This window comes from Pantoea sp. BJ2, assembly GCF_040255075.1.
Classification (GTDB): Bacteria; Pseudomonadota; Gammaproteobacteria; order Enterobacterales; family Enterobacteriaceae; genus Pantoea; species Pantoea leporis.
Genome location: NZ_CP158292.1, coordinates 230,687 through 461,372, shown reverse-complemented (window position 1 = coordinate 461,372; position 230,686 = coordinate 230,687). Strand labels below are relative to the sequence as shown.

At 55.3% G+C, this 230,686-nt stretch carries 187 protein-coding genes, 6 tRNA genes, 6 rRNA genes and 2 riboswitches (2 of these 201 cut by a window edge); of the genes, 64 read left to right on the top strand and 135 right to left on the bottom strand.

Annotated elements, in window-relative coordinates; genetic code table 11:
* The 3 genes in view from AAF463_RS01995 to AAF463_RS01985 are tightly spaced (at most 59 nt apart) and all read right to left on the bottom strand, a layout consistent with a single transcriptional unit that may run on beyond the window.
* A protein-coding gene (locus AAF463_RS01995) for a carbohydrate ABC transporter permease (RefSeq protein WP_101762341.1) crosses the window boundary here: on the bottom strand, nt 1-44 show its 5' portion. Its footprint begins 772 nt before the window's first position; the window shows 44 of its 816 coding nt (coding positions 1-44); the start codon lies at nt 42-44; the stop codon falls past the left edge of the window.
* Entirely contained in the window at nt 44-916 is an 873-nt protein-coding gene (locus AAF463_RS01990; protein WP_101762375.1) for a sugar ABC transporter permease, read from the bottom strand. Before AAF463_RS01990 ends, AAF463_RS01995 begins: the two co-directional genes overlap by 1 nt.
* A gap of 59 nt (nt 917-975) precedes the next feature.
* A complete protein-coding gene (locus AAF463_RS01985) occupies nt 976-2,319 on the bottom strand; it encodes an extracellular solute-binding protein (protein ID WP_217550004.1) in 1,344 nt (447 codons plus the stop codon).
* Between the two features lie 528 nt (nt 2,320-2,847).
* Here AAF463_RS01985 and AAF463_RS01980 point away from each other — a divergent pair.
* The gene (locus AAF463_RS01980) at nt 2,848-3,447 is read left to right on the top strand and encodes a GNAT family N-acetyltransferase (RefSeq protein WP_271461100.1); all 600 of its coding nucleotides are present in this window, start codon (nt 2,848-2,850) and stop codon (nt 3,445-3,447) included.
* 13 nt (nt 3,448-3,460) lie between these two features.
* Nucleotides 3,461-4,552, top strand: coding sequence for a sn-glycerol-3-phosphate ABC transporter ATP-binding protein UgpC (gene ugpC / locus AAF463_RS01975; protein ID WP_192412626.1), 1,092 nt, complete (start codon nt 3,461-3,463; stop codon nt 4,550-4,552).
* 80 nt (nt 4,553-4,632) lie between these two features.
* Here ugpC and AAF463_RS01970 read toward each other — a convergent pair whose 3' ends face one another.
* A complete protein-coding gene (locus AAF463_RS01970) occupies nt 4,633-5,757 on the bottom strand; it encodes an ROK family transcriptional regulator (protein ID WP_210082029.1) in 1,125 nt (374 codons plus the stop codon).
* An 18-nt stretch (nt 5,758-5,775) separates the two neighbouring features.
* On the bottom strand, nt 5,776-6,654 hold the full coding sequence (locus AAF463_RS01965) for a BadF/BadG/BcrA/BcrD ATPase family protein (protein ID WP_350261440.1): 879 nt from the start codon (nt 6,652-6,654) through the stop codon (nt 5,776-5,778).
* A 267-nt stretch (nt 6,655-6,921) separates the two neighbouring features.
* On the opposite strand from AAF463_RS01965, the gene AAF463_RS01960 reads away from it, so the two are divergent.
* The gene (locus AAF463_RS01960; RefSeq protein ID WP_137384998.1) at nt 6,922-8,082 is read left to right on the top strand and encodes a Gfo/Idh/MocA family oxidoreductase; all 1,161 of its coding nucleotides are present in this window, start codon (nt 6,922-6,924) and stop codon (nt 8,080-8,082) included.
* 64 nt (nt 8,083-8,146) lie between these two features.
* On the opposite strand, the gene AAF463_RS01955 is transcribed toward AAF463_RS01960, so the two are convergent.
* Nucleotides 8,147-9,385, bottom strand: a complete 1,239-nt coding sequence (locus AAF463_RS01955; protein ID WP_101762348.1) for an MFS transporter — start codon at nt 9,383-9,385, stop codon at nt 8,147-8,149.
* 420 nt (nt 9,386-9,805) lie between these two features.
* Between AAF463_RS01955 and AAF463_RS01950 the strand changes: the two genes are divergently transcribed.
* Complete coding sequence (locus tag AAF463_RS01950; protein ID WP_217550016.1) at nt 9,806-10,405, top strand: hypothetical protein; 600 nt, start codon at nt 9,806-9,808, stop codon at nt 10,403-10,405.
* Between the two features lie 284 nt (nt 10,406-10,689).
* On the top strand, nt 10,690-13,080 hold the full coding sequence (locus AAF463_RS01945; protein ID WP_222234537.1) for a glucose/quinate/shikimate family membrane-bound PQQ-dependent dehydrogenase: 2,391 nt from the start codon (nt 10,690-10,692) through the stop codon (nt 13,078-13,080).
* A gap of 186 nt (nt 13,081-13,266) precedes the next feature.
* Here AAF463_RS01945 and AAF463_RS01940 read toward each other — a convergent pair whose 3' ends face one another.
* The 3 genes from AAF463_RS01940 to AAF463_RS01930 form a co-directional block, all read right to left on the bottom strand.
* Entirely contained in the window at nt 13,267-14,478 is a 1,212-nt protein-coding gene (locus AAF463_RS01940; RefSeq protein ID WP_350261439.1) for an MFS transporter, read from the bottom strand.
* A 112-nt stretch (nt 14,479-14,590) separates the two neighbouring features.
* On the bottom strand, nt 14,591-15,481 hold the full coding sequence (locus AAF463_RS01935; RefSeq protein WP_350261438.1) for a LysR family transcriptional regulator: 891 nt from the start codon (nt 15,479-15,481) through the stop codon (nt 14,591-14,593).
* Nucleotides 15,482-15,656: 175 nt separating this feature from the next.
* A complete protein-coding gene (locus AAF463_RS01930) occupies nt 15,657-16,025 on the bottom strand; it encodes a helix-turn-helix domain-containing protein (protein WP_101762352.1) in 369 nt (122 codons plus the stop codon).
* Between the two features lie 165 nt (nt 16,026-16,190).
* On the opposite strand from AAF463_RS01930, the gene AAF463_RS01925 reads away from it, so the two are divergent.
* From AAF463_RS01925 to AAF463_RS01915, 3 genes are all read left to right on the top strand, one after another.
* Nucleotides 16,191-16,850, top strand: a complete 660-nt coding sequence (locus AAF463_RS01925) for a response regulator transcription factor (protein WP_008105599.1) — start codon at nt 16,191-16,193, stop codon at nt 16,848-16,850.
* On the top strand, nt 16,847-18,205 hold the full coding sequence (locus AAF463_RS01920; RefSeq protein WP_137384992.1) for an ATP-binding protein: 1,359 nt from the start codon (nt 16,847-16,849) through the stop codon (nt 18,203-18,205). Before AAF463_RS01925 ends, AAF463_RS01920 begins: the two co-directional genes overlap by 4 nt.
* A gap of 388 nt (nt 18,206-18,593) precedes the next feature.
* A complete protein-coding gene (locus tag AAF463_RS01915) occupies nt 18,594-19,460 on the top strand; it encodes a nucleoside-specific channel-forming protein Tsx (RefSeq protein ID WP_101762354.1) in 867 nt (288 codons plus the stop codon).
* Nucleotides 19,461-19,626: 166 nt separating this feature from the next.
* On the opposite strand, the gene yjdN is transcribed toward AAF463_RS01915, so the two are convergent.
* Complete coding sequence (gene yjdN / locus AAF463_RS01910; RefSeq protein ID WP_101762355.1) at nt 19,627-20,058, bottom strand: VOC family metalloprotein YjdN; 432 nt, start codon at nt 20,056-20,058, stop codon at nt 19,627-19,629.
* 78 nt (nt 20,059-20,136) lie between these two features.
* Nucleotides 20,137-21,039 (bottom strand): LysR family transcriptional regulator, encoded by a 903-nt coding sequence (locus AAF463_RS01905; protein WP_101762356.1) that lies wholly within the window; start codon nt 21,037-21,039, stop codon nt 20,137-20,139.
* A gap of 113 nt (nt 21,040-21,152) precedes the next feature.
* Here AAF463_RS01905 and AAF463_RS01900 point away from each other — a divergent pair, with 113 nt between their 5' ends.
* The 4 genes from AAF463_RS01900 (at nt 21,153) to AAF463_RS01885 (ending at nt 27,255) form a co-directional block, all read left to right on the top strand.
* Nucleotides 21,153-22,466 (top strand): amidohydrolase, encoded by a 1,314-nt coding sequence (locus AAF463_RS01900; RefSeq protein WP_350261437.1) that lies wholly within the window; start codon nt 21,153-21,155, stop codon nt 22,464-22,466.
* Nucleotides 22,463-23,908, top strand: coding sequence for a M20 family metallopeptidase (locus tag AAF463_RS01895; protein WP_350261436.1), 1,446 nt, complete (start codon nt 22,463-22,465; stop codon nt 23,906-23,908). The genes AAF463_RS01900 and AAF463_RS01895 overlap by 4 nt, the downstream gene beginning before the upstream one ends.
* Nucleotides 23,909-24,117: 209 nt before the next feature.
* Nucleotides 24,118-25,638, top strand: coding sequence for a p-aminobenzoyl-glutamate transporter (gene abgT, locus AAF463_RS01890; protein ID WP_350261435.1), 1,521 nt, complete (start codon nt 24,118-24,120; stop codon nt 25,636-25,638).
* A 189-nt stretch (nt 25,639-25,827) separates the two neighbouring features.
* A complete protein-coding gene (locus AAF463_RS01885; RefSeq protein ID WP_350261434.1) occupies nt 25,828-27,255 on the top strand; it encodes an MFS transporter in 1,428 nt (475 codons plus the stop codon).
* Nucleotides 27,256-27,304: 49 nt separating this feature from the next.
* Here AAF463_RS01885 and AAF463_RS01880 read toward each other — a convergent pair whose 3' ends face one another.
* The 4 genes from AAF463_RS01880 to AAF463_RS01865 form a co-directional block, all read right to left on the bottom strand.
* On the bottom strand, nt 27,305-30,469 hold the full coding sequence (locus AAF463_RS01880; RefSeq protein ID WP_350261433.1) for an Ig-like domain-containing protein: 3,165 nt from the start codon (nt 30,467-30,469) through the stop codon (nt 27,305-27,307).
* Nucleotides 30,470-30,820: 351 nt separating this feature from the next.
* Nucleotides 30,821-32,140 (bottom strand): cytochrome c, encoded by a 1,320-nt coding sequence (locus AAF463_RS01875; protein WP_350261432.1) that lies wholly within the window; start codon nt 32,138-32,140, stop codon nt 30,821-30,823.
* Nucleotides 32,141-32,151: 11 nt separating this feature from the next.
* Nucleotides 32,152-33,936: a GMC family oxidoreductase gene (locus tag AAF463_RS01870; RefSeq protein ID WP_101762364.1), complete on the bottom strand. Its 1,785-nt coding sequence runs from the start codon at nt 33,934-33,936 to the stop codon at nt 32,152-32,154.
* A 2-nt stretch (nt 33,937-33,938) separates the two neighbouring features.
* The gene (locus AAF463_RS01865) at nt 33,939-34,673 is read right to left on the bottom strand and encodes a gluconate 2-dehydrogenase subunit 3 family protein (RefSeq protein WP_101762365.1); all 735 of its coding nucleotides are present in this window, start codon (nt 34,671-34,673) and stop codon (nt 33,939-33,941) included.
* Nucleotides 34,674-34,969: 296 nt separating this feature from the next.
* Here AAF463_RS01865 and sbmA point away from each other — a divergent pair, with 296 nt between their 5' ends.
* A complete protein-coding gene (gene sbmA, locus AAF463_RS01860) occupies nt 34,970-36,205 on the top strand; it encodes a peptide antibiotic transporter SbmA (RefSeq protein WP_101762366.1) in 1,236 nt (411 codons plus the stop codon).
* Between the two features lie 147 nt (nt 36,206-36,352).
* Here sbmA and AAF463_RS01855 read toward each other — a convergent pair whose 3' ends face one another.
* The 4 genes from AAF463_RS01855 to AAF463_RS01840 all read right to left on the bottom strand — a co-directional run bounded on the left by AAF463_RS01855 (nt 36,353) and on the right by AAF463_RS01840 (nt 41,093).
* Entirely contained in the window at nt 36,353-37,993 is a 1,641-nt protein-coding gene (locus AAF463_RS01855; RefSeq protein WP_350261431.1) for a dihydroxyacetone kinase subunit DhaK, read from the bottom strand.
* Nucleotides 37,994-38,115: 122 nt separating this feature from the next.
* Complete coding sequence (locus AAF463_RS01850) at nt 38,116-39,168, bottom strand: YncE family protein (protein WP_350261430.1); 1,053 nt, start codon at nt 39,166-39,168, stop codon at nt 38,116-38,118.
* 214 nt (nt 39,169-39,382) lie between these two features.
* Nucleotides 39,383-39,592 (bottom strand): DUF1471 domain-containing protein, encoded by a 210-nt coding sequence (locus tag AAF463_RS01845; protein WP_192412651.1) that lies wholly within the window; start codon nt 39,590-39,592, stop codon nt 39,383-39,385.
* A 313-nt stretch (nt 39,593-39,905) separates the two neighbouring features.
* Complete coding sequence (locus AAF463_RS01840) at nt 39,906-41,093, bottom strand: MFS transporter (RefSeq protein WP_350261429.1); 1,188 nt, start codon at nt 41,091-41,093, stop codon at nt 39,906-39,908.
* A gap of 104 nt (nt 41,094-41,197) precedes the next feature.
* On the opposite strand from AAF463_RS01840, the gene AAF463_RS01835 reads away from it, so the two are divergent.
* On the top strand, nt 41,198-42,148 hold the full coding sequence (locus AAF463_RS01835) for an AraC family transcriptional regulator (RefSeq protein ID WP_210081816.1): 951 nt from the start codon (nt 41,198-41,200) through the stop codon (nt 42,146-42,148).
* Here AAF463_RS01835 and AAF463_RS01830 read toward each other — a convergent pair.
* The 5 genes from AAF463_RS01830 to gltP all read right to left on the bottom strand — a co-directional run bounded on the left by AAF463_RS01830 (nt 42,145) and on the right by gltP (nt 54,570).
* Nucleotides 42,145-43,689 carry a PAS domain-containing methyl-accepting chemotaxis protein gene (locus AAF463_RS01830; protein WP_101763036.1) on the bottom strand — a complete coding sequence of 515 codons (1,545 nt, stop codon included), beginning with the start codon at nt 43,687-43,689 and terminating at the stop codon, nt 42,145-42,147. The two genes, AAF463_RS01835 and AAF463_RS01830, sit on opposite strands and share 4 nt — an antisense overlap.
* Before the next feature lie 494 nt (nt 43,690-44,183).
* Nucleotides 44,184-50,255, bottom strand: a complete 6,072-nt coding sequence (locus AAF463_RS01825; RefSeq protein ID WP_350261428.1) for an autotransporter outer membrane beta-barrel domain-containing protein — start codon at nt 50,253-50,255, stop codon at nt 44,184-44,186.
* A 490-nt stretch (nt 50,256-50,745) separates the two neighbouring features.
* On the bottom strand, nt 50,746-52,176 hold the full coding sequence (gene murP, locus AAF463_RS01820) for a PTS N-acetylmuramic acid transporter subunit IIBC (RefSeq protein ID WP_350261427.1): 1,431 nt from the start codon (nt 52,174-52,176) through the stop codon (nt 50,746-50,748).
* A complete protein-coding gene (gene murQ / locus AAF463_RS01815; RefSeq protein ID WP_350261426.1) occupies nt 52,176-53,087 on the bottom strand; it encodes an N-acetylmuramic acid 6-phosphate etherase in 912 nt (303 codons plus the stop codon). Before murQ ends, murP begins: the two co-directional genes overlap by 1 nt.
* Nucleotides 53,088-53,268: 181 nt before the next feature.
* Entirely contained in the window at nt 53,269-54,570 is a 1,302-nt protein-coding gene (gene gltP / locus AAF463_RS01810) for a glutamate/aspartate:proton symporter GltP (protein ID WP_007888562.1), read from the bottom strand.
* A gap of 581 nt (nt 54,571-55,151) precedes the next feature.
* On the opposite strand from gltP, the gene acs reads away from it, so the two are divergent.
* The 3 genes from acs to actP all read left to right on the top strand — a co-directional run bounded on the left by acs (nt 55,152) and on the right by actP (nt 59,229).
* On the top strand, nt 55,152-57,107 hold the full coding sequence (gene acs, locus AAF463_RS01805) for an acetate--CoA ligase (RefSeq protein WP_350261425.1): 1,956 nt from the start codon (nt 55,152-55,154) through the stop codon (nt 57,105-57,107).
* Between the two features lie 146 nt (nt 57,108-57,253).
* The gene (locus AAF463_RS01800; protein WP_008109989.1) at nt 57,254-57,580 is read left to right on the top strand and encodes a DUF485 domain-containing protein; all 327 of its coding nucleotides are present in this window, start codon (nt 57,254-57,256) and stop codon (nt 57,578-57,580) included.
* The gene (gene actP / locus AAF463_RS01795; RefSeq protein ID WP_101763042.1) at nt 57,577-59,229 is read left to right on the top strand and encodes a cation/acetate symporter ActP; all 1,653 of its coding nucleotides are present in this window, start codon (nt 57,577-57,579) and stop codon (nt 59,227-59,229) included. Before AAF463_RS01800 ends, actP begins: the two co-directional genes overlap by 4 nt.
* Nucleotides 59,230-59,402: 173 nt before the next feature.
* Here actP and AAF463_RS01790 read toward each other — a convergent pair whose 3' ends face one another.
* The 4 genes from AAF463_RS01790 to AAF463_RS01775 all read right to left on the bottom strand — a co-directional run bounded on the left by AAF463_RS01790 (nt 59,403) and on the right by AAF463_RS01775 (nt 61,826).
* On the bottom strand, nt 59,403-59,948 hold the full coding sequence (locus AAF463_RS01790) for a YfaZ family outer membrane protein (RefSeq protein ID WP_008109987.1): 546 nt from the start codon (nt 59,946-59,948) through the stop codon (nt 59,403-59,405).
* Between the two features lie 140 nt (nt 59,949-60,088).
* On the bottom strand, nt 60,089-60,631 hold the full coding sequence (locus AAF463_RS01785; protein ID WP_110868164.1) for a YfaZ family outer membrane protein: 543 nt from the start codon (nt 60,629-60,631) through the stop codon (nt 60,089-60,091).
* An 84-nt stretch (nt 60,632-60,715) separates the two neighbouring features.
* Nucleotides 60,716-61,411, bottom strand: a complete 696-nt coding sequence (locus AAF463_RS01780) for an LrgB family protein (protein WP_101763044.1) — start codon at nt 61,409-61,411, stop codon at nt 60,716-60,718.
* Nucleotides 61,404-61,826: a CidA/LrgA family protein gene (locus AAF463_RS01775; protein WP_008109984.1), complete on the bottom strand. Its 423-nt coding sequence runs from the start codon at nt 61,824-61,826 to the stop codon at nt 61,404-61,406. The genes AAF463_RS01780 and AAF463_RS01775 overlap by 8 nt, the downstream gene beginning before the upstream one ends.
* Nucleotides 61,827-61,930: 104 nt before the next feature.
* On the opposite strand from AAF463_RS01775, the gene AAF463_RS01770 reads away from it, so the two are divergent.
* A complete protein-coding gene (locus AAF463_RS01770; RefSeq protein ID WP_110868163.1) occupies nt 61,931-62,833 on the top strand; it encodes a LysR family transcriptional regulator in 903 nt (300 codons plus the stop codon).
* 71 nt (nt 62,834-62,904) lie between these two features.
* Here AAF463_RS01770 and AAF463_RS01765 read toward each other — a convergent pair whose 3' ends face one another.
* From AAF463_RS01765 to soxR, 4 genes are all read right to left on the bottom strand, one after another.
* Nucleotides 62,905-64,554: a Na+/H+ antiporter gene (locus AAF463_RS01765; protein WP_101763047.1), complete on the bottom strand. Its 1,650-nt coding sequence runs from the start codon at nt 64,552-64,554 to the stop codon at nt 62,905-62,907.
* A 139-nt stretch (nt 64,555-64,693) separates the two neighbouring features.
* Nucleotides 64,694-66,043 (bottom strand): NCS2 family permease, encoded by a 1,350-nt coding sequence (locus tag AAF463_RS01760; RefSeq protein ID WP_350261424.1) that lies wholly within the window; start codon nt 66,041-66,043, stop codon nt 64,694-64,696.
* Nucleotides 66,044-66,401: 358 nt separating this feature from the next.
* Nucleotides 66,402-67,067 (bottom strand): glutathione S-transferase, encoded by a 666-nt coding sequence (locus AAF463_RS01755; protein ID WP_101763049.1) that lies wholly within the window; start codon nt 67,065-67,067, stop codon nt 66,402-66,404.
* A 43-nt stretch (nt 67,068-67,110) separates the two neighbouring features.
* Complete coding sequence (gene soxR, locus AAF463_RS01750; RefSeq protein ID WP_101763050.1) at nt 67,111-67,587, bottom strand: redox-sensitive transcriptional activator SoxR; 477 nt, start codon at nt 67,585-67,587, stop codon at nt 67,111-67,113.
* Nucleotides 67,588-67,685: 98 nt separating this feature from the next.
* Between soxR and soxS the strand changes: the two genes are divergently transcribed.
* Together soxS and AAF463_RS01740 are read left to right on the top strand one after the other, a co-directional pair.
* Nucleotides 67,686-68,117 (top strand): superoxide response transcriptional regulator SoxS, encoded by a 432-nt coding sequence (soxS, locus tag AAF463_RS01745; protein ID WP_036649992.1) that lies wholly within the window; start codon nt 67,686-67,688, stop codon nt 68,115-68,117.
* A 255-nt stretch (nt 68,118-68,372) separates the two neighbouring features.
* The gene (locus tag AAF463_RS01740; protein WP_008109973.1) at nt 68,373-68,654 is read left to right on the top strand and encodes a YjcB family protein; all 282 of its coding nucleotides are present in this window, start codon (nt 68,373-68,375) and stop codon (nt 68,652-68,654) included.
* A 55-nt stretch (nt 68,655-68,709) separates the two neighbouring features.
* Here AAF463_RS01740 and AAF463_RS01735 read toward each other — a convergent pair whose 3' ends face one another.
* Nucleotides 68,710-69,660 (bottom strand): ATP-grasp fold amidoligase family protein, encoded by a 951-nt coding sequence (locus AAF463_RS01735; RefSeq protein WP_101763051.1) that lies wholly within the window; start codon nt 69,658-69,660, stop codon nt 68,710-68,712.
* An 8-nt stretch (nt 69,661-69,668) separates the two neighbouring features.
* Nucleotides 69,669-70,925: a polysaccharide biosynthesis C-terminal domain-containing protein gene (locus tag AAF463_RS01730; RefSeq protein ID WP_101763052.1), complete on the bottom strand. Its 1,257-nt coding sequence runs from the start codon at nt 70,923-70,925 to the stop codon at nt 69,669-69,671.
* Between the two features lie 526 nt (nt 70,926-71,451).
* Here AAF463_RS01730 and AAF463_RS01725 point away from each other — a divergent pair.
* A complete protein-coding gene (locus AAF463_RS01725; RefSeq protein WP_008109970.1) occupies nt 71,452-71,847 on the top strand; it encodes an IS3 family transposase in 396 nt (131 codons plus the stop codon).
* A 933-nt stretch (nt 71,848-72,780) separates the two neighbouring features.
* Here the strand turns inward: AAF463_RS01725 and AAF463_RS01720 are convergent.
* Together AAF463_RS01720 and AAF463_RS01715 are read right to left on the bottom strand one after the other, a co-directional pair.
* The gene (locus tag AAF463_RS01720) at nt 72,781-73,734 is read right to left on the bottom strand and encodes a DMT family transporter (protein WP_350261423.1); all 954 of its coding nucleotides are present in this window, start codon (nt 73,732-73,734) and stop codon (nt 72,781-72,783) included.
* A gap of 72 nt (nt 73,735-73,806) precedes the next feature.
* Nucleotides 73,807-74,637, bottom strand: coding sequence for an AraC family transcriptional regulator (locus tag AAF463_RS01715; protein WP_101763054.1), 831 nt, complete (start codon nt 74,635-74,637; stop codon nt 73,807-73,809).
* A gap of 121 nt (nt 74,638-74,758) precedes the next feature.
* Here AAF463_RS01715 and AAF463_RS01710 point away from each other — a divergent pair, with 121 nt between their 5' ends.
* The 3 genes from AAF463_RS01710 to AAF463_RS01700 all read left to right on the top strand — a co-directional run bounded on the left by AAF463_RS01710 (nt 74,759) and on the right by AAF463_RS01700 (nt 76,260).
* Nucleotides 74,759-75,286, top strand: a complete 528-nt coding sequence (locus AAF463_RS01710; protein ID WP_210081825.1) for an isochorismatase family protein — start codon at nt 74,759-74,761, stop codon at nt 75,284-75,286.
* A 72-nt stretch (nt 75,287-75,358) separates the two neighbouring features.
* Nucleotides 75,359-75,802 carry an antitoxin Xre-like helix-turn-helix domain-containing protein gene (locus AAF463_RS01705; protein WP_101763056.1) on the top strand — a complete coding sequence of 148 codons (444 nt, stop codon included), beginning with the start codon at nt 75,359-75,361 and terminating at the stop codon, nt 75,800-75,802.
* Complete coding sequence (locus AAF463_RS01700; protein ID WP_350261422.1) at nt 75,799-76,260, top strand: RES family NAD+ phosphorylase; 462 nt, start codon at nt 75,799-75,801, stop codon at nt 76,258-76,260. The genes AAF463_RS01705 and AAF463_RS01700 overlap by 4 nt, the downstream gene beginning before the upstream one ends.
* 72 nt (nt 76,261-76,332) lie before the next feature.
* Here the strand turns inward: AAF463_RS01700 and ssb1 are convergent, their stop codons facing one another.
* Nucleotides 76,333-76,887, bottom strand: a complete 555-nt coding sequence (gene ssb1, locus AAF463_RS01695) for a single-stranded DNA-binding protein SSB1 (protein WP_192236001.1) — start codon at nt 76,885-76,887, stop codon at nt 76,333-76,335.
* Nucleotides 76,888-77,109: 222 nt separating this feature from the next.
* Here ssb1 and uvrA point away from each other — a divergent pair, with 222 nt between their 5' ends.
* Nucleotides 77,110-79,938 carry an excinuclease ABC subunit UvrA gene (uvrA, locus tag AAF463_RS01690; RefSeq protein WP_101763058.1) on the top strand — a complete coding sequence of 943 codons (2,829 nt, stop codon included), beginning with the start codon at nt 77,110-77,112 and terminating at the stop codon, nt 79,936-79,938.
* Between the two features lie 219 nt (nt 79,939-80,157).
* Complete coding sequence (locus tag AAF463_RS01685) at nt 80,158-81,222, top strand: NAD(P)-dependent alcohol dehydrogenase (RefSeq protein WP_350261421.1); 1,065 nt, start codon at nt 80,158-80,160, stop codon at nt 81,220-81,222.
* Nucleotides 81,223-81,228: 6 nt separating this feature from the next.
* On the opposite strand, the gene AAF463_RS01680 is transcribed toward AAF463_RS01685, so the two are convergent.
* The 7 genes from AAF463_RS01680 to dnaB all read right to left on the bottom strand — a co-directional run bounded on the left by AAF463_RS01680 (nt 81,229) and on the right by dnaB (nt 87,945).
* Nucleotides 81,229-81,579 (bottom strand): MmcQ/YjbR family DNA-binding protein, encoded by a 351-nt coding sequence (locus AAF463_RS01680; RefSeq protein WP_101763060.1) that lies wholly within the window; start codon nt 81,577-81,579, stop codon nt 81,229-81,231.
* A gap of 3 nt (nt 81,580-81,582) precedes the next feature.
* The gene (locus AAF463_RS01675) at nt 81,583-81,999 is read right to left on the bottom strand and encodes a secondary thiamine-phosphate synthase enzyme YjbQ (protein ID WP_061718371.1); all 417 of its coding nucleotides are present in this window, start codon (nt 81,997-81,999) and stop codon (nt 81,583-81,585) included.
* Between the two features lie 108 nt (nt 82,000-82,107).
* Entirely contained in the window at nt 82,108-83,643 is a 1,536-nt protein-coding gene (locus tag AAF463_RS01670) for a catalase (RefSeq protein ID WP_350261420.1), read from the bottom strand.
* 190 nt (nt 83,644-83,833) lie between these two features.
* Nucleotides 83,834-85,027, bottom strand: coding sequence for an amino acid aminotransferase (locus tag AAF463_RS01665; RefSeq protein ID WP_101763128.1), 1,194 nt, complete (start codon nt 85,025-85,027; stop codon nt 83,834-83,836).
* A 48-nt stretch (nt 85,028-85,075) separates the two neighbouring features.
* The gene (locus AAF463_RS01660; RefSeq protein WP_008109953.1) at nt 85,076-85,690 is read right to left on the bottom strand and encodes a YitT family protein; all 615 of its coding nucleotides are present in this window, start codon (nt 85,688-85,690) and stop codon (nt 85,076-85,078) included.
* Nucleotides 85,691-85,918: 228 nt separating this feature from the next.
* A complete protein-coding gene (locus AAF463_RS01655; RefSeq protein ID WP_097095220.1) occupies nt 85,919-86,410 on the bottom strand; it encodes an Lrp/AsnC family transcriptional regulator in 492 nt (163 codons plus the stop codon).
* Between the two features lie 128 nt (nt 86,411-86,538).
* Entirely contained in the window at nt 86,539-87,945 is a 1,407-nt protein-coding gene (gene dnaB, locus AAF463_RS01650) for a replicative DNA helicase (protein WP_101763062.1), read from the bottom strand.
* A 73-nt stretch (nt 87,946-88,018) separates the two neighbouring features.
* Between dnaB and AAF463_RS01645 the strand changes: the two genes are divergently transcribed.
* Nucleotides 88,019-89,002, top strand: a complete 984-nt coding sequence (locus tag AAF463_RS01645; RefSeq protein ID WP_101763063.1) for a quinone oxidoreductase — start codon at nt 88,019-88,021, stop codon at nt 89,000-89,002.
* 194 nt (nt 89,003-89,196) lie between these two features.
* On the opposite strand, the gene pspG is transcribed toward AAF463_RS01645, so the two are convergent.
* The 3 genes from pspG to traF form a co-directional block, all read right to left on the bottom strand.
* Nucleotides 89,197-89,430: an envelope stress response protein PspG gene (gene pspG, locus AAF463_RS01640; protein ID WP_240632917.1), complete on the bottom strand. Its 234-nt coding sequence runs from the start codon at nt 89,428-89,430 to the stop codon at nt 89,197-89,199.
* Between the two features lie 267 nt (nt 89,431-89,697).
* The gene (dusA, locus tag AAF463_RS01635; protein ID WP_110868152.1) at nt 89,698-90,696 is read right to left on the bottom strand and encodes a tRNA dihydrouridine(20/20a) synthase DusA; all 999 of its coding nucleotides are present in this window, start codon (nt 90,694-90,696) and stop codon (nt 89,698-89,700) included.
* Nucleotides 90,697-90,792: 96 nt separating this feature from the next.
* Entirely contained in the window at nt 90,793-92,043 is a 1,251-nt protein-coding gene (gene traF, locus AAF463_RS01630) for a conjugal transfer protein TraF (RefSeq protein ID WP_137384961.1), read from the bottom strand.
* A gap of 451 nt (nt 92,044-92,494) precedes the next feature.
* Between traF and zur the strand changes: the two genes are divergently transcribed.
* Nucleotides 92,495-93,013, top strand: coding sequence for a zinc uptake transcriptional repressor Zur (zur, locus tag AAF463_RS01625; RefSeq protein WP_350261419.1), 519 nt, complete (start codon nt 92,495-92,497; stop codon nt 93,011-93,013).
* A gap of 75 nt (nt 93,014-93,088) precedes the next feature.
* On the opposite strand, the gene AAF463_RS01620 is transcribed toward zur, so the two are convergent.
* The 4 genes from AAF463_RS01620 to AAF463_RS01605 all read right to left on the bottom strand — a co-directional run bounded on the left by AAF463_RS01620 (nt 93,089) and on the right by AAF463_RS01605 (nt 96,013).
* Complete coding sequence (locus AAF463_RS01620; RefSeq protein ID WP_110868149.1) at nt 93,089-93,301, bottom strand: CsbD family protein; 213 nt, start codon at nt 93,299-93,301, stop codon at nt 93,089-93,091.
* A 164-nt stretch (nt 93,302-93,465) separates the two neighbouring features.
* Entirely contained in the window at nt 93,466-94,788 is a 1,323-nt protein-coding gene (gene dinF / locus AAF463_RS01615; RefSeq protein WP_350261418.1) for an MATE family efflux transporter DinF, read from the bottom strand.
* Between the two features lie 136 nt (nt 94,789-94,924).
* On the bottom strand, nt 94,925-95,539 hold the full coding sequence (gene lexA, locus AAF463_RS01610; RefSeq protein WP_350261417.1) for a transcriptional repressor LexA: 615 nt from the start codon (nt 95,537-95,539) through the stop codon (nt 94,925-94,927).
* 105 nt (nt 95,540-95,644) lie between these two features.
* Nucleotides 95,645-96,013: a diacylglycerol kinase gene (locus AAF463_RS01605; RefSeq protein ID WP_101763070.1), complete on the bottom strand. Its 369-nt coding sequence runs from the start codon at nt 96,011-96,013 to the stop codon at nt 95,645-95,647.
* A gap of 127 nt (nt 96,014-96,140) precedes the next feature.
* Between AAF463_RS01605 and plsB the strand changes: the two genes are divergently transcribed.
* The gene (gene plsB, locus AAF463_RS01600) at nt 96,141-98,564 is read left to right on the top strand and encodes a glycerol-3-phosphate 1-O-acyltransferase PlsB (protein WP_110868147.1); all 2,424 of its coding nucleotides are present in this window, start codon (nt 96,141-96,143) and stop codon (nt 98,562-98,564) included.
* A gap of 48 nt (nt 98,565-98,612) precedes the next feature.
* Here the strand turns inward: plsB and ubiA are convergent, their stop codons facing one another.
* From ubiA to AAF463_RS01580, 4 genes are all read right to left on the bottom strand, one after another.
* Nucleotides 98,613-99,497, bottom strand: coding sequence for a 4-hydroxybenzoate octaprenyltransferase (gene ubiA, locus AAF463_RS01595; RefSeq protein WP_101763072.1), 885 nt, complete (start codon nt 99,495-99,497; stop codon nt 98,613-98,615).
* Nucleotides 99,498-99,504: 7 nt separating this feature from the next.
* A complete protein-coding gene (ubiC, locus tag AAF463_RS01590; protein ID WP_137384959.1) occupies nt 99,505-100,023 on the bottom strand; it encodes a chorismate lyase in 519 nt (172 codons plus the stop codon).
* A gap of 82 nt (nt 100,024-100,105) precedes the next feature.
* Nucleotides 100,106-100,516 carry a phosphate-starvation-inducible protein PsiE gene (gene psiE, locus AAF463_RS01585; RefSeq protein ID WP_061718383.1) on the bottom strand — a complete coding sequence of 137 codons (411 nt, stop codon included), beginning with the start codon at nt 100,514-100,516 and terminating at the stop codon, nt 100,106-100,108.
* A 68-nt stretch (nt 100,517-100,584) separates the two neighbouring features.
* On the bottom strand, nt 100,585-101,283 hold the full coding sequence (locus AAF463_RS01580; protein ID WP_101763074.1) for a UTRA domain-containing protein: 699 nt from the start codon (nt 101,281-101,283) through the stop codon (nt 100,585-100,587).
* 224 nt (nt 101,284-101,507) lie between these two features.
* Here AAF463_RS01580 and AAF463_RS01575 point away from each other — a divergent pair, with 224 nt between their 5' ends.
* The 6 genes from AAF463_RS01575 (at nt 101,508) to AAF463_RS01550 (ending at nt 107,759) form a co-directional block, all read left to right on the top strand.
* The gene (locus AAF463_RS01575; protein ID WP_101763075.1) at nt 101,508-102,569 is read left to right on the top strand and encodes an ABC transporter substrate-binding protein; all 1,062 of its coding nucleotides are present in this window, start codon (nt 101,508-101,510) and stop codon (nt 102,567-102,569) included.
* A 10-nt stretch (nt 102,570-102,579) separates the two neighbouring features.
* Complete coding sequence (locus AAF463_RS01570; protein ID WP_217550070.1) at nt 102,580-103,389, top strand: alkaline phosphatase family protein; 810 nt, start codon at nt 102,580-102,582, stop codon at nt 103,387-103,389.
* A complete protein-coding gene (locus AAF463_RS01565; RefSeq protein WP_101763077.1) occupies nt 103,389-104,234 on the top strand; it encodes an ABC transporter permease subunit in 846 nt (281 codons plus the stop codon). Before AAF463_RS01570 ends, AAF463_RS01565 begins: the two co-directional genes overlap by 1 nt.
* Before the next feature lie 10 nt (nt 104,235-104,244).
* Nucleotides 104,245-105,030 (top strand): ABC transporter permease, encoded by a 786-nt coding sequence (locus AAF463_RS01560; RefSeq protein WP_222184953.1) that lies wholly within the window; start codon nt 104,245-104,247, stop codon nt 105,028-105,030.
* Nucleotides 105,031-105,032: 2 nt separating this feature from the next.
* Nucleotides 105,033-106,025 carry an ABC transporter ATP-binding protein gene (locus AAF463_RS01555; RefSeq protein WP_222234570.1) on the top strand — a complete coding sequence of 331 codons (993 nt, stop codon included), beginning with the start codon at nt 105,033-105,035 and terminating at the stop codon, nt 106,023-106,025.
* Between the two features lie 108 nt (nt 106,026-106,133).
* Nucleotides 106,134-107,759: a Na/Pi cotransporter family protein gene (locus AAF463_RS01550; protein ID WP_222211738.1), complete on the top strand. Its 1,626-nt coding sequence runs from the start codon at nt 106,134-106,136 to the stop codon at nt 107,757-107,759.
* Between the two features lie 73 nt (nt 107,760-107,832).
* On the opposite strand, the gene gntU is transcribed toward AAF463_RS01550, so the two are convergent.
* From gntU to AAF463_RS01530, 4 genes are all read right to left on the bottom strand, one after another.
* A complete protein-coding gene (gene gntU, locus AAF463_RS01545) occupies nt 107,833-109,173 on the bottom strand; it encodes a gluconate transporter (protein WP_110868139.1) in 1,341 nt (446 codons plus the stop codon).
* 2 nt (nt 109,174-109,175) lie between these two features.
* Complete coding sequence (gntK, locus tag AAF463_RS01540) at nt 109,176-109,712, bottom strand: gluconokinase (protein WP_036621490.1); 537 nt, start codon at nt 109,710-109,712, stop codon at nt 109,176-109,178.
* A 142-nt stretch (nt 109,713-109,854) separates the two neighbouring features.
* Nucleotides 109,855-110,850, bottom strand: coding sequence for a gluconate operon transcriptional repressor GntR (gene gntR / locus AAF463_RS01535; protein WP_101763082.1), 996 nt, complete (start codon nt 110,848-110,850; stop codon nt 109,855-109,857).
* 138 nt (nt 110,851-110,988) lie between these two features.
* Nucleotides 110,989-111,684, bottom strand: coding sequence for a pirin family protein (locus AAF463_RS01530; protein ID WP_222211740.1), 696 nt, complete (start codon nt 111,682-111,684; stop codon nt 110,989-110,991).
* A gap of 217 nt (nt 111,685-111,901) precedes the next feature.
* Between AAF463_RS01530 and AAF463_RS01525 the strand changes: the two genes are divergently transcribed.
* Complete coding sequence (locus AAF463_RS01525; protein WP_350261416.1) at nt 111,902-113,473, top strand: AbgT family transporter; 1,572 nt, start codon at nt 111,902-111,904, stop codon at nt 113,471-113,473.
* Between the two features lie 227 nt (nt 113,474-113,700).
* Nucleotides 113,701-114,192, top strand: coding sequence for a GNAT family N-acetyltransferase (locus tag AAF463_RS01520; protein WP_101763085.1), 492 nt, complete (start codon nt 113,701-113,703; stop codon nt 114,190-114,192).
* A gap of 68 nt (nt 114,193-114,260) precedes the next feature.
* On the opposite strand, the gene ggt is transcribed toward AAF463_RS01520, so the two are convergent.
* On the bottom strand, nt 114,261-116,012 hold the full coding sequence (ggt, locus tag AAF463_RS01515; protein ID WP_350261415.1) for a gamma-glutamyltransferase: 1,752 nt from the start codon (nt 116,010-116,012) through the stop codon (nt 114,261-114,263).
* Between the two features lie 329 nt (nt 116,013-116,341).
* Between ggt and AAF463_RS01510 the strand changes: the two genes are divergently transcribed.
* The gene (locus AAF463_RS01510) at nt 116,342-116,620 is read left to right on the top strand and encodes a DUF2756 domain-containing protein (RefSeq protein WP_101763088.1); all 279 of its coding nucleotides are present in this window, start codon (nt 116,342-116,344) and stop codon (nt 116,618-116,620) included.
* Here AAF463_RS01510 and ugpQ read toward each other — a convergent pair.
* The 10 genes from ugpQ to AAF463_RS01460 form a co-directional block, all read right to left on the bottom strand.
* Nucleotides 116,617-117,360 (bottom strand): glycerophosphodiester phosphodiesterase, encoded by a 744-nt coding sequence (ugpQ, locus tag AAF463_RS01505; protein ID WP_110868135.1) that lies wholly within the window; start codon nt 117,358-117,360, stop codon nt 116,617-116,619. The genes AAF463_RS01510 and ugpQ overlap by 4 nt on opposite strands.
* The gene (locus AAF463_RS01500) at nt 117,357-118,430 is read right to left on the bottom strand and encodes a sn-glycerol-3-phosphate import ATP-binding protein UgpC (RefSeq protein WP_192236025.1); all 1,074 of its coding nucleotides are present in this window, start codon (nt 118,428-118,430) and stop codon (nt 117,357-117,359) included. Before AAF463_RS01500 ends, ugpQ begins: the two co-directional genes overlap by 4 nt.
* Nucleotides 118,431-119,276: a sn-glycerol-3-phosphate ABC transporter permease UgpE gene (gene ugpE / locus AAF463_RS01495; RefSeq protein WP_101763091.1), complete on the bottom strand. Its 846-nt coding sequence runs from the start codon at nt 119,274-119,276 to the stop codon at nt 118,431-118,433.
* The gene (ugpA, locus tag AAF463_RS01490) at nt 119,273-120,160 is read right to left on the bottom strand and encodes a sn-glycerol-3-phosphate ABC transporter permease UgpA (protein ID WP_350261414.1); all 888 of its coding nucleotides are present in this window, start codon (nt 120,158-120,160) and stop codon (nt 119,273-119,275) included. Before ugpA ends, ugpE begins: the two co-directional genes overlap by 4 nt.
* A gap of 63 nt (nt 120,161-120,223) precedes the next feature.
* Nucleotides 120,224-121,540 (bottom strand): sn-glycerol-3-phosphate ABC transporter substrate-binding protein UgpB, encoded by a 1,317-nt coding sequence (gene ugpB, locus AAF463_RS01485; protein ID WP_350261413.1) that lies wholly within the window; start codon nt 121,538-121,540, stop codon nt 120,224-120,226.
* A 282-nt stretch (nt 121,541-121,822) separates the two neighbouring features.
* On the bottom strand, nt 121,823-122,536 hold the full coding sequence (livF, locus tag AAF463_RS01480) for a high-affinity branched-chain amino acid ABC transporter ATP-binding protein LivF (RefSeq protein WP_192236031.1): 714 nt from the start codon (nt 122,534-122,536) through the stop codon (nt 121,823-121,825).
* Nucleotide 122,537: 1 nt separating this feature from the next.
* Nucleotides 122,538-123,305 carry a high-affinity branched-chain amino acid ABC transporter ATP-binding protein LivG gene (gene livG, locus AAF463_RS01475; RefSeq protein ID WP_110868131.1) on the bottom strand — a complete coding sequence of 256 codons (768 nt, stop codon included), beginning with the start codon at nt 123,303-123,305 and terminating at the stop codon, nt 122,538-122,540.
* Nucleotides 123,302-124,573 carry a high-affinity branched-chain amino acid ABC transporter permease LivM gene (locus AAF463_RS01470; protein ID WP_350261412.1) on the bottom strand — a complete coding sequence of 424 codons (1,272 nt, stop codon included), beginning with the start codon at nt 124,571-124,573 and terminating at the stop codon, nt 123,302-123,304. The genes livG and AAF463_RS01470 overlap by 4 nt, the downstream gene beginning before the upstream one ends.
* Complete coding sequence (gene livH, locus AAF463_RS01465; RefSeq protein WP_101763097.1) at nt 124,570-125,496, bottom strand: high-affinity branched-chain amino acid ABC transporter permease LivH; 927 nt, start codon at nt 125,494-125,496, stop codon at nt 124,570-124,572. The genes AAF463_RS01470 and livH overlap by 4 nt, the downstream gene beginning before the upstream one ends.
* A 66-nt stretch (nt 125,497-125,562) precedes the next feature.
* Nucleotides 125,563-126,690 (bottom strand): branched-chain amino acid ABC transporter substrate-binding protein, encoded by a 1,128-nt coding sequence (locus tag AAF463_RS01460; protein ID WP_061718403.1) that lies wholly within the window; start codon nt 126,688-126,690, stop codon nt 125,563-125,565.
* A gap of 191 nt (nt 126,691-126,881) precedes the next feature.
* Here AAF463_RS01460 and AAF463_RS01455 point away from each other — a divergent pair, with 191 nt between their 5' ends.
* Together AAF463_RS01455 and panM are read left to right on the top strand one after the other, a co-directional pair.
* Nucleotides 126,882-127,007, top strand: coding sequence for a hypothetical protein (locus AAF463_RS01455; RefSeq protein WP_255527713.1), 126 nt, complete (start codon nt 126,882-126,884; stop codon nt 127,005-127,007).
* An 85-nt stretch (nt 127,008-127,092) separates the two neighbouring features.
* Nucleotides 127,093-127,479, top strand: a complete 387-nt coding sequence (gene panM, locus AAF463_RS01450) for an aspartate 1-decarboxylase autocleavage activator PanM (RefSeq protein WP_217550088.1) — start codon at nt 127,093-127,095, stop codon at nt 127,477-127,479.
* A gap of 95 nt (nt 127,480-127,574) precedes the next feature.
* Here the strand turns inward: panM and rpoH are convergent, their stop codons facing one another.
* The 4 genes from rpoH to ftsY form a co-directional block, all read right to left on the bottom strand.
* Nucleotides 127,575-128,432, bottom strand: coding sequence for an RNA polymerase sigma factor RpoH (gene rpoH / locus AAF463_RS01445; RefSeq protein WP_064737937.1), 858 nt, complete (start codon nt 128,430-128,432; stop codon nt 127,575-127,577).
* A gap of 239 nt (nt 128,433-128,671) precedes the next feature.
* Nucleotides 128,672-129,655 carry a permease-like cell division protein FtsX gene (gene ftsX, locus AAF463_RS01440; protein WP_101763100.1) on the bottom strand — a complete coding sequence of 328 codons (984 nt, stop codon included), beginning with the start codon at nt 129,653-129,655 and terminating at the stop codon, nt 128,672-128,674.
* Nucleotides 129,645-130,313, bottom strand: coding sequence for a cell division ATP-binding protein FtsE (gene ftsE / locus AAF463_RS01435; protein WP_008109888.1), 669 nt, complete (start codon nt 130,311-130,313; stop codon nt 129,645-129,647). The genes ftsX and ftsE overlap by 11 nt, the downstream gene beginning before the upstream one ends.
* A gap of 5 nt (nt 130,314-130,318) precedes the next feature.
* Complete coding sequence (gene ftsY, locus AAF463_RS01430) at nt 130,319-131,764, bottom strand: signal recognition particle-docking protein FtsY (RefSeq protein WP_350261411.1); 1,446 nt, start codon at nt 131,762-131,764, stop codon at nt 130,319-130,321.
* Between the two features lie 232 nt (nt 131,765-131,996).
* On the opposite strand from ftsY, the gene rsmD reads away from it, so the two are divergent.
* Together rsmD and AAF463_RS01420 are read left to right on the top strand one after the other, a co-directional pair.
* A complete protein-coding gene (rsmD, locus tag AAF463_RS01425; protein ID WP_101763102.1) occupies nt 131,997-132,593 on the top strand; it encodes a 16S rRNA (guanine(966)-N(2))-methyltransferase in 597 nt (198 codons plus the stop codon).
* On the top strand, nt 132,583-132,852 hold the full coding sequence (locus tag AAF463_RS01420) for a DUF1145 family protein (RefSeq protein ID WP_350261410.1): 270 nt from the start codon (nt 132,583-132,585) through the stop codon (nt 132,850-132,852). The genes rsmD and AAF463_RS01420 overlap by 11 nt, the downstream gene beginning before the upstream one ends.
* 40 nt (nt 132,853-132,892) lie before the next feature.
* Here the strand turns inward: AAF463_RS01420 and AAF463_RS01415 are convergent, their stop codons facing one another.
* On the bottom strand, nt 132,893-133,249 hold the full coding sequence (locus AAF463_RS01415) for a DUF2500 domain-containing protein (protein ID WP_101763103.1): 357 nt from the start codon (nt 133,247-133,249) through the stop codon (nt 132,893-132,895).
* Nucleotides 133,250-133,413: 164 nt separating this feature from the next.
* Between AAF463_RS01415 and AAF463_RS01410 the strand changes: the two genes are divergently transcribed.
* Together AAF463_RS01410 and AAF463_RS01405 are read left to right on the top strand one after the other, a co-directional pair.
* Nucleotides 133,414-134,043, top strand: coding sequence for a lysoplasmalogenase (locus AAF463_RS01410; protein ID WP_101763104.1), 630 nt, complete (start codon nt 133,414-133,416; stop codon nt 134,041-134,043).
* A gap of 92 nt (nt 134,044-134,135) precedes the next feature.
* Nucleotides 134,136-136,412, top strand: coding sequence for a zinc/cadmium/mercury/lead-transporting ATPase (locus AAF463_RS01405; RefSeq protein ID WP_271461133.1), 2,277 nt, complete (start codon nt 134,136-134,138; stop codon nt 136,410-136,412).
* Here the strand turns inward: AAF463_RS01405 and tusA are convergent.
* Nucleotides 136,409-136,654: a sulfurtransferase TusA gene (gene tusA / locus AAF463_RS01400; protein ID WP_036649974.1), complete on the bottom strand. Its 246-nt coding sequence runs from the start codon at nt 136,652-136,654 to the stop codon at nt 136,409-136,411. The genes AAF463_RS01405 and tusA overlap by 4 nt on opposite strands.
* A gap of 192 nt (nt 136,655-136,846) precedes the next feature.
* Here tusA and AAF463_RS01395 point away from each other — a divergent pair, with 192 nt between their 5' ends.
* Together AAF463_RS01395 and AAF463_RS01390 are read left to right on the top strand one after the other, a co-directional pair.
* Nucleotides 136,847-137,512, top strand: a complete 666-nt coding sequence (locus AAF463_RS01395; protein WP_271461134.1) for a 7-cyano-7-deazaguanine/7-aminomethyl-7-deazaguanine transporter — start codon at nt 136,847-136,849, stop codon at nt 137,510-137,512.
* A gap of 116 nt (nt 137,513-137,628) precedes the next feature.
* Entirely contained in the window at nt 137,629-138,186 is a 558-nt protein-coding gene (locus AAF463_RS01390; RefSeq protein WP_061718408.1) for a DcrB family lipoprotein, read from the top strand.
* A gap of 86 nt (nt 138,187-138,272) precedes the next feature.
* Here AAF463_RS01390 and glgP read toward each other — a convergent pair whose 3' ends face one another.
* The 6 genes from glgP to asd all read right to left on the bottom strand — a co-directional run bounded on the left by glgP (nt 138,273) and on the right by asd (nt 149,174).
* Nucleotides 138,273-140,720 (bottom strand): glycogen phosphorylase, encoded by a 2,448-nt coding sequence (gene glgP, locus AAF463_RS01385; RefSeq protein WP_101763107.1) that lies wholly within the window; start codon nt 140,718-140,720, stop codon nt 138,273-138,275.
* A 21-nt stretch (nt 140,721-140,741) separates the two neighbouring features.
* On the bottom strand, nt 140,742-142,175 hold the full coding sequence (glgA, locus tag AAF463_RS01380) for a glycogen synthase GlgA (protein WP_101763108.1): 1,434 nt from the start codon (nt 142,173-142,175) through the stop codon (nt 140,742-140,744).
* 63 nt (nt 142,176-142,238) lie between these two features.
* Nucleotides 142,239-143,531 (bottom strand): glucose-1-phosphate adenylyltransferase, encoded by a 1,293-nt coding sequence (gene glgC, locus AAF463_RS01375; protein WP_192236049.1) that lies wholly within the window; start codon nt 143,529-143,531, stop codon nt 142,239-142,241.
* 10 nt (nt 143,532-143,541) lie between these two features.
* On the bottom strand, nt 143,542-145,521 hold the full coding sequence (gene glgX, locus AAF463_RS01370) for a glycogen debranching protein GlgX (protein WP_350261409.1): 1,980 nt from the start codon (nt 145,519-145,521) through the stop codon (nt 143,542-143,544).
* Nucleotides 145,521-147,707, bottom strand: coding sequence for a 1,4-alpha-glucan branching enzyme (gene glgB, locus AAF463_RS01365; RefSeq protein WP_101763111.1), 2,187 nt, complete (start codon nt 147,705-147,707; stop codon nt 145,521-145,523). Before glgB ends, glgX begins: the two co-directional genes overlap by 1 nt.
* 357 nt (nt 147,708-148,064) lie before the next feature.
* On the bottom strand, nt 148,065-149,174 hold the full coding sequence (gene asd, locus AAF463_RS01360; protein ID WP_101763112.1) for an aspartate-semialdehyde dehydrogenase: 1,110 nt from the start codon (nt 149,172-149,174) through the stop codon (nt 148,065-148,067).
* 195 nt (nt 149,175-149,369) lie between these two features.
* Here asd and AAF463_RS01355 point away from each other — a divergent pair, with 195 nt between their 5' ends.
* Nucleotides 149,370-149,963: a YhgN family NAAT transporter gene (locus AAF463_RS01355; protein ID WP_110868123.1), complete on the top strand. Its 594-nt coding sequence runs from the start codon at nt 149,370-149,372 to the stop codon at nt 149,961-149,963.
* A gap of 86 nt (nt 149,964-150,049) precedes the next feature.
* On the opposite strand, the gene panS is transcribed toward AAF463_RS01355, so the two are convergent.
* From panS to lysC, 3 genes are all read right to left on the bottom strand, one after another.
* Nucleotides 150,050-150,973, bottom strand: a complete 924-nt coding sequence (gene panS / locus AAF463_RS01350; RefSeq protein WP_350261408.1) for a ketopantoate/pantoate/pantothenate transporter PanS — start codon at nt 150,971-150,973, stop codon at nt 150,050-150,052.
* A gap of 174 nt (nt 150,974-151,147) precedes the next feature.
* Complete coding sequence (gene aqpZ, locus AAF463_RS01345) at nt 151,148-151,840, bottom strand: aquaporin Z (protein ID WP_110868122.1); 693 nt, start codon at nt 151,838-151,840, stop codon at nt 151,148-151,150.
* A gap of 265 nt (nt 151,841-152,105) precedes the next feature.
* Complete coding sequence (lysC, locus tag AAF463_RS01340) at nt 152,106-153,461, bottom strand: lysine-sensitive aspartokinase 3 (protein WP_101763115.1); 1,356 nt, start codon at nt 153,459-153,461, stop codon at nt 152,106-152,108.
* Nucleotides 153,462-153,573: 112 nt separating this feature from the next.
* Nucleotides 153,574-153,768, bottom strand: a riboswitch (Lysine riboswitch).
* A gap of 373 nt (nt 153,769-154,141) precedes the next feature.
* On the opposite strand from lysC, the gene pgi reads away from it, so the two are divergent.
* The 5 genes from pgi to AAF463_RS01315 all read left to right on the top strand — a co-directional run bounded on the left by pgi (nt 154,142) and on the right by AAF463_RS01315 (nt 160,105).
* Nucleotides 154,142-155,788: a glucose-6-phosphate isomerase gene (gene pgi / locus AAF463_RS01335; RefSeq protein WP_101763116.1), complete on the top strand. Its 1,647-nt coding sequence runs from the start codon at nt 154,142-154,144 to the stop codon at nt 155,786-155,788.
* Between the two features lie 523 nt (nt 155,789-156,311).
* Nucleotides 156,312-156,560 (top strand): exopolysaccharide production protein YjbE, encoded by a 249-nt coding sequence (gene yjbE, locus AAF463_RS01330; RefSeq protein ID WP_101763117.1) that lies wholly within the window; start codon nt 156,312-156,314, stop codon nt 156,558-156,560.
* Nucleotides 156,561-156,633: 73 nt separating this feature from the next.
* On the top strand, nt 156,634-157,281 hold the full coding sequence (locus AAF463_RS01325) for a YjbF family lipoprotein (RefSeq protein WP_350261407.1): 648 nt from the start codon (nt 156,634-156,636) through the stop codon (nt 157,279-157,281).
* Entirely contained in the window at nt 157,278-158,015 is a 738-nt protein-coding gene (locus AAF463_RS01320) for a capsule biosynthesis GfcC family protein (RefSeq protein WP_350261406.1), read from the top strand. The genes AAF463_RS01325 and AAF463_RS01320 overlap by 4 nt, the downstream gene beginning before the upstream one ends.
* Nucleotides 158,015-160,105, top strand: a complete 2,091-nt coding sequence (locus tag AAF463_RS01315; protein ID WP_110868117.1) for a YjbH domain-containing protein — start codon at nt 158,015-158,017, stop codon at nt 160,103-160,105. Before AAF463_RS01320 ends, AAF463_RS01315 begins: the two co-directional genes overlap by 1 nt.
* Nucleotides 160,106-160,202: 97 nt before the next feature.
* Here AAF463_RS01315 and metH read toward each other — a convergent pair whose 3' ends face one another.
* Entirely contained in the window at nt 160,203-163,886 is a 3,684-nt protein-coding gene (metH, locus tag AAF463_RS01310; RefSeq protein ID WP_350261405.1) for a methionine synthase, read from the bottom strand.
* A gap of 197 nt (nt 163,887-164,083) precedes the next feature.
* Between metH and iclR the strand changes: the two genes are divergently transcribed.
* The gene (gene iclR, locus AAF463_RS01305) at nt 164,084-164,917 is read left to right on the top strand and encodes a glyoxylate bypass operon transcriptional repressor IclR (RefSeq protein ID WP_110868115.1); all 834 of its coding nucleotides are present in this window, start codon (nt 164,084-164,086) and stop codon (nt 164,915-164,917) included.
* Here the strand turns inward: iclR and aceK are convergent.
* The 8 genes from aceK to AAF463_RS01265 all read right to left on the bottom strand — a co-directional run bounded on the left by aceK (nt 164,914) and on the right by AAF463_RS01265 (nt 176,153).
* A complete protein-coding gene (aceK, locus tag AAF463_RS01300; RefSeq protein WP_350261404.1) occupies nt 164,914-166,647 on the bottom strand; it encodes a bifunctional isocitrate dehydrogenase kinase/phosphatase in 1,734 nt (577 codons plus the stop codon). The two genes, iclR and aceK, sit on opposite strands and share 4 nt — an antisense overlap.
* A gap of 57 nt (nt 166,648-166,704) precedes the next feature.
* Complete coding sequence (gene aceA / locus AAF463_RS01295) at nt 166,705-168,006, bottom strand: isocitrate lyase (RefSeq protein WP_101763124.1); 1,302 nt, start codon at nt 168,004-168,006, stop codon at nt 166,705-166,707.
* 16 nt (nt 168,007-168,022) lie between these two features.
* On the bottom strand, nt 168,023-169,621 hold the full coding sequence (gene aceB / locus AAF463_RS01290; protein WP_101763125.1) for a malate synthase A: 1,599 nt from the start codon (nt 169,619-169,621) through the stop codon (nt 168,023-168,025).
* Between the two features lie 266 nt (nt 169,622-169,887).
* Nucleotides 169,888-170,817: a homoserine O-succinyltransferase gene (gene metA / locus AAF463_RS01285; RefSeq protein ID WP_101763126.1), complete on the bottom strand. Its 930-nt coding sequence runs from the start codon at nt 170,815-170,817 to the stop codon at nt 169,888-169,890.
* Nucleotides 170,818-171,114: 297 nt separating this feature from the next.
* A 5S ribosomal RNA gene (gene rrf, locus AAF463_RS01280) occupies nt 171,115-171,230 on the bottom strand.
* A 100-nt stretch (nt 171,231-171,330) separates the two neighbouring features.
* Nucleotides 171,331-174,235, bottom strand: a 23S ribosomal RNA gene (locus AAF463_RS01275).
* Nucleotides 174,236-174,450: 215 nt separating this feature from the next.
* Nucleotides 174,451-174,525 (bottom strand) — tRNA-Glu (locus tag AAF463_RS01270).
* A gap of 88 nt (nt 174,526-174,613) precedes the next feature.
* Nucleotides 174,614-176,153, bottom strand: a 16S ribosomal RNA gene (locus AAF463_RS01265).
* Together the 16S, 23S and 5S rRNA genes with 1 tRNA gene alongside form the textbook arrangement of a ribosomal RNA operon.
* Nucleotides 176,154-176,783: 630 nt before the next feature.
* Here AAF463_RS01265 and purH point away from each other — a divergent pair.
* Nucleotides 176,784-178,373: a bifunctional phosphoribosylaminoimidazolecarboxamide formyltransferase/IMP cyclohydrolase gene (gene purH / locus AAF463_RS01260; protein ID WP_101763031.1), complete on the top strand. Its 1,590-nt coding sequence runs from the start codon at nt 176,784-176,786 to the stop codon at nt 178,371-178,373.
* An 18-nt stretch (nt 178,374-178,391) separates the two neighbouring features.
* Entirely contained in the window at nt 178,392-179,672 is a 1,281-nt protein-coding gene (purD, locus tag AAF463_RS01255; protein ID WP_101763030.1) for a phosphoribosylamine--glycine ligase, read from the top strand.
* Nucleotides 179,673-179,719: 47 nt separating this feature from the next.
* Here the strand turns inward: purD and AAF463_RS01250 are convergent, their stop codons facing one another.
* The 6 genes from AAF463_RS01250 to nudC form a co-directional block, all read right to left on the bottom strand.
* A complete protein-coding gene (locus tag AAF463_RS01250; RefSeq protein ID WP_350261403.1) occupies nt 179,720-180,385 on the bottom strand; it encodes a DUF1481 domain-containing protein in 666 nt (221 codons plus the stop codon).
* Nucleotides 180,386-180,453: 68 nt separating this feature from the next.
* Nucleotides 180,454-180,726: a nucleoid-associated protein HU-alpha gene (gene hupA, locus AAF463_RS01245; RefSeq protein ID WP_007886275.1), complete on the bottom strand. Its 273-nt coding sequence runs from the start codon at nt 180,724-180,726 to the stop codon at nt 180,454-180,456.
* 188 nt (nt 180,727-180,914) lie between these two features.
* Nucleotides 180,915-181,505 carry a YjaG family protein gene (locus AAF463_RS01240; RefSeq protein ID WP_101763028.1) on the bottom strand — a complete coding sequence of 197 codons (591 nt, stop codon included), beginning with the start codon at nt 181,503-181,505 and terminating at the stop codon, nt 180,915-180,917.
* Nucleotides 181,506-181,567: 62 nt separating this feature from the next.
* Nucleotides 181,568-182,236, bottom strand: coding sequence for a deoxyribonuclease V (nfi, locus tag AAF463_RS01235; RefSeq protein WP_271461504.1), 669 nt, complete (start codon nt 182,234-182,236; stop codon nt 181,568-181,570).
* A gap of 2 nt (nt 182,237-182,238) precedes the next feature.
* On the bottom strand, nt 182,239-183,306 hold the full coding sequence (gene hemE / locus AAF463_RS01230) for a uroporphyrinogen decarboxylase (RefSeq protein WP_137384933.1): 1,068 nt from the start codon (nt 183,304-183,306) through the stop codon (nt 182,239-182,241).
* 39 nt (nt 183,307-183,345) lie between these two features.
* On the bottom strand, nt 183,346-184,119 hold the full coding sequence (gene nudC, locus AAF463_RS01225) for an NAD(+) diphosphatase (protein WP_110868440.1): 774 nt from the start codon (nt 184,117-184,119) through the stop codon (nt 183,346-183,348).
* 88 nt (nt 184,120-184,207) lie between these two features.
* On the opposite strand from nudC, the gene rsd reads away from it, so the two are divergent.
* From rsd to thiE, 3 genes are all read left to right on the top strand, one after another.
* A complete protein-coding gene (gene rsd / locus AAF463_RS01220; RefSeq protein WP_101763024.1) occupies nt 184,208-184,714 on the top strand; it encodes a sigma D regulator in 507 nt (168 codons plus the stop codon).
* Between the two features lie 232 nt (nt 184,715-184,946).
* Nucleotides 184,947-185,047: riboswitch (TPP riboswitch) on the top strand.
* A gap of 90 nt (nt 185,048-185,137) precedes the next feature.
* Nucleotides 185,138-187,060: a phosphomethylpyrimidine synthase ThiC gene (gene thiC / locus AAF463_RS01215; protein ID WP_192237054.1), complete on the top strand. Its 1,923-nt coding sequence runs from the start codon at nt 185,138-185,140 to the stop codon at nt 187,058-187,060.
* Nucleotides 187,057-187,704, top strand: coding sequence for a thiamine phosphate synthase (thiE, locus tag AAF463_RS01210; RefSeq protein ID WP_350261402.1), 648 nt, complete (start codon nt 187,057-187,059; stop codon nt 187,702-187,704). The genes thiC and thiE overlap by 4 nt, the downstream gene beginning before the upstream one ends.
* Before the next feature lie 153 nt (nt 187,705-187,857).
* Here thiE and AAF463_RS01205 read toward each other — a convergent pair whose 3' ends face one another.
* A complete protein-coding gene (locus AAF463_RS01205; RefSeq protein ID WP_350261401.1) occupies nt 187,858-189,312 on the bottom strand; it encodes a PLP-dependent aminotransferase family protein in 1,455 nt (484 codons plus the stop codon).
* A gap of 175 nt (nt 189,313-189,487) precedes the next feature.
* Between AAF463_RS01205 and AAF463_RS01200 the strand changes: the two genes are divergently transcribed.
* On the top strand, nt 189,488-189,676 hold the full coding sequence (locus AAF463_RS01200; RefSeq protein ID WP_008108404.1) for a DUF1127 domain-containing protein: 189 nt from the start codon (nt 189,488-189,490) through the stop codon (nt 189,674-189,676).
* 66 nt (nt 189,677-189,742) lie between these two features.
* On the opposite strand, the gene rpoC is transcribed toward AAF463_RS01200, so the two are convergent.
* From rpoC to AAF463_RS01135, 13 genes are all read right to left on the bottom strand, one after another.
* Nucleotides 189,743-193,966 (bottom strand): DNA-directed RNA polymerase subunit beta', encoded by a 4,224-nt coding sequence (gene rpoC, locus AAF463_RS01195; protein WP_101763019.1) that lies wholly within the window; start codon nt 193,964-193,966, stop codon nt 189,743-189,745.
* Nucleotides 193,967-194,044: 78 nt separating this feature from the next.
* A complete protein-coding gene (gene rpoB, locus AAF463_RS01190; RefSeq protein WP_008108400.1) occupies nt 194,045-198,073 on the bottom strand; it encodes a DNA-directed RNA polymerase subunit beta in 4,029 nt (1,342 codons plus the stop codon).
* 332 nt (nt 198,074-198,405) lie between these two features.
* Nucleotides 198,406-198,768, bottom strand: a complete 363-nt coding sequence (rplL, locus tag AAF463_RS01185) for a 50S ribosomal protein L7/L12 (protein WP_101763017.1) — start codon at nt 198,766-198,768, stop codon at nt 198,406-198,408.
* 66 nt (nt 198,769-198,834) lie between these two features.
* Nucleotides 198,835-199,332, bottom strand: coding sequence for a 50S ribosomal protein L10 (gene rplJ, locus AAF463_RS01180; RefSeq protein ID WP_007886294.1), 498 nt, complete (start codon nt 199,330-199,332; stop codon nt 198,835-198,837).
* Nucleotides 199,333-199,681: 349 nt separating this feature from the next.
* Complete coding sequence (gene rplA, locus AAF463_RS01175) at nt 199,682-200,386, bottom strand: 50S ribosomal protein L1 (RefSeq protein ID WP_350261400.1); 705 nt, start codon at nt 200,384-200,386, stop codon at nt 199,682-199,684.
* Between the two features lie 3 nt (nt 200,387-200,389).
* Nucleotides 200,390-200,818, bottom strand: coding sequence for a 50S ribosomal protein L11 (gene rplK, locus AAF463_RS01170; RefSeq protein WP_007886298.1), 429 nt, complete (start codon nt 200,816-200,818; stop codon nt 200,390-200,392).
* A gap of 148 nt (nt 200,819-200,966) precedes the next feature.
* A complete protein-coding gene (gene nusG / locus AAF463_RS01165; RefSeq protein WP_007886300.1) occupies nt 200,967-201,512 on the bottom strand; it encodes a transcription termination/antitermination protein NusG in 546 nt (181 codons plus the stop codon).
* A 1-nt stretch (nt 201,513) separates the two neighbouring features.
* Nucleotides 201,514-201,897, bottom strand: a complete 384-nt coding sequence (secE, locus tag AAF463_RS01160) for a preprotein translocase subunit SecE (RefSeq protein WP_064741592.1) — start codon at nt 201,895-201,897, stop codon at nt 201,514-201,516.
* 227 nt (nt 201,898-202,124) lie between these two features.
* Nucleotides 202,125-203,309 (bottom strand): elongation factor Tu, encoded by a 1,185-nt coding sequence (gene tuf, locus AAF463_RS01155; RefSeq protein ID WP_110867595.1) that lies wholly within the window; start codon nt 203,307-203,309, stop codon nt 202,125-202,127.
* 107 nt (nt 203,310-203,416) lie between these two features.
* Nucleotides 203,417-203,492: transfer RNA gene (locus AAF463_RS01150), tRNA-Thr, on the bottom strand.
* Nucleotides 203,493-203,497: 5 nt separating this feature from the next.
* Nucleotides 203,498-203,572, bottom strand: a tRNA-Gly gene (locus tag AAF463_RS01145).
* A 192-nt stretch (nt 203,573-203,764) separates the two neighbouring features.
* Nucleotides 203,765-203,849: transfer RNA gene (locus AAF463_RS01140), tRNA-Tyr, on the bottom strand.
* Nucleotides 203,850-203,856: 7 nt separating this feature from the next.
* Nucleotides 203,857-203,932 (bottom strand) — tRNA-Thr (locus tag AAF463_RS01135).
* Nucleotides 203,933-204,260: 328 nt separating this feature from the next.
* Here AAF463_RS01135 and AAF463_RS01130 point away from each other — a divergent pair.
* Together AAF463_RS01130 and coaA are read left to right on the top strand one after the other, a co-directional pair.
* Nucleotides 204,261-204,818 (top strand): GNAT family N-acetyltransferase, encoded by a 558-nt coding sequence (locus AAF463_RS01130; protein ID WP_110868434.1) that lies wholly within the window; start codon nt 204,261-204,263, stop codon nt 204,816-204,818.
* Nucleotides 204,819-205,020: 202 nt separating this feature from the next.
* Entirely contained in the window at nt 205,021-205,971 is a 951-nt protein-coding gene (coaA, locus tag AAF463_RS01125; protein ID WP_350261399.1) for a type I pantothenate kinase, read from the top strand.
* A 60-nt stretch (nt 205,972-206,031) separates the two neighbouring features.
* On the opposite strand, the gene birA is transcribed toward coaA, so the two are convergent.
* The 10 genes from birA to pepQ form a co-directional block, all read right to left on the bottom strand.
* On the bottom strand, nt 206,032-206,994 hold the full coding sequence (gene birA / locus AAF463_RS01120; RefSeq protein WP_101762582.1) for a bifunctional biotin--[acetyl-CoA-carboxylase] ligase/biotin operon repressor BirA: 963 nt from the start codon (nt 206,992-206,994) through the stop codon (nt 206,032-206,034).
* Complete coding sequence (gene murB / locus AAF463_RS01115) at nt 206,991-208,028, bottom strand: UDP-N-acetylmuramate dehydrogenase (RefSeq protein WP_350261398.1); 1,038 nt, start codon at nt 208,026-208,028, stop codon at nt 206,991-206,993. Before murB ends, birA begins: the two co-directional genes overlap by 4 nt.
* Before the next feature lie 148 nt (nt 208,029-208,176).
* Nucleotides 208,177-208,292: ribosomal RNA gene (gene rrf, locus AAF463_RS01110) — 5S ribosomal RNA — on the bottom strand.
* Between the two features lie 100 nt (nt 208,293-208,392).
* A 23S ribosomal RNA gene (locus tag AAF463_RS01105) occupies nt 208,393-211,297 on the bottom strand.
* Between the two features lie 215 nt (nt 211,298-211,512).
* Nucleotides 211,513-211,587, bottom strand: a tRNA-Glu gene (locus AAF463_RS01100).
* Between the two features lie 88 nt (nt 211,588-211,675).
* A 16S ribosomal RNA gene (locus tag AAF463_RS01095) occupies nt 211,676-213,215 on the bottom strand.
* Between the two features lie 408 nt (nt 213,216-213,623).
* Entirely contained in the window at nt 213,624-214,160 is a 537-nt protein-coding gene (gene hemG, locus AAF463_RS01090; RefSeq protein WP_192414454.1) for a menaquinone-dependent protoporphyrinogen IX dehydrogenase, read from the bottom strand.
* Nucleotides 214,161-214,177: 17 nt separating this feature from the next.
* A complete protein-coding gene (gene trkH, locus AAF463_RS01085; protein WP_101763723.1) occupies nt 214,178-215,629 on the bottom strand; it encodes a Trk system potassium transporter TrkH in 1,452 nt (483 codons plus the stop codon).
* Nucleotides 215,630-215,656: 27 nt separating this feature from the next.
* The gene (locus AAF463_RS01080; RefSeq protein WP_137384924.1) at nt 215,657-216,274 is read right to left on the bottom strand and encodes an IMPACT family protein; all 618 of its coding nucleotides are present in this window, start codon (nt 216,272-216,274) and stop codon (nt 215,657-215,659) included.
* Nucleotides 216,274-217,605 carry a Xaa-Pro dipeptidase gene (pepQ, locus tag AAF463_RS01075; protein WP_350261397.1) on the bottom strand — a complete coding sequence of 444 codons (1,332 nt, stop codon included), beginning with the start codon at nt 217,603-217,605 and terminating at the stop codon, nt 216,274-216,276. Before pepQ ends, AAF463_RS01080 begins: the two co-directional genes overlap by 1 nt.
* 186 nt (nt 217,606-217,791) lie before the next feature.
* Here pepQ and fadB point away from each other — a divergent pair, with 186 nt between their 5' ends.
* Together fadB and fadA are read left to right on the top strand one after the other, a co-directional pair.
* Nucleotides 217,792-219,975, top strand: a complete 2,184-nt coding sequence (fadB, locus tag AAF463_RS01070; RefSeq protein WP_350261396.1) for a fatty acid oxidation complex subunit alpha FadB — start codon at nt 217,792-217,794, stop codon at nt 219,973-219,975.
* A 10-nt stretch (nt 219,976-219,985) separates the two neighbouring features.
* Nucleotides 219,986-221,149 carry an acetyl-CoA C-acyltransferase FadA gene (gene fadA, locus AAF463_RS01065; RefSeq protein WP_101763726.1) on the top strand — a complete coding sequence of 388 codons (1,164 nt, stop codon included), beginning with the start codon at nt 219,986-219,988 and terminating at the stop codon, nt 221,147-221,149.
* 117 nt (nt 221,150-221,266) lie between these two features.
* Here the strand turns inward: fadA and fre are convergent, their stop codons facing one another.
* From fre to pepE, 3 genes are all read right to left on the bottom strand, one after another.
* A complete protein-coding gene (fre, locus tag AAF463_RS01060) occupies nt 221,267-221,968 on the bottom strand; it encodes an NAD(P)H-flavin reductase (protein WP_101763727.1) in 702 nt (233 codons plus the stop codon).
* 39 nt (nt 221,969-222,007) lie between these two features.
* The gene (gene ubiD, locus AAF463_RS01055) at nt 222,008-223,492 is read right to left on the bottom strand and encodes a 4-hydroxy-3-polyprenylbenzoate decarboxylase (RefSeq protein WP_101763728.1); all 1,485 of its coding nucleotides are present in this window, start codon (nt 223,490-223,492) and stop codon (nt 222,008-222,010) included.
* A 73-nt stretch (nt 223,493-223,565) separates the two neighbouring features.
* A complete protein-coding gene (gene pepE / locus AAF463_RS01050) occupies nt 223,566-224,297 on the bottom strand; it encodes a dipeptidase PepE (protein WP_210080991.1) in 732 nt (243 codons plus the stop codon).
* Between the two features lie 209 nt (nt 224,298-224,506).
* Here pepE and rfaH point away from each other — a divergent pair, with 209 nt between their 5' ends.
* On the top strand, nt 224,507-224,995 hold the full coding sequence (rfaH, locus tag AAF463_RS01045) for a transcription/translation regulatory transformer protein RfaH (RefSeq protein ID WP_101763730.1): 489 nt from the start codon (nt 224,507-224,509) through the stop codon (nt 224,993-224,995).
* On the opposite strand, the gene tatD is transcribed toward rfaH, so the two are convergent.
* From tatD to rmuC, 8 genes are all read right to left on the bottom strand, one after another.
* On the bottom strand, nt 224,992-225,774 hold the full coding sequence (gene tatD / locus AAF463_RS01040; protein ID WP_137384920.1) for a 3'-5' ssDNA/RNA exonuclease TatD: 783 nt from the start codon (nt 225,772-225,774) through the stop codon (nt 224,992-224,994). The two genes, rfaH and tatD, sit on opposite strands and share 4 nt — an antisense overlap.
* An 84-nt stretch (nt 225,775-225,858) precedes the next feature.
* Nucleotides 225,859-226,617, bottom strand: a complete 759-nt coding sequence (gene tatC / locus AAF463_RS01035; protein ID WP_101763732.1) for a Sec-independent protein translocase subunit TatC — start codon at nt 226,615-226,617, stop codon at nt 225,859-225,861.
* A gap of 2 nt (nt 226,618-226,619) precedes the next feature.
* Nucleotides 226,620-227,147: a Sec-independent protein translocase protein TatB gene (tatB, locus tag AAF463_RS01030; RefSeq protein ID WP_101763733.1), complete on the bottom strand. Its 528-nt coding sequence runs from the start codon at nt 227,145-227,147 to the stop codon at nt 226,620-226,622.
* Between the two features lie 2 nt (nt 227,148-227,149).
* Nucleotides 227,150-227,404, bottom strand: a complete 255-nt coding sequence (tatA, locus tag AAF463_RS01025) for a Sec-independent protein translocase subunit TatA (RefSeq protein WP_008105810.1) — start codon at nt 227,402-227,404, stop codon at nt 227,150-227,152.
* Between the two features lie 110 nt (nt 227,405-227,514).
* Complete coding sequence (ubiB, locus tag AAF463_RS01020) at nt 227,515-229,152, bottom strand: ubiquinone biosynthesis regulatory protein kinase UbiB (protein ID WP_101763734.1); 1,638 nt, start codon at nt 229,150-229,152, stop codon at nt 227,515-227,517.
* On the bottom strand, nt 229,149-229,754 hold the full coding sequence (locus AAF463_RS01015) for an SCP2 domain-containing protein (RefSeq protein ID WP_350261395.1): 606 nt from the start codon (nt 229,752-229,754) through the stop codon (nt 229,149-229,151). The genes ubiB and AAF463_RS01015 overlap by 4 nt, the downstream gene beginning before the upstream one ends.
* A 6-nt stretch (nt 229,755-229,760) precedes the next feature.
* Complete coding sequence (gene ubiE, locus AAF463_RS01010; protein ID WP_008105805.1) at nt 229,761-230,519, bottom strand: bifunctional demethylmenaquinone methyltransferase/2-methoxy-6-polyprenyl-1,4-benzoquinol methylase UbiE; 759 nt, start codon at nt 230,517-230,519, stop codon at nt 229,761-229,763.
* A 75-nt stretch (nt 230,520-230,594) separates the two neighbouring features.
* A protein-coding gene (gene rmuC, locus AAF463_RS01005; protein ID WP_101763736.1) for a DNA recombination protein RmuC crosses the window boundary here: on the bottom strand, nt 230,595-230,686 show its 3' end. Its footprint extends 1,420 nt past the window's final position; only the last 92 of its 1,512 coding nucleotides appear in the window; the start codon falls outside the window, past its right edge — the gene reads right to left on this strand; it ends in the stop codon at nt 230,595-230,597.

Below are 230,686 nucleotides of genomic sequence, written 5' to 3'. Positions count from 1 at the left end.
ACAATCCAGATCAGCGCGCGTGAGACAGTTGGCGTGCCGCGCATCAGTGACGCTCCCGTAGACATAGATGAATTAAGCCGTTGATCATTAACACAATCAGCATACTGAACACCGCCACGGCGGAGGCATAGCCGAAGTAGTGCAGGTCAAAGCCCTGCTTATACATAAAGATGTTGGTCACCATAGTGGACGTGCCCGGCCCGCCTTGCGTCATCACGTAAACCAGATCGAAAGCTTTCAGACTGGCGATTACCGTCAGCAGCAGCGCGATACGCAGTTCCGGACGCAGCGACGGCAGCGTAATGCGCATAAATTTCTGCCGGCGTGATGAACCATCGAGATCGGCCGCTTCCAGCAGCGACGGATCCATGCGTTGCAAGCCCGCCATAAACAGCACCAGACAGAAACCGAAGAAGTACCAGGTGGCGACAAAGCCGACCGCGGGTAGCGCCCAGGTAAAATCGCCCAGCCACGACTTCGCCAGCTGCGGCAAACCCACGGCGCGCAGGAATTGATCGATAGGGCCAAACGCCGGGTTATACAGCCAGCGCCACACCACGCCGAGCACCGCCATCGGCATGATGTACGGCAGGAAGAAGAGAATACGCAGCACGCTGCGCTCTTTGTTATTGCGCGTCTCATACAGGAAGCTGCACAGCAGCAGTCCAACGCCAATCGGAAACAGCGTGTAGAACAGCATCAGCAAGGCATTATTGCCGAGCGCCACCCAGAACACCGGATCCTGGAACATGCGCAGATAGTTACCCATGCCGATGAAAATCGGCCACGAGGTGCCGTCCCATTCGGTGAAGCTGATCCCTAACGAGGCCAACAGCGGCATCAGCAGAAACACCGCATACACCAGCACCGCGGGCAGAAGATAGAGCGCATTGCGCCAGGCAGATTTATTCAGCATAACCGTACTCGCTTGCGGGCCTGTTCGCGGCCCGGCCACTTACGCCGGGCCGTACGTCATCAGTGCTTGAGGGTTTTCAGGTAACGTTGATAGTTGTTATCGAAGTTGATCACCATCTGGTCGGCGGTTTGACGTCCCGCCAGCAGCAGCTGCACATTCTGATTCAGCTCAGCGTTCATGGTTGGCGTGGCCCAGTCGAGATAATGGCCGAGACCATCGTTGTCATTTAGCGTCACCCACACCTGATACGCTTCTGCCAGCAGCGGGTTATCCGCCGGAATCTGCGCATTTTTGCTGGTGCCGGCCGGCAGGAAGCCCACTTTCAGCCAGCGGTTCGCCATCTCATCTGAGACGATGTAGTCGATGAACTTCGCTGCGGCATCCTGCTGCGCTTTGTCTTTGGCGGTGCTGGTGATGGAGAACGCCAGATCGGTGCCACCCACCATCAGCGGATGCTGCACGCCCTCGCCCGCTGGCATCGCAGCGAAGTGCAGATCTTTGTTGTCTTTAAACTGGCCGAGATACCAGGTTCCGCTCACCAGGAACGCTGCCTGACCGTTCTGGAACAGGGTCGCGGCATCGTCGTGCCCAATGCCCTGGAAGCCGGGGAACAGATAGCCTTTGTCGTTCCAGCCCTTCATCATATTGGCGGCTTTCACCAGCTTGTCGTCTTTGAACGTGCCGCCCACGTCGTAAATCAGATCGTCGAGTTTTTTCCGGTCGCTGCTCTCAATCTGCGCTTCCCACAAGGTGCTGAGCAGCTGCTGGCCCATGTTGCCGTCGAGCAGGCCGAGCATCATCGGCGGTGTGCCGGCGGCTTTGAGTTTCTCCATCGCCTGTTCGAGTTCCGGCAAGGTTTTAGGCACCGCAACACCGGCTTTATCCAGCAGCGCTTTGTTGTAGTACAAACCCACCATTTCGCCAAGGCTCGCCACGCCGTAGAGTTTGCCGCTGCCGAAATCTTGTTTATCTGACCAGCGGTTACGTTTCAGGATTGAATCCGGGAAGCGCGTGGTCCAGCCGTAAGTTTTGGCGTAATCATCCAGCGGCCACAGCAGCTTGTCTTTCACCAGCGAGCCCATATCGCCGCCGCCCTGATTCACCTGGGCGATTTGCGGGCCGTCACCGGCGGTCAGCGCCAGCTTAAGCGGAATGCGCGTGTCTTCGAAGGAGTGCACCGAACGCTGAATCACAATGCCCGGATTCTTTTGCTGGAACGCTTTTACCGCTTCATCCACCGCTTCGGTCTGCTGCGGATAGTTGTAAATGTCCCACTCATTCAGGGTAACGGCCTGCGCGGCTGCCATGGTCGCACCGAGCAGAATCCCGGCGGAGACCAGACGCGACACCGTGCGCAGTGAGCTTTGCAAACGGGAAGGACGATTGGTTGAATCACACATCATGCTCGGTTTCTCCAACAGATGACTGGCATCCCTTCATCTCGACACCTGCGATTCCCGGCAGGTTGATTCAGCAGCGACAACGCACATAATTCATACTTACTTTATGCACAAAAGAAAGTCAAACATCACTACTGCGGAATTTTTGCTCTGTGATACAGTGCAAAGAGTAAGAAGAAAAGCCGCCAGAACAGCAGAGGATGCTGCGATTCAGCGCGCAAACCGGACAGCGCCGCACAGTAAAGCCTGAGCATCGGTATAAATCACTCAGCCAAGAGAGACGCATTAACTCACTGATAGAGCATACGAAAATCCTATAGTTATCATCACAGCAATAGATAAGCGAAAGGCAATGTGCTTTCAACCAGCGCTCATACCGGCGTTGCGCGTGAGTTTGTCAGCCGCCCAGTCATGCTTTGTGGTTATAGTTCGCATCAGCTTTGTGCGCCAGCGCAATTATTACATCTTGAAAACTAAGTCGGCTTTCTTTACCGTAAAATCTGTTCATCTCCTGACCACAGAGGCTCCACCATGACGGCTGAAGGTGTTATTCGTCGCGCCAGCGAGGCAGATTTTCCCGCCTTGTCGCGCATCTGCTTAGAGACCGCCAATGCCGGCACCGATGCCAGCGCGCTCTACTCCGATCCCGCGCTGCCCGGCCTGCGCTTTGTCATTCCCTACGCGCGCTTTGCGCCCGAATTTGCTTATGTGCTGGAACAGCACGGCGAGGTAGTCGGCTACGCGGTCGCCGCGCCCGATACGCGCGCCTTCGAAGCAAAGTTGAATACTGATTGGTGGCCACAGCTGCAACAGCTATATCGCGATTACGCGCCGCAGGCGGCGCTCGACAGCAAAGTGCTGGAAGCGATTCATCAGCCCGATGCGGCAGCGGATCAGCTGGTGACGCAGTGGCCTGCGCATCTGCACATCAATCTGTTACCCGCCGCGCAGCAAGGTGGCTGGGGCCGCAAGCTGATTGAACAGCTGCTACACGATCTGCGTGCCGCGGGCGTGCCGGGCGTTTATCTCGGCGTCAGCCTGCAGAACGAGCAGGTGTGCGGCTTTTATCAGCGCCTTGGCTTCACGCCGATTATGCGCAGCAACGCCATTTATATGGGCCAACTTCTCTGATTCGAGGCATCGCATGACCAGCCTGCATCTGCAAAACGTTAAAAAGTCCTACGAAAATGTAAATGTGATTCATGGCATCGATCTCACCATTAACAGCGGCGAATTCGTGGTGTTTGTCGGTCCTTCCGGCTGCGGGAAATCTACGCTGCTGCGCATGATTGCCGGGCTGGAGGAGATCACCGACGGTAAGTTGCTGATTGAAGGCGCCGATATGACCGATCAGCACGCCACCGAGCGCGGCATCGCCATGGTGTTTCAGTCCTATGCGCTCTACCCGAACATGACGGTGCGCGGCAATCTGGCCTATCCGCTGGAAGTAATGAAGCGCCCGAAAGCGGAAATTGAGCAGGCGATCAAACAGACTGCGGCGCGCCTGCATCTGACAGAATTTCTTGACCGCTTACCGCGCGCGCTGTCCGGCGGACAGCGGCAACGTGTGGCGATTGGCCGCGCGATAATCCGCCATCCGCGCATTTTTCTGTTTGATGAGCCGCTGTCGAACCTCGATGCCGAGCTGCGTTTGCAGATGCGCATTGAGATTGCTCGCCTGCACGCTTCGCTGGGCAACACCATGATCTACGTGACGCACGATCAGCTGGAGGCGATGACGCTGGCGGATCGCATTGTGGTGCTGCGTCAGGGCCGCATTGAGCAAGTCGGCGCACCGATGGCGCTGTATCGCGATCCCGACAACCTGTTTGTCGCCGGGTTTATTGGCTCGCCGAAGATGAATTTCCTCACTGCCGAAGTGTCCGCGATCGCGCCGGGCGCGGTGCAACTGCGGGTGCCGGCGCTGGGCATTAATCAGCTTACGTTGCCGATCGCCGCGTCGTGCCGCGAAGGGCAGAAAATCACGCTGGGCGTACGTCCAGAGCATTTCCAGCCAGTGAGCAGCAACGATGATGTCCTGAGTTTTAGCGGCGAGTTGTCGTTTAGCGAGATGCTGGGACACACCAATTATCTCTATCTCGATATCGGCGAAGAGAAGCTGCTGGTGATTGAGGAGCGTAACGTGGCGGAACACGCGATTGGCGAGCGGCTGAGTTATCAGCTGCGTGCTGAGCATTGTTTATTGTTTGATGAGCAGGGTTTGCGACTCAGATAAGGTGTAAAAGCCGCATCTTTTCGTCGCGGCGCGATAAATCGCGCCGCGACGGAATGGGCGGGGATTTAACGCGTGATTCACTATTGCGGTGCGATCTCTTCATCGGCCTGTGCGGCCAACAAATCCAGCAGCTTATTCACCGCAAACCCGGCAGCGCCCTGCGCCCACATGCGGTTGGATTCCGTAAGGAACTGCAGCGGCGTCATGTGCGGCGTCAGCTTCAAACGGTAAGTCTGGAAACTCTGCGTAACGTGGTCGAGCAGAATGCGCGAAGCCATTTGCGGCTCCATCGCCAGATACACCACGTCCGGATCGTAAGCCACCGACAGATTCGCCAGCGACATCCCCAAATGCTGCCCGGCCTCGGCCAGCGCGCTCAGCACCTCCGGCGTTGGACGCGCATCGAGATCGCGCAGCGTATGCGGCACCTCTTCTTTGGTGGTGGCCGCCACGCGCTGCAGAATCGCCTGCGACGACGCCACATCCTCCAGCAGACGCTCAGAACCATCGCCCAGCAGCGACACGCCAATCTCCCCAGCTTTGCCGTGACGACCACGATAAAGCTGGCGATCGAGCAGAATCCCCGCGCCGATGCCTTTGCCGAACGTAGCTATCACCGCCGACTGCGCATGGCCGAGCTGACCAAACACCAGCGCCGCCATCGCCAGCGCGTTGGCATCATTTTCAATAAATACCGGCAGCGAGAAGCGCTCTTCCAGCAGACGGGCAATCGGCACGTTATCCCAGCCCAGCGCGCGTGACAGCACGCAAACGCCATTGCTGGCATCGACCAAACCCGACAGCGCCAGACCAATCGCCCCAACCTTTTTGCCCTCAACGCCACGCAAAAACTTCGCCAGCGCATCGCCGAGCTGTTTGGGCGTCATCGCGCCGGAAGGAATTTGCTGCTCGCCGATGATGTTGCCGCTGAGATCGGTCAGCACCATCAGGTTGCGTTCGGCATTAAGCTGAATCCCCACCACGCTGGCGTGATCCGGATTGAGGCCGAGCAGCGTTTTGGGCCGCCCCATTGAGACGCGACGTAGCCCCAGCTCCTGCACGATGCCGCCGGTCAGCAGACGATTGGTGGCTTGCGACACCGTCGACATGCTCAAGCCGCTGCGCACTTTGAGATCGGATTGACTAATAGGCGCATTTTCGACAATCAGCCGCAGAATGCGCGCGGTTACGTTGGGAGCGCTCATGAGCCTCTTTATCTGAAGTTAAGCGGGAAGTGTCAGGCTGAACTGCGTGGCCAGGCGAAGCGCACCGCTCAGCGCATCGCCCTGCGGCGGCACCAGCAGCGCGGCGATATCCGCCGGTAGCCACGCCTGAATGGGCGCGGCTAATCCGCCCATCAAAGCCAGCTTGCCGTGGCTGCGCGCCAGCAGCGGCTGCACCATCTGCACGATATCCGCGGCGGATTGCTGCACCAGCGCTGTGCCGTGCACATCGCCCTGCTGCGCGGCAGCGAACACCTCAGGCACCACGCGGCCCCAATCAGCGGGTGTCGCCTGTTTCGACCACATCAGCAGCTGTTCCGGGCTGTTTTGATAGCTTGCCATGATGCGCTGCGTTAACGCCGAGGCGGGCACAATCTCTTCGTGCGCCAGCAGCGCCAGCCGCAGCGCGCGTTGGCCGAGAATCGCACCCGAACCGGCATCTGACAGGGCAAAACCCCAGCCGCCGAGCAGCGTGAAGTGCGTGCCATCCCAGGCCGCGCCCTGGCTGCCGGTGCCAATAATAAACACTGCGCCTGGCGCACCGGCGTGCGCACCGGCACAGGCGATTTCGACATCGGTAAACAGATAGCGCGCCTGACAGCGTGGCTGCCAGCTGGCGAGACGGCTTTGCACCGAGGCGACGTTCGCGCCCGCCAAACCGGCGACGATCACCGTGCGGTCGCGCGCTTCAGCGGGTAAATTCGCCTGCGTAAATAGATCGTCAATGACCTGATCAATGGCCACGATGGCGGCATCAAACTGCGACCAGACGTTAGCGGGACCGCCTTTAGCTTCCGCCAGCAGGCGTCCGGCGCTGTCGGTCAGGCGTCCACGACAGTGCGTACCACCGCCATCAATACCCAGCATTAGTGATTGCACGCGCTTCCTCCTGCCAGCCCGAAACGGTATGACGCTTATAGATGTGCGAAAGATAGGGGAAAAAAACTTAAATCGCAATAATAAATAAATAGGCAATCCGTATAGTTAATTAAAATAGATATAAATCATATAAATAACAATTTTTCACCAATTGAGATCAGCCACACGGATTGACATTAGTTTTTCTGTCGTAATAAGTTAACGGTCAGATTATCAGCAGCCTGACAGGTCGGGCGGCTCAAAGGCAACGGGCTTCAGGGGTACAACATGAAAGTGGGCATTATTGGTCTGGGCTTTCGGCTTTCCCATGTGGTGAAAGAGTTCAACAAAGCCGACACAGCGTTTTCCGTGGTGGGTTATGTCGATCCGGCTCCGGCGGGATTACCGAATCTGCACAGCTTTGGCATCGACGCGGGCACCGCGTTTGCTAGCGTGGATGCGCTGCTGCAACACGGCGGCTTTGATCTGCTGCTGGTGGGTTCGCCGAACTTTATGCACCTTGAACACATTCGTCAGGGCTTAGCGGCGGGCTACACGGTGTTCACCGAGAAGCCGGTGGTGATCAACGAAGAGCAGACCATGGCGATGGCGCAGCTGGTGCAGCAATATGGTCACGAGCGCATTCTGGTCGGTTTGGTGTTGCGCTACTCGCCGCTCTATCGCGACCTGCTCACCGCGCGTGATGAAGATCGCCTTGGCGAAATCACCTCAATTGAAGCCACCGAACACATCAAGCCGTATCACGGTGCGTTCTTCCAGCGCGACTGGCGTCGTCTGGAGAAGTACGCCGGCCCGTATATTCTGGAAAAATGCTGCCACGATATCGATCTTTACCAGGGTTTGGTCGGCGAGCGTCCGGTACGTGTTGCCAGCTTTGGCGGACGCAAAAACTTCACCCCGCAGCACGCGCCTAAAGGTGCGGTAACAGCGCAGTCAGAGGTGTATCACGTTAAACCGAGCGGCTGGTCGAGTACCGATGCGGTGTTTGACGGCGATGCCGACATCGTCGATTACCAAACCGCGCTGATTGAGTATGCCGGTGGCGCGACCCTCGCCTTCCACGCCAACCTTAATGTACCGGATGAGTTCCGCCGCTTCTGCGTGATGGGCACCGATGGCATGGCCGAAGGTGACTTCGTGCGTAACTACTTCCGCGTGCACAACGCGCGCACCGGTGCGCGCGAAGTGGATACCGAGTATGACGGCAACGCCTATGACGGCCATTACGGCGCAGATGCGCTGATGGCCGAAGAGATTGTGAAACACATTACACAGGGAACGCCGCTGAAGGTTTCAGTGGTGGACGCATTGGAAGCGGGCCTCACTGCGATCAAAATCGATGAAGCGCGAAAATCGAAAACCGTGGTGGATATGACGGAGAGTTGGAAAAAATTTGACGCCAACCTGGGGAAAGCAGCAACCGCGTAAGACACGCGCAATAAATTGCGCCGCTACAATCCGTAGCGGCGCGATTCATCGCGCGATGTTGAAGTTAGGTAACGGTTTCGTTTTCCAGCTTCTGCCGCTTACGCAGATGCGGGAAAATCGTCATCCACACGCCCACCACGATCAGCGTGCCGATGCCGCCAATCGCCGCCGCGGGCACTGCGCCCATCCATGCCGCCAGTAAACCTGACTCAAACTCGCCGAGCTGATTCGAGGTATTAATGAAGATGGCGTTGACCGCATTCACGCGGCCACGCATGTCATCCGGCGTATCGAGTTGCACCAGCGCGCCGCGAATCACCATACTGACCATATCGAAGCCGCCCAATGCCGCCAGCGCGATCACCGACAGCCACAGCTGCGTGGAGAGCGCGAACACCAGCGTCGCCACGCCAAAACCGGCCACCGAGCCGAACATGATCATGCCGACGTTCTTTTCCAGCTTGTGACGACTCAGCCACACGCCAACCAGCAGCGCACCGACCGACGGCGCGCCGCGCAGGATGCCCAAGCCCCACGGCCCGGTATGCAGGATATCTTGCGCGAAGATCGGCAGCAGCGCGGTGGCGCCGCCCAGCAGCACGGCAAACAGATCGAGTGAAATCACGCCGAGCACATCTTTGCGATCGCGGATAAAGCGCACGCCGGCAAACAGGTTCGGCAGATTCATCGGCAAGCGCGCCTGCGGCGGCCGCTCATAGCGCAGTCGGCTCACCAGCACGATGGAGAACAGATAGAACAGCGCCGAGACGCCATACACCACTTCCGGACCGGCGACATAAAGGAAGCCACCGAGCGTTGGGCCGATAATCACCGCCGCCTGTCCGCCCACCGAACTGGCGGCCATGGCGCGCGCCAGAATCGGCGGCGGCACCAGCGCCGGCAGCATCGAGGTAATCGCTGGCCACTCAAGCGCCTTGGCGACGGAGATCAGAAACACCAATCCCCAAATCTCGATCTTGCCCGCCCAGTTCATCAGCGTGAGCGCAACCAGCCCCAGCAGCGCCAGCCACTCAATAAATTGTCCGAGCAATACGATACGACGACGGTCAAGCTGATCGGCCAGATGCCCGGCGGGCAGCGCCAGCAGTACAGAAGGCAGAAACTGCATCAGACCGATCATGCCGAGCGCCATCGCGCTGTGGGTCAGCGCGTAGATTTGCCAGCTGACCGCGACCGAAAACATTTGAAAACCAAACGATGAACAGGTGCGCGCCAGCCAAAAGGCGACAAACGACCTGTGCCGCAGCAATGAATCCTCTGCTGCGGAGACTGGAGAACCCATAGTTTTATCCCATCCTAAACAATTACATCGGTTAGCGTCGTTGCACTAACCTGGTGAAAAGCCACGTTGCGGCTTCCGCTTTATTTTTTCAGGCCACAGAGTGCGGCATCTTACTGAGCCAGGCAATGGCTAGCCGTGCTGTTTAAAAACAGAAGCTTATCCAAAAATTAGCTAAGCATGGAGCTCTTAATATTAGCAGGCTGATGGTTATGAGATGAAAATATCCAAAAGTTTCCCAATATGGCAATAGTCGATTAATTCATCCTGCTCAGCGCCTAATATCTCTCTATCAGTGACAGTTAAAAAAAAGGTGATTTTGATAAACAAAACGATCTATATTGACTGTGTTTAGATTTCATTATCCCGCCGTCCTTATAATAATTAAGACGCTCCAGTTAATTAATTTATTCACAGAGATAAATGGAAAACAGTTCTTATAATCCTTATGTTACTGAGCGCATCCATCGCTTCGACGGGGCGCTAGCTGGCGTGTGTTATTCAGCCCCCTTTATGCATTGCGAACAGGAAAACACAGCAATACTTAATGGACGCAACATAATTTCGCTGCATAATCAGTTGCCGGATACACCCGAATTAATAATCATCCCGTTAACGGGAAATAACCTTATGCGTTTTTTACAGGATCCGGAAATTTATTCCAGCCTGCAGGATGAGAATGTACAGCTGGCAATCAATTATGCCGATTTAGTTCAGCAAGATAGTGCTTTACGTAGGGCCGCAGAGCGTTTCTCATTTTGGCTCTATGATTTGGCACCGCCCGGCACCTGCTGGAAGAATATCGCTGCGTTTCCATTTAGCGGTATTGCGCTGACCGACGAGTTTTTTCACGATAATTATCTCAAGTTCAGCTTTCCTTTTCTGCTGGAATCCTGTCGTGAAAGAGAAGTGGAAGTAATATTACGCACGCCACAGTTAACGTTGCCCGCTGAGCACTATGCGCAACTTAATTTGAGCGGCTGGCAGGAACAACGCACCAGCAGCACGCTGTTTGAAGGGTAAACGTTTACACAATGTGTTGCTCTTAGGTGTTGTGGCCCGATCTAACCGGACATAACACCTTTATTCCCTCATAAAATGTCGCAGTACTTCCCTTCAACGAGTGCAAAGCACTAAAAATATCAAACCCTTTAACGTTTTTAAGATAAAATTTAACGCAAAGGGAACATCTCGCCGCACGGAAAGCGTCGCTCGAACCGTTTCGTTATTTCGTACTCTATGTCGGGAAGCAACCCAACGCGTTGTTTCCTTTTTAGTTTTTAATGGCAAAGAAAGAGGTCAATATTATGGGGAAAGCTTCCTCATCTTTTGGCGTAATCCGTTTTCTCACAGTGCTGTTTGCACTGCTGACGGGCGCGTTTATGCTGGTTGGTGGCGTTTGGTTAGCCGCCATTGGTGGTTCCTGGTACTACGTTATTGGCGGTGTGGTCATGTTGATCACCGCTATTCTGCTGTGGCGCCGTAGCGGCTCAGCATTACTGCTGTACGCATTGCTGCTGTTGGCAACGCTGGTGTGGGGCGTGTGGGAAGTCGGTTTCGACTTCTGGGCGCTGGCACCGCGTACCGATGTGCTGGTGATCTTCGGCATCTGGCTGATTCTGCCGTTTGTGTATCGCGGTCTGAATAATGCCGGCAAAGGCGCTCTGGCGCTGCTGTCAGTGGCGCTGCTTGCCAGCGTACTGGTGCTGGCGTGGGCGGTATTCCACGATCCGCAAGAGCTGAACGGTGAAATTCCAGCGACAGCAGCCAATGCTCCGCAGGCACAGCCGCTGAGCAACATCGCTGATGCTGACTGGCCGGCGTATGCGCGTGACCAGCAAGGCACCCGCTTCTCCCCGCTGAAGCAGATCAACACCGGTAACGTTAAAGAGCTGCAGGTTGCCTGGCAGTTCCAGACCGGCGATTTGAAGACGCCAAACGATCCGGGCGAAATCACCGATGAAGTCACGCCAATCAAAATCCGTGACACCCTGTATCTCTGCTCACCGCACCAGATTCTGTTTGCGCTGGATGCCAAAACCGGTAAGCAGAAGTGGAAATTTGATCCGGGCCTGAAGCCGAATCCAACCTTCCAGCACGTGACCTGCCGTGGCGTTTCTTACCACGAAGTGCCTGCTGCGGCCGATGCGGCCAATACCCAACCTGCGCTGTGCTCACGCCGCATTTACCTGCCGGTGAATGATGGCCGCATGTTCGCACTGGATGCGGAAACCGGTGAACGTTGTGCTGCCTTTGGCAACAACGGTGAACTGGATCTGCAGCACAAGCAGCCGGTATTGACGCCAGGCCAGTATGAGCCGACGTCGCCGCCGGTCATCACCGACACCACCATCGTGGTCGCGGGTGCGGTCACCGATAACTACTCTACCCGTGAGCCGTCAGGCGCCATCCGTGGCTTCGACGTTAACACCGGTAAACTGCTGTGGGTGTTCGATCCGGGTGCCAAAGATCCAAACGCGATTCCAGCGGACGAACACAGCTTCACCATGAATTCACCGAACTCATGGGCACCGGCGGTGTACGATCCGAAACTGGATATCGTTTACCTGCCGATGGGTGTGTCAACGCCAGATATCTGGGGCGGCAACCGCACACCAGAGCAGGAACGTTATGCAAGCAGCGTACTGGCGCTGAACGCCACCACCGGTAAACTGGTGTGGTCGTATCAGACCGTGCATCACGATCTGTGGGATATGGACCTGCCGTCGCAGCCGACGCTGGCTGATATCACGACTAAAGATGGCAAAACCGTACCGGTGATTTATGCACCGGCGAAAACCGGTAACATCTTTGTCCTGGATCGTCGTACCGGTGAGCCGGTTGTCCCTGCGCCGGAAACTCCGGTTCCACAGGGCGCCGCCAAAGGTGACCACGTTGCACCTACTCAGCCGTACTCCGAACTGACCTTCCGTCCGAAACAGAATCTGACGGACAAGGACATGTGGGGCGCGACCCTGTACGACCAGCTGGTGTGCCGTGTGATCTTCAAGCGTCTGCGCTATGAAGGTCCGTTCACCCCGCCGTCTGAGCAAGGTACGCTGGTGTTCCCAGGCAACCTTGGCATGTTCGAATGGGGCGGTATCGCAGTTGACCCACATCGTCAGATTGCGATTGCTAACCCAATGGCGCTGCCGTTTGTGTCCAAGCTGGTTCCGCGCGGTCCGGGCAACCCGATCGAGCCACCGGCTGACGACAAAGGCGGTTCAGGCACCGAAACCGGTATCCAGCCACAGTACGGCGTACCGTACGGCGTGGAGCTGAATCCGTTCCTGTCACCGTTTGGTCTGCCATGTAAACAACCGGCGTGGGGCTATGTCTCCGCAGTTGATCTGAAGACCAACGAAACCGTGTGGAAAAAACGCATTGGTACGGTTCGCGATAGCGCGCCAGTGCCACTGCCGTTCAAAATGGGTATGCCAATGCTGGGCGGCCCAATCACCACCGCCGGTAACGTGTTCTTCATTGGTGCTACCGCAGATAACTACCTGCGTGCATTCGACACCAACACCGGTGAAATGCTGTGGCAGGCACGTCTGCCAGCAGGCGGCCAGGCAACGCCGATGACCTATGAAGTGGATGGCAAGCAGTACGTTGTTATCGCTGCCGGTGGTCACGGTTCGTTTGGCACCAAGCTGGGCGATTATGTGATTGCTTATGCACTGCCAGATGCGAAGTAAGTTTTCGCGTTGAGGTGTTGATGTAATGAAAAGGCGGACTGTGAAGTCCGCCTTTTTTTATGCTCGATGTTTCGTTATTGCACACTTCGTAGCGGCGCGATTCATCGCGCATACCAATGGCGGCTCGACGCCCATCCAGGCATTGCGCAATAAATTGCGCCGCTACGGTATGTGCGGGTTTTAACTTTAACGCTTGCGCAGCACCCGGGCATTTAACAGCGCGCACAGCGCCATGATCACGCAGGTCGCCAGAAACACCGGACGCATACCAAACGCGCCGCCAATAAAGCCGCCGAACAGCGGACCTGAAACCTGACCGACATACTGCGCCGAGGTTGAATAACCCAGCATCTTGCCCACCTGCGACTGCGGTACGTTGTGACGAATCAGCGCGGTGACGCACGGCATCAATCCACCCAGCGCCATACCCATCAGAAAACGCAGCACCACCAATTGCCACGCTTCGCGGATAAACGCCTGCGGGATCAGCAGCAGCGCGCTGGCTATCAGCCCATACACCAGCACGCGACCATGCCCGACGCGATCGGCCAGCCGTCCCAGACGTGGCGCGGAGATAATGCTGCCGAGCGCGGCGGCGGCCATCACCAATCCGGCGGTGACGGTGATGGCGTGATCGCCGTTAACAAACTGGCCGATATACAGCGTGATGATCGGCTCAATCGACATATTGGCGAAAATCAGCAGCATGCCCGACAGCCACATTAGCCGCACCACGGGCAAATTGAGTGACTTCGCATCGTCAGCAATCTTCTGTGAGGTTTTCTTGCCAGAGGAGCGCGGCACCTCTTTCAGCAAAAAGGTGGTTGCGAGGAAGGCGAGGAAAATCACCGCGCCGGTCAGCCAGAAGGTGTGACGAATGCCAATCAGCGGCGGCAATACGCCGCCCAGCAGCGGCCCCACCACGTTGCCGGCCATAATGCCGGATGACAACACGCCGAGCGCCCAGCCGGTTTGTTCTTTCGGCGTTTGCGCCGCCACCAGAATGGTCGATCCCGAGGCGTAGCCGCCGAGCAAACCCGCCAGCAAACGCAGCGCCACCAGCTGCCACGGCGCGGTGGCCATACCAATCAGCGACATGGCAATCGCCATGCCGAGGCTGGCGCGGATCAGCATCAGTTTGCGGCCATAGCGATCGGCCAGTTTGCCCCATAACGGCGCGGTCAGGGCGGCGCTGAGGAAGGTGGCGCCGTAGGCCGCACCCGACCAGCGCGCAATCGCCGCCGGTTCCTGCACGCCAAGTTGCTGCACATAGAGCGGCAGAAACGGCAACAGCAGCGTCATCGCCACAATGGTGCTGAACGAACCCAGCACGCAGACACATAAATTTCGCTTCCAGTGTTGCTGTTCGGGCGCTAACGCGAGTGGAGGTTGCTGCATGGTGATATCCCTGTTTTTTGCTTTTTTAGCAGGCTAACAGTGACGTTGCGCAGAAAACAGAGTAGCGCGGATAATTGCCAGGCGGCGCAGAATTGTTGCCAGATAACAACAATTACGCTGTGCCAAGGGTGTTGATTAACGCATCGCACAGCATGGTGACCGGCGAAGAGGGTTGCGGCTGCTCTTTCAGCAACAGATAGCTGTGCAGGCGATCCATTTGCCAATCTGATAGCACCTGCTGGATTTCGCCGCGCGCTAAGGCATCTTGCGTCATATAAGCGGGCAGATAAGCGATGCCGGTGCCCGCCAGTGCGGCATTAAGCAGCGCCATGCTGTTGTTGGCGCGGAAACGGCTGTGCACATCCAGCGCCAGGCGCTGTTTATCACGGCGAAACGGCAGCGCGGCGGTGTGCGCCGGGCCGTGAAACAGCAGCAAGTCGTGACGCATCAGGCGGTCGGGATGATCGATGGGCGCATGCGCCGCCAGATAATCTGGCGTGGCGTACAAGCCCCAATCAATGCTGGCGAGTTCACGATAATTGGCCGCGTCGGGCGCACGCGCGCGGATCACAATCGCCACGTCGGCGCTGGGTTGCGGGTCATCGCTGGTGGTGAGGTCGAGATCGACGTTGATGTGAATATGGCGGCGAATAAAGTCATTCAGCGTCGGCACCACGCACTGACAGCCATAGGTGATCGGCGCCTGCAAGCGTACGTTGCCTGCGGGCAGTTGATGTACCTGCTGCACAAAGGCGTCGGCGCGATGCATCTCTTCCAGCATGCGCACGCAGAACGGATAGTAAGCCTGGCCGAGCTCCGTCAGCACCACTTTGCGCGTGGTGCGCTGCAACAGCTTGATGCCGAGGCGCACTTCCAGCCGCGCCACTTCACGGCTGACGTGCGATTTGGAGACGCCTAAGGAGCGTGCGGCTTCGCTAAAGCTTTGCCGTTCCACGACGCGTGCAAACAGCATCATGGCAGAGAGATTGTCGCTGTTATCCATGTTCTCTGGCAGTTAAGAGAGTGAGAACAGCAGCTTAAAAGCAAAAGGCGTCATTAGTCCATCAGCGTACATTTCGTAGCGGCGCGATTCATCGCGCTTATCAATGATGGCAACGAGCCCATCCAGATATTGCGCAATAAATTGCGCCGCTACGAATGATGCGCATAGGCATACATCAACTCGCCATCGCCAATGGGAACAATAAACGATCCGGCTCAACGCGACGCTGGCGGCGCAGCTGGCCTGGCGTCACCATGAAGTAGTTTTTGAAGGTGCGAGTATAAGCCTGCTGCGTATCGAAGCCGTAACTCATCGCCACCTGCAAAATCGCCTCATCGCTGTTAATCAGCGTCAGCGCAGATTCGGTTAACCGGCGCTGGCGAATGTACTCGGCCAGTGAAAAGCCGGTGTGCTGACGGAACAGACGTTGCAGATGCCAGCGGGAGTATCCCGAGCGGCGTGCGACTTCATCCAGATGCAGATCGTGCCCTAAGTTATTCTCTATCCAGTCCAGCAAACTACGGATAAATTCGCGCTGATTCATGGGATTCTCCTGCGTTGGCAATATGTCCAGTGCCGCCACAATAGCGCGTTAAATTTATCCCTTAATTAGCAGAAAATTAGCGCAGAATTAGCAAGCGGGAAAACGGGTATAATTCTGGCCTAATTATCTGTCGCTACACTGCGTTCAGTTAAGTTGGAGGGCATCATGCGTGTGCTGCTGGTAGAAGATGACGAAATGATTGGCGCGAATCTGCAGCAAGCGCTGGAAGCGGCAGGTTGGTCGGTGGATTGGGTACGCGACGGCGTGTATGCCAGCAATGCCTGGGCTGAAGGCGGCTATACCTGCGTGTTACTGGATCTGGGCTTACCGCGTGAAGATGGCCTGCAGGTGCTGCGTCGTGCGCGCACGCGCGGCGACATGACGCCGGTGCTGGTGCTCACCGCCCGCGATACCGTGCAGCAACGTATTCAGGGATTGGACAGCGGCGCCGACGACTATTTGCTGAAACCCTTTGATCTGCAAGAAGTGCTGGCGCGTATGCGTGCCATTACCCGCCGTCGCCACGGTGCAGCAGATTCTCTGCTCGGCAGCGGCGATGTGCAGATCGACATCATGACGCGCGAAGTGCTGTACAAAGGCCAGCGCGAACAGCTCACCGCACGTGAATATGCCCTGCTCTACGCCTTGCTGGAGCGGCCGGGCGCCATTCTTTCGCGCGAACAGTTAGAAAACCGCATTTACGGCTGGGGCGAAGAGGTCAGCAGCAACGCGGTGGATGTGCTGATCCACGGAATGCGTCGCAAACTGGATAACGAAGTGATCCGCAACGTACGCGGACTTGGCTGGCGGGTACCGGCAATATGAAACCTTTCACCTTTATGCGCTCGCTGCGTAACAAGCTGCTCGCCACGCTGGTGATTCTGCATCTGGCGATGATTGGCGGCGTCACCTGGTATTTCTATCACTGCTACGGCGACATGATGGGCACCATGAAAGACGACCAGCTCGCCAAAATCGCCGATGCGTGGGCCAGCAGCCAACGTATGCCGGCCCTAATGCCGATGGTGATGCATGAAGAGAAACTGAAAAGCACCTATATCGTTCAGCTGTGGGACGAAAGCAATCATCTGCGCGCCAGCTCCTGGCCGGGCCTGCATGCGCCATTGCAGCTGAAAAAAGGCTGGACCGATTTGAAAGTCGGAGACTGTGGTGACGACTGCGAATGGCGTGTTTACACGCGGCCCGGCGAGCTGGGCAGTGAAATTGGCAACATTCAGGTGCTACACAATATCGGCTACATGAAAAGTATCATGGTCAAGCGAGCGCTCTCCGCCATCATTCCGCTGGTGCTGATGATGCCGCTCTCACTGATTGTGATATGGCTGGTGGTGCGTGCTATTACGCGCGATTTACGCGTGGCGTCGCGCCATATCGCAGCGCAGGAAACCCTGCATCCGCATAGCGTTTCTCCCGATGGCTTGCCGGATGAAGTGCTGCCGCTGGTGGCAGCCTACAACGCTTTGCTGGATCGACTGCGCGCGGCCTGGTCATCGCAGCGCCAGTTCCTTGAAGATGCGGCGCATGAGCTGCGCACGCCGGTCACCGCCGTGACTTTGCAGCTGGAGAATCTGCGGCAACATATTCAACCCGGTGAAGCCAGCCGCCAGTTTGACCAGCTGGAAGCGGGCGTGACGCGCACGCGCCATCTGGTGACGCAGCTGCTGAATATCTCGCGTCAGGAAGATCAATCGGTGGTCGCCACAGTGGAAAGCATCGAACTGGACGACCTGCTGAAAGAGAGCATTGAGCAGCTGATGGTGGTGGCGGATAAGCGCGGCATCGATATCGGCTTCAACGGCACCACACACTATCGCCTGCACGCCAGCCGCTCCGATCTGCGCAGCCTGTTCGATAACCTGATTGGCAATGCGATGCTGCATACGCCGGAAGGCAGTTTGGTCGATGTGCTGCTGCATCGCGTCGGCAATCACACCGTGGTGGATATCGTCGATAACGGTCCCGGCATGGCGGAATCCTTTATCGAGCGTGCCTTTGACCGCTTCACCCGTTCGCCGGATGTGCAGGCGCAAGGCAGCGGACTGGGCTTGTCGATTGTGCGCAGCGTGGCGCAGAAACATCAGATGCAGGTTGCGCTGTCGAACCGCCACGATCCGCAGGGCCAGATTGCCGGCCTGCAGGTGCGCGTGACATTACCATAAACTTCACCGTGCCTTAGCGGCGCAATTTATTGCGCAAAGTTGCTGTGGGCACGGTGCGACATCAAAACAACGCGATAAATCGCGCCGCGACATCCCTTTCCTATATCAAACACGTTTCCTGCTGTACGCGACACGTAAACGGTTGCGGGGTTCCGTTCGCTACACGGGTTTAATGTGATATTGATCACATTTTCAGTGAATCAAACTGCAACACTTTTTGACAAACGTGACCAAAATCTATTTTCTATGCCTCTGTTACAGGCACATTACGCAAGCTTGAAAATCTGGCGATGCAGACCGGATACGACAACTCACTGCCCATCCCCTGGGATCAATTTCACCCGATCGCGGCGACGGCCCGGCGATCAAAAGCATGTGGTTAACAATAATGAAATATAAAGCGTTGATAGCAGGGGCCTTATTGGCCAGCAGCTGGACTGGTGCGGCACAAGCAGCAGACAGCGATCCGCAGTACGTTTCTGACTGGTGGCATCAGAGCGTGAACGTGGTGGGCAGCTACCACACCCGTTTTGGACCCCAGTTCAACAACGACGTGTACCTGGAATATGAAGCCTTTGCCAAGAAGGATTGGTTCGATTTCTACGGCTACCTCGATCTGACCAACTTCTTCGGCGTGGGCAACAGCAACGCTAACGGCGTGTTCGACCACGGTTCGCCGATGTTCATGGAAATCGAGCCACGTTTCTCCATCGATAAGCTGACCGGCACCGATCTCTCTTTTGGTCCGTTTAAAGAGTGGTACTTCGCTAACAACTACATCTATGACATGGGTCGCAACAGCGATAACCGTCAGAACACCTGGTACATGGGTCTTGGCACCGACATCGATACGCACAGCGATATCGGCCTGTCGCTGAACGTTTACGCTAAATACCAGTGGGAAAACTACGGTGCGGCGAACGAAAACAGCTGGGATGGTTATCGCTTTAAGGTGAAATACTTTGTGCCGATTACCGATCTGTGGGGCGGCAAGCTGAGCTATATCGGCTTCACCAACTTCGACTGGGGTTCAGATCTGCGTGATAAGTCCGATCGTTCACGCACCAGCAACTCGATTGCGTCCAGCCACATTCTGTCGCTGAACTACGATCACTGGCATGTTTCTACTGTGGCGCGTTATTTCCACAACGGCGGCCAGTGGGCTGACGGCCAGGAGCTGAACTTCGGTAACGGCCCGTTTGAAGTGAAATCAACCGGTTGGGGTTACTATTTGGTGGTGGGTTACAACTTCTAAGTTGTTGGTTTCCCTCACCCCGGCCCTCTCCCGCAAGCGGGCGAGGGAGTAAATAGGCTCGATCGGTTCCCTGTCCCACTTGTGGGAGAGGAAATAATTCGCTTGATCGGTTCCCTCTCCCACCTGTGGGAGAGGGTTAGGGTGAGGGCCAGCGCGCACCCTCTACTCAAATCTGCGGCTTATACGCATTCACCATCCACGGCACGCCGAACTTATCGGTCAACATACCAAAGCCATTGGCCCAAAACGTCGGTGCCCAGCTTTTCGTCACCTCACCGCCCGCTGACAACGCATCAAACCAACGCTTGCCTTGCGCCTCATCCGGCGTGGATAAACTCACGGCAAAACCGCCATACGCCGCCTGCGGTGCGCCGTCACTCATCATCAATTCGCCCTGCCCGATACGCAGATGGGCATGCATGATCTGCTCCGGCGAAAAGCTCACGCCCGAGATACAACCTTCATCCTCCACCGGCGTTTCATCCGGCATATCGCCATAGGTCATCTTGAACAGCAGCTCGCCGTCGGTGGCATCGAGGTAGAAGGCAATCGCCTCTTCGCAGCGACCGCTGTAAAACACATACGGGGTAACTTGCATGGTCTGTTCTCCATAAAGGGAATGTCCACTGCAAGTGTAGTGCGCATTATTTAATCGGTTGCGAGCCGGGCCGCACTCTTACCTTTGCTGACAGTAGCGCCGGAACAGCTGCGCCATGTAGGCACTCATCGGCGTCAACGCGGTGTCTTTGCGCTGAATAAGATAGAAAGTGGCTTTCGGTAAAGGTTCGTCGAGAACGAGAGAAATCAGCTGGCCGCCGTGCGTAGGATCTTCAATCACGTCGCGCGAAATAATGCTGACGAAATCGCTCTGCGCCACCAGGCTGGTGCAGGCCATAAAGGTCTCGCAGGTGACGACGATTTTCGGCGCCATGCCGCGCTCGCCAAACAGATCGTGTAGCAGCCGATAATAGCTCCCTTGCGGTGTCGGCATGGTCCAGTCGCAGTGTTGCAGCTCGGCCAGCGTGCGCGCATGCGCCATCGGATGCCCTTTGCGCATCACCACCTGATAATCGCGCTCCATCAGCCGTTCAAAAACTAACTCCTGATCGAGATGATTTTTATCGTAGGTATTGATGGTGAAATCCAGCTCGCCCTGACGCAGTTCATGCACCATCGAAACCAGCTGACCTTCAACAATCCGCACCTTGACCAGCGGATATTCGCGATGAAACTGATTGATCACCTGCGGCATGACGGTGCGCGCAATACTGCCACCCACGCCGATATTAACGCGCCCGCCGGCCAATCCCAGCCGCTGCTGAATATCCTCCTGCGCCACCCGCAACTCTTCCAGCACCAGGCTGGCATGCTTGAAAAAGTTATCACCGATATCAGTCAGCGTAACGCCCTGCTGTCGCCGCTCGAACAGGCGTGCGCCCAGCGCCAGCTCCAGTTCCTGGATCGCTTTGGTCAGCGCAGGCTGTGAAAGCCCGGACAAGCGGCTGGCGGCGCGGATGCTGCCCTGACGCGCCACAGCAACAAAAGCGCGCAGCTGATGAAGTTTGAGGTTCGCAGACATAGTTTGGTGATAACCCTTGTTTATCAGTAGCAAGATATTCGCATCTTATGCGCGGCAAAACCAATGTGTAGATTCGGATGAATGCATAAAAAACCAACACAAAGGAAATGCCGATGAAAACCCTTTCTGACCTCGTCAACGCGCGCATCCCACAGATGCAGGCCTGGCGACGCGATCTGCACCACTTTGCCGAATCGGGCTGGCTGGAGTTCCGCACCGCCACGTTGGTGGCTGAAGAGCTGCATCGTCTTGGTTATCAACTCAAGCTGGGCCGCGAGGTGATCGATGCCGACTCGCGCATGGGATTGCCCTCTGATGAAGTGCTGGCGCAGCAGGAAGCGCGCGCGCTGGAACAAGGCGCGCTGCCGCAGTGGATTAAATACTTCTCCGGCGGATTTTGTGGCGTGGTCGCCACGCTGGAAACCGGTCGTCCCGGCCCGGTGATGGGTTTCCGCGTGGATATGGATGCGCTTGATCAGAACGAAAGTCGCGCCGCCGATCATCTGCCAACGCGCGAAGGCTTTGCCTCCTGTAATCCCGGCATGATGCACGCCTGCGGTCACGACGGCCACACCACCATTGGTCTGGCGCTGGCGGGCGTGTTGATGGAGATGAAAGCGCAGCTGAGCGGCACCATCAAAATCATTTTCCAGCCAGCGGAAGAAGGCGTACGCGGTGCGAAGGCGATGGTGGCCGCTGGCGTGGTGGATGATGTCGATCTGTTCACCGCCATTCATCTTGGTACCGGCGTGCCCGCCGGCGAAATCGTTTGTGGCAGCGACAGCTTCCTCGCCACCACCAAACTCGACGTCAGTTTCACCGGCGTCGGCGCGCACGCCGGCGGCAAACCGGAAGAGGGCCGTAACGCCCTGCTGGCGGCGGCGCAGGCAACGCTGGCGCTGCACAACCTGCCGCAGCACAGCGGCGGTGTGGCGCGCGTCAACGTCGGCGTATTGCAGGCCGGAACCGGACGCAACGTGGTGCCCGACTGTGCGCTGATGAAGGTGGAAACGCGCGGCGTCAGCAACCAGGTTAACGATGATATCTATCAGCAGGCGCTGCGCGTGATTGGCGGTGCGGCAGCAATGTACGGCGTGGAATATGAGGTCAAGCTGATGGGCGGCGCGCGCAGCTGCACGCCGAGCCCGCCGTGGGTGGCGTTCATCCACCAGCAGGCCGAGGCGCTGGGCATTTTCACCTCAGTGGTCGATACGAAACAGCAGGCGGCGGGCTCGGAAGATGCCACTTACATGCTGGAACGCGTGCAGCAGCGCGGCGGCCAATCCTCCTACGTGATTTTCGGCTGCGATCTGGCGGCGGGCCATCACAACGCGAAGTTCGATTTTGACGAAGCGATCATGGCGACCGCGGTGCAAACGCTGGCGACGCTGGCCCTCAATCACGCACAGTTTGGAGGCCAGCGATGAGCCACAGCGAATTTATAGATCGCTACATCAATCAAAATCAGCCACGTTTTGCCGCCCTCAGCGATGCCATCTGGGACATACCGGAAACCCGTTTTGAAGAGACAAAGTCCTCCGCACTGCTGGCCGATGCGCTGGAGCAAGAAGGTTTTCGCGTGGAGCGCGGCGTCGGCAACATCGATACCGCGTTTATCGCCAGCATTGGCAGCGGCAAACCGGTGATCGCCATTCTCGGCGAGTTCGATGCGCTGGCCGGTTTAAGCCAGCGAGCGGAGTGCGCCACGCCACAGCCGCTGGTGGAAAACGGCAACGGCCACGGCTGCGGACACAATCTGCTCGGCACCGCCGGTTTGGCCGCCGCTTTCGCCATCAAAGCCTGGTGGGCGCAACACGGCCAGCGCGGCACGCTGCGCTTTTACGGCTGTCCCGGCGAAGAAGGTGGCTCCGGCAAAACCTTTATGGTGCGCGAAGGCTTGTTCGACGATGTCGACGCGGCGGTGACCTGGCATCCCGAAGGTTTTAGCGGCATGTTCAACCTCAGCACGCTGGCCAATATTCAGGCCGCCTTCCGCTTCAAAGGCGTGGCGGCGCATGCGGCCAACTCACCGCATTTAGGGCGCAGCGCGCTGGATGCGGTGACGCTGATGAACACCGGCGCCAACTTTCTGCGCGAGCACATCGTCCAGGAGGCGCGTCTGCACTACGCGGTGACCAATGCCGGCGGCGTCTCCCCCAATGTGGTGCAAGCCGATGCCGAAGTGCTGTACCTGATTCGCGCGCCGCAGCTCGATCAAGCGCAGGATATCTATCAGCGCGTCATCAACATCGCCAAAGGCGCGGCGCTGATGACCGACACGCAGATGACGGTGCGCTTCGATAAAGCCTGCTCCAATTACGTGCCGAATCGCGCACTGGAAAGCGTGATGGAGCGCTATTTGCATCAGTTTGGTTTGCCTGACTACAGTCAAGCGGAACAGGCGTTTGCCGCCGAGATGCGATCCACGCTGAGCAAAGACGATCTGCGTAACGCGCGTCTCAATGCGGCGCGCACAGGCGGTGAAGCGGGCGTTGCCTGGGCAGCGGCGCTGGGCGACAAGATTTTGATGGATGAAGTGGCGCCCTATGCGGTGACGCGCGAGATCCTTTACGGCTCAACCGACGTCGGCGATGTGAGTTGGGTGACGCCCACCGCGCAGTGTTTTGCGCCCTGCTTCGCCTTCGGCACGCCGCTGCACACCTGGCAGCTGGTGGCGCAGGGCCGCACGTCCATTGCGCACAAAGGCATGTGTCTGGCCGCCAAAGTGATGGCCGCCACCGCGCTGACCTTGCTGCAGGATGACGCGGCGCTGGCGCGCTGCCGCGACGAGTTCCAGCGCGTACGCCGCGAGCAGCCTTACGTCTGCCCGATTCCAGCGGATGTCACACCGTCGAAGTTAACGTCCTAGGATTTACCTCTCGCGTTTATAAACGCGGGCAAAAAAAAATATAAAAACTAAAGCCCAAAATAATTCGAGCTGCAGGAAGGCGGCAAGTGCGGGCATCCCCAGGAGCTTACTCAAGTAAGTGACTGGGGTGCACGCACGCAGCCAACGCACCTGCAGCTCGAAGTATGAAGGGCTTGCAAACACAATAAGACGACTGATGAGGACCTGCCATGGAAATAACAACGGAGAACCGCAGCCCTGGAAAGCTGTTTAGCTGGATTGAACGCGTCGGCAACAAAGTGCCGAACCCGTTTTTACTGTTCGTCTATTTGATTGTGGTGCTGATGGTGGCCACCGCCGTGCTCAGCAGCCTCGACGTGGCGGTGAAAAACCCGGCCAACGGCGAGCTGGTGCGGGTGAATAACCTGCTGAGCGTGGCAGGGATTCAATGGATCCTGCCCAATATCATCAAAAACTTCAGCGGCTTCACGCCGTTGGGATCGATTCTGGCGCTGGTGATTGGTGCCGGCCTGGCGGAAAAAGTCGGCCTGCTGCAGTCGCTGATGGTGAAGATGGCTTCGCGCGTGAGCCGTCGCTACGCCAGCTACATGGTGCTGTTTATCGCCTTCTTCAGCCACATTTCCTCCGATGCCGCGCTGGTAGTAATGCCGCCGCTCGGCGCGCTGATTTTCCTCGCGGTGGGACGTCATCCGGTGGCGGGATTGATGGCGGCGATCGCGGGCGTGGCCTCCGGTTTTACCGCCAATCTGCTGATTGTCACCACCGATGTGCTGCTGTCCGGCATCAGTAGCGAAGCCGCCAAAGCGGTGAGCGACACCGTACACGTTAGCGTGATCGACAACTGGTACTTTATGGCCAGTTCGGTGATTGTGCTGACCATCGCCGGTGCGCTGCTGACCGACAAGTTTGTCGAGCCGCGCCTGCCCGCGTGGAACGGCGGCAATAGCGATCGTCTGCCGCCGCTCACCGCACTGGAGAATCGCGGCCTGAAAGCCGCCGGCATCGCCGCATTGGTGTTTATCGCGCTGATGGCGCTGCTGGTGGTGCCGGAACACGCGCCGCTGCGCAATCCGAAAACCGGCGGCATTATTCCCTCGCCGTTTATTCAGGGCATTGTGCCAATCATCATCCTGTTCTTCTTTGTGGTGGCGATTGCCTATGGCGCGGTAACCAAGCAGATTCGACGCGCGGATGATATCCCGCAGCTGCTGGTGGATCCGATGAAGAGCATGGCGGGCTTTATTGTGATGGTGTTTCCACTGTCGCAGTTCGTGGCCTTCTTCAACTGGAGCAACATGGGCAAGTTCATGGCCATCGGCCTGACCGATGTGCTGGAGAGCGCGGGCATCAGCGGCGCACCGGCGTTTATGGGCTTGATGTTCCTGTCGGCGTTCCTGTGCATGTTTATCGCCAGCGGCTCGGCGATCTGGTCGATTCTGGCGCCGGTATTTGTGCCGATGTTTATGCTGCTTGGCTTCCATCCGGCGTTTGCCCAGATGATCTTCCGCATCGCCGATTCTGCGGTATTGCCGCTGGCACCGATGTCGCCGTTCCTGCCGCTGTTCCTCGGCTTCCTGCAGCGTTATCAAAAAGATGCGCAACTGGGCACCTATTACGTGCTGATCTTCCCCTATCCGCTGGTGTTCTTCACCACCTGGATTGTGCTGCTGCTGGCGTGGTACGTGCTGGGTTTACCGATCGGTCCCGGCGTCTACCCAAGCCTGCACTAAGCCTGCGCCACGGATGGCGATCACTTTTCTGTGAACTGCAACGTATGTTGCCAAAATGTCACCGTCCCGCCTCTCGGCAACTCTCAGCGAATTTATTATCCTGCTATTCCTTCGCTTGCTAACGGTTAATTATTTTTAAAACCATCTCAGCCGTCAGCGGGTTCTGCAAACACCGAGGTATACATAATAATGACAACCATCACGTCGAAAGGGATGGCGAACGATCACATGAGCGCGGATCGCCGTACCTTAGCCGGGCGCATTGATGCGCTGCCCTCGTCCGCCGGCCTGTGGCGCTTTATCACGCTGCTGGCGCTGGGCGGCTTCTTTGAGCTCTACGATCTGTTTGAAACCGGCTATATCAGCTCCGGCCTGGTGGCGGCGGGCGTGTTTCATACCGGTTCTGCGGGCGTGTTCGGCATCGCCGACCAGGCCGCATTTGCCTCGGCCACCTTCCTCGGTTTGTTTGTCGGCGCGAGTTTGCTTGCGCCCTACGCCGACCGTTTTGGTCGCCGCCTGACCTTTATGTGCGCGCTGGCGTGGTACGGCGCGTTTTCGCTGCTGATGGCGTTCCAGCAGAGCGCAGAGATGATTATCCTGTTCCGCTTCCTGGTCGGCATTGGCCTCGGCGTCGAGCTGGTGACCATCGATACCTATCTTTCTGAATGGGTACCGGCGCATCTGCGCAGCCGCGCGTTCGCCTTCTCCTTCTTTATCCAGTTCCTGTCGGTACCGACGGTGGCGCTAATGTCGTGGTGGCTGGTGCCGCAAACCATTCTCAGCCTCGAAGGCTGGCGCTGGGTGGTGATCGCCGGTGCGGTCTGCTCGCTGGTGATCTGGCTGATTCGTAAAAACCTGCCCGAATCGGCGCGCTGGCTGGCGCAACAAGGACGACATCAGGAAGCGCATCAGGTGCTGAGTGCGATGGAAAAGCGCTGTGGTATCGCTTCTCCCCTTCCCCCTGTTGCGGAGGAAGGCCGGGATGGGGGACAGTTCGCACCTGAGCAACCTAAGCAAGGGCGTTTCAGCGAGATTTGGGCACCGGCCTATCGCCAGCGCACGCTGATGCTGGTGGTGATGAACTTCTTTCAGGCGATCGGCTTTTTTGGCTTCGGCAACTGGCTGCCGGCGCTGCTGTCGGGCAAAGGCGCGACCGTCACGCACAGCCTGCTGTATGCGTTTTTCATTACGCTGGCCTATCCGCTCGGCTCGCTGATTTGCAGCCGCTACGCCGATAAGCTCGAGAATAAATGGCAGATCGTGTTTTCATCGCTGATGACGGTGGTGTTCGGCACGCTGTTTGCGTTTATGACCCATCCGGTGCTGATGATCATCTGTGGTTTCCTGATCACTTACAGCAATGCATGGCTAACCTTCAGCTATCACGCTTATCAGACCGAGATTTTCCCGACGCACATTCGCGCCCGCGCGGTGGGTTTCTGCTACTCGTTTAGCCGCCTGTCGACGGTGTTCAGCAGTATTTTGATTGGCTTTATTTTGCAGTACGCCGGCAGCCAGGGCGTGATCGCCTTTATCGTGCTGAGCATGCTGATTGTGATGCTGTCGGTGGGGATTTACGGGCCGAAAACCCGAGGGATGGATTTGGAGAATATTTGAAGACTAATAAAGAAATGGCGGCCAATATTGCCGCCATGATTAGACGCGGTTAAACCAGATCGATTTTCACGCCTTGTTCTACCAGTAATTCAACATCCAAGCCGTCGTGGGTATATATCTGATATTTCAAGCCTGCCACTGATACATTTCCTTTCTGCCGATGCCAATCACCTTCATCAATGCCATTGCCTAACAAATCATCAAGCTTAATGACATCATTTTTATTGCCGTGCACCACCATTTGCGTTTTGCCATCCTGAATAAAGAGCTCTTTGCTACCCGCGCTAAGGATGTCACTGACATTAATACTCAGTGTATTCCCAGCAGTGCTATTAGCCATATTCACAATCGATTTTTGGCTGCTGGTAGCGAGTAAGTCAGCTGAGTAATCGGATGAAATGCCATTCATTTCGGATGTAAAACTATCGGGTTTGGCGTCAAAGGTGAAAATAGTCGCTTTAGGATCCCGTACCGTGCTGCCGGATACCTGGAAATCGTGCCTGCCGTATGCGGTGAGCTGCGGCACATTAAATGTCCATTCGCCATTGGCATTAGCCTTCGCACTGCCACTGATCCACCATGTGCCGTTGTCATGCCTGGCATGAATGTAAACGGTGCTGTTAGCCGATGTATAGCCTTTCAGGGTCGGCGTCAAATCGTCAGTCCGGCCACCGTTCTCAACACTGCCCTGGAGCAGACCATTGTTGTCATGGGCAGAAACAATGACCGGAACAACCAAACTATCAGGCGCGGCATACAGCGAGAAAATGCTGGCGCTGGGATCGCGTACTTCACGGCCAGAGACCTGGAATGCGTAGGTGCCGTAGGCAGTCAACTGCGGCATATCATATGCCCACTCTCCTTTGGCGTTGGCTTTCGTGCTGCCACTTATCCACCATGTACCATTTTCATGCTTAGCATAAACGTAGACGGTATCGTTAGCAGGGGCACTGCCTTTCAGGGTTGGCTTCAGGTCGTCGGTACGTCCACTGTTCGCAATGGTGCCCTTGATCAGGCCAATATTGTCGTAAATGGAATCAATCACCGGAGCATCAGGAGCCGCATACAACGTGAAAGTAGCGGCTTTGGGATCGTGGGTCGCGCTGCCCGAAGCCTGAAAATCGTAGATGCCGTAATTAGGCAGTTGCGGCATATCATATGACCACTCACCTTTGGCATCCGCTTTCGCACTGCCGCTAACCCACCATTTGCCGCTTTCATGCTTGGCATGAATGTAGACAATTGCGCCCGCAGAGGCATGCCCTTTCAGAGTTGGCGTCAGGTCATCGGTTCGGCCATTATGCTCGATTGTGCCCTGCCTCAGACCGTTGTTGTCGATGAGGTAATCAATGACCGGTGGAATCTGCACGTCCGGGCCCGCATACAGCGTGAAAGTCGCGGCTTTTGGATCGCGTGTCGCGCTGCCAGAGGCCTCGAAATTATAGTTGCCGTAGGCGGACAGCTGAGGTAAATCAAATGTCCACTCCCCCTGGGCGTTGGCCTTGGCACTGCCGCTGACCACCCAGGTACCGTTTTCATGTTTAGTATGAACGTAGACAATCGCGCCAGCAGAGGCATGCCCTTTCAGGGTTGGTGTCAGATCGTCGGTACGCCCGCCGTTCTGGATGGTGCCCTGAAGATAGCCATTATTGTCGTAGGCAGAATCAATGACCGGCGTAATCTGCACGTCCGGGCCCGCATACAACGTGAAAGTCGCTGCTTTTGGATCGCGTGTCGCGCTGCTGGAGGCCTCGAAATCGTAGTTGCCATAGGCGGAAAGCTGCGGTAAATCAAATGTCCACTCTCCCTGAGCGTTGACCTTCGCACTGCCGCTGACCACCCAGGTGCCCTTTTCATGTTTAGTATGAATGTAGACAATACTGTTAGCAGTGGCATGCCCTTTCAGGGTTGGCGTCAAATCGTCGGTACGACCACCGTTCTGGATAGTGCCCTGAACGTAGCCATTATTGTCGTAGGCGGAATCAATGACTGGTTGCACATATGCATTGATCTGGAGAGAGAATTCGCCACTCTTACCGTTATAACTCGTTGAGTTAGATGCCTGGAAATCATACACGCCATTGCCGTTAGTCAGCTCAGCTACTTCAATATTCCAGAATCCGTTTGCATCGGCTACGGCACTGCCTTTAAGGGACCAGCTGCCATTTTGATGACGCGCATGAAGGTAGACAATACTGTGAGCTTCAGCACTGCCACTAAAGGATGGCGTAAAATCATCGGTGTCAGCACCAGAAGCGAGTTTGCCCTGCGAATTACCGAAATTATCCCATGCATACTCAATCTTCACGGTAGTGGGGGCAACTGCAATCACGTCAAACGCTGCGGTTGGCTGGCTTAATTCACCTCGGTTGTTCTGCGAACGCAGAGTAATGCTGTTTTTGCCATAGTGCAGAACATCTGAGTTTGCTTCCCAATCCCACTTTCCATTCTCAACCGGAGCAATCCCTACGCGCTTTCCATTAACATAAATATGTACGGATTCGGCGCCAACTGGCGCATTACCACTCAGTGATGGACGAAGATCATCTGTATTTTCGCCATGTTTGATGACACCGGTTTCCTGGCCGTAATTGTCATACACCTCCAGCAATTGAGGTTTATTGATGGTGGGTTCATTGATAAATAGCGTGAAGACATCAGAATCTTCACTGACTTGACCAAAACGATCGGTAGCGGTGATGTAGATACGGTGTTCACCATCACTCAATTTAGGTTCCATTGTCCACTGGCCATTTTTCTCAGCCTGCACACTACCCAATAAGATGCCATTGCTGTATACACGAACAATACTGTCTGGCTCGGCATAACCAGAAATCGTCGGCTTAGGGTCATCAGTAAATCCCTTATTTCCAACTGGCCCCTTAACACTCCCCACATCATCCATAACACTTGTGATACCAGGCTTATCCGGTGCGCTGAGATCAACATTGATGCGTGATTGATAAACATCACCACGATTACCCGCTGCATCATAAAAACGGATGGCAACATTATGTCCACCTTCAGCCAGTTGGAGAGGCAACTGGAATTCCCAATCACCGTTTTCTGCAACTTTGGTCCGGAATGTTTTTCCATTAATAGTAAACTCAACGGTACCATTTTTTACATCAATATAATTTCCTTTCCAGTATTGATATGGCGTGTTTACCCAAATTTCCAGACCTGGCAGAGTGGGATCATAAGATTTTAACATAACAACTCCTTGTGTTAATTTGTTAACAAATTATATAAACTCATCTTGAGGTCAGGATTTTAAATAATCACATAATAATAAAATAACAGAACGGTCTTAAAAAAAAGAAGAGCAATCAATAATATAATAATAAAAAAACAATACTCAAAGTTAATCGCTTCACATTATCCCTCACTATCGCAAAATTAAAAAAAAGCATACCAATATATAAAAAATTTAATTATGTAAAAATCAAACAAACCACATTTAATTTTACATAAATACTTAAAGTAAGATAATATTAAAGGAGTGAGGATATTTTGATAAGTGTACATGATTAAAAAATGGAGGCCATACCGGCCTCCATTAATATTACTGCCCTTCCAACACCTTAATATCCGCATTACCCTGCTTCGGCTGCACGGTTTCATCTTTACGCAACTCGGCCACATCTTTCGCCGACACGCTCGACTTCACGTTATTGCCCCAGCTGCCACGGATAAAGTTCACCACATCCGCCACCTGCTGATCGTTCAGACGCCAGCCGAACGCTGGCATGGTGATCGCCGTAGGTGCGCCTTTCACGCCCGGCAAAGTGCCGCCGACCAATACGATGTGAATCAGCGAGGTCGGATCGTCTGCCATCACCACCGGATTGCCGCGCAGCGCCGGATAAAAGCGCTGATAGCCGCTGCCGTCGGTTTTGTGGCACGCCGCGCAGCTATCGACATAAGTCGATGCGCCCGGCTGGCTGTCGTCACCTTTCCACAACGCCTGAGACACCGCATCATCCTGCTTAAACACCGCCTGATTCGGATCTTTCGCGCCGAGGGATTTCAGATACTTAGCAATCGCGCTGATATCGTCATCGCTCAGATACTGCAGGCTGTGCTGCACCACATCGGTCATGCCACCAAACACCGCAGTGTGATCGTTGCGGCCAAAGCGCAGGAACTGCCTGAGATCCTCTTCGCTCCAGCGGCCTAAGCCATCGCGGTTATCGCCACGCAGGTTGCTGGCGGTCCAGCCATCAATCGGTGCGCTGCTGCCGGCAAGATAGTTATTGCCTTCGCCATTGTTGAGCGCTTTTTCCTGCATGGTGATGCTACGCGGCGTATGGCAAGCGCCACAGTGACCGAGACCTTCCACCAGATAGCGACCGCGTGCCAGCTGCGGATCTTCCTGTGCCGCCGGCTGGAACGCTTTCACATCCGGCGCAAAGATGCCGCGCCAGATGGACAACGGCCAGCGCATCGACAGCGGCCACGGAATGTCGCTCTCTTTGTTGGCCTGCGCCACCGGCTGCACGCCATGCATGAAGTAGGCGTAGAGCGCCTTCATGTCGTCATCGCTGACCACCGCGTAAGACGGATACGGCATCGCCGGATAAAGCGTGTCGCCGTTTTTCGCTACGCCGTGACGCACCGCTTTCTGGAAATCGTCGTAGCTGTAGTCACCAATCCCGGTGGTTTTATCCGGCGTGATGTTGGTGGAGTAAATGGTGCCGATCGGCGTCGCCATCGGCAGTCCACCGGCAAACGGCTGGCCGCCCTGCGCGCTGTGACACGCCACGCAGTCGCCCGCGCGCGCCAGATACTCACCGCGCTTCACCAACGCGTCCGAACCTGCTTCGTCCGCCACTGCGGCGAACGTCATGGTGCCCAGAAACAGGGCTAAAATGCTTTTGATCATCGCCGTGTTCCTTATGCCTGTACCAGCGGGCCGGGGTTCTTCAGATACTGTTCACGAATTGCTTTGGCTGACCAATAGGTCAACGCGGCGACCATGCCCGTTGGGTTGTAGCCGAGTCCCTGCGGGAACGCCGACGCACCTGGCACAAACACGTTCGGCACATCCCAACTCTGCAGGTAACGGTTCACCGCGCTGGTTTTCGGATCTTCACCCATGATCGCGCCGCCGCTCATGTGCGTGGTTTGATACACGGTGGTGTCGAAGTGCGAGCCCGGCCCTTTCGCGCCGCCGATGATCATTTTCGGGTTCATCGCTTCGGTGATTTTGCGCATCTTACCGATCATGAACTGCGCCATCTTGATGTCGTTATCCTGCCAGTCAAAGGTCATACGCAGCAGCGGCTGGCCGTAGGCATCTTTGTAGTTCGGATCGAGATCGAGATAGTTGGCGCGATACGACTGGTGCGCGCCGTGCGCATCCATCGAGATGTGATGGTTGTAGGTATCCGCGACCGCGGATTTCCACTGGCTGCCCCAGTTTGGCGTGCCCTTCGGCGTTGGCAAACCCGAGATCGGCTTGGTACCGGCCTGGTTCACCCAGAATGGCGAACCGCCCACGAAGCCGTGCGGACCGTGATCGAAGTTGTCGGCGTTGAAATCATCCACCGCCACACCTGCGCCACCGGCACCGATAAACGGGTTGGTGGTGGTGTTTTTATCGAACAGCGCTTTCAGCGTCGAGATGTTCTGATAGGCGAAGTTACGGCCCACCACACCTTCGTTGGAAATCGGGTTATACGGCTTGCCAATGCCGGAGAGCAGCATCAGATGCACGTTGTGGAACTGGAACGCCGACAGGATCACCAGATCCGCAGGCTGCACCACTTCGCGGCCCTGACCATCGAGATAGGTCACGCCGGTGGCGCGCTTTTTATCGTCGGTCAGATTGACGCGCAGCACGTAGGCGTTGTTGCGCAGCTCGAACTTCGGTTCCTGACGCAGCGCGGGCAGGATATTGACGTTCGGCGAGGCTTTGGAATACATGTAGCAGGCGTAACCGCTGCAAAAACCGCAGAAGTTGCACGGGCCCATCTGTGCGCCGTAGGTGTTGGTGTAGGGGCCTGAGGTGTTGGCCGACGGCATATCATAAGGGTGATAACCCACTGATTCCGCCGCTTGCGCGAACAGCTGCGCCGAGTAGGTGCGCTTCTGCGCCGGCAGCGGGAAGTCGCTGGAACGATCTGGCGCGTACGGGTTGCCGCCCTTCTCTTTGCCCAGCAGTTTGCCTTTGATTGACCAGGCGCTGCCCGAGGTGCCGAACACTTTCTCGGCCTGATCGAAGAAGGGTTCCAGCTCGTCATAGTTGACGCCGAAATCCTGGATCGTCATGCCTTCCGGAATGAAGTTTTTACCGTAACGCTGCTCGTAATGGCTGCGCAGATTTAGTTCTACCGGGTCAACGCGGAAATGCACGCCTGACCAGTGCAAACCTGCACCGCCGGTGCCGGTGCCGGGCAGAAACGCCGCCAGCTGGCGATAAGGTACGGCGGTTTGCGAGGCATCGTGACGAATCGTTACGGTGCTTTTCGACAAATCCTGGAACAACTTTTTGCGGATGTTATAGGTCAGTTCATCGATCGACTGCGGATAGGATCCATCCGGATAGGTATCGCGATGCGGACCGCGCTCCAGCGCCACCACATTCAGGCCCGCTTCGGTCAGCTCTTTCGCCATGATGGCACCCGCCCAGCCGAAACCGACGACGACCGCATCCACTTTTTTCAATTCATTTGCCACGCTTACGTCCTCTCCCCGCGAATATCCACTGACGGGAACGGATAACGTTCACCGCGTTCCACCCAATCCATAAAGTCAGCGCGCGCGCCCGGGAAGCCAATCAGCTTCCAGCCCACCATGCCTTGATTGCCACCGTGGATCGGATCGCTGAAATAACCCTCGCGGGTGTTTTGTAGCAGGAAAGAGAAGAAGGTTTTCGCTGGCAGCTGCGGGAACTCGGCCGTGCCGCTTTCAAACGCGGTCAGCAGCGCGTCTTGCTGTTCGCCCGTCAGCTCGGCAAACACTTTGCCATGCTGTTTTTTGCTCCAGCCATCGGCATCGGCGAGGCCGAGACGGTAGATCTGCTGCGGCACCAGCGGCAGCTGATAACCCAACTCTTTTGGCAGATCGGGATTGAACGGGCCTTGCATGTACCAGTTGTTACCGGTGGCATACGGCGTGTTCATTTGACGATCGATAAATTCCGGCACGCCAGCTTCAAGTGCGCCAGGACCGCGTTCGTCGTTGGGGATCAGGCGCGCCACGGCCGCAGTGATAAAGGCAAACTCTTCGGCGGTGAACCAGGTGGGCTGGTAGCTACGCGCCTGTTGTGGTGATGCGTTTTGTTCTGCTGCCCCAGCGGCCATTGGTGCCACCAGTGCGCCCATCGCCGTACTGCCCACCGCCATTGCCGGCGCCAGGGTGATGGTTCTCAGCAGAAAATCCCTGCGAGTGTGACCATTTTTTTGTTCTGACATGACATTGCCTCAGTACCACATATAATGCGGCATGAAAGTTAAGTAGTTGCGTTGTATTGTTTTTTTATTGATAGCTTAAGGGATACAGCAGCACTGTTACCGGTAACAGTGCAAATATTGTAACACCATTGCTGTGGATAATTTAGTTGTTAGAAACAAATTCGCACTAATTACTTAACAATTGCCGCTGTCGTTTTACATCGCAGCGGCGAAACTGACATCGTCAGATACAACCCACAACAGACAGATAGAGGTCTGAAGCGGTATAAAAGCGTACACACAACAGCGGAGTGCCTATGTTTAAGTCCTTTTTTCCGCGGCCAACGCTGTTTTTCAGCTCAGCTGCGATTTGGAGTTTGCTGGCGATTTTTGCCTGGTTTGGCTTTTTCAGTGATTTCCCGGCGCGCTGGCCTGCACTACAGGCGGCGATGCACGAACCCTTGCCAACCAATGCCAGCCGTTTTATTCACATCAGCCAACTGTGGTTTTACGCCTATTACTGGATCGTTGCCGGCCTCTTTGCGCTGGCGTGGCGCGTGATTGATAACCATCCGTGGCAGCGCTGGTCGGTTTGGGGTTCAATTCTGATCATCTTTGTCACCTGGTTTGGCGTGCAGGTCGGCGTGGGCGTTAACGCCTGGTACGGCCCGTTCTACGACATGATTCAACAGGCGCTGACCAAAGCCGGTTCCGTCGCCATCCACCAGTTCTATGTGCAAGTGCTGGCGTTTCTCGGTATCGCGCTGATTGCGGTAGTAATTGGCGTGATGAACTCGTTCTTCGTCAGCCACTGGGTATTCCGCTGGCGTACCGCGATGAACAATTACTATATGCACAACTGGCAGCGTCTGCGTCTGGTTGAGGGGGCGGCACAGCGTGTGCAGGAAGACACCATGCGCTTTGCTGGCACGTTGCAGGATTGGGGCATCAACTTTATTCAGGCGATTATGACGCTGGTGGCGTTCCTGCCGGTGCTGGTCACGCTGTCGCACCATGTGAAAGAGGTGCCCATTCTTGGCAGCATTCCGTATGCATTGGTGATTGCCGCGCTGCTGTGGTCGCTGTTTGGTACCGCGCTGCTGGCGCTGGTGGGGATTAAACTGCCGGGGCTGGAGTTCCGCAATCAGCGGGTGGAAGCGGCCTACCGTAAAGAGCTGGTATATGGCGAAGACGATCCTGAACGCGCCTCACCGCCGACGGTGCAGGAGCTGTTTAGCCGCGTGCGTCAGAACTATTTCCGCCTCTATTTCCACTATTTGTACTTCAACATCACCCGCATTATGTATCTGCAGGTGGATAACGTGTTCGGGCTGTTTGTGCTGTTCCCGTCGATTGTGGCGGGTACCATTACGCTCGGTCTGCTGAACCAGATCACCAATGTGTTTGATCAGGTGCGCTCGTCGTTCCAGTATTTGATCACGTCGTGGTCAACGCTGATTACGCTGATGTCGATCTATAAACGTCTGCGCAGTTTCGAGCAGATTTTGCAGGATATTCCACACGAAGAGATGATGCGCGAAGCCGCGGAGTAAGGTGGTAGTGCGGTGCGGTCTGGTGCCCTCACTCCGGCCCTCTCCCACGGGAAGAGGGAGACTCTGCCAAATGTTAAATATGTGTTCGGTCAGTCCCCTCTCCCGCTTGCAGGAGAGGGTTAGGGTGAGGGGCCAGGCGCACTCTGTTTAACCCGCCAACACCGCAAACACCTTCTCAATCGCATACGCGCCCGGATCTTTCACGCCATCCAGACTCTGCTGGTTCAGATACGCGGAACGCCCCGCTTTGGCGCTCTGCATCTGCGCAGTGGCGTCGGCGCCTTTCTGCGCCGCTTCTGCCGCCGCAGCCAGCGACTCGCCCGCCACTAGCGCTTCCAGCGCCGGTTGCAGCGCATCCACCAACGTACGATGACCCGGCTGCGCGCCGCCGTAATGTTTCATGCGCTCCAGCCCGTGCATCAAGGCCTGCGGCAGCGCGCTGCCCTCTTCCAGCTGCTGGCCGGCGCTGGTGAACAGAATTGACATCAACACGCCGCTCGATCCCCCCATCACCGTCGCCAGCTGCTCGCCAATCAGCGCCAGCAAGGTTGGCAGCTCATCCAGCGGCAGCTGTTTTTCCTGCAGGCCGCGCTGAATTTTCTTCGCCCCGGCGGCAAAGGTTGAGCCGGTATCGCCATCGCCCACTTTGGCATCCAGCGCGTTCAGCTCGCTTTCCAGATCGATCAGCGTCTGCGTGACGCTGGCGACGATGCGTGCCACCTCCGCATTCTCAGTGGCATCAAAATCCAGCACGCTGCCGATTTTCTCAGCACGTTGCAGGCTGATCGGCGCAAAGTCATACACCGGCACCCAACCCAGCACCTGAACCGGCGCGTTTAACGCTTCAAGGAACGGCTCCTCCAGCGCCAGCAGCGTCAGCGAAAAACCTTTCATATCCAGCGCGCTGACCAGCGTTGCCGGCCCCAGCAGATGCGTGATGCGCGCCGCCAGCGGCGACTGCAACACTTCACGCGTCAGCAGTGCCAGCTCCAGCTGCGAGAAGCCACCGAGATTGTTGATCAGCAACAGCGCTTGCTTGCCGTCCGGCAGCGCCTGCGCCAGTTTATCGGTCATGATGCTGGTGATTTGGCGGCTGTCTTGCGTATCCAGCGTGATTACACCCGGCTCGCCGTGAATGCCCATGCCGAGCTCGCTGTGCCCGGGCTCGACGCGCTCATCGCGTTTTTCGCCCGGCACATGACAAGTGGCGAAAGCCAAACCGATGGACGATGTGGCATCAATCGCACGCTGTGCCAGCGCTTTGACCTCATCCAGCGATTGTCCCTGCTCCGCCGCAAAGCCAGCGATTTTGTGCACCAGCACAGTCCCGGCGATACCGCGCGGCTGCGGGTTTTCCGGCAGCGCGATATCATCCTGCACCATCACCAGCTCAACTTTGTAGCCGAGGTTTTTGGCTTTCTCTGCCGCCAGACCGAAGTTAAGGCGGTCGCCGGTATAGTTCTTCACAATCAGCAGGCAACCGGCATCGCCGGTAACGTTAACAATGGCGTTCAACACCGCATCGACGCTCGGCGAGGCAAAGATATCGCCGCACACCGCCGCCGTCAGCATGCCTTTGCCGACAAATCCGGCATGCGCCGGTTCATGGCCAGAACCGCCGCCCGAGATCAGCGCCACTTTGCTTTTATCCCAGTCCGAACGCACCACCACGCGAATCTCATCACCGAGATCGAGGCGACTGAGGTTGTGCCACGGCGTACTCAGCAAAACCCCTTCGATGGCTTCGTTAACCAGATCGTTTTTCTCATGCATAAAAAACTGGCTCATTGCATCCTCTCCATTGGTGTTGTCGTCCTACAAGGTAGCGTATGTGCGTAAAGAATAGGCGCAGCGAAGTGCGGAAATGCAAAGGGCGGCACAAGCCGCCCTTTAATTCAGACTATTACCGCTTATAAAGCGATACGCAGCACGCTATCTGGATTCTTTGGTGGTTCTTTGCGTGAACCCGGCTGCTTGATGCTGACAAACAGGGTTTTGCCATCGGCGGAAACCGCCAGGCTGTTTGGCAGGCCCGGCGCTTTCACCGTGCGTTTTACTTTGTAACTGCTGGCGTCGATGATACTGATTTCGCCCGCTTTACGGTGCGTGACGTACAGCTCATCACGATCGGCATTAAACAATACCGCCAGCGATTCCGGCACATCGATCTTGTGGATCACCTGCTGGGTGCGGGTATCCAGCACCAGCACCTGCGGCTGTTTTGAGTCGCTGAGGAAGGCGCGATGGCCTTTGGTATCCAGCGAGATATTGAGGAAGAAGTGATCGTTGTCACCATCGATTTTCTGACGCTTTTCAATCGCGTTCAGGCGCGTATTGATGGTCACCAGTTCGCCATCGGAGTTAGTGACGTACAGTTTTTGCGCCGCAGAATCGATCGCTAAACCGGTGCCCATTTTGCCGGTGTTCGGCACGGTGCTGATCAGTTGCAGGGTTTTGCCATCCACCACCCACACCACGCTCTGCTCACCGAGGCCAGTGATGTAAACGCGATCGGTCGCCGGATCAACCGCCAACTGGCGCGGCTGCAGCGGACGCACGGTTTCACTGCGCTGACGACCATCCAGCACCAGCGTGTTGATCACCTTGCCGCTGGTGGCATCCACTGCAGTCAGTGCAGCATCGCGGGTGTTACCCAAATAGAGAATGTTGGTTTTCTGGTTGATCGCCGCGCCAAAGGTCGGCAGATCGGTGTTGATGGTTTGCTTTACCGCCAGATCCTGCGGATCGAGACGATAAACGGTGCCGCCTTTTTTGTCGGTGGTGCTCTGCGCGGTCGCCAGGAACAGCGCATTATCGCTGTTGCTGAACGCCAACTCGTAAGCGCCTTTTGAGATCACCTGGTTCAACGGCTGAGACTCCGCCGCCATCACCGCAGAGGTTGAGAACAGCGCTGTTGCCAGCAGCAGTGGACGCAGCGCCCACGATTTTTTATTCGCCTTCATAACTTCTCCATAGCAAAAACACCGCCTGATGGCAGTGAAGTGAAAGCCCGACATTACAACCAATGTTAAAAAGACAGCCCGAGGCGAGCCGACGAAGGATGCTACTTTTTGAGAATAGTAATCATTTCGAAGGGAAAGTGACAGGATTTTATCGGCTTACCAACGCCACCAGGGCGCCCGAAGGCACCCTGTCAGCACAGAACGTTAATGCAACTTATTTGGTCAGTTCAGCAGTCATGTGCACGCCGTTGTTGAAGTTGGCTTCGGTCACTTTATAGGAAGCACCAGCTTCATGCGCCTGAGCAGCGATTTGCGCTTCTGCTCCATCCAGCGTTGAAGCGGTTGCAGTGATGCTTTGCGCAAAGCTCGCGAATGGCAGAACGGTCAGAGCAACAACAGCAGCAAAAGTTTTGATGGTTTTCATGGTCAATTCCTTAATGTACGTTTGATTGATTAAGGCGTCATCGCCTTGTTGAGAGATATAATAGGCGCAGAATTGATCAGTAAAAAGCGGAGAGATTTGCCGTTGTCATTCGAATATTTTGAACATAAAAAGCACGTTTGGGTTAACCTTTGTGCAAAGGGTTAAAAATCTGACATTTAATTAAAAGGCAGGATATATGGCTGCGATAGGCACAGCGCACATCTCTGTAGCGGCGCGATTAATCGCGCACCTTTCTGCCTTATATAGGGTCAAAGACGCGCAATAAATTGCGCCGCTACGGATTGCAGACGCATCAGCCGTGATGACGAACGCGGGTGAAGATGGTGATGGCCGCCAGCAGCATCAGCACGCCGCTGGCGAGGAACACGCCGCCAGCGCCTTGCAGATCAAACATCCAGCCGCCGGCTGCGGCACCGGCGGTGATCGCCAGCTGAATGGTGGCGACCAGCAAACCGCCGCCTGATTCCGCATCGTCTGGCACCGCGCGGGAGATCCACGTTGACCACCCGGTTGGCATCGAACCAAACGCCAGGCCCCACAGCGCCACGCCCGCCGCGACCAGCCACGACACCTCGCCGAAGCTCACCAGCAGCAGCGCGGTCACGCTCATCACCAGCGCCATCGCGGTTAACGTCAGCGATACGCTGCGCGTCACCAGATATCCTGCCAGCGAAGTACCGAAGAAGTTCGCCACGCCAAACGCCAGCAGCACCAGCGACAGCTGATTGACGTTCAGCTGCGCGCTGCCTTCGAGGAACGGACGCAGATAAGTAAAGAAGGCGAAGTGGCCAGTAAACATCATGATCACCGCCAGCATGCCCCAGCGCATCACGCTTTTACGCAGCAGATCCAGCACGCCACCGCTGCGCGCTTTATTAATCGGCGGCATCGCGGGCAAGGTGAAGAACTGCCACAGCAGCGCCAGCACGCCCAATGCGGCGGTCAGAATGAAAATGTTACGCCAGCCAATAATGCCGCCCAGATAGCTGCCGAGCGGCGCAGCAATAATGGTCGCCAGCGAAATACCGCTAAACACGATGGACAGCGCGCGCGGCACCTGATCGCTCGGCACCAGACGCATGGTAATCGCGGTCGAGAGCGTCCAGAAGCCGCCAATTGCCAAGCCCAGCAGCACGCGGGCCAGCAGAATCATTGGCAGATTCTCGGCAAAAGCCACCAATAGCGCCGAGGCAATCAGCAGCAGCGTAAAGGCCAGCATCACCACGCGACGATCGAGTTGGCGCGTCACGTTGCCAATCACCAGGCTGGTGAGCAGCGCCACCAGCGCAGTCACGGTCACGGTTTGTCCCGCCTGCCCTTCGCTGATGCGTAGCGTGTCGGCAATCGGCGTCAGCAAACTCACCGGCAGAAATTCTGCGGTAATCAGGCCGAACACGCCAAAGGCCATGGCAAACACCGCGCCCCACGCCGGTTTATCCACGTCTAACGTTGTTTCGACTATTTCAGTATCCAGGCTCATCTGTGATCCCCATCACAAAATATTTAGCGTTAAGCATAGTGACTGTTCACCAGACGATCTATGATGCAGAAACTTTGTTTTTTGATTATTCGTCTGGGATTGGTATGAGCCGCTATGAAGATCTGACCAGTGAATTGCTGATGGGCATGCGCCTGTACGGCGTCAAATACCAGCGTATCGCGCTGCACGCGCCTTTTGGCCTGCAATATGACGACGCGCCTGGTCGCGCGCAGCTGCATTTTGTTGGGCGCGGATCATTACTGATTCGCTCGGCGTCAGGCGTGATCTATCCGCTGCAGGCCGGCGATGCGCTGCTGATCCCGCACGGTAAACCGCACGCGCTGATCTCCAGCGAAGAGGCCGTTTGCGAACCCATTTCGACGTTTAATAGCCGCCCGATTTGCGCCAGCGTCTGTGCCATCGACGACAGCACCGAACTTTGCCCGGATAACAGCGATGTGATTCTGTTCAGCGCCTGCATGGCGTTTGAACTGGGCGGCATGCAGCCGCTGGTGCACACCATGCCAGACGTGATGCTGGTGAGTACGCTGCTGGCGCAGTATCCGGAAATTCAGCCGATTCTCGATGCGATGGAGCGCGAAACGCGGCAGCGCAAAGCCGGTTTCGCCGGGATTTTGTCGCGGCTGGCGGATGTGGTGGCGGCGCAAATTGTGCGGGGCTGGGTGGAGAACGGCTGTGGCAAAGGCAGCGGGCTGGTGCAGGCGCTGCGCGATCCGCGTCTCAGCCTGGCGATGGCGGCGATGCATCGCGCACCTGGCGAAAACTGGACGGTGGAACGGCTGGCGCGCGAATCCGGCAGCTCACGCTCGGTGTTTGCCGCCCGCTTCCAGACGGCAACCGGCATGACGCCGCTGCGCTATCTTACCGAGCTGCGCATGCGGTTGGCGGTGGAACGTATCGTGAACGAGGGTGAAGCGGTGGAAAGCGTCGCCTTCCACCTCGGTTACGGTTCGCTGGCGGCGTTTAGCCGCGCCTTCAAACGCATTGTTGGCACGCCACCCGGCGCACTGCGCGCCGAACGCGACGTGCGTTAACGGAACACGCTGATCGCTTCCACCAGACGATTGGCCTGATGCTTCATGCGACCGGACGCTTCGGCGCTTTCCGCCACGCGCGCGGCGTTTTGATGGGTGATATCGTCGAGATCTTCCACCGCTGTGCTGACCTGCGTTAGCGCGATGGCCTGCTCGGCGGTCGCCCCACTGATTTGCGCGATCAGCGCAGTGACATTCTGCACCTGATCGACAATCTCCTGCATGGTGTGCCCAGCGGCATCGGCGTGGTCGCTGCCCGATTGCACGCGGCTGGCGCTGGTTTCCACCAGATGTTTGATTTCGCTGGCGGCTTTGGCGCTGCGTTGTGCGAGATTGCGCACTTCACCGGCCACCACCGCAAAGCCTTTGCCCTGCTCACCGGCGCGCGCGGCTTCCACTGCGGCGTTAAGCGCCAGAATATTGGTCTGAAAAGCGATACCGTCAATCACGCTGGTGATGTTGGCGATGCGCTTCGAGCTGTCGGCGATCTCCGCCATCATGCCCACCATCTCCTGCATCACTTCACCGCCTTTGATCGCCGCATGACTGGTGTTTTCCGACAGCCCATTGACCTCTTTGGCGGTATCGGTGTTGCTCTTAACCGTGGCGGTCATTTCGTTCATGGTGGCGGCGGTTTGCTGCACGTTAGCCGCTGCTTGTTCGGTGCGGCGGCTCAATTCGTCGTTGCTGCGCGCGATGGCATCGCTGGCGCTCAGCACGTTGATCGCCTGGCCGCTGACATCATCCACCAGCCAGCGGAACATCAGCCCAAGCTGACCGATGGCGCGCAGCGTCACGCCAATCTCATCAACGCGATCGATCTGCTCCACTTTATGGCTGGCACCGGTCGCCACGCTCAATGCTTGACGGCACATGCGCTCCATCGGACGCGAAATTTGCTGCTCCAGCCACAGACTCGCCAGCAGTAAAAGGCCCGCCATGCCGCCGGCAAAGCAGCCAACGGCAAGAGGTGCAAGGCCCAGCAGCCAGACGCCAATCACCGAGAGCGGCAGCAGCGTTAATAAGGTTGAGCGGATGCGCCAGCGCAGCGGCAGAGTTTTCAGGATCGAGCCCAGGCGACGCCAGCCGGTGCCGACCATCAAGCCTTTATGGAAGCGGCGTCCTTTGACGCGCCCTTCGCGGAAGTCGCGGTACAGCGCTTCGGTCTGGCGAACCTCCTCCACCGACGGCTTGGTGCGCACCGACATAAAACCCTGCACTTTGCCTTCACGCACCACCGGAATGGCGTTGGCGCGCACCCAATAGTGATCGCCATTTTTACGCCGGTTTTTCACCAGCGCCGTCCACGGTTCGCCCTGTTTGAGGGTCGCCCACATATCGGCAAAGGCTTCCGGCGGCATATCCGGGTGGCGCACCATGTTGTGTGGCTGGCCATTCACCTCTTCCGGACTGAAGCCACTGACTTCAATAAAGGCATCGTTGGCATAGGTGATGTAGCTGTTGAGATCGGTAGTCGACATCAATGTGGCGTCATCGTCAAAAGCGAATTCACGCTGAGTGACGGGCTGGTTATTACGCATGTGTGTGTCCTTGCAATACGCAGGCGAAAAGAAGCAATCGATAATACTTTTTTATCTTTTCGGCATCGTATGGCGTGAGCTTTAGCGCCAGTTTCAAATTCAGGGCAATAAAAAAGCCGCTTTGCAGCGGCTTTCACACTTTTTCACTTAGCTCATCGATTAACCGGGTTTTACAGTAAACCAAATCAATCTTTAATTTAAACGCATTCATCAGACCTGCAGGGCGAAGGGCAATGGAGTTTCCCAAAGCCATTTGTGTCGCAGGAAGGCGGCAAGCTCGCTCATCCCCGGGAGCAGAGTGAACTCTGTGACCGGGGTGAGCGAGCGCAGCCAACGCACCTGCAGCGCAAAGGGCGCAGGGAGATGGGATTTCCCAAAGCCATTTGTGATGCAGGAAGGCGGCAAGCTCGCTCATCCCCGGGAGCAGAGTGAACTCTGTGACCGGGGTGAGCGAGCGCAGCCAACGCACCTGCAGCGCAAAGGGCGCAGGGAAATCAGAATTGCCAGCGAACCCCCACGTTATACCGCCACCCTTTGGCACCATTACCATCAATCTCTTTGCGATAATCCGCTTCCGCATACAACGAAACATCCTTCTGCAAGGTTGCGGTGCCGCCTGCGCCCACTTCCCACATTTGACCAAATTTTCCGCTGCTGAAGGTGGCGCCAAACGCCGGATTATCCATCGAAGACACTGACGCATCCGCAGAGCCGCCCCAACCTTTGTAGTAGTTCGCGCGCAGATAAGGGGTGTATTGACGATTGCTGTCGTCGGTCCAGGTACGGTCGAGGCGCGCGCCGAGACGACCAATAGTTTGGTTATAGTCGCCGTAACGCACGTTGTTGCCGTCTTTATCGGTGAAATCGTTCATATTAAGCTTCATGTACATCAGCTGCGCCTGCGGCTCAAGCTTGTAGCCATCGCCCAACGCAAACGGATAGCCGCTCTCCAGCGATGCCGTCCAGCCGTGGCCTTTCAGCTTCGCTACTTCTTGCGTGCGGGCGATATCGGTTTCGCCGCGATGCCAGTCAAATGACAACACACCGTCCAGATAGAATCCGCTCTGACGCTGCCAGGTGCCGTAAAACGCCAGGCTGTCGCTGTCGAAAGTGGTGCTGCTGTAACCGTCGGCCGCATGCGGACGAATGCGCGTATTACCGCGCGTATAGGCTAAACCGCCGCGCAGGCTATCCTGCTCGCCATCGAGTCGCAGCAGATTGCCGCCCACCTGCACCGCACTGTAATCGAGGTCAAAGTCGTAACCGAAGTCGCGGAAACTCTTATCGCTCTTGTACTTCAGGTTTGAGCCGATATAGCGCAGGAACATCTCGCCGCCGTTGCCTTGCGGACGTGTCTGCTCGTGGCGCAGTTCGCCGAGGCGTTTATGCAGATCGTCGATAATCGCCGAGGTGTAATAGGCCAGGCCAACCGGTGCCGACACATAAGATGGCACCTGCGGCACCACCGCCGGACGCGAATCGTAGCTTTGCGGCGTGCCAAAGGCATCGGTGACGAAGGTCGGCTGACAGTTAACGCTATCCTCACACACGTAGTAGTTCGCCAGACGGTAATCCCAATAGTTATTGCCGCTGCCGCTGACTAAACGCTGGTTAGGATCGCTGCTGCCCGGTGCAAAGGTGTAGAGCCGATATTGCCACGGCCCGGCACCGAGATAGCCATCCTTCAACGCGAAGCTGTTAGCGCTGGCATTACCGCCCACCTGCGCCAGCGAGATCCCTTCGTTGCCCTCTACCCCTCCATTTTGATTGAGATCGGTGAGTGCGCCGGTGCTGGCATCAGCCAGTTTCACATTCACCAGCGTGGTACCGCTGGCATTGCCGGTGACGTTAATGTGGTCGGTAAACTGATTATTTAGCGCACCACCCTGGTTGAGGTTAGTGACCAGATTGAGCTGGCCGCCGCTCGACGCCAGCGAGCCAGCAATATCCAGCGTGTTGCCCGGTGAACCCGCGCCGTTGGTGAGATCCAGCGTACCGGCGTTGTTCACCACCAGCGAATCGGCGGTGCCGCCGGATAGCGTCGGATGCACGTTATCGCCGGCATACAGCGTGGAATCCGCATCGACATTGATGGTGCTGTGCGCCAGCTGCAGGTTATCGGTTAGTGTCCATTGGGTATTGGCGAAGTTGATGGTGCTCCAGCCGCTGCCAAGATTAACGCCTTTGCTGAGATCGTCGGCGCTGAAGCTGCCGCCGCGCGCGCCAATCTGATTGAAGGTCAAGGTGTTGCCGGTGCCATTACCGCTGGTGAGATGGTAGGTGGTGCCGAGATCGACCTTGCTCACTTCAGCGGTGTTGTTGTTGTCGTTGCCCATGGTCAGGCTGCCGTTGAGCGTTCCGCCCGTCCAGCGGAACCGATCCGATCCGCCGCCCGGATTGATATCGCCCTGCACCGCGCCTTCGGTCAGCAGAATTTCGTCATCGGCGTTGCTGCCCGCTACCGCCACGGTTTGTGGGTTGGCGGTGATGATGTTGCCAAGGTTCTCGAAGATGGTTTTACCGCCGCGCAGATCCACCACCGGCGCCGTCAGGCTGTTGGAGGTGAAGTTGCCGGTATTGACGATGGTGCCCGCTGTGCTGGAGACCAGCGCCGATCCGCCCGCCGCATTGTCGATATTGACGTTGGCGGCGGTGGTGACATTGCCGGTGGTATTGGCGCGAATACCGGTGCCGCCTGCGCCGGTAACATTAAATTGATAGCCCGACCCCAACGTCAGATCGCCGCGGGTGGTGGAACCATCGGCATTGGCGATATTCAGGCCGCTGCCGCTGCCGGAGACGTTGGTGGTCACCGTCGAAGCCGGATCAAATGGCACGGCGGTGCGAATCCCGTTGCCGTCGCCGACGTTAATGGTGAGATTGCTCAGACCAACGTTGCTCAGTTCGGCGCGGTTTTCGATGCCGTTGCCACTGCCCAGCACGTTCACCGTGGCGTCGCTGGCGCTGAGAGCGGTCGCACCGCTGTCCAGCAGGATGCCGTGCGCATTGCCGCGCGTGGTGATCACCGTGTCGCTGCCGGTAAGCGCCAGCTGCGCGCCGTCGCTGATGCGCACGCCCGCGATACCGTTATCGACATTGATGGTGCCGCCTTTCGCCAGCGTGCTGCCGCTGCCGGAGACATCCAGCCCGGTGCCGTTGGCTACGTTGACCACGCCGTTGTTGGTCAGCGTGCTGCCGGCGCGCGAACGGATCCCAATATTGTTGCTGCCGGTGAGGTTCACATTGCCGTTGTTGACCAGCTCTGCGCCGTTGGTGACATCAAAACCCATCGCGCCATTGCCCGCGCCGCTCACATTGCCGTTGCTGGTAACGCGGGTGGCCGCTGACGTGCCATCCAGCGCGTTGCTCAAATCGGTACGCAGATTATTAATCAGCACGCCGACCGCGTTGCTGCCACTAAGATTGATGCTGCTGCCGCTATCGAGCGTGGCGTTCGCACCGCCTTCGGCACGGATCGCCGTACTGCCCTGGCCGCTGGCGGTGAAGTTGGCGTTGCTGCTATTCAGGCTGCTGCCGCTGCCGGAGATAATCGCGCCGGTGCTGTTGCTGGCGCTGGCGGTGAGGGTGGTCGGCGTGGTGAAACTCAGCGCCGCGCCGTCATCAATGCGATAGCCGGTTGAGCCGCTGCTGTTGATATTTAACGCATTGGTGGCGGAGCTAATGCGCGATCCGCTGCCCGCCGCGTGATAGGCAATTTGGTCACTGTTGTTGAATACCGGCGCTGAACCGGCGGCGATATTCACCAGCGCGCCGTTGAGCGCTTCCGCCCCAATCGCGCCGGTGCCGTTAAGATTCAGCGTGCCACCGTTCAGGTTGGCTACCGCGCGATTGCCGCTGGCGCTGACGCCCCGGCTGCGGTTAGTGGTGCTGCCGCCATTAACATTGATGGTGCCGGTGTTATTGGCGGTGGTGGCAAAGGTGCTGCTGCCGCTGTTCACCGCGATGCCGGTACCGCCATCGTTGATGTTGATATTGCCGCTGTTGGTGCCGGTCGCGCCGCTCTCGACGCGAATGCCGGTGGCGTTGGCGCCGCTGAAGGTGATATCGCCGCTGTTGGTCAACTGCGCGCGATTGCGGGCCAGATAACCAGTCAACCCACTCTGCGACGCATTCAATGACGCCGCAGAGTTCAGGCGGGTGCTGGTCACCGGCGAGCCGCTGTTTCTGCCAAAGATATCGTGTTTTTGTCCGTCAACGATCGCGCCAATTGCGTTGCTACCGGTGAGATTCATGGTGGTTGCGGCATCAATACTACCCGTTGCGCCCCCTTCCACCGTAATGCCATTGGCACCGCTGCCGCTGACGTTGATCACCGCCGCATCGCTGCTCACTTCGGTGCCTGCGCCGCTACCGAGCACGGCGGTAGAACCGGCACCCGACGCGGTGAGCGACAAGGCGTTACCGTTGAAGTCTGCGCCCTGCTCAACACGAAACAGCGTGGAGTTCTGCGTGGTCACATCAAACGGATTGTTGCCCAGCACGTTAATCAGCGCATTGGGGCCGTAGGCAAAGAAGGCGATTTGATTGGTACCGTTAGAAAAGGTCGGCACGGCAGCCGGATCCACGGTCACCGTGGAATTGCCGCGCGCATGTACGCCGATCGCGCCATTGCCGCTGAGATTGATCGGGCCATCGACGGTGGCCTGCGCCGTGCCGGTTGCACCTTGCCCTTCCACCCACACGCCATAGTTGCGCGTGCCGCTGGCAGGATCGGCGCCGCCTGCCACGTTGATGGTGCCAGTTGAGGTGGCGCTGGCGGTGTTGCCATTGGTCGCCAGCACTTTCAGGCCGGTGCCGTTCACGCCATTCAGGTTAATCGTACCCGCGTTATTGATGTTGCCGGCACTGTTGGTCACCAGCATGCCGACGTTTTCACGCGGAATGGTGGCAGCCGCACCGTTCACATTGATGGTGCCGGTGTTGATCATGGTGGCGTTATTCGCGCCGGTCGCCGACATCCCCGCCGCATTTTGCGTTCTCGTGCCGAGGGTAATGCTGCCGTTGTTAACCGCGTTGCCGTTGGCGACCAGGGCAATACCGCTGGTCAACCCGCTTTGGTTCATCGCGATATCCGCCGTCGCTTCACCCAGGCTGTTCTGCGGTCCGCGACCAATGTAGATATTGCCGCTGGCGTTATTGGTGAAGCTGGAAGTGGCGTCGGTCAGTAACACGCCAGACGCGGTGCCGCGCGCGCTCGAACCGTTGACGCCAACGTTGATATTGCCGCTGTTATTGGCGGTGGATGACACGCCAAGATTGATGCCCGCCACGCCATACTGTGAATTGCTGCCGGTGGTGGCGAGGTTGAGGATGCCGTTGTTGTTAAAGGTGCTACCGGTTTGCACGGCTACGCCATTGGCACCGTAGCCGGTCGAGCCAATGCCGGTACCATCCTGACGATTGAGGAAGCCGCCGTTAATTACCCCATTATTGGTTCCACTGCTGTTATCGGTTAACACCAGCGCCGTGCCGTTATTAGTGATGCTGCCGCGACTCGCCAGTTTGCCATCAATCACCGCTTGCGCGCCGTTGGAGGCTTTGATCGCACCGCCCGTCGCGCCCACCACTTCCAGCGTTTTACCCGCCGCCAGATTGACCCTCGCGTCCGCGCCATTGGCATTGATCACAATGCGATTGCCGATCGCCTGCGTCACCTCGTCTGGCGGCGTGGCGCTAACGTTGTAGACGATGTTGGCATTGGTGAAGGTGACAGCTTTATTGAACTCAGGCAGATAACGGGTTTTATCAAGATTGCCCGCCTGCAGCTGACCGATCAGCCAGTTGTTGTAGTTTTGCAGCTGGCTGGCGTTGGTGACGGTAAAGCTGGTGCTTTTGCCATCCAGCGTCTGCACGCTGAATGCGCCGTTATAGGTGGCGAGGTTTTGCACCTGATAGCTGCTGGTGGCCGATCCCGCGCCGTCCGGCGTGGCGGTGGCACCGAAAAAGCTGATGCGGTTATTACTGTTCCAGTTCACCGTGCCAGTGCCGCTCACATCAAATAGCTGTGTCTGCTTGGCGGCCATGGTCCAGCTGTTGGTGCTGGCGCTGCTGAGCGCATTCGCCTGGCCGATATTCACATCCAGCGTGCCGCCGGTGACATCCGCAATGCGCGCATCGATGTACTGCGCATCATTGACGTTCTGCACATCCGGCACGCTGGTGGCACTGGTGACGGGCGCTAAGGCGACAAGACTGGCGGAGTTATATACCTGGAATGTGCTGTTGGTGCCGGTTGCGGGATCGGGCGTAGTGATCGCAAAGTTTTGCGGGCCGGGATCCAGGCGATCCTGATTGAGATCCTGCGATCCCGAGGTGATCGCCACTTGCCCGAGCGTGGTGGTGACCGCGCCATCCGTTCCTGCCGTGAATGCCTGATTGCCGGTCAAAGTTTCATTGCCGCTGCTGACGGTAATTTTACCGGTTTGGTTGTCATTATTTTCTGGTGTGTAAGTCCCCAACGTAACAGCCTGACTTTGCATCGCTGGATAGATCAGCAATTGCGCCGCCAACATCCCTAATGCGATAGGATTTAATGTAAACCTCATACTTCCTCCAGTGGGCGTGCAGCGTCCGCGCTGTTATTGCAACAGCGTTAAATTCTTCGCGTGGGGATAAAGCGGCAGATAATGACCAATCCCGTGTAGCAATTTAATTTGAGAACAACTGTGTGAAGAAATACGGTGCAGTGAAAAAAGGGATGGAATTGTTGTTATAGATTAATTGGCTTTAGGTATAGACTTTTTCGCTGGTGAGTGCAAAAGACAATTATGAGTAACCTATTGTCATCTCGGGGAATTAATTGCGATGCAGGTTGGATATTCTAAATAATTTGAGGCCATTTTAAATATTAGGTCTGGCTTTCTATCTCCTTAATAAAACCTTTATTTTTTGCTAACGCTTTACTTACAAACGGTACTTAAGCAGTGAATGTGGCTGTGACGGATTAAGCGACTTGAGAGAGTTTAAAAGCGTGATCGTGATCACGGTTAGACCAGGTCACGCTTTATGCCGACCTGGTCGATATCCGTACTTCACTTAACTTAAATCCACATTGCGGGTGCCGCCCCACCAGGTAAAGGCGAACCCGCCAATCCACGCCACGATCAGCCCGGCGAGATACACCGCCATGCCGGCAAAAATGCCCTGCGATGAGGTCATTAGCGGCAATGTGACTAAACCTGAAGGGCCAAACACGGTGTTCATTCCCACTGGCAATCCCAGCCATGCCACCAGCCCGATAAAGAAGCCGCCCAGCGCACCGCCAAAACAGGCCGTGATAAAGGGTTTCAGACGCGGCAGCGTGACGCCATAAATCAGCGGTTCGCCGACACCGAGCAAGCCCGGCACAATGGCGCCTTTGATCTGTTTACGCAGCAGTGAGTCTTTATCCGCTTTGCACCATAACGCCAGCGACGCGCCGACCTGCCCGGCGCCGGCCATCGCCAGAATTGGGAAGAGCGAGTTAAAGCCCTGGGTTTCCATTAGCGCGAAATAGACCGGAATAAAGCCTTGATGAATGCCAAACATCACCGCGATCAAAAACAGTCCGGCCAGAATAGCGCAACCAAACGGATTGTTATTTAGATGAATGAACAACCACGACATGCCTTTAAATAATTCGCCGCCGATTGGCATAATCACCAGGAAAGTCACCGCGCCGGTAATTAATAACGTCAGCAACGATGTCAGGATCATATCGAGATTATCGGGAATGATTTTTCGCAGCTGTTTCTCAATCCAGGCACCAAATATTGCCGCCAGCAGCACGCCAATAATATTGCCGCGCGGATCGATCACCATGCCGAAGAAATCCTGCATCCCGCTGTAATAACCGACCTTCGCGTCAGGGATATAAACGAGCACAAACAGCGAGGCGATAATGGCCCCGTTGACGCCGGTACCGCCAAAGGCTTTCTGCGCGTTATAGCCAATCAAAATACTCAGGAAGGTGAACAGCCCTTTACCAAACACCTTCATGTACGCCACGGTATCCAGCAGCCAGCGTGCATGATCGCCAGGCTGATTAAGGTGGAAGATCTGCTCAATCAGCGTGGCGAAACCCAGCAGCAAGCCGGCACCGATAAAACCGGGAATCAGCGGCGTAAAGATGGTGGCGAAGCAGGAGAGAAAACGGTGCAATGCGCTGGTCTGCTTCGCCTTCATCTGCTGCTTTTGCGCGCTGGCGATGGCCTGCAGATCGCCCGGCGCCTGTTGATTAAGCAGTGCCTGCATTTTCTCTGCTGCGGTTTGCGCTTTACCGGGACCGAGCACGATCTGCAGCTGCGCATCGCTGTCGATCACGCCCAGCACGCCCGGCAGCGTTTTGAGTGTGGCGCTATCCACTCGCGCGGCATCGTTGAGTGTCAGACGCAGGCGCGTCATGCAGTTGCCGCACTGCACCACATTATTGGCGCCGCCCACCGCCAGCAAAATGTCGCGCACCAGATCCTCAGTAATGGCCGCCATTATTGCGCTCCTGCGTCACGCAAAGCGTTGCGAATGAAGCCCTGATTCTGACTCAGCAGCGATTTCGCTTCATCGGCCGTTAATCCCGCCAGCACCATGACAATCGCGGTTTTACAGTGCCCATTACACGCCGCCAACGCCTGCTGCGCGGTAGCATCGTCACAGTCGGTGGCTTGTTTGACGATATTCACCTGGCGCTGCACCAGCTTCTGGTTGGTGGCTTCCACATCGACCATCAGATTGCCGTACACCTTGCCGCTGCGAATCATCGCGCCGGTGGTGAGCATATTCAGCACCAGTTTCTGCGCCGTGCCGGCTTTCATGCGCGAAGAACCGGTGACCACTTCCGGGCCGACCACTGGGGTTAACGCCACATCCGCGGCCTGCGACATTGGGCTGTTAGGATTACAGGTTAACGCTGCGGTAAATGCGCCTTGCTGACGCGCATACGCCAGCGCGCCCAATACATAGGGCGTGCGGCCGCTGGCGGCAATCCCGACCAGCACATCGTTAGCGTTGAAATTGATATCACGCAGATCTTGCGCGCCCTGCTCCACGTTGTCTTCGGCGTTTTCCACCGCCTGCAGAATTGCGGTGTGGCCGCCAGCAATTAGTCCAACCACCTGGCTGCGCGGCGTGCCGAAGGTCGGCGGACATTCGCTGGCATCCAGAATCCCCAGACGACCCGACGTGCCTGCGCCGCAATAGATCAGGCGACCGCCTTTGCTGAAGGCGTGGGTGATGGCATCCACCACCTGCGCAATCTGCGGCACGATGGCCTCCACCGCCAGCGCCACTTTTTTGTCTTCATCATTGATCACCCGCAGCATCGCTTCGGTGGTCAGCTCATCAATGTTGTGGCTGGCGGGATTACGACCTTCGGTGATCATCTGGCTCAGATCGATCTGCATGAGACACTCCTGTGTAAGAATAATTTATTCGTAAAACTATATATCACACAGAATTGTTAATTCCTCTGCTGCGCGGGATTTTTTTGCTTTTTGCCGCAGCGGACATAAAAAAACCCGCCGAAGCGGGTTTCTGTGCGTAGCGGTCGCCATGAATGGTGCGCATTCATGCGCACCTGGAAGATTAGCTGGCGCTTTGCGTGCGCAGCTGTTGCTCGTAGGCGGCGGCTTGTTTGGTGTCGAACTGGTCTTCCCAGCGCGCAATCACCAGCACCGCCAGCGCGTTACCGATCACGTTCAGCGCGGTACGCGCCATGTCCATGATGCGATCGACACCAGCGATAAATGCCAGGCCTTCCAGCGGAATGCCCACGCTGCCCAGCGTTGCCAGCAGCACCACGAAGGAGACGCCCGGCACGCCAGCGATGCCTTTCGAGGTCACCATCAGCGTCAGCACCAGAATGATCTCGTCGGTCAGCGACAGATCGATGCCATAAAGCTGGGCGATAAAGATCGCCGCGATGCTCTGATACAGCGTTGAACCGTCGAGGTTGAACGAGTAACCGGTCGGCACCACGAAGCTGGTGATGGCTTTCGGCGCACCGTAGGCTTCCATCTTCTGCATAATGCGCGGCAGCACGGTTTCTGAGCTGGAGGTGGAATAGGCAAGAATCAGCTCGTCTTTCAGAATGCGCATCAGCGTGGTAATGCGCAGCTTACAGAAGCGCGCCACCGTGCCGAGCACCACGAAAGCAAAGAACAGAATCGCCACGTACACCAGCAGCACCAGCTTGGCGAGCGGATAGAGCGACGCAAAACCGAAGTTCGCAATGGTGACCGCAATCAGCGCAAACACGCCGACTGGCGCATAACGCATGATCATGTGCGTCACTTTAAACATGGTTTCGGAAATCGAACGGAATACCGTGACCAGCGGATCGCGATGTTCCGAAGGCAGCGCCGACAGGCCCATACCAAACAGCACCGAGAAGAAGATAATCGGCAGCATGTCGCCCTTAACCAGCGAGGCGAAGATGTTCTGTGGGATCAGCGACAAAATGGTGGTGACCAGACCGTGCGGTGCACCCTGAACCGCTTCGGTGGTGGCTTCGTATTTAGAGATGTCCACCGTTGCCAGCGTTGACATATCAATGCCGCTGCCGGGTTGGAATACGTTGGCCAGCGTGATGCCGACCACAATGGCAAGGGTGGTGATCACTTCAAAATAGATAATGGTTTTAACACCAATACGTCCGAGCTTTTTCGCATCACCCACGCCAGCAATGCCGACAATCAGTGAGGAGATAACAATCGGTACCACAATCATCTTGATCAGATGAATAAAGATGTCACCCGCGGGCGTCAGAATGTTAGTGATTAACCATTCACGATCGTCGGGCTGATTATGCAGCACGGTTCCCACAATCACGCCCAGAATCAGCGCGACTAAAATCTGCCATGCAAGGGTGAACTTAAAACCTTTCATAACGCGTTATTTCCTCAGTTAAAAACCCCTTTGCTCTGCTGCGAAGGTGCAGGAGAAATGTCACACAGGGAAGTGAGCAAAAGCCCGATAAAATAGAGGGTTATTTATGACTACGTCGGTTACAGCTGTGCAGGCATTTTGCGCCTGCGGGGTGATGCAGTCTGAGTTGATACCTGCTGAACAGGGCCGAGATAAGTACCATTTTCACTACGGTAAATGCAACCCCCGGCGCGATAGCGCAAATCTTATTCAGGTTAGTAGCATAAAATGCTGACGAAGGTTAACGGCCATAACTCGCTGTTATGAAAAGTGTTAATTCGATAAGTTTCAGCATAGCTATGCAATATTGCGCAAAAAGCGGCCCGGCGCGTTTGCTGATTATTTACACAACAGAGGCAGCGATCTCGTAGGCTTAAGGCAAAAGATCGCGCTGCTGGCGCGGCGTTTTTGCCCGCCGTTCGCTGGGGATTTGGCAGTGATAAAAGGTCGTGATCCAGACTACAAAACAGAAACAAAGCCCTGTCGTGGTCTTCAATTAACCATTGATTGACATATGATTAACATCTTCAAGGAGGTCAGCCATGAGCCAAATACACAAGCATCCCGTACCCGCTGCCATTGCAGCGAATGCTCTAATTAATGCCGATCAGTATGCGGCGCTGTATCAACAATCGGTTGACAATCCCGACACCTTTTGGGGTGAGCAAGGCAAAATCCTCGACTGGATTAAGCCTTACAGCAAAGTGAAAAATACCTCCTTTGCCCCCGGCAATATTTCGATTCGCTGGTATGAAGATGGCGCACTGAACCTCGCCGCGAACTGCCTCGATCGCCATCTCGCCACGCGTGGCGACCATCCCGCCATCATCTGGGAAGGTGACGACGCCAGCGAAAGCAAAACCATTACCTTCCGCGAACTGCATGCAGACGTCTGCCGCTTTGCCAATGTGCTCGGCAGCCTGGGCGTAAAGAAAGGCGACGTGGTGGCGATCTACATGCCGATGGTGCCTGAAGCCGCCGTTGCGATGCTGGCCTGTGCGCGCATTGGCGCGGTGCACTCGGTGATTTTCGGTGGCTTCTCACCGGAAGCGGTCGCCGGACGCGTGGTCGATTCCAACGCCAAACTGATCATCACCGCCGATGAAGGCGTACGCGCCGGACGCAGTATCCCGCTGAAGAAAAACGTTGATGATGCCCTGAACAATCCAAACGTCACCACGGTGAAAAATGTGGTGGTGTTTAAGCGCACCGGTAAAGATACTGGCTGGCGTGAAGGCCGCGATCTTTGGTGGCACGATCTGGTGGCGAAGGCCAGCGATCAGCATGAACCGGTCGCCGTCGATGCCGAACATCCGCTGTTTATCCTTTATACCTCCGGTTCCACCGGCAAGCCGAAAGGCGTGCTGCACACTACCGGCGGTTATCTGGTGTATGCCGCCAGCACCTTTAAGTACGTGTTTGATTATCATCCTGATGATGTTTACTGGTGCACGGCTGATGTTGGCTGGATCACCGGCCACAGCTATCTGATTTACGGGCCGCTGGCGTGCGGCGCGACCACGCTGATGTTTGAAGGCGTGCCGAACTGGCCGAAGCCGAGCCGCATGGCGGAAGTGGTGGATAAACATAAGGTGACGCTGCTGTATACCGCGCCAACCGCAATTCGCGCGCTGATGGCCGAAGGCGATAAAGCGATTGAAGGCACCGATCGCAGCAGCCTGCGCATCATGGGTTCGGTGGGTGAACCGATCAACCCGGAAGCCTGGGAGTGGTATTACAAGAAGATTGGCGACAGCCGTTGCCCGATCGTCGATACCTGGTGGCAAACCGAAACCGGCGGCTTCATGATCACGCCGCTGCCGGGCGCGACCGAACTGAAAGCCGGTTCCGCCACTAAACCGTTCTTTGGTGTGCAGCCAGCGCTGGTGGATAACGAAGGCAATCCACTTGAGGGTGCCACCGAAGGAAACCTGGTGATTGTCGATTCCTGGCCAGGCCAGGCGCGTACGCTGTATGGCGATCACGATCGTTTCGAACAGACCTACTTCTCCACCTTCAAAAATCGCTACTTCAGCGGTGACGGCGCGCGCCGTGATGAAGAGGGTTATTACTGGATCACCGGCCGCGTCGATGACGTGCTGAACGTCTCCGGCCACCGTCTCGGCACCGCCGAGATTGAATCGGCGCTGGTGTCGCATCCGAAGATTGCCGAAGCGGCGGTGGTGGGCATTCCGCACAGCATCAAAGGCCAGGCAATCTATGCGTATATCACGCTTAACCACGGCGAAGAGCCGTCGCCAGAGCTGTATACCGAAGTGCGTAACTGGGTGCGTAAAGAGATTGGCCCGATTGCCACGCCGGATGTGCTGCACTGGACCGACTCGCTGCCAAAAACCCGCTCCGGCAAGATTATGCGTCGCATTCTGCGCAAAATCGCTACGGGCGATACCAGCAATCTCGGCGATACCTCTACGCTGGCCGATCCAGGCGTGGTAGAGAAATTGCTGGAGGAGAAACAGTCCATCACCATGCCGTAACCGGCTTCTGTTGTAGGGGCGACCATTTGGCCGCCCTTATATGCCACGTATTTCTGAGTTCGCACAACTTATAAAACTAGAATATTCAGCCAGTTAAATCACTTTATCGTGAGATATCTGTCTGCCTTGCCTCTGGAGAAAATGTGATGAACGAAACCCCTGAACAGGAAGCAGTCTGGCAACAAGTCGAGAATAATCCGCGCTTTCATGAACTGGTGCACAAGCGCCAGGCGTTTGCGCTGTTGCTCAGCGTGATCATGCTGGTGCTCTACATCGGCTTTATTCTGTTGATCGCCTTCGCACCCGCCTGGCTCGGTACGCCGCTGCACGCGGGCACTAACGTCACGCGCGGTATTCCGATTGGTGTCGGTTTAATTGTGATGTCATTCGTGCTGACCGGCGTCTACGTGTGGCGCGCCAACGGCGAGTTTGATCGTCTGACCAAACAGATCCTGAGCGAGGTAAAATCATGAAGCGCCTGCTTTCGATATTTCTCGCGGTAGTGCCCGCCAGCGTGTTTGCCGCCGATGCCATTACCGGCGCGGTGCAACGGCAAGCCACCAACTATGAAGCCATCATCATGTTCGTGGTGTTTGTCGCGGCGACGCTCGGCATTACCTATTGGGCCTCGAAACGCACCCGCTCGCGCAGTGATTACTACACCGCAGGCGGCAATATCACCGGTTTCCAGAATGGCCTCGCCATCGCCGGTGACTTTATGTCCGCCGCCTCTTTCCTCGGTATTTCTGCGCTGGTTTACACCTCAGGTTACGACGGGCTGATCTACTCGCTCGGCTTCCTCGTCGGCTGGCCGATGATCCTGTTTTTGATTGCCGAACGTCTGCGTAACCTTGGGCGCTACACCTTCGCCGATGTCGCCTCCTATCGCCTCGCGCAGAAACCGATTCGCACGCTGTCAGCCTGCGGCTCGCTGGTGGTGGTGGCGCTCTATCTGATCGCGCAGATGGTGGGTGCCGGTAAGCTGATCCAGCTGCTGTTCGGCCTTGATTACCATATCGCGGTAGTGATGGTCGGGATTCTGATGGTGCTGTACGTGCTGTTCGGCGGCATGCTGGCGACCACCTGGGTGCAGATCATCAAGGCGGTGCTGCTGCTGTTTGGTGCCAGCTTTATGGCGATTATGGTGATGAAAGCCACCGGCTTCAGCTTCAATACGCTGTTCACCGAAGCGATGGCGGTGCACCCGAAAGGCGCGGCGATTATGCAGCCGGGCGGGCTGGTGAAAGATCCCATCTCGGCGCTGTCATTGGGTCTCGGCTTGATGTTCGGTACCGCCGGTTTGCCGCATATTCTGATGCGCTTCTTCACCGTGGCCGATGCGCGTGAAGCACGTAAAAGCGTGTTCTGGGCCACCGGCTTTATGGGCTACTTCTACTTCCTGACCTTTATTATTGGCTTCGGCGCGATTTTGCTGGTGGGATCGAACCCAGCCTTTAAAGACGCCAGCGGCGCGCTGCTCGGCGGCACCAACATGGCAGCGGTGCATCTGGCGAACGCGGTCGGCGGCAGCCTGTTCCTCGGCTTTATCTCGGCCGTGGCCTTCGCCACCATTCTGGCGGTGGTGGCAGGTCTGACGCTGGCGGGAGCTTCGGCAGTTTCACACGATCTCTATGCCAGCGTGATCCGTGAAGGTAAAGCGACGGAACGCGATGAACTGCGCATCTCGAAGATCACCGTGCTGGTGTTAGGTGTGGTGGCGATTGCGCTGGGGATTCTGTTTGAGAAACAGAACATTGCCTTTATGGTCGGTTTGGCGTTCTCGATTGCCGCCAGCTGTAACTTCCCGATTATTCTGCTGTCGATGTACTGGTCAAAACTGACCACGCGCGGCGCGATGGTGGGCGGTTGGCTGGGACTCGTTACTGCGGTACTGCTGATGATCCTTGGCCCGACGATTTGGGTGCAGGTGCTCGGGCATGAGAAACCGATCTATCCGTATGAGTATCCGGCGCTGTTCTCAATGCTGGCGGCATTTATCGGTATCTGGCTGTTCTCAATTACCGACCATTCTGCACGCGGTGCCCAGGAACGTGCCCGCTTCCGTGGGCAGTTTATTCGCTCACAGACGGGGATTGGGATTTCGCAGGGGAAATCGCATTAAGTCCGTGCTGGCTTCCCCTCACCCTAACCCTCTCCCATAGATGGGAGAGGGAACCGATCGGCGCGTTTTTCTCCTTCTCCCGCTTGCGGGAGAAGGCCGGGATGAGGGACAGACCGCACCCAAACAAAAATGGCGACCCATTGGGCCGCCATTTTTCATTCTAATTTAAACAATTAGAAACGTAGTGATGCGCCAACATACGGGCCATCGACCAGTACGTTATCTTTGCGGCTGCCTTTGTTGTTCAGCTCAATATACTGATAACCCACACGCAGGTTCAGCAGCGAAATCGGCGTGAAGCTCAGGCCGCCTGAGGCTTCCTGGTAGCTATCCAGACGATCAGAGAACGCTTCTGGCGCATAGTAATATTCGCCGTACAGGCCCCACATGCTGTTGAAGCTGTATTGCGCTGCGCCACCGACTGCCACGGTGAAGCCATCACGACCATCTTCCGGATGGGTGAACAGCGCTTTCGCAGTAGGCGCAATGCGGAAATCACCCACGTCGATGTTATAGCCGAGGCCCGCACCGTAGGTGCTGCCATCGTGATCGCTGCGCAGCCAGTTGCCTTTCAGGAACAGGCCCGGTGAAGTGGTGCCGAGGCCAAGGTTCAGGTTGGTGCTATGCTCACCCACGTCAACACTGCCCTCAATTGCCTGTGCGCCGCTGCTCAGCAGTGCCAGACCCAAAACGCTTCCAGTAACAAGTTGCTTTAACATGTGATTCCACTCCATGAAGGACAATTAATTCGGCGGCAAGGGTACCAGCCTGGCGACGAGAGACAACATTATTTGGAAAGCTTTACGTAAAAATGGATTACGGCGGGGGAAAAAGTGGCCCTAAAAGGCCACTTTTCAGATTAGAAGCGCCAGGCTGCGCCGATAAAAAGACCATCAATCGCACGATGGGTTTTATATTCGTGCAAGCCACTGCCGAGATAGCGGTAACCGGAACTCAGCGTTAACCAGTGGGCCGGTTGGTAGTAAACTCCGGCCTCAAACTGATGCAGATGATCGAGCTTATAGGTGCTGAAGTTAGGCGCCATGCTGAAATCGAGATAGAGCCAGGTATGGCGCGCTTGTGGCAGTGGAGCCATCGCGCGTATACCCGCATTCACGCCGTAGCTGGACGTTTTATCATGGTTCAATTCAGCCCAGAACAAACCGATGCGCGGCACAATGCGCATTGCGCCTACAGCCACGCCGTAACCCAGATTGGCGTCCAGCAATTCTGACTGATGTTTGGCATTCACGTATTCCACGCCATATTGCAGGCCTGGCGCGGTTTTTTGGCTGTTGATGGCGGCCGCAAAGAAATCACTGCCCCCCTTTACGCCGATTTCCTGAGCAGTTACCCCAGCGGAGGCCAACAGGAGCCCCATTGCAAAATACTGACTTTTCATTTTTCGCTTCCTTATCGTTTAAGCGGGCAAACAATAAGCAAAGCGATCGGGCTGCTGTATGAGCAATGACTCAAAACCAGCGGATTACGATACCCACAGTAAGTGGCTTAACAGTGGCGCGAGAATGACGGTGACGACGCCAGACAGCATCATCACCAGGCTCGACACCACGCCTTCCTGCTGGCCGAGTTGATACGCGCGTGCGGTGCCTGCGCCATGTGATGCAGCACCAAAACCCGCGCCTTTAGCCACGCCCTGCTTGATGGCGAGACGCAGAAACAGCACGTCGCCCACCGCCATACCAAACACACCGGTGATCACCACAAACAGCGCCACCAGATCCGGCTGGCCGCCAATCGGCTGCGCGGCTGCCAGCGCAAACGGCGTGGTGATTGAGCGTACCGCCAGGCTGCGCTGAATGGTTTCCGGTAACGTCAGCCAGCGCGCCAGCCACACCGAACTGCATACTGCCACCAGCGTGGCCGTCAGCACGCCCACGCTCAGCGACAGCCAGTGACGCTTGATGATCTCAAGATTCTCATACACCGGCACGGCAAATGCCAGCGTCGCCGGGCCAAGCAGCCAAATCAGCCAGTGGCTTTCAGCGATGTAATTTTTCCAGCTGACGTGAGTGAGCAGCAACAGCGCCACCAGCACCAGCGGCGTCAATACCAGCGGCATCAACAGCAGCGTGCGCCAGCGGCGATAAAGAATTTTGTTGAGGTAGTAGACCAGCAGCGTGAACGCCAGACACAGCAGACTAATCAGCAGATCATTCATGATGCGCCTGCTTGCGTGCGGCGCGCGCCAATTCGAAGCGATATAAACGATCAACCACCAGTGACGTCGAAGCCAGCACCAGCAAGGTACTGACGCCGATCACCACGCAGATGCGCCAGCCTTCACTGCGCAGCAAATCGCTGTAGTTCACTACCGCCACCACCGCCGGAATAAAGAACAGCAGCATTTCTGCCAGCAGCCAGTTGGCGCCAGCTTTCACCCAGCGCAGCGGCACGATGCGCGTCATGATCAACACCAGCAGCAGCACCATGCCCACTACGTTGGCGGGCAGCGGCAGATGCAGCCAGCTCACCAGCCTGTCGCTGAAAATAAACAAACCGACATACAGCACCAGCTGCAGCGGAACAAACGTACGTTGCAGGAGATCCGTTCTGCGCGGACTTAATGCCATCATTGCTTGTTACCTGGATGAAGAATTGAGGTGCCCAGTATAAATCCGCCGCAAACTGTGAAAGAAATGAATTAAAATTATTCAAACTATGCCAAAAAGGAATGTTTATGGATGTGCGCGCCCTGCGCTACTTCACTGAAGTGGTGCGCCAGCAAAGCTTCACCCGCGCCGCTGAGAAGCTGTTCGTGACGCAGCCGACCATCAGCAAAATGCTGCGCCAGCTGGAAGAGGAGCTCGGCTGCACCTTACTGCTGCGCGAGGGCCGCAAACTGCATCTAACGGATAGCGGTCAGGCGGTTTACCAGCGCGGACTGGTGATTCTGCAAGAGTTCCACCAGCTTGAAGCGCAGTTGGGCGATATCAACCAGCTGAAAACCGGCGAGCTGCGGCTGGGTATTCCACCGATGGTCGGCATGCAGATGGCCGGTTCAATCTCCGCCTTTCGCCGCCGTTATCCTGGCGTACAGCTGAAAATATCCGAGTTCGGCGGACTGACGGCGCAGCAAGCGGTGCTGAGTGGCGCGCTGGATATCGCCCTCACCGCGCTGCCGATCGAATCCGAACTGCCGCTCAATACGCTGGAGCTGATGCACCATCCGCTGTGCGTGCTGCTGCCGCGCAGTGAACAATGGCGCGATCACCGTAAAGTCGGTTTGGCAGAGTTAGCCGAACATCCGCTGCTGATCCTCAATGAAGAGTTCGCCTTGAATCGCCAGATTCGTAAAGCGTTTCAACGCCAGAACCTGACGCCAACTATTGCGCTGCGCAGCGCGCAGTGGGATTTTCTCGCCGCGATGGTGCAGGCGGGCATGGGGCTGGCGATTCTGCCGGAGCCCATTTGTCAGCGGCTGGATAAGCAGTCGCTACTGTGGCTGCCGCTGGAATCGGAGTTGCAGTGGAGTTTGGGGCTGATTTGGCGGGAAGGCAGTTATCTGTCGCGCAGCGCCGAGGCGTGGATTGAATGTTGCCGTGAACACTGGCCGGATAGTGCGCCGCGGCTGTCGGTGTAAAAACAACCGCAGCACATTAGCGTAGCGGCGCAATGTTTTGCGCCGCTACCGATGAACAATATGGCTTGCCTCTATTCCTCTTTCTCAATCAGCAGCGCTTCCAGCAGATCAAGATCGTGCAGCAGTTTCTGCATTGTCTCGTTGGAGATCTCCTGCGTCGCGCGCAGATGATAGACCTCGGCGCGCTCGGCGCGCAGCGCATTGAGGCGGAAACGACGCTCGAGATTTTCGGCAAATTGCGCCTGCTCGATATCGTTTTTCCCCTCCGCGCGACGACGCAGGTTACCAATCACGCGCAGGCTGACCTCTTTCAGCAGCTCAGGATCGATGTTCTCTTCGGTGTCGCTCTCAAGACGCTGCTCCATTTTATGCAGGCTCTCAATCGCCACACCCGCCATCGCGGCACGCGCAAACTGAATCTCACGACGATGGCCGACCTTATCGATGCTTTCCACGTCGCGCAGCAGAATCGGCAGCAGCACCACGCCAACCAGCAGCGACACCAGAATCACGCCGGTAGCGATGAACACCAACTCATAGCGCGCCGGGAACGGATCGCCGTTGCTCAGGAACAGCGGAATCGACAGCACACCGGCCAACGTAATGGCACCGCGCACGCCGGCAAAAGAGGCAATCAGCAATTCACGCAGCGAGTAATTGGTAAACTCTAGCGGCTTCTTCTTCAGCAGACGCATGCTGGTTCGCTTCATGATCCACAACCACCCGAAACGCACCACCATCAGCGCGGCGTACACCAACAGAACGTCGGTAAACAGCATCCACAGTTCCACGTTAGGATCGGCTTGCGCCTGCGCAATCGAGGTGGAAAGAATGTCGGGCAGCTGCAGGCCGAGCATCAGGAACACCATACCGTTGAACACGAACTCCAGCATCTGCCACACGCTGTTCGCGCGCAGACGCATCGCCAGCGGTGCCTGGCGGATAATGCCGGAACGCGTAATGGTCATACCGGCGGCGACGGCGGCGAGAATGCCCGACACGCCAAGGTGTTCCGCAATCAGGTACGAGGCGAACGGTAACAGCAGCAGCAGCACGGTCTGTGTTGCCGGGTCATCCCCGCTCCAGCGGCTCAGCAGACGCAGCGAGCGGCCATACAGCCAGCATATCGCCACACCAGCGACCAAACCGCCGACCGCCACTTTGAGAAACTCAACGCTGGCGCCGCCCCACGTAAACACCATGGTGCCCATCGCCACCGCGACGGCAAACTTCAGCGATACCAGGCCCGACGCGTCGTTCATCAGGGCTTCGCCCTGCACAATCGACATAATTTTTTTCGGGATGCGTCCTTCACCGACAATGCCGGACAGCGCCACGGCATCGGTTGGCGAAAGCACCGCCGCCAGCGCGAAGGCGGGAATCAGCGGAATCCCTGGCACCAGCCAGTAAATCAGGTAGCCAATCCCGACCACCGTGATCAGCACCAGAACCAGCGCCAGCCCCATGATTTCGCGACCGTGATGCAGGAACTCGTTTATCGGCGTTTTCCAGCCATCCGCAAACAGCAGCGGCGGAATGAACAGCACGAGGAACAGTTCCGGATCAAAATCGACATGCAGGCCGAAGACGGGAAATGCAAGCAGCGCACCGGCGGCAATTTGCACCAGCGGCAGGGGAATTTGAAACGGCAGAATACGTGCCGCCACGCTGGAGAGTGAAACCACCAGCGTCATGATGAGAATAGTAAAGAAGATTTCCATGCTTTCCTTAGGCGAATCAATTTCATTAAAGCGATGTTGTTGCGTGGGAAAGTGTAAAACAAAACGCCGCACAGCGGAGCAACCCGATGTGCGGCGTGATGCAGAAAGCGAATAATCCTGGAATTATTCAACTTTCAGGTCAGATGGCCCAGCCACCGGCATAGAACGCGACCAGCGCGACAGCAATCACCACGGTGCCCACGTTCAGCTTGCGCCACTCACCGGCAAACAGGCGTCCAATCACCAGTGAAGCGAAGCCGAGCATGATGCCGGTGACGATGTTGCAGGTCAGCACGATGAACACGGCGGTCAGCAAGCCGGACATCGCATCAACGAAATCGTTGAAGTCGATTTTTGCCACGTTACTCAGCATCAGTAAGCCAACGTACATCAGCGCCGGCGCGGTCGCGTAAGCCGGAACCAGATAGGCCAGCGGCGACATAAACAGGATCACCAGGAACAGCAAACCCACCACAATCGCCGTCAGACCGGTTTTACCACCCGCCGCCGTGCCCGCCGCCGATTCGATATAGACCGCAGCTGGCGAAGCGCCGACCAAGCCGGCGAACAGGCTGCTGACGGAATCGGTGGTTAACGCACGACCGCCGTTGATGATCTGCCCCTCTTCATCCAGCAGATTCGCCTGCCCCGCGACCGCGCGGATGGTGCCGGTGGCATCAAAGACCGCGGTCATCACCAGCGCCAGCACGCTTGGCAACACCACCGGTTGCAGCGCGCCCATGATATCGAGGCTAAACATCGCTGATTGCCCGTTAGCATCCTTCAGGCTCGGCATGGCAAACAGACCTTGATAGGTCACCGCCGGATCGAAAATCAGGCCGAGAATCGAGATGGCGATGATGGTCAGCAGAATGCCGCCCGGCACGCGGCGTTTTTCCAGACCAAAAATCGCCGCCAGTCCCACCAGCGACATGATCACCGGGAACGAAGCGAATTGACCCAACGCCACCGGCAAGCCCGGAGCCGGATTTTTCACCACTAAACCAATGCCGTCAGCGGCGATCAGCAGCAGGAACAAGCCGATACCTACGCCGGTGCCATGCGCCACGCCCATCGGTAAATTGCGCAGAATCCATGCGCGGATGCCGGTAACCGAAATCAGCGTGAACAGCAAGCCCATCAGGAACACCGCACCAAGCGCCACCGGCACGCTAATGTGCTGGCCGAGCACCAGGCTGAACGCGGTGAAGGCGGTCAGCGAGATGGCGCAACCAATCGCCATCGGCAGATTGGCCCACAAACCCATGATGATCGATCCAAAACTGGCGACCAGACAGGTAGCGACGAACACCGCCGTTGGCGAGAAGCCCGCTTTGCCCAGCATGCCGGGCACCACGATGACGGAGTACACCATCGCCAGAAACGTTGTCAGACCCGCCAATACTTCCTGACGCACGCTGCTGCCGCGTGCAGAGATATTGAACCAGGCGTCCAGTTTTCCACTGGCCGGGCGCGATTCGCCAGACATAATTCTTCCTCAATTTTTTTGTGATGTGAGTCGCCGCACGGCGCACGTTTGCCGTTCCCTGATGGCGGTTTTTCATGATGAAAATCCAGGCAAACGTTTACGTCGCCGCGTATTCCAGGCCGTAAAGGGGGACGCGGAAAAAAGGCAAACGATTATCTGGCGTTTGCCCTGGGGTTTTCAACTCTTAATCACGGGCATGACAGGATAAATCCAGGCGATTGTTCGCCTTTAGGCGTGTCGCAATGGCATGCACAATTTGTAGCGGCGCGATTTATCGCGCACATAAATGGCGGCTCCGTGCCCGTCCATATATTGCGCAATAAATTGCGCCGCTACGATGCGTACGAGATTCGATAAATCAATTGCTTAATTCAATCGCGCCGCCCTGCTGGATCGCCCGCTGCCAGGCCGCGCGCTGCTGCATGGTTTCCAGCCAGCGGGCGGTGGCGGGCGTATCGCTCAGGGAACCACGCAGTTGCAGCGCCAGCAGCGGGAAGCTCATCTGCACATCGGCGATGCTAAAACGTGAACCGGCAAAAAACGCATGCTGCGTGAGATGCTCTTCAATTACCCGACCATGTAGAGCCAGCTGTTTATTCAGCCAGGCTTTCTGAATCCCTTTGCTCAGGGCGATGCCGGCCGGACGCAGCAGCCACGGCACCGGCTTTTTGCCAAACTGCGCAAACACCAGTTTCATTACCAGCAATGGCATCAGCGAACCTTCAGCGTAATGCAGCCAGTAACGCGCCTGAATCTGCTCATCTTCATGACTCAACGTCAGCTGATGCTCGCTGTCGTACTTCAGTTGCAGGTATTCGAGAATTGCGCCTGACTCGGCAATCACGCGATTGCCGTCGGTAATCACCGGGGATTTGCCCAGCGGATGCACTTTCTTTAAGGAATCGGGTGCCAGCAGGCTGTTTTCACGCTGATAGCGTTTGATTTGGTAAGGCACCGCAAGCTCTTCCAGAAGCCATAACACGCGATGCGAGCGGGAATTTTCCAGATGGTGAACGGTGATCATACGGTTTCCTTGCCGGTAAAAGTGTTCCGCCAAGTATAGTCGATCAGCGTTTTTGCTCGTCCTGTTCCGGATCGAGTAACACCGCGCCCGAACCTTGCTCGCCCAGCCGGTCACCGGGATTACGCAGCGGGCAATCGCGCATCGATAAACAGCCGCAGCCAATGCAGCCATCAAGATCGTTACGCAAGCGCGTGAGGGTTTCGATGCGTTTATCCAGCTCCTCGCGCCAGTGCTGCGTCAGCGCGTCCCACTCTTGTGTCGACATCCGTTTATTAGCCGGCACATGCGTCAGGCTGTCGCTCACCGTCGCCAGCGGAATGCCAATGCGTTGTGCAATTTTGATGATGGCAACGCGACGCAGCACGTCACGGCTGTAGCGACGTTGGTTGCCGCCGTTGCGCGAGCTACAGATCAATCCTTTGGTCTCATAGAAGTGCAGTGCCGACACCGCCACGCCGCTGCGCTTCGCCACTTCACCCGGCGTCAAAACCGGCTTCGGGTAATTGCGTTCTTTTTTCATTTAGGGCCTTTACCTCAAGTTAACTTGAGGAATTATACTCGCACCCCAGCAAAACTTCGAATTTCTTACCAGGCAAAAAACATCAGAAGGATGAGGCTATGATGCAACAGGAAATCATTCATTCGCTGTCCAACTGGATCGATCAGAATCTGGATAAAGCGCTGTCAATTGATGAAGTCGCGGCAAAATCAGGTTACTCAAAATGGCATCTGCAGCGTATGTTCCGTGCCGTCACGAAACAAACGCTGGGTGGCTATATTCGCGAACGTCGTCTGACGCTGGCCGCTGAGGCGCTGCGTCAAACCCAGCGTCCGGTGTTCGATATCGCGATGCAATACGGTTATGACTCGCAGCAGACGTTCTCGCGCGTGTTCCGCCGTCAGTTCTCGCAAACGCCAACCGCTTATCGTCATACCATGCGTCGCCAGGCGATGATTCAGCGTCCGCGCTTGCTCAGTTTTGACTGTGCAGACAACAACATGACTAGTTTTGCCCAGCGTACCACCGGCGAGTGCTGCCCGGTTAGCTAACCCTCTCTGCGCGCCCCTTGCGGGCGCACCTCTTTTCACTCCCCGCCTTCCCCCTCTCTTTCCGATAAAAATCTTTCTACCTGACCCGGTATAAATTTTGTTCAAAATTTAAAATCGAGTGATATAATGTGAGCCAAGTCACACTTTTCTGTCTTCAGTAAGACGGCCTGAAGGACTTCCCTGACCTTCCTTCTTAGCCGCCAGTGATGTCGATTGAATGTCGGGGATATCACTGATTCTAAGAGGTTTTTGCAGATGGCCACCCTAACCACCAGTTTGATTGTAATGCGCTGGGAACTCCTGAGTGCGGTAATGATGTTCTTCGCCAGCACCATGAAAATTCGACTGCGTCAGAACAGTCACCACGTGATGGCGCTGCTGTGCGGTGGCATCGGCGTTGGCATGTCCTGCTGGTTTGTGACCGGCCTGCTCGGTATCACGCTGAGCATGGAAAATCTGCATAACTTTATGGAAATCTCCAAAAACGCCTTTATCGAAGTGATGAGCCAGACGCCAACCGATTGGCCAATGCCTTAATCGCAGCCAATAAAAAACCCCGCCGAAGCGGGGTTTTTTATTTTGCTGTGTGATTCTAAATTTTCTTCAATACGGCCGGAATGGTCACTTCCGCCACCGTGATGCCCGGTATCTTCGTACCGCGACGATCCTGAATCCACATATCACCCATCATCTGATTTAGCCCGCGATCCAGACCGGTCACCAAACCCGCGCCCGGCGTGAAGGTTAATTCGCCGAAGTAGATCTGCTCGTTATCGATGTACCAATCCACGCGCACATAATCGAAATCGCTCGCCAGCTTTTTACTCAACGCCAACGCGTGCTGCAACGAGGCCATTTGCGGCGTCACGTCCAGGCCGGTATCACGAATTTTGTGATACGCCTCGTTGAGGTTGTTGACGTAGAAGTTCATCGACAACAGCGGATTGCAGCGGTTGTAGATCACCTGCAGCACATACTCAAAGCTACCGTCGCGCTTGTTGAACATATGGAACTTGTAGTCAATCGGTGCCGATTTACCATCGCCAATGTACTGCTCCACCAGAATGCGTGGCTTGATGTAGCGATAGTGAATCTCGCGCGCTTCGTTGGCGAAATCGGTCTTCAGCCAGCGATGGCAATCGTTGATAATCTGCTGCTTCTTCAACGCATCCGGCTCTTCCAGCAGGATCTCCACCATGTTGGAGGCGTGATTCGGCTTGATAACGGTATTTTTCCAGCTCGGCAGCGTGTGCAATGAGCTCGGATCGCTGGTCTCGTAAACCAGCGGGATCAGGTATTCGCTGCCCACCTTCTCGGCGATATATTCACGCACCGAATATTTGTCCGACAGACGACCATAAATCTGATAATCGCCATGGATGAATTTGCGATACAGCACCTTCTCGTTAAACACTTTCGGCTCGCGCAGATTAGGCAATTTGCGGAACTTGTGAAAATAGTAGATACGATCCTGGTATGCCCAGGGCATCTTCTTGATGAAGTACTGAACGCTTCTTCTGAGTTCATCTTTCAACTTGAGCATATCTGACCTCATTTGTAGGTTTTGTAGTTGAGTGAGGAAACCTGGATTTTTTGGATGACGCCGTTTTTGAAGAAGTAATTCATTACGGTAAGAGACAGCAATTCTGAGATGAAAACGCTCCATGCGGCACCCATGATGCCGTAGCTCTGGATCAGCCACCACGACAGCGGCAAGCTGATGACCATCAGGCAAACGATTTTCTTCAACAGATAATTAAACCCGCCTTCTTTGACCATGTAGCGATACGCCACGGTCCCCATCGCCGAAAAGCAGGTTGCTAACGACAACAACGTAATGAGACTTCCTGACTGTGTGTACTCGTGACCATATAAAGCGATGATGATTTTTTCGCCGTACATCGCGATCACCGCTAACAACAACAATGAAACACCCATGACATAACCATTAAGCCGTGCTGTCAGCTTGATGGCGGTTTCTCCACGCTCACGGAAGATTTCCGAAAAGCAGGAAGTGATGATGGCGACCGGGATAAAAATCCAGGAGGCCGAAATGGTATTGGCGGCGGCGAACAACCCAAGATCGCGCGCTGAGGCGATGCCTGCCAGGAACATCTGTGCCGCTTTCACCTGCACCGAGATAAAGATGCTGGAAATGGCCAGCGGCAATCCGGCGTACAACAAATAGCGCAGGTAGGTGTTGCGCTTATCCTGCGGCGGCGCCACATCCTGATTTTCGCGATAAAAGTTAAAACGCTTAATGACGTACGGCACCAACGTGACGGCGACAATCGAAACGGTCAGCCATAGCGGATTGAGGTGCAGCCAGGCAATGGCGAAACTTAAGCTGAAGCCCAGCAGCAATCCGACAGAGTTGGCGATGGTATTCAGCCGCGACGCTAAGCGCGCATTGTTGTAGACACTGAAGGTGTCCTGCGTCACGAAAACCGAAGAAATAAACGAGGCCAGTGCAAAAGCGAGGAAGTTTTCCTGCATGTTGTACCAGACCCAAATCAAGACGGGCAGCGATGTGAGCAACAGCAAAACCATGCGCATGTTGCGCGCTACGGTCATCAGGCGTAGCCCTTTCGGTGCACTCTTACTGATACGTTTAAACAGAATGGTTTCCGTACCGAAAATCGCCACGGTCTGCACCATGGAAAACAGTGAGGTCGAAAACGCCATTTGGCCAAAGATGGTTGGACCAAAGGATTTTGCCACGTAGGAGGTCACAAATATGACGCCGAACACGGAGACGATCTTTTCAGACATCATCCAGGCGGCATTCGACATTACGCTCAATTTCATTGACTGATCCTTAGTATTACGAACTACAACAACTTTCGGTACAACGTCCTTGAAATGAATTAACAAGCGCTCAGTGGGCCTGACTTAATTTATTAACTTCAAACCAAACTGGTCCGAAAAATGAGACTCGCGTCAGCAATTAGGAATTATATTCAGGAAAATTCCGATTATATCCGGTGCGAAACTCGGTGGATGTAAACGATTTCAGCCTAAATTCTAAGCAAACGTTTACTGGCATACCCTGACATTTCTGCAAGTGGTTTATGCCGATTTTCCAATGAATGTAGTATTTTTCTGCATTTGGGATGGAGAGAATTTATATCAAAAACCTAAAGCCAGGAAGGCGTTCAATGCCATTCGGAATAAAATAAGATTTATCCCATGATGATATTTCTTCTAAATATCTTAATTTAACCCTCGCAATTCAAATCGCGCACTTTAATACTGCATTAATAGTGTTTTTGCAGTGCCAGATATTAATACAGTAATTCTCATCCACTAATTGATAAGAAAGGTAATAGCATTTATGAGAAAGTCACGATATAGCGAAGAGCAAATCACAAATGCCATTAAAGCTTCTGAAACGGGAGTGAAAGTCAGGGAGATTTGTGAGGAGCTTGGCATTTCCGAGGCCACTTTCTATAGCTGGAAGAAGAAGTTTTCTGGGCTCTCTTCCGAAGAAGGTAGAAAAATCAAGGAGCTGGAAGATCAGCTACTTAACCTCACGCGTGAGCTGCAATCACTGAGTTCCGATAAAGAGATGCTGCAAAGCGTATTGAAAAACTTCTTCACCACCAATGAAAAGCGTCAGGCGGTTAACTTTCTGCAAACGACATTCGACATAGGTACCCGTCGTAGCTGCCGTTTACTGGATATTAGCCGTAGCGTTTATCATTATCCTGCAGGTACAGATAATCGCTAATACCATTAAGGCCGATGTTATTTGACCTAATGCTGAGATTTGTTCTTACCAGAAGATATGAAGATCATTTAATACGGCGTTCACAACATAACAATTCGCACCAATTTTTCCTGATGAATACCATCGCGGAATTGCTTCCTTTTTTGCGGTAAAATAGATTCACATCAGCAAAAGTCTCTCTATTCAAGCCATTCTAACGAAGTCCAATCTCATTTCGGTGAGATTGGCGCTTCGATCATTACTTTACCAACATTAATCATCAGTCCTGAATGCGGATAGTTCTGTTAAGCATTAATGAACAACCGCGTGTAACCGCTCACACACAACCTCTGTTTTCATCTGGATCTGTTCTGAGATCGATTCGTCAATCGTTTGACGCGCGTAGACCATAACTCCCTCTTCTGTTGCCAGGAATAATCCTGATAACAAAGGTTACCTGCCCTAAACAATAACGGCCAAAAAGCGGGAAATAAGTTAAATTCCTGCACCCTATTCATCGCTACGCTTAATGGTTTTTTGCCAAAGGTTAATGGAATCTTTCTTAACATCTCTCGATTCCCTTAAGCAAAAAGTGGTTTTCAAGTGCCAATCTTCAGTGCCAAATGGCAATAAACGGTAGGTTAGATGCATGTTTTTGCGCGTTAATACGTCGGTTTTTTCCGCTTTAGGGCCTGCGATAGCCAGGAAGATCGGAGATTCGTGAAGGTTCAGGAAGCCTTAATACGGTCAAACACTCATGCGCCGGACGAAACGGTATGACTTTTTATGACAAATCAGCGCTAAAAAGAGGACTGCAATTAGCCAAAATGTTATATCGACAGCTAGCTGAGCGCCTGAATGGGCGAAGAGGCGTGTGAAAAGGGTTAGTCAAATTCTTAAAATACAGCGTAGTACGCTGCCGAAATGATTTTTCAGCAGCCCTATTTTGATGACCTATACCGCAGTGATGCGCGGCTCGGGTTTAATACGCATCGCGTAGATCACGCCAATAATCAAACAACCAATGCCAAGCGCGGTTAGCAGCGGCGGCCAGCTTTGTCGCCACAGAAATGTCCACAGCAAACCGGCTAAGGTTTCGAACACAATCAGCGGCCCCATGATCACCGTCGGCACGCGTTGGCTGGCCGCATTCCAGCAGAGCGTGCCCAACCATGAGCAAATCAGCCCGATACCTAACATCAATAATAGAAAGCGTTGCGGCTGCGGCCCGAATGGCAGCGCAAATGCAGGTTGCTGCCAGTGAAGCTGCACGCAGACTAATAGATAGAACACTATTGCCAGCGGCAGCGTCACCAAACCTTGTGCCGTCGCCCAGCTGGATGGCTTGTGCTGGGGATGCGCGCGTAACCATAAACCATTACGCAGCGGATACCATGTCCAGCATGCCACCGCCAGAACCGCTAACCCTAAACCGGTGAGATAGCGCGACCAATCAAAATCGGGGCCTTGCGTCTGGAGTTCGGCGGCATTCACGCAAGCCAGGCCCACAGCAATAATCAGCAACGCTGGCGTCAATCTACGCCACGGCAAGCGCCCTTCAAGATGGCCATAACAGAGATTGGCCGTCACGGTAATCACCACCGGCAAGGTGCCGATAATCATGGTAGAAATGGGCGCGCCGGTGCGTTGAATCGCGCTGGCGAGAAACGCGTAATAGAGCAAATTGCCAATCAGCGACAGCTTCAGCGCTTCAATCCAGTCTTTGCGTGCCAGCTGACGCAAACGACGGCGATCCAGCCAGGCGAGCGGCAACACCACCAAACCAAAGGCGACGTAGCGTCCGGCCGATTGCAAGGTGCCGGGATAATCCGGTATTAACAGCGGGCCCACAAAGATCAATCCCCACATCAGTCCCGCCGCCAGCGCAAACAGTATTCCAGCAAACATAAACTCTTCCTTTATATGCATTCCGCTGCAGTGTGACGCAGGTGGAGGCTAAAGGCTTGTAGCAGATTGCGGTTAGCGTGAAGGGAACACTTGTTTTTGATAGCGGCCCGGCGTGATGCCGTAGCGATGCGCGAAGGCGCGGGTGAGATGAGCCTGATCGGTAAGACCAACCGATGCCGCGACGGTTGCCGCACTGTCGCCGCGTGCCAGCTGCTGTTTTGCTGCGAACAGACGAAAAGCCATCAGCATTTGATGCGGCGTGACGTGGAAGTGTTGTTTAAAACTGCGCAGGAAATGCCACGGCGACAGTGATGCCAGCGCAGCAAGTTCTTCGAGGCGCACCGGTTCGGCGAGATTTTCACGCAAATAGTCTCTTACCGCATCAAAGCGATGTGCACCTTCGACAGGTCGCTGCTGTCCCTGACGCGCCAGCGGACGCATTAACTCCAGCAGTTCGAGCAAAATGCTTTCACGCTCCAGCGGGGTTTCCGCCTGCCACATCTGCGCCAGCAATTGAGAAAACGGCTGCGCCAGACGCGCATCGGTGCGCAGAGCATCGGTGAACCACCAATGACGATCGCCGGTCAGACGATCCATCTCCTGCGGATCGATATAGATCATGCGATAACGCCAGCCTTCGTCGCAGGCAGATTCACCGGTGTGCAGCTCGTCAGGATTCATCATCACCAGCGAATGCTGCGGCGCGGTGTAACTGGCTCCGCGATAGCGAAAGCGCTGGGCGCCCGATTCGATAGTGCCGATGCCAAAGGCTTCATGGGTATGCGGTTCAAAAGCGTAGCGGGAGATGTGCGCCTGATACAGCTCGATGCCCGGCAGCTCAGCAAAATGCTGAAACTGCGCACGATCTTGCTCACAAGGAAAGATTTCAGGAACCACCTTCACGACACACCTCCGGGAAAAATCGCTTATAAGCATGCGCGGCAGTGGCGATAAATGCAAAGCGGATTTGCTTTACCTCGTTGCGAGTTCACCGGACACTGTCAAAACTTAACAGGAGATCAAAATGGCTAATCGTGTGGTTGTGGTAGTGGATATGCAAAATGGCGTGCTGGCATCGCCGCGTTTTGATCGTGCCGGACGCTGCGAGCGGATCAATCAGTTAACCGCTGCGGCCGATCAGGTGATCTTCATCCAGCACGTTGGGCCAGGTTTAGAGGTCAATTCAGCAGGCTGGGCCATCGTCCCCGAGTTGAATCAGCCGGCCAACGCCATCTTTGTCAATAAAACCGCCTGCGACAGTTTCTGGCAAACCGATCTCGCCGCTCAACTCGACCAACGCGGTATTAAAAGCTTCGTTATTTGCGGCTGCGCGACCGATTACTGTGTCGATACCACCATCAAAGTCGGCGCCAGCCTCGGCTATCACATCACCGTCGCCGCCGATGCGCATACCACCGCCGACCGCACCTATGTTTCCGCACAACAGCAAATTAATCAGCACAACGAAGTGTGGGCCGATTTGATTATGCCGGGCAACCCGGTGCTGGTACGTGAGACGGAAGCGTTATTGCGGGAATGGCGACCGCATTAGAGGTTCTGCTATTGAAAACTTCTGACAAGTGTCAATAATAGAGTATGACATTTGTCAGACCTGGAGAATTTTATGAGAGCCTACATTCCTGATGGCAAATCACATGACAATGCACTTTGGCGCTTTGCTGGCTTACCCCCACGCGGATTGGAGCTAACTCGCATGCTTGAGGCGGGCTTGCCGGTCGCGGTGATTGATGACATTCGTCATTGGTCGGCAATGAGTAGAGCCGAAATTATGAAGGTCACTGGCATCAATGAGCGAAATATTGCCCGCCGTAAAAGCGCAGGTAAAAGCTTGTCACCCGATGAGAGCGAACGCATAGCCCGCTTCGTCCGAGTGATGGATGCAGCCGTTCAATTGTTTGGTGGTAATAAAGAAGATGCTACGCAATGGTTAAGCCGGCCGGTCAAAGGATTAGGTAACATTGCCCCTATTACATTGCTAGCCACTGAAAGCGGCGCACTGGATGTGCTCGATTTGATTGGCCGTTTGGAGCATGGTGTCTTCTCGTGATTTTCTATCGGCTAACCAAAACGCTATACGCTTCTGAAGCCTGGACCGGCAACGGTGCGAAACAGTACGGTGGCCGCTGGAATCACAAAGGCCACGCAACCATTTATGTCGCAACCTCGGTTTCACTTGCTGCGCTTGAAGTGCTGGTGCACGTTTCGAACGAGTCGATTTTGGATGATTACACTTTATTCAGCATCGAGATTCCTGACGATGAAGTCTCCTATATTGGAGAAGCATTTTTGCCAACCGATTGGCGACAGGATCCGGCTCCGGTTTCGACTATGGATTTGGGTACAGGTTGGCTTCAATCGGGGGAAGATGCAGCGTTGATTATTCCCTCAAGCATTATTCCGATGGAAAATAATGCGATATTGAATCCGGAACATACGGTATTTGAGGATTATCTGTCGAGCATAAAAAAGCTGCCGTTTTCATTCGATAAGCGATTGATTAAATAATAAAAATATCTTTTTTGAACAATAAAAAGCCCCGCATTGCGGGGCTCTAAACAGATACTACATTCTGTATTTTTAGAACGGAATATCGTCGTCAAAATCCATTGGCGGTTCGTTGTTAGCAGGCGCGCTCTGCTGCTGTGGACGCTGCTGCGCACCGCCGCTGAACTGGTTGCCACCGCCCTGCGGCTGCTGTTGTGGCTGCTGTGGCTGGCCCCAACCATTGTTATTGCCGCCGCCCTGGCCGCCCGCCGGTGCGCCACCTGCGTTCGCGCCCTGCTGACGTCCGCCCAGCATCTGCATGGTGCCGCCAACGTTAACCACCACTTCAGTGGTGTATTTATCCTGGCCGGCCTGATCGGTCCATTTGCGGGTACGCAGCTGACCTTCGATGTAAACCTGAGAACCTTTACGCAGGTATTCGCCAGCCACTTCCGCCAGCTTGCCGAACAGCACAACGCGGTGCCATTCCGTGATCTCTTTGTTTTCACCGGTTGTCTTATCGCGCCAGCTTTCTGACGTGGCCAGCGTAATGTTGGCTACCGCGCCACCATTTGGCATGTAGCGCACTTCCGGATCCTGACCCAGATTCCCGACTAGAATCACTTTGTTTACGCCACGACTGGCCATGTTGCTGTCTCCCGATGAGTTGATGCTAAAAGTCTAAGCGAAAAATTGTATCACGTCACATTGGCGTGTGCCCACTTTAGAGCGGGATTCCAAAATTTATCGGCGGACAGAATAGCAAAAACACTGGATATTTATTCAGTTTATTTTTTGTGCCATAATGGACCGTTTCTGCTGGTCGTGCTGGCAAGGCATGGCGAGTGTTGTTCAATCCGGGAAAGGTGAATGGATAAGATCGAAGTCCGCGGTGCTCGCACCCATAATTTGAAGAACATCAACCTGATCATCCCTCGCGATAAGCTCATTGTGGTCACCGGTCTGTCAGGTTCCGGTAAGTCTTCGCTGGCGTTTGATACGCTGTATGCGGAAGGCCAGCGTCGCTATGTCGAGTCGCTTTCGGCCTATGCGCGCCAGTTTCTTTCATTAATGGAGAAACCGGACGTTGACCATATTGAAGGTCTTTCGCCCGCCATCTCCATTGAGCAGAAATCGACTTCGCATAACCCGCGTTCCACTGTCGGCACCATTACCGAAATTCACGACTACCTGCGCCTGCTGTTCGCGCGCGTGGGTGAACCGCGCTGTCCGGATCATGACGTTCCTCTGGCAGCGCAAACCGTGAGTCAGATGGTCGATCAGGTGCTGTCGCAGGAAGAAGGCCGTCGTCTGATGCTGCTGGCACCGGTGGTGAAAGATCGCAAAGGCGAACACACCAAAACGCTGGAAAACCTCGCTGCGCAGGGCTATATCCGTGCGCGTATTGATGGCGAAGTGTGCGATCTGTCGGATCCGCCGAAGCTGGAGTTACAGAAGAAGCACACCATCGAAGTGGTGATTGACCGCTTCCGCGTGCGCGAGGACCTGGCAACGCGTCTGGCCGAATCCTTTGAGACCACGCTGGAACTGAGCGGTGGCACGGCGATCGTCGCCGATATGGACGATACCAGCGCCGAAGAGATGCTATTCTCGGCCAACTTTGCCTGCCCAATCTGTGGCTACAGCATGCGTGAACTCGAACCGCGCCTGTTCTCGTTCAACAATCCGGCTGGCGCCTGCCCGACCTGCGATGGCCTGGGCGTGCAGCAATATTTCGATCCCGATCGAGTGGTGCAGAACCCCGAGCTGTCGCTAGCCGGAGGCGCCATCCGCGGCTGGGATCGCCGTAACTTCTACTACTTCCAGATGCTGCGCTCGCTGGCAGAGCATCTGCAATTCGATGTCGAAGCTCCGTTTAACAGCCTGAGCGACAAAGCGCGCGAAGTGATTCTGTACGGTTCCGGCAAAGAGAATATCGAATTCAAATACATCAACGATCGCGGTGACACCTCAGTGCGACGCCATCCGTTTGAAGGCGTGCTGCACAACATGGAGCGCCGTTATAAAGAGACGGAATCCAACGCGGTGCGCGAAGAGCTGGCGAAATTTATCAGCAACCGTGCCTGCGCCAGCTGTGAAGGTACGCGTCTGCGTCGTGAAGCGCGTCATGTTTTTGTTGAAGACACCAACCTGCCGACCATCTCAGAAATGAGCATCGGTCATGCGATGGATTTCTTCGCCAACATGAAGCTGAGCGGCCAGCGTGCGCAGATTGCGGAAAAAATCCTGAAGGAGATTGGCGATCGCCTGAGCTTCCTGGTGAACGTCGGCCTGAATTACCTGTCGATGTCACGCTCGGCGGAAACGCTCTCCGGCGGTGAAGCGCAGCGTATCCGTCTGGCCAGCCAGATTGGTGCCGGTTTAGTCGGCGTGATGTACGTGCTGGATGAACCCTCAATCGGCCTTCACCAGCGCGACAACGAACGCCTGCTTGGCACGCTGATTCACCTGCGCGATCTCGGTAACACAGTGATTGTGGTGGAGCACGATGAGGATGCGATTCGTGCCGCTGACCATGTGATCGATATCGGCCCAGGCGCGGGCGTGCACGGTGGTCAGGTGGTTGCCGAAGGTGATGTGCACGCGATCATGGCGAATGAAAATTCCCTGACCGGCCAGTTCCTCAGCGGCAAACGCGAGATTGCGATTCCCCAAGAGCGCGTCAAAGGCGATCCAGCCAAAGTGCTGAAACTCACCGGTGCGCGCGGTAACAACCTCAAAGATGTCACGCTGACGATTCCGGTCGGCTTATTTACCTGCATCACCGGCGTGTCCGGATCGGGTAAATCGACGCTGATCAACGATACGCTGTTCCCAATTGCGCAGCGCCAGCTTAACGGCGCGACCACCATCGAAGCCGCGCCTTATCGTGAGATCGCCGGTCTGGAACATTTCGATAAAGTGATCGATATCGATCAGAGCCCGATCGGTCGCACACCGCGTTCGAATCCCGCGACCTACACCGGCATTTTCACGCCGGTGCGTGAACTGTTCGCCGGCGTGCCGGAAGCGCGTTCACGCGGCTACAATCCGGGGCGCTTCAGCTTCAACGTGCGCGGCGGACGCTGCGAAGCCTGTCAGGGTGACGGCGTGATCAAGGTAGAGATGCACTTTCTGCCCGACATCTACGTGCCGTGCGACCAGTGCAAAGGCAAACGCTATAACCGCGAAACGCTGGAGATTAAATACAAAGGCAAGAGCATCCACGAAGTGCTGGATATGACCATCGAAGAAGCCCGCGAATTTTTTGATGCGGTGCCGGCGCTGGCGCGTAAGCTGCAAACGCTGGTCGATGTCGGCCTGTCGTATATCCGTCTGGGCCAGTCAGCTACCACGCTTTCTGGTGGTGAAGCGCAGCGCGTCAAGCTGGCGCGTGAGCTGTCAAAACGCGGCACAGGCCAGACGCTCTATATCCTCGATGAGCCGACCACCGGCCTGCACTTTGCGGATATTCAGCAGTTACTGGAAGTGCTGCATCAGCTGCGCGATCAGGGCAACACCATCGTGGTGATTGAGCACAACCTCGACGTGGTGAAAACCGCAGACTGGATTGTCGATCTCGGCCCGGAAGGCGGCAGCGGCGGCGGTGAAATCCTGGTGTCCGGCACGCCAGAAACGGTGGCGGAGTGTGAAAAATCACACACGGCGCGTTTCCTTAAGCCAATGTTGAAGAAGTAAATTTCTCTCAGGCCCGCCATTGCGGGCCTGTTTTTTTCTGTCGGATTCCGCAACGAAATGCAGGAACAGGCAAGAATCAGACAACTTCAGGCATATACGCATTACCCCCTGCTGACTATCCTTACAACGTTCCTTTTGGCGTCCCTTACGCCCTTTATCCCTTCAGTACGCTGAACGGGATCCCGCATAGAAATCACGACACATCCTACTGGAGACACCATGAATATTACGCATGCCTATGCCGCACAGGACGCGAAAGCAAAACTCGCCCCGTTCGATTTTACGCCACGCGAACTGCGCGCTCATGATGTGCAGATTGAAGTGTTGTACTGCGGCGTCTGCCACTCGGACCTGCATACCGCGCGCAACGAATGGCGCAACACCATTTTTCCTGTAGTGCCTGGCCATGAAATTGTTGGTCGCGTGACGGCCGTTGGCGCTCACACCCACAACTACAAAGTGGGCGATTTGGTCGGCGTTGGTTGTATGGTTGATTCCTGCCGCAGCTGTCCAAGCTGTCAGGAAGGGCTGGAGCAGTATTGCGAGGATGGCTTCGTTGGTACTTACAACGGTGAAGACCGTGAAACCGGCGCAATCACTTACGGCGGTTACTCCACCAGCATGGTAGTAGATGAAAGCTTCGTGCTGCGCGTACCAGAAAATCTCGATCTGGCGGGCGTTGCGCCACTGCTGTGTGCCGGTATCACCACTTACTCACCGCTGCGCCACTGGAATGTCGGTCCGGGTAAAAAAGTCGGTATCGTCGGTTTGGGCGGCCTTGGTCACATGGGCGTGAAGCTAGCTCATGCGATGGGCGCACATGTGGTGCTGTTCACCACGTCACCGTCAAAAATTGAAGATGGTAAACGTCTGGGCGCTGATGAAGTGGTGATCTCGAAAGATGCCGACCAAATGGCCGCACACACCAACAGCTTCGACTTCATCCTGAACACCGTTGCAGCGCAGCACGATCTCAACCCGTTCATTGCCCTGCTGAAGCGTGATGGCAACATGACGCTGGTCGGCGCGCCGGAGCACGATCATCCGGCACCGCAGGTCTTCAACCTGATCTTGAAACGTCGCAGCATTGCCGGTTCACTGATTGGCGGCATCGCGGAAACCCAGGAAATGCTGGATTTCTGCGGCAAGCACGGTATCACTTCAGATATCGAACTGATCGCGATGAATCAAATCAACGAAGCCTACGAACGTATGCTGAAAAGCGACGTGAAATACCGCTTCGTGATTGATATCAATACTCTGCGCGAGGAATCTGCGGCTTAATTTGCCTCAGTGTTCATCATGGTTGACGCCCGCCGCGCGCGTGGCGTCAGCCTGTTGCCAGGAAGCATCCACCAGATAATAAATCTGCGAATCTTTTAGCGAACCATCCAGCCACAGCGTGCTCCAGTGCGACTTATTTAAATGTTCGCTGGGAAACACATCGTTGTGCTCCTCACGTAACAATTCCGCCAGCGCAGGCGTAGCTTTCAGCGACAAGGCCGGACGCCCTTTTACCTCATAAAGCATGGCAAACAGCACACCTTCACTTTTAATCTGCGTCGCCTGCCAGCACTCTTTAAAGCTTTGCTCCGCGCCCGGCTTGCTCATGCAGTACGTCAGTAAATCCGAAGTATTCATCTTTTATTCCCCTTGTAAGGTCGCCACGATACGCCGCGCACCGCCCTGCACCCGATGTTCACCCAACCAGATTCCCTGCCACGTACCTAACATCAGGCGACCGCGGTTAACCGGAATCAGCAGCGAGACGCCGAGCAGTGACGATTTGATGTGTGCCGGCATGTCGTCAGCCCCTTCGTAATCGTGCTGATAAGGCGCACTTTCCGGAACATGGCGTAAGAAATGCTGCTCCATATCGCTGCGCACGGTGGGATCGCAATTCTCATTGAGCGTTAACGACGCCGATGTATGTTGCAGCAGCAGATGCAGTTGGCCGACGCGCACATCGGATAAGCCATGAAGCTGGCCGACAATCTCGTCGGTGATCAGATGAAAGCCGCGCGCTTTGGCGCCAAGCGTAAGCGTTTGTTGATGCCACATGCCAGAATCCTAAAAGTAATTACACCGTTTAAGTGTGCAGCATGTCGGCGAAAGGTAAACCCTGAAGAGAGGAAAAAACGGCAGAGCGTAAACTCTGCCGACTGAAGGTTAGTCGCTCAGCTTAGCGGCCATGGTTTTGATGCTGCCCACATCATCTTTAGTGATCGCAGCCAGACGCTCGCCGTACTCTTTATCAGCCTTGTAGAAGTACGACAACATAATGGCGCGGCTCTGCACATCCGCACCTTTCAGCGCGCCGCCCAGAGAATTGATCAGATCGGTTTTCTCTTTGTCATTGAAGGAACGATACAGATCGCCCGCCTGCTTAAAGTTCTGCGTTTTAGCAATCATCGCCTGCTGCGTGGTGCCGCTCAGCGGGCTGTGGCTGTATCGGGCGCTCTGCAGCTCTTCGCGTGGATAGACACGGCTTGGCTGATAGTTGACGCCATGATCGTCAGCCTTGCCGCTGTTCATTGCGCCGTCCTGGTTACCGTTGCTCACCGGCACGCGCGGCGCGTTGACCGGCAACGTCAGGCCATTGGCGCCCAAACGGTGCATCTGGGTATCGGCGTAAGAGAACAAACGACCTTGCAGCAAGCGATCTTCCGATGGCTCAATGCCCGGAACCAGATTCGATGGCGCCATCGCCACCTGCTCGGTTTCCTGGAAGAAATTATCCACGTTGCGGTTCAATTCCATCTGGCCGACTTTCACTTCTGCGATACCCGGCCAGATTTTGGTAGCGTCCAGCGGGTTGAAGTCGAACTTATCCAGATCGCTGGCTTTGATGGTTTGAATATAGAGATCCCATTTCGGGAAGTCTTTGTTGTTGATCGATGCCACTAAATCTTCTGTCATGTGGCTGAAAGTGCTGCTCTGAATAGCCGCCACTTCGCCCGGATCGAGATTTTTCTCGCCCTGCAGGGTTTTCCAGTGGAATTTCACGTAGTGCACTTCACCTTTGGCGTTGACGAACTTATAGGCGTGCACGCTGTTGCCATCCATCTGGCGATAGTTTGCTGGCGTCCCCATGTTGGAGAACAGCATGGTCAGGCCGTGCGTGGCTTCCGGTACGTGAGAGAAGAAATCAAAGGTGCGCGCGTCGTTGCCAAGATTGGTGCGTGGATCAGGCTTAAAGGCATGCACCATGTCCGGGAATTTAATCGCGTCGCGGATGAAGAATACCGGCAGGTTGTTACCCACTAAATCCCAGTTGCCCTGGCTGGTGTAAAACTTGGTGGCAAAACCGCGCGGATCGCGCAGCGTTTCCGGTGAATGTTTGCTGTGCACCACGGATGAGAAGCGCACAAATACCGGCGTCACGCTGCCTGGTTTAAAGACTTCGGCAATGGTTAAGTCGCTGATGTCTTTGCTGGCGCGGAACTCGCCGTGCGCGCCGGTACCGCGTGCATGTACCACGCGCTCTGGAATGCGTTCTCGGTCAAAGCGTTGCAGCTTTTGGATCAGCTGCACATCTTGCAGTAACACTGCGCCATTTTCGCCTGCGGTTTGTGAGTTCTGGTTATCGCCGACGGGTGCGCCGTTATCACGCGTTAAAGCGGTGCTGTAAACCGGAAGGGAAAAGGCTAAGGCTAATACACAAGCGAGGGGTTTGACTGCAAAAGAGTAAGCGGTCCGGGTCATAAGCGTGCTTCCTTGTGAGTTTAAATATGCGACTACATTGCCGCTCTCGCGCCGTTTCAGGCTGGAGGATATTTACACTCATGGGGAGAAGCGCTAACGAGACCAGTCCGGTTTATAGTTAAAAAAAGTTATAAATAAAAAACCGCCAAACCATGTTGGCGGTTTTTTGTGGCGCGCCGTCGCAGTGAAGTTACATCACCGCAGCAAACGCCTCAGCAACCTGGTTGACGTTACGGCTGTTCAGGCCGGCAACGCACATGCGGCCGCTGGCGATCAGATACACGCCAAACTCATCACGCAGACGGTCAACCTGCTGCGCGCTCAAGCCGGTATAGCTGAACATGCCACGCTGTTTCAGCAGGTAATCAAAGTTTTGTCCCGGCAGTTTGGTACTCAATACTTCAACCAATGCCTGACGCATGTCGATGATGCGCAGACGCATCGCTTCGACTTCTGCCAGCCAGTTGTTGAGCAGCGCTTCGTCGTTCAGCACGCAGGAAACCACCTGCGCACCGAAGTTTGGCGGGCTGGAGTAATTGCGGCGCACGGTGGCTTTCAGCTGGCCCAGCACACGAGCGGACTCTTCCGCGCTATCGCAGACAATAGACAGGCCGCCAACGCGCTCGCCGTATAGCGAGAAAATCTTGGAGAACGAGTTGCTGACCAGCGCAGGCAGACCCGCGGCCGCAATCGCGCGAATCGCATAAGCATCCGCTTCCATGCCCGCGCCAAAGCCCTGATAAGCGATATCGAGGAACGGAATCAGCTCCTGCGCTTTCAGTACTTCGGTGGTTTCATCCCACTGTGCGTTGGTGAGATCGGCGCCGGTTGGGTTATGGCAGCACGGATGCAGCAGCACGATGGATTGCTTCGGCAAGGTTTTCAGTTTGGCGATGAACGCATCAAACTTCACGCCGTTGGTTTCCGCGTCATACCACGGATAGGTATTCACCTCGAAACCGGCACCGTTGAAGATCGCGACGTGGTTTTCCCACGTCGGATCGCTCACCCACACGTTGGACGCCGGGAAGTAACGCTTAAGGAAATCAGCACCGACTTTCAGCGCGCCTGAGCCGCCCAACGTCTGGATGGACGCAATGCGGCCCGCTTGCAGCATCGGATGTTGTTTACCGAACAGCAGCGGTGCAATGGCGTTACGGTAAGCGTTCAGACCTTCCATTGGCAGATACAGCGACGCCTGATGCGGCTGCGCCTGCAGGCGCTCTTCTGCTGCGGCAACCGCCTGCAGCTGAGGAATGATGCCCGCTTCGTTGTAATAGAGACCAATGCTCAGGTTTACTTTGTTATCGCGCGGATCTTGTTTGAAGGTTTCCATCAACGACAGAATCGGATCGCCGGCATAGGCATCAACGTTTTGAAACACGGTGCAGATCTCCATGATTGGTCATAAATAAGAGGTAAAGATGCGTCATCAAACCATGTAACGGCCGGGACGATGATTCATTGCGATGATGAGATTGAGGATCACCGCGCCCGCGATTGAAGCAAACAGCATCGGTAACGACACCACAAACAGCGACGCTAATACCACGCAGGTATCGACCGCCATTTGCAGTTTTCCGGCACGCAGACCGATGCGGTCCTGCAGCCAGAGCGCCAAAATATTAATACCGCCGAGGCTGGCTTTGTGACGGAACAACACTATAAACCCAATGCCCATCACCACGTTACCGAACAGTGTCGCATAAAACGGATTTAGCGCAGAAAAATGCACAAACAGTGGATGCAGATGGGTGAACAGCGACACCAGGCCAACCGCGCAGAAGGTTTTCAGGGTAAATTCCCAGCCCATGCGCCGCACGGCGAGCCAGTAAAATGGCAGGTTGATCAGGAAGAAGGCGCTACCGAAGGAGAGCGGTGACAAATAGCTGATTAAGAAGGCAATACCGGCAGAACTGCCGGTGAGTGCACCCGCCTGTTTCAGCATAATGACGCCGAAAGAGACCATTAGCGTGCCGAGGACTATCGCCAGCGCATCTTCAATCAGCGAATGGGGAACTTTAGTGGGTTGAACAACGTTATCCATGGGTTAATCTCATTGCAAATGATGCGGTTCAAATGCAAAAAACGCACCACATCGGCGGCGTACGCTCGCCGCCGATGGGTGCCAGTGATTATCCAATTGATAACTAAGGCGCTTTATTGCAGGTTTTTGTGTATCAGTTGAGACTCAAACCATCAACTCATGCACAAATCTGTTTTCTGGTGCGCGTTTTTTGCATTATTAAGGCAATAATTGCACCAGATTAGCACGTCACGCACTTTTTTGGCGCGTTTTGTGCTGTGGGATGATCATCAAACCGTTCTCTTTCAAACGGCTCAATACCACGGAAGTTTTCACGTGCGCCACGCTTTGATGGCCAGCGACTAACTGGCTGATCAGCGCGCTCAGTGAAGCCAGATCGGCCACCGCCACTTTCAGCAGATAATCAGCATCGCCGGTGGTTTTGAACGCATCAACGATCGCGGCTTCTTCTTCCACCATGCGATGGAAACTCTCTTCATAATCCGGCGTATGGTTTTTCAATCGCACTTCAATCAATCCCACCATGCCAAGGCCCACCGCGTCGGGCGAGAGGCGTGCGTGATAGCCGAGAATGAGATTGGCCTGCTCAAGATTGATGCGGCGGCGTGAACATTGCGACGCCGAAAGTCCGACTAAATCACTGAGTTCCTGGTTGGTGAGGCGTCCGTTAGATTGTAATAATGTCAATATCTTAAGGTCGTGATCGTCTACCTGAGTCATTCTGTTTCCACAGCGTAATAAGGGGCGCTTTGCTACAGATAACCTGATTAAAGCCGGGGTTGTCCAACACTATTTTCTGATGACGTGAAATGCATGCACAAAACGTGCATGCATCCGGAATGAAAGGGTTATTCGTCGTCGTATTGCGGGCCAGCATAGTTATCAAAGCGCGACCACTGGCCATTAAAGGTCAAGCGTACCGTACCGATCGGGCCGTTACGCTGCTTACCCAGGATGATCTCGGCGATGCCTTTGAGATCGCTGTTTTCGTGATACACCTCGTCACGGTAGATAAACATGATCAAGTCGGCATCCTGCTCGATCGAGCCTGATTCACGCAGATCCGAGTTCACTGGGCGCTTATCCGCACGTTGTTCCAGTGAGCGGTTCAGCTGCGACAGCGCCACCACCGGCACATTCAGCTCTTTCGCCAGCGCTTTGAGCGAGCGCGAGATTTCAGCGATCTCCAGCGTACGGTTGTCCGACAGCGCAGGCACGCGCATCAGCTGCAGGTAGTCGATCATGATCAGGCTCAACCCGCCGTTTTCGCGGAAGATGCGGCGCGCGCGTGAGCGCACTTCGGTGGGCGTCAGGCCAGAAGAGTCATCGATAAACATGTTCTTCTTCTCAAGCAAAATCCCCATGGTGGCGGAAATGCGCGCCCAATCTTCATCTTCCAGCTGACCGGTACGAATGCGCGTCTGATCTACGCGCGACAGCGACGCCAGCATACGCATCATCAGCTGCTCGCTGGGCATCTCTAGGCTGAAAATCAACACCGGCTTGTCCTGCAACATCGCGGCGTTTTCGCACAAATTCATGGCGAAGGTGGTTTTACCCATCGAAGGACGCGCCGCGACGATGATCAGATCCGAGCCCTGTAAACCGGCGGTTTTTTTGTTCAAATCCTGATAGCCGGTATCGACGCCGGTGACGCCGTCGTGCGGCGTTGAGACCAGCGACTCAATGCGCGATACCGTGGCTTCCAGAATCTGCTCGATATTCTGCGGGCCCTGATCTTTATTAGCGCGCTGTTCAGCAATTTTGAAAACGTTCGATTCGGCGAAGTCGAGCAGATCTTCACTGCTCCGTCCTTGCGGATCGTAACCGGCATCGGCGATTTGGTTCGCCACCGAGATCATCTCGCGCACCACTGCACGTTCGCGCACGATATCGGCATAAGCACCAATGTTCGCGGCACTTGGCGTATTTTTTGCCAGTTCGGCCAGATAGGCGAAGCCGCCGGCCATCTCTAATTCACCAAGCGTTTCCAGCGATTCAGAGAGCGTAATCAGGTCGATCGGTTGGCCAGCTTCCAGCAAACGCTGCATTTCCGTGAAAATCAGACGGTGCGAACGGTTGAAGAAATCACTGGCGACGACGCGTTCAGAAACGTTGTCCCAGCGCTGGTTATCCAGCATCAACCCACCGAGCACCGACTGCTCCGCTTCTATGGAATGCGGCGGCATTTTCACGCCTTCCAGCTGCCGATCGCGGGGTTCGTTCGATTTGTTGGTGGGTTTATTTCCTGCCATAGTGAATGCATTACCGATCGTGAAAGGGACGCGCAAGTATACCGTCCCAGGATGAACAATCACAGGAGTCAGAATGGCAAAGCGTATTCAGTTCAACCAACACGGCGGCCCAGATGTACTGCAATGGGTCGATTTCGAACTGGCCGATCCCGCCGAACATGAAGTGCAGGTGGAAAACAAGGCAATTGGCATTAACTACATTGATACCTACGTGCGTAGCGGCTTGTATCCGCAAAGCAGCTTCCCTTCCGGCCTGGGTACCGAAGCAGCCGGCGTGGTGAAGCGCGTCGGATCGGCGGTGACGCGGTTTAAGGCGGGCGATCGCGTGGTCTATTGCCAGGCCGCGCTGGGCGCCTACAGCGAAGTGCACAATGTGGCGGAAGATCGTCTGGTGATCCTGCCGGACAGCATCTCCTTTGAGCAAGGCGCGGCCTCTTTCCTCAAAGGTTTAACCGTGCAGTATCTGCTGCGCCAAACCTATAAAGTGAAAGCTGATGAAATCTTCCTGTTCCACGCCGCCGCGGGTGGCGTGGGTTTGATCGCCTGCCAATGGGCCAAAGCGCTCGGCGCACATCTGATTGGCACGGTGGGTTCGGCTGAGAAAGCGAAGATAGCTAAAGATGCCGGTGCCTGGGCGACAATTAACTATCGTGAAGAGAATATCGCGAAGCGCGTCAGCGAGTTGACCCATGGCGAGAAAGTGGCCGTGGTGTATGACTCGGTGGGGAAAGATACCTGGGAACCTTCGCTAGATAGCCTGCGTCGCCACGGGTTAATGGTCAGCTTTGGTAATGCGTCGGGTCCGGTTACCGGCATTGATCTCGGCATTCTCAACAAGAAAGGCTCGCTGTTCGTCACCCGACCTTCGCTGTTCGGTTACATCACCAACCGTGAAGAACTGGATGCCGCCAGCAATGAGTTGTTCTCATTGATCGCCAGCCGCGCGATTCAGCTTAACGTGCCCGAGCAGCAGAAATTTGCCTTGAGTGACGCGGTGCGCGCGCATCAGGTGCTGGAGAGCCGCGCGACTCAGGGTTCCAGCCTGCTGATTCCCTGATCGCTAAATGCAAACGGGGCTTCCCGTAGGAAGCCCCTTTTTTCTTTCTTTTTATAGTTCGCGCTGGTGTAGGGACAGCGGCGATGAATTCGTTTGAAACAACGCCAATCATCCTGACAGAAAACATAAGTAAAAAATATGTTTAAATGCGGAATAATGCTAAGCAATATCCGAGTCTGTGATCGTCACCGCAATTAGCGCCAGTCCCTTCTATCTAAGTCGCTGATTTTTCTTTTCAGCCTGCGCATCTTTGCCTCACCTGAAGGCGTGGTAAATGCCCGATAAAGCCAGACAGCGACAACCGCCAATACCAGCCATGGCAACACTTTAATAACAATTGCCAGCAATCCGCCAAAGAACATCAAAGCGGTCGCCACCACCAATGCTGCAATAACGCCCAGCAACGAAACGCCGGTGAACAGCAGCATCAGAAAAAAGCCGATAACAAATAGAATTTCCACGAAGGCTCTCCTGTGTAAGTAACATCAGGAACATTACAAGATACGTGCCAGGTTATAAAAATAGCTAACTGCTTGAAAGCAATGGACAATAGTTGAATGAAGAAATAATGAGGTGATGAAAAAAACTAATTCTCGGCGTAGAAATAACCATCTATAAAATTATGATACTGGCTTTACGGTGCGCATGAAGGCGCACCGTATCAAACCGGAAGGTTCCGGCATGCTAAACAGTGATTACATCACTTCTTGGGGGATCTTATCCGCTACCAGCGCTAACGCCGCTTCCAGCACGCGCACATCGGCGCCGGGTTTGTGGGCGTTTTCACTTAAATAGCGACGCCACTGGCGCGCACCCGGAATGCCCTGGAACAGGCCAAGCATATGGCGCGTCACATGGCCGAGGTACATGCCTTTGGATAGTTCAGCTTCAATGTAGGGATACATCGAGCGCACCACCGCTACCGGATCGACGCGCGGCGTATCGCGACCGAACAGCTCGCGGTCAACCTGCGCCAGAATGCCCGGATTCTGATAGGCTTCGCGCCCCATCATCACGCCATCCATATGCTGCAGATGCAGTTTGGCCTCTTCCAGCGTTTTGATGCCGCCATTAATCGCCATGGTCAGCGCCGGGAAATCGCGCTTCAGCTGGTAAACGCGGGGATAATCGAGCGGCGGAATCTCGCGATTCTCTTTCGGACTTAAACCCGATAGCCACGCTTTGCGCGCGTGGATAATAAAAGTATCGCAGCCGCCCTGTTGCGCCACGGTGCCAATAAAATCACACAGGAATTCGTAGCTGTCCTGCTCATCAATACCGATGCGAGTTTTGACCGTCACCGGAATGCTCACCACATCACGCATCGCTTTAATGCAGTCGGCAACCAGCGCCGCATCGCCCATCAGGCAGGCGCCAAAACGTCCGTTCTGGACGCGATCGGATGGACAACCCACGTTGAGGTTGATCTCATCGTAGCCACGCTCTTCTGCCAGCTTAGCGCACTGCGCCAGGGCGGCGGGATCGCTGCCACCCAGCTGCAGCGCCAGCGGATGCTCTTCCTCGCTGTAGGCCAGATAGTCACCTTTACCGTGAATGATCGCGCCGGTCGTCACCATTTCGGTATACAGCAGCGTGTCACCGCTCAGCTTACGGTGAAAATAACGACAGTGACGATCGGTCCAGTCGAGCATTGGGGCGATGGAAAAACGTTGCGAGGAGAAAGTATCGGTCATGAAACGCAGTAAATCCGCAGTAAGTAAGTGATGAGAAACTGCGCAATCATATCACAGCAAAACGGGCGGCACAGCCGCCCGTTATCAGACGGGTAATTAGAAGTTGAATCCGAGCTGCAGCATGGCACCTACGGTGTTGTCTTTACCCACAGAACCGGCCAGGTCCAGATGGACAGCATTGTTGAACGGTGACACACCCAAACCGGCGGTGAACACGTCAGTATCGGTCGACTTCAGATCGGCGCGATAGCCGGCACGCAGCGCCAGCCAATCCAGCACACGATATTCCGCACCTACGCCAGCATATTGGCTGGTGTCTTCCGACTTGAAGCGCTTGGTTTCAGTCAGATCAACATCCCCCGCCAGCGTAAACGGCCCGTTATTCCAGGAAAGCCCTGTAGTGACCAACGGACGAATTTGATAAGTATCGCGGTAACCGTTCACCTCTTTAGTATCGAGATCGCGCGAGATCAGGTTTTGTCCGGTCACGCCAAAGGTCCAGTTCTCACCGAAATCTGTTGCGACACCCGCATCCATGTTGAAACCGGTATCGCTGCTGCGGTAGCGGCTGCTGTTGATGTCACTCTTGTCGTAGTTGTAGATACTCGCGGTGTAGTTATACAGCCAGGTTTTCTGCAGCTTTGGCGTCACGCCGACAGAAACCGGATGGCCGGCAATCGAGAACTCATGCGCGACTGACACACCATAATCGGTGACTAATGCCGCCAGGCCATTGGCGCTGGAGCGTAAGTTATTTTCATCACCCGGCACAGGCACTCTCGTGCCATTGGCAACCGCGCGCAGGTAGGCAATATCGCTATCTGCCACGTTGGCGCGCACAATCGCAGTGCCGTAAGCCTTGGTGATAAAGGCAAAAGGTAAGGTTTCATTCGGAACGGTGACGGCCACGGCCACGCCGGCTGTTGCGTGAGCTTTATTACCACGCAGGTCGCTGAGCTGGTTTGCCATATCGCCTGCGGCGGCCTTCAGCTGCGGGTAACCATTGAGGTAATCCTGAAAGGTCAGGTTATCGATCACGTCCTGATAACGATCAACGGTATCGGTAATGTCGTCAACGCGATCGATCAATTTGTCTTTATCGGTAACCTGTGCGCCGGCTGATGGAAGAATGATGCTGACGTTATCTTCAGGCTGCGCCTTGGTCATCAATGCTGGGTTAGCCAGCACCGCCGAACTCCAGGTGGAAGAGGCTACGCCGGTACCGCCCATTGCGTCGTTACGCGCGTCGTACCATGTACCTGCTGCCAGAGCTGAGGAAGAGAGAAATACTGCATTCAAACCAACAAGATAAGCTACTTTTTTGTGCCTGAATAATGTCTTCGCCATGAGCCTGCCATCACCTTTGAAATGTCGCTGAATCACTCACCGACTGAAAGTTTAGTTAGCCGCTATTCTGAACCCTGGCTAACGCTTCATTGCTGTGAATTAAAAGGAAATAGCACTGCTATTCGCAGAATTGGACGCTTCCACGCCATTCCGCTGTGTTTTTATGCAGAAAAATTAACAGTGAGTAAATTGAGACCAGAAATTACTTAAGACCTTTTGAACCATAGCCGCTAACCCGGTGAGTTGCAAAGCAAAATCCGTGCAGACGTTGCGCTGCCTGGCCGGACGCATTTTACAGACATAAGGGTTGCAGCAATATTGACGGAAAAATGGCGAAGGTAATCTATTGATTGGGGAGAATTTTCTTAGGGATTTTAAGGACAATAAGCAATCACAGCAGCGTAAAAATTTGTGTGATAAAATAACATCACCTGCAACCCGGAGAATGCTTATGTCAAACCTCACGCCAGAACAACTTCTTACCCAGGCTGAATCACTTTGCCTTGATCGCGGCGTGCGCCTGACCACTCAACGCGCCGAAGTGTTGCGCTTAATGGCAGAGCAGAACGGTTCGATAAGCGCTTACGATTTGCTGGATCAACTGCGTGTCAGTGAACCGCAAGCAAAACCGCCCACCATCTATCGCGCGCTGGATTTCCTGCTGGAACAGGGATTTATTCATCGCGTAGAGTCAAATAACAGTTACGTGGTTTGCCATCATTTTGATGAGCCAGCACATACTTCGGTGATGTTGGTGTGTGACGGTTGTGCGGCAGTTAGCGAAAAACATGCTCATGGCGTGGAAAAAACCATCGCTGCATTAGCGGATCAGGCGGGATTTTCTCTGCGACATACCGTGATTGAGGCACATGGCCTGTGTGAAAATTGCGTAGAAGTGGCGGCTTGCACGCACCATGAAACCTGCGAGCATGACCATCAGGTCGAGGGTAAAAAGCGGGTAAGAAAATAGGGAGGCACATCCTTGTGCCGGGCCAATCACTACGCTAAATGATTGGCGGGTAGGAGCATCATCCGTGAAGTGAGATTACCAGCGGTAATCTTTGTTGGTTGTTTCCCAGTCTTTCACTTCTTTCTCGGCCTGGTCTTTACCATAACCGTAGCGTTCCTGGATTTTACCAACCAGCTGATCGCGTTTACCTTCGATCACAGTGAAGTCGTCATCGGTCAGCTTGCCCCACTTCTCTTTAAATTTGCCTTTGAACTGCTTCCAGTTTCCGCTCGCTTCGTCTTTGTTCATAATATTCCTCCACTACATCCTGAGTGAGATAGATATATTGCCTGCTTAGCTGGCGATATACCCAGACAACGCGCTACTCATGTGCGCCGTATAAGGTAATTGTAGTAGCCGCTTCGCAGTTTGCAGGGAAATACAGATTAATCTGTAGGTTACGCTTCGCTTATTCAGGCGTTAAACCAGCTATCGCGCCGCCAGTGACCACGCCAAATGAGCCACAGCGTCAGTCCGCGTAACGCGAGGAATATCGTCACCGCCAGCCATAAACCGTGATTACCGAGCCACGGCAGCGTGAGCAGCGAGACACCGTAGCCGATCGCCGCCATCACCATGCTGTTGCGCATCTCACGCCCGCGCGTCGCGCCGATAAACATGCCGTCCAGCAGATAGCACCAGACGCCAACCAGCGGCAGAATCACTTGCCAAATCAGATAGCGGTCGGCCATCTCTCGTAGCGCTTCCAGTGACGTCAGCATCGCCACAATCTCCGGACCGGTGAATGCATAAATCAGCGCAAAGATCGCGGCGACGAAGCATGCCTGGCGACAAGCCGCATGCCAAATCAGCAATAGTCGGCTGCGATCTTTGGCCCCAACCGCTTCACCCGAACAGGCTTCAACCGCGTAGGCAAATCCATCAAGCGCGTATGCGGTGAAAGTGAGGAACATCAGCAGCACCGCATTGACTGCCACTACATCCGGCCCAATGCGTGCGCCAAGGATGGTGAGCGACGCGAAGCAGATTTGCAGCATCAAAGACCGCAGCATAATGTCGCGATTGAGGCGGAATAGCCGCGCCGCATCGCCGCGCCAGCTGCTTTTGAGTAAAGCAAAATGGATACCGCGCATCTTTAGCACCCGCGCCACCATCCACAAACCCACGCCCAGCGTGACATATTCTGCCAGCGCGGTAGCCGCCGCCGCTCCAGCGACACCCCAATGCAGTTTGAGCACGAACAGCAGATCCAGCAAGATATTCACCAGGTTGCCGATGATTAGCAGCACCATCGGTGCCCGCGCATACTGCACGCCCAGCAGCCAGCCAAGAATCACCAAATTGGCCAAGGTTGCGGGCGCACTTAGCCAGCGAATCTCAATAAATATTTTCGCCTGTTGCTGCACTTCCGGGCTGCCACCCATTAACGCTGCCGCCAGGCTGCTGACCGGCGTTCGCAGCACCATAAACAGCGCACCAAAAACCAGCGCAATCAGTAGCGGCTGTGTTAAGGCGCGCGCCAGCGCCGTTTTGTCATTGGCGCCAAATGCCTGAGCGGTGAGTCCGGTGGTGCTCATGCGCAGGAACAGCAGGAGCATAAAGATGAAGCTGGTGGCGGTTGTGCCCACGGCGACGCCACCGAGGTAGATCGGGCTATCGAGATGACCAATAACGGCGGTATCCACTACACCCAGTAATGGGACGGTGATATTTGACAGGATCATCGGCAGCGCTAGCCGCCAGAGCGTTTTATCTGAAGAGGAAAACAGCTGCATTAGCCCATTCCGTTGTGTGCGGTAATCAGCGTAATGGCGCCAGAATGAGCCGCAGAAAGAGTCACAGAGAAGTAAAACAGCAGACTGCGGTCAGCGCAAACACGCACCGCCGCAGTTAAAGTGGATCAGAAACTGATCAGAGCCACTCGCCGTTGCGCACAATCCCGACAGCTAAACCTTCAACGGTTAGCGACTGCTCACGGGTATCCACGACAATCGGCTGAAAATCGGTGTTTTCCGGCAGCAGATGTACAATCGCACCCTGCTTTTTCCAGCGTTTCACTGTGACTTCATCATCAATGCGCGCCACGACAACCTGGCCGTTAAGCACTTCCTGCGTTTTGTGTACCGCTAACAGATCGCCATCCATAATGCCGATATCTTTCATCGACATACCGCTCACGCGCAGCAGGAAATCGGCGCTCGGTTTAAAGAGGTTAGCATCCACCTGATAGTGGGCTTCGATGTGTTCTTGTGCCAGCAAAGGTTCACCGGCAGCGACGCGGCCAATCAGCGGCAGCCCTTCGCTCGGTTCTTCTTCCATCAGCAAACGAATCCCGCGCGATGCGCCGGAAACAATTTCAATTACGCCTTTACGCGCCAGCGCTTTCAGATGCTCTTCGGCAGCATTGGGCGAGCGGAAACCCAGTTGCGCAGCAATTTCCGCACGCGTTGGCGGCATGCCCGTCTGGTTAATATGGTCGCGAATCAGGTCATAGACCTGTTGCTGCCGTGCAGTTAACGCTTTCATCCCGCCCCCTGGTTGTTTATACAGTCGCTGTGAGTATATACAGGTATTCGCGAAATGAAAACCGTAACAGAGGGAAAAATCAGCGGTTTGATGAATCTGGAATCCCTATCTCAAATGCGTCCAGAGCAGCGCGATCCAGACGAACAGAGCCAGTAAGATAGTCAGCAATACGGCAGCCGATCCCATATCTTTAGCGCGGCCAGCGAGCGGATGTTGCTCCTGCCCGATGCGGTCGACCACCGCTTCGATAGCGCTATTAAGGATCTCAACGATGATAACCAGCACTACCGAGCCAATCATCAGGATGCGGGAAAGGGTATCTACATCCAGCCAGCAAGCCACGAGAATGGCCACCAGCGCGGCAATGGCTTCCTGCCGAAAAGCGGCTTCGTGCTGCCATGCGGCACGCAGGCCCTGCCAGGAATAACCGGCGGCTTTCACTATTCTTACTAAACCGGTGACGTTATTTGCCATGTCTATGGAACCCTTGAACTATTTTGACGTCAATGTGTGGGCAGTATGAGGCGGCAGAGCCACAGACCTTCGCTGCGCTTTCTGGTATGCTTGCCGCGCTTTGCTAACAAGAGGCTTAAAGTTGTCTATGTCAGGTTGGCGTAAACTCTATTACAAATTATTGAATTTACCACTCTCTATTTTGGTAAAAAGTAAGGTCATTCCGACCGATCCTATCTCTGAACATGGGATCGATCCGACACGTCCGGTGATGTATGTTTTGCCTTATGATTCAAAGGCTGACCTGCTCACACTGCGTGCTCAATGCCTGAAACATGATCTGCCCGATCCGCTGGCTCCGCTGGAGATCGATGGCACCCTGCTGCCGCGCCACGTGTTTATTCACGATGGCCCACGCGTAATTCCCTATTTCGTGGCCAATCCCGAATCGGTAAAGCTGTTCCACGATTATCTGGATTTGCACCGCAGCAACCCGCAACTCGATGTGCAAATGCTGCCGGTCGCGGTGATGTTTGGTCGTGCGCCGGGACGTGAAACCTCCGGTGAATCCACGCCGCATCTGCGCGTGCTCAATGGCGTGCAGAAGTTCTTCGCCATTTTGTGGCACGGCCGCGACAGCTTTGTACGCTTCTCGCAAACCGTTTCGTTGCGCCAGATGGCGACCGAGCACGGCACCGATAAGTCGATTGCCCAAAAGCTGGCTCGCGTGGCGCGCATTCATTTTGCCCGCCAACGTCTGGCCGCGGTCGGCCCGCGTCTGCCTGCACGTCAGGATCTCTTCAACAAGCTGTTACAATCCAAAGCGATCGAAAAAGCAGTAGAAGATGAAGCGCGCAGCAAAAAGATTTCGCATGAGAAAGCCCAGCAGAACGCCATCGAAATGATGGAAGAAGTGGCGGCGGACTTCTCTTATGAAGCGATTAAAGTCACTGACCGCGTGATGGGCTGGCTGTGGAGCCGCCTGTATCAGGGCATCAACGTGCATGGCGGTGAGCGCGTGCGTCAGCTGGCGCAGGATGGTCATGAGATTGTGTATGTGCCCTGCCACCGCAGCCACATGGATTACCTGCTGCTCTCCTACGTGCTTTATCATCAAGGCCTGGTGCCGCCGCACATTGCTGCCGGTATTAACCTGAACTTCTGGCCAGCCGGCCCGATTTTCCGTCGTCTGGGCGCCTTCTTTATTCGTCGTACCTTTAAGGGCAACAAACTCTATTCCACCGTGTTCCGTGAATATCTTGGCGAGCTGTTTAGCCGGGGTTACTCCGTGGAATACTTTGTGGAAGGCGGACGTTCGCGTACCGGTCGTTTGCTGGATCCAAAAACCGGCACCCTATCAATGACGCTGCAGGCGATGCTGCGCGGCGGCAGTCGTCCAATCACCTTCGTGCCGATTTACATTGGCTACGAGCATGTGATGGAAGTGGGCACCTACGCCAAAGAGCTGCGGGGTGCGGCCAAAGAGAAAGAGAGCTTCCTGCAGATGGTGCGCGGTTTACGTAAGCTGCGCAACCTGGGACAGGGCTACGTTAACTTCGGTGAACCCCTGCCGTTGATGAACTATCTGAACAAAAACGTGCCCGAATGGCGTGATGCGATTGATCCTATCGAACCGCAACGCCCTGCCTGGATGACGCCCGCCGTGAATGACATTGCGGCGAAGCTGATGGTGCGCATCAACGAAGCCGGTGCAGCCAACGCCATGAACCTGTGCGTCACTGCACTGCTGGCGTCACGTCAGCGTTCACTGACCCGCGAACAGCTGATTGAGCAGTTAGAGTGCTACACCCAGCTGCTGCGCAATGTGCCCTATTCGCCAGAAGCCACGGTGCCTGACATGAGCGCCGAAGCGCTGCTTGATCACGCCATGGGCATGAACAAGTTCGAGACCGAGCAAGACAGCATTGGCGACATCATCATCCTGCCGCGCGAGCAGGCGGTGCTGATGACCTACTATCGCAACAACATTCATCACATGTTGGTGATGCCATCGTTGATTGCCGCCATCGTGCAGCAACATCGTGAAATCAGCGAAGCAGAGCTGCTGCGTCAGGTTAGCCTGGTATATCCGATGCTAAAGAGCGAGTTGTTCTTGCGCTGGGACAAGGCGGAGTTGCCTGCGCTACTTAACGCACTCTGTGCAGAGATGGCGCGTCAGGGCCTGATCACCTTGCAGGATGGTCAACTAAGAATGACGCCGGCACGTCACCGTTCGCTGCAACTGCTGGCGGCGGGTATTCGTGAGACGCTGCAGCGCTTCGCGATTACCTTCGCTATCCTCAGCGCGAAACCGGCCATCAACCGTGGCACGCTGGAGAAAGAGAGCCGCACGCTGGCTCAACGCCTGTCTGTGCTGCACGGTATCAACGCACCAGAGTTCTTTGATAAAGCAGTGTTTACTGCGCTGGTCCTCACGCTGCGTGATGAAGGATATATCAGTGACAAAGGCGATGCCGATGCCGAACGCAGTCATATGATGTGGCAGATGCTGGCGGAACTGGTGACCAGCGACGTGCGTCTGACGATTGAAAGCGCGGTCACCCACGATTAACGCGGCGATAAGCTAATAAAAAGGCGCACTTCAGTGCGCCTTTTTTGTTTATAACAGATCCGCGAACGGCACAGTGCTGAGCAGAATGCCGAGAAACAGCACCATGCCCACATAGTTGTTATTCAGAAACGCCTGGAAGCAGGGATCGCGCTCGCGCTGGGCAATTAGCTTCTGCTGATGCACAAACAAGCCCGCAGCCAGCAGCAGCGACCAGTAAAACGCCCCATTCAGTTGAAGCATCATGCCCACCAGCGCCATCAAACCGAGCGTTGCCAGCTGCAGTAAACCGATAATCAGTTTGTCGTAACGGCCAAACAGAATCGCCGTCGATTTTACGCCAATCTTCAAATCGTCATCGCGATCGACCATCGCGTACTGCGTGTCATAGGCCACCGTCCAGCAGATGTTCGCCAGGAAAACCAGCCAGCAGACTAAAGGTAAGGACTCACTAACTGCTGCCCATCCCATCGGAATCGCCCAACCAAACGCTGCGCCGAGCACCACCTGCGGCAGATGCGTGTAGCGCTTCATAAACGGATAAACCCACGCCAGCGCCAGGCCGCCAAACGACAGCAAAATGGTCATGGTGTTCATGGTCAACACCAGCATAAACGCCAGCAAACCGAGACCGGCAAACAGCAGCTTCGCCTCTTTCCCGGATACCGCGCCGCTGGCCAGCGGACGTGACGCCGTGCGCTTGACGTGACCATCGATTTTGCGGTCTGCGTAATCGTTGATCACGCAGCCGGCAGCACGCATCACGATAACGCCGAGCACAAACACCAGCAGCACCGGCAGCGGTGGAATCGCCATGCCGGAGAGCCACAGTGCCCACAGAGTTGGCCACAGCAGTAACACAGTGCCGATGGGTTTATCGATACGCATCAGGCGGCAGTAAGCCTGCCATTTGGTCATGGGTAAGGTGTTTTGCACAGTGGTTTTATCCTTGATCCAGCGCGCGATAGAGCGGCGACGCCGGTAAAAATAGTTCAGTTAACAGCAGCGGCTTGCCCGACAAACGCAGGCGGGAACGGCGTCCCCATAAATCGCCAACCTGACCGGGATCGATAAAATCGCGGCTCAGGGTAGATGAAGAGAACAGATAGCGGCCAAGCGGGCGCGTACCGAGCTGTTGCAGCATCTGCTCGGGGCCGTTCAGCGTGCTTTCTGGCACCACGGTGCGGCCAATCAGCCAAGGCTCGCCATCACCGCACAGCACAATTTCACGTAACCAGAAGCGCGGGTCGGCGGGCAAAAATTCCGCTTCCTCCGAGATCTCTTCAGCGCCAATAAACGCTTCGCGGATCAGTTTTACGGTCACTTGCTGGCAATGCTGCTCGAAGCGACGCGTCATGGAGTCTTCTTCCATTAACCAGTCAAGTAGCGGGGCAGAAAGCTGCGGTGAAGAGGCTGGCAGCCAGTGCAGTGCGCGTAACTGGCGCAGCGCGTCATGCGACATCAGGACATCTCCGGGAAAAAAGTTGCCCTAGTTTAGCGCAGAGGAGAATGCGTGGCACGGCTCGTTGTGCCACGCGATATTGTCACTCGCGTTTCAGGCGGTTACTGTTCGCTAGCCACAGCGTCACCACCAGAATCAAAATCGCCGCCGAGTAGTAGAGCGTATCGAACGGATTTTTATGGTCGACGATGATCAGGCGGATAATCGCCGTGATGCCGATGTAGATGAAGTAGCGCAGCGGGAAGTGATAACCAGACTGAAAGTACTTCACAATCAAGGCGATAAATTCGAAGTAGAGGAAATAGATAACGATGCCTTCAATCAGCAGATAGGAAGACGTCTGTTCGCCGGTGCTCAACAGCACGTTGGCCAGATGAATGGTTTCTTTACCAAGGAACACCACCAGAATAATGGCCAGAATGATCAGACCAATATTCAGCACCCACTGCAATGCTAAAGAGATGTACTGCCCAACCCCTGTTTTTATTGTCATTTTTGCGCCTCACGCTCTCAATTACTCACTGGCGCTATCATGCTGTAGTGTGATCAAAATCACAATATTTATACTTCGACATCCACACACAGCGCGTCATAGCGCCAGAACTCGCAGTCGCAATCAATCACGCGCTTGTGCTGATCGCGATTGATGCGGGTAATCAACAATCCGGGCGTGCCGCTCGCCACGTTGAGCGCGGGCGCTGCGCGCACCGGCAGCGGTCCCGGCAAAATGGTAAAACGCGCGCCGCCGTAGCGAATGCCATAGCGCTGGTCATACAGATCGGTGAGTGAACGCGTCAGGTCTTCATCCAGCAATCCCGGAAAGAAGGCGGGATTGAGGTAATGCTCGACATACAACACGGCGCGACCATCAATACGGCGCAAACGGCGAATGCGGTAAACCCGATCGCCCTCCAGCAGTTGCAGATGACGCGCGATGGCTAATTGCGCTGGCACTTCGCGCGCCTCCAGCACTTCAGTGCTGGCAATACGGCCTTGCTCAGCGGCCATGGCGTGAAAATGGCTGTGATGAGAGGGGTTGTAGACCAGCCGAGGCGGTGCGAGAAACCAGCCACGACGCAGTTCACGATAGATAATGCCCTGCGCTTCCAGCAAACCCAGCGCCTCACGCAGCGTAATGCGCGTGGTGGAATAGTGTTCGCTTAAGCTACGTTCGGCGGGCAAACGACCACCGGCAAATTCACCGCTTTCAATGCGTTCCCGCAGCCCTGCTGCAATCACATCCGCCGTTTTCGACATCATTTTTCAGCCTCATTTTGGGGCAAATCTGCACTATGACAGTTCGATGACTACAATGTGACAGAGAACAACCCACGCTTTAGCGCGCTGTAACCGCATGTGGATCGTCGCGCCACACCCCGTTTCACCACCATGGTCATAAAACCTTCATCTATTCGGGCTACATTGGCTCGGTTCTTGCTGGACTAGACCAAGAAGTCCCACAACATATACCGGGAGCAATCGAGATGAAAGCGTTTATCGCCTCTGTAGTAGCCAGTGCCGTACTGCTTGCGCTGCCCGCCGCGCAAGCCGCAGATAATGACCTCGCCGCGTTAGAAAAAGCCGCGCGCGCCGAAGGTCAGGTCAACAGCGTCGGCATGCCAGATAGCTGGGCCAACTGGAAAGATACCTGGAGTGACCTCAACAGCAAATATGGCCTGAAGCACAGCGACACCGACATGTCCTCGGCGCAGGAACTGGCAAAATTTGCTGCAGAGAAAGAGAACGCCAGCGCCGATATCGGTGATGTGGGCGCTGCTTTCGGTCCGATTGCCGTCGCTAAAGGCGTGGCGCAACCGTATAAGCCAACGCATTGGGAGCAAATCCCGAGCTGGGCAAAAGATCAGGATGGCAACTGGATGCTGGCGTATACCGGCACCATCGCGTTCCTGGTGGATAAGCAGCAGGTCAAAGATGTGCCGCACAGCTGGGCCGATCTGAAGAAAGGTAAGTATGTGGTCACTATCGGTGACGTCGGCACTGCGGCTCAGGCAGCGAACGGCGTGTTAGCGGCCAGCTATGCATTAGGCGGTGACGAGAAGAATGTGAAACCGGCGTTGAGCTTCTTCGGCGATCTGGCGAAAGAAGGCCGTCTTGGCGTGACCGATCCGGTGATTGCCAACATTGAAAAAGGCGAAATTCAGGTGGCGGTGGTGTGGGACTTTAACGGTCTGAACTACCGCGATCAGATCGACAAAAACCGCTACGAAGTGGTGATCCCTTCCGACGGTTCCGTCACTTCTGGCTACAGCACCATCATCAATAAATACGCCAAACATCCGAACGCCGCCAAGCTGGCGCGTGAATACATCTTGTCTGATGAAGGCCAGATCAACCTGGCGAAAGGCTATGCGCGCCCGATTCGTGCCGAGCATTTAACTCTGCCCGCCGACGTGCAGGCCAAGCTGCTGCCGCAGTCTGAGTATAAGAATGCCCGTCCAATCAAAGACCAGGCCGCGTGGGATAAAACTTCGAAAATGCTGCCGCGTCTGTGGCAAGAGAACGTCATCATTAATATGAAGCAGTAAGGAGCGAGGGATGAAAACGATCCTGGTGGTGTTGGATGGGCTGAGTAATCAGGTAGCGCAGCACGCAATGGGCTATCTGTTTGCTGAATGCGCGCAGGGCAACGGCCAATATTATACGCTGACTTGCGAACTGCCTTCGCTGTCGCGCCCGCTGTACGAATGCATTCTCACCGGCATTCCACCGGTGCGCAGCGGTATTATTCACAACGGCGTCAGTCGCATGAGTAATCAGCGCAGCATCTTCCATTACGCACGTGCCGCCGGTCTCACCACCGCGGCAGCCGCCTACCACTGGGTGAGTGAGCTCTACAATCAATCCCCGTTCAACGCGGCGCGCGACCGCCACACGGTCGCGCCCGATCTGCCGATTCAGTATGGCCACTTTTACTGGGACGACGGTTATCCGGATTCCCACCTGTTTGAAGACGCAGAAAGCCTGCGTTTGCGGCACGATCCCGACTTCCTGCTGATCCACCCGATGAACATTGACGATGCCGGACACAAGCACAGCCTGTCATCGCCGCAGTATCGCAACCGCGCGCGCATGGCCGATGGTTATCTGTCGCAGTGGATGCCGGACTGGCTGGCGGCCGGTTATCAGGTGATTGTCACCGCCGATCACGGCATGAACGATGACCGCTCGCACGGCGGCATTTTGCCGGAAGAGACGCAGGTGCCGCTGTTCGTGTTTGGTAAAGGTTTCTCGCTGCAGCCGGATCTCCAGCCGCAGCAGACCGAACTGTGCGGCATCGTGTGCACCTTGCTCGGCGTCGAACATGACAAACCGCTATGTCGCGCGTTACTGGCGGAGCCGCAGTAATGAAAGGCAAAACGCTCGCCGCGCTATTGCTGCTGCCGTTTGCGCTGTTCTGGGTGGCATTCCAGCTCGCGCCGCTGCTGTGGATTGCCATCAACAGCTTCTGGAGCGACATCAATGAGCGCTGGGGCTTCGACAACTACAGCGATATCCTCACCTCGCCGTTCTATTTGCAGGCGTTTCGCCTGTCGCTCGACATCTCCATCTGGTCGAGCATTTACGGCCTGCTGATTTCGCTGGTTGCCGGATATTCGCTGCATCAGCTCGGCAGCGGCCGCTTTCAGCGTTTTTTGATGTCATTTACCAACATGACCAGCAACTTCGCCGGCGTACCGCTGGCGTTTGCCTTCGTCATTCTGCTCGGCCTGAACGGTTGTCTGACGCTGCTGCTGCGCCATTACGGCGTGCTGGAAGGCTTTAAGCTGTTTTCGCGTGACGGCATGGTGCTGGTGTACACCTGGTTCCAAATCCCGCTCGGCATTTTGCTGCTTTATCCCGCGTTTGATGGCTTGCGACAGGATTGGCAAGAGTCCGCCGCGCTGCTGGGTGCGGGCCGCTGGCGCTATTGGTGGCACATCGGTTTGCCGATTCTGTTCCCGGCGCTGCTCGGTACTTTCGTGATTTTGTTGGCGAACGCGCTCGGCGCTTACGCCACTATTTACGCGCTCACTACCGGCAACTTTAACGTGGTGCCGGTACGTATTGCCGCGCTGGTCTCTGGCGATATCTCGCTTGATCCCAACACCGGCGGCGCGCTGGCGATGTTGCTGGTGCTGATTATGGCGCTGATTACCGTGGTGCAGCAGTATCTGGTGCGCCGCAGCTATCTCAACGCCAAACCTTCCTGAGGAGCTACACGTGTCGCGCGCGGAAAAATTTTATCATCGCCTGATTGTCTGGCTGCTGCTGGCCATTTTAGCCGCGCCGCTGCTGGCGACGTTACTGTACGGCATTTCCACCAGCTGGAGCGACACCATCCTGCCGCAGGGCTTTACGCTGAAGTGGCTCAGCGCGCTGTGGAGCGATGCGCGTTTCCTGACCGCGCTCGGTCATTCGCTACTGGTTTGCTGCGGTGCGCTGCTGTTCTCACTGATGCTGGTGCTGCCTGCCATGTTTGTAATCGCTTACTACTATCCGAAACTGGATGCGGTGATGAACGTGCTGATCCTGATGCCCTTCGCCGTGCCGCCGGTGGTGTCGTCGGTCGGGCTGCTGCAACTCTATTCGTCGTCGCCGCTGATGCTGACCGGCACGCCGTGGATTTTGATCGGCTGCTACTTCACCATCGCCTTGCCGTTTATCTATCGCGCCATCTCCAACAATATGCAGGCCATCAACCTGAAAGAGCTGATTGATGCCGCGCAGCTGCTCGGTGCCAGCACCTGGCAGGCGGCGCTGTTTGTGGTGTTGCCGAACCTGCGCAAAGGGGTATTTATCGCGGTGCTGCTCTCCTTCTCCTTCCTGATTGGTGAGTTTGTCTTCGCCAATATGCTGGTCGGCACCCGTTATGAAACCTTGCAGGTTTATCTGTTTAACATGCGCAACGGCAGCGGCCACTTCACCAGCGCGCTGGTGATCTCCTATTTTGCCGTCGTCCTGCTGGTTACCTGGCTGGCGAATGCCCTCAATCCTGAACGAGGCTGACCATGAGTTATCTGAGCGTCACCCAGCTGAACAAAAGCTACGGTCCGACCACCATTTTTGAAAACATCGATTTCAGTGCCGAAGAAGGCGAGTTTGTTACGCTGCTCGGCCCCAGCGGCTGCGGCAAATCGACGCTGCTGCGCTGTATCGCCGGGTTAACCGAAGTGGATAGCGGCAACGTGTTGCTGCAAGGACAGGATATCGTGCCGCTGCCGCCGCAAAAGCGCACCATCGGCATGGTGTTTCAGAGCTACGCGCTGTTCCCCAATATGACGGTTGAGAAGAACGTGGCGTTTGGCCTGAAGATGCAGAAACTGGCGAGCAGCGAGATTCAGAAACGCGTGATGGAAGTGCTGGCGCTGGTGGAACTCACCGACTTCGCGCGGCGTTATCCGCATCAGCTCTCTGGCGGACAGTGTCAGCGCGTGGCGCTGGCGCGTTCGCTGGTGACGCGTCCACGCTTGCTGTTGCTGGATGAACCGCTGTCGGCGCTGGATGCGCGCATTCGTCGCCATCTGCGTGAACAGATCCGCAATATTCAGCGCGAGCTGAAACTCACTACCTTGTTTGTTACCCACGATCAGGAAGAGGCGCTGACCATGTCCGATCGCATCGTGCTGATGAATCGGGGAAAGATCGTGCAGAACGGCAACGCGGAAATGCTCTATACCCAACCGGCCGATCTGTTTGCCGCCGGCTTTATCGGCAACTACAACCTGCTGAGCGCCGAACAGGCAACGCAGCTGACCGGACAGGCGTTTAGCGGTCAGGTAGCGATTCGCCCGGAGTCGATCCAGCTGTGCGCACCGCAGGCGGGCATTCCCGCCACCATCCTCAGCCACAGCTTGCTTGGCAACGTGATTCGCTATCGGGTGCGTGCGCAAAACGTGGAACTCTCGATAGATGTCCTCAACCGCAGCGTGGCAGATTTGCATCCCGCTGGTATGCAGATTGGGCTACAGTTAGAGATGTCGACGTTGCGCCAGGTTGCTTAATTTAAACGAAAAAAGGCGACACAACGCGGCGAAGGTTTTACCGGTTGTGCTCACCGTCAGGCTGGCAATCGGTGTGGTTTGAGCCTGACGGATGAGGAGCCTCTATACGTGTTAACTCTGCTTAATCTACTCTCCGCCGTTGCGCTGCTGGTGTGGGGCACACACATTGTGCGCACCGGCATCATGCGCGTTTACGGTGCCGATCTGCGTCGCGTACTCAGTCGCAGCGTTGAAAAAAAACCGATGGCGTTTCTTGCCGGCATTGGCGTCACGGCGCTGGTGCAGAGCAGTAACGCCACCACGCTGCTGGTTACCTCCTTTGTTGCACAGAATCTGGTCAGTCTGACGCCTGCGCTGGTGGTGGTGCTGGGCGCGGATGTCGGGACCGCGATCATGGCGCGCATCCTGACTTTTGATTTGTCGTGGCTGTCGCCGCTGTTTATCTTCTTTGGCGTGGTGTTCTTTCTCAGCCGCAAGCAAACGCGCATTGGGCAGTTAGGCCGCGCCAGTATTGGGCTTGGCCTGATTCTACTGGCGCTGCAGCTGATTGTCGCGGCCGCCAAACCGATCACCCAGGCGGCGGGCGTTCAGGTGCTGTTCTCGACGCTGACCGGCGATGTGATGCTCGATGCACTGATTGGCGCGGTGTTCGCCATCATCAGTTACTCCAGCCTCGCGGCGGTCCTGATTACCGCCACGCTGACCGCTACCGGTGTCATCTCCTTCAAGGTGGCACTCTGTCTGGTGATTGGTGCCAACCTCGGCAGCGGCCTGCTGGCGATGATCAACGCCAGCGGCTCCAATGCAGCGGGCAAACGCGTTGCGCTCGGCAGCCTGCTGTTTAAGCTGATTGGCAGCATCGCCATTTTGCCGTTCGTCAATGTTGTCGCCGATGTGCTGGATAAGCTGCCAGTCAATGATGAAGAGCTGGTGATCTTCTTCCACGTCTTCTACAACCTGATTCGCTGTTTAGTCATGGTGCCGTTTGCCGATCCAATGGCGCGCCTGTGCCGCCGTATGATTGCCGATGATCCCGAAAACGAAGCCCATCTCAAACCCAAACACCTCGACAGCAGCGCGCTGGATACGCCAGCGTTAGCGCTGGCTAACGCCTCACGCGAAACACTGCGCATCGGTGATGTGGTCGAGCAGATGATTGAGTCATTCAATAAGGTGGTGCATGGCGACCTGCGCGAAGAGCGCGCGGTGCGGCGGCTGGATGATGATGTTGATGTGCTTTACACCGCGATCAAACTCTATCTGGCGCGTATGCCAAAAGAGGATTTGCCGGAGGATGATTCGCGCCGCTGGGCGGAGATCATTGAGATGGCGCTCAACCTGGAGCAGGCGGGCGACATTATCGAACGCATGTGCGCCGACGTAGCGGATAAGTCACTGACCGCGCGCCGCGCCTTCTCTGCCGAAGGGCTGGAGGAGCTGCAAACCTTGCAGGAACAGGTGCTGTATAACCTGCGTCTGAGTTTGTCGGTGTTTTTGTCGCACGATGTCACCAGCGCCAAACGCCTGCGCCGATCCAAGCACCGCTTCCGCATCCTGATTCGCCGTTTCTCCCACGCGCACGTCGAGCGCTTGCATCTGCAGAACGTACAAAGCATTGAAACCAGCTCGTTGCACCTTGGCTTGCTGGGCGATTTGAAGCGTTTAAATTCGCTGTTCTGCGCCGTGGCGTACACGGTTTTAGATCAGCCGGATGATGAGCGGGAAGAGGATTAACAAGGTCAGAATCGCGCCGCTACAAATCCGCGTAATGGTCCGTAGCGGCGCAATGTATTGCGCTGGTTTTACATCACGACAGCAAACTGAACGCAATCATGCCAACAATCGCGCCGGTGGTGCCCAAAATGGTTTCCATCAGCGTCCATGTCTTCAGCGTTTCGGCTTCGGTGGCGCCGGTGAAGCGGCCAAACAGCCAGAAACCCGCATCATTCACATGACTGATAATGATCGAGCCGCCGCCGATACAGATCGACAGCGCGGCCAGCTGCGCGCCGCTGTAGTGCAGCGGTTCAATCACCGGCATCACTAAACCGACGGTGGTTAAACACGCCACGGTGGCCGATCCCTGAATCACGCGAATCGCGCCAGAAAGGATGAAGCACGCCAGCGCAATCGGCATGCCTGCGCCGGTCAACGCATGCCCTAAAACCGGGCCAACGCCCGAATCCACCAGTACCTGCTTAAACACGCCGCCCGCACCAATCACCAGCAGAATAATGCCCGCCGGTTGCAGCGCGCTGCCGCACACCTGCATTACCTTCTCTTTATCCATGCCCTGACGATAAGCCAGGCCATAAATCGCCACCAGACAGGCCAGCAGAATCGCGGTGAATGGATGGCCGATAAACTCCAGCCACTCATACAGATGGGAACCCGGCGTGGTGAAGCGTGCGCCGATGGTTTTCAGGCCAACCAGCAGCAGCGGGAACAGAATCAGCGCCAGACTAAAGCCAAACGACGGCAGTTTACCCTCTTCCACTTCCGGCTGATGATCTTCCGGCGGTGCACTAAAGCTGACGTGCTGCGCAATAACGCTGCCAAACAGCGGACCGGCAATCAGCATGCCCGGAATCGCGGCGCACAGGCCCAGCAGAATCATCCAGCCAAAATCAGCGTGCATCTGCGCGGCCAGCAGCATCGGCGCGGGACCCGGCAGCAGAAACGCGGCGGACGCCGCAACACCGGCAAACAGCGGGATCACCAGCTTAACTAAATTGCCTTGGGTGCGACGCGCCACGGCGAACGCAATGCTGATCAGCAACACCACCGCCACTTCAAAGAACAGCGGCAACGCACAGATCAAGCCAGCGACGCCCATCGCATAGTGCGCGCGGCTTTCCCCAAAGGTTTTCAACATGCGAATGGCGATCTGATCGACGGCGCCGGTTTCATGCAGGATCTTGCCGAACATCGCGCCTAACGCCACCACAATGGCGAGAAAGCCGAGCGTTCCGCCCATGCCTTTTTCCATGGTTTGTGCGATTTTATCGAGCGGCATGCCGGAGAACAGACCGGCACCAATGGAGACTAACATCAGGGCAACAAAGGCGTGCATACGCGCTTTCATCACCAAAAACAGCAGCAGCAGGACAGAGCCTGCTGCGGTTAACACTAGCGTTGCGGTACTCATGACTAACCCTTGTTGATTGCACCCTCAATGGTCGCAACCGTGGCCGCAACTACCTCATCCAGTGAATGATTGATATCAACCACCAGTACATCGGGCTCATCCGCGCCGGGTTCCTGCAGCGTGGCGAACTGCGTCACCAGCATCTGCGGTTTGAAGAAGTGACCTTTACGCGCTTTCAGGCGGGATTCAATGGTTTCGAAGTCGCCCTGCAGATAGATGAATTTCAGGTTCTCGTTGCCCTGACGCAGGATGTCGCGATAGGACTTTTTCAGCGCCGAACAGACGATGATGGAGATCTCCTGCGTGCGCTGCATGGCAAATGCCGCATCATTCAGCGCCTGCAGCCACGGCTGGCGATCGTTGTCGTCCAGCGGATGGCCATCCGCCATTTTCATGATGTTGCTGCGCGGATGGAGGAAATCCCCATCGAGGAACGCAGTGTTTAACTGATGAGAGACCTGATTGGCGACGGCAGATTTTCCGCTGCCGGAAACGCCCATCAGGATAAAGACGTGGTGCGATGGAGATGGCGTTGTCATTGTTTTGCGCTCCGGCAGTGAATTCTGCCCAATGTTACCGATAACAAATCGAGCTGCCATTGTCAGAGCCCACTGAAAGGCTGGCAACCCTTCTCAGGTGGAAAAGCACGAAAGTGTGAACTGACTCAAATAATCGCCAAAATCAGATGCTGTCACCTTCGGAGATTTCAAAGCCAACATCCAGCGGTTGCGTTAGCGTGCGATCGCCGCCAATGCGCGCCAGCAGCATCGCTGCCGATTCCCGTCCCATACGCTCGCGCGGCGTTAACACCGTGGCGAGGCGCGGATTCACCACTTGCGTAATGTCGTGGCCGTGGAAACCGGCAATCGCCATCTGCTGCGGCACGCGTAATCCCTGACGCTGGCACTCAAACATCGCGCCTACCGCGAGGTCATCGTTGGTACAAAACAGGCTGTCAGTTTCCGGATAACGCTTTTGCGCCTCGCACAGTAGTTGCGCGCCGGCGCTGAAAGAGGAGGCATCTTCCATCATCACGCTGTGTGGCGTGAGCCCCGCTTCGCGCATCGCTTTTTCGTAGCCCTGTTGCTTCTGCAAGGTACGTTCATCAAGGCGCGCGCCAAGATAAACCGTATGGCGATGGCCTTTTTTCAGAATAGCATGCGTCATCTGCCGCGCGGCTTCGACGTTATCAAAGCCCACCGCCATATCGAGGCACGGCGTGACCGAATCCATCATCTCAATCACTGGAATGCCCGCTACTTCCAGCATGCGCAGCGTGCCCGGCGTATGGGTACGCTCGGTGAGGATCACGCCGTCGATGTTCCAGCCGAGCAGCGATCGCAGCTGTAACTCCTCTTTCTGCGCGTTGTAGCCAAAATGCGCCACCAGCGTTTGGTAACCCGCTTCGTCGGTGACGGCCTCAATGCCGCGCAATACGTCGGCGAAAACCTGGTTGGTTAAGGAAGGCAGCAGCACGCCGATAGCGCGGCTGGTGGCATTGGAGAGCATATCGGGGGCGCGATTGGGGATGTAACCGAGTTCGTCCAGCGCCACGGCGATCTTATCGCGCAGCGCCGCAGAAACCTGATCGGGATTGCGCAGGTAGCGACTGACGGTCATTTTTGTGATGCCGACACGATCGGCAACGTCCTGTAATACCGGTCTTTTCTTCTTCATCGTATGCGCCTGAAATCAGAGATACGACGAGTTTATCATTTTTTTGTCATGCACTGCCTTTGAGGAAAACCTGCGCGATCAATCGCGCCGCTACAAATACGTGCAGATATTGCAGCGGCGCCGTTCATTGCGCGACCTTTAAACCGGTGGCAAATCAAACAGCAGAATCTCTGCATCGCTGTCAGCTTTGATGCTCAGCGCGCTTTCATCCCAAATCGCCAGCGCATCGCTGCTGCCAACCTGTTCGCCATTCACGCTCACCAGCCCTTTCACCACCTGAATCCACACGCGACGACCGGCTTCAACTGTCACTTTATCGCTTTCGCCCTCAGCAAAGACCCAGCGCGACAACGTCATGTCCTGAAACACCTTGAGCGATCCGTCACGTTCATCCGGCGTCAGCACAAACTGGCGGCCTTTAACATCATCGAAACGGCGTTGCGCGTAACGCGGCTCAATGCCTTTGCGCTCTGGAATGATCCAGATCTGATACAGGTGCAGTGGATCGGTGGCGCTGGCGTTGTACTCCGAATGTCGCACGCCGGTACCGGCGCTCATGATTTGGAACTCACCGCTCGGAATCTGCTCTTTATTGCCCATGCTGTCCTGATGTTCAACGGTGCCAGACAGCACATAGGTCAGGATTTCCATGTCTTTATGCGGATGGGTGCCGAAGCCCTGACCACCATCGATAACATCTTCGTTAATCACGCGCAGTGCCGAGAAGCCCATAAAGTTGGCATCGTGATAATCGGCGAAAGAAAAGGTGTGCCAGCTATCCAGCCAACCGTGATTAGCGTGACCGCGTTCTTCAGCTTTACGTACATAAATCATGTTCAATTCTCCTCAATGTTTTTTACAGTTTGGTACTGCGAAGGATTGATTGATAGCTGAAAAACTTCATCCCTCTGTTCAAAAAAAATGAATGAAAACGAAAAAACGACCCAGGTTTTACTGATGAGGAAGTGCGAACGAGATTGGTCTTGTAGATAACCCACTACATAACAATGAGCATCACGGACCCTGCAAGCAGGAATAACAAGGAAAAATTATGTCAGAACACATCACTCCACCCGCTAAGCGCCCGATTGAGCGCTTTTTGAATACCGTTGAATGGCTGGGTAATTTATTACCGCATCCGATTACTCTATTTGCCCTGTTTTCACTGTTTATCATTGTTGCGTCTGCCATTGCCGCAGCGTTTGGCGTCAACGTGATCGATCCCCGCCCAGTTGGCGCGGCAGGACGCGCACCAGACGGTGTGATTCACGTGGTTAGCCTGATGAGTGCCGAAGGTTTGCAACGCATCGTCAGCCATCTGGTCACCAACTTTACCGGCTTTGCGCCGCTCGGCACCGTGTTGGTTGCGCTGCTCGGTGTGGGGATTGCCGAACATTCAGGGCTGCTCTCGGCGGCGATGCGCGCGCTGGTGTTTAACGCACCGAAAAAGCTCATCACCTTCACCATCGTCTTCGCTGGCATTATCTCCAACACCGCTTCAGAGCTGGGCTATGTGGTGCTGATTCCGCTGGCCGCGATGATTTTCCACTCATTGGGCCGTCATCCCCTGGCGGGCCTGGCCGCGGCGTTTGCCGGGGTTTCTGGCGGCTACAGCGCCAACTTACTGCTTGGCACCATCGATCCGCTGCTCTCGGGCATTACCCAAAGCGCCGCGCAGATTATCGATCCTGACTACCATGTTGGCCCGGAAGTGAACTGGTACTTTATGTTTGTCAGTACCTTCGTGATTGCCATTCTTGGCACCTGGATCACCAACAGCATCGTCGAACCTAAACTGGGCAAATATCACGACAGCGAAGGTGATGCGGTGCGAGGCGATATGGGCGCGCTGACGACGCAAGAACGTCGTGCGTTGAAAGGCGCGGGCTGGGCGGTTCTTGGCGTTACGCTGCTGCTGATCCTGACCGTGATTCCGGGCTACGGCGTGTTACTCAACCCGAAAACCGGCACGCTGGCGGGTTCACCGTTCCTGAAGGGCATCGTGGTGTTTATCTTTGTCTTCTTCGCTATTCCCGGCATGGTATATGGCCGCCTGATCGGCAATATGCGCAACGATCGCGACGTCATTAACGCCATGTCCGTCAGTATGAGCAGCATGGGCATGTATATCGTGCTGGTGTTCTTTGCTGCGCAGTTCGTGGCGTTTTTTAACTGGAGCAATTTCGGCACCGTGGTGGCAGTGAAAGGCGCTAATCTGCTGGCATCAATCGATATGGGCGCGCCGCTGCTGTTTGTCTGCTTCATCATGATCTGCGGCTTTATCAACCTGATGATTGGCTCCGCCTCGGCGCAATGGGCGGTGACCGCACCGATTTTTGTCCCGATGCTGATGCTGGTCGGCTTTGCGCCCGAAGTGATTCAGGCGGCATATCGCATCGGCGATTCGGTGACCAACGTGATTACACCCATGATGAGTTACTTTGGCCTGATCATGGCGGTGGCGGCGCGTTATCGACGCGATATGGGCATCGGTACGCTGGTGGCGATGATGTTGCCGTATTCGGTGGTGTTTATGATTGGCTGGACGCTGCTGTTTGTGCTTTGGGTGTTTGTCTTCAATCTGCCGGTCGGGCCCGGTGCGGCAACCTGGTACACACTGTAAAGGCAAAAAAAAAGCCAGCACCCGAGCTGGCTAAATAATACCTGGAAGCAATGTGAGCAATGTCGTGCTTACCCGGTTGTCAGGAGACGTTTCCGAGCTCGCATGGCAATAATAATCATTATCATTCGCGTCTGTAAAGCCCTTTTGCGAATTATTTTGCATTGACGAAGAGCGAGAATTCCTTGATGTTAAAGGGGATTTTATCCATTTTGCACAAGGAGTCGCTCATGAGTCAGATCGTTGTTCGTCACGCTATTCCCGAAGATGCTGCTGCTTTAACGCGCATGTACAGTCAGCCTGAACCGCAGGCCAACACGCTGCATCTGCCGTATCAATCGCCGACGCTGTGGCAGGACCGCCTCAGTAATCTGCGTCCGGGTGTGCATATGCTAGTGGCGTGCATTGACGATCAGATTGCCGGGCAACTCACGGTGGAAGTGCTATCGGTGGCGCGCCGTCGCCATACCGCGACCTTTGGCATGGGCGTCGATTCTGCTTTTCATCGGCGCGGCGTCGGTAAAGCGCTGATGTCAGCGATGATTGATTTGTGCGACAACTGGCTGCAGGTGACGCGCATTGAGCTGACGGTGTTCGCCGATAATCATAAAGCGCTTGGCCTGTATCGGCAGTTTGGCTTTGAGATCGAAGGCACCGCACGTCGCCACGCCATGCGCGACGGCGAAATGGTGGATACGCACTATATGGCGCGCTTGAAATAACCTGTTAAATCGCGCCGCTACAAAGACGTGCACATATCGTAGCGGCGCAATTTATTGCGCATTAGCGATCAATAACCTGCGCTTAAATCATCCACTGAACGCGGATCCGATGCGCCATAACGCGTGCCGTCCGGCCCAATCATAATGCTCTGCGTGCTGCCCATCGCGGGCATCACTTTCACATGCTGGCCTTTGGCTTCCAGCAGGCGCAACGTATCCGGGCTGAAGCCTTTTTCCACGCGCAGCTGATCGGGCAACCATTGATGATGGAAGCGCGGTGCGTTGGTCGCTTCCGCTACGTTCATGCCGAAATCGATGCTGTTCACCACCATTTGCAGCACGGTGGTGATAATACGGCTGCCGCCTGGGCTACCGGTAACCAGCCAGGTTTTACCGTCTTTTGCCACAATAGTAGGCGACATTGATGACAGCGGACGTTTAGCCGGTTGCACCGCGTTCGCCTCGCCGCCGACTAAGCCATAGACGTTTGGCGTACCCGGTTTGGCCGAGAAATCATCCATTTCATTGTTCATCAAGATGCCGCTTTGTCCGGCGACAATGCCGCTGCCGAAGTAAGTATTCAGCGTGTAAGTCACCGCGACCGCGTTGCCATCTTTATCCACCACAGAGAAGTGCGTGGTTTGATTGCTTTCATACGGCGCCAGTTTGCCCGGCTTGATCTCGCTGGATGGACGCGCTTTATTGACGTCAATCTGCTGCGCCAGGGTTTTGGCGTAGGCTTTGCTGGTCAGCGCCTGCTGCGGCACTTTGACGAAATCAGGATCGCCAAGGTATTCGGAACGGTCGGCGTAAGCGTATTTTTCCGCTTCCGCCATCACCTGCATCGCATCCGCGCTACCAAAGCCGAATTTTGTCAGGTCGAAGTTTTCCAGGATATTGAGGATCTGCACGATGTGAATCCCGCCGGACGATGGCGGCGGCATGGAGAACACTTCATAGCCGCGATAGGTGCCGCTCACCGGTTTACGTTCCACCGCGCGATAGGCCGCCAGATCCTGCTTGCCGATCAGGCCGCCGTGCTGCGCCATTTCACCGGCAATTTCATCGGCGATTTTGCCTTTATAGAACGCATCCGGCCCTTGCTGGGCGATCAGCTGCAGGCTACGCGCGAGGTTTTTCTGCACCAGACGTTCGCCCTTCTGATACGGCTTACCGTCGGCTTTGTAGAAAATCGCGCGGCTGTTGTCGTGGTTGATCAGCGTCTCTTTGCCGTAGGTGGCGAGATCGTCGGCCAGCGCATCGTTCACTACGATACCGTCACGCGCCAGTTTGATAGCAGGCGCCAGTAATGTGCTCAGCGGCAAGGTGCCGTATTTCTGCGCCGCCAGCGCAAAACCGGCCACGGTGCCCGGCGTGCCCGAGGCTAAATGAGAAGTGAGTGACAACTTACTGTCAGCGTTGCCCTGCTTATCAAGGAACATATCGCGTGACGCGCGCGCCGGTGCCATTTCGCGGAAGTCGATGGCGGTGGTGCGGCCCGATGCGGTACGTAGCAGCATAAAGCCCCCGCCGCCGAGGTTACCGGCCTGCGGATGCGTCACCGCCAGCGCGAAACCCACCGCAACGGCCGCATCCACCGCGTTACCGCCCTGCTTAAGAATATCGACGCCGACTTCTGTCGCCATCGCATCCACCGATGCCACCATGCCATGTTTGGCTTTTACCGGGTGAAAGGTATCACTATCAACGCCATACGAAACCGGCGGCGCGTTGGCGGGCGCAGCGTGTGCGCCCTGCACCACGGTAAAACTCATCAATAATGCCCAGCCGAACTGACGCACGTTGCCCTGTATCCTCATCCTGCCACCACCCTTTTAAAGTTATTTATACCCTTCATACTTCAAGGTGCAGATGCGTTGGCTGCTCTCGTTCACCCGAATCACTTACTTGTGTAAGCTCATCGGGACTCTCTCGTTTGCCGCCTTCCTGCGCCTTGAATTATTTTGGGTATCCATTTGTTATTTATTGATGCAAGTGTTTGCAAACACGGTAAAAAGCGTAGCAGTAAGCTAAATTCGGCGCACTCCTGGATCATAGGTTTGTGATATCGCATAAACTTATGGCTGCAGCGCGTGTTGCCACTTTGGCAGCATCAGCACACAGCAGGCTGCATGAATGGAGGAAGACCATGAACAAATGGCTAATTGTGATCGCAGCATTGCTGCCGTTAAGCAGCATGGCAAATACGTTGAACAGCACCAACGACCCGAACAAACCCGGCTTCAACCCGAGCCAGCAGCGGATGCAGTCGCAGATGCAGAATCAGCAGCAACAGCAGAAGCTCAGGTTGCAGCAGAATCAGCAGCAGCAAAGTCAGGATGTCCAGCGCAAGGTGCAGGAACAGCGGGATAGCGCCCAGCAGCGGGTGATTCAGTCGCAGCCGGGCCAGAAACAGCAGCAGAACTAGCGGAAGTCGGGACCGATAATATCGATGCGGTCGGTGCAGATAGCATCGACGCCCCAACTTAACAGCTCGCGCGCCCGCGCGGGCTGATTCACGGTATACACCAGAATATGCAGACCGGCCGCTTTCAGCTGCGCGGTGCGTTTGGCGTCGAGTAATTTGTGGTTGAGATGGATCGACACGCAATCCAGACGCGCGGTCAGCGCCTGCCAATCGTCGTGCCACTCATCCAGCAGCAACCCGCGCGGCAGTTCAGGTGCTGCCTCCATCGCAGCCTCCAGCGCTGCGTAAGAGAAGGAGGAGAGCAGCGGTGCGGTTTGTCCTTGCCACAGTTCGCGTGCGGCCAGCGCCACATTGCGGCCAGTTTCCACCTCCTGCCCGGTGGTGGGTTTGATCTCGATGTTCGCCATCATCTGATGCTGGCGACAACGCTCGGCCACTTCGCTCAGCAGCGCCAGCGGTTCGCCTTCGTAATCGCGGCTAAACCAGCCGCCGGCATCCAGCTGTGACAGCTTATGCCACGACAGCGCGCCCGCCACGCCCCAACCGTTGCTGGTGCGATCCAGCGTATCGTCGTGCAGCAGGAAAATTTGCTTATCTTGCGACAGCTTGGCATCAAACTCGATCATGGTGTGGCCGTGCTGCGCGCCGACATCAATTGCCGCGAGGGTATTTTCCGGGGCCAGTTTGCCGCCGCCGCGATGCGCGACAATGTGCGGATAAGGCCAGTTGTGTTGACTCATTCCAGACGCTTTCCATAGGTTGAATCGAAGAAGTGTAACGCATCTGACGGCAGATGCAGCCACAAGGTGCTGCCCGCCAGCGGGCGCTCGCTGTGTGGCAAACGGACCACCATGCGTGCGTTACCGATGCGGCCGTGCGCCAGATTGTCCGCGCCGAGCATCTCCAGCGTTTCTACCACCAGCGGAATGCCGCCCGCATCGCGGCTGCTGAGTTTGATGTGTTCGGGACGGATGCCGAGCGTCAGCGGGCGATTGGCCCATTTGGCTCTGCTCTCGCCCAGCAGCAAGCTGTTAAGCGCATCCAGCGTGAAACGCGTGCCGTCGCTGCTGATTTGTCCTGGCAGCAAATTCATGGCGGGCGCGCCGATAAACGAGGCAACAAACTGGCTGGCCGGACGCTCGTAGACTTCCACCGGCGTGCCCACCTGCTCCACCACGCCTTTGTTCATGACCATCACGCGTTGCGCCAGCGTCATCGCTTCTACCTGGTCGTGCGTCACGTAGATGCTGGTGGTTTTCAGGCGGCGATGCAGCTGTTGCAGCTCAAGACGCATCTGCACGCGCAGGCGCGCATCCAGATTCGACAGCGGCTCATCAAACAGGAAAACCGCCGGTTCACGCACGATAGCGCGCCCCATCGCCACGCGCTGACGCTGTCCGCCCGACAGCTCACGCGGGCGGCGATGCAGCAGATGATCCAGCTCGAGGCTGCGCGCGGCTTCCATCACGCGCTGATCAATCTGCACTTTGCCCATGCCGCGAATTTTCAGGCCATACGCCATGTTTTCGCCCACCGTCATGTGCGGATAGAGCGCGTAGTTCTGGAACACCATGGCGATGCCGCGATCTTTCGGCTCCATGTGGGTGACGCGTTTGTCGTCGATGTAGATGTCGCCCGACGATACGCGCTCAAGGCCCGCCACCATGCGCAGCAGCGTCGATTTACCGCAGCCGGAAGGGCCGACCATCACCATAAATTCGCCATCGTTAATGGTGATATTCAGGGGCTGAATGATCTGATTTTTTCCGTCGTACGATTTGGTAACGGTCTGAAGGGTTACGCCTGCCATTTATTTATCACTCTCTACCAGGCCACGCACAAACGCACGTTGCATCACGAGTACCACCACCACCGGTGGAATCAGGGTTAATAACATTGCCGCCATCACTTCATTCCACTGCGTCGGCCCGCCGCTGCTGTTGATCATGCTTTTCACTCCGGCGACGGCGGTGCTGAGGCTGGCATCGTTGATGATCAGCAGCGGCCACAGATATTGGTTCCAGCCGTAGATAAAGGTGATCACGAAGAGCGCGGCGAGATTGGTTTTGGACAGCGGTAACACAATGTCCCAGAAGAAGCGCATCGGGCTGGCGCCGTCGATACGCGCCGCCTCAATCAGCTCGTCCGGCAGTGACATAAAGAACTGACGGAACAGGAAAGTGGCCGTCGCCGATGCCATCAGCGGCAGCGTTAAGCCGCTGTAGCTGTCGAGCATATTCAGCGTCGAAATCACTTCCACCGTCGGAAAAATACGCACTTCCACCGGCAGCATCAGGGTGATGAAAATCAGCCAGAAAAACAGCGAGCGCAGCGGGAAGCGGAACCACACCAGCGCGAAGGCGGAGAGCATCGAGACGCTAATTTTGCCAATGGTGATGCCAAGCGCCATCAGCAGGCTGTTGAGCATCATCATGCCAAATGCCGGGCCGTTGCCATTCACGCCATGCGTCCAGATGCGCGCGATGTTCTCCCACAAATGCGTGCCCGGCAGCAGCGTCATCGGCACCTGATACACCGCCTCGTTATCCAGCGTCGCCGCGACAAAAGCGATGTAGAGCGGGAACAGGATGGTCAGCACGCCCAGCACCAGCAAGGTGTGGCTGAAGATGTCCAGCCCGCGTCGATTCTCAATCATTGGTATTGCACCTTACGCTCGACAAAGCGGAATTGCAGGATAGTCAGGCCAATCACCAGCAGCATCAGCACCACCGATTGCGCGGCGGAGGATGAGAGATCCAGCCCGGTGAAGCCTTCGCGATAGATTTTGTAGATCAGCGTGGTGGTGGCCTGTACTGGCCCGCCGCCGGTGGCGGCATCGATCACCGGGAAGGTATCGAAGAAGGCATACACCAGATTGACCACCAGCAGGAAAAAGCTCACCGGCGTAATCAGCGGCAGGGATAAATTGAAGAAGCGACGCACCGGACCGGCGCCATCGATCGCCGCCGCTTCCACCAGCGATTTGGGAATCGACTGCAGCGCGGCGAAGAAGAACAGGAAGTTGTAGCTCATTTGCTGCCAGATCGACGCCAGCACAATCAGCAACATCGCCTGACCGCTGTTTTGCGCGTAGTTCCAGTTGTAGCCCATTTGGTTCAGCAGATGGCTGAACAAACCGAGGCCCGGATTAAACAGGAACATCCACAGCACCGCCGCTACCACCGGCGCCACCGCGTATGGCAGCAGCAGCAAGGTTTGGTAAAGCTTGCGCAGGCGAATCACGTAATCCACCAGCGCCGCCAGCAGCAGGGAAAAGGTCATGCCGCAAATCGTGACCAGCGCACTGAATTCAATGGTGGTCCAAAAGGACGCCAGATAGTACTCGTCGCTGAACAGGCGTTTAAAGTTCGCCATTCCGACGAAGGTGCTGGAGATGCCAAAAGGATCAATGCTTTGCAGTGAATACCACAAGGCTTCACCGGCTGGCCACAGAAAGAAGATGGCCGTGATCACCAGTTGCGGCAGCAGCAGCAAATAGGGCAGAAAACGGGAGCGAAATACCGGGCGCGATGAGGACATAGCAGGCTCAATCCAGGAGAAAAATCGGGGCGAACGCCAGGCGTCGACCCCGAGATAACAGCGTTACTTCACTTGCTGCTCAAAACGGCGCAGCAGTTCGTTACCGCGTTTCACAGCGTTATCCAGCGCGGCTTGCGGCGCCTGTTTGCCGGTCCACACGCTTTCCAGCTCTTCGTCCACGATGGTACGAATCTGTGGCATGTTGCCCAGACGCATGCCTTTGGTGAACGGCAGCGGATCTTTGTTCAGCATCTGACGCGTAGCGATGTCTGCGCCGGGGTTCTTGTCATAGAAGTCCTGTTGCTTAGTCAGTTCGTATGCGGCGGTGGTGATAGGCAGGTAACCGGTTTTCTGGTGCCATTCGGCAGCGATTTCCGGCTGTGCGAGGAACTTCATGAACTCCGCCGCGCCTTTGTAGGTGTTGGCATCTTTGCCTTTCATCACCCACAGGCTCGCGCCGCCAATGATGGCGTTTTGCGGTGCGTTCGGAACGGTTTCATCGTACGGCATCATGCCAACGCCGAAGTTAAATTTGGCGTAGTGTTTGATGTCGGCCAGCGAACCGGAAGACGCGGTGGTGATGCCGCAATCGCCGTTGTAGAACTTGGCGGTGGATTCATCTTTGCGACCGAAGTAGGTGAAATCCCCCTTCTTGTTCATCGCTTCCAGCATTTCGATATGGCGCACCTGCACCGGCTTGTTGAATTCCAGTACCGCATCGCTACCGTCAAAGCCGTTGTTTTTGGTGGCGACCGGCAACGCGTGCCAGGCGCTGAAGTTTTCAATCTGAATCCAGCCCTGCCAGCCGCTGGCGTAACCGCAGGTCAGGCCGGCTTTGCGCAGCGCTTCGGCGTCTTTCGCCAGCTCCTGCCAGGTTTTTGGTGGCTGATCCGGGTTCAGACCGGCTTTTTTGAACGCATCTTTGTTGTAGTACAGCACCGGCGTGGAGCTGTTGAACGGCTGCGAGATCAGCTGGCCTTTGCTGTCGCTGTAGTAACCGGCAACGGCTGGCACGAACTGTTTCGGATCCATCTGCACGCCGGCGTCTTTAAACACCTGGTTGACCGGCACGATAGCTTTCGACGCCATCATGGTCGCCGTACCGACTTCATACACCTGCAGCAGCGCAGGTGCTTTACCGGCGCGCACTGCCGCGATACCCGCCGCTAAGCTCTGCTCGTAGTTGCCTTTGTAAGTCGGAACGATTTTGTAATCGGGATGAGCCTGGTTAAAACGTTGTGCCAGAGAATCAACTTCTTTGCCTAACTCGCCTTCCATTGAGTGCCAGAAAGGGATCTCAGTTGCAGCCAGCGCATTACCGCTGAGCGCCAGACCGAGCAAGACACTCATCAGGCGGGGACGAAGCGTAAAAGCGGACATAAGGTTTTTCCTGTGCTGTTAAGTACGCGCGAATGCGCGCATTTTTTAGTTCGCGACGTAACATGACACGGGGAAATGACGGATTAATAACAGGTTTATGACGGGGATGTGACAGGTGGGTTGGGAGTGCTGGCTGGTACGTGCTGGCTGTCCCCCTCCTCGGTCCTCCCCCATTAATGGGGGAGGAAGATGCTGCTATATGTGAGTTGGGAGTGGCATGTGGCAGCGTCTCCTTCCCCCGCTTGCGGGGGAAGGCCGGGATGGGGGACAGCGAGCACTAACTTATGCGCCTAAATAAGCACTCCGCACCGCTTCGTTGGACAGCAACGCTTCGCCGCTGTCCTCCAGCACCACGTGGCCGTTCTCCAGCACATAGCCGCGATCTGCCAGCTTCAGCGCCTGGTTGGCGTTCTGCTCGACGAGGAAGATGGTCATGCCCTCTTTACGCAGCTGCTCAATGGTATCGAAGATCTGCTGAATGATAATCGGCGCCAAACCCAACGACGGCTCATCCAGCAGCAGCAAACGCGGCTGGCTCATCAACGCACGACCAATCGCCAGCATCTGCTGCTCACCGCCAGACATGGTGCCCGCGCGCTGTGCTTTACGTTCTGCCAGCCGTGAAAACAGCTGATAAACGCGATCGATACGCTCCAGATACTGCTGACGCGTGGCGAAAAAACCGCCCATCGCCAGGTTCTCTTCCACCGTCATGCGCGAAAACACCCGACGGCCTTCCGGCACGATGGCAATCGCTTCACGCATGATTTTCGCGGTTTGCCAGTCGGTGATTGTTTTACCATCAAAGGTGATGATGCCGCTGGTGGCGCGTGGTTCGCCACACAAAGTGCCGAGCAACGTGGTTTTACCCGCGCCGTTGGCACCGATCAGCGTGACGATTTCACCCTGATTGATGTGCAGATTAATGTTATGCAGCGCCTGAATCGGACCGTAATGGGCGCTGACATTCTGCAAAGTTAAAATCGGGTTTGCCATGTTACGCCTCACCTAAATAAGCACGGATCACATCCGGATTGTTACGCACCTGTTCCGGCGTGCCGTTAGCCAGCGGCGTTCCCTGATTAACCACGTAAATGCGGTCAGAAATGCCCATCACCAACTTCATATCGTGTTCAATCAGCAGCACGGAAACCTTGTGCTCACCGCGCAGTTCGGCGATCAGCTCATCGAGTTCGTGCGTTTCACGCGGGTTAAGACCCGCCGCCGGTTCATCCAGCATCAGGATTTCCGGACGCGTCACCATGCAGCGCGCAATCTCCAGACGACGCTGCTGACCATAAGCAAGGTTACCCGCCTGACGGTTAGCCAGATCCAGCAAACCGATGCGTTCAAGCCAGGTTGCCGCGCGATCCAGCGCTTCGCTCTCACCGCGACGGAAAGCCGGGGTTTTGAACAAGCCGGAGAACACGCCGCTTTTCAGGTGCTGATGTTGTGCCACCAGCAGGTTCTCAATCACCGTCATTTCACGGAACAGACGCACATGCTGGAAGGTACGCACAATGCCCATGCGCGCAATCTTCTGGCCTGGCAAACCTTGCAGTTGTTGATCGCGCAGTTTGATGGTGCCGCCGGTCGGTTTGTAGAAACCGGTCAGGCAGTTGAACACCGTGGTTTTACCGGCACCGTTCGGGCCGATCAGCGAAACAATTTCCTGTGGATGCAGCTCAAGCGCCACGTTGTTGACGGCTAACAGGCCGCCGAAGCGCATCATCAGGCCTTCAACGGCTAATAAAGGCTGACTCATGCCTGCTCTCCTTGTTCACTGCTTTTCATCTTCAGATGCGGACGTTTCATCGGCAGCAGACCTTGCGGACGCCAGATCATCATCAGCACCATCAAACCGCCGAGCACCAGCATGCTGTACTCGTTCAAATCACGCATCAGCTCGCGTGATACCACCAGCAGAATCGCTGCAATGATCACTGCCAGCTGCGAACCCATGCCGCCCAACACCACAATCGCCAGCACAAAGGCCGATTCGACGAAGGTGAAGGATTCCGGGCTGACGAAGCCCTGACGAGCGGCGAACAGCGTCCCCGCGAAGCCGGCGAACACGGCGCTGATGGTGAAAGCGGTCAGCTTGATGCGCGTTGGGCTCAGGCCGAGCGAACGGCAGGCGATCTCATCTTCACGCAGCGCTTCCCACGCGCGGCCCAGCGGCATACGCAGCAAACGGTTGATCACAAACAGCGTCAGCACCACCAGCAGCAGCGCCACCAGATAGAGGAAAATCACGCGGTCGCTGGGATCGTATTTCAGGCCAAAGAAATCATGGAAAGTGCTCCAGCCGCCTTCACTGACGCGGCGGCCAAACTCCAGACCAAACAGACTTGGCTTGGGAATCTGTGCGATGCCGTTCGGGCCGCCGGTGATCGCGGTATTATTCAGCAGCAGAATACGCACGATTTCACCGAAGCCGAGCGTGACGATCGCCAGATAGTCACCGCGCAGGCGCAGCACCGGGAAGCCGAGCATCAGGCCAAACGCACCGGCGACTAAACCGGCCAGCGGCAGACTTTCCCAGAAACCAAAACCGTAATAGTGATTAAGCAACGCGAAGGTGTAAGCGCCGATGGCGTAGAAACCGCCGTAGCCCAGCACCAGCAAACCAGACAAACCCACCACCACGTTCAATCCGAGCCCGAGCATTACGTAGATCAGCGTCAGCGTGGCTATATCGACGCTGCCGCGCGAGACCAGAAACGGCCAGATAACGGCGGCGGCAATCACCAGCGCCATCAACAGCTTCTGCTTTGGCGTTGATCCATCAAAACCCGGCAGAACAAAACCTTTGCCGCTGCGTTTGAATTTACCCTGCACCAGCGGACGCAGCAGCTGGAAGACAAACACCACCGCACAACCCATGAAGATCCAGTTCCAGCGCACCGCGCCCGCATTGGCGACCACCAGTTTGGTGCCGTCCAGATCGAGGCGCACGCCCATAAAGAAAGTAGCGAGAATCAGCAACATCACCGTGGAGATCACGGCGTTGACCAAACCGAGGCGTTTCATACTTTCTCCACCTCCGGACGGCCAAGAATCCCGGTTGGCATTACCAGCAGCACCACAATCAGCAGCGCGAAGGAGACCACATCTTTATATTCGGTCGACAGATACGCCGAGGTAAGCGCTTCTGCGATACCCAGCACCAGGCCGCCAATCATCGCGCCCGGAATACTGCCGATACCGCCCAATACTGCGGCGGTGAAGGCTTTCATCCCGGCCATAAAGCCGATGAACGGGTTAATGGAGCCATAGAATTGACCGAGTAATACGCCCGCTACCGCCGCCATCGCCGCACCAATGATAAAGGTGAGAGAGATAACGCGGTCGGTGTTGATGCCCAGCAGGCTGGCCATTTTCAGGTCTTCTGCACAGGCGCGGCAGGCGCGGCCCATGCGCGAATAACGGATAAACAGCGTCAGCGCCAGCATCGACAGGAAGGTCACCACCCAAATCACCAGTTGCATGGTGGAGAGCGTGGCCGCAAAGCCGTTGCTTTCGCCCAGCGTCCACTGGCCGGTGATCAGGCTTGGCAGCGCGAGATCGCGCGAGCCTTGCGTCAGGCTGACGTAGTTTTGCAGGAAGATCGACATCCCGATCGCTGAGATCAGCGCGATCAGGCGCTTGGACGATCGCACTGGCCGGTACGCCACGCGCTCGATGCTCCAGCCATAGGCGCTGGAGATGATCACCGCCATCACGAAACCGGCGGCGATCATCAGCCACGAGGTATCGATGCCCATCATCATCAGGGCGGCAATCACGATAAAGGAGACATAGCTACCGATCATGTACACCTCGCCGTGGGCGAAGTTGATCATGCCGATAATGCCGTAAACCATGGTGTAACCGATGGCGATCAGCGCGTAGGTGCTCCCAAGGGTCACCCCGTTGAACATCTGCTGAATAAAATAGAGAAACTGCTCGGACATAGTGAGGACCTGCTCTGGAGCTGAATAATTCCCTCTCCCGCGTGCGGGAAAGGGAATTTTGGGGGATTACTTAACTGCGGTAGAAGAGCCGTCTTTGTGCCATTTGAAGACACCAAATTCGAAGCCCTTCAGGTCACCCTTCTCATCCCAGTTCAGGTTGCCCATCACGGTTGGAACGGCAGCGCCCTCTTTCAGGTTCTTCGCAATTGCATCAGGCTCATCGCTCTTGCTGCGTTCGATTCCGGCCACCAGCGACTGAATCGCCGCGTAGGTGGTCCAGACGAACGGACCGGTTGGATCTTTGCGGTTAGACGCGGTGTTGGCTTTAATCGCATCAACAATCGCCTTGTTCTCTGGCAGCTGGTCATAACGTTTCGGCAGGGTCACGAACAGGCCTTCAGACGCATCGCCAGCGATGTTAGACAGAGAAGCATTGCCCACGCCTTCCGGACCCATGAAGCCGGCATTCAGGCCAGCGGATTTTGCCTGACGCAGAATCTGGCCCAGCTCCGGGTAATAGCCACCGTAGTAAACGAAATCGACGTTTTCTTTCTTCAGACGCGCAATCAGCGTGGAGAAGTCTTTATCACCGGCGGTGATACCTTCAAACAGCACCACGTTGCCGCCTTTGGCTTTCAGGGTTTTCTGCACCGATTCCGCCAGGCCCTGACCATATTGCTGTTTGTCATGCACCACAGCGATACGTTTTGGCTTGATGTGGTCGAGGATGTAGGTCGCCGCCGTTGGGCCCTGATCGGAATCCAGGCCAGTAGTACGCAGCACGTCAGCATAGCCACGTGCAGTCAGTTCAGGCGCGGTAGCGGCTGGGGTGATCATCAGCACGCCTTCATCGTTATAGATGTCTGAAGCTGGCTGAGTAGAGGAGGAGCACAGATGACCGATAACGTATTTGATGCCGTCATTAACCACTTTGTTGGCAACCGCAACCGCTTGTTTCGGGTCACAGGCATCGTCATATTCCACGCCAACCAGTTTGTCACCGTTAACGCCGCCTTTGGCGTTGATGTCCTTAATCGCCTGCGCGGCACCGGTAAACTGCATGTCACCGTACTGCGCGACCGGACCGGTTGATGCGCCTACGATGGCAATTTTGATGTCTTTAGCCAGCGCCGCATGGCTCATCGCCAGGGCAACGCAGCCCGCCAGTAATGCGCGTCCTTTACTCATTTTCATGCGAACTTCCCCATCTGTTGTGTCGTGTTTGTTGTGATTGTTTATTTTCTGCCAGTCAAAGAGGAAAACTCATTCTGCAATAATGGGTTAGCGCGCTTTTCTGGCATTTATAGGTAATAAGGCTTTATTTTTCAGGTTATTAAACAGGAACTTTCTTCTGTAAATCAACTGACATATTCAGAATTGACTGAGTGGATCAGCAGAATCGTCTGGTTGTTATGGCCGATTTTTCAGCAGGATACCAGCGCGTTATGCTGGCTTTTTCAACTATCGTTGATGGCTTACTCCACAATCCTGGCAAACTGACCGGCATTTGACCTATTTTCATCAGAAAAAAGTGACAGCGCTCTGACTGTCTAAATTCGCTACACTATCGCCTTTGCACTAGTACAGGTATTAGGTATGAAGCTGACAATCCAGCGCTTAGCATCGTTAACCGCTCAGGATCGTATCGATTTAGCTAAAGTCTGGCCGGAAATCGATATTGTGCAACTGGAAGCACAACTCAGCGATACGCAGCGTTTGTATGCGGCGCGTTTTAACGACCGATTACTGGCGGCGCTGCAGCTGACCCTCAGCGGCACGCAGGGGAAAATTACCCACCTCAACGTTCGCGAAGTCACGCGTCGACGTGGCGTGGGGCAATACTTGCTGGAAGAGACGATCGCGCAGAATAGCGCGTTAGCAGATTGGTGGATTGCCGATGACGGCGACGCCGAACAGGGGGTGCGTGCGGCGTTTATGCAGGCTTGTGGTTTTCGTGCGCAGGCTGATGGTTGGGTACGTTGAAAGGATGTCGCGCGGAATGCCTGAACGTGATGCGTAGCGACCAGGTAATAAAAAGGGCGACTTAAAAGTCGCCCCGTTTTTCCACCCGATCACTATCAGGCTTCAATCGCCACACGCAGTTTCTTCATGGCGTTCTTTTCCAGCTGACGCACGCGCTCCGCAGAGACGCCGTATTTGTCGGCCAACTCCTGCAGCGTGGTTTTGTTGTCATCGTCCAGCCAGCGGGCACGGATAATGTCCTGACTACGCTCGTCGAGGCTCAGCATCGCATCGCTCAGCTTATCAGCCGCATGTGCATCCCAGTTGTCCTCTTCGATGCCATCGGCAAAGTCAGAGGTTTTATCCTGCAGATACAGCACCGGCGCCATCGCTTTACCTTCGCCTGCTTCATCATCAGATGACATGTCGAAAGTCATATCCTGCGCAGCCATGCGCGATTCCATTTCCAGCACGTCTTTACTGCTCACGCCCAGCTCGCGTGCGACCATTTCTACTTCGTCCTGGTTAAACCAACCGAGACGCTGTTTGCTTTTACGCAGGTTAAAGAACAGCTTGCGCTGCGCTTTGGTGGTCGCGACTTTCACGATACGCCAGTTACGCAGCACGTATTCGTGAATCTCTGCTTTAATCCAGTGCACGGCAAACGACACCAGGCGCACGCCGACTTCAGGGTTGAAGCGACGCACCGCCTTCATCAGGCCGATGTTACCTTCCTGAATCAGGTCCGCCTGCGGCAAGCCGTAACCGGAGTAGTTACGAGCAATATGAACAACAAAGCGCAGGTGAGACAGGATCAGCGTCTTTGCTGCATCCAGATCGCCCTGGTAATGCAGCCGCTCAGCCAATGCTTTTTCCTCTTCTGCCGTCAGCACCGGCCAGTTGTTGGCAGCCCGAACGTAAGATTCCAGGTTACCCAGAGGAGCAATCGCTAAAGTTTGCATTTCTTTGGTCATTCAAACCCTCACAAATTCAATGGACTTGCTGCACAGTTCCTTGCGCAAACGCTACATTATGTCAACGTCGCGAAAAAACCAGAAGCAATCTGTGCTACTTGGACGACAAAGTTATCCACAAGTTCAATTATAGCAGTGAATATTTTACACACAGATGACGGCGGGGGATATAGGAGAATTCCTCTGCTCCCAGGTCGTCGGCAGCAGAGGAAGAGTATAGCAAAAAACGTTGCTTTTGGTTACTGCGGCGTAAAACGGCGTAAATGTTGCACTGTTGCCAGCCAGGCGGCAATCCAGCCGATGATGGCGGCGATCAGCAGTAACAGCAGCCCTTCATCCCAGGAGAAACCCTCCAGCACAAAGGTGGTACCGAATACGGTTGCTACTTGCGCCACCACCGATTGCAGGCGCAACACCAGCACTTCGGAGAGCAGCAGCGACAGCACCGCGCCGCCCAAACCTAACAGCGCACCGCCGTACAGGAATGGACGCAGGATAAAGCCGTCAGTGGCACCAATCAGCTTCTGCACGTTAATAGTATCGCGCCGCGCAAAGATGCTGAGCCGCACGCTGTTGCCGATCACCAGGAACACCGCAACCACCATCAGCAGGCCAATCATTGAGGCAATCTGTCCCACCAGCCCGGTTAGCGCCGCTAAACGCGCGAACCAGCTGTCATCCATACGCACTTCATCAACGCCCTGCACTTTAGATACGCGATCGCGCAGATTCGCCATGGTGTCCGAATTCTGGAAATTAAGTTTCGGCGTGATGATGGCCACCGCCGGCAGCGGATTCTGCTCCAGCATGTCCATCGAACCACCAAAACCAGACCAGTTGCGGAACTCATTCAACGCTTCTTCACGCGTCAGATAGTTGACGTTGTCCACGCCATCGAGCTGCTTGAGCTGCGCGGTGACATTCTCCGCTGCAGTGTCATCCAGCGCTTTATCCAGATAAACCGTTAGCTGCGGCGCGGGATACCACTGCGTCGCCGCCTGGCTGACGTTCTTCCACACCATGTAGCACACGCTCGGCAGCGTCAGGGAAATGGCGATCACCATCACCGTCAGCAGCGTCGCCAGCGGCTGACGCCACATATCCGACAGCGTGCCGCGCAGCGCATAGCGCCACTGTTCCTGCCAGCCGCCTTTCAGCGCCTTGCTTTTAGAGGGCTGTTTCGCCTTCGGCGCTGGTGCGCGCTTGTTGCGTTTATTGACCATCGTGGCCTCCGTGCAGACGTCCCTGATTGAGCGTCATCACGCGGTAATTCCGGCGTGCAATCAGCCCGACATCGTGCGTTGCCATCAACACCGTGACACCAACGCGGTTGAACTCTTCGAACAGGCGCAGGATGTCTTCCGACAGCGCATTGTCGAGGTTCCCGGTGGGTTCATCCGCCAGCAGCACCGCAGGCTTGTTCACCACCGCGCGGGCAATGCCAACGCGCTGCTGTTCACCGCCAGAGAGCTGAATCGGATAGCTTTTCGCTTTGTCGAGCAGGCCGACTTTATCCAGCGCGGCCGACACGCGCCGACGAATATCTTCGCCGCTGGCACCGGAAATGATCAGCGGGATCGCCACGTTGTCGTAGACCGAACGATCCATCAACAAATGGTGATCCTGGAAAATCATGCCGATTTGACGTCGCAGGAAAGGCACTTCGCTGTGACGCAGACGCGAAATATCGTGGCCGCTAAACCAGATCTGCCCGGCGCTCGGGCGCTCAATGCCACAAATCAGCTTTAGTAAGGTACTTTTCCCCGCACCGGAATGGCCGGTCAGGAACGCCATTTCGCCGGGACGCAGATGGAAATCCACTCCCTGCAGCGCCTGACGTCCTCCCAGGTAAGCTTTACTGACCTCTTCAAAGCGAATCATCCCAATCATTCCTCTCGGGCAAACAGTGCCTCAATAAAGTCTGCGGCCTTAAACGGCCGTAAATCCTCGATGCCTTCCCCAACACCGATATAACGAATCGGAATGCCGAACTGATCGGCAACCGAGAAGATCACGCCACCTTTGGCGGTTCCATCCAGTTTCGTCAGGGTGATGCCGGTCAGGCCCACCGCTTCATGGAACAGTTTGGCCTGGCTGATAGCGTTTTGCCCGGTGCTGGCGTCGAGCGTCAGCATCACTTCATGCGGCGCATCTTCGTCCAGCTTCTTCATCACGCGGGTAATTTTCTTCAGCTCTTCCATCAGGTGCGATTTGTTCTGCAGACGACCAGCGGTATCGGCGATCAGTACATCCACATTGCGCGACTTGGCCGCCTGGATGGCGTCAAAAATCACCGAGGCAGAATCTGCGCCGGTATGCTGCGCCACCACAGGAATGTTGTTGCGCTGGCCCCAAACCTGCAGCTGCTCAACGGCGGCGGCACGGAAGGTATCGCCCGCTGCCAGCATCACCGATTTGCCCTGCGCCTGATACTGACGCGCCAGCTTACCGATGGTGGTGGTTTTACCCACGCCATTGACGCCCACCATCAGGATGACGAATGGCATTTTGCCACCCACTTCCAGCGGCTGATCCACTTTTTCCAGAATACCGGACATTTCCGCTTTCAGCAGGCCATACAGCGCTTCCGCATCGCGTAGCTGCTTGCGGTTGGCCTGTTGTGTCAGATTGGTGATGATGCGGCGGGTGGTTTCGACGCCAACGTCGGCAATCAGTAGCTGCTCTTCCAGCTCTTCAAACAGATCGTCATCGATTTTCTTGCCGCGGAACAGGCTGATAAAGCCAGAACCGAGGTTTTCTCGGGTTTTTACCAGGCTGCGTTTCAGTCGGGCGAAGAAGCCCTCTTTGGTCGGACGCTCCTGCTCCTGCGCGATGATTGGCGCAGCGGCCAGCGGCAGATCGCTCACGGTATCCTGCGTGGCTTCGGCTAGCTCAGCATCTTCCGCATAGGTTTCCGCTAACGCCAGCGCTTCCAGTTCTTCGTCAGTTAATGGCGCTTCTTCATGCAGTTCAGGCTCATCAAGCGCCAGCTCTTCCAGCTGCGGCTCTTCTTCGATAGGTGCCACATCCGGCGCTGCTATCTCTTCTGGCAGCACCTCTTCAACGATTGCGGTAACCGGCTCAGGTTCCTGCGGCTCGATGACCGGCTCTTCAATCAGTTCCGGTTCAACCTGCTGCTGTTCCGCCACCTGTTCGGTGACGGCGACGGTTTCAACAGCCTGCGCTTCGGCGCGATCGAGCGCACTCTCTTCAACGGCAGGCTCAGCGACCACCTCGGCAGTTTGCTGCTGCTCTTCAGCAGGTTGTTGCGTCTCTTCTTCTTTGCCAAAGCCTAACCAGGAAAAAAAGCCGCGTTTTTTCTCTTTTGCCATTGTGTGCCCCTACTCCTCGATGGCTTATTCCCGGTAGCACGCTTGTTCCCAGGGGATAAAATATTCAATTTTAAGCGGGTGAGCGGCGTAAAAATCAGGTAATTACGCGCGCTACACCAACTCAGTAGTCTAACACTTTCCAGCCAGCGCACCACAGCACCCTTTTTTAACGTTTCTTCTGCCCGCTACGCCCGTTAAACTACGCAACAAAATATGACGAGTTGTGAGCGAAATGAGTAAATCCCCCCGCAGCAGCAGCGCTGGCCAGATCCGCATCATTGGCGGTCAGTGGCGCGGCCGTAAATTACCGGTGCCGGATAGCGCAGGTTTGCGCCCGACCACCGATCGCGTACGTGAAACCCTGTTTAACTGGCTGGCGCCGGATATTCAGGAAGCGCGCTGCCTCGATTGCTTCGCCGGCAGCGGCGCGTTAGGGCTGGAAGCGCTGTCTCGCTATGCAGCGTCGGCCACGCTGCTGGAGCTGGAGCGTTCGGTGGCGCAACAGCTGTCACAGAATCTGCAAACGCTGCGTGCTACGCAGGCAAAAGTGGTGCAAACCAACACGCTGCAGTGGTTAAGCCAGCCGGGCGAACCGTTTGACGTGGTGTTTGTTGACCCGCCTTTCCGTAAAGGGCTGTTACAGGAAACATTGTCGCTGCTGGAGCAAAATGGCTGGTTAGCGGCTGAAGCGCTGATTTATGTCGAGAGCGAAGTGGAAAACGGCACACCTGTCGCACCCGCAAATTGGGATTTGTACCGCGAGAAGATTGCCGGTCAGGTGGCTTATCGCTTATATCAACGCCAACAGGAGACGCACGATGTGGCTTAATTTGGGACGTTTGCTGATGATTTGCGTCTGGGCCTTTTTATTGCTTAATCTGCTGCAACCTTTCCCAACGCCGCTGCGCTATTTCGTGCACGTGGCGCTGTTCTTTATGGTGATTATGCACGGCCTGCAGCTGGTGTTGCTGCGCGCCACCCAGCCCAAAGACGCCCCAAAACTGAGCGGCGTAACCCAGGCGAAGATCTTCTTTTTTGGCGTGTTTGAGCTGCTGGCGTGGCAGAAAAAGCATTATCCGAAGATGTAGTTTCGTGCGGTTTATAGCCAGGTCGCCATGAATGGCGGCCCTATTGGGCCGGAGTAAAACTCACAAAACGCGTGCCTTTCATCTTCAACTCGCCCTTCGCGCCTTTATCGATCTGGTGATACTGGTTCGCATTCACCGTCACTTTAATATCGCTGGCACCGTTCAACGGATGGAACCAGGCTTCATATTTCATCTCTTCCGCCACAATCTCTTCACGCTGACGTGAACGGCGATTGGGCGACGGAAATTCGCGTTTGGTTTTCACTTCCACGCTCAGCGAGCGCACCGGCGAGGCATCGTTCACCGCCGTTTCGCGGCGCTGTTTAATAAACTGACGGGTCGCCAAAACGGCAATAATGGCCAGTACGATGAAAAAGATTAGCGGTGGTTTGCTCATGATTTATCTCGTGCTTTGCGTTGATTCGGAACGGGTAAAGACGACAAAGCATACAACCAGAGTCGGCTGATTGTCACATTTGGCGCCGGTAACTTACACTGAGATCGTGATTTTGGGAAAATTCATCAAACTGGCGGACATTTCGTCCAGAAAAGGGAGAAAACATGCTTTGGTCTTTCCTTGCCGTACTTTTTTCCGGCTGGCTTTACGTCGATGCTTCATACCGCGGTCCGCAATGGCAACGCTGGCTATTTAAACCTGTCACCTTACTGTTGCTCGTTGCCTGGGCGTGGCAAGCGCCAACCTTCAACACCACCGATTATTTGATTCTGGCCGGGCTGGTCGCCACGCTGGTGGGTGACGCGTTAATGCTGTTACCGCGTCAGCAAATGCTCTATGCGCTGGGCGCATTCTTCCTGTCGCATCTGCTGTACACCATCAGTTTTGCCGCACACATGACCATGAGTTTCTTCTGGCCGATTCCCCTCACCTTCCTGATCATTGGCGTGATCGTTATCGGGATTCTGTGGAGCAAACTGGAAGATCTGCGCTGGCCTATCTGCACCTTGATCGGCATGACGCTAGTGATGAACTGGATGGCGGCGGAGAACTACTTCTTCCGTCCAACTGACTTCAGTTTCTCGCTGCTGGTGGGTGCCGCGTTGCTGCTGTTAGCCAATATTGTCTGGTTTATCTCGCATTATCGCCGCCGTTTCAGCGCCGATAGCGCGATTGTCGCCGCTTGCTACTTCGCCGGTCACTTCATGATTGTGCGTTCACTGTGGCTCTACTGAAGATAACCTTACCTTCCGCTTGACTCTGGAGTCCACTCCAGAGTGTAGCATTAGGGTGCGGGCAACAGCCCGCCCCTGATTCCGGAGGTTACATGCATCAACATGCTCACCCTTGCCGCTGTGGCAAATCACATCGTCAGCCACAGCCGCTATGCTCGATTCGCAGCGTAAAACCCGCAACATTGAACATCTCCGCGGCGCAGCCCATCACGCCAGACAGCGATTGCGGCTGCTGTGACAGCGACAGCGGATCGCCAGGCGGCGAAAGCGACGCCGAAAGCGACAGGCCCGCCCTCTCTTCACATCAATTCCGCTGGCAGATTGCGGGCATGGATTGCCCCAGCTGCGCGCGTAAAATCGAAACCGCCGTGCAACGTGTACCGCAGGTTCAGCAAGCACGCGTGATTTTTGCCAGTGAAAAACTGGTGGTCGATGCCGACCAGGATATCCGCGCCACCATCGAACAGGTGGTGAAAAATGCCGGCTTCGCGCTGAGCGCCAGCGATTCCCCATCGCCTCCACAACCCGAAAGCCGCTGGCAGGAAAACGCCGGTTTGCTGCTGCTTGGCGGAATGATGCTCGCCAGTTGGCTGCTGAGCCAGCTTTCGCCGGTTTGGGGCGATCGCCTGTTTATCGCCACCACGTTGTTAGGTTTAGCGCCGATCGCGCGCAGCGCCTGGAAACTGCTGCGTAGCGGTTCGCCGTTCAGCATTGAGATGCTGATGACCATTGCCGCCGCTGGTGCGCTGGTGATTGGCGCGCACGCCGAAGCCGCGATGGTGCTCCTGCTGTTTCAACTGGGTGAACGCCTCGAAGCGTACGCCGCCGCACGCGCACGCCGTGGCGTCACCGCGCTGATGGCGCTGCGTCCCGCTACCGCCACGCGCATCAACGGCACACAGCGGGAAAACGTCCGCTTAGAAGCGCTGCAGCCCGGCGATGTGATTGAAGTGGCGGCCGGCGGACGTTTACCCGCCGATGGCGAACTGCTGCACGCCAGCGCCAGCTTTGATGAAAGCGCGCTGACCGGTGAATCGTTGCCGGTAGCGCGTGAGCCAGGCGAGCAGATCATGGCCGGTGCCACCAGCCTTGATCGTCTGGTGACGCTGAAAGTCATTTCCCAGCCGGGCCAAAGTGCCATTGACCGCATCCTGCAACTGATTGAGGAAGCCGAAACCCATCGTGCGCCGGTTGAGCGTTTTATCGATCGCTTCAGCCGCATCTATACGCCCGCCATTATGCTGCTGGCGCTGCTGGTGATGGTGCTGCCGCCGCTGCTGGGTTTTGGTGCGTGGTTGCCGTGGATTTATAAAGGGCTGACGCTGTTGCTGATTGGTTGCCCTTGTGCGCTGGTGATCTCCACGCCAGCCGCCATCACTTCCGGCCTGGCTGCTGCCGCGCGTCAGGGCGCGCTGATCAAAGGCGGCGCGGCGCTGGAGCGGCTCAGTCGCGTAAATATGATGGCGTTCGACAAAACCGGCACGCTGACCGCCGGTAAACCGCAGATCAGCCACATCCAGCCATTTGCCGCGATGGCGGAAAACAACTTGCTCACCATCGCCGCCGCCGTAGAACAGGGTTCCACCCATCCGCTGGCGCGGGCGATTGTCAGCGAGGCCGAGCGGCGCGCGCTCAGGCTTCCGCAAGCTGCACAGCAGCAAACGCTGGCCGGCAGTGGTATTCGTGCTGCGATAGATGGCGTGACCTATCAACTGCTGGCGCCGCGCGAAGTCAGCCATCTTGATAATGCACAACAGCAGCAGATTGCTCAGCTGGAAGCGCAAGGCCAAACCGTGGTGCTGCTGTTGCAGGAGCAGCAGGTTCTTGGCGCGTTAGCCTTGCAGGATCAGTTGCGCGCTGAAGCCCTCAGCGCGCTGTCTGAACTGAAGAAGCTTGGTGTTAACAGCATGATGCTGACCGGCGACAATCCACGCGCGGCTGCGGCCATTGCCGCTAAGCTCAACATCGATTATCGCGCAGGTTTACTGCCCGCCGATAAAGTTGCGGCGGTGAGGACGTTAGGCACACAGCACGCATTGGCAATGGTCGGCGATGGCATTAACGATGCGCCCGCCATGAAAGCCGCCACCATCGGCATTGCGATGGGCAGCGGCACCGATGTGGCGCTGGAAGCCGCAGATGTGGCATTAACGCAAAATCAGCTGGCGATTCTGCCGCGCACCATTGTGCTGGCACGGCGCACGCGTGCCATCATTCGTCAGAACGTGGCGCTGGCGTTGGGATTAAAGGCGATTTTTCTGGTCACCACGCTGCTCGGCTTCACCGGTTTGTGGCTGGCGGTCTTAGCGGATTCCGGTGCCACCGCACTGGTGACAGCCAACGCGCTGCGCTTGCTGCGTCAGCGTTAGGCGCCTTTTTTAATCAGAAACTGGTACGGCAAGCTTTCGGTCTGCTGTGCCAGCAACTCATGCTCCATAAAGCGGCAGAAACCAGGGATATCGCGCGTGGTGGCGGGATCGTCAGCAATGATCAGCAAGGTTTCACCGGCCTGCATGCTGCGCACGGTTTTACGCACCATCATTACCGGCTCCGGGCAGCGCAGGCCAAGGGCATCAAGCTGATGGTCTGGCGCAGAAAAGGGATCGCTCATGATTCTCTGTCGTTGTTAGGGATGGGCGCTCATTCTAGCGCGCGAATAAGCCAACGCAAGGCGATAACGATTGCGTTAAAATTAACCATTGCATAAATTGCGCAACGCGTTAAGATGCCGCCGATTTTTTATTTACCACCGTGCCAATGCACGAACCTGGGTTCCCTCACCCCATCACTAAAAAGGCTTACAATGATTAACTTCTCTGCACGTCAGCGCATGCATGCGCTGTTTTGGCTATCGCTATTCCATCTGCTGGTGATCACCTCCAGTAACTATCTGGTCCAGCTGCCGGTTTCCATCTTCGGCTTCCACACCACTTGGGGCGCGTTTAGCTTTCCGTTTATTTTCCTCGCCACCGATCTGACCGTGCGCATCTTTGGCGCGCCGCTGGCACGTCGCATTATTCTGGCGGTGATGATTCCCGCGCTAGTGATCTCCTACATTGTTTCCTGCGTGTTCTATCAGGGCGAATGGCAAGGTTGGGCGTCACTGGAAGAGATGAATCTGTTTGTTGCCCGTATCGCCTGCGCCAGCTTTATGGCTTATGCGCTGGGACAAATCCTCGATGTGCACGTTTTTAACCGTTTGCGCCGTTTATCGCAGTGGTGGATTGCGCCAGCGGCAGCGATGTTCCTCGGTAATATCAGCGATACGCTGGCCTTCTTTTTCATCGCCTTCTACAAGAGCCCAGATCAATTTATGGCCACGCATTGGGTCGAAATCGCACTGGTGGATTACAGCTTCAAGGTGCTGATCTGCATGATCTTCTTCCTGCCCGCTTACGGCGTGCTGCTAAATGCCATGCTGAAGCGCTTAGCCGAACGTTCCGCGCAGCAGCAGATCAATTTCGGCTAATTGCACATACACTAAATGCCGCATTACGCTAAGATTTCCTGACACTCCGGCGGTTGCTTTTGCTAACTAAATCCGCTTGTATAACGGCTGACTGGAATCATGTAAAAGGGAAAAGAATGCGTAACGTAGTGAAATATGTGGGTATTGGCCTGTTGGTTATCGGCCTGGCGGCATGTGACCAGAAGAAAGATGATGCGGCAGCGAACAGCAACGGTGCGAGCGCCAGCCAGTCGGCCCAGACGGTTAACCTGATGGACGGCAAACTGAGTTTCTCTCTACCGGCGGGCATGTCTGACAAGAGCGGCAAGCTCGGCTCTGAATCCACCAACATGCACGTCTATGCCGACGAAACCGGTCAGCGCGCGATTATCGTGATTGCCGGCGATCCCACCAACGAAGCGCTTGATGCGCTGGCACAGCGTCTGGAACAGCAGCAGCGCGGTCGCGACCCACAGCTGCAGGTGGTGTCTAACAAAGCGGTGACGCTGAAAGACCAGCCGGCACAGCAGCTGGATACGGTGATTTCTGCCAACAATCAGACCTCATGGTCTTCGGTGATTCTGGCGAAAGTGGATGGCAAACTGCTGACGCTGCAAATTACCTTGCCAGCAGATAATCAGCAGCAAGCGCAAAGCGATGCTGATGGGATCGTCAAAAGCATCACGTTGAAATAATTTTTGCACGAATTGTAGCGGCGCAATTCATTGCGCGTCTTTTAAACGTCGCGCAATAAATTGCGCCGCTACGAAATGTGTAACTTTTACAATCTCACTGGCGAAATGTGCCAGATCTCATCCGCATATTCCTGAATGGTGCGGTCCGACGAGAAATAACCCATATTGGCGATATTCAGCGCCGCGCTGCGTTGCCACTTATCCGGCTGACGATACAGCTTGTCCACCTTGTCCTGCGTATCCACATAGCTGCGGTAATCCGCCAGCAGCTGATAGTGATCGCCGAAGTTCACCAGCGCATCAAACAGATTGCGATAGCGCCCTGGCTCCTGCGGGCTGAACACCCCGCTGGCGATTTGCGTCAGCGCCTGATGCAGCTCAGGATCATCCTCATAATACTTACGCGGGTTGTAACCGTCGGTGCGCAGCTTCTCGACCTGCGGCGTAGTGTTACCGAAGATAAAGATATTCTCCTTGCCGACATGCTCCAGCATCTCAACGTTGGCACCATCCAGCGTACCGATGGTTAACGCGCCGTTCAGCGCAAACTTCATGTTACTAGTGCCAGAGGCTTCGGTACCGGCAGTGGAGATCTGCTCGGAGAGATCCGCCGCCGGAATGATGATCTGCGCCAGGCTCACGCCATAGTTTGGAATGAACACCACCTTCAGCTTGTTCTTCACCTGCGGATCGTTGTTGATCACATTGGCGACGTCGTTAATCAAGTGAATGATGTGTTTCGCCACGTAATAGGCCGACGCCGCTTTGCCGGCGAAGAGATTAACGCGCGGCACCCATTCAGCGCTGGGATCGGCCTTGATGCGGTTGTAGCGCGTGATAACGTGCAGCACGTTCAGCAGCTGACGTTTGTATTCGTGGATGCGCTTGATCTGCACATCAAACAGCGCATGCGGATCGAGCACGATATCCATGTTCTTCGCCACCCAATCCGCCAGGCGTTTTTTGTTGGCAAACTTGGCGTCGGCGATCTGCTGGATAAAGGCCGGATAATCGATCTGCGTGGTCAATTCGTTGAGCTGGCCAAGATCGGTGCGCCAGTTGCGGCCAATCGCCTCGTCCAGCACCTCGGAGAGCGCCGGATTCGCCAGCGCCAGCCAGCGACGTGGCGTCACGCCGTTGGTTTTATTGCAGAAACGGCCCGGGAACAGACGCGCGAAGTCAGCGAACAGCGATTGCACCATCAAATTGGAGTGCAACTCTGACACACCGTTAACTTTGTGACTCACCACCACCGCCAGCCACGCCATGCGAATGCGGCGGCCGTCGTTCTCATCGATGATCGAGATGCGCGCTAACAGCTCCCAATCATCCGGGTAATATTCCTGAATGGTTTTCAGGAAGTAGTCGTTAATTTCAAAAATAATGCTGAGATGACGCGGCAGGATCTTGCCAATCATATCCACTGGCCAGGTTTCCAGCGCTTCCGTCATCAGCGTGTGGTTGGTGTAGGAGAACACCTGACAGGTCACTTCAAAGGCATCGTCCCAGCTGAATTTCTGCTCGTCGATCAGTATGCGCATCAGTTCCGGGATCGCCAGCACCGGATGCGTATCGTTGAGGTGGATGGCAATTTTGTCCGGCAAATTGTCCCAGGTTTCATGCATCTGCCAGTGACGATTGAGAATATCCTGCACCGTCGAGGAGACGAGGAAATACTCCTGACGCAGACGCAGCTCGCGCCCCGAATAGGTGGAATCATCGGGATAGAGCACGCGCGACACGTTTTCCGAATGGTTTTTATCTTCTACCGCGGCGAAGTAATCCCCCTGGTTGAACTTACCAAGATTGATTTCGTTACTGGCCTGCGCGCCCCACAAGCGCAGCGTGTTGGTGGCATCGGTATCAAAACCGGGAATGATTTGATCGTAAGCCATCGCCACGATCTCCTCGGTTTCCACCCAGCGCACCCGCGCGCCTTCATGCTGCAGACGGCCACCGAAGCGCACTTTGTAGCGCGTATTAAAGCGCTGAAATTCCCACGGATTGCCGTACTCCAGCCAATAATCCGGCGATTCGCGCTGCTGGCCGTCAACGATATTCTGCTTAAACATGCCGTAGTCATAACGAATGCCGTAGCCGCGCCCCGGTAAACCGAGCGTGGCGAGCGAATCCAGGAAGCAGGCCGCCAAACGCCCCAAACCGCCATTACCGAGGCCGGGATCGTTCTCCTCTTCCATCAGTTCGCTGAGGTCGAGGCCCATCTCTTCCAGCGCCTGATTGAGATCCTCATAAATGCCCATCGCCAGCAACGCGTTGCCGAGCGTGCGCCCCATCAGGAACTCCATCGACAGGTAATAAACCTGCCGCACATCCTGCGAGAGCTGCGCGCGGCTGGAGCGCAGCCAGCGTTCCACCATGCGATCACGCACCGCCAGCAGCGCGGCGTTGAGCCACTCATGCTTATTCGCGATCGATGGATCTTTACCAATAGTAAACATCAGCTTATAGGCGATTGAGTGCTTCAGTGCATCAACCGTCAGCGTGGGTGAGGCATAGGTGAAAGGTGCATTCATATCAAGTATCCCAATCTCTCATTACAGCAAACGTTGATAAAGATCGCGGTAGGCTTGTGCTGCCACCTGCCAACTAAAATCCATCCCCATCGCCTGCCGCTGAACGTAACGCCAGAGTGCAGGACGAGACCACAGAACAAATGCGCGCCGAATCGCCCGCAGCAGCGACCAGGCATTACTGTCTTCAAAAGTGAAACCGCTGGCGACGCCATCCGCCAGATTCTCAAGCGAGCTGTCTTGCACCGTATCCGCCAGTCCGCCAGTGCGACGCACCAGCGGCAGCGTACCGTATTTCAAACCATACAGCTGGGTTAAGCCGCACGGCTCAAAACGGCTCGGCACCATAATCACATCCGCGCCGCCAACAATGCGGTGCGAGAAGGCTTCGTGATAACCAATCTGCACGCCAACGCGGCCCGGATGCTCCGCCGCCGCCGCAAGGAAACCTTGCTGCAGCTCCGCATCGCCCTGACCGAGCAGCACCAACTGTCCGCCCTGCGCCAGTAAGCCCGGTAGCGCTTCCAGCACCAGATCCAGCCCTTTCTGTTTGGTCAGACGGCTGATGACGCAGAACACCGGTGCTTTATCATCCACCTTCAGGCCCATGGCAATTTGCAGCTGGCGCTTGTTCTCCGCTTTGCTCTCCAGCGTTTCGCTGTCGTAGCGCGCGGTGAGCAGCAGGTCGTGCGCCGGATCCCAGATGCCCGGATCGACACCGTTCAAAATCCCGCTCAGGCGCCCTTCACGCAGTCGCTGTTCGAGCAGTGATTCCATGCCGTAACCAAATTCCGGTCGGGTAATCTCCAGCGCGTAAGTCGGGCTGACCGCCGTAATGTGATCGGCAAAGAACAGCCCCGCCTTGAGGTAGGAAATTTGCCCGAAGAACTCCAGTCCATGCATGTCGAAGAACGCGCGCGGGATCTGGATCTCATCCAGATGACGCGCCGAAAACAGCCCTTGGTACGCCAGATTATGCACGGTGAACACCGTTTTCGCCGGACGCCCGCGCGCCGCAATATAAGCGCAGGTTAAGCCAGCATGCCAGTCATGCGCATGCACGATATCTGGCTGCCAGTCGGTATCCAGCCCGCTGGCAATCTCGGCGCCCATCCAGCCCAGCAGCGCAAAACGCAGATAGTTATCGACGTAAGCAAACTGCGACGTATCGTGATACGGGCTGCCGGGACGTTCATACAATCCCGGCGCATCGATTAAATAAATACCAACGCCGTTAAATTGTCCAAAAAGTAAGCGTACCGGTCCCGCAAAAGTTTGCAACTCCGCCAGGACCTCTGTATCAGGAATCCCTTTACGCAGATCCGGAAAGGCGGGAATCAACACCCGCGCATCCGTACCATCGGCTATTTGCGCCTGTGGTAATGCACCGACGACATCAGCCAGTCCGCCGGTTTTCAACAGCGGGAAAAGCTCTGAACAGACATGTAAAACCTGCATCCTGAACCCCTATTGTTATCGCACACGTTCCACGCGGCAATTTTCTCTATATTCTTTCGTCACTTACTGACCGCCTCCGGCCAATTTGGCCAGCATGGCGCGCGTCACCAGTACGATGCCCTCTTCAGAACGGTAAAAACGACGGCTGTCTTCGTCGGGGTTTTCGCCAATGACCATACCTTCTGGCAGTTCGCAGGCGCGATCGATCACGCAGCGACGCAGACGACACGATCGGCCAACCACCACATCAGGCAGCAGCACTGCGGAATCAATATTGCAAAACGAGTTGATGCGAATACGCGGGAACAGCACCGAGTTCACCACCACCGAACCGGAGATGATGCAGCCGCCCGAGACCAGCGAATTCATTGTCATGCCGTGGCTACCGGATCGATCCTGAACAAATTTCGCCGGCGGCAGCGGCTCCATGTGGGTACGAATCGGCCAGCTGTGATCGTACATATCCAGCTCAGGCGTGACCGACGCTAAATCGAGATTGGCGCGCCAGTAAGCTTCCAGCGTTCCGACGTCGCGCCAGTACGGCTCAGCGTTTTCATCAACCTGCACGCAGGAGAGCGTGAAGGAGTGCGCATACGCCTCGCCGCTGGCGACGATTTTCGGCAACAGATCTTTGCCGAAATCGTGGCTGGAATCGGCCACGAGCAGATCCTCTTCCAGCAGCTGATAAAGATAATCGGCATTGAACACATAAATGCCCATGCTGGCCAGCGCGCGGGTATCGTCACCCGGCATTGACGGCGGCTTCGGCGGTTTTTCGACAAAATCGATTACGTTGTTTTCGGCATCCACCGCCATCACCCCAAACGCCGTGGCTTCAGCTAACGGCACTGGCAAGCAGGCGATGGTGCATTTGGCACCGCGATCGACGTGGTCGAGCAGCATGCGCGAGTAATCCATTTTGTAGATATGATCCCCGGCGAGGATCACGATGTACTGCGCGTTATAGCGGCGAATAATGTCGAGGTTTTGCGTCACCGCATCGGCAGTCCCGCGATACCAATGTTCGGTAGCGGCACGCTGCTGCGCCGGCAGCAGATCGACAAACTCGTTCATCTCTTCGTTGAACAGCGACCAGCCACGCTGGATGTGCTGCACCAGCGTATGCGACTGATATTGGGTGATCACGCCGATGCGCCGAATGCCCGAGTTGATGCAGTTGGACAGCGCAAAGTCGATGATGCGGAACTTGCCACCGAAGTGCACGGCAGGTTTGGCGCGTTTCGCGGTGAGATCTTTCAGGCGCGTACCGCGCCCGCCAGCAAGGATCAGGGCGACCGTTTGTGTAGGGAGCTGGCGCGCCAGCATCAGATGATCTGTTCTATCTAATTTCACCATGTCTGACTCCTTATGATTGCTTTAGGAACACACACACACCGTGTGCGGGACCGTGCCAGACAGTTGTCAGGATGGGGTTATCTTCCCCGGCGAAAGGAGGAATGGCACGCCACTCTCCGTCTGGTAAGGCGATATCACTCACCGATTCCGTGGCGTTTATTGTTATTAACCAGCGGCCGGAGAGCAGGATCTGCATTCGGTGCGTCCCCTGTTCCCACTGCTCGGTTTCCAGTGGTGTGCCGCTGGCATTGCACCACTGCACGCTGCCATCGCCCTCCTGCCACCAGCGATCCTGCGTCAACGCGGGAATGCGCTGGCGCAGACGGATTAACGCAGCAGTGAAGTCGACCAGGCCAAAATCATCCTGTTGCCAGTTCAACCAGGTCAGCGGGTTGTCCTGACAATAGGCGTTGTTGTTGCCATGCTGGCTGTGACCGCGTTCGTCACCCGCCAGCAGCATCGGCGTGCCCTGCGCCAGCAGCAGCGTGGTCAGTAAGCTATGCACGCTGCGCCGCCGCCGTTCGACAATATCGAAATTGACCTGCAGTCCCTCTTTGCCGTGGTTATGGCTGAAGTTACTGCTGCTGCCGTCGCGATTGTCTTCGCCGTTGGCCTGATTGTGTTTGTTGTTAAAACTCACCACATCGCGCAGCGTGAAGCCGTCGTGAGCGGTAATGAGATTGATGCTGGCGTGCGGCAGCCGCGCCTCACGCTGGAAAACGTCGCTGGATGCGGCAAAACGGCGGGCGAACTCGCCATTATTCAGTTGACCATGCAGCCAGTAACGGCGCGCCGCATCGCGAAAATGGTCGTTCCACTCGGCGAAGTCTGGCGGAAAGTTGCCGACCTGATAACCGCCGGGGCCGATGTCCCACGGCTCGGCAATCAGCTTCACCTGCGACAGCAGCGGACAGGCTTTGATGGCGGCAAACAGCGGCGCATCCTGATGAAACTCCGGTGTGCGTCCCAACACGCTGGCGAGGTCAAAACGGAACCCATCTACATGGCAAACACGCACCCAGTAGCGCAGCGCTTCCAGCGCCCACGTCATCACCTGCGGATGACTGAGATTTAGCGTGTTGCCGCAGCCGGTCCAGTTTTGATAGTCGCCGTTGCCATCCAGCCAGTAATAGCTGGCGTTATCCACGCCGCGTAGGGAAATCGTTGGCCCGATCTCTTCCAGCTCGGCGGTATGGTTGAACACCACATCCAGAATCACTTCGATGCCCGCGGCATGCAGTGCTTTAACCGCCTGCTGAAACTCCTGCAGCGGCGTTAAACCGTTTTCTCCCGAGGCGTAACGCGCATCCACCGCCCACAAGGCAAAGGGGTTGTAGCCCCAGTAATTACTCAATCCCAAACGGCGCAGGCGCGGCTCGCTGGTGAATTGGGCAATCGGCAACAGTTCCAGCGCGGTGATGCCGAGGTGGCGCAGGTACTTCACCATAGCAGGATGACCCAGCGCCGCATAAGTGCCACGCAATCTTTCCGGAATTTCCGGATGCTGCTGGGTTAAGCCGCGTACGTGCGCTTCATAGATCACCGTGTTGCCCCACGGCGTGCGCGGCGCGTGATCGTCCTCCCAGTCAAAATCTTCGGCAGTCACCAACGATTTGGGCGCGATGGCGGCGTTATCCAAACCATTTAGCTCACGTTCCCCGCCGTTGAAACGCGCGTCGTCCGCCACTTCACCCGCCACCGCTTTGGCGCAGGGATCGACCAACAGCTTAGCCGGATTGAAGCGATGTCCCTGCTGCGGCGCCCATGGACCGTGTACGCGATAGCCGTAGCGCTGGCCGGGCTTCAGCGCGGGAAAATAGCCGTGCCAGATGTCACCGCTGCGCGCGGGCAGCGCGAAACGGCGCTCAGCACCGTGCGCGTCGAACAGGCAGAGTTCAACGCGTTCGGCATGCTGGGAAAACAGCGTGAAATTAACGCCGTGCCCATCATAGTGCGCACCTAACGGTTCCGGCTGCCCCTGCTCCAGCATCAGTCGCTCTCCCGCACCAGCCAAAGCGTTGCCAGCGGCGGTAAGGTCAAACTCAGCGACTGCGGCCGACCGTGACTCTCCATCTCATCGGTGTGTACCACGCCGTGATTGCGCGTGTCGCTGCCGTGATAATCGTGCTGGTCGGTGTTCATGATCTCGCGCCAGCCGCCACGCTGGTTGACGCCAAAGCGATAGTTGTGACGCGCCACTGGCGTAAAGTTGCTGGCTACGATGATTTCATTGCCGTCGCGATCGCGGCGCACAAATACAAACACGGAGTTTTCGTAGTCATCGACCACCAGCCACTCAAAACCTTGCCCATCAAAGTCGAGTTGATGCAGCGGCGCGTAATGGCGATAGGTGTGATTGAGATCGCGCACCAGACGATGCACGCCGTTGTGCCAGTTATCCTCACCTTCCAGCAGATGCCAGTCGAGGCTGGTGTCGTGGTTCCATTCGCGACCCTGCGCAAATTCATTGCCCATAAATTGCAGCTTCTTACCGGGGAAACCCCACATCCAGCCGTAATAGGCGCGCAGGTTAGCGAACTTCTGCCAGGCATCGCCCGGCATGCGATCGAGAATCGAACGTTTGCCGTGCACCACTTCGTCATGCGACAGCGGTAGCACGAAGTTTTCGGTGTAGTTGTAAATCATGCCAAAGGTCATCAGCTGATGATGATAACGGCGATGCACCGGGTCGAGCTTCATATAGTCCAGTGTGTCGTGCATCCAGCCAAGGTTCCATTTGAACCAGAAGCCGAGGCCGCCATCTTCTGAAGGGCGCGTAACGCCGGGATAATCGGTGGACTCTTCCGCCACCGTGACGCTGCCCGGTGCGGCGCGACCCAAAACGCGGTTGGTGTGACGCAGGAACGAAATCGCTTCGAGGTTCTCGCGTCCACCAAACTGGTTCGGCACCCATTCGCCTTCGGCGCGGCTGTAATCACGGTAGATCATTGATGCCACCGCATCGACGCGCAGCCCATCAATGCCGAAACGCTCCATCCAGTACAAGGCGTTGCCGGAGAGATAATTGCTCACTTCACGGCGACCAAAGTTGTAGATCAGCGTGTTCCAGTCCTGATGAAAACCTTCGCGCGGATCGCTGTGTTCGTAGAGTTCGGTGCCATCGAACTTCGCCAGGCCAAAATCATCACTCGGGAAGTGGCCAGGCACCCAATCGAGCAGCACGTTAATACCAGCATCATGCGCGGCGGCCACGAAGTGGCGGAACTCATCGCGCGTACCGAAACGGCGCGTCGGCGCATACATGCCGAGCGGCTGATAGCCCCAGCTGCCATCAAAGGGGTGTTCGTTAATCGGCATCAGTTCGATGTGGGTGAAACCCATCTCTTTAACGTAAGGAATCAGCTGTTCCGCCAGCTCTTTGTAGCTGAGCCAGAAGTTGTTATCGGTGTGACGTCGCCATGAACCGAGGTGCACTTCATAAATCGAAATCGGCTGGTCAAAAGCATTGGCGGCCTTACGCTGCGGCTGCATCTCGGTTTTCGGCGGCAGCCCGCAGATCATCGAGGCGGTTTGCGGACGCATCTGCGCTTCAAAGGCGAAGGGATCGGCTTTGATGCGCATCTGGCCGGAATTATCCACGATTTCAAATTTATAGAGCTGGCCGTTTACCGCGCCCGGCACAAACAGTTCCCAGACGCCAAGTTCACGGCGAAAACGCATGGGATGACGTCGGCCATCCCAGAAGTTGAACTCGCCTACCACCGATACACGACGCGCGTTAGGTGCCCAAACGGCGAACCGCGTGCCGTGCACGCCATCAATGGTGGTGCCGTGCGCGCCGAGGGTTTCGTAGGGACGCAGATGCGTGCCTTCACCCAATAACCATGCATCCATCTCCTCCAGCAGCGGGCCGAAGCGATAGGCATCATCAATCAGGTTTTGCTGGCCGTGCCAGTTCACTGCCAGCTGATAACCAAAGCGGTTTTTACGACGCGGAATCACGCCACTGAAGAAACCGCGTGAGTCGAGGCAGGTAAGCTGAGCACATTTGCGTCCGGTGTTGGTTTCAATGACCCAAACATCGGAGGCATCGGGCAGCAGCGCACGCACTTCAAGGCCTGCAGCCGTTTGGTGCATGCCCAGTAGTGAAAAGGGATCGGCATAATTCCCGGCAAAAAGGGCATTGATCGCCTGGCGATCGGGAAGCTCTGACATGACTTTCTTCCTATGATTTTGCGCAGGCGACCAGAGTCGGCAGGATTATCGCCTCGGGTGCGCTGCTTTTCATTGAGCCATAGGTACACCGTGAGGACACAACCGTCCGTGGGAAAGATCTTCACCGTGTACAACAACCATTCAGTTCGAAAAAACAAAAACAGTTAACAACCGGCACATCTCTGTTAAATCATAGCTTGGGGATAGCAGAAGCCAGGGAGGATCGTGAAAAATACTTATCGGGCAAGCAAAAAAGGGAAGCGGATCACTTGTCAGGCGCAATTTGCATGAATTTTTGCGGCCTGGATAATTAAAAAAAGGCCGGGAAACCCCGGCCTTTCTGGTTTGCCGCTGCGCTTAGTCGATCAGCAGACGCAGCATGCGGCGCAGCGGTTCAGCCGCGCCCCACAGTAACTGATCGCCCACCGTGAAGGCGGAAAGGTATTCCGGCCCCATGTTCAGTTTGCGCAGGCGGCCTACTGGCGTGGTCAGGGTGCCGGTGACGGCGGCTGGCGTCAGTTCGCGCATGGTGATGTCGCGGTCGTTTGGCACCACTTTCACCCATTCGTTATGCGAGGCCAGCAGCTGTTCGATTTCGCTCAGCGGCAGGTCTTTTTTCAGCTTCAGAGTGAATGCCTGGCTGTGGCAGCGCAGCGCACCAACGCGCACGCACAGGCCATCAACCGGAATCACACTGCTGGTACGCAGGATTTTGTTGGTCTCCGCCTGGCCTTTCCACTCTTCGCGGCTCTGGCCGTTATCCAGCTGCTTGTCAATCCACGGAATCAGGCTGCCCGCCAGCGGTACGCCGAAATTGTCGGTTGGCAAAGTGCCAGAACGGGTGAAATCGGTCACGCTGCGTTCGATATCCAGAATTGCCGAAGCCGGATCCTGGAGCGATTTCGCCACGTGGTCATGCAGCATGCCCATCTGCGTCAGCAGTTCACGCATATGACGCGCGCCGCCGCCCGATGCCGCCTGATAAGTCGCCACCGAGGCCCATTCAACCAGATCGTTAGCAAACAGACCGCCCAGCGACATCAGCATCAGGCTGACGGTGCAGTTACCGCCGACAAAGGTTTTGATGCCGTTGTCGAGGCCCTGACGAATCACGTTATGGTTAACCGGATCGAGAATGATGATGGCGTCATCTTTCATGCGCAGCGTGGAGGCTGCATCAATCCAGTAACCCTGCCAGCCGCTTTCGCGCAGCTTCGGATAGACTTCACTGGTGTAATCACCGCCCTGGCAGGTGATAATAATATCCAGCGCCTTCAGCGCCTCGATATCAAAAGCATCCTGCAGCGCACCGGTCGACTTACCGCCGAATGTGGGTGCCGCCTGACCAAGCTGTGACGTGGAGAAGAAGACCGGATTGATGACATCAAAATCGCGTTCTTCGCTCATGCGTGACATCAGCACTGAGCCGACCATGCCACGCCAACCAATAAAACCTACATTCTTCATTTTCTGTCCGTCTCGGGTGCTCTCGAAAGAGGCCGTGTGGTGCGAGGAAAAGACTGGCCGGATAATCGTGCCGGTCTGCGTAATAATCAGGTTTACCTATGACCGTCAACTCTACAAAATGCAGCACTTCTGGCAAGTGAATTAATTCGATTGCGCCAACTTTTTCAGCAGTACAACTAATAATGGCTAACCAACATGACTGAAATGATATCCGCGACCATATTGCTGCTGTTGATTATGGATCCGCTGGGCAACCTGCCGATTTTTATGTCGGTATTGAAGCATCTGGAACCCAAACGCCGCCGCGTGGTACTGATGCGCGAAATGCTGATTGCGCTGATTCTGATGCTGCTGTTTTTATTCGCCGGTGAACGCATCCTGGCGTTTCTCAATCTGCGCACTGAAACCGTGTCGATCTCCGGCGGCATCATTCTTTTCCTGATCGCCATCCGCATGATTTTCCCGTCAGAGGAGAGCAGCTCGAGTGGCTTGCCGGCCGGTGAAGAACCGTTCCTTGTGCCGCTGGCGATTCCGCTGGTGGCCGGACCGTCCCTGCTGGCGACGCTGATGCTGTTGTCGCATCAATATCCCAACCAAATGACGCACCTGGTCGGCGCGCTGCTGATCGCGTGGGGTTTGACGGTGGTGATTCTGCTGATGTCGGGTCTGTTTTTACGCCTGCTGGGCGACAAAGGCGTTAACGCGCTGGAGCGCCTGATGGGATTGATTTTGATTATGCTGGCGACGCAGATGTTCCTGGATGGGATTCGTACCTATCTGAAGCTGTAATACATTCAGAGCGCAGGCAGCGTAGCGGCGCAATTTATTGCGCCGCTACGCTATGTGCATGAATTGAATGTGATGCTTTTTGAATATTACTTCTGCTTCTTATCGATCGGTTTACCCGACCAGTAACCGGCCAGCAGCGAACCTGACAGGTTGTGCCACACCGAGAACAGCGCGCCCGGTAAGGCCGCTAACGGTGAGAAGTAGAGCTTGCCCAGCGTCGCCGCCAGACCTGAGTTCTGCATGCCCACTTCCAGCGCCAGCGTGCGGCAGGTCGATTCATCGAAGCCAAACAGCTTACCGCCCCAATAACCGCCCAACAGACCGATCGCGTTGTGCAGGATCACCGCCACAATCACCATCAAGCCGACAGAACCGATAAAGCCCTGGCTGCCAGCCACCACCGCGCTAATGATCAGCAGAATGCACACCATCGAAAACGCCGGCAGATAAGGCTCAACGCGGCGCACCACGCTATTCATGGAGTGATGGATAATCAGACCCAGGCTAATCGGAATCACCACGATTTTCACGATGCTGAGCAGCATGCCGACCACATCCACCTGAATGTGGGCATCAACGTAGAAGCGTGTCAGCAGCGGTGTGGCGAATACACCTACCAGCGCCGACACGGATGAGATGGTCACCGACAGCGCCACATCGCCCTTCGCCAGATAAATCATCACGTTAGAAGCGGTGCCGCTGGCCACGCTGCCGACCAGAATCATGCCTGCCGCCAGATCCGGTGGCATCTGGAACAGCTTCGCCAGGCCCCACGCGGCCAGCGGCATCACCAGATAATGCAGGAAAGTCCCGGCGATCACCGGCGCAGGACGCACCAGCACGCGTTTGAAATCATCAATGTTTAGCGTCACGCCCATGCCGAACATAATCAGCATCAGCAGGTAAGTCACCCACGGCCCAATGCCGAGAAAGGTGCCAGGAGAATAATAAGCAGCGACCGAGAGCAGCACGGCCCAGAGCGGGAACAGGCGGGTAAGTTTGCCGAGCATAACCAGACTTCCTTAGGAATTTTTTTATATTGCCACAGATGAAATGTCGCGCAGGGAACGACCACAGCGACGGACGCGGGATCATAACATTTCATTATCTTGACGTAAGGCGGGAAGTCGCTTGCGGGGCAAAATGCGGATCGGCTGCTGCCGATCCGCTGAAATACGGCAAAGTTACTCTGCTTTTTCCAGTGCAAAGCGGTAGATCGCACCACCAATCGCGGCACCGATAATCGGTAACAACCAGAACATCCACAGCTGTTCCAATGCCCAGCCGCCCTGGAAGATCGCCACACCGCTACTGCGCGCCGGGTTGACTGAGGTATTGGTGACGGGAATGCTCACCAGGTGAATCAGCGTTAGCGCCAGGCCGATTGCAATGGGCGCGAAGCCAGCCGGAGCACGTTTATCGGTCGCGCCCATGATCACAATCAGGAATACGGCGGTCAGCACCAGTTCGGCGATCATGCCCGCCTGCAGGCTAAAGCCCCCCGGCGAATGTTCACCGTAACCGTTCGACGCGAAGCCGCTGGCCACGGCATCGAAACCGGCTTTACCGCTGGCGATCAAATACAGCACGCCAGCCGCCGCAACCGCGCCGACCAGCTGCGCGATAATATAAGGCACAACCTGCGCCGCCGGGAAACGTCCGCCAACCGTCAGACCGAGGGTGACCGCCGGGTTAAAATGGCCGCCCGAAATATGGCCGACGGCAAATGCCATCACCAACACCGTCAGACCAAACGCCAGCGCAACACCGGCAAAACCAATACCCAATTCTGGAAACGCCGCGGCCAAAACCGCACTGCCACAACCGCCCAACACCAGCACGAAAGTGCCCAGCGTTTCAGCCACTAACCTTTTCATCTCTGTTCCCTCAAATAATTTAATGTTTTCGCGGCGGGATTATCGTTTTTGGCGATTGAAGCGCAACCGAAGAATAAGGGATTAGGGTGATTTTTAGGCGATAGCAGCGTATTTGAGACGGTTCTCGCGAGATATGACGGGGTTCATCAGAAATGTCTGGCGCGAAGCAGTGAATGTCGTTGGGCTTGAATTATTGTTTAAAAAATTTCACCAATAAAAAAAGCCGGACCCGGTCCGGCTTGATTCCGCATGCTAAAAACTGGCCTTAAGAACCAAAAAGATTCTTATGCAGCGCACGTACCACTTCCTCGGCATCTGGGGTTGGCACGAGGAAGCAAAGGTTATAACTGCTGGCACCGTAACAAATCATGCGCAGGTTGAACGGCTCGAGTGCGCCAAACACTTCTTTGCCGACGCCGCACGCTTTTGACAGGTTGTTGCCGATGATCGCCACCAGCGCCAGATTCTCTTCCACTTCCACACGGCACAGTGAAGAGAGCTCAGTCAACAGCGCCTGGGTCAGCAAGCTGTCGCCGGTGGTGGTTGAACCGGTGCTGTCCAGCGTCAGCGCCACGCTCACTTCGGAAGTGGTCACCAGATCAACGGAGATGCTGTGGCGCGCCAGAATGTTAAACACTTCGGCGAGGAAGCCATGTGCATGCAGCATGTTCAGGCTGTGCAGCGTTACCAGCGTCTGCTTACGACGCAGCGCCAGCGCACGGAACAGCGGTGGATTCTTGGTTTCGTTGCACACGCGCGTACCTCCCGCGGCCGGATCTTTGCTCGAACCGACAAACACCGGAATATCGCTACGCACAGCTGGCAGCAAAGTGGCCGGATGCAGCACTTTGGCACCAAAGATCGCCATCTCCGCTGCTTCTTCGAAGGTAATCTCTTCGATGCGTTTAGCGGTGGACACCACGCGTGGATCGGTGGTGTAGATACCGGCCACATCGGTCCAGATATCAATGCGCGCGGCCTGCAGCGCTTCGCCCAGCAGCGCAGCGGTATAGTCGCTGCCGCCACGACCAAGCGTGGTGGTGCGCCCTTTTATTTCGCTACCGATAAAGCCCTGCGTCACCACCAGCGCTTGCGCAATGCGCGGCTGCAGCTGCGTTGCGGCCAGCTCTTTCAGCGTCGCCACTTCGGGTTCTGCGCGGCCAAAACGATCGCTGGTGCGCATCACTTTACGCACGTCAAACCATTCGCTGTTGACCTGACGCTCGCGCAGAATCTCCACGAACAGCAGCGTCGACATCAGCTCACCGTGGCTCACCAGCTCATCGGTTAGCGCATGTGAGGTCGCCAGCGAGGTGGCTTCAGACAGCATGGTGATGTTTTCCAGCATGCGATCAATCTCATCGCGGATCACATCCGGCGATTGCAGACGATCGATGATGGCATATTGAATACGGCGGATTTCATCCAGCAGGTAAGCGCGCTGCGCTTGTTCCTGGCCTTCAGCAAGGGCAACCAGCAGATTGGTCACGCCAGCGGAGGCAGAGAGCACCACTAAGCGGGTATTGGCGTCCGACAGCACAACATCTGCGCTGCGGTTCATAGCATCAAAATCGGCAACGCTGGTGCCGCCAAATTTAGCCACGATAAGATTTTGGGACATATGACGAACCCCGTGTCAGGTTATCTTTCTTCCGTTTTGGGGCGGAAGACATAGTAGCAGCCTAGGCACAAGAGAAGAGCAGAATTGGGCAGACAAGATCAGTAGTAGACAAGTCACCAAAAGCGCTTCACCTTGCGAACCGTCCGACTGTGGACGATTCTGGTGACAACCCAGAGGATTCAGCCCCTGCAGCCGACAGTGCAACACCCCGCGTGTTGCCCCACCTCGGCGTCACACCCCCTGATGTGTTCTCTGCGGATACGGATCCTCAAACACACTGCCTGGGCGACGCGCCTCTTCTGGCTTACACCCGGAGGTGTAAGTAGCGCGCATAAATTACTGATTATTTTCCCCCCTGTCCATCCCCGCACTTTGAGGATTTCTCACTTTTACACTTCGGTAAACGCATCGTTGAACAAACGCGCCCACCAACAGCGGCCTAAAGTAGTGTCCGAATCAGACAAAAGCGGCTTTTTTCTGATGCGGCACAGGGAATTCTGCTGGCGCAGCACCGACAATCGCTGCCGGATTTACCTGAAACAGTGCGGCCACGGTCACAAATTTTTTCCCTTAGCCAGTAACTGTGGTCATACTCATCCCCGTGCAAGAATGCTATGGATGCCGGGCCAGCAGGACGCCCCGGATGGAATGACGGTTCTTATATCAACTAGAGTGTTGCCATGAAAAATATCAATCCGACCCAAACCGCTGCCTGGAAAGCGCTGCAGCAGCATTTTGAGCAGATGAAATCGGTGCAAATCGCCGACCTGTTTGCGCAAGATGCCGATCGTTTTGCGAAATTCTCTGCCACTTTCGATGACCAGATGCTGGTGGATTTCTCAAAAAACCGCATCACCGAGGAAACCCTCGAAAAATTACAGGCGCTGGCTAAAGAGACCGATCTGGCAGGCGCCATCAAATCGATGTTCTCTGGCGAGAAGATCAACCGCACCGAAGAGCGTGCAGTTCTGCACGTTGCGCTGCGTAACCGCAGCAACACGCCCATTGTGGTGGACGGCAAAGATGTGATGCCGGAAGTCAACGCGGTGCTGGCGAAGATGAAAGGCTTCTCCGAGCGCATCATCAGCGGCGACTGGAAAGGCTATACCGGCAAAGCCATCACCGACGTGGTGAATATCGGGATTGGCGGTTCAGACCTCGGCCCGTTCATGGTGACCGAAGCGCTGCGTCCGTACAAAAACCACCTGAACATGCACTTTGTTTCTAACGTCGATGGCACCCATATCGCCGAAACGCTGAAAGATCTCAGCCCGGAAACCACGCTGTTCCTCGTGGCATCTAAAACCTTCACCACGCAAGAAACCATGACCAACGCCCACAGCGCGCGTGACTGGTTCCTGAAAACTGCGGGCGATCAGCAGCACGTGGCGAAGCACTTCGCTGCGCTGTCGACCAACGGTAAAGCGGTGGGTGAGTTCGGTATTGATACCGACAACATGTTTGAGTTCTGGGATTGGGTTGGCGGCCGCTATTCACTGTGGTCAGCTATCGGCTTGTCGATCATTCTCTCCATCGGCTTCGAGAACTTCGAGCAGCTGTTGAGCGGCGCGCACGCCATGGATAAGCACTTCGCCAACACGCCTGCCGAGCAGAACCTGCCGGTCCTGCTGGCGCTGATCGGTATCTGGTACAACAACTTCTTTGGTGCCGAAACCGAAGCGATTCTGCCGTACGATCAGTACATGCATCGCTTTGCTGCTTACTTCCAGCAGGGCAACATGGAATCCAACGGTAAATACGTTGATCGTGAAGGTAATCCAGTGGATTACCAGACCGGCCCAATCATCTGGGGCGAGCCTGGCACCAACGGCCAGCATGCGTTCTATCAGCTGATTCATCAGGGCACCAAACTGATTCCGTGCGACTTTATCGCACCAGCACTGAGCCACAACGTGTTGACCGATCACCATCCAAAGCTGCTGTCGAACTTCTTCGCGCAGACCGAAGCGCTGGCGTTTGGTAAGTCACGCGATGTGGTGGAGAAAGAGTTTACCGATGCGGGTAAATCTGCCGAATCTGTCGCGCACATCGTGCCGTTCAAAGTGTTCGAAGGTAACCGCCCAACCAACTCCATCCTGCTGCGTGAAATTACCCCGTTCAGCTTGGGTGCACTGATTGCGCTGTATGAGCACAAGATCTTCACTCAGGGCGCGATTCTCAACATCTTCACCTTTGACCAATGGGGTGTTGAGTTGGGTAAGCAGCTGGCAAACCGTATTCTGCCAGAACTGGAAAATGACGCTGAAATTATCAGCCACGATAGCTCCACCAATGGCTTAATTAATCGCTATAAATCCTGGCGTTAATTTTCCGGCTAATTTATATAAGGCGGCGTAATTGCCGCCTTTTTTTTGTCAACCAGGCCATCTCACTCGCAATATTATTAATTACTGCCTTAAACAGGGTTAGAAAATTCTTAAAGTGGCGTAAGGAAATTCGTAATTCTTTTCAATCTACCGCACCTTACCTGGTTTTAAAATGGACCTAATTTAACCCTAAAAATAGTTTATCCATCTGATAGATCTACGATTTTAATTTAAGCATTATAAGTAAATTCCGATTATTCCCATTCCGTACCAATAATTAGTGCAAAAGTGAAAAACTCTGCCGTGAAATGCGCAGCCATTCACTTATCCTATCAGCCTGAAAAAAGGCGTTAAAAAAAAGCAGCTAACGCCAATTCGCCGTATTTATCACCAGAAAAACCCCGACTTCCTGCCCTCTTTTACTCATGCTGAACTCTGGTAATTTGTTGCCCTATACTGAACGCGCCCGAAATCTGGGTAAATCCTACATTCATTGATTTATATAAATGCAGGAAACGTTGTTATGAAAAAACTGATGGTTGCCGGTGCAGCCTTACTTTACGTTGCCGTTTCTTCCGCTGCGATTGCCGCGCCGGAAGAAGCTGGTGCTGCAGCAGGCGCGCAGGCGGGAGCAATCTCTTCCGGCGCATCTACCGCTGTGGGTATCGGCGCGCTCGGTGCGTTAGTGGGTCTCGGCATTGCTGCTTCTGGCGGCGGTGACGGTGCAAATACCGGTACAACAACAACCACCACAACGAGCACCACTCGTTGATGTAGCACCTTTAAGCATAACCACACACCCGTGTGGTTATTTTTTGCTTGGCTTATTTAGACAGGGATACCCCGTGCGCCGACTCTCTTTGCTACTTCTTTGCCTGTTGTTGCAGGCCTGCACACAAACGCAAAAAGGCCTCGAACAAACCGTGATGCTGGCCGTGAATGGCCCGGATGATGTCACGGTCACCAACGAGCAGGTTGCTAACCTGCCCTACGCCAGCCTCTATGCCCGCATCAATGAAGGACCGCGCATCTTCGTGGTGCTCGGTTACAACGAAAACGGCCAACAGAAGTGGATCACCCAGGATAAAGCGATGCTGGTGATGCAGCATGGCCGTCTGATCAAAACCCTGGGTTTACCGAGCAACCTCGCTGACGTCAGTAACCTGGCGCAGGATCCGCTCGCCGATGCGCTGCATCTGCAAAACGGTGCCAGCTGGACGCGCGTGGTGCAGTGGCGCGAGCAAGATAAAGTGCGTGCCGCCACAGCGGTTTCCCGCTTCGAGCGCGGTGACGATACGGTGCTGGATATCGCCGGTGAACGCGTACCGTGCCGCGTCTGGCATGAAACCGTGCGCATGGAGAACATAGGCGCGGAGTGGCAGAACACCTTCTGGATCGATAACCGTGATGGCACGGTATTGCAGGCCAACCAGATGCTGGCCGCCGATGCCTTCCCCGTTGAAACCACCATTCTGAAGCCGGCGAAATCATGAAAAAAATAACTCAAATGCTGGCAGCATTGACGCTGCTCACGGCTGGCCACGCACTGGCGGCGGCGCAAGTCACCGTTCACGATCTGCCGGGAAAAAACACACTGCAAATTAACGATGCGCAGAATCTTAGTCAGTTGCTCACCCATCCTGAACTGCGGAGTTGGTGGCCGGGCACGGTGATTGCCGAACGCGGCGCAACGGCGGTAGCACAGCAGCAACAGAAGCAGCTGCTGGCCGATCTGCGCGCATGGCAAGCCGACAGCGGCGAGTCGTTGGCCGCAACCATCGGCTCGGTTATCCACCAGCTTGGCGCGCTGCAGGTAACGGGCCGCCAGTTCACCTCGCTCGATCCCGATGACGTGCGTCTGCGTCCACAGGATAACCGCACGCTGCAAGGCAGCTATGACCTCTATATGCTGACGCAGCCGACGCAGGTGCTAGTGCTGGGGGCGTTGAGCAATCCGGGTAAAGCGCGCTGGCAGCCGGGCCGCGAAGTGCGTGATTACCTCGAAGGCCACGATCGTCTGTCCGGCGCGGAACGCAGCTATGCCACGGTGATTGCGCCGTCCGGCAGCACCCAGCAAGTTCCGGTTGCCTACTGGAATCATCGCCATATCGAAGTGGAACCCGGCAGCATTATCTGGCTCGGTTTCACCTCATGGAGCTTGCCATGGGGCCACAGCGATTTGAATGAGCGCATGCTTTCCGTTCTGACTCACCGGATACCAGACTGATGAAAAAACAATTACTTCTCAGCCTGTTGGCTGCTTCTGTTTCCGCCGCTTGCCAGGTGCATGCGGAAACCTGGCCTGAACCGGTCGGTCCTTCTCAATCGGATTTTGGTGGCGTTGGCCTGATGCAGACGCCCACCGCGCGTATGGCGAAAGAGGGCGAATTTAGCGTCAACTTCCGCGATAACGATCAATATCGCTACTATTCTGCCTCGCTGCAGCTGTTCCCGTGGCTGGAAACCACCGTACGCTATACCGATGTGCGTACCCGCCGTTACAGCGCAGTAGAAGGTTTCAGCGGCAACCAAAGCTATAAAGATAAAGCCTTCGATGTGAAGCTGCGCCTATGGCAAGAGAGCTACTGGCTGCCAGAAGTGGCGGTTGGCTCACGCGATTTAGGCGGTACCGGTCTGTTCGACAGCGAATATCTGGTGGCGAGCAAAGCGTGGGGCCCGTTCGATTTCACCTTGGGTCTGGGCTGGGGTTATCTCGGCAACAGCGGCACCATCAAGAACCCGTTCTGCTCCTACAGCGACAGCTTCTGTAGCCGCACCGGCGGTGGCGAAGCGGGTTCAATTAATGGCTCGCAGATGTTCCACGGTCCGGCGGCGCTGTTTGGCGGCGTAGAGTATCAAACACCGTGGCAGCCGCTGCGCCTCAAGCTGGAGTACGAAGGCAACGATTATCAGGATGATTTCGCCGGTCGTTTGGATCAACGCAGTAAGGTCAACGTCGGCGCGATTTATCGCCTCACCGACTGGGCGGACATCAACGCCAGCTACGAGCGCGGCAACACCTTTATGTTCGGCTTTACCCTGCGCACCAATTTCAACGATCTGCATCAGTCACATATCGATAGCGAGAAGCCGGCCTACAACCCGCAGCCGCAGGGCGATCTGTTGCAGCCAACGGTGGTGGCAAACCAGCTGACCGATCTGAAGTACAACGCAGGACTGAATGGCCCGCATATTCAAACCAAAGGCAGCACGTTGTATGTGTCCGGCGAGCAGACCAAATATCGCGATACGCGCGAAGGGGTCGATCGCGCCAATCGCATTATCATGAACAACCTGCCGGCCGGCATCGATACCATCGACGTCACCGAGTCGCGCTTCAATATGCCGCAGGTGAGCACGCGCACCAACGTTGCCAGCCTGCATAACGAACTCGTGGGTTATCCGCTGGGGCATGAACAGCCGCTGCAGCAGACGCGTGAAAATCCGGTCGATCCCGGTGCCACCGAGCAAGGTTTCTTCATCCGCAAAGATCGTCTGAACTACAGCCTGTCGCCGGTGCTGAATCAGTCCGTCGGCGGACCGGAAAGCTTCTACATGTATCAGGTTGGCGTGATGGCCAACGCCGATTACTGGCTTACCGATCACCTGTTGGTCGGCGGCAGCCTGTTTGGCAACCTCGCCAATAACTACGATAAGTTCAACTACAACGGCGCACCGGCGGATTCAACGCTGCCGCGCGTGCGAACGCATATTCGTGATTACGTTGAGAACAACGTTTACGTTAACGATCTGCAAGCCAACTACATGCAGGCGCTCGGCAACGGTTTCTACGGCCAGGTTTACGGCGGTTATCTGGAAACCATGTACGGCGGCGTCGGCGGCGAAGTGCTGTATCGTCCGATTGATAGCAACTGGGCCTTCGGAGTTGATGCCAACTACGTGAAGCAGCGTGATTGGGACAACATGATGCAGTTCACCGATTACAAAGCGCCAACCGGACATTTCACCGCGTACTGGCGTCCGTGGTTTATGCAGGACGTATTGGTGAAAGCCAGTGTCGGTGAATATCTGGCGAAGGATAAAGGCGTTACCGTTGATGTGTCGAAGCGGTTTGATAGCGGCGTGATGGTGGGCTTCTACGCCACCAAAACCAACGTGTCGGCGGAAGCCTATGGCGAAGGCGACTTCACTAAAGGCTTCTATATTTCGGTGCCGATGGATCTGTTTACCGTGACGCCAACGCGAGGCCGCGCGCAGGTGAACTGGGTGCCGTTAACGCGTGATGGTGGGCAGATGCTGGGTCGCAAATATCAGCTGTATGACCTGACGTCAGATCGTGATGCGCGGTTTAATTAACATCAGCGCGGGTGGTGTGAAACCCGCGCGATAAATCGCGCCGCTACGGAGAGGTGCACATACCGTAGCGGCGCCATTTATTGCGCGTTACCGACTATTAATCTGCGTCATAACCCAAATTGGGTGCCAGCCAGCGCTCAACTTCGCTCACGCTCATGCCTTTACGCGCGGCGTAATCTTCCACCTGATCGCGCTGAATCTGCGCCACGGCGAAGTATTTGCTATCGGGATGGCTGAAGTACCAGCCGGAAACCGCTGCGCCTGGCCACATGGCGAAAGATTCGGTGAGCTTCATGCCGGTATGTTTTTCCACCTCCAGCAGCTGCCAGATCGGTGCTTTCTCGGTGTGTTCCGGACAAGCCGGATAACCCGGTGCGGGACGAATGCCCTGATAATTCTCGCGAATCAGCTCTTCGTTGCTGAGATTTTCATGGGCGGCAAAGCCCCAAATCACCTTTCGCACGCGCTCGTGCAGATATTCAGCAAAGGCTTCTGCCAGGCGATCCGACACCGCTTTCACCATGATTTTGTTGTAATCATCGTGCTGCTTGTCATACGCCTCGGCCAGCGCATCTTCCTCAATTCCGGCGGTAACCGCAAACGCGCCGAGATAATCGGCTTTACCGCTGGATTTCGGTGCCACAAAGTCGGCTAAACAGTAGTTGGCGAAGTCGGTTTTCTCGGTCTGCTGACGCAAGTGATGACTGACGCACAGCACCTGATTGCGATTCTCGTTACTGTAGATTTCAATGTCATCGCCGACACGGTTGGCCGGGAAAATCCCCACCACGCCGCGTGGATTGAGCGTGCCGGTGCTGCTCAGCATATCGAGCATGGCGTTGGCATCGGCAAACAGGCGTTTGGCCTCTTCGCCCACCACTTCATCTTCCAGGATACGCGGATATTTGCCGGCCAGCGACCAGGTCATAAAGAACGGCGTCCAGTCGATGTAATTGCGCAGCGTTTCAATGCTGGCTTCGACCGGACTCACACCGAGACGGTGCGCCACCGGCGGCGTATAGCTTTCCCAATCGATGACATAATCATTATCGCGCGCAGTTTGCAGGCTCACCGGCGGCGTGCGCGGCTTTTTGCGCGCGTGCTGAATACGCACCGTGTCGTACTCTTTGCGCGTGCGCGCCACGAAATCTTCTTTCAGCGTCTCGGACAGCAGCGATGACACCACGCCCACGGTGCGCGAGGCGTTCTGAACGTACACCGTTGGGCCGCTGTAATTCTGCTCGATTTTCACTGCGGTATGCGCTTTCGAGGTAGTCGCGCCGCCAATCAGCAGCGGGATGGTGAATCCCTGGCGCTCCATCTCTTTGGCGACGTTGACCATCTCATCCAGCGACGGCGTGATCAGGCCGGAAAGCCCGATGATATCGGCGTTCTCGGCAATCGCGGTTTTGAGGATTTTGTCACTCGGCACCATAACGCCGAGGTCAATAATTTCGTAGTTGTTACATTGCAGCACTACGCCGACGATATTTTTGCCGATGTCATGCACATCGCCTTTTACCGTCGCCAGCACAATCTTGCCGTTGCTGCGTCCGGCCTCTTTGCTGGCCTGAATATAAGGTTCGAGATAGGCCACCGCTTGCTTCATCACGCGCGCTGATTTTACCACCTGCGGCAGGAACATCTTGCCCTCGCCGAACAGATCGCCAACCACGTTCATGCCGGACATCAGCGGCCCTTCAATCACTTCAATCGGCCGCGCTGCTGCCTGGCGCGCCTCTTCGGTATCCAGCTCAATAAACTCGGTGATGCCTTTCACCAGCGAGTATTCCAGACGTTTTACCACGTCCCAGCTGCGCCATTCGGCCTGCTGTTTCTCCTGCTCGCCGTCGCTTTTGCTGCCGCGATACTTCTCCGCCAGCTCCAGCAAGCGCTCGGTGCCATCGTCACGACTATTCAGCACCACATCTTCCACCGCGTCACGCAGTTCGGCAGGCAGATCGTCGTAAATCGCCAGCTGACCGGCGTTCACGATGCCCATGTCCATGCCGTTGCGGATGGCGTAATAGAGGAACACCGCGTGAATCGCTTCACGCACCGGTTCATTGCCACGGAACGAGAACGACACGTTGGAGACGCCGCCGGAGATCATCGCGTGTGGCAGTTCGCGCTTGATGTCTTCGCAGGCACCGATAAAGTCCATCGCGTAGTTGTTGTGTTCTTCAATGCCGGTCGCTACAGCAAAAATATTCGGGTCGAAAATGATGTCTTCTGGCGGGAAACCGACCTCTTCGGTCAAAATCTTGTAGGCGCGACGACAGATCTCAATTTTGCGCGCCCGCGTATCCGCCTGACCCGCTTCGTCAAACGCCATCACCACCATCGCTGCGCCGTAGCGACGCACTTTGCGCGCGTGCGCGATAAACGGTTCCACGCCCTCTTTCATCGAAATAGAGTTCACAATGCCTTTGCCCTGAATGCACTGCAGGCCTTTCTCGATCACTTCCCATTTGGAGGAGTCGATCATAATTGGCACGCGGGCGATATCCGGCTCACCGGCAATCAGATTGAGGAAGCGCACCATCGCCGCTTCCGCATCCAGCATGCCTTCATCCATGTTGATGTCGATGATTTGCGCACCGTTCTCTACCTGCTGGCGTGCCACATCCAGCGCTTCGTTGTATTTCTCTTCTTTGATCAGACGCTTAAATTTGGCCGAGCCGGTGACGTTGGTGCGTTCACCGACGTTGACGAACAGCGAATCGGCCTGAATGTTCAGCGGTTCAAGCCCGGCTAAGCGACAGGCAACCGGAATCTCAGGCAGCTGGCGCGGCGCAACGCCGTCTACCGCTGCCGCCATCGCCGCGATGTGTTCCGGCGTGGTGCCGCAGCAGCCGCCGATAATATTGAGGAAACCGGCGCGCGCCCACTCACCAATTTGCTCAGCCATGATCGCCGCATCGAGATCGTATTCACCAAAGGCGTTGGGCAAACCGGCGTTCGGGTGCGCGGTCACATAGCTTTCGGCAATGCGCGACAGCTCCGCCACATACTGGCGCAGTTCGTCCGGGCCCAGCGCGCAGTTGAGGCCAAACGACAGCGGTTCGGCGTGGCGCAGCGAGTTATAGAAACCTTCGGTGGTTTGGCCGGAGAGCGTACGACCGGACGCATCGGTGATGGTGCCGGAGATCATTAGCGGCAGCTTCACGCCCATCGCTTCCATCTCGGCCTGCACCGCGTAGATCGCCGCTTTGGCGTTGAGGGTATCGAACACCGTTTCGATCATGATGAGGTCGGAGCCACCGGCGATCAGCGCATGCGTCGATTCGCGGTAAGCTTCCACCAGCTGATTAAAGGTGACGTTACGATAGGCGGGATCGTTGACGTCCGGCGAGATAGAACAGGTGCGGTTGGTTGGGCCCAACACGCCCGCCACGTAGCGCGGACGATGCGGCGTTTTCGCCGTCCATGCGTCGGCGCTGGCACGCGCCAGTTTGGCGGCTTCGAAGTTGATCTCCGCCGACAGCGCTTCCATCGCGTAATCGGCCATCGCAATGGTGGTGGAGTTGAAGGTGTTGGTCTCGAGAATATCCGCGCCGGCAGCGAGATAGGCATCGTGGATTTCGCGGATCACCTCCGGTTTGGTTAGCACCAACAGATCGTTGTTGCCCTTCAAATCAGATGGCCAGTCGGCAAAGCGGCTGCCACGGAAATCCTGCTCACTCAGTTTATAACTCTGGATCATGGTGCCCATGCCACCGTCCAGAATCATAATGCGTTGCGCCAGCTGCTGCTGCAGCATTTCTGTTTTGTTGCTCACTCTCGCCCCGTCCACGTCATTGCGTTGGCTAATATGCCAGCCAGTCATACTGGCACAACTTGCAGGTGATCAAAAGTCAGCTCAGATGAGACATTTTCAGCTATTGCCGATGACAGGTCTGACCAGAAAGTCAGCGTTTGCATTAATGCGGTTAAAAACGAAAATGGTTTCCAGCATTGATGCGAATTGGAGACGTTATGGCAACCCCTGCGCCCGTGAAACGCGGCAAGAAACCGCGTGCGACAACGGCTACCACCAGCGCGCCCGTCGGCGGGCAAGTACAATCTTTGACGCGTGGTCTGCGCCTGCTGGAGCTGATTGCCGAATCCCACGGCAGCGTGGCGCTGACCGAACTGGCACAACAGGCCGGTTTACCCAACTCCACCACTCATCGCCTGCTCTCCACCATGCAACAGCAGGGTTTTGTGCATCAGGTGGGCGACTTAGGTTTGTGGACCATTGGTTCGCACGCGTTTGTGGTCGGCAGCAGTTTCCTGCAGAGCCGCAATCTGCTGGCGATTGTGCATCCGCTGCTGCGCAAGCTGATGGAAGACGCCGGCGAGACGGTGAATCTGGCGGTGCTGGATCTCAGCGATTATCAGGCGGTGATCATCGATCAGGTGCAGTGTACGCAGCTGATGCGCATGTCCGCGCCGATTGGCGGCAAGCTGCCGATGCATGCATCCGGCGCCGGCAAAGCGTTTCTGGCGCATCTGAGCGATGAGCAAGTTACCGCGCTGCTGCATCAAAAAGGGCTGCATCACTACACGCCGAAAACGCTGATGTCGCCGCACAGCCTGAAGGAGAATCTGGCGCTGATTCGTAAGATGGGCTTTTCGCACGATGATGAAGAGCACGCGCTGGGTCTGCGCTGCGTTGCGGCACCGATTTATGACGAACATGGCGAACCCTTCGCCGCCATCTCAATCTCCGGCCCGATTGCGCGCATGACTGACGACCGCATCACCGAGCTGGGTGCGCTGGTGATCCGCGCCGCGAAGCTGGTGACCCAAACCTATTCTGGCCGCTAAGCGGTCACCGACGCATAGCGCGCGCTGAAACGCTGGCTGGCGCGCCACGCAATGACCTCTTCAATATGCCCTTCGCGGATGCGCGTTTGCAGCGCGCGCCACCAGTTGGGATCAAACAGCTGCGGATGCAGCGCCTGCAGCAGTTTGCCGGTCGAGGGTTCGCTGCACAGCGCATAGCGGAAGGTTTCCGGGAACACATCATCCGGCCCGACGCTGTACCACGGCTCGGCCTGCAGCTCATCTTCCTCATAGCGCGCCTGCGGCACATCGCGGAACACCAGTTCGGTCATCGGGCGGATTTCGTCGTAATCGTAAAACACCACGCGGCCATGACGCGTCATACCAAAGTTTTTGTACAGCATGTCGCCGGGGAAAATATTTGCCGCCGCCAGCTGACGAATCGCATCACCATATTCGCCAATCGCGTGCTGCCGCTGTTCCGGCGAAGCCTGAGCCAGCCACAGATTAAGCGGCTCCATGCGGCGCTCCAGCCACAAATGGCGGATGATCACCACATCGTCGCGCAGCTCGAGCTTTTCCGGGATATCGCGCTCAAACTCCGCCATCAGCTCGGCCGGAATACGCGCGCGCGGTAACGCAAAGTGCTCAAACTCCTGCGTATCCGCCATGCGGCCCACGCGATCGTGCTCTTTGACCATGCGATAGCAGTCGCGCACCTGCGCATCGGTGACCTCTTTTTGCGGTGCGAAGCGGTCTTTGATCACCTTAAATACGCGATCAAAACCCGGCAGCGTGAACACCATCATTACCATGCCGCGAATGCCGGGTGCGACGGTGAAATCTTCCTGACTGTGCGCCAGATAGTGCAGGTATTCACGGTAGCATTCGGTTTTACCGTGCTTCTGACAGCCAATCGCCATGTAGCGCTCTGCCACGGTTTTTCCCGGCAGAATCGGTTGCAGCCACGCCACCAGCGCGGCAGGCACCGGCGCGTACACCATGAAATAGGCGCGGGCAAAACCAAACACGATGCTGGCATCATCGCTGTCGGTGAGACAGGTATCGATCCATAAACGGCCAGCATCATCGCGCTGAATCGGCAGCAAACAGGGCACCATGCCATCACTCAGCTGCAGGCGCGCCACAATCCACGCGGTTTTGTTGCGGTAAAACAGTTCGCTGGCGACATCCAGCGTCGCCGTCGCCAGCTGTGTGGCACCAAACTGCTCGTGCAGATGGCGCACAATCCAGCCGATATCGCGCGTTTGATCCTGCCATGTTAGACGCAGCGGAATGTCATTCAGCACCTGACGCAGTGTTTCCTGCCAATTCTGCTTCGGACGATAGAGGCGCGACAGCGGGCGCGGCGCAACCGGTGCAGGCGCATAGGGCTGCGACGGCAAGATAAACAGACGCTCGGGCGACAAATGGCTGTGGCCCTGCAGGCGACAATAGACCGAATTGAAGAAGCTTTCGGCGATTTCATGGCGCGGATAGCCGGGCAGCAAGGTTTCGTAATGGCTTTTCACCCGTAGCCAGAACGCGTCATCCCAGTCCGAAGTGTCATTGAGAATGCGCAGCTGGTTGGTGACCAGGCCAACATGGTGATCGTAAAGATGGATACGCGCTTTCATTGACTGCTGCACCGCGTGCCAGTCGGCCTGCTCGAAGCGCTGTTGCGCACCGGCGGTGATATCCAGAAAGCGGCCATACTGCGCGTCAAAACCTTGCAGAATGGTGTGGGCAATCAGCGATTCTCTCGGCGTCATCGGCAACGCTCCTTTAGCGGTAAGTGGTCGCCATTGAATGGCGACCTTACAACGGCTTCAGAATTGTGCGGCTTCGGTGGAGCCGGTCAGCGCGGTCACGGAGGATTGTCCGCCCTGGATGACGTTGGTAACGCGATCAAAATAGCCGGTGCCCACTTCCTGCTGATGCGATGAAAAGGTGTAACCCTTATCGCGCGCCGCAAACTCCGGCTGCTGCACTTTCTCCACGTAATGGCGCATGCCTTCGCCCTGTGCATAGGCGTGCGCCAGGTCAAACATGTTGAACCACATGCTGTGAATTCCGGCGAGCGTAATGAACTGGAAGCGATAGCCCATTTCGCTCAGCGCCTGCTGGAAACGGGCGATAGTGCGATCGTCAAGGTTCTTCTTCCAGTTGAACGAAGGCGAGCAGTTGTAAGCCAGCAGCTTGCCGGGATACTGCGCGTGAATCGCGTCGGCAAAGCGCTGCGCCATCTCCAGATCTGGCGTTGAGGTTTCGCACCACAGCACATCGGCATAAGGCGCATACGCTAGCCCGCGGCTGATCGCCTGTTCAATCCCGGCACGCGTGCGGAAGAAGCCTTCCGAGGTGCGCTCGCCGGTGATAAACGCCGCATCGCGCGGGTCGCAATCTGAGGTGATCAGATCGGCGGCATCCGCATCGGTGCGCGCCAGCAACACCGTCGGTACGTTCATGACGTCCGCGGCCAGACGCGCCGCCACCAGTTTCTGAATCGCTTCCTGCGTTGGGACTAATACCTTGCCACCCATGTGGCCGCACTTCTTCACCGCCGCCAGTTGGTCTTCAAAATGCACCGCGCCGGCACCGGCCTGAATCATCGATTTCATCAGCTCGAACGCATTGAGCACGCCGCCAAAGCCCGCTTCCGCATCGGCGACAATCGGCAGGAAGTAATCAATAAAATCACTGTCTTCTGGCGATACGCCGCTGGCCCACTGAATTTGATCGGCTCGCTGGAAGCTCTGATTAATCCGCTCCACCACATTTGGCACCGAATTCACCGGATACAGCGATTGGTCGGGATACATCTGCCCGGCCAGGTTAGCATCTGCCGCCACCTGCCAGCCGGAGAGGTAAATCGCCTCTATGCCGGCTTTCGCCTGCTGCACCGCTTGTCCGCCGGTCAACGCGCCGAGGCTGTTGATGTAGCCTTTGCTCGATTCACCATTCAGCAGCGACCAGAGTTTGGTGGCACCGCGCTCCGCCAGCGTGCAGGCGGGATTGACCGAACCGCGCAGATTGACCACATCCTCCGCACTGTACGGACGAGTAATTCCCTGCCAGCGCGCATCATTCCAGCTCGATTCCAGTTGTTTGATCTGTTGCGTACGATTCATCGTCATATCTCCAGGTTCAAGGCAGCAGGCGGTAGCCCGGCAGAGTGAGGAAGGAAACCAGTTCGTCATCGGTGGTAATTTGCGCCATCAGCGCGGCGGCATCGTCGAAGCGTCCATTTTGAAAACGTTCTGCGCCAACGGTTTGCTGCAAGGTGGCCAGCTCTTCCTCCAGCAGCCGTTCAAACAGCGCCACCGTGACCGGCTGGCCATCGCTGAGAATTTGTTTGTGATGAATCCATTGCCAGATGGAGGTGCGGGCGATTTCAGCGGTGGCGGCATCTTCCATCAACCCATCAATCGGAACGCAGCCGTTGCCGCTGATCCAGGCTTCCAGATATTGCAGCGCCACGCGGATATTGGCGCGCATGCCGGCTTCAGTACGCTTGCCGCGACAGGGCGCCAGCAGACGTTCGGCGGTGATTGGCGCATCCTGCTCACGCGTGATGTGCAGTTGGTTGGGCTGATCGCCCAGCCGACGGTCAAACTCCTCCATCGCGATATCAGCCAGGCCGGGATGCGCCACCCAGGTTCCGTCGTGACCGTTGCCCGCTTCTCGCGCTTTATCTTCCTGCACCTTTTGCGTCACCCATACATTGCGCTCCGCGTCTTTGCTCGGAATCAGCGCCGACATACCGCCCATCGCCAGCGCACCACGACGATGACAGGTTCGAATCAGCAGGCGTGAATAGGCATCGAGGAATGGCTGATCCATGCTGATTTGCTGGCGATCCGGCAGGATACGATCGGGATGCTGGCCCAGCGTTTTGATGTAGCTGAAGATGTAATCCCAACGGCCACAGTTCAGGCCAACGACGTGATCGCGCAGTTCCCACAGGATCTCATCCATCTGGAATACCGCCGGCAGCGTTTCGATCAATACCGTGGCTTTGATGGTGCCGCGCGGCAGATCGAAGCGATCTTCACTGAAGCGGAAGATCTCACGCCACCACGCCACTTCAGCGGCATGCTCGGTTTTCGGCAGATAGAACCATGGCGCGTGGCCCTTCTCCAGCAGCGCTTCAACGTTGTGGAAAAAGTAGAGCGCAAAGTCGAACAATCCGCCGGGAATGGCCCGATCGCGCCACTCCACATGCTTTTCATTCAGATGCAGACCGCGCACCCGACACATCAGCAGCGCCGGATTGGCGCGCAGCTGGTAGATCTTGCCGGTTTCACTGGTGAAGCTCAGCGTGCCATTGACGGCATCGCGCAGTGTTAATTGTCCGTCGATCAGCTTCTGCCAGGTTGGCGCCAGTGAATCTTCAAAATCGGCCATGAAGACGTTGACGTTCGCGTTGAGCGCGTTGATCACCATTTTGCGATCCGGCGGCCCGGTGATCTCTACGCGACGATCCTGAAGCAGCTGCGGAATAGGACGAACTTGCCACGCATTTTCACGAATGGAAGCGGTTTCCGAATCAAAGCCGGGTAACTCACCCTGATCGTAACGCTTCTGTCGTTGCTGGCGTGCTTTCAGCAGGCGTTCGCGCTCTGGTGCAAAGCGCACCACTAATGCGTGTATAAAGTCGATTGCTTCTGGGGTAAGCAGCTGCTTTTCCTCGTGGGTAAAGGGCTGGCTGAAGGTTAGCGTATTGCTGATAACCGAGTCTGTCATGCGGGCTGCCTCCTGAGGTGATCCATCGTTTAACGATCGGATCCGGATGTAGGGTGTTTTATAACCTGCAAGATCAGAGCATAATGATTTTTATTTTAATTTCAAAAACTATTTCCATTTTAATGTTTATGTTAATTTATCAGATTGATATTTATGTAATTTAATCTCTCGAATTAAAGGCAATAACTTCCACTGGTGAATTGAAGGCAAAAAAAAAGCCGCGATAGCTTTCGGCTAGCGCGGCAGGATCAAACGAGGTGTTTGATCTATTCGAGTGTTGGATTCATCCGGCGCAGATCGAACGGCGTGATCTGGTAAACGTAGTAGTTCAGCCAGTTGGAGAACAGCAGGTTGCCGTGGCTGCGCCAGGTGGCGCGCGGTGGCAGCTCTGGGTTGTCGTGCGGGAAGTAATTGAACGGCACGTCCGGCTGCAGGCCAGCATCGTAATCGCGATGATACTCACCCGAGAGCGTCAGGGCATCGTACTCAGGGTGGCCGGTGACAAACGCCAGGCGCTTGTCTTTGCTCGCCATCAGATATGCGCCGGTGGATTCCGATTCGGCAAATAGCTCGAGATCGGTGTAATCGCGGATCAGCTGGCTCGGAAAATCAGCATAGCGTGAATGCGGGGCCAGGAAATTGTCGTCAAAACCGCGCGTTAGTAAGGCGTGGGGATGCAGGATTTGGTGCTCATAAACACCGGACAATTTGTTCTGCCGCGTCTGCTTAGGAATGCCATACAGAATGTTGAGTGCCGCCTGAACCGCCCAACAGACAAAGAGCGTGGAGGTGACGTGTTCATTCGCCCAATGCAGTACGCGCTGAATCTGCGGCCAGTAAGCGACATCATTGAAATCGACCAATCCCAGCGGCGCGCCGGTCACAATCAGTCCATCGAAGTTATCGTTTTGGATGTCTTCGAAGTTGCAGTAGAAGTTGTTCAGATGCTCTGTCGGCGTGTTGCGCGACTCGCGGCTATCAATGCGCAGCAGCTGCACATCAATCTGCAACGGTGAGTTAGAGAGCAGACGCAGGAACTGATTTTCTGTCTCAATCTTCTTTGGCATCAGGTTAAGAATCAGCACTTTTAGCGGACGGATCTCCTGAACACTGGCGCGCGACGACGTCATGACAAAGACGTTTTCATCACGCAAAAAATTCACTGCCGGTAATTCGTCGGGAATCCTGATTGGCATAACCTACTCACCTCTTACTGATAACCGTATAAACGTTTAGACATCCAGATGCCCGACATTAGCTTGTTATGTCGAGAATGTCGAGTCTTCATGCGGTTTATGAAAATGTTTCAGCTTTAGATGGGATTTGGGATAAGTCGTGGCGTATTTATGCTGGATCAGCTTCTTGAAATGAAAGTTTGAGGTGAGATTTGCGTGATTTTCATACACTGAATCGCTCTATTCTATGCGATTTTAGCTGATCTCAGACGTAAAAAAGCCCCGGACTTTCGTCCGGGGCTTCTTCACTTATTTGATGCCTGGCAGTTCCCTACTCTCGCATGGGGAGGCCCCACACTACCATCGGCGCTACGGCGTTTCACTTCTGAGTTCGGCATGGGGTCAGGTGGGACCACCGCGCTAAAGCCGCCAGGCAAATTCTGTTTCGTCCGCTGCCCCCTCTCAGGCGCCGCAGACCAGTCCGTAAACAAGCTGAAAATCCGGTCTCTCAGACCAAAACGCCTCTGGCGTTGTAAGGTTAAGCCTCACGGGTCATTAGTACCGGTTAGCTCAACGCATCGCTGCGCTTACACACCCGGCCTATCAACGTCGTAGTCTTCAACGTCCCTTCAGGACCCTCAAGGGGTCAGGGAGAACTCATCTCGGGGCAAGTTTCGTGCTTAGATGCTTTCAGCACTTATCTTTTCCGCACTTAGCTACCGGGCAGTGCCATTGGCATGACAACCCGAACACCAGTGGTGCGTTCACTCCGGTCCTCTCGTACTAGGAGCAACCCCCCTCAATTCTCCAGCGCCCACGGCAGATAGGGACCGAACTGTCTCACGACGTTCTAAACCCAGCTCGCGTACCACTTTAAACGGCGAACAGCCGTACCCTTGGGACCTACTTCAGCCCCAGGATGTGATGAGCCGACATCGAGGTGCCAAACACCGCCGTCGATATGAACTCTTGGGCGGTATCAGCCTGTTATCCCCGGAGTACCTTTTATCCGTTGAGCGATGGCCCTTCCATTCAGAACCACCGGATCACTATGACCTGCTTTCGCACCTGCTCGAGCCGTCACTCTCGCAGTCAAGCTGGCTTATGCCATTGCACTAACCTCCTGATGTCCGACCAGGATTAGCCAACCTTCGTGCTCCTCCGTTACTCTTTGGGAGGAGACCGCCCCAGTCAAACTACCCACCAGACACTGTCCGCAGCCCGGATTACGGGCCTACGTTAGAACATCAAACATTAAAGGGTGGTATTTCAAGGTTGGCTCCACGCAGACTGGCGTCCACGCTTCAAAGCCTCCCACCTATCCTACACATCAAGGCTCAATGTTCAGTGTCAAGCTATAGTAAAGGTTCACGGGGTCTTTCCGTCTTGCCGCGGGTACACTGCATCTTCACAGCGATTTCAATTTCACTGAGTCTCGGGTGGAGACAGCCTGGCCATCATTACGCCATTCGTGCAGGTCGGAACTTACCCGACAAGGAATTTCGCTACCTTAGGACCGTTATAGTTACGGCCGCCGTTTACCGGGGCTTCGATCAAGAGCTTCTCCTTGCGGATAACCCCATCAATTAACCTTCCGGCACCGGGCAGGCGTCACACCGTATACGTCCACTTTCGTGTTTGCACAGTGCTGTGTTTTTAATAAACAGTTGCAGCCAGCTGGTATCTTCGACTGCCTTCAGCTCCATCCGCGAGGGACTTCACCTACCGACAGCGTGCCTTCTCCCGAAGTTACGGCACCATTTTGCCTAGTTCCTTCACCCGAGTTCTCTCAAGCGCCTTGGTATTCTCTACCTGACCACCTGTGTCGGTTTGGGGTACGATTTCGTGTTACCTGGAGCTTAGAGGCTTTTCCTGGAAGCAGGGCATCAGTTACTTCACCACCGTGGTGGCTCGTCGTCACGCCTCAGCCTTAAGATACCCCGGATTTACCAAAGGTATCAGCCTACACGCTTAAACCGGGACAACCGTCGCCCGGATAACCTAGCCTTCTCCGTCCCCCCTTCGCAGTAACACCAAGTGCAGGAATATTAACCTGCTTCCCATCGACTACGCTTTTCAGCCTCGCCTTAGGGGTCGACTCACCCTGCTCCGATTAACGTTGAACAGGAACCCTTGGTCTTCCGGCGAGCGGGCTTTTCACCCGCTTTATCGTTACTTATGTCAGCATTCGCACTTCTGATACCTCCAGCATGCCTCACAGCACACCTTCAACGGCTTACAGAACGCTCCCCTACCCAACAACACATAGTGTCGCTGCCGCAGCTTCGGTGCATGGTTTAGCCCCGTTACATCTTCCGCGCAGGCCGACTCGACCAGTGAGCTATTACGCTTTCTTTAAATGATGGCTGCTTCTAAGCCAACATCCTGGCTGTCTGTGCCTTCCCACATCGTTTCCCACTTAACCATGACTTTGGGACCTTAGCTGGCGGTCTGGGTTGTTTCCCTCTTCACGACGGACGTTAGCACCCGCCGTGTGTCTCCCGTGATAACATTCTCCGGTATTCGCAGTTTGCATCGGGTTGGTAAGCCGGGATGGCCCCCTAGCCGAAACAGTGCTCTACCCCCGGAGATGAGTTCACGAGGCGCTACCTAAATAGCTTTCGGGGAGAACCAGCTATCTCCCGGTTTGATTGGCCTTTCACCCCCAGCCACAAGTCATCCGCTAATTTTTCAACATTAGTCGGTTCGGTCCTCCAGTTAGTGTTACCCAACCTTCAACCTGCCCATGGCTAGATCACCGGGTTTCGGGTCTATACCCTGCAACTTAACGCCCAGTTAAGACTCGGTTTCCCTGCGGCTCCCCTATACGGTTAACCTTGCTACAGAATATAAGTCGCTGACCCATTATACAAAAGGTACGCAGTCACCCCATTAAAGAGGCTCCCACTGCTTGTACGTACACGGTTTCAGGTTCTGTTTCACTCCCCTCGCCGGGGTTCTTTTCGCCTTTCCCTCACGGTACTGGTTCACTATCGGTCAGTCAGGAGTATTTAGCCTTGGAGGATGGTCCCCCCATATTCAGACAGGATACCACGTGTCCCGCCCTACTCTTCGAACTCACAATCTGTGCACTTTCGTGTACGGGACTATCACCCGGTATCGTGCGACTTTCCAGACGCTTCCACTAACGCACAAACTGATTCAGGTTCTGGGCTGTTCCCCGTTCGCTCGCCGCTACTGGGGGAATCTCGGTTGATTTCTTTTCCTCCGGGTACTTAGATGTTTCAGTTCCCCGGGTTCGCCTCGCAACACTATGTATTCATGTTGCGATGATGCACTGGGTGCACCGGGTTTCCCCATTCGGACATCGTCGGCTGTAGCGGTTCATATCACCTTACCGACGCTTTACGCAGATTAGCACGTCCTTCATCGCCTCTGACTGCCAGGGCATCCACCGTGTACGCTTAGTCGCTTAACCTCACAACCCACAGGCGTTTTGCAACGCGCGCAGACTGCAAGCATTTGAGAGACTCGAACGCGCTGTTATTCATTTCTTATTACGGAGAAATGAACCAACGCGTCGTTTCAATTTTCAGCTTGTTCCGGATTGTTAAAGAGCAGTATCTCAGACGCAGCTCGTAAGCTTCGTTTGAGATACGTCGTGGAGACACCTTTCACCTGTCACCAAGCAAGTGGCGTCCCCTAGGGGATTCGAACCCCTGTTGCCGCCGTGAAAGGGCGGAGTCCTAACCGCTAGACGAAGGGGACACGATAGTGTCACGACTTCGCAGCCGTCTTGCTCATTACTTTCTATCAGACAATCTGTGTGAGCACTTCGCGGGAAGGTATCTTCAGGTAAGGAGGTGATCCAACCGCAGGTTCCCCTACGGTTACCTTGTTACGACTTCACCCCAGTCATGAATCACAAAGTGGTAAGCGCCCTCCCGAAGGTTAAGCTACCTACTTCTTTTGCAACCCACTCCCATGGTGTGACGGGCGGTGTGTACAAGGCCCGGGAACGTATTCACCGTAGCATTCTGATCTACGATTACTAGCGATTCCGACTTCACGGAGTCGAGTTGCAGACTCCGATCCGGACTACGACGCACTTTATGAGGTCCGCTTGCTCTCGCGAGGTCGCTTCTCTTTGTATGCGCCATTGTAGCACGTGTGTAGCCCTACTCGTAAGGGCCATGATGACTTGACGTCATCCCCACCTTCCTCCAGTTTATCACTGGCAGTCTCCTTTGAGTTCCCGGCCGAACCGCTGGCAACAAAGGATAAGGGTTGCGCTCGTTGCGGGACTTAACCCAACATTTCACAACACGAGCTGACGACAGCCATGCAGCACCTGTCTCAGAGTTCCCGAAGGCACCAAAGCATCTCTGCTAAGTTCTCTGGATGTCAAGAGTAGGTAAGGTTCTTCGCGTTGCATCGAATTAAACCACATGCTCCACCGCTTGTGCGGGCCCCCGTCAATTCATTTGAGTTTTAACCTTGCGGCCGTACTCCCCAGGCGGTCGACTTAACGCGTTAGCTCCGGAAGCCACTCCTCAAGGGAACAACCTCCAAGTCGACATCGTTTACGGCGTGGACTACCAGGGTATCTAATCCTGTTTGCTCCCCACGCTTTCGCACCTGAGCGTCAGTCTTTGTCCAGGGGGCCGCCTTCGCCACCGGTATTCCTCCAGATCTCTACGCATTTCACCGCTACACCTGGAATTCTACCCCCCTCTACAAGACTCCAGCCTGCCAGTTTCGAATGCAGTTCCCAGGTTAAGCCCGGGGATTTCACATCCGACTTGACAGACCGCCTGCGTGCGCTTTACGCCCAGTAATTCCGATTAACGCTTGCACCCTCCGTATTACCGCGGCTGCTGGCACGGAGTTAGCCGGTGCTTCTTCTGCGGGTAACGTCAATCGGTGAAGCTATTAACTTCACCGCCTTCCTCCCCGCTGAAAGTACTTTACAACCCGAAGGCCTTCTTCATACACGCGGCATGGCTGCATCAGGCTTGCGCCCATTGTGCAATATTCCCCACTGCTGCCTCCCGTAGGAGTCTGGACCGTGTCTCAGTTCCAGTGTGGCTGGTCATCCTCTCAGACCAGCTAGGGATCGTCGCCTAGGTGAGCCATTACCCCACCTACTAGCTAATCCCATCTGGGCACATCCGATGGTGTGAGGCCCGAAGGTCCCCCACTTTGGTCTTGCGACGTTATGCGGTATTAGCTACCGTTTCCAGTAGTTATCCCCCTCCATCGGGCAGTTTCCCAGACGTTACTCACCCGTCCGCCACTCGTCACCCGAGAGCAAGCTCTCTGTGCTACCGTTCGACTTGCATGTGTTAGGCCTGCCGCCAGCGTTCAATCTGAGCCATGATCAAACTCTTCAATTTAAGTTTGATTTGCTGAAACGAGTTCAGCGGTGCTCATCTGTAAAACGTCATAATGAATTTCATTATGTGTTCACTCGTGAGGCTTTGATATTTTTTTGCGTCCGGAGACGCGGATATCAATCCTGCGAGTGCCCACACAGATTGTCTGATAAATTGTTAAAGAGCGTTGCGAACAGCGGCTGAACCGTCTGTCGCGAGGTGGCGTATACTACGCTACTCTCCTTCGGAGTCAAACACTTTTTTCAGCGTTTTCATCCGGCGGAAGTTCTTATCGAATCTTCCTCACCAACACCGCACTTCGTAAACCGTTGTGCCGTGTTGATGGATGCGCATTATAGGGAGTTGTTCTCAGCACGCAACCGCTAAATTCAATAAAAACAACCGTTCGCTGCATTCCACAGCAAAACCCCGCCTTATACGCAGTTACACACAGTGTTATCCACACTCTGCCGCACAAATGAATTTAGGCGAGCATCACGCAAACGTTTTCGCTACAATGCCCGGCGACGTCAAGGATGCCCCTTTTGGGGCGTTACATGAGGCAAGCGTTTCCTTCTATATAGAAGAGAGACACTAAGCTTGATGTAACGCTCTTTATTACGCGAAACAAAGCCAAGGGATAAAACCACCATGCAACAACGTCGTCCTGTACGCCGCGCTCTACTCAGTGTCTCTGACAAAGCCGGTATCCTCGAATTTGCTCAGGCACTCTCCAGCCGTGGTGTTGAGCTGCTCTCCACAGGCGGTACAGCACGTCTGCTGGCAGATGCGGGCTTGCCCGTCACCGAAGTTTCTGACTACACCGGTTTCCCGGAAATGATGGATGGACGCGTCAAAACGCTGCACCCGAAAGTGCATGGCGGCATTTTGGGTCGTCGTGGTCAGGATGATGCGATCATGGCTGAACACGCCATCAACCCAATCGACATGGTGGTCGTCAACCTCTATCCCTTCGCACAAACCGTTGCCAAACCTGATTGCTCATTAGCTGACGCGGTTGAGAACATCGATATCGGTGGCCCAACCATGGTTCGCTCAGCGGCGAAGAACCACAAAGACGTGGCGATCGTGGTGAAGAGCAGCGATTACGAAGCGATCATTGCCGAGCTGGATGCCAACGAAAACTCGCTCACGCTGGAAACACGTTTCGATCTGGCCATCAAAGCTTTCGAACACACTGCCGCCTACGACAGCATGATCGCCAACTACTTCGGTAGCCTGGTGCCGGCTTATCACAGCGACAGCAAAGAACCGGCTGGCCGCTTCCCGCGCACGCTGAACCTCAACTTCATTAAGAAGCAGGATATGCGTTACGGCGAGAACAGCCATCAAGATGCTGCCTTCTATATAGAAGAGAATGTTGCTGAAGCTTCAGTGGCCACTGCGCGGCAGGTTCAGGGCAAAGCGCTCTCATACAACAATATCGCCGATACCGATGCCGCACTTGAATGCGTGAAAGAGTTCGACGAAGCCGCTTGTGTGATCGTCAAACACGCTAACCCATGCGGCGTGGCAGTTGGCGGTTCGATTCTTGACGCTTACGAGCGTGCCTACAAAACCGATCCGACTTCCGCTTTCGGTGGCATCATCGCCTTTAACCGCGAGCTGGACGAAGCCACCGCGCAGGCGATCATCAGCCGTCAGTTTGTTGAAGTGATCATCGCGCCATCCGCCAGCGAAGCGGCACTGAAAATTACCGCGGCCAAGCAGAACGTGCGCGTTCTGGTGTGTGGTCAGTGGCAAGGTCGCGTTGCGGCGCTGGATTTCAAACGCGTTAACGGCGGCGTACTGGTTCAGGATCGCGATTTGGGCATGGTCAACGCCAGCCAGCTGCGCGTTGTCAGCAAACGTCAGCCAACTGAGCAGGAAATGCGTGATGCGCTGTTCTGCTGGAAAGTGGCGAAGTTCGTTAAATCCAACGCCATCGTCTACGCACGTGACAACATGACCATCGGCATTGGCGCCGGCCAGATGAGCCGCGTTTACTCGGCCAAAATTGCCGGTATCAAAGCCGGTGACGAAGGTCTGGAAGTGAAAGGCTCCGCGATGGCGTCTGATGCCTTCTTCCCGTTCCGCGACGGTATCGACGCCGCTGCGGCTGTCGGTATCAGTTGCGTGATTCAGCCAGGCGGTTCAATCCGTGATGATGAGGTGATTGCCGCCGCTGATGAGCACGGCATCGCGATGATCTTTACCGACATGCGTCATTTCCGCCATTAATTGTTGGGAGCAGTACAGATGAAAATTTTAGTGATTGGTAATGGCGGACGTGAACACGCGCTGGCATGGAAAGCGGCACAATCGCCACTGGCGGAAACAGTATTTGTCGCGCCTGGCAATGCGGGCACCGCGCTCGAGCCGGCTCTGCAAAACGTGGCAATCAGCGCCACCGACGTTCCCGCGCTACTGGCCTTTGCTCAGCAGGAAAAGATCGATCTGACCATCGTTGGTCCGGAAGCACCGCTGGTGATTGGCGTGGTTGATGCGTTCCGTGCTGCAGGTCTGAAGATCTTTGGCCCAACGCAAGCCGCTGCCCAGCTCGAAGGCTCAAAGGCGTTCACCAAAGATTTCCTGGCACGTCAGCAGATTCCAACCGCCGAATACCAGAACTTCACCGAAGTGGAACCTGCACTGGCGTATCTGCGTGAGAAAGGCGCACCGATCGTGATCAAAGCTGACGGTCTGGCGGCCGGTAAAGGCGTGATCGTGGCGATGGAACTGGCGGAAGCCGAAGCCGCTGTGCAGGACATGCTGGCTGGCAATGCGTTCGGCGATGCTGGTCACCGCATCGTGATTGAAGAGTTCCTCGATGGCGAAGAGGCCAGCTTTATCGTGATGGTCGACGGCAACAACGTGCTGCCGATGGCCACCAGCCAGGATCACAAACGTGTCGGCGATGGCGATACCGGTCCAAATACCGGCGGCATGGGCGCGTATTCTCCGGCGCCCGTGGTAACCGATGAGATCCACCAGCGCGTGATGGATCAGATCATCTGGCCAACCGTCAACGGTATGAAAGCAGAAGGCAACATTTATACCGGCTTCCTGTACGCTGGGTTGATGATCGATAAGGCCGGTCAGCCTAAAGTGATTGAATTTAACTGCCGCTTCGGCGATCCGGAAACTCAGCCGATCATGCTGCGCCTGCAGTCGGATCTGGTGGCGCTGTGTCTGGCGGCGACCGACGGTAAACTGGATCAGCAAACCTCGCAGTGGGATCCGCGTCCCTCTCTCGGCGTGGTGTTAGCGGCGGGTGGTTATCCGGGCGATTACAACACGGGCGATCAGATTCACGGTCTGCCGCTGGAAGAAGTACCGGATGGCAAGGTGTTCCATGCTGGCACCACCATGAAGGACGATCTGGTGGTCACCAACGGTGGTCGCGTACTGTGCGTGACCGCACTAGGCGACGATGTTGCCAATGCGCAGAAGAACGCTTATGCGCTGGCGCAGCATATCTCGTGGGATGGCAGCTTCTGCCGCCGCGATATCGGCTACCGCGCGATTAACCGCAAATAAGTACGCAAAGGGGCACAGCAGCAGGTGCCCCTTCTCTTTTCCACCTGTCAGAAATCACTCTCTTTTGGCTGCCAGCTGCATTCGTCATCCGGCGTAGCACGCAGCAGTTGCACACCTTCCGGCGCTTCCAGCCACGACACCATCAATGGCGCAGCCTGGCTCTGCTGCTGGCGACCTAGCTTATACAGCGTGTCGCGATCAAAGGCCACATTCACCAGCTTGTCATCGCACTCACGCACCTGATTGCCACCCAGCCAATGGCCCTGACGCAGTAATACGCGGCCTGCGAGCAACGCATTGCTCTGATCCAGCATGCGCTGCGCATCGAAGCGATATAGCTCAACGCTATCAGCGCTGACCGCTTCACGTCGCCCCGCCAGCTGGCGCTGCATGAAATTGAGATTGCCCTGATGATCGAAGCGTAAGGTGACATCATCCGGCTGTGCACCCGCGACGCGCCGTTCGACGCTAATCAGCTTCTGCTGCTGCCAATTGTAGTCAGTGGTTTCCATCGCATCGCCATTAAACGGCGTGAAGACCGTACGCAGGTGAACAACTTGATGGTCGCTATTCTTGCGCCAGATGCGCACGGTGCCGCGGTCGGCCAGATAGCCGCTCGCCGTGAAGGCAGGAAGTTCAGGAGTGGAGCTACAGCCCGTCAGCAGCGCACCAAATAACAGGGCGCAAACGCGCTGAGGAATTGAATTCAGCATGGCAGGTCCCGGCAACAAAAAGGGGCGCTAACGCCCCCTCTTTTAAAGCTAAACCGCAATGCGGAAACTTACTTAACAGCGTCTTTCAGAGCTTTGCCTGAAACGAACGCTGGCACGTTAGCTGCTGCAATTTTGATCTCTTTGCCAGTCTGCGGGTTGCGACCGGTACGCTCAGCGCGGTGGTTCACTTTAAAAGTACCAAAACCAACCAGTTGTACAGCATCACCTTCTTTCAGAGACTCAGTGATCGCAGCCAGGGTAGATTCCAGCGCAGTCTTAGCCTGGGTTTTAGACAGGTCAGCTTTCTCTGCGATCACATCAATCAGTTGAGTCTTGTTCATAAGTTATCCTTAAAGTGTATTTATCGCTTGCTAAGCAACGAGTGCGAGGGAAAAGCCATTCTCAGACCTTGTTCAGCCGGCACGCACCGATAGCCACAATTTTCAGCCCCCCAAATGTAGACCAGACTGGGGGCTGATGTGAAGCCTCCAGGCGCGGTAATTCGGGCCTGAAGTCACGTTTTCTTGCCTTATTGCTGAAAAAGTATACCGATGTTACTGATTCCCGCTTCGCGCAGGTCTGCACGCAGGCCTTTAATCAATTCAAGGTCGCGCTCCTCGCACTCTGACAGCAGGCGGAAAATCTCCCACTGCAGGTCCCATTCATCGATGACAGCCTGATTTCCGCGCAGCTCTTCGTCGGTCATTTCGCGACCGGCCTGCGTCATTTCCAGAATCGCCACGGTAGTGATCGATGTACGGCTGACTTCCACGGCGTGCTCCAGCGTTTCGCCGCTGAGCTGTGCATGCAGCAGTTCACTCAAGGCCACGCAGGCATCAATCGCCGGATGTACACCGTAAACGTCAAAATCGTCACCATCCGGAATCGCCGCTTCAAATTTCTCCAGCTGACCGTCGAAATTGATTTTGGCATCTTTGACCGTCAGGCTTTCCCAGATGAGATCGAGGATGCGGCGATAGAGTTGCGGATCGGCGAATGCGGTCTGCTGACAGAAAGCCCAATAGTTGGGGAACATACGCTCGCAAAGGCAGGCCATGAAAGTCATATGCTGCCAGCTTTCAAGCTTCGCCAGACGCAAATGGACGGGATTCTGTAACATCAAACTTACTCTCAATAGGTTAGCTGGCGGCAGTGTACCGCAAAAGCCGGGCACAAACAGCGTTAAGGCGCATTTTGCCAGCGCAGAAAGGCCGGGCGTCCGGAGGCGACAGCATCCGCCCAACGCGTCGGTTCCGGCAAACGATAGCCCGCAGTACAGGCTTCCACCCATTGCAATGCGCTATCCATGCTGACGCGATGGCCGGTCGAGATAAACAGCGGATTACAGCGCGCTTTACTGCGCCATACCCAGCCAATCTGTTCGCCTTTGTCGAGCAGCGGCTGACGGCTGCCTGGCTCGGCGTCCAGCTCAGCAAAACGTCCACACAAACGCTTCTTCGCCACGCCAATGGTGGGCACATCCACCAGCGAACCGAAATGCGCCGCCACGCCAAGCCGACGGGGATGGGAAATACCGTGTCCATCCACAAACAGCAGATCGGGCAACTGGGAGAGCTGCTGCCAGGCTTCCAGCAGCGCCGGCATTTCGCGGAAGGATAAGAAGCCCGGAATATAGGGCATGGTGGTGGCCACGCGCGCAATGCGGTGTTCCACCAGCTTTAAGGATGGATACTCGAGGATGATCAGAGCCGCGCGCGTGATCTCGCCGCCCTGTTCAAATCCCACGTCGGCACCACCAATAAAGCGTGGCGGCAGCACATCGAAATCATCCTGCCGCACCACATCAGCAGCGCGCTGTAACTGTTCCTGGCGTAGTGCGGCTAAATCCATCATCAGCCCTGATGATACGGACGTGACAGACGATGCACCGCTTCAACAAACGCACCAGCATGCTCAGGCGGCACATCAGGATGGATGCCGTGGCCCAGGTTAAACACGTGACCTTCGCCAGTGCCAAAACCTTCAAGAATCCCGGCGACTTCCTGCTCGATGCGTGCAGGCGGTGCATACAGCATGGAAGGATCCATGTTGCCCTGCAGCGCCACTTTATCACCCACACGACGACGCGCATCGGCGATATCGGTGGTCCAGTCAAGTCCCAGCGCATCGCAGCCGGTCGCCGCTATCGCTTCCAGCCATTGGCCGCCACCTTTAGTGAACAGCGTAATAGGAACGCGGCGACCTTCATTCTCGTGCAGCACGCTATCGACGATTTTATGCATGTAATAGAGCGAGAATTCGCGATAGTCGCGTCCGGTCAGCACGCCGCCCCATGTGTCGAACACCATGATCGACTGCGCGCCAGCTTTGATCTGCGCATTGAGATAAAGAATCACGCTGTCTGCCAGCTTATCCAGCAGCTTGTGCAGGGTTTGCGGCTCGGCGTACATCATCTTTTTAATTTTGGTGAAGGCTTTGCTGCTGCCGCCTTCAACCATGTAGGTTGCCAGCGTCCACGGACTGCCGGAGAAACCGATCAGCGGCACTTCGCCTTTCAGGTTGTGACGAATGGTACGCACCGCGTTCATCACATAACCGAGCTCTTGCTCTGGATCCGGCACCGGCAGCTTGTCGACATCCGCACGGCAGGTGATCGGATTGGAGAAACGCGGGCCTTCGCCGGTCTCAAAGTAGAGCCCAAGTCCCATCGCATCCGGAATGGTGAGGATATCGCTGAAGAGAATTGCCGCATCCAGCGCATAGCGACGCAGCGGTTGCAGCGTGACTTCACACGCCAGCTCAGCATTCTTACACAGCGACATAAAATCACCGGCTTCAGCGCGCGTGGCTTTGTACTCCGGCAAATAACGCCCGGCTTGTCGCATCATCCATACCGGTGTGACATCTACCGGCTGACGTAACAGGGCGCGCAGATAACGATCGTTCTTCAGTTCACTCATAATGGGCTCTCTCATGCTAAGGCCGGCAGTGTAGCATTTTCACGCCGCGCTGGCGCGACACAGGGCAACGGTATCTTCAATCAGGCGACGCGCCACCGTGCCGGGCGGCGGCAACAGCGGCAGATCGTCGTAGCGATACCAGCCGGCATCCAGCAGCTCTTTGCCGTCGTGTTGCAGATCGCCGCCGTCATATTCCGCCATATACGCCATCATCAGAGAGTGCGGGAACGGCCACGGCTGCGAGGTAACGTAACGCACGTTTTTCACCCGCACGTTGCTCTCCTCCATCACTTCCCGCGCCACCGCTTGTTCTAAGGTTTCGCCCACTTCGACAAAGCCCGCCAGCACGGTGTAGATATTGTTACGATGACGCGCATGATTGGCGAGCAGGATCTCATCGCCACGGCGGATAGCCACGATGATGCACGGCGCAATTTGCGGGTAATAACGCTCGCGGCAGTGATTGCACAAGCAGGCAAATTCGCGTTTGCTGATGTGCATCTCATGGCCGCAATAGCCGCACCAGCGATGCGAGCGGTAAAACTCCGCCAGCTGCACGCCACGTCCGGCGATTTGGAACAGGCCGACATCCTCATCAATCAGTTGGCGCACGGAGCCCATGCTGTCCGGACGCGATTCACGTACCAGCCAGACATTCTCGCCCTGCCACTCGCCGATCAAAATCGCGTTGCTGCCGCTGAGGCCAAAATCGCTGGCTAAGCCATGCGGCAATTCGCCCTGCGGCAACCAAAGTTTTTGCTCATGGCTGACAACCCACCATCCAGCGTCTAAGCTTGAGATCTCACGTTGCATCTTAATCGTTGTCCTTAGCGTCAAATCGCACGCTGAAATCCTAATATTAAGTGTGTAATAAACAACTATAACCTACCTGGAGCCCCATATGCTTAACCAGTTAGATAACCTGACAGAGCGTGTAGGCGGCGGAAATGAATTGGTTGATTCATGGCTGCGCGCCCGTCGACAGCTGCTCGTCACTTACTACGAGCTTATTGGCATGAAGCCACAAAAAGATGCGTTATCCACGCTGGATGAACAAGCGCTGGACGCATTTTGTCACAACCTGGTGGATTACCTTTCCACCGGCCATTTCAGCGTGTATGAACACATCATTAGTGAGATGCAGGGTGATAGCCCCTTATTCGTCGCTGCGCAGATTTACCCGGCACTGGAGGCGAATACCGATCGCATCATGCAGCTCTACGACAGCCATCTGCAGCAAGCGATTAACGATGATAATTGCGTGGATTTTCAAACCGCGCTCTCCGAAGTCGGCGAGGTGCTGGAATCGCGCTTCACGCTGGAAGATAAGCTGGTGCAACTCGCCTGGGACAACCAGCTGGCGCTTCCGCCGGTTGCCAACGATAGCGCCATTGCCCGCCCGGCTTAACATCCTTAAGTTGTAAAAAACTTGTTATTCCAGAAAAGCCCTCTTATGCTGAATGGGCTTTTTTATTGCCTCTTCAAAACATCAAGAGGCAAATTTTGCGGTTTAAGCGTAGCGTGCGCAGCCAGTTTGCACTCGGACAGCGCGCAGGGACCGGAGCGTACACGTAGTACGTGACGGTCACGAGCACTGCCCAGGTGCAAAATGGCAAGCAAAGTAGCTTAAACCACAAAACACCAACTTGTCGGAGTGCCCTCTGGGGCTGAGACCGTTAATTCGGGATCCGCGGAACCTGATCAGGTTAGTACCTGCGAAGGGAACAAGAGTAGACATTATCAGCACGGTGCATGCTGGCGCCCGGTACCGTACCTGTTACTCCTTCCGAACTCTGGACAAGCAACTTCCAACCTTTACCGGAAACTTGCTATGTCTGCTAAAACTTCTCGTCGTGAACAACGCGCTCAGGCGCAAGAATTTATCGATTCCCTGCAGGGAACCGCTTTCCCCAACTCCAAACGTATCTGGATCACCGGCAGCCGCGCGGATATTCGCGTGCCGATGCGTGAGATACAGCTCAGTCCAACGCATATAGGCGGCAGCAAAGAGAATCCGCACTATGAGCCAAATGAAGCGGTACCGGTTTACGACACCGCCGGGGCTTATGGCGATCCTCAAGCCACCATTAATGTGCATCAGGGACTCGACAGGCTGCGTGCCAATTGGATCGAAGAACGTGACGACAGCGAAACCATCCACCAGCTGAGTTCCCGTTACACGCAGCAGCGTCTGGCGGATGAAGGCCTGGACCATCTGCGTTTTGAGCAGCTGCCGCAACCGCGCCGTGCCAAAGCGGGTCGCCGGGTTACCCAACTGCACTATGCGCGTCAGGGCATCATCACGCCGGAGATGGAGTTTATCGCGCTGCGTGAAAACATGGGCCGCGAGCGTATTCGCGGTGAAGTGCTGTTACAGCAGCATCCGGGTCACAGCTTTGGTGCCAATCTGCCAGAAAATATCACCGCGGAATTTGTCCGTCAGGAGGTCGCCAATGGGCGCGCCATCATCCCTTCGAACATCAATCATCCCGAATCCGAACCGATGATTATCGGCCGCAACTTCCTGGTGAAAGTGAATGCCAACATTGGCAACTCTGCGGTGAGCTCATCTATTGAAGAGGAAGTGGAGAAGCTGGTGTGGTCAACGCGCTGGGGCGCAGACACTGTGATGGATCTCTCAACCGGCCGCTACATCCATGAAACGCGTGAGTGGATTTTGCGCAACAGTCCGGTGCCGATTGGTACGGTGCCGATTTATCAGGCGCTGGAGAAAGTGAACGGCATTGCAGAAGATCTCAACTGGGAGATTTTCCGCGACACGCTGCTGGAGCAGGCGGAACAAGGCGTTGACTACTTCACCATTCACGCTGGCGTGCTGCTGCGCTATGTGCCGATGACGGCCAAACGCCTGACCGGCATTGTGTCGCGCGGTGGCTCGATTATGGCGAAATGGTGCCTGTCGCATCACACCGAAAATTTCCTCTATCTGCACTTCCGCGAGATTTGTGAAATTTGTGCCGCCTATGATGTGGCGCTGTCACTGGGCGACGGCCTGCGTCCCGGCTCGATTCAGGATGCCAACGATGAGGCGCAATTTGCCGAACTGCATACGCTGGGCGAACTGACCAAAATCGCCTGGGAATACGATGTGCAGGTGATGATTGAAGGTCCGGGCCATGTGCCCATGCAGATGATTCGACGCAATATGACCGAACAGCTTGAGCATTGTCACGAAGCCCCGTTTTACACGCTTGGCCCGCTTACCACCGATATCGCGCCCGGCTACGACCATTTCACCTCCGGCATCGGCGCGGCCATGATTGGTTGGTTCGGCTGCGCCATGCTGTGTTACGTGACGCCGAAAGAGCACCTCGGTTTGCCGAACAAAGAGGATGTGAAGCAAGGGCTGATCACCTACAAGATCGCTGCGCACGCGGCGGATCTGGCAAAAGGTCATCCCGGTGCGCAGATCCGTGACAATGCGATGTCGAAAGCGCGTTTTGAATTCCGCTGGGAAGATCAGTTCAATCTGGCGCTCGATCCGCACACCGCACGCGCCTATCACGATGAAACCCTGCCACAGGAATCGGGAAAAGTGGCGCACTTCTGTTCGATGTGCGGCCCGAAATTCTGCTCAATGAAAATTACCCAGGAAGTGCGTGAGTTTGCCGCCCGCCAACAGGCTGAAGCCCAGCCGATTGAGATGGGTATGGCGCAAATGTCGGACGCCTTCCGCAATCGTGGCGGCGAGATCTATCACGCTGCCGATACCCTTAAAGAGGAAAATGTATGACCGACGCCTTTCCTGCCACAGCCTCAAAGCTGGGGCTGTATCCGGTTGTTGATAGCGTGGAATGGATCGCACGCTTGCTGGAAGCCGGTGTGCGCACCATACAGCTGCGCATCAAAGATTGTGAAGATCACGAGGTGGAAGATGCGGTGCGCGAGGCGATTGCACTCGGCAAACAGTATCGCGCTCGCCTGTTTATCAATGATTACTGGCGCTTAGCCATTAAATATCACGCTTATGGCGTGCACCTCGGCCAGGAAGATATCGATGTAGCCGATCTGGCGGCCATTCGCGAGGCGGGATTGCGCCTGGGTTTATCGACGCATGACGATGCCGAGTTAGATCGGGCTCTGGCGCTGCGCCCTTCTTACATTGCGCTTGGCCACATCTATCCTACGCAAACCAAAGATATGCCTTCTGCGCCGCAAGGCGTGGTGGAATTGAAACGCCACCTGGCGCGTTTGCAGAATGTGCCAACCGTGGCGATTGGCGGTATTTCTCTGGCGCGCGTGCCGGAAGTGCTGGCTACCGGCGTGGGCAGCATTGCGGTGGTGAGCGCGATTACCCAGGCCGCCGACTGGCGCGCAGCAACACAGCAGTTACTGTCACTGGTGGAAAATGGAATCGAACCCGCAGAAGCAGTGTAATGCGCGGTAAGTAAGGATGAAACGCTGGAATCTGCCGCGCAGCAGCGTGATGTAGGGGCTGGCGTCATTTCCTGACAAGACTAAAGTGTGCCTGCCCGCTGTCGCTTGCAGCGGGCCAGGGCTGGTCTCAACCTCTCCCAGCCCTGCCTTTCTTCACGTGATCAGGGAGGAGGTATGCACGAATTCATGACTACAAGCCAGCATGGCACGTTCTACCGCTGCGCCGAGTTGAGCTATCGCCTGCTCTGTGTGCTCATTCATTGGCAAACCATAATTCAGGCGCAAGCAGTTGCGATACTTACCCGAGGCCGAAAACAGCGAGCCTACGGCAACCTGCATGTTCAGCTCACGCAATTCGGTATTGAGCCTGACCGCGTCAAATGCCTCTGGCAATTCAATCCACATCAGGAAACTGCCCTGCGGACGCGACACACAAATCCCACACGGAAAGTAGTGGCGTACCCAGCAGCTAAAGGTTTCATAATTGCGTTGATATACCTGACGCATGCGCCGCAAATGCGGCAGATAATGACCAAGACGAATAAACTCGGCGACCGCATGTTGCGGCTGTGTGGCCGTCGATCCGGTGCTGATATATTTCATATGCAGCACGCGATCGCGATAGCGTCCCGGCGCCACCCAACCGACACGCAGCCCCGGCGCCAGCGTCTTGGAGAAGGAACTGCACAGCAATACCCGTCCATCGTGATCCAACGACTTAAGGGTAACCGGACGCGGATACTCCCACGCCAGCTCGCCGTACACATCGTCTTCAATAATCGCGGCATCGAAACGCTGTGCCAGCGTCACCAGCGCACGTTTGCGAGATTCCGGCATGATAAAGCCCAGCGGATTATTGCAGTTTGGCACCACCACAACCGCTTTAATCGGCCACTGTTCGAACGCAAGTTCCAGCGCTTCCAGGCTGATGCCTGTAACCGAATCGGTAGGAATCTCAATGGCGCGAATGCCGAAGCCGCGCAGAGTTTGCATGGTGCCGTGGAAAGTCGGCGACTCCACCGCAATGATGTCACCAGCCTGACATATCGCACGAATCGAGATCGACAACGCTTCATGGCAGCCGGTGGTGATCACGATATCGTCTGCCGTGAGCTGACAACCACTGTCGATCGTCAGACGCGCAACCTGTTCGCGCAGGGCCGCTACACCCAGCAAACTGTCATAGTTGAGCTGATCGATATCCTGCTTCTGCGCCATACGGCTTTGAATTTTCCACAGCGGTTTCAACGTGGGCTGGGTCAGATCGGGCATACCGCTGCCGAGTTGCAACACATCGTTATTAGTTCGGCTGCTGAGCAACTCCAGCACCGATTCCCACTGCGTGATTTCCACCGGACGCTGTGCAGGTCGGGTGATGGCCGGCATCGGCGGCGTCGCTTTGCGTGTTGCAACGAAATATCCGGAACGTGGCTGCGGCACAATCAGCTGTTTCTCTTCCAGCAGATGATATGCCTGCTGAACGGTGCTGATACTCACGCCGTGTTCAAGACTCAGCGTGCGCACCGACGGCAAGCGCTCGCCGCTGCGGTACAGCCCTTGCTCTATACGATCCGAAAGCAAACATGCTAAATGTTGGTAGCGCGTCATCGTATGCCTCACTCAGCCATCAATCATAATAAACCAGTACAGATAGACCTCATTATTACCATTCAGATCCACTTCAAGGCAATCTGTATGTTAAAGATAAGTGTTTTTTGCGTCTGTATCATAATGCGAAGGAATCAGACAATGCTTCTCAGGCAACCTACTGAGGGCAAGGATTATGGAATTCGATCAAAACCGCGCGGCTAAACCTTTTGACGTCACTTTACTGGATATCTTCCGCGGCGCAGTGCGTATGGTTAAACACTGGAAAGCACGGCGTGAAACTCACCGCATCCTGTCAAAACTGAGTGATAACCAGCTGCGTGATATCGGACTGACACGCGAAGATGTCTGCCGCAAGTTCTGACAAAATGAAGACGAAAAAAAACCCTGCCGAAGCAGGGTTTTTTATTGGTCAGCTTTAGCAGACGAATTACTCGTCGTCGCTTCCGCCCAGACCGGCGTTCAGCAATTCTGCCAGGCTTGCAGAGGCTTCATCCGCAGTAACCTGCGGTGCAACCGGTGCTTCGCCCGCAGAGCGGCGACGCATACGATCCTGGTGATAAGCATAACCGGTACCGGCTGGGATCAGACGACCCACGATGACGTTCTCTTTCAGGCCGCGCAGTTCATCACGCTTACCTGCAACTGCTGCTTCGGTCAGGACACGCGTGGTCTCCTGGAACGATGCTGCAGAGATGAACGATTCGGTTGCCAGTGACGCTTTGGTGATACCCAGCAGATCGCGCATGAATGTTGCGCCGATTTTGCCATTCGCTTCAAGTTCACGGTTAGAGATCTTGATGCGTGAGTATTCAGCCTGCTCACCTTCCAGGAAGTCGGTGCTTCCCACGCTCGAGATGGTTGCTTTACGCAGCATCTGACGAACGATGACTTCGATGTGTTTATCGTTAATCTTAACGCCTTGCAGACGGTAAACTTCCTGCACTTCGTTAGTGATGTAACGGGTCACAGCATGGACGCCACGCAGACGCAGGATGTCGTGCGGAGACTCTGGGCCGTCAGATACGACGTCACCACGTTCTACGCGCTCACCTTCGAATACGTTAAGCTGACGCCATTTTGGAATCATCTCTTCGTACGGATCGCTACCATCAACCGGCGTAATCACCAGACGACGCTTACCTTTGGTCTCTTTACCGAAGGAGATGATACCGCTGATCTCCGCCAGGATTGCTGGCTCTTTCGGACGACGCGCTTCGAACAAGTCAGCAACGCGCGGCAGACCACCGGTAATATCCTTGGTACCGCCAGACTCCTGCGGAACACGCGACAGCGTGTCACCGGCACTGATCTTAACGCCATCTTCCAGCTGAACAATTGCTTTGCCCGGCAGGAAGTACTGTGCTGGCATGTCGGTACCTGGAATCAAAACATCATTTCCGTTGGCATCAACAATTTTCAGCGCAGGACGCAGATCTTTACCACCCGCAGTACGTTCTGCAGAATCCAGAACCACCAGCGATGACAGACCGGTTAAGTCGTCAGTCTGACGCGTAATGGTCTGACCGTCGATCATGTCAGTGAAGCGAATGAAACCGCCCACTTCGGTGATGACCGGCATGGTATGCGGATCCCAGTTTGCTACGGTTTCGCCCGCGGCAACCTGCTCGCCATCACCTTTAGCCATGACCGCACCGTAAGGTACTTTATAGCTCTCTTTGGTACGACCGAACTCGTCGATCATCTTCAGCTCAACGTTACGTGAAACGATAACCAGTTTCCCTGAGGAGTTGGTTACAGACTTCGCGTTGGTCAGCTTGATAGTACCTTTGTTCTTCACCTGGATGCTGGATTCAGCAGCCGCACGAGATGCCGCACCACCGATGTGGAACGTACGCATCGTCAGCTGTGTACCCGGCTCACCGATGGACTGTGCTGCGATAACACCGATGGCCTCACCTTTGTTGATGATGTGACCACGTGCCAGATCGCGACCGTAGCAGTGTGCACACACACCGAAGTCGGTTTCACAGCCAACAACCGAGCGCACTTTAATCGCATCGACTGAATTCAGTTCGATCACATCACACCAGTGTTCATCGATCAGGGTGTTACGCGGGATCAGGATGTCCGCAGTGCCTGGCTTCAGAACGTCTTCAGCCGTTACACGACCCAGTACACGCTCACGCAGCGGCTCTTTAACGTCGCCACCTTCGATGACTGGAGTCATCATGATGCCTTCGAACGTGCCGCAGTCATCTTCGGTAACAACCAGATCCTGCGCTACGTCGACCAGACGACGCGTCAGATAACCGGAGTTAGCAGTTTTCAGTGCGGTATCCGCCAGACCTTTACGCGCACCGTGCGTGGAGATGAAGTACTGGAGTACGTTCAGACCTTCACGGAAGTTCGCGGTGATCGGCGTTTCGATGATTGAGCCATCTGGCTTAGCCATCAGACCACGCATACCGGCCAGCTGACGAATCTGTGCAGCAGAACCACGCGCACCGGAGTCGGCCATCATGTAGATGCTGTTGAACGATACCTGCTGCTCTTCTTCGCCATCACGGTTGATCACGGTTTCAGTTTGCAGGTTATCCATCATCGCTTTGGAAACACGTTCGTTAGCGGCGGCCCAAATATCGATAACTTTGTTGTAACGTTCGCCAGCAGTTACCAGACCAGACTGGAACTGTTCCTGAATCTCAGCAACTTCCGCTTCCGCTTCGGCTACGATTTCCGCTTTCTTCGCTGGGATGACCATGTCGTCGATACCTACAGAGGCACCTGAACGGGCTGCGTAAGCAAAACCGGTGTACATAGTTTGGTCAGCAAAGATAACGGTCGGCTTAAGACCAAGAATGCGGTAACAGGTGTTCAGCATCTTGGAAATGGCTTTCTTACCCAGCGCCTGGTTGACGATGGAGTAAGGCAGGCCTTTCGGAACGATCATCCACAGAATCGCACGACCAATGGTGGTGTCGATAATGCTGGTTTTCGCAACGAACTCTTCCTGTTCGTTCTTGGTGTATTCAGTGATACGCACTTTAACGCGTGCATGCAGCTCGGCCAGGCCAGCGCGATAAACACGCTCAGCTTCTTTCGGGCCAGTCAGCACCATGCCTTCGCCTTTAGCGTTCACTTTGTCGCGGGTCATGTAGTACAGACCCAGAACAACGTCCTGTGAAGGAACGATGATTGGCTCGCCGTTCGCTGGTGACAGAATGTTGTTGGTCGACATCATCAGCGCACGCGCTTCCAGCTGGGCTTCCAGCGTCAGCGGTACGTGAACAGCCATTTGGTCACCATCGAAGTCGGCATTATATGCCGCACAAACCAGCGGATGCAGCTGAATCGCTTTACCTTCGATCAGAACCGGTTCAAACGCCTGGATACCCAAACGGTGCAGAGTTGGTGCACGGTTCAGCAATACCGGGTGTTCGCGGATCACTTCGTCCAGGATATCCCAAACGACAGCTTCTTCGCGCTCAACCATTTTCTTAGCGGCTTTGATGGTGGTGGCCAGGCCACGCAGTTCCAACTTGCCGTAGATGAACGGTTTGAACAGCTCAAGAGCCATTTTCTTCGGCAGACCGCACTGATGCAGACGCAGGTATGGACCAACGGTGATAACTGAACGGCCAGAGTAGTCAACACGTTTACCCAACAGGTTCTGACGGAAACGACCCTGCTTACCTTTGATCATGTCTGCCAGAGATTTCAGCGGACGCTTGTTCGAGCCAGTGATGGCGCGACCGCGACGGCCGTTATCCAGCAGTGCATCAACCGCTTCCTGCAACATACGTTTTTCGTTACGTACGATGATATCTGGCGCAGCCAGATCCAGCAGGCGTTTCAGACGGTTGTTACGGTTGATCACGCGACGATACAGATCGTTCAGATCCGACGTTGCGAAACGACCACCGTCCAGCGGTACCAGCGGGCGCAGATCTGGCGGCAGAACCGGCAGAACGGTCAGGATCATCCACTCTGGCTTGTTACCAGACTGAACGAACGCTTCCAGCAGCTTGATACGCTTGGTCAGCTTTTTACGTTTGGTCTCGGAGTTGGTCTCGTTCAGCTCTTCACGCAGCTGCTCGCACTCTTGCTCCAGATCCATGTTTTTCAGCAGCGCCTGGATCGCTTCCGCACCCATCTTCGCGTCGAATTCGTCACCGAACTCTTCCAGCGCGTCAAGGTACTGCTCTTCGGTCAGAATCTGACGTTTTTCCAGGTTGGTCATGCCGCCTTCGATAACCACATAAGATTCGAAGTACAGCACGCGCTCGATATCACGCAGTGGCATATCCAGCAGTAAGCCGATACGCGAAGGCAGTGATTTCAGGAACCAAATGTGCGCAGTCGGTGAAGCCAACTCAATGTGGCCCATGCGCTCACGACGTACTTTGGTCTGTGTAACTTCAACGCCACACTTCTCACAGATCACGCCGCGATGTTTTAAACGCTTGTACTTACCGCACAGGCATTCGTAGTCTTTTACCGGTCCAAAAATCCGGGCACAGAAAAGACCGTCACGCTCAGGCTTGAAGGTACGGTAGTTAATGGTTTCCGGCTTTTTAACTTCACCAAAAGACCATGAACGGATCATGTCTGGCGAGGCCAGAGCAATTTTGATCGCATCAAACTCTTCGGTCTTAGTTTGCGCTTTCAGAAACTTAAGTAAGTCTTTCACGGATTAGCTCCCGTCGGAGTGGAACTCTCAGGGACGCGCACCCGAAGTGCACGTCCCGTAACCAGTACTTGCGAGTACTTACTCGTCTTCCAGCTCGATGTTGATACCCAGCGAGCGAATCTCTTTCAACAGTACGTTGAAGGATTCCGGCATGCCCGGTTCCATCTGATGGTTACCGTCGACGATGTTTTTATACATCTTCGTACGGCCGTTAACGTCATCAGATTTAACGGTAAGCATTTCCTGCAGGGTATACGCGGCACCGTATGCTTCCAGTGCCCACACTTCCATCTCACCGAAGCGCTGTCCACCGAACTGCGCTTTACCACCCAGCGGCTGCTGAGTAACCAAGCTGTAAGAACCGGTAGAACGTGCGTGCATCTTGTCGTCAACCAGGTGGTTCAGTTTCAGCATGTACATGTAACCTACGGTTACCTGACGCTCAAACTGCTCACCAGTACGGCCGTCGAACAGGGTGATCTGACCGGAAGAAGGCAATCCGCCGAGCTGCAGCAGCTCTTTGATTTCGCTCTCTTTCGCACCGTCAAACACCGGAGTCGCGATTGGCATACCCTTCTTCAGGTTCTCTGCCAGACGCAGTACTTCGTCATCTGTAAAGGTGTTCAGGTCAACTTTCTGACGCACATCAGTGCCCAGATCGTAAGCACGCTGGATGAACTCACGCAGTTTGGAGACTTCTTCCTGCTTCTTCAGCATCGCATTGATTTTTTCACCAATGCCTTTAGCCGCCATACCGAGGTGAGTTTCCAGAATCTGACCGATGTTCATACGCGATGGTACGCCCAGCGGGTTCAGTACGATGTCGACCGGCGTACCGTTCTCATCGTAAGGCATGTCTTCGATAGGGTTGATCTTCGAGATAACACCCTTGTTACCGTGACGACCTGCCATCTTGTCACCAGGCTGAATCTGACGTTTAACGGCCAGATACACCTTAACGATTTTCAGCACGCCTGGTGCCAGATCATCGCCTTGGGTGATCTTGCGACGCTTAGCTTCAAGTTTCTTCTCAAACTCGTGCTTCAGTTCGTCGTACTGCTCAGCCAGCTGCTCCAGAGAGTTCTGCTTCTCTTCGTCAGTCAGGCCCAGCTCCAGCCAGCGCTCACGTGGCAGTTTGTCCAGCTTCTCAGCTTCAACACCACCCGAGATCAGTACGGCCTGGATACGGCCAAATAGGCCAGCTTCGAAGATCTGCAGTTCTTCAGACAGGTCTTTCTTAACCTGCTTCAGCTGCATCTCTTCGATTTCCAGCGCGCGCTTGTCTTTTTCCACGCCATCGCGAGTGAAGACCTGCACGTCAATAACAGTACCGGATACGCCGTTCGGAACGCGCAGTGACGAATCTTTTACGTCAGAGGCTTTTTCACCGAAGATCGCACGCAGCAGTTTCTCTTCTGGCGTCAGCTGGGTTTCACCTTTCGGTGTTACCTTACCAACCAGAATGTCGCCACCGGTCACTTCCGCACCGATATACACAATGCCGGATTCATCCAGTTTAGAAAGCGCAGCTTCACCCACGTTCGGGATATCAGCGGTGATCTCTTCTGGCCCCAGCTTGGTGTCGCGAGACACACATGCCAGTTCCTGGATGTGGATAGTGGTGAAACGGTCTTCCTGAACCACACGCTCGGATACGAGGATGGAGTCTTCGAAGTTGTAACCGTTCCATGGCATGAACGCCACGCGCATATTCTGACCCAGCGCCAGTTCACCGAGGTCGGTAGACGGGCCATCTGCCAGCACGTCGCCACGCTCAATCGGCTCACCCAGATTGACACACGGCATCTGGTTGATGCAGGTGTTCTGGTTAGAACGGGTGTACTTGGTCAGGTTGTAGATGTCGATACCCGCTTCGCCCGGATACATCTCTTCTTCGTTAACTTTGATAACGATACGAGAAGCATCAACGTACTGAACGGTACCACCACGTTTCGCGACGGCAGTTACACCGGAGTCAACCGCTACTGCGCGTTCCATACCGGTACCAACCAGTGGCTTATCAGCACGCAGAGTTGGAACCGCCTGACGTTGCATGTTCGCACCCATCAAGGCGCGGTTAGCATCATCGTGCTCCAGGAACGGAATCAGTGACGCACCGACAGAAACCACCTGTTGGGTGGAAACGTCCATGTAGTCAACCTGATCGCGGCTGAACAGGCTTGACTCACCCTTGCTACGGCAGGTGACGAGATCGTCAACAAAGCTGCCATCTTCTGCGAGGTTGGTGTTTGCCTGAGCGATAACGTAGTTACCCTCTTCAATTGCAGAGAGGTAATGAATTTCATCACTCACTTTCCCGTCAACAACGCGGCGATACGGGGTTTCAAGGAAACCGTATTCATTAGTCTGCGCGTAAACCGAGAGTGAGTTGATCAGACCGATGTTCGGGCCTTCCGGAGTTTCGATAGGACATACACGACCGTAGTGCGTTGGGTGTACGTCACGTACTTCGAAGCCGGCGCGCTCACGGGTCAGACCGCCTGGGCCCAGAGCAGAGATACGACGTTTGTGCGTAATCTCGGACAATGGGTTGTTCTGATCCATAAACTGGGACAGCTGGCTTGAACCGAAGAACTCTTTCACCGCCGCCGAAATCGGCTTAGCGTTGATCATGTCCTGAGGCATCAGCGTATCGAGGTCGCCCAGAGACAGACGCTCTTTAACTGCACGCTCAACACGCACCAGACCCACACGGAACTGGTTTTCTGCCATTTCGCCAACAGAACGAATACGACGGTTACCGAGGTGATCGATATCATCCACTTCACCGATACCGTTACGGATACCGATAAGCTTTTTCATCACTTCGATGATGTCGTCTTTGCTCAGGATACCTGAACCTTCGATCTCATCACGCAGCAGAGAACGGTTGAACTTCATACGTCCAACCGCAGAAAGATCGTAACGATCTTCAGAGAAGAACAGGTTTTCGAACAGGTTTTCAGCAGCTTCACGCGTTGGTGGCTCACCAGGACGCATCATGCGGTAGATCTCAACCAGCGCGCTTAAACGATCGTTGGTTGGGTCAACACGCAGAGTCTCGGAGATGTACGCACCGTGATCAAGGTCGTTGGTGAACAGCGTTTCAATGCGCTTGTGGCCCGACTGGCTCAGTTTCGCCAGCAGATCCAGTGACAATTCCATGTTTGCAGGAACGATCAGCTCGCCGGTGTTCAAATCGACGTAGTCTTTAGCAACCACTTTGCCAGCAATGTATTCAACTGGCACTTCGATGTGCTGAATGTTGTCTTTTTCCAGCTGACGGATGTGGCGCGCAGTGATGCGACGACCTTTCTCAACGTAAACCGTGCCGTTTGCTTCGATATCGAAGGAGGCGGTTTCACCACGCAGGCGCTCAGGCACCAGTTCCATCTGCAGTTTGTTATCGCGGATTTCATAAACGACTTTATCAAAGAACAGATCAAGGATTTGTTCTGAGGTGAAGTTTAACGCGCGCAGAATGATACTGGCCGGCAGCTTACGACGACGGTCAATACGGACGAAGAGGTTGTCTTTCGGGTCAAACTCGAAATCGAGCCATGAACCGCGGTAAGGGATGATACGTGCGTTATACAGCACTTTACCGGAAGAGTGCGTTTTACCCTTATCGCTGTCGAAGAACACGCCAGGACTACGGTGCAGCTGAGAAACGATAACACGCTCAGTACCATTGATAACAAAGGTACCATTGTCCGTCATGAGTGGAATCTCACCCATGTAGACTTCTTGTTCTTTAATGTCTTTTACGGTGCCTTCCGGCGCTTCGCGCTCGTAGATCACCAGACGCAGTTTCACGCGCAGCGGTGCCGAATAGGTCACGCCACGGATCTGACATTCAGTTACGTCAAAGACAGGCTCACCCAAACGGTAGCTGACATACTGCAACTCAGAGTTGCCGCTGTAGCTTGAGATTGGGAATACGGAGCGGAAGGCTGCTTCCAGACCGTACTGGCCTTCTGGATCTTGCTCGATGAACTTCTGGAACGAGTCAAGCTGGATAGAAAGGAGATAAGGTATGTCCAAAACTTGTGGACGTTTACCAAAATCCTTACGAATACGTTTTTTCTCGGTATAGGAGTAAACCATGGGGTTCCTCAGCTAGCTGACATGTCGAACCACGCTGTCCGTCCTGAAAAGGACAGTTCATGCAACACTATTTTTTGTTTTTCATGCGATGCGCAGCACCCCATGCAATACATCTTTCTATCACTCTTAAATCATTTCATCGCCGTTGTTCAGGCAGGGAACCTTCGCAGGAGAGCGATATATTAAGGCGTCGATAGAAAAAGATATTGAAGAGGAATGATGGACAAACAGTGCGAAACGCCATCATTCCCCTGTAGCGCAAAAAGGCTGGTGACCTAAACAGTCACCAGCCATCAGCCTAATGTTACTCAGGCTGCAACCCGAAGGTTGTCTTACTTAACTTCAACTTCAGCGCCAGCTTCTTTCAGAGCAGCTTCAAGAGCGGCTGCGTCATCTTTGCTGATGCCTTCTTTGATAGTACCGGTAGCTTCAACCAGGTCTTTAGCTTCTTTCAAGCCCAGGCCAGTTGCAGTACGTACTGCTTTGATTACTGCGACTTTGTTAGCGCCAACAGCTTTCAGAATTACGTCGAATTCAGTTTTCTCTTCAACAGCTTCAGCTGGGCCAGCAGCAACAGCTACAGCGGCAGCAGCAGAAACGCCGAATTTTTCTTCCATAGCAGAAACCAGCTCAACTACTTCCATTACGGACATAGCGGCAACAGCTTCCAGAATTTGGTCTTTAGTGATAGACATATCGATTGTTCCTAAAAATCAGAAAAAGTTTATACGGTAGCAAGCACGAAGGAAAAGAATTTGGCCTTAAGCCGCTTCTTTTGCATCGCGCACAGCAGCCAGAGTACGGACCAGTTTGCCAGCAGCGGCTTCTTTCATGGTCGACATCAGACGTGCCAGTGCTTCTTCGTAAGTCGGCAGAGTTGCCAGACGGTCAATATTGGCCGCCGTGATCAGCTCACCTTCAAAGGCTGCAGCTTTGACCTCAAATTTTGCATTCGCTTTAGCGAAATCTTTGAACAAACGAGCAGCAGCGCCCGGGTGTTCCAAAGAGTATGCAATCAGGGTCGGACCAACAAACGTGTCTTTCAGGCACTCGAAAGGAGTACCTTCAACGACGCGGCGCAGCAGGGTGTTACGAACAACACGCATGTAAACGCCAGCTTCACGACCTGCTTTACGCAGTTCGGTCATTTTATCAACGGTCACGCCACGGGAATCCGCAACAACCGCTGAAAGCGCGCCTTTGGCTACTTCGCTAACTTCAGCAACAATCGCTTGTTTGCCTTGAAGATTTAATGCCATTAGCTTTTGCTCCTGGATTGACCGGGAATAATTTCCCGGAACTCACTTCACTTATTCACCCGAAGGCGATAAGCGCTATTACACGGTGAGCAGAATCCAGCGAAGAAATAATTCTTTTTGGTTCTGTCACCGTCTACGCAGGGTATTAAGCAAGATATCCGAAAATATTCTGCTCCTGCGGTCTCGGACGGAGGCCAGGATAAGGCCTGGCTCCAACCTAAGCGACTGAACAACCAAGTATTTAGACTTTGTCACTCACTCGCTTTGAATCTGGGTTCTGAATTGTGCAAACAACCAGAACAACGGGCGTAAGATTCTAGATGAATTTTTCGCCCGTTACAAGCAGCAATTAGTTTGCTGATGCACTCAGACCAGTCTGGTCAACGGCAACGCCGGCGCCCATGGTGGTAGAGATGCTGACTTTCTTGATGTACACGCCTTTCGCCTGTGATGGTTTAGCTTTTTTCAGCGCAACCAGCAAAGATTCCAGGTTTTCTTTCAATTTGTCAGTGTCAAAATCCACTTTACCGATGGTGGTGTGGATGATGCCGTTTTTGTCGTTACGATAACGAACCTGACCTGCTTTAGCATTTTTAACTGCTTCAGCAACGTTCGGCGTTACAGTACCAACTTTCGGGTTTGGCATCAGACCGCGTGGGCCCAGAACCTGGCCCAACTGGCCAACAACGCGCATTGCATCTGGAGATGCGATTACAACGTCAAAGTTCATTTCGCCTTTTTTGATCTGCTCAGCCAGGTCTTCCATACCAACCAGTTCTGCGCCAGCTGCTTTAGCAGCTTCAGCGTTTGCACCTTGGGTGAAGACGGCAACACGTACTGAACGACCAGTACCGTGTGGCAGAACGGTCGCACCGCGCACGTTCTGATCAGATTTACGTGCATCGATGCCGAGGTTAACGGCAACGTCAACGCTTTCTACGAACTTGGCAGTAGCCAGTTCTTTCAGCAGAGCAACAGCTTCGTTAATGTCGTACTGCTTAGTAGCATCAACTTTGTCACGGATTACGCTCATGCGCTTGGTCAGCTTAGCCATTTCTTAATCCTCTACTACCAGGCCCATGGAACGAGCAGTACCTTCGATAGAGCGAGTCATCGCTTCTACGTCAGAACCAGTCATGTCCGCAGCTTTAGTTTCTGCGATTTCACGTACCTGAGCACGGGAAACTTTACCGACTTTGTCTTTGTTCGGCTTACCAGAACCAGACTTGATGCCCGCTGCTTTTTTCAGCAGTACGGCAGCCGGAGGCGTTTTGGTAACGAAGGTGAAAGAACGGTCACTGTATACGGTGATAACAACAGGAGTAGGCAGGCCTTTCTCCAGGGATTCAGTCTTAGCGTTGAACGCTTTGCAGAATTCCATAATGTTAACACCCTGCTGACCCAGTGCTGGACCAACAGGTGGGCTTGGGTTAGCCATACCAGCTGCAACTTGCAACTTAACGTAGGCTTGTACTTTCTTGGCCATGATAATTCCTCAATTGGGTTATAACGCCTGAAAAACAGGCTCCCCGTGATAACGATTTATATGCCGTTGCGGGCACATAAAAACAAAAGGCGCGAAATTATAGGTAAATTTCGCGCCTTCCGCAAGAGCTAAAAAGTGAACAGAAGGGTTAACCTTTCTCCACCTGAGCGAAGTCGAGTTCCACTGGCGTTGCACGGCCAAAGATGGAAACGGACACTTTCAGGCGGCTCTTCTCGTAGTCCACTTCTTCGACCACTCCGTTGAAGTCGGCAAACGGGCCGTCGCTGACGCGTACCATCTCGCCTGGCTCGAACAGCGTTTTTGGACGCGGCTTATCACCCACCTGCTGCAGGCGGTTCATAATCGCATCAACTTCTTTATCACTGATTGGCGCAGGACGGTCGGAAGTACCACCGATAAAGCCCATTACACGCGGTACACTGCGTACTAAGTGCCAGCTGGCGTCATTCATTACCATCTGAACCAATACGTAGCCAGGGAAGAATTTACGTTCGCTTTTGCGGCGCTGGCCGCCACGGATTTCGACGACTTCTTCAGTCGGCACCATGACTTCGCCAAAAAGCTCTTCCATGTTGTGCAGTTTGATATGCTCGTGCAGCGATTTCGCTACGCGGGCTTCAAAACCGGAGAACGCCTGAACGACGTACCAGCGTTTTTTTGGAGCTTCAGACATCTCAGAACCTCAGGCCAGTGATAAACGATACCAGACGGACCAGAATACCATCCAGCCCCCACAAAATCAGTGACATCACGGCAGTTACCGCGGCAACGATTAACGTGGTGTGCAGTGTTTCCTGGCGAGTCGGCCAAATGACCTTACGCATTTCGGTTTTAGCTTCACGGGCAAATGCCACAGTCGCTTTGCCTTTGATTGTCAGCAAAGCAATGCCGCCCGCTGCAGCGATCAGCACAACCACAGCCAGCGCGCGCAGAGGCAATGTTACATCGCGATAGATATAGTTGCCGACGATTGCTACCAGGAGCAATGCGATCACAACTACCCATTTCATCGCTTCAAGGCCGCGCCCGCTTCCTTGAGCTTCGGTATTCGCACTCATAAACCAACCTGCCACAATAATTCAGAAACTATACTGCCCCGCAGTGCGAGGCATCCAAACCGAATGAGCTTTTGAGCGTAACTCGGTATCCAACGCCGTGAAACAGAGCCTGTCTCAGCAATGATTATGATGCAAAATCACTGATGAGCCAGGTTCTATACAACAGCGTGCAAAAAGGGCATCAAATGATGCCCTTTCCTTGTGCATTGCGTCAAATCTTATCGCAGTTAAGCGATAATTTCAGCAACAACACCCGCACCAACAGTACGGCCGCCTTCACGGATTGCGAAACGCAGACCCTGATCCATAGCGATTGGCTTGATCAAAGTTACGGTCATTTTTACGTTGTCGCCTGGCATTACCATTTCAACGCCTTCTGGCAGTTGAACGTCACCGGTCACGTCAGTAGTACGGAAGTAGAACTGAGGACGGTAGCCTTTGAAGAACGGAGTATGACGGCCGCCTTCATCTTTAGACAGAACGTAAACTTCTGAAGTGAACTGGGTATGTGGCTTGATAGAACCCGGCTTAGCCAGAACCTGGCCACGCTCGATGTCTTCACGCTTGATACCACGCAGCAGAACACCACAGTTCTCGCCTGCCTGACCCTGGTCCAGCAGTTTGCGGAACATTTCAACGCCAGTACAGGTTGATTTCACAGTGTCTTTAAGGCCAACAACTTCAACTTCGTCGCCCACTTTAACGATACCGCGCTCAACACGACCGGTAACAACGGTACCACGGCCAGAGATTGAGAATACGTCTTCGATTGGCAGCAGGAACGGCTTGTCGATTGCACGTACTGGCTCTGGGATATAGGTATCCAGGTGCTCAGCCAGCTCAATGATCTTAGCTTCCCACTCAGCGTCGCCTTCCAGCGCTTTCAGAGCAGAACCACGTACGATTGGAGTGTCGTCGCCTGGGAAGTCATATGCTGACAGCAGGTCACGTACTTCCATTTCAACCAGTTCCAGCAGCTCTTCATCATCAACCATGTCGCACTTGTTCAGGAACACGATGATGTAAGGAACGCCAACCTGACGACCCAGCAGGATGTGCTCACGGGTCTGTGGCATTGGGCCATCAGTCGCAGCAACAACCAGGATCGCGCCGTCCATCTGCGCAGCACCGGTGATCATGTTTTTCACATAGTCGGCGTGGCCTGGGCAGTCAACGTGCGCATAGTGGCGAGACGGGGTTTCGTATTCAACGTGAGAAGTGTTGATGGTGATACCACGTGCTTTCTCTTCTGGCGCTTTATCGATCTCATCGAATTTGCTTGCCTTACCGCCGTAGGTTTTAGCCAGTACGGTAGTAATTGCTGCAGTCAGGGTGGTTTTACCGTGGTCGACGTGACCGATGGTACCCACGTTTACGTGCAGTTTGTTACGCTGAAATTGCTCTTTAGCCATCGCTAGTCCCTCTAAGACACGGATATATCGAAGATATCGTCATATCAACCAGGCATTGCCTGACTGTTTGGTTTACAGAGAGAGAATCAGGAGAGAGATAAAGGAAGTGGTGCTGATACCCAGAGTCGAACTGGGGACCTCACCCTTACCAAGGGTGCGCTCTACCAACTGAGCCATATCAGCACATCTGGAGCGGGCAGCGGGAATCGAACCCGCATCATCAGCTTGGAAGGCTGAGGTAATAGCCATTATACGATGCCCGCATCCTGGAACTCGGCTACCTGTTCTTTCTGTAGCTTATGAATAATAAAAGAAGACCTTCTATTATTCGAGCCGGTCAGAGTTGCTGACCAACTTTGATTGCGCTAATGCGCAATCTGAAATTCGAAGGTGAGAGATGAAGAACTCACCCATCAGATAAAGACTTTATCTGACGCCCAACCAGGAGGTTGAGATGGTGGTGGGAGAAGGATTCGAACCTTCGAAGTCTGTGACGGCAGATTTACAGTCTGCTCCCTTTGGCCGCTCGGGAATCCCACCTACTTGATGGTGCCGGCTACCGGAATCGAACTGGTGACCTACTGATTACAAGTCAGTTGCTCTACCAACTGAGCTAAGCCGGCATCAAGTGGAGCGCATTCTAGGAATACCCGAAGAAGGATGCAACAAAAAAATCGTCAAAATTGTTCTATCGCTTACTATTTGTGCAAATCATCTCAAATCAGCCATCAGCTGCAGTAAAACCACCCTAAACCTGTGCATTTTTACACCACCACATCGATTGATTGCTATGAACCGCCATCATTTTCAATGCACATATTTGAAGCACACTGCCTTTCTGCTGTGCAAATTGTAGAAAATTTTTTGTGAAACTACCCGCTACACTCGTTTTTTCTGCTGGCCTGCATTTTGCTTATCTATTTAATCGGGTCATTAAATGGAGGATGTCGCATGAATATTGTTCAGCTCACTGCAGAAACATTACCCCTTTATCGTCAGGCTTTGGCTGCCCTGATGGTTGAAGCGGTAAAAAACAATATGACTTCGGCATTTCAACATTCGCAAAAGATGCAACAGTATCAGAATGCGGAGCGCTATTTTCATAGCTTACGCAACAAAATGGCACGCCATGAGTTGCTGCTATGGATTGCCGTCATCGACTCGGTTGTGGTGGGAAGCGTGCAGCTCAATATTTGTCAGCGTCCAGATGGACAAAATCGCGCGGAAGTTTTACAGCTGCTTGTGCATTCAAATGCTCAGCGAGAAGGGATTGGACGCAGATTAATGCAGACGCTTGAGCACAAGGCAGAAAGCTATCAGCGTGGTCTGCTTTATTTGGATGTCATTGCAGGTTCTGCAGAAGAAATTTTTTATCGGGCACATGGCTACCGCTATTTAGGGGAATTGCCCGACTATGCATTATGCGCGGATGGGCATCCTCATCCCGGCGCGATTTACTATAAACGTCTGCGTACCAGCCCAGCAGAAAATGTAGCGACAAGCTACTGACCGACAAGAAAAATGCGGGCACGCTTGCGAAAGCGTGCTCCTGTTTATCATTTTACTTCTTTTTAAAGTCACACTGGTGTTACCCTCCTGCCCATTGTTCTCGTTAATTACCCCTGTGACGTGCAATTGAGTTTGATACATCTTCGTATGCCTAATGCAGCAAGGTGTTGATGAATCAGAATTTGCACTCAGATGCATGCTTATGAGTAAAAAAACGACACCTCTTACTACGCCTTATTTGCAGTTCAATCGCCAGCAATGGGCAGCACTACGCGATTCAGTACCAATGACGTTGGCTGAAGGAGAAATTGAGCGACTGCGTGGTATCAATGAAGATCTTTCATTAGAAGAAGTGGCCGAGATTTATCTGCCGCTATCGCGTCTGCTTAATTTTTACATCAGTTCTAATCTGCGTCGTCAGGCGGTGCTTGAGCAATTCCTTGGCACTAATGGGCAGAAAATCCCTTATATCATCAGTATTGCCGGCAGCGTTGCGGTAGGAAAAAGCACAACTGCTCGTGTGCTTCAGGCGCTTCTTAGCCGCTGGCCAGAACACCGCAAAGTAGAATTGATCACTACTGATGGTTTTTTGCATCCTAATGCCGTGCTTAAAGAACGCGGTTTGATGAAGAAAAAAGGGTTCCCGCAATCTTACGATATGCATCGCCTGGTTAACTTCGTATCTGATTTAAAATCGGGTGCTAGCCAGGTGACAGCGCCGGTTTATTCACATCTGATTTATGATGTCATTCCGGATGGCGATAAAGTCGTACAACAGCCTGATATTCTTATTCTTGAAGGATTGAATGTGCTGCAAAGCGGTATGGACTATCCTCACGATCCTCATCATGTATTTGTGTCTGATTTCGTGGATTTTTCAATTTACGTCGATGCATCAGAGTCCTTACTCGAGAGCTGGTATGTAAATCGCTTTTTGAAATTTCGTGAGGGAGCGTTTAGCGATCCGGACTCTTATTTCCATCACTATTCGCAATTACCTGAAGAGGATGCACTCAATATTGCGCATGGGCTATGGAAAGAGATTAACTGGCTTAATTTAAAGGAAAATATCCTGCCTACACGTGAACGAGCAAGTCTTATTATGACGAAGTCGGCTGATCATGCGGTGCAAAGTGTACGTTTGAGGAAATAGTCTTTTTTATAAAATGCCCATAAAAGATCGTGGGCATTTTAATTTGTTAGCTCAGATGCATTAATTGTCTGGACGAAGAGAAATCTCACCCCCAACCCAGGATTTAATGACTCCATTCTGCTCCAGTAATAAGCCACCCTGCTTATCAATACCTCGCGCAATGCCATGTACCTCACGATCCCCAATAAGAAGCTTCACTGGGCGATTAATGAAGTTATCAAGGGTTTCCCAGCGGGAGACAAATGGCGCCAAACCATCGCGCTCAAAAATAGGTAACGCTTCACGCAGGCTATTGATCAACTTCGCAGCTAACTCGTTGCGATCGATATCAACACCAGCTTCCTGAAGATTAATCCAACCCTGATTAATTTCTGCCGTGCCTTCTGAACGCATCAGCAAATTGACACCAGCACCTATAACAATCTGAGCTGCATCGCCGGTTTTTCCAGTTAACTCAACTAAAATACCAGCAAGCTTACGATCGTTAAGATAGAGATCATTCGGCCATTTAACCCGGACATCCGGAGCACCTAATGACTGAATCACTTCTGCCATGATGATACCAATCACCAGACTCAGGCCCATCGCCGCAGCAGGCCCCTGATCAAGACGCCAATACATGGACATATACAGGTTGGAGCCAAACGGTGAAAACCATTTACGCCCGCGACGTCCGCGCCCTGCTTGCTGATACTCGGCAATGCATGCGTAGCCAGACGGCAATTGATCCATCCGATCCAGCAAATACTGGTTGGTAGAATCGATAACAGGAATAACCGCCAGATTAGGTTGATGCAGGAGAGACAGAATGATTTCTTCATCCAGTAACTGAATTGGCTCTGGTAAGCTGTAGCCTTTACCCGTTACCGTATATACATCCAGACCCCAACTTTTGAGAGTCTGTATATGTTTATTAATGGCAGCACGGCTCATACCAAGCGCTTCGCCCAGCTGCTCACCAGAGTGAAATTCACCATCGGCCACCAATGCCACTAACTTTAACGGCACGCTATTATCTTTCATGAAATTACCTCAACGGCATTACGCTCGCCTCGAGCACCGATAAAGCGCACTTCTGGCTCCAGCCAAACATCAAACTTTTGTCCGACTCTATTTCTAACCTGATGCGCTAAATCGACAATATCCTGTGGAGTGGCATAATCTTCATTTATCAGTACCAAAGCCTGCTGACGGTGAACTGCGGCGCCACCTACACGGAAGCCTTTAAGACCACATTGGTCGATCAACCAGCCAGCTGCTAATTTCACTTCGCCACTGGCCTGTGGATAATGAGGAATGGATGGCCACTGCTTAATTAGCGCATCTGCATGCTCAGCTGTGATCAGCGGATTTTTGAAGAAACTACCGACATTACCTGTGATTTTTGGGTCGGGCAGTTTGCTTTGGCGCATATGGCAAATAGCATTGAATACATCCCAGGCACACACTGTTGCTGGGTTTAACTTAGTCAGCTCGCCATAAGTTAGAACAGGTTTCCACTGTTTTGCCAGACGTAATCCTACTGCAACAATGACATAGTCATCCTTCATTGCATGTTTGAAAATACTATCGCGATAGCTAAACTGGCACTCTTCTCGATACAAACGAATTATATGTTGCGTTGGGAGATGTATAGCTTCAACGTAGTGACAGATATCTTTAAATTCGACACCATACGCACCGATATTTTGAATCGGTGCTGAGCCGGCCATACCAGGAATTAGCGCCAGGTTTTCCAGTCCTGTAATACCCTTCTTTAGCGTGTTTTCAACTAAAGCATGCCAATTTTCGCCGGCACCAACATGCAAGTGCCAGGCTTCGTCATGTTCTTCGATAGTGATGCCTTTAATCGCATTAACCACCACCGAGCCGCTAAAATCTTCAAGAAAGAGTACGTTGCTCCCTTCGCCTAATACAATAAAAGGCAGATTTGATTGCTGACTGTTTTTCCAGGCCAAAGTAATAGCGTCAGGAGTTTCAGCGATGGTCAGTGTTTGTGCATTGATCGTAAGACCAAGAGTGTTGAAAGCTTTCAGGGATGTATTGGGGCTGGACATTTCACGGCCTTTACTGATTAATCTGACCGTAGTTTACCTGATCGGTAGGTTGCGAGTTTGATGTTTTCTTATTTCTGATGGGAAATTGCTCATGTACAGACGTAAAAAAGCCCCGGACTCTCGTCCGGGGCTTCTTCACTTATTTGATGCCTGGCAGTTCCCTACTCTCGCATGGGGAGGCCCCACACTACCATCGGCGCTACGGCGTTTCACTTCTGAGTTCGGCATGGGGTCAGGTGGGACCACCGCGCTAAAGCCGCCAGGCAAATTCTGTTTCGTCCGCTGCCCCCTCTCAGGCGCCGCAGACCAGTCCGTAAACAAGCTGAAAATCCGGTCTCTCAGACCAAAACGCCTCTGGCGTTGTAAGGTTAAGCCTCACGGGTCATTAGTACCGGTTAGCTCAACGCATCGCTGCGCTTACACACCCGGCCTATCAACGTCGTAGTCTTCAACGTCCCTTCAGGACCCTCAAGGGGTCAGGGAGAACTCATCTCGGGGCAAGTTTCGTGCTTAGATGCTTTCAGCACTTATCTTTTCCGCACTTAGCTACCGGGCAGTGCCATTGGCATGACAACCCGAACACCAGTGGTGCGTTCACTCCGGTCCTCTCGTACTAGGAGCAACCCCCCTCAATTCTCCAGCGCCCACGGCAGATAGGGACCGAACTGTCTCACGACGTTCTAAACCCAGCTCGCGTACCACTTTAAACGGCGAACAGCCGTACCCTTGGGACCTACTTCAGCCCCAGGATGTGATGAGCCGACATCGAGGTGCCAAACACCGCCGTCGATATGAACTCTTGGGCGGTATCAGCCTGTTATCCCCGGAGTACCTTTTATCCGTTGAGCGATGGCCCTTCCATTCAGAACCACCGGATCACTATGACCTGCTTTCGCACCTGCTCGAGCCGTCACTCTCGCAGTCAAGCTGGCTTATGCCATTGCACTAACCTCCTGATGTCCGACCAGGATTAGCCAACCTTCGTGCTCCTCCGTTACTCTTTGGGAGGAGACCGCCCCAGTCAAACTACCCACCAGACACTGTCCGCAGCCCGGATTACGGGCCTACGTTAGAACATCAAACATTAAAGGGTGGTATTTCAAGGTTGGCTCCACGCAGACTGGCGTCCACGCTTCAAAGCCTCCCACCTATCCTACACATCAAGGCTCAATGTTCAGTGTCAAGCTATAGTAAAGGTTCACGGGGTCTTTCCGTCTTGCCGCGGGTACACTGCATCTTCACAGCGATTTCAATTTCACTGAGTCTCGGGTGGAGACAGCCTGGCCATCATTACGCCATTCGTGCAGGTCGGAACTTACCCGACAAGGAATTTCGCTACCTTAGGACCGTTATAGTTACGGCCGCCGTTTACCGGGGCTTCGATCAAGAGCTTCTCCTTGCGGATAACCCCATCAATTAACCTTCCGGCACCGGGCAGGCGTCACACCGTATACGTCCACTTTCGTGTTTGCACAGTGCTGTGTTTTTAATAAACAGTTGCAGCCAGCTGGTATCTTCGACTGCCTTCAGCTCCATCCGCGAGGGACTTCACCTACCGACAGCGTGCCTTCTCCCGAAGTTACGGCACCATTTTGCCTAGTTCCTTCACCCGAGTTCTCTCAAGCGCCTTGGTATTCTCTACCTGACCACCTGTGTCGGTTTGGGGTACGATTTCGTGTTACCTGGAGCTTAGAGGCTTTTCCTGGAAGCAGGGCATCAGTTACTTCACCACCGTGGTGGCTCGTCGTCACGCCTCAGCCTTAAGATACCCCGGATTTACCAAAGGTATCAGCCTACACGCTTAAACCGGGACAACCGTCGCCCGGATAACCTAGCCTTCTCCGTCCCCCCTTCGCAGTAACACCAAGTGCAGGAATATTAACCTGCTTCCCATCGACTACGCTTTTCAGCCTCGCCTTAGGGGTCGACTCACCCTGCTCCGATTAACGTTGAACAGGAACCCTTGGTCTTCCGGCGAGCGGGCTTTTCACCCGCTTTATCGTTACTTATGTCAGCATTCGCACTTCTGATACCTCCAGCATGCCTCACAGCACACCTTCAACGGCTTACAGAACGCTCCCCTACCCAACAACACATAGTGTCGCTGCCGCAGCTTCGGTGCATGGTTTAGCCCCGTTACATCTTCCGCGCAGGCCGACTCGACCAGTGAGCTATTACGCTTTCTTTAAATGATGGCTGCTTCTAAGCCAACATCCTGGCTGTCTGTGCCTTCCCACATCGTTTCCCACTTAACCATGACTTTGGGACCTTAGCTGGCGGTCTGGGTTGTTTCCCTCTTCACGACGGACGTTAGCACCCGCCGTGTGTCTCCCGTGATAACATTCTCCGGTATTCGCAGTTTGCATCGGGTTGGTAAGCCGGGATGGCCCCCTAGCCGAAACAGTGCTCTACCCCCGGAGATGAGTTCACGAGGCGCTACCTAAATAGCTTTCGGGGAGAACCAGCTATCTCCCGGTTTGATTGGCCTTTCACCCCCAGCCACAAGTCATCCGCTAATTTTTCAACATTAGTCGGTTCGGTCCTCCAGTTAGTGTTACCCAACCTTCAACCTGCCCATGGCTAGATCACCGGGTTTCGGGTCTATACCCTGCAACTTAACGCCCAGTTAAGACTCGGTTTCCCTGCGGCTCCCCTATACGGTTAACCTTGCTACAGAATATAAGTCGCTGACCCATTATACAAAAGGTACGCAGTCACCCCATTAAAGAGGCTCCCACTGCTTGTACGTACACGGTTTCAGGTTCTGTTTCACTCCCCTCGCCGGGGTTCTTTTCGCCTTTCCCTCACGGTACTGGTTCACTATCGGTCAGTCAGGAGTATTTAGCCTTGGAGGATGGTCCCCCCATATTCAGACAGGATACCACGTGTCCCGCCCTACTCTTCGAACTCACAATCTGTGCACTTTCGTGTACGGGACTATCACCCGGTATCGTGCGACTTTCCAGACGCTTCCACTAACGCACAAACTGATTCAGGTTCTGGGCTGTTCCCCGTTCGCTCGCCGCTACTGGGGGAATCTCGGTTGATTTCTTTTCCTCCGGGTACTTAGATGTTTCAGTTCCCCGGGTTCGCCTCGCAACACTATGTATTCATGTTGCGATGATGCACTGGGTGCACCGGGTTTCCCCATTCGGACATCGTCGGCTGTAGCGGTTCATATCACCTTACCGACGCTTTACGCAGATTAGCACGTCCTTCATCGCCTCTGACTGCCAGGGCATCCACCGTGTACGCTTAGTCGCTTAACCTCACAACCCACAGGCGTTTTGCAACGCGCGCAGACTGCAAGCATTTGAGAGACTCGAACGCGCTGTTATTCATTTCTTATTACGGAGAAATGAACCAACGCGTCGTTTCAATTTTCAGCTTGTTCCGGATTGTTAAAGAGCAGTATCTCAGACGCAGCTCGTAAGCTTCGTTTGAGATACGTCGTGGAGACACCTTTCACCTGTCACCAAGCAAGTGGCGTCCCCTAGGGGATTCGAACCCCTGTTGCCGCCGTGAAAGGGCGGAGTCCTAACCGCTAGACGAAGGGGACACGATAGTGTCACGACTTCGCAGCCGTCTTGCTCATTACTTTCTATCAGACAATCTGTGTGAGCACTTCGCGGGAAGGTATCTTCAGGTAAGGAGGTGATCCAACCGCAGGTTCCCCTACGGTTACCTTGTTACGACTTCACCCCAGTCATGAATCACAAAGTGGTAAGCGCCCTCCCGAAGGTTAAGCTACCTACTTCTTTTGCAACCCACTCCCATGGTGTGACGGGCGGTGTGTACAAGGCCCGGGAACGTATTCACCGTAGCATTCTGATCTACGATTACTAGCGATTCCGACTTCACGGAGTCGAGTTGCAGACTCCGATCCGGACTACGACGCACTTTATGAGGTCCGCTTGCTCTCGCGAGGTCGCTTCTCTTTGTATGCGCCATTGTAGCACGTGTGTAGCCCTACTCGTAAGGGCCATGATGACTTGACGTCATCCCCACCTTCCTCCAGTTTATCACTGGCAGTCTCCTTTGAGTTCCCGGCCGAACCGCTGGCAACAAAGGATAAGGGTTGCGCTCGTTGCGGGACTTAACCCAACATTTCACAACACGAGCTGACGACAGCCATGCAGCACCTGTCTCAGAGTTCCCGAAGGCACCAAAGCATCTCTGCTAAGTTCTCTGGATGTCAAGAGTAGGTAAGGTTCTTCGCGTTGCATCGAATTAAACCACATGCTCCACCGCTTGTGCGGGCCCCCGTCAATTCATTTGAGTTTTAACCTTGCGGCCGTACTCCCCAGGCGGTCGACTTAACGCGTTAGCTCCGGAAGCCACTCCTCAAGGGAACAACCTCCAAGTCGACATCGTTTACGGCGTGGACTACCAGGGTATCTAATCCTGTTTGCTCCCCACGCTTTCGCACCTGAGCGTCAGTCTTTGTCCAGGGGGCCGCCTTCGCCACCGGTATTCCTCCAGATCTCTACGCATTTCACCGCTACACCTGGAATTCTACCCCCCTCTACAAGACTCCAGCCTGCCAGTTTCGAATGCAGTTCCCAGGTTAAGCCCGGGGATTTCACATCCGACTTGACAGACCGCCTGCGTGCGCTTTACGCCCAGTAATTCCGATTAACGCTTGCACCCTCCGTATTACCGCGGCTGCTGGCACGGAGTTAGCCGGTGCTTCTTCTGCGGGTAACGTCAATCGGTGAAGCTATTAACTTCACCGCCTTCCTCCCCGCTGAAAGTACTTTACAACCCGAAGGCCTTCTTCATACACGCGGCATGGCTGCATCAGGCTTGCGCCCATTGTGCAATATTCCCCACTGCTGCCTCCCGTAGGAGTCTGGACCGTGTCTCAGTTCCAGTGTGGCTGGTCATCCTCTCAGACCAGCTAGGGATCGTCGCCTAGGTGAGCCATTACCCCACCTACTAGCTAATCCCATCTGGGCACATCCGATGGTGTGAGGCCCGAAGGTCCCCCACTTTGGTCTTGCGACGTTATGCGGTATTAGCTACCGTTTCCAGTAGTTATCCCCCTCCATCGGGCAGTTTCCCAGACGTTACTCACCCGTCCGCCACTCGTCACCCGAGAGCAAGCTCTCTGTGCTACCGTTCGACTTGCATGTGTTAGGCCTGCCGCCAGCGTTCAATCTGAGCCATGATCAAACTCTTCAATTTAAGTTTGATTTGCTGAAACGAGTTCAGCGGTGCTCATCTGTAAAACGTCATAATGAATTTCATTATGTGTTCACTCGTGAGGCTTTGATATTTTTTGCGTCCGGAGACGCGGATATCAATCCTGCGAGTGCCCACACAGATTGTCTGATAAATTGTTAAAGAGCGTTGCGAACAGCGGCTGAACCGCCTGTCGCGAGGTGGCGTATACTACGCTACTCTCCTTCGGAGTCAAACACTTTTTTCAGCATTTTCATCCGGCGGGATGAATTTTTTCACTCCCTGCCGAGCCGTCTGCGTTGCCGCTTTGCCGTCTCAGTGGTGGCGCATTATAGGGAGTTATTCGGAGCTGACAAGGGTTAATTGCAAATAAATTACTGTTCGACCTAAATTTCGCCACAACGCTGTATTTCACAACGATTTGCCTGGTAACTGCGCAAAACCCTGGGCAAAAAGCGCCACTTTATTCCAATCGGTGTACTCCACTTCTTTCGATGTATCGGTTTCCCCGCCGGTCATACGCATAATGAATTGAATCATGACGCGATCAAACCAGCGATAACGCGGATAACGCAACGCCCCGGCGAAAACCGCACAGCAATCGGGTTGCCACGGTGACTGCTCCAGGAACTTGCGCGTATACGCATTGGTCTCAGGCGTACACTTATCTGCTTTACGCGCCGTCAGGTTGACACTAAAGAAGCCGCTCACCCGCTGCTGCAGTTTTGCTTTGTGCTGGGTGACAAATTTCAGCAACGCCGGATTGAAATGGCCATAGCGGATCGAAGCACCAATCAGCACGCGATCATACTGCAACCAATCAATCTGCTGCGCCTGCAGTAAATCGATCACGTCACACAGTTGATGCGGCACTAACGTCTGTGCAATGCGCGCGGCAATGTCACGGGTTTGCCCATCGCGGCTGGAATACAGAATCAACGCTTTCATTACTCAATCCTATTTTATTATTCGCGCCAGAAGGTCGGCGTGAACAGCACCAGCAGCGTGAACACTTCAAGGCGTCCAAACAGCATGGTTAAAATCAAAATCCACTTCGCGACATCATTCATTGAAGTGAAGTTGTCTGCTACCACACCCAAACCGGGCCCGAGGTTATTCAGGGTCGCGGCCACGGCAGCAAAAGCCGAGAAGTCATCCACGCCGGTGGCGATGATCGCCAACATGCTGAGCAGGAACACCAGCGCATAAGCTGAGAAGAAACCCCACACCGCTTCGAGGATACGTTCCGGCAGCGCGCGATTACCCAACTTGATGGTGTAAACCGCATTCGGGTGCACCAATCGCTTCAGTTCACGCGAACCCTGTTTGAACAGCAGAAGAATGCGAATCACCTTCAAACCGCCGCCGGTTGAACCCGCCATGCCGCCGATAAAAGCCGAGCACAGTAGCAGCACCGGCAGGAACAGCGGCCAGCGCGCAATGCTGTCGGTGGTAAAACCGGCCGTGGTCGCCATTGATACCACCTGGAAAAACGCCTGATTCAGCGTTTGCCAGCCGCTGGCGTACACATTGTGGAACCACAACACTATGGTACAGATCAGCACTAAGGTCAGTTGTACGCCAATAAACATGCGGAATTCGGGATCGCGCCAGTACACTTTCAGGTTGCGACCACTTAATAAAGAGAAGTGCAGGCCATAGTTACAGCCCGAGATCAGCAGAAATACCGCGACAATGGTATTGATAGTTGGGCTATTAAAGTAGCCGATGCTGGCATCATGGGTTGAGAACCCGCCAATCGCGATCGTCGAGAAGCTATGGCCGATAGCATCAAACATCGGCATGCCCGCCAGCCACAGCGCCACCGCGCACGCCACGGTGAGCAATACGTAGATCAGCCACAGCGTTTTAGCTGTTTCTGCGATACGCGGGCGCATCTTGTTATCTTTCAACGGTCCCGGCATTTCGGCTCGATAGAGCTGCATGCCACCCACGCCCAGAATGGGCAGAATCGCCACCGCCAGCACAATGATCCCCATCCCGCCGAGCCACTGCAGCATCTGACGATAGAACAAAATCGCTTTAGGCAACGTATCCAGTCCCACCAGCGTGGTGGCGCCGGTGGTAGTGAGGCCAGAGAAGGACTCAAAGAAGGCATCAGTGATTGAGAGATGCGGCTGCTCGGCGAAGATAAACGGCATCGCACCGACGCTGCCCAACACGGTCCAGAACAGCACCACGATAAGGAAGCCTTCGCGCGGCTTGAGTTCGGTTTTCTGCTTGCGGTTTGGCCACCACAGCAGTGAACCGATAACGATCGCCATCATAAAGGTCTGACTGAACGCGCGCCCGGCACCATCACGGTAAATCAAGGCGACGAGGCCCGGTAAAATCATGGTCACCGAGAACAGAATCACCAGCAGGCCCACGATGCGGGTAATGGCGCGAAAATGCATTCAGCCGTTTCCTTTAAACAGAAGCTTTTAGTTTGTCAGCGGGATGAGCGTCAGCGCGCCCCGGCTGTAATCAGAGAGGTTTTGGCGAAAGCCATCAATCTGCGCATGCGGCAACGCTAAACGCAGCGCAATACGATCCTGATAATGGCTCTCTTCTATAATGCCGTCAAAACGTTGCAGCAAGCGTTCGATGTCGCTGAGTTGGGCGTAATCGCACTGCAGAGTAAAAGATTCCATCGGCACTTTACGCTGACGCGCCAGTTGCTTCAGCCCTTGCTGCACGCCGCCGCCATAAGCTTTTACCAGTCCGCCGGTGCCCAGCATGATGCCGCCATAATAACGCACCACCACCGCGGTGATCTCACCGACACCGCTACCCATCAGCTGGGCCAGCATCGGTTTGCCCGCGGTGCCAGAAGGTTCGCCATCATCGGAGAAACCCAGCTGCTGCGAATCATCCGGCGCACCCGCCACCCACGCCCAGCAGTGATGCCGCGCGGTAGGATGTTCCTGCTTCACCTGCTGCACAAACGCGCGCGCCGCTTCCACGCCGGCCGTGTGCGCCAGCAAGGTGATGAAGCGGCTTTTCTTGATGGTTTCCTCGCTGAGACTTACGGCCTGAGCGGGAATGTCGTAAGCATCCATCAGGCAAGGTGCAAGTCGCGCGTCATGTTTTCAATGCGATTAGCGTGAACCACCACGTTATCCTCGATACGAATACCGCCGTAAGGTTTCAGTGCATCAATTGCCGCCCAGTCAAAGTATTGGCTGAACTTGCCGCCGCGCAGCTTCGTCAGCAGCGAATCGATAATATAGAAGCCCGGTTCGATAGTCAGCACCATGCCAGGTTCCAGCACGCGCGTACAACGCAAATACGGATACTGCGACGGTGCCGCCAGATGCGTACCGTTGTCATCCTGCATGAAGCCAGCCACATCGTGCACCTGCAGGCCGAGCGGATGTCCAAGGCCGTGCGGCATAAACGGACCGGTTAAATTTTCCGCCACCAGCGTCTCTTCAGTCAGGCCTTTCACCAACTCGAACTTCAGCAGCAGACGCGCAATGCGCTGATGCATCTGCAGATGATAATCGGTATAGCGCACGCCGGCTTTCAAGGTGGCGATCAGCGCCAGCTCTTCCTTGTTCATCGCCGCAACCATGTCGGCATAGCGCGATTTGCTCTGCGCCGCGTAGCTGCGCGTCAAGTCAGCGGCGTAACCGAGGTATTCCGCACCGGCGTCAATCAGGAAGCTGTGGCGTTTGGCCGGCGGCTGATGATCCAGTTTGGTGTAGTGCAGCACCGCGGCATGTTCATTGAGCGCGATGATGTTGCCATAAGGCACATCGGTATCGCGATGGCCGGTTGCGGTCAGATAGGCGATATTGATATCGAACTCGCTCATGCCAGAGAAGAACGCCTCTTTGGCAGCGCGATGGCCCGCCACCGCCAGCTTTTGCGCTTCGCGCATACACGCCAGTTCGTAGTCGGTTTTGATACTGCGATGATAATGCAGGAAATCGATCACGCCTTTTGGGTTCACCTGCTCGCTGTTAATACCGAGCTGGGAAGCGCGTGACGGCACCGGACCGATATAGGCCACTTTCTCGCGCTGTGCTGGCAGCAGCTGCGCGATCTCATCGGCACTCTTCAGGCCAATCACCTCCACGTCGTTAGTCCAGAAGCTGTTTGGCAGCGGCTCAACGTTGTGCCAGTAATCAACCGGCGAATAGAACCACAGCTTGGGTTTATTCACGCCATCAATCCATAACCAGCAGTTTGGCACCTGCGTCACCGGCACCCACGCTTTGAACTGAGGATTCACCTTAAACGGATAGTCGTGATCGTCGAGAAAAACGGTCAACAGCTCGCCGGAATGAATCAGCATGGCATCAAGCTTAAAGCGAGCCAGCACCTGCTGCGCTCGCTGCTGCAGCGTATTGATGTGCGCGTGATACAGGGTTTTCAGTGAATCCATGGACTAGTCTCCGATGTCGCGAAAGTGGCCGCAGTGTAGCACAGCCGTGTTAGCGATGCCGTGCTGCGCGCGCTGTGATCGTTGTATCAAATAATCAAACTCTGGTTTGCAAATAATTAACATCACACTCACACTCCAACTCATCTGGTATGACCAGATCAACTTTCGCGGTTTCAGGAGACGGACATGCTCTACCAAGGCGATACCCTTTCAGTTCACTGGCTTGACGACGGCATCGCCGAGCTGGTTTTCGATGCGCCCGGTTCGGTGAACAAACTCGATACCAACACCGTTGCCTCGTTGGGCGAGGCATTAAGCGTATTGGAACAGCAACCCGCGCTGCGCGGCCTGTTGCTCTCGTCGGCCAAACCGGCATTTATCGTTGGTGCCGACATCACAGAATTCCTGTCGCTGTTTGATGCGCCAGAAGAGAAGCTGAGCCAATGGCTGGCGTTTGCCAACAGCATCTTCAATCGTTTAGAGGATTTGCCGGTGCCCACCGTGGCCGCCATCGACGGCTATGCGCTGGGCGGCGGCTGTGAATGCATACTGGCGACCGACTTCCGCATTGCCACGCCGACCGCACGCATTGGCCTGCCGGAAACCAAACTGGGCATTATGCCGGGCTTTGGTGGCAGCGTGCGCTTGCCACGCCTGCTTGGCGCCGATAGCGCGATGGAGATTATCGCCGCCGGTAAAGATGTTGATGGCAGCAGCGCCCTGAAACTCGGTTTGGTGGATGCGGTAGTCAGCAGCGACAAACTACATGCCGCTGCGCTGACCGTATTGCAGGACGCCATCGTGCAGGGCAACTGGCAGACACGCCGCGCGCCGAAGCTGGTACCGCTGAAACTCAGCCCGATTGAAGCCGCCATGAGCTTCACCATCGCCAAAAGCATGGTGCTGCAAACCGCGGGCAAACACTATCCGGCACCGATTACCGCCATCAAAACCATTGAAGCTGCCGCCAGCCTCGGACGTGATGATGCGCTGAAGCTGGAAACCGCCGCGTTTGTGCCGCTGGCGCAGAGCGATGTGGCACGCGCGCTGGTCGGTATCTTCCTGAACGATCAGTACGTCAAAGGCCTGGCGAAAAAGCACAGCAGTGCGGCCGGTGCGCCGCAGCAAGCGGCAGTATTAGGCGCAGGCATTATGGGCGGCGGCATTGCTTATCAATCGGCGTGGAAAGGTGTGCCGGTGATGATGAAAGATATCAATCCGCAGGCATTAACGCTGGGCATGACCGAAGCCAGCAAGCTGCTGAACAAACAGCTGGAGCGCGGCAAAATTGACGGCGCGAAACTGGCGAGCGTACTCACCACCATTCAGCCCACGCTGGATTACGCCGGATTCGAACGCACCGACGTGGTGGTAGAAGCGGTAGTAGAGAATCCGCAGATCAAAGCCAAAGTGCTGGCAGAGACCGAACAGCATCTGCGCGAGGACGCCATTCTCGCCTCCAACACCTCAACCATTCCGATCAGCCTGCTGGCGCAAGCCCTGAAACGTCCGGAAAACTTCTGCGGCATGCACTTCTTCAATCCGGTACCGCGTATGCCGCTGGTTGAAGTGATTCGCGGTGAGAAAACCTCAGAAGCGACCCTCAGTAAAGTGGTGGCCTGGGCGAGCAAAATGGGCAAGACGCCGATTGTGGTGAATGACTGTCCCGGCTTCTTTGTGAATCGCGTGCTGTTCCCCTACTTCGCCGCCTTCAGCCTGCTGCTGCGCGACGGCGCGGATTTCCGTCAGATCGATAAAGTGATGGAAAAACAGTTCGGCTGGCCGATGGGCCCCGCGTGGCTGCTGGATGTGGTCGGCATTGATACCGCGCATCACGCTCAGCAGGTGATGGCGCAAGGTTTCCCGTCTCGCATGCAGAAAGATTATCGCGACGCGATCGACGTGCTGTTTGACGCCAAACGTTACGGCCAGAAAAACGGTCAGGGCTTTTACCGCTGGGAGCAGGATAAAAAAGGCAAAGCGCAGAAGAGAGCCGATGCGGCTGTCGATGCGCTGCTGGAACCGATTTGCCAGCCGACGCGCGTGTTCAGCGATGACGAGATCGCCAACCGCATGATGCTGCCGATGCTCAACGAAGTGGTGCGCTGCCTCGAAGAGAAGATCATCGCTTCACCGGCCGAAGCTGATATGGCGCTGGTGTACGGTTTAGGCTTCCCGCCGTTCCGTGGCGGCGCGTTCCGCTACATGGATACGCTGGGCAACAGCAACGTGGTCGATCAGGCCAAACGTTATACCGCGCTCGGCCCGCTGTATGCGCTGCCGGAGCTGCTGTTGCAAAAAGCCCATCAGCATCAGAGCTGGTATCCCGCGGTGCAACCGATTGACGAAGCGGCGCTGCAAAGTGCCTGAGGTAATGAAAATGGAAAAAGTGGTAATTGTTGATGCGGTCCGCACGCCGATGGGCCGCTCCAAAGGCGGCGCGTTTCGTCAGGTACGGGCGGAAGATCTCTCGGCGCATTTGATGCGTGAGCTGCTGAGCCGCAACCCGGCGGTTGATCCCGCCACGCTGGACGACATTATCTGGGGCTGCGTGCAGCAGACGCTGGAGCAAGGCTTCAACATTGCACGTAACGCCGCGCTGCTGGCGGAGATCCCGCATCGCGTACCTGCCAGCACCGTCAACCGCCTGTGCGGTTCGTCGATGCAGGCGCTGCACGACGCGGCACGCGCGATTATGGTTGGCGATGCGCACAGCTGCCTGATTGGCGGTGTAGAACATATGGGCCACGTGCCGATGAGCCACGGCGTGGATTTCCATCCGGGCCTGGGTCGCACGGTGGCGAAAGCGGCGGGCATGATGGGGTTAACCGCCGAGATGCTGGCGCGCATGCATCACATTACACGTGAGCAGCAGGATGCTTTTGCGCTGCGTTCGCACCAGCGCGCCTGGGCAGCAACCCAGCGCGGCGACTTCAAGCGTGAAATTGTGGCGACCTACGGCCACGACGCCGACGGCGTGTTGAAGCGCTTTGAGAGCGACGAAGTGATCCGCGAAGAGACCAGCCTCGAAGGATTGGCTGCGCTGCGCCCAGCATTCGATCCGGTCAACGGCACCGTGACCGCAGGCAGCTCATCCGCGCTTTCCGACGGCGCAGCCGCGATGTTGATCATGAGTGAAAGCCGCGCACGCGAACTCGGTCTGACAGCGCGCGCGCGCATTCGCAGCATGGCGGTGGTGGGCTGCGATCCGTCGATTATGGGTTACGGTCCGGTTCCCGCCAGCAAGCTGGCGCTCAAGCGCGCCGGATTGAGCGTGCAGGATATCGACCTGTTCGAGTTCAACGAGGCTTTTGCCGCACAGGCGCTGCCATGCATTAAAGACATGGGCTTGCTGGAACAGCTGGATGAGAAAGTGAATTTGAACGGCGGCGCGATTGCGCTCGGTCATCCGCTGGGATGTTCCGGTGCGCGTATCAGTACTACGCTGCTGAATCTGATGGAACGTCGCGATGTGCAATTTGGTCTGGCGACCATGTGCATTGGTTTAGGCCAGGGCATCGCCACGGTGTTCGAACGGGTTTAATACGTTAATGTTGCACGTGTTACCGCCCTTTCGGGCGGTTTTTTTACGCAATACATTGCGCCGCGACGAATCCGTGCACATTCTCGTAGCGGCGCGATTTATCGCGTTCTGTTGACCTCAAATAAAGGCAAACGCATCGCCAAACATCTGCGCTTCCAGCGCACCGCGCTCGGCGCAGAAACGCTCACGCGCAATCTTCGCCATCTCAAAACGACCGGCAATATAGATATCGTGCTCGCTGAGCGACGCGAAATCCTGCATCACCGCCGTCAGCACCGTGCCGCTGCGTCCGGTCCAGTCATCCGCCGGTTGTTCAACCACCGGGATCACTTTCAGGTTCGGATGCTTCACCGCCAGCGCATTCAGCTCATCCAGATCGTACAGATGCATCAGCTCACGGCCGCCCCAGTAAATCGCAATCTCGCGATCGGGTTGCTGTGCCAGCGCGGTCAGCAGAATAGAACGCGCATAGGAGAAGCCGGTACCGCCCGCGATCAGAATGATCGGACGCTCGCTATCTTCACGCAGCCAGGCATCTCCGTGCGGCATATCAACCGTAATCTGGCGATCGTTCTTGATGCGGTCCATCACCGCCATCGCGTAGAGATTGAGATCCGACGCGCCGATGTGCAGTTCAATGATGTCCTTTTCCATTGGCGTAGAAGCCAGCGAAAACGGGCGCTTATCGCGCTCATCCATCACCACCATCAAATACTGTCCGGCGCGGAAGTTAAAATCCGCCGCCGGAATTAAACGAACGCGGTAAACCGTGTCCGTAATCGCTTCAACCGAAGTCACTTTGCAGCTTAACGTTGTCATGCGTTCCCTTTTTCTTCGGGTCTAATTGGTCTGCCGCCGTTAGCGCTGCGGCGGCTCGGCAAAGATAGCTAACTCATCCCAAATGGCGTCAATGCGCGCGGTCACCGCCGGATCTTTCACAATCGGCGTGCCCCACTCGCGCGTGGTTTCACCCGGCCACTTATTGGTCGCATCAAGTCCCATCTTCGAGCCTAAGCCGGAAACCGGCGAGGCGAAGTCGAGATAATCGATGGGCGTGTTCTCAACCAGCACCGTATCGCGCGCCGGATCCATGCGGGTGGTAATCGCCCAAATCACATCATTCCAGTCACGCGCGTTGACGTCGTCATCGCACACAATCACGAACTTGGTGTACATGAACTGACGCAGGAACGACCACACGCCGAACATCACGCGCTTGGCGTGACCCGCGTACTGTTTCTTGATCGTTACTACCGCGAGGCGATAAGAGCAGCCCTCCGGTGGCAGATAGAAATCAACGATCTCCGGGAACTGCTTGATCAGAATCGGCACCAGCACTTCATTGAGCGCCACGCCCAGCACCGCCGGTTCATCCGGTGGACGTCCGGTGTAGGTTGAATGATAAATCGGGTTGCGACGTTGCGTTACATGCGTCACGGTAAACACCGGGAAGCTATCTACTTCATTGTAGTAGCCTGTGTGGTCGCCGTACGGACCTTCCGGCGCGACATCGCCCGGCTCGATATAACCTTCCAGCACGATTTCCGCGCTGGCCGGCACTTCGAGTTCGTTCGAAACGCACTTCACCACTTCGGTTTTGTTACCGCGCAGCAAGCCGGCAAAGGCGTATTCGGAGAGTGTATCCGGCACCGGCGTTACCGCGCCGAGAATGGTGGCAGGATCGGCGCCCAGCGCCACCGACACCGGGAAACGTTCGCCCGGATGCGCTTTACACCACTCCTGGAAATCCAGCGCGCCGCCGCGATGCGACAGCCAGCGCATAATCACGCGGTTCTTGCCGATCACCTGCTGACGATAGATACCCAGATTTTGTCGCTCTTTATGCGGGCCGCGCGTGACGGTTAATCCCCACGTAATCAGCGGCGCAGCATCGCCCGGCCAGCATTTCATCACCGGAATGCGCGACAGATCGACGTCATCGCCGCTGAAAATCTCTTCCTGGCACGGCGCATTGCGCAGGCGCTTGGTTGGCATGTTCAGCACTTGCTTGAACTGCGGCATCTTATCGAACAGATCGCGGAAGCCTTTTGGCGGCTCCGGCTCTTTCAGGAACGCCAGCAGCTTGCCTACTTCACGCAGCGCACTGACCTCTTCCTGGCCCATGCCCATCGCCACGCGTTTTGGTGTGCCAAACAGATTACACAGCACCGGCATGTCGTACCCTTTCGGGTTTTCGAACAGCAGCGCCGGGCCGCCGGCGCGCAGCGTGCGGTCGGCAATTTCCGTCATCTCTAACTCAGGATCGATCTCCTGAGTGATGCGCTTTAACTCGCCACGCTGTTCCAGCAATGCGAGGAAGTCTCGTAAATCCTGATATTTCATGCGGCTTTAGCTTTCCGGCCAGAGTGAAACGCCATTATAGAGGCGTTTTACGCTGACATGTTGAGGTTTTGCGTCAGGCAGGCTGACAGGAAAACGGCACCAGCGACTGAATCGCCAATACATCGTGATAAGCAGTAATCGGCTCGCCGTGACGGAACACTTTGAAGTCTTCACCGCGTGCGCTGTAGTAACGCAGGCGATTTTCGCTCACGTGCAGGAAGCTGGCTTCACGCAGCGCAATCACCGATTCATGCGGGTTAACGGCACAGAACTCGGCCAGTCGTTCATCACGCGTTTCGCCCATATGGCCGCTGACGTGCGCATCAAGATAATGCGGATTGATCTGCACCGGGAACAAACCCAGCGCGGGCAACACTACGCTGCTGCGCACCGGCATATCATTGGTGGTGCGAATGGAAGGCGTTGCGACATTGCAACCGGCGCTCCAGCCGACGTACGGCACATCACGCTCGCGCACCGCGCGTTGGATAGCGACGATCAAGCCGTGCTCGTGCAGCATTTGATTGAGGAACCAGGTATTTCCGCCGCTCACCAGAATCAGCTCAGCTTGTTCAATCGCCGCAACGGGCGATGCAAACTCGTGCACGGTGCGCACGTCAATGCCTAACGACGCGGATAACTCCTGCGCGCGCTGCGCGTGATCGCCACGAATAATCGCGTACGGTACCAGCACCGCCGAAGTGATGCCGCGCTGGGCGATCATCGCATGCAGCTGCGGGTGGGCGTAACTTAACAGCGGCGCATCGTCAGCCACTTTACCGTTACTCAACAGGAACAGTTCCATCAGCCACTCCTTTTCAATCGAAAGATGGGGAGGGAGTCTGATACAGATGGTCGCCGGCCGTCAATTTTCTTGCAAGAAAGCGTAAATAAGCCGCATCAATCGGATAAATCGTAGTGAAATTGTTTTCAGCGCCCGGTTTCCACCCGCCGATGCGCTATAACTCTGACAACTGATTTGGTATTCTTAGCGTCCATTATTTGGGAGCGGTTATGGAATCCTGGTACTTACTCTATTGCAAACGTGGACAACTGTTGCGCGCGAAAGAGCATCTTGAGCGGCAAGAGGTGAATTGCCTCAGCCCGATGATCGCTCTGGAGAAGATTGTGCGCGGTAAACGCACCACCGTGAGTGAGCCGCTGTTTCCCAACTATCTGTTTATCGAATTCGATCCCGAAGCGATTCACACCACCACCATCAGCAGCACGCGCGGCGTCAGCCACTTCGTGCGCTTTGGCACCATGCCGGCCACCGTATCAAATGATGTGATCGAAGCGCTGCAAACCGACGTGCCGCAGATCGTGCTTGATGCGGAAACCCCACAAAGCGGTGATGAAGTGATCATCACCGATGGCACGTTCGAAGGGCTGCGCGCCATTTTTGCCGAGCCGGATGGCGAAACGCGCTCCGTTCTGCTGCTCAACATGCTGAACAAACAGGTGATGCGCAGCGTGGATAACAAACAGTTCCGTAAACTCTAAGCGAGTTTAAACAGCTGACGCGCGTTGAGATTAACCTGCGCGCCCAGCGCTTCCGCCTCCTCGCCACGCCAGTTCGCCACCTGCTGCACAATATGCGGCAGGAAGCATGGCTCATTGCGGCGCGAAGTGGGACGCGGATGCATATCGCGCGGCAGTAAATACGGTGCGTCGGTTTCCAGTAACAGGCGCTCAGCCGGAATCAGCGGCAGCAATTCACGCAGTTCCATACCGCGACGCTCGTCGCACACCCAACCGGTAATGCCCACCGACAATCCCAGCGCCAGACACGCTTGCAGCTCGTCACGCGTACCGGTAAAGCAGTGCACGACTGCACCAACCAGCTTCGGTAGCCACGGCTCAAGTACTGCAACAAAACGATCGTGCGCTTCACGGCAATGCAAAAACACCGGTAGCTGTAGCTCAGCAGCCAACGCCAGCTGCGCATCGAAAGCGTATTCCTGCTGATCGTGGGCCGAAAGATTGCGATTGAAATCCAGGCCACATTCGCCAATCGCGACCACCTGCTCACTTTCCGCCAGGCGACGCAAGGTATTCGCGGTTTCCGCCGACCATTCACTGGCATGGTGCGGATGGACGCCGGCGGTTGACCAGCAATAGCCCGCGTGCAATGCCGCCAGCTGCCGCGCCTGCTGGCTCTCCAGCGCGTTGGTGCCGGTAATTAACAGGCCGGTGACGCCTGCTTCGCGCGCACGTTTTACCACCTGCTCGCGATCTTTTGCGAATTGCGTGCTGGTCAGGTTTACACCGATATCAAACATGTCTTCTCCCCAATAAAAAACCGCCCAACGGGGCGGTTTAGATTCATCTTCCCGCGCGCTGCGGGATGCCCTGCATTAAGGACATCAGGATTCGGTGTTGTGTTCCTCATCCGAAGACTGACGTCCTTTACCCACATAGTAGCGGGAGAAGAATACGCCGACTTCAAACAGGCAGTACATCGGAATAGCGAGCAAAGTTTGCGAGAAAACATCCGGCGGTGTGAGCAACATCCCAACCACGAACGCGCCAACCAACATATAAGGACGTTTCTTTTTCAGATCTTCTGGTGAAGTTATGCCGGTCCAGCACAGCAGCACAATTGCAATCGGCACCTCAAACGCCACGCCGAAGGCCATGAAAATCGTCATGACGAAGTCGAGGTAGTTGGTGATATCCGTCGCGATGGTCACGCCTTGCGGCGCGGTTTTGGCGAAGAAGCCAAACGCCAGCGGGAACACGATGAAGTAAGCAAACGCCACGCCGACGTAAAACAGCAGCGTACTGGAGAACAGCAGCGGCATCACCAGTTTGCGTTCGTGGCGATAGAGCGCGGGCGCCACAAAGGCCCACACCTGATACAAAATCACCGGCACGGCCAGAAACACCGAAACGATGATGGTCAGCTTGATCGGCGTGAAGAATGGCGATGCGACGTCGGTAGCGATCATGCTCGCCCCGGCTGGCATCTGGCTGATCAGCGGCGACGCGACCAGATGGTAAATATCATTCGCAAAATAGACCAGACACAGAAAGATGACTAAAACAGCGATGATGCAATTCAACAAACGCTTGCGCAGCTCAATCAAATGGCTAATGAGCGGTTGGGTATCTTCAACGGCCATGTTTATCGTTCATCTTTTACGAGAGAAGTCTTCGCGGTGCTTTCAGGAGCACTGGCGACGGGAGGGGTTTCTGCGGCAGAGATTTCGTCAGTAGGCTGCGGAGTCTGTGCAGGCGCACTGGTTTGATGTTCTGCTGCTGCGGGGGTGACCGCAGGTGAAGTCACGGGCTGCACGGCGGCTGGCGGAGTCTGATGAATAGTGTTGGCTTCATCTTCCTCTTTTTCGAGATCGATACTCTGCTGCACCGAACGTTTCATTGAGTCGGCGGTTTTACGCAGTTCCTCCATCGACTCTTTTAGCTCGGGTGACAACGTGCCACGGCCCGCTTCTTCCACCTTTTTCAGGCTGTCCTGCAATTCCTGCAGTTTCAACTCTTGCGCCAGTTCGTTTTGTACATTCGCGGCCAGTGAGCGAATGGCTCTGATCCAGCCGACGACGGTTTTCACCGCAACCGGTAACCGCTGCGGGCCAAGCACAATCAGCCCGATCACGAACACTAATACCAGTTCACTAAAACCAATGTCGAACACAGTTATACCTGCTTGTCGTTCCGGGCGTCATCTTTAGTCGCCGTGGTTTGCTGTTTGTCTGCCAGAGTTTTGGCGTTGAAGTCAGCGTCCTGCTCTTTCGGTTGATCCTTTTTATCGTCTTCATCGCCCATGGCTTTTTTGAAGCCACGAATGGAAGATCCTAAATCCGAACCCAGGTTACGAAGTTTGTTGGTACCGAACAGAAGAACAACAATGACGGCAATGATTAACAATTGCCAAATACTGATACCGCCCATGAGATATGCCTCTAATATTCTGTGAAAAACTGTTGACTGTAACGCACAGAAAGCCCGTATGTTTTCGGGCTTTAGCTTGCGACATTACGCGATTTGCACCAGGCAGACAATCAGTTTGTCTTGCGCCAGCCAATAAGCCAGGTGACGATGCCAGCGGCCATTAATAGCGCCGGGAAGAAATCCCAATCCGGTCGACTTAACAGCACGGCGGTGCCACTTAATAACAGTGTAGCGCCTACACCAAACAGATAGCGCGCCTGATGATTGCGTGTTCGCTGTACGTTTAAATCGGTGACGAGTTTATCGACGCTGTGCTTCAATAATTTGTGCTGGCGCATGCTGTCGTAAAATAGCTCCGGCAACTCTGGCAGTTTTTCCGCCCAGTACGGCGCTTTCTCTTTCACCGCCCGCAAAATCGCCGGGATACCAATCTGATCTTTGATCCAATCTTCAAGGAACGGCTTAGCCGTTTTCCACAGGTCAAGCTGCGGATAGAGCTGGCGGCCAATCCCTTCGATATACAGCAGCGTCTTCTGCAACAGCACCAGCTGCGGCTGCACTTCCATATTAAAGCGACGCGCGGTGTTGAACAGGTTCAGCAGCACGTGGCCAAACGAAATCTCAGCCAGCGGTTTTTCGAAAATCGGCTCACACACGGTACGAATGGCAAACTCAAAGTCTTCGACGTTGGTATCGGCCGGTACCCAGCCAGAATCCACATGCAGCTCGGCCACTTTGCGGTAATCGCGGTTAAAGAAGGCGATGAAGTTCTCGGCCAGATAGCGCTTATCTTCTTTGTTCAGCGAACCGACGATACCGCAGTCGATGCCGATGTATTGCGGATCTTCCGGGTGATCGTAGCTGACGAAGATATTGCCGGGATGCATATCGGCATGGAAGAAGCTGTCGCGGAACACCTGGGTGAAGAACACTTGCACACCGCGCTCGGCCAGCAGTTTCATGTTAACGCCGTGCTGCTCCAGCGTGGCGATATCTGAGATCGGAATGCCGTAAATGCGCTCCATCACCATCATCGATTCGCTGCAATAATCAGAGAACACTTCCGGCACATACAGCATGCGGCTTTGGTCAAAATTACGACGCAGCTGAATGGCGTTCGCCGCTTCACGCAGCAGATTCAGCTCATCAATTAAGGTCTTTTCGTAATCGCGCACCACTTCCACCGGACGCAGACGACGACCATCCGGCAACAAACGCGGCACCCACCGCGCCAGACGGTAAATCAGTCGCATATCGGCTCTGATCACCGGCAGGATGTCGGGACGTATCACTTTGATCACCACCGCGCGGCCGTTGGATTTCAGCGTCGCGGTATGCACCTGCGCGATAGAAGCCGAGGCCAGCGGTTTGATATCGAAGTCTTCAAACCAGGTTTCCACCGGGCCGCCGATTGACTTTTCAATCTGCTGTTTGGCTTTCACGCCATCAAATGGCGCAACGCGGTCCTGCAGCACCGCCAGTTCATCGGCAATCGCCGGTGGGAACAGATCGCGACGCGTCGAGAGCATTTGACCGAATTTGATCCATACCGGACCCAACTGCTCCATCGCTAAACGGATGCGCACGCCGGCGGAAGCGTCTTTATGCTGGTTAGGGATCCAGAAGATGCAGCGCCGCCACAAGCGTAAAAGCAGCGTGAAGCGCATGCGGGGAATCAGTTCATCAAGGCCGTAAGTCAGAAAGATCTTGATGATGAAGTATAAGCGCCGAATTTCTCCCAGCGTCATTTCGCCTCCAGCTGTGCCAAACGCGTTTCAAACGCATTGAGCGAACGTTCTATCGCTTCCACTTCCACGCAAAACCATGCCAGTTCCAGTGCGCCCGGCGCAACGCGCCACTCTTCCGTCAGCACCTGACCAAGATAATCCTGGCGGCGGATGAACTGCTGCTGCACGAACTTCAGCGCCTGCTGTGCGGCCTGGCTTACGCCTTGCGCAGCGATATCGCCAATCCACGGTGCAAGATATTCCGCCGGATCCAGCTCGGCGAGATCCATCAGTGCGGAGAATTGCTGTACCACCTGCAAGTCGCCGTCCACCTCCAGTTCACCGCTACGAATCAGGCTGGTGAGCTGCTGGCGATCGCGCAGTTTCGGCAAGGTACTGACACGCAAACTCACCGTGCAGTCGCTGTTGTCTTGCCAATCACTCAGCACATCGAGTTGCGATTCGCTAAATACCAGCACCAAAGGAAAATCGAGCTCTTGCAGACGCAGCATCAATACCTTGCCAGCCAAACGCTGGCGTGCGGCTTTCAGGCTGCGATCGCGATAGAGAACACGGTTCAGGGCGGTCTCAAGACCGCCGGTGATGAGAGGAGTTAAAGTCATGATGGATTAGAATTTAAATCCGCGATGCAGCGCGACAATACCGCCAGTCATGTTGAAGTAGGTGGTATTTTCAAAGCCCGCATCGTTCATCATCGCTTTCAGGGTTTCCTGATCGGGATGCATACGAATCGACTCCGCCAGATAGCGATAGCTTTCAGCGTCTTGCGCCACCAGCTGACCAATACGCGGCAGAATGTGGAATGAATAGGTATCGTAAGCTTTGCTGAGCGGCTCCAGCAGCGGCTTCGAGAACTCCAGCACCAGCAGACGTCCGCCTGGCTTCAGCACGCGGAACATTGATGCCAGCGCTTTCTCTTTTTCGGTCACGTTACGCAAGCCGAATGAGATGGTGATGCAATCGAAGTAGTTATCCGGGAACGGCAGCGCTTCGGCATTCGCCTGCACATAGCTGACATTGCCCGACACGCCGAGATTGCGCAGCTTTTCGCGGCCCATCTTCAGCATCGAGCTGTTGATGTCTGCCAGCACAACCTGGCCGGTTTCGCCCACCAGACGTGAGAATTTTGCCGTGAGATCGCCGGTACCACCCGCCAGATCCAACACGCGCTGACCGCGGCGCACGCCGCTGCTGTCAATGGTAAAACGCTTCCAGACACGATGGATGCCAAACGACATCAAATCGTTCATCAGGTCATATTTTGCCGCGACGGAGTGAAACACGTCCGCAACTTTATCGGCCTTTTCGCTTTTCGCGACGGTCTGGAAGCCAAAATGGGTAGTTTCCTGCTGTGATTCATCTGCCATCGGTTTTACCTGTTCCACAAACAATTCTTGCCGAAGTGTATCAGAGTCGCGCTACACGAGCACGCGACCACCGTGCTATTCGTTGATGCGGCGCAGCGAGTCTGTTGTTGGTTCTGCAACGTTTTCATCCTCGGTGCGATCGTCTGCCCAATCTTCATCCGCTTCTT

Excerpts from the sequence above, each read along its gene's own strand:
- gntR (WP_101763082.1), bottom strand. The coding sequence starts at position 110,850 with ATGAAGAAGAAAAGACCGGTATTACAGGACGTTGCCGATCGTGTCGGC.
- AAF463_RS01740 (WP_008109973.1), top strand. The coding sequence starts at position 68,373 with ATGGCCACCCTAACCACCAGTTTGATTGTAATGCGCTGGGAACTCCTG.
- soxR (WP_101763050.1), bottom strand. The coding sequence starts at position 67,587 with ATGAAAAAAGAACGCAATTACCCGAAGCCGGTTTTGACGCCGGGTGAA.
- AAF463_RS01660 (WP_008109953.1), bottom strand. The coding sequence starts at position 85,690 with ATGGATAACGTTGTTCAACCCACTAAAGTTCCCCATTCGCTGATTGAA.
- zur (WP_350261419.1), top strand. The coding sequence starts at position 92,495 with ATGTCAAACCTCACGCCAGAACAACTTCTTACCCAGGCTGAATCACTT.
- abgT (WP_350261435.1), top strand. The coding sequence starts at position 24,118 with ATGGAAATAACAACGGAGAACCGCAGCCCTGGAAAGCTGTTTAGCTGG.
- AAF463_RS01675 (WP_061718371.1), bottom strand. The coding sequence starts at position 81,999 with ATGTGGCATCAACAAACGCTTACGCTTGGCGCCAAAGCGCGCGGCTTT.
- AAF463_RS01765 (WP_101763047.1), bottom strand. The coding sequence starts at position 64,554 with ATGGAAATCTTCTTTACTATTCTCATCATGACGCTGGTGGTTTCACTC.
- nfi (WP_271461504.1), bottom strand. The coding sequence starts at position 182,236 with ATGGATTTAGCCGCACTACGCCAGGAACAGTTACAGCGCGCTGCTGAT.
- aqpZ (WP_110868122.1), bottom strand. The coding sequence starts at position 151,840 with ATGAAAAGGTTAGTGGCTGAAACGCTGGGCACTTTCGTGCTGGTGTTG.
- ubiC (WP_137384959.1), bottom strand. The coding sequence starts at position 100,023 with ATGTCGCATGACGCGCTGCGCCAGTTACGCGCACTGCACTGGCTGCCA.
- ugpC (WP_192412626.1), top strand. The coding sequence starts at position 3,461 with ATGACCAGCCTGCATCTGCAAAACGTTAAAAAGTCCTACGAAAATGTA.
- AAF463_RS01840 (WP_350261429.1), bottom strand. The coding sequence starts at position 41,093 with ATGAGCCTGGATACTGAAATAGTCGAAACAACGTTAGACGTGGATAAA.
- rsd (WP_101763024.1), top strand. The coding sequence starts at position 184,208 with ATGCTTAACCAGTTAGATAACCTGACAGAGCGTGTAGGCGGCGGAAAT.
- AAF463_RS01355 (WP_110868123.1), top strand. The coding sequence starts at position 149,370 with ATGACTGAAATGATATCCGCGACCATATTGCTGCTGTTGATTATGGAT.
- iclR (WP_110868115.1), top strand. The coding sequence starts at position 164,084 with ATGGCAACCCCTGCGCCCGTGAAACGCGGCAAGAAACCGCGTGCGACA.
- AAF463_RS01565 (WP_101763077.1), top strand. The coding sequence starts at position 103,389 with ATGAAAGGCAAAACGCTCGCCGCGCTATTGCTGCTGCCGTTTGCGCTG.
- dnaB (WP_101763062.1), bottom strand. The coding sequence starts at position 87,945 with ATGGCAGGAAATAAACCCACCAACAAATCGAACGAACCCCGCGATCGG.
- AAF463_RS01855 (WP_350261431.1), bottom strand. The coding sequence starts at position 37,993 with ATGAGCCAGTTTTTTATGCATGAGAAAAACGATCTGGTTAACGAAGCC.
- AAF463_RS01410 (WP_101763104.1), top strand. The coding sequence starts at position 133,414 with ATGCTTTGGTCTTTCCTTGCCGTACTTTTTTCCGGCTGGCTTTACGTC.
- hemE (WP_137384933.1), bottom strand. The coding sequence starts at position 183,306 with ATGAGTGAACTGAAGAACGATCGTTATCTGCGCGCCCTGTTACGTCAG.
- pepE (WP_210080991.1), bottom strand. The coding sequence starts at position 224,297 with ATGGAACTGTTCCTGTTGAGTAACGGTAAAGTGGCTGACGATGCGCCG.
- AAF463_RS01875 (WP_350261432.1), bottom strand. The coding sequence starts at position 32,140 with ATGATCAAAAGCATTTTAGCCCTGTTTCTGGGCACCATGACGTTCGCC.
- AAF463_RS01405 (WP_271461133.1), top strand. The coding sequence starts at position 134,136 with ATGCATCAACATGCTCACCCTTGCCGCTGTGGCAAATCACATCGTCAG.
- AAF463_RS01760 (WP_350261424.1), bottom strand. The coding sequence starts at position 66,043 with ATGTCTGGCGAATCGCGCCCGGCCAGTGGAAAACTGGACGCCTGGTTC.
- glgA (WP_101763108.1), bottom strand. The coding sequence starts at position 142,175 with ATGCAGGTTTTACATGTCTGTTCAGAGCTTTTCCCGCTGTTGAAAACC.
- ugpB (WP_350261413.1), bottom strand. The coding sequence starts at position 121,540 with ATGTCCGCTTTTACGCTTCGTCCCCGCCTGATGAGTGTCTTGCTCGGT.
- AAF463_RS01720 (WP_350261423.1), bottom strand. The coding sequence starts at position 73,734 with ATGTTTGCTGGAATACTGTTTGCGCTGGCGGCGGGACTGATGTGGGGA.
- AAF463_RS01520 (WP_101763085.1), top strand. The coding sequence starts at position 113,701 with ATGAGTCAGATCGTTGTTCGTCACGCTATTCCCGAAGATGCTGCTGCT.
- AAF463_RS01950 (WP_217550016.1), top strand. The coding sequence starts at position 9,806 with ATGGAAAACAGTTCTTATAATCCTTATGTTACTGAGCGCATCCATCGC.
- purD (WP_101763030.1), top strand. The coding sequence starts at position 178,392 with ATGAAAATTTTAGTGATTGGTAATGGCGGACGTGAACACGCGCTGGCA.
- fadA (WP_101763726.1), top strand. The coding sequence starts at position 219,986 with ATGGAAAAAGTGGTAATTGTTGATGCGGTCCGCACGCCGATGGGCCGC.
- tatA (WP_008105810.1), bottom strand. The coding sequence starts at position 227,404 with ATGGGCGGTATCAGTATTTGGCAATTGTTAATCATTGCCGTCATTGTT.
- AAF463_RS01905 (WP_101762356.1), bottom strand. The coding sequence starts at position 21,039 with ATGTCTGCGAACCTCAAACTTCATCAGCTGCGCGCTTTTGTTGCTGTG.
- AAF463_RS01205 (WP_350261401.1), bottom strand. The coding sequence starts at position 189,312 with ATGACGCGCTACCAACATTTAGCATGTTTGCTTTCGGATCGTATAGAG.
- AAF463_RS01390 (WP_061718408.1), top strand. The coding sequence starts at position 137,629 with ATGCGTAACGTAGTGAAATATGTGGGTATTGGCCTGTTGGTTATCGGC.
- fre (WP_101763727.1), bottom strand. The coding sequence starts at position 221,968 with ATGACAACGTTAAGCTGCAAAGTGACTTCGGTTGAAGCGATTACGGAC.
- AAF463_RS01680 (WP_101763060.1), bottom strand. The coding sequence starts at position 81,579 with ATGAATACTTCGGATTTACTGACGTACTGCATGAGCAAGCCGGGCGCG.
- AAF463_RS01920 (WP_137384992.1), top strand. The coding sequence starts at position 16,847 with ATGAAACCTTTCACCTTTATGCGCTCGCTGCGTAACAAGCTGCTCGCC.
- murP (WP_350261427.1), bottom strand. The coding sequence starts at position 52,176 with ATGGCGGCCATTACTGAGGATCTGGTGCGCGACATTTTGCTGGCGGTG.
- AAF463_RS01555 (WP_222234570.1), top strand. The coding sequence starts at position 105,033 with ATGAGTTATCTGAGCGTCACCCAGCTGAACAAAAGCTACGGTCCGACC.
- rpoH (WP_064737937.1), bottom strand. The coding sequence starts at position 128,432 with ATGACCAAAGAAATGCAAACTTTAGCGATTGCTCCTCTGGGTAACCTG.
- asd (WP_101763112.1), bottom strand. The coding sequence starts at position 149,174 with ATGAAGAATGTAGGTTTTATTGGTTGGCGTGGCATGGTCGGCTCAGTG.
- dinF (WP_350261418.1), bottom strand. The coding sequence starts at position 94,788 with ATGCAGCTGTTTTCCTCTTCAGATAAAACGCTCTGGCGGCTAGCGCTG.
- gntU (WP_110868139.1), bottom strand. The coding sequence starts at position 109,173 with ATGAGTACCGCAACGCTAGTGTTAACCGCAGCAGGCTCTGTCCTGCTG.
- AAF463_RS01470 (WP_350261412.1), bottom strand. The coding sequence starts at position 124,573 with ATGAAACGCCTCGGTTTGGTCAACGCCGTGATCTCCACGGTGATGTTG.
- AAF463_RS01530 (WP_222211740.1), bottom strand. The coding sequence starts at position 111,684 with ATGATTTATGTACGTAAAGCTGAAGAACGCGGTCACGCTAATCACGGT.
- nusG (WP_007886300.1), bottom strand. The coding sequence starts at position 201,512 with ATGTCTGAAGCTCCAAAAAAACGCTGGTACGTCGTTCAGGCGTTCTCC.
- ugpA (WP_350261414.1), bottom strand. The coding sequence starts at position 120,160 with ATGTCCTCATCGCGCCCGGTATTTCGCTCCCGTTTTCTGCCCTATTTG.
- AAF463_RS01395 (WP_271461134.1), top strand. The coding sequence starts at position 136,847 with ATGATTAACTTCTCTGCACGTCAGCGCATGCATGCGCTGTTTTGGCTA.
- AAF463_RS01315 (WP_110868117.1), top strand. The coding sequence starts at position 158,015 with ATGAAAAAACAATTACTTCTCAGCCTGTTGGCTGCTTCTGTTTCCGCC.
- tatD (WP_137384920.1), bottom strand. The coding sequence starts at position 225,774 with ATGTTTGATATCGGTGTAAACCTGACCAGCACGCAATTCGCAAAAGAT.
- rfaH (WP_101763730.1), top strand. The coding sequence starts at position 224,507 with ATGGAATCCTGGTACTTACTCTATTGCAAACGTGGACAACTGTTGCGC.
- aceA (WP_101763124.1), bottom strand. The coding sequence starts at position 168,006 with ATGAATCGTACGCAACAGATCAAACAACTGGAATCGAGCTGGAATGAT.
- acs (WP_350261425.1), top strand. The coding sequence starts at position 55,152 with ATGAGCCAAATACACAAGCATCCCGTACCCGCTGCCATTGCAGCGAAT.
- nudC (WP_110868440.1), bottom strand. The coding sequence starts at position 184,119 with ATGCAACGTGAGATCTCAAGCTTAGACGCTGGATGGTGGGTTGTCAGC.
- soxS (WP_036649992.1), top strand. The coding sequence starts at position 67,686 with ATGATGCAACAGGAAATCATTCATTCGCTGTCCAACTGGATCGATCAG.
- ftsX (WP_101763100.1), bottom strand. The coding sequence starts at position 129,655 with ATGGTCAATAAACGCAACAAGCGCGCACCAGCGCCGAAGGCGAAACAG.
- murB (WP_350261398.1), bottom strand. The coding sequence starts at position 208,028 with ATGTCCAGCCCCAATACATCCCTGAAAGCTTTCAACACTCTTGGTCTT.
- AAF463_RS01940 (WP_350261439.1), bottom strand. The coding sequence starts at position 14,478 with ATGCAGCAACCTCCACTCGCGTTAGCGCCCGAACAGCAACACTGGAAG.
- murQ (WP_350261426.1), bottom strand. The coding sequence starts at position 53,087 with ATGCAGATCGATCTGAGCCAGATGATCACCGAAGGTCGTAATCCCGCC.
- dusA (WP_110868152.1), bottom strand. The coding sequence starts at position 90,696 with ATGACCGATACTTTCTCCTCGCAACGTTTTTCCATCGCCCCAATGCTC.
- gltP (WP_007888562.1), bottom strand. The coding sequence starts at position 54,570 with ATGAAAGGTTTTAAGTTCACCCTTGCATGGCAGATTTTAGTCGCGCTG.
- rplA (WP_350261400.1), bottom strand. The coding sequence starts at position 200,386 with ATGGCTAAGCTGACCAAGCGCATGAGCGTAATCCGTGACAAAGTTGAT.
- AAF463_RS01240 (WP_101763028.1), bottom strand. The coding sequence starts at position 181,505 with ATGTTACAGAATCCCGTCCATTTGCGTCTGGCGAAGCTTGAAAGCTGG.
- AAF463_RS01825 (WP_350261428.1), bottom strand. The coding sequence starts at position 50,255 with ATGAGGTTTACATTAAATCCTATCGCATTAGGGATGTTGGCGGCGCAA.
- aceK (WP_350261404.1), bottom strand. The coding sequence starts at position 166,647 with ATGACGCCGAGAGAATCGCTGATTGCCCACACCATTCTGCAAGGTTTT.
- glgC (WP_192236049.1), bottom strand. The coding sequence starts at position 143,531 with ATGGTGAAATTAGATAGAACAGATCATCTGATGCTGGCGCGCCAGCTC.
- AAF463_RS01415 (WP_101763103.1), bottom strand. The coding sequence starts at position 133,249 with ATGAGCAAACCACCGCTAATCTTTTTCATCGTACTGGCCATTATTGCC.
- pspG (WP_240632917.1), bottom strand. The coding sequence starts at position 89,430 with ATGCTGCTGTTCACCGGCGTTTCGTTGCTGGGCGTTATTGCAGCATTG.
- AAF463_RS01320 (WP_350261406.1), top strand. The coding sequence starts at position 157,278 with ATGAAAAAAATAACTCAAATGCTGGCAGCATTGACGCTGCTCACGGCT.
- glgX (WP_350261409.1), bottom strand. The coding sequence starts at position 145,521 with ATGCTGGAGCAGGGGCAGCCGGAACCGTTAGGTGCGCACTATGATGGG.
- AAF463_RS01985 (WP_217550004.1), bottom strand. The coding sequence starts at position 2,319 with ATGATGTGTGATTCAACCAATCGTCCTTCCCGTTTGCAAAGCTCACTG.
- ggt (WP_350261415.1), bottom strand. The coding sequence starts at position 116,012 with ATGAGGATACAGGGCAACGTGCGTCAGTTCGGCTGGGCATTATTGATG.
- aceB (WP_101763125.1), bottom strand. The coding sequence starts at position 169,621 with ATGACAGACTCGGTTATCAGCAATACGCTAACCTTCAGCCAGCCCTTT.
- rsmD (WP_101763102.1), top strand. The coding sequence starts at position 131,997 with ATGAGTAAATCCCCCCGCAGCAGCAGCGCTGGCCAGATCCGCATCATT.
- ubiD (WP_101763728.1), bottom strand. The coding sequence starts at position 223,492 with ATGAAATATCAGGATTTACGAGACTTCCTCGCATTGCTGGAACAGCGT.
- AAF463_RS01655 (WP_097095220.1), bottom strand. The coding sequence starts at position 86,410 with ATGACTCAGGTAGACGATCACGACCTTAAGATATTGACATTATTACAA.
- AAF463_RS01670 (WP_350261420.1), bottom strand. The coding sequence starts at position 83,643 with ATGACCCGGACCGCTTACTCTTTTGCAGTCAAACCCCTCGCTTGTGTA.
- psiE (WP_061718383.1), bottom strand. The coding sequence starts at position 100,516 with ATGACAATAAAAACAGGGGTTGGGCAGTACATCTCTTTAGCATTGCAG.
- sbmA (WP_101762366.1), top strand. The coding sequence starts at position 34,970 with ATGTTTAAGTCCTTTTTTCCGCGGCCAACGCTGTTTTTCAGCTCAGCT.
- AAF463_RS01980 (WP_271461100.1), top strand. The coding sequence starts at position 2,848 with ATGACGGCTGAAGGTGTTATTCGTCGCGCCAGCGAGGCAGATTTTCCC.
- AAF463_RS01895 (WP_350261436.1), top strand. The coding sequence starts at position 22,463 with ATGAGCCACAGCGAATTTATAGATCGCTACATCAATCAAAATCAGCCA.
- AAF463_RS01525 (WP_350261416.1), top strand. The coding sequence starts at position 111,902 with ATGTCAGAACACATCACTCCACCCGCTAAGCGCCCGATTGAGCGCTTT.
- AAF463_RS01500 (WP_192236025.1), bottom strand. The coding sequence starts at position 118,430 with ATGGCAGGCGTAACCCTTCAGACCGTTACCAAATCGTACGACGGAAAA.
- panS (WP_350261408.1), bottom strand. The coding sequence starts at position 150,973 with ATGCTCGGCAAACTTACCCGCCTGTTCCCGCTCTGGGCCGTGCTGCTC.
- AAF463_RS01880 (WP_350261433.1), bottom strand. The coding sequence starts at position 30,469 with ATGTTAAAATCTTATGATCCCACTCTGCCAGGTCTGGAAATTTGGGTA.
- trkH (WP_101763723.1), bottom strand. The coding sequence starts at position 215,629 with ATGCATTTTCGCGCCATTACCCGCATCGTGGGCCTGCTGGTGATTCTG.
- coaA (WP_350261399.1), top strand. The coding sequence starts at position 205,021 with ATGAGTAAAAAAACGACACCTCTTACTACGCCTTATTTGCAGTTCAAT.
- AAF463_RS01790 (WP_008109987.1), bottom strand. The coding sequence starts at position 59,948 with ATGTTAAAGCAACTTGTTACTGGAAGCGTTTTGGGTCTGGCACTGCTG.
- AAF463_RS01735 (WP_101763051.1), bottom strand. The coding sequence starts at position 69,660 with ATGCTCAAGTTGAAAGATGAACTCAGAAGAAGCGTTCAGTACTTCATC.
- pgi (WP_101763116.1), top strand. The coding sequence starts at position 154,142 with ATGAAAAATATCAATCCGACCCAAACCGCTGCCTGGAAAGCGCTGCAG.
- purH (WP_101763031.1), top strand. The coding sequence starts at position 176,784 with ATGCAACAACGTCGTCCTGTACGCCGCGCTCTACTCAGTGTCTCTGAC.
- AAF463_RS01755 (WP_101763049.1), bottom strand. The coding sequence starts at position 67,067 with ATGATCACCGTTCACCATCTGGAAAATTCCCGCTCGCATCGCGTGTTA.
- AAF463_RS01800 (WP_008109989.1), top strand. The coding sequence starts at position 57,254 with ATGAACGAAACCCCTGAACAGGAAGCAGTCTGGCAACAAGTCGAGAAT.
- AAF463_RS01510 (WP_101763088.1), top strand. The coding sequence starts at position 116,342 with ATGAACAAATGGCTAATTGTGATCGCAGCATTGCTGCCGTTAAGCAGC.
- AAF463_RS01685 (WP_350261421.1), top strand. The coding sequence starts at position 80,158 with ATGAATATTACGCATGCCTATGCCGCACAGGACGCGAAAGCAAAACTC.
- tuf (WP_110867595.1), bottom strand. The coding sequence starts at position 203,309 with ATGGCTAAAGAGCAATTTCAGCGTAACAAACTGCACGTAAACGTGGGT.
- AAF463_RS01580 (WP_101763074.1), bottom strand. The coding sequence starts at position 101,283 with ATGATGTCGAAAACGGCGGATGTGATTGCAGCAGGGCTGCGGGAACGC.
- ftsE (WP_008109888.1), bottom strand. The coding sequence starts at position 130,313 with ATGATTCGCTTTGAAGAGGTCAGTAAAGCTTACCTGGGAGGACGTCAG.
- ugpQ (WP_110868135.1), bottom strand. The coding sequence starts at position 117,360 with ATGAGTCAACACAACTGGCCTTATCCGCACATTGTCGCGCATCGCGGC.
- panM (WP_217550088.1), top strand. The coding sequence starts at position 127,093 with ATGAAGCTGACAATCCAGCGCTTAGCATCGTTAACCGCTCAGGATCGT.
- AAF463_RS01015 (WP_350261395.1), bottom strand. The coding sequence starts at position 229,754 with ATGACTTTAACTCCTCTCATCACCGGCGGTCTTGAGACCGCCCTGAAC.
- rplJ (WP_007886294.1), bottom strand. The coding sequence starts at position 199,332 with ATGGCATTAAATCTTCAAGGCAAACAAGCGATTGTTGCTGAAGTTAGC.
- gntK (WP_036621490.1), bottom strand. The coding sequence starts at position 109,712 with ATGACAACGCCATCTCCATCGCACCACGTCTTTATCCTGATGGGCGTT.
- AAF463_RS01730 (WP_101763052.1), bottom strand. The coding sequence starts at position 70,925 with ATGAAATTGAGCGTAATGTCGAATGCCGCCTGGATGATGTCTGAAAAG.
- AAF463_RS01710 (WP_210081825.1), top strand. The coding sequence starts at position 74,759 with ATGGCTAATCGTGTGGTTGTGGTAGTGGATATGCAAAATGGCGTGCTG.
- AAF463_RS01575 (WP_101763075.1), top strand. The coding sequence starts at position 101,508 with ATGAAAGCGTTTATCGCCTCTGTAGTAGCCAGTGCCGTACTGCTTGCG.
- fadB (WP_350261396.1), top strand. The coding sequence starts at position 217,792 with ATGCTCTACCAAGGCGATACCCTTTCAGTTCACTGGCTTGACGACGGC.
- livG (WP_110868131.1), bottom strand. The coding sequence starts at position 123,305 with ATGAGTCAGCCTTTATTAGCCGTTGAAGGCCTGATGATGCGCTTCGGC.
- AAF463_RS01645 (WP_101763063.1), top strand. The coding sequence starts at position 88,019 with ATGGCAAAGCGTATTCAGTTCAACCAACACGGCGGCCCAGATGTACTG.
- hupA (WP_007886275.1), bottom strand. The coding sequence starts at position 180,726 with ATGAACAAGACTCAACTGATTGATGTGATCGCAGAGAAAGCTGACCTG.
- actP (WP_101763042.1), top strand. The coding sequence starts at position 57,577 with ATGAAGCGCCTGCTTTCGATATTTCTCGCGGTAGTGCCCGCCAGCGTG.
- glgP (WP_101763107.1), bottom strand. The coding sequence starts at position 140,720 with ATGAATGCACCTTTCACCTATGCCTCACCCACGCTGACGGTTGATGCA.
- rplL (WP_101763017.1), bottom strand. The coding sequence starts at position 198,768 with ATGTCTATCACTAAAGACCAAATTCTGGAAGCTGTTGCCGCTATGTCC.
- pepQ (WP_350261397.1), bottom strand. The coding sequence starts at position 217,605 with ATGGATTCACTGAAAACCCTGTATCACGCGCACATCAATACGCTGCAG.
- rplK (WP_007886298.1), bottom strand. The coding sequence starts at position 200,818 with ATGGCCAAGAAAGTACAAGCCTACGTTAAGTTGCAAGTTGCAGCTGGT.
- thiC (WP_192237054.1), top strand. The coding sequence starts at position 185,138 with ATGTCTGCTAAAACTTCTCGTCGTGAACAACGCGCTCAGGCGCAAGAA.
- AAF463_RS01945 (WP_222234537.1), top strand. The coding sequence starts at position 10,690 with ATGGGGAAAGCTTCCTCATCTTTTGGCGTAATCCGTTTTCTCACAGTG.
- AAF463_RS01200 (WP_008108404.1), top strand. The coding sequence starts at position 189,488 with ATGGAATTCGATCAAAACCGCGCGGCTAAACCTTTTGACGTCACTTTA.
- AAF463_RS01850 (WP_350261430.1), bottom strand. The coding sequence starts at position 39,168 with ATGAAGGCGAATAAAAAATCGTGGGCGCTGCGTCCACTGCTGCTGGCA.
- AAF463_RS01080 (WP_137384924.1), bottom strand. The coding sequence starts at position 216,274 with ATGGATGCTTACGACATTCCCGCTCAGGCCGTAAGTCTCAGCGAGGAA.
- AAF463_RS01705 (WP_101763056.1), top strand. The coding sequence starts at position 75,359 with ATGAGAGCCTACATTCCTGATGGCAAATCACATGACAATGCACTTTGG.
- AAF463_RS01865 (WP_101762365.1), bottom strand. The coding sequence starts at position 34,673 with ATGTCAGAACAAAAAAATGGTCACACTCGCAGGGATTTTCTGCTGAGA.
- ftsY (WP_350261411.1), bottom strand. The coding sequence starts at position 131,764 with ATGGCAAAAGAGAAAAAACGCGGCTTTTTTTCCTGGTTAGGCTTTGGC.
- yjbE (WP_101763117.1), top strand. The coding sequence starts at position 156,312 with ATGAAAAAACTGATGGTTGCCGGTGCAGCCTTACTTTACGTTGCCGTT.
- plsB (WP_110868147.1), top strand. The coding sequence starts at position 96,141 with ATGTCAGGTTGGCGTAAACTCTATTACAAATTATTGAATTTACCACTC.
- AAF463_RS01570 (WP_217550070.1), top strand. The coding sequence starts at position 102,580 with ATGAAAACGATCCTGGTGGTGTTGGATGGGCTGAGTAATCAGGTAGCG.
- AAF463_RS01780 (WP_101763044.1), bottom strand. The coding sequence starts at position 61,411 with ATGAATGATCTGCTGATTAGTCTGCTGTGTCTGGCGTTCACGCTGCTG.
- livF (WP_192236031.1), bottom strand. The coding sequence starts at position 122,536 with ATGGCAAACCCGATTTTAACTTTGCAGAATGTCAGCGCCCATTACGGT.
- AAF463_RS01935 (WP_350261438.1), bottom strand. The coding sequence starts at position 15,481 with ATGGATAACAGCGACAATCTCTCTGCCATGATGCTGTTTGCACGCGTC.
- AAF463_RS01420 (WP_350261410.1), top strand. The coding sequence starts at position 132,583 with ATGTGGCTTAATTTGGGACGTTTGCTGATGATTTGCGTCTGGGCCTTT.
- AAF463_RS01130 (WP_110868434.1), top strand. The coding sequence starts at position 204,261 with ATGAATATTGTTCAGCTCACTGCAGAAACATTACCCCTTTATCGTCAG.
- AAF463_RS01925 (WP_008105599.1), top strand. The coding sequence starts at position 16,191 with ATGCGTGTGCTGCTGGTAGAAGATGACGAAATGATTGGCGCGAATCTG.
- ubiE (WP_008105805.1), bottom strand. The coding sequence starts at position 230,519 with ATGGCAGATGAATCACAGCAGGAAACTACCCATTTTGGCTTCCAGACC.
- livH (WP_101763097.1), bottom strand. The coding sequence starts at position 125,496 with ATGTCCGAGCAGTTTCTCTATTTTATTCAGCAGATGTTCAACGGGGTG.
- hemG (WP_192414454.1), bottom strand. The coding sequence starts at position 214,160 with ATGAAAGCGTTGATTCTGTATTCCAGCCGCGATGGGCAAACCCGTGAC.
- rpoB (WP_008108400.1), bottom strand. The coding sequence starts at position 198,073 with ATGGTTTACTCCTATACCGAGAAAAAACGTATTCGTAAGGATTTTGGT.
- secE (WP_064741592.1), bottom strand. The coding sequence starts at position 201,897 with ATGAGTGCGAATACCGAAGCTCAAGGAAGCGGGCGCGGCCTTGAAGCG.
- uvrA (WP_101763058.1), top strand. The coding sequence starts at position 77,110 with ATGGATAAGATCGAAGTCCGCGGTGCTCGCACCCATAATTTGAAGAAC.
- AAF463_RS01605 (WP_101763070.1), bottom strand. The coding sequence starts at position 96,013 with ATGGCAAATAACGTCACCGGTTTAGTAAGAATAGTGAAAGCCGCCGGT.
- ssb1 (WP_192236001.1), bottom strand. The coding sequence starts at position 76,887 with ATGGCCAGTCGTGGCGTAAACAAAGTGATTCTAGTCGGGAATCTGGGT.
- AAF463_RS01460 (WP_061718403.1), bottom strand. The coding sequence starts at position 126,690 with ATGAAAATGAGTAAAGGACGCGCATTACTGGCGGGCTGCGTTGCCCTG.
- AAF463_RS01955 (WP_101762348.1), bottom strand. The coding sequence starts at position 9,385 with ATGGGTTCTCCAGTCTCCGCAGCAGAGGATTCATTGCTGCGGCACAGG.
- AAF463_RS01835 (WP_210081816.1), top strand. The coding sequence starts at position 41,198 with ATGAGCCGCTATGAAGATCTGACCAGTGAATTGCTGATGGGCATGCGC.
- AAF463_RS01770 (WP_110868163.1), top strand. The coding sequence starts at position 61,931 with ATGGATGTGCGCGCCCTGCGCTACTTCACTGAAGTGGTGCGCCAGCAA.
- AAF463_RS01725 (WP_008109970.1), top strand. The coding sequence starts at position 71,452 with ATGAGAAAGTCACGATATAGCGAAGAGCAAATCACAAATGCCATTAAA.
- thiE (WP_350261402.1), top strand. The coding sequence starts at position 187,057 with ATGACCGACGCCTTTCCTGCCACAGCCTCAAAGCTGGGGCTGTATCCG.
- AAF463_RS01250 (WP_350261403.1), bottom strand. The coding sequence starts at position 180,385 with ATGCTGAATTCAATTCCTCAGCGCGTTTGCGCCCTGTTATTTGGTGCG.
- AAF463_RS01930 (WP_101762352.1), bottom strand. The coding sequence starts at position 16,025 with ATGAATCAGCGCGAATTTATCCGTAGTTTGCTGGACTGGATAGAGAAT.
- lysC (WP_101763115.1), bottom strand. The coding sequence starts at position 153,461 with ATGTCCCAAAATCTTATCGTGGCTAAATTTGGCGGCACCAGCGTTGCC.
- AAF463_RS01775 (WP_008109984.1), bottom strand. The coding sequence starts at position 61,826 with ATGATGGCATTAAGTCCGCGCAGAACGGATCTCCTGCAACGTACGTTT.
- AAF463_RS01960 (WP_137384998.1), top strand. The coding sequence starts at position 6,922 with ATGAAAGTGGGCATTATTGGTCTGGGCTTTCGGCTTTCCCATGTGGTG.
- traF (WP_137384961.1), bottom strand. The coding sequence starts at position 92,043 with ATGGCGAAGACATTATTCAGGCACAAAAAAGTAGCTTATCTTGTTGGT.
- AAF463_RS01845 (WP_192412651.1), bottom strand. The coding sequence starts at position 39,592 with ATGAAAACCATCAAAACTTTTGCTGCTGTTGTTGCTCTGACCGTTCTG.
- tusA (WP_036649974.1), bottom strand. The coding sequence starts at position 136,654 with ATGAGCGATCCCTTTTCTGCGCCAGACCATCAGCTTGATGCCCTTGGC.
- yjdN (WP_101762355.1), bottom strand. The coding sequence starts at position 20,058 with ATGCAAGTTACCCCGTATGTGTTTTACAGCGGTCGCTGCGAAGAGGCG.
- lexA (WP_350261417.1), bottom strand. The coding sequence starts at position 95,539 with ATGAAAGCGTTAACTGCACGGCAGCAACAGGTCTATGACCTGATTCGC.
- glgB (WP_101763111.1), bottom strand. The coding sequence starts at position 147,707 with ATGTCAGAGCTTCCCGATCGCCAGGCGATCAATGCCCTTTTTGCCGGG.
- AAF463_RS01785 (WP_110868164.1), bottom strand. The coding sequence starts at position 60,631 with ATGAAAAGTCAGTATTTTGCAATGGGGCTCCTGTTGGCCTCCGCTGGG.
- AAF463_RS01990 (WP_101762375.1), bottom strand. The coding sequence starts at position 916 with ATGCTGAATAAATCTGCCTGGCGCAATGCGCTCTATCTTCTGCCCGCG.
- ubiB (WP_101763734.1), bottom strand. The coding sequence starts at position 229,152 with ATGACGCTGGGAGAAATTCGGCGCTTATACTTCATCATCAAGATCTTT.
- AAF463_RS01620 (WP_110868149.1), bottom strand. The coding sequence starts at position 93,301 with ATGAACAAAGACGAAGCGAGCGGAAACTGGAAGCAGTTCAAAGGCAAA.
- tatC (WP_101763732.1), bottom strand. The coding sequence starts at position 226,617 with ATGGCCGTTGAAGATACCCAACCGCTCATTAGCCATTTGATTGAGCTG.
- AAF463_RS01830 (WP_101763036.1), bottom strand. The coding sequence starts at position 43,689 with ATGCGTAATAACCAGCCCGTCACTCAGCGTGAATTCGCTTTTGACGAT.
- AAF463_RS01900 (WP_350261437.1), top strand. The coding sequence starts at position 21,153 with ATGAAAACCCTTTCTGACCTCGTCAACGCGCGCATCCCACAGATGCAG.
- AAF463_RS01970 (WP_210082029.1), bottom strand. The coding sequence starts at position 5,757 with ATGAGCGCTCCCAACGTAACCGCGCGCATTCTGCGGCTGATTGTCGAA.
- AAF463_RS01885 (WP_350261434.1), top strand. The coding sequence starts at position 25,828 with ATGACAACCATCACGTCGAAAGGGATGGCGAACGATCACATGAGCGCG.
- metA (WP_101763126.1), bottom strand. The coding sequence starts at position 170,817 with ATGCCAATCAGGATTCCCGACGAATTACCGGCAGTGAATTTTTTGCGT.
- AAF463_RS01915 (WP_101762354.1), top strand. The coding sequence starts at position 18,594 with ATGAAATATAAAGCGTTGATAGCAGGGGCCTTATTGGCCAGCAGCTGG.
- ugpE (WP_101763091.1), bottom strand. The coding sequence starts at position 119,276 with ATGATTGAGAATCGACGCGGGCTGGACATCTTCAGCCACACCTTGCTG.
- birA (WP_101762582.1), bottom strand. The coding sequence starts at position 206,994 with ATGAAAGATAATAGCGTGCCGTTAAAGTTAGTGGCATTGGTGGCCGAT.